Here is a 192,977-nt window from a genome sequence, read left to right as displayed (position 1 = left end):
GAACTGCACCCCAATTGTTAGACACACCTAACAATTGGAGGTGTAGTTTTTTTATGGGAAAGTATCTTTTAGAAACGAAGATTGCGGCTGTTCATGCATATCTAGACAATGTGGGATCCTATAAGGACATTGCTTTGGAGTACAATGTTGATCCTACAATGTTAGTCGTTTGGGTGGCCCTGTTCAGGGAACATGGATTGGCAGGCTTTCAGGAATCATATACAAATTATTCTATAGAGTTTAAAATGGACGTACTTACTTATATGAACGAAACGGGAGCGTCCACGAGAGAAGCCTCTGCCGAATTTAACATTCCGTCCCCAAGTACGGTTTGGAAATGGCAGAACATCTATGAAACACAAGGGATTGACGCTCTCTTACCAAAGAAGAAGGGGCGTCTATCCATGAAGAAAGAACCTAAAAAGAATCTACCCATTAAAGGATCAGACGAGGAATTAATAGCTGAGAACGAACGGTTACGGATGGAGAATGCTTATTTAAAAAAGCTGCACGCCTTAATTCAGGAAAAGGAAAAGTCACAGTACAAGAAAAAGCGCAAATAGTTTATGAATTAAGGCATGATTTTAAAGTGACAGAGCTGGTGAAAATGGCTGAGATAAAACGCAGTACGTATTATTATTGGGTAAAGCAAATGAAACAGCCTGATAAATATGAGAAAGTTAAAGAAGTCATCCAACATATCTTTGACAAACACAAGGGCCGCTACGGCTACCGACGAATCACATTAGAGTTGCGTAACAAGGGTTTTACCGTGAATCATAAAACGGTATTGCGTTTAATGAAAGGACTGGGATTGAAGAGTCTTGTCCGCATGAAGAAGTACCGTTCTTACCGTGGAAAAGTAGGCAAGATTGCCCCTAATCTTTTAGAGCGAGACTTCCAGGCAGAAGCACCTAATGAGAAATGGGTGACCGATGTAACGGAGTTCCATCTATTTGGTGAGAAGTTATATTTATCACCAGTTCTTGACTTGTATAATGGAGAAATTATTGCTTACCAGATTGAGAAACGTCCTGTTTATTCCCTCGTTTCCAAAATGCTCGATAAGGCCTTTGAAAGGCTGGGAGACAAAGAAACCCCTATCCTCCACTCGGATCAGGGATGGCAATACCAGATGAATCAATATCAGCACGCATTAAAACAAAAGAGAATTACACAGAGCATGTCCCGTAAGGGTAACTGTTTGGATAATGCCGTCATGGAGAACTTCTTTGGCTTATTAAAGAGTGAGCTACTTTATTTAGAAGAATTTGAGAGTATGGAGCACTTTATACAGGAATTGGAGAAGTATATCTATTATTACAACCACGATCGTATTAAGGCAAAATTAAAAGGCAAGAGTCCGGTACAATACCGAACTCTTGCCCCTCAGGCTGCCTAATATTTTGTGTCTAACTTTTTGGGTTCGGTTCAGAGTTAGTGTTCCCTTCAGTGCCTTTTTTTATAAGTTTAAATGATTCTTTAATTCAGTTTTAATATTTTCATGGGATTGGGGTGAAATTACCCAATAATAGATTCCGTTAATTTTCGTTCCGCTACCTTCGATTTTCATCTGCTCAATATTTCCAGCTGCGGATTTATAGTGACTTTGAATAGATTTCATTTCGTCAAATGTGATATTGGTTGAAACGTTTTTTCCTAGGGCTTCAAATATATTATCAAATTTCGTTAATGTGCCAACGCTGGCACCTTTATTTACAATTCCCTGGATAATTTGGCGTTGTCTGTTTTGTCGTCCGAAATCTCCTTCTGGATCACTTTTTCTCATTCTCACGTAAGCAAGAGCTTCTTGTCCGTTTAGATCAATTTGTCCTTGAGCAAAGTGGAACTTTCCTTCTGTGAATTCACGAGTATTGTTTACTGTGACTCCTCCAACTGCATCTACTATATCCTGAAAGCCTTCCATATTCATTTTTACATAATAATCAATCGGGATATCCAGGAACTTCTCTACAGTATCCATTGACATTTCAACTCCGCCAAAGGCATATGCATGGTTAATCTTATCCTGGGTTCCACGACCGACAATTTCAGTTCTTGTATCACGAGGAATGCTCAGCATTTTCACCGATTTTTTTTCTGGGTTGATTGTCAGGGCTATGACTGTATCGGATCTTCCTTTATCGCCAGCACGCTCATCGACACCCAGCATAAGTACAGTAAAAGGTTCTTTGTTATTGAATGCTATTTTTCTGCCTTCTCTATCAATGGGTTGATGCATTGTTTCAACAGCATCTGACAGAGAGTTATATAAAGAAAAAACATAAGCTCCTAAAGCAATGAATAGTATCAAAAAAATTGTCCCAGTGATTCTCAGCCATTTTCTTTTCTTTTTTGTGTTCCTCTCGGCTCTCACATTCTTACCCCCATAGTTTTACAATTTCAATACTATAAAATAATAGCAGATATATCATTATTTGAATATAGGCTTTATTTAAAACCTGGTAATATCTACTAAGTACGATGTTTTTTGTAAATAAACTTTGATATAAACCGATAAAAAGAATAATTAAAGCTTTTTCCATAACACATCATGAAGGAGCAGTAAATTTTGTTTTGATTTGTTATGGAAATGACTTTAAAAATCATAAAGGGTGGGTAATGAGTGAAAAAGTCATCATTGATCAAAGCAATCGTTTGCCTAATGGTTCTTCTATCTTTTTTAGTGCCACTAGAAAAAGATGTTGCCGAAGCTGCATATACCTATAAGGCCAAAGTCAATGTGGATATATTGAATGTCCGGTCAAAACCAGGAACTGGATATTCAAAGGTAGGCAAACTAAAGAAGAATGATATGATTGCGGTTGTGGGAAACTCTAAAAGTTGGTCAAAGGTCTCCTATGGAAAAAAAACAGGTTGGGTCTCCTCAAAGTACCTGACTACAATAACGAGCAACGGCTATGTAACTGCTTCTAGTTTAAATCTTAGGAAGTCATATTCAACAAAAAGTGCTGCTATTATTTCTTTGCCAAAAGGAACTGCTGTAACAATAATGGGTCAAAACAAGCTGTGGCTGAAAGTATATGTTCCTTCAAAAAAGAAAACAGGTTGGTTTGCTGCTAAGTATATCTCTGAAAAAAAGCCTGTCCTTGATTCTAAACCAATTGGCACGTACTATGTAACAGCGAAAACCACCCTTAATATTAGGCAAAAGCCTAACTCTACCGCAAATATTGTAGCAAAGACACAACACGGAGAAGCTGTTAAAGTATATAGCAAAAAAGGATTATGGTATGAAGTTCAGCTTTCATCTGGACAGAAAGGCTGGGCAGCTGCAAAGTTTTTGAGTCTAAAGAAGCCGGTGATTAAGGCTGCTGTAGATCCTTCGGCCAGTTCTCCTGAAGATCAGCCTCAAACTATTACTGGTAAATTAGTCTTAAAAGTGAACAGCAATGTAAGGACGGGGCCAGGCACAACCTACCCGATTATTTCCATTGAAAAAGCAGGTACCTTACTAGAAAAAATAGGGGAAGATGGAGAATGGTTTGAGGTAAAAAAGGCAAATGGAGAGGTAGGCTGGGTCGCAGGATGGCTTGTTCGGTCACCTGAATCTGTACTAAAGGGAAGAGTGATTGTTCTTGACCCGGGGCACGGAGGCCGTGATAGCGGAACCAGCGGGAAAATCTATCCTGAAAAACAGTTAGTATTAAGAACTGCTCAGGAGTTGGCGCCATTGCTGCAAAAGGCGGGAGCCAAGGTCATTTTTACGAGAGATAAGGATTTTTATTTAACCCTTGGTCAACGCGTGAATATAAGTCATTTGAATAAAGCAGATGCCTTCATCAGTCTGCATTATAACGCGTTCTCCTCTACTAGTTCAGGACTTATGACGTTTTATTATAATTCTTCCCAAGAAGGCCAACTGGCTAGAATGATTCAAGCGGAAATGATCAATTATACTGGCATGAGGGATATGGGAGCAAAATTTGGGAATTATCATGTTCTTAGAGAAAACAAGCAGCCTGCAGTCTTGCTTGAATTAGGTTTTCTTTCAAATCCAAGTGAAGAGCAGCTGGTAGCTACTTCTGCTTATCAAAAGAAGGTTACAAAAGGAATATATGAAGGAATCTTTAATTATTTCTTAAATAAATAAAAAATAATCCCTCCTGAATAATCAGGAGGGATTATTTTTGCTATGCAAGCTCTGCTATCGCTTTTTCCTTCGGAGCAGCTTTTGCCTTTTTACGTTTAGTCTTTCCAACAATAAACTCACCAAAAGGAAGCATCGAAACCAGCTTGATAATGATCATTGAAACCACAGTTGATCCAATTAGCAATACTATCACTTGGGGTATATAATAGGTTACATATTCGGCAACATAAGGAGCCATAAACCTTTGGACTTGCCAGTGCAGGAGATAGATCCCGAAAGAGTAATTGCTGATAATATTTATGATTTTAGATTGGGGAATTAATTGGCCCCAAGCAAGAAAAACCGCTGTTACTGATAATACTAAAGGATATAAGTCCAGGCGTCTTGAGCTAATTTCACTAATTCCGGCTCTATGTCCAAGATACACAATTCCTAAAGAAACAACTAACATGAATAAGGTAAACCAACGATATTTTAACAGTTTTTCAGATAGATATTTATAATGCTTACCTATCAAGAAAGCAGCAGTGAAGTAACCGAACCAAGCGAAAAATGGCAGTTTTAATGTGTACTCAAGACCATTCATCGGAGGGACTTCACCAGTAATGAAGCTTAAATAAAGAGCCATAACGATTAAACTCAATGGAAGCATCCAAACCATCGATAATTTAAAGCGGACTACAAGATAGTGAAGGATGTACAGCTGAAAGATAACTAAAATAAACCATCCTTCGAATTTCCCTGTAAGGATATTGTCGAGTATTTTTTGGTCAAGTTTTAAATTTGGATTAAAATGTAACCTAACAAAAGCGTCAAGTATTCCAAAGGAGACAAAAGGCAAGTAAATATATTTTATACGCCCAGCCCAAAAGTTATCAGGTAATCGATTTGGATAACGATTGGCTAATATTATAATGGACAAAACAATGAACGTAGGTGTCGCATAGTTAAGGATTATTCTAAAGAAGTAATAGATGTCATATTGTGGGTGCCCTACGATACGTGAGATCTGGGTTGTACTATGCAGGAGGACAACACTTAAGCTGGCAAAAACCCTTAATAGATTCCATTCTTTAACCATGTTGTTCGCCTCTCTTTTTTCTTAGTTGAAACGGATTTAATTATCCTATAAAACTATAAAGTATAACACAGGTTTAGTCAATTTCAAATTATTTACATATGGAGTGATCCAAACATTTCCGTATCAGATCGGTGTATCTTGTTATCGTTTCTTTAGCTTTTGGCTGTATGTTGATTTGGACCATTAAATAATTTAAAATTGTAAAGAAAGTCCAGTTGGACAAATGCACATTCTTTAAATATAACACATCAATTAAGAAATTACAGATTTAGTTGGAAAGAAGGTCTTTAAAATTAATACGAAAAGAATCTTCAATTTAATAAAAAAATCAGGAAAACGAATTATTAATAAAACCCGCAGACAAAAGGTTAAATTAAAGGAGTACTTTATAGACAATCTTATGTCCTACGGAGAACTTCTTAAAGTAGAAGAGGTTGAAGGGATAGTAAGTTTTTATATTGAATTGAATAAAAAATACGAGAGCTTTGAAAAAGAACTAAGCCTGGTTTTCCAAAATAAAGAGAAAGATCTTGTTCTTTCTTTGCCTGGTATTGTGGACAATTCAACAAATGAGAGCGTTGTGTATAAATTTTCTTTAAATAGAAATGAAATAAATCTTCCTGCAGAAAAGAAGAATTATTATCTATTTATTACTGCGCAAGGCAAGAAATTTAGAGTGCGCTTCATCAACAATTTTGATGAAAATCATTCGATAGATTATTTTGAAACCAATACTCATCTGTTTTTTGTGAGACGAGACAGGCATAGAAGAGTTTTTTTTCGAACTGGTTCCCTTTGCGACTTGGAGGCAATGTATGACCTTCCTAATTTCATAACATCCATTAGCTCGGATCGAGATACTGTATTAGCTTCAGGGGAAATTCTAAATGATACTTTTTTAACTCATTTTCCAGACGCTCAATTCTTTTTGACATTAAGAACTTCAAATGGAGTTAACATGAAAGCTCCACTCCTTATTAAAGGAAATGAATATGTTGCTAAGATTGAAATACCGCAAGACCGATATTTGCCAAAGGGTAAATGGAACTTCTTCATTTTAGTGAATGGTGAAGGATTTGAAAAATACTTTCCTTGTTATATAAAGAGAAGGCATGAGGAAAATTGTCATATCGAAATGCAAATCCCAGGATTTAAAGAATCGCTTGTTTTGAGAACCAAGATGAAAAATGGAAAGATTTCCGGGAAATTATCAGCTCAGCCAATAAAGCCTGATTCATTTAATATTAAGTTTCGTGAGGCTGACCAAACATATGCTATTCACTTTAAATTTCCGAAAGATTCCAAAATATTTACAAAAGGTTTCGACGAAATCTATTTGCGTCTTCATCAAAGGGATACAAACGAGTTTTTCGATTATAAGTGTGAGATTGATATCAAGGGGAATCACTTGGAGGTATTGAGCGCTATCCAAATACATCAGCTGACTAATGGGACTATTGATAGTGCCCGAAGGTGGGATGTATACCTAGGTATTAAAAGGTCAGAAGGATTTTTTAATCACCGTATAAAAAACCAGCAACTTTCCCTGATAAATAAGATAACAACCGCATATCTCAAGAGTGATGAAGACCAATATTATACGATGTTCTATCGAACTAAATATAATGGTTTATCATTTGTATATTCACGCATTCCTTTGGTCAAGTATGTTAATGACTATCATATTGACAATGGCCGGCTGATTCTTGAGGGAATTACTAAGTTTTCGTACAACAAATTTAATCATGAAGAAATTATTGTGTCACTGGTGCTTGTTAACAGAATGACTGAGGAGTCCTTGGTTTATAAAGGACGGCGATACGGTGGAAAACAAAAGAAAAAATTTAGTATTGAAATACCTTTAAAAGAGTTAGATGCATTAGTGAATAACTTTAAAGAGATCATCGACTTCTATTTAGTAATGGAAGGCCCTGGTCTTTATAGAAAGGTAAAAATAGGGTTAAAAGAGTTTGACTATTATAAGGACGATATTCAGGTTCATGACGCGGTGGATACTAATTCGGAAATCGTTACTGAATATTATCTTACCATCACACCTAAGGGCAACTTGAAGTTAGAAAGCTTTCGGTATAATAGGAAGTCGTATGAACTTATACAAAGGAGTGCAGATCTAGCACCTTCAAAGAATGTGTGGCTTGTGGGTGAGCGACCAGACACTGCTCAGGACAATGGTCTAAGGTTCTTTGAATATATTAGAGAGAATCATCCTGAAATTGAGATCTATTATGCTATAGAGGAGCATGCGCCAGATGCAGAGAAGCTAAAATCTATTGGCAATGTCCTCTTTATTGGCAGTGATGAACATATAGAAAAAAGTATAGAGGCTTCCAAATTCATCGGGACGCACGATTTGGATTATATCCTTCCTTTTAAGGGAGCCAAAATGAAAAATTATAGGGAAGCTCAAAAAATATTTCTGCAGCATGGTGTCCTTGGCAGAAAGAATGTTCCTTATCATAAGAAATATTATAAATATCCATTTGACATATTTATCGTTTCTTCTATCCCAGAAAAAACCATGGTGGTTAATAAGTTTGGCTATGAATGGCATGAAGTAGCTGCTACAGGATTGGCGAGGTTTGATAAACTGCAGGAGAATCATCATCCTAATCGGGAAATATTACTAATTCCTACATGGAGAGAATGGATTGTTAATGAAGAGAAGCTTATTAACTCAAGTTATTTCAATAAATATCTTAGTTTTATTACCTCGGCTAGATTAGCTGAGATCCTTGAGAGATATGATTTGAAGCTGAATTTTTATCCGCATTACAGGATGCAAGAGTATATAGCCGATAATATTGATATTGATAATAAAAGAATTAGGCTTATTAAGTTGGGAGAAGTAGATGTCCAGAATCTAATCAAGGATAATATCCTGATGATTACAGATTATTCATCCGTATCGTTTGATTTTACTTATCTGAGGAAGCCTGTAATTTATTACCATTTTGATCCTGATATGTTTTTCTCTACTGGAATTTTACGGCCTATCGAGGAAACCTTTCTGGGAGATATTGTTTCTACAGAGGAAGAACTGCTAAATAAAATAGAAAACGCTGCCCTCCGTGATTTCAGGCCACTGGAAATCGTTGACGAGAGATTCGATTGGATCTTTACTGTACAGGATCAAAATAACAATCAAAGAATTCTAGATGTCATTCTAAATGGTATCCAAGAAGAGGAGCCATTATCTGTTGAAAACAATTAGGACTGCAAAAAGAAACACCAACCTTCATTCTAGAAGTGTTGGTGTTTCTTTTCTAACTTATTATTAATATTGACCTTCTCCGTTGCAGTCTTAGACAGTGAATCTATAATTGATAAAACAGCGTTTTCGCTTGAAACTCCATAGGAGTATTTATTCCATTTTTCATTAAAATCATGAAGCTTATATAGGTGAAAATCTTTTTCTTTAATGGAACGTATGATTTCCTGGGTAGAAAAAGCAACAGGACCTGGTACAAGCTTATTATACTCTTCCCAAAAGCCTCTGGATTTTTCATAAGAAGTCAAGTCATAAGGGAAGAAGATCATTGGTTTATTTAATAATGAAAATTCAAAGGGCAGTGAAGAATAATCGGTAATTAAAATATCTGTTACAAACAATAGATCGTTTACATTAGGATAATCAGAAAAGTCATACACAAACCCTTTTAGGTTATCAGATAGCATTGCGCCATTTTTAATTGCCGGATGCAATTTCAACAACAAAATATACTCATCTTCAAATTCCTGTTTTAACTGGTCCAAATTTATACGCAGCTCAAAGGTATCCAGGTTTTCATCCCTAAAAGTAGGGGCGTATAGTAATACTTTCTTATTGCGAAGGAAAGGATATTTAGAGCAAAGCTTATGGGTGATATATTCCTTTTTGCTTTCATCAAAAAAGAGGTCTGTTCTTGGAATACCTGTTCGTCTGATATTGGCTTCAGGGACTCCGAATGCTTTTTGGAATATTTCAGCCATTGAATCCGATCCGACTAAGACCTGATCGAATTTCCCATAAACTTTTTTAAATCTTTCCTGTGCAATTTTACTTCTCATGGAAACGGATTGGTCTTCCAACCCGAACTTCTTTATAGCTCCGTTTGCATGCCATATTTGCATACATGTAACATCTGGCTGGAATTTCGCAACAGCCAAAAAAGGATAATAATTATCTGCAACAATTACTTTAGCAGTTGCTAAGTGGTATACAGACTGAATAAATTGAAGGAAATGTCTTGGGGTGAATACCAAAACTGTCGCCTCTTTGAATACATTGAAATGCCCCTTAATCTTTTCAGTCGATAAAAAAACAGTACGACAAGAGAGCTCTTGTCGCTTCATTTCTTTATAAATATAAGAGTTGTTTTCAGGAAAAGTGGCAACAAATACCACTTTTTTTTGAATGGGTACTAGACTTACTAGTTTGAAGATGATGGAAAAAAGCCTTAGATACAAGAAAATGGCTAGTTCTCTAGCCATTGTTAATCCTGAACAGGTCTGTTTTTATTTTTGATGTTGAGATTCCAACAGTTCTAGGCAGATAAATGACCTCGCAATAATCTTTTAAGAAGTCAAATTTACCTTTCCAATCATCACCCATTACAAATATATCAATGTCGTGCTCGATTACATCCTTAATTTTTTGTTCCCAGTCGTTCTCAGGAATCACCTTATCAACATATCTGATGGATTCCAGAATCATTTTTCTGTTATCGAAGCTATGATAAGACTTTTTATTCTTTATCTTATTGAATTCATCAGTTGAGATTGCAACTGTCAAATGATCGCCAAGGTCTTTGGCGCGCTTTAACAAATTAACATGGCCCCAATGAAGTAAGTCGAATGTGCCGTATGTTATCACTTTTTTCATTCTTTACCCTCCTTGCCATATTACTGAAAATATATATAAACTTTACACAGAAGTAATAAACGCTTAAACATTATAGGTTAAAGTGTAGTTAAGTGAACTAATAACTACATGTGTCATTGTTTGTCTATAAAACTATGATATTTGTCGAGAAATGTTTAGAAATCACATCCCCATAAATTTTAAACTATTTTACCCTTTTTATCAAGATGGTTAAACATGGAGAATTTATAGTGCTTTGTGGATCTATATCCTTGCTGGTTTATATGGAGGATAAATTTTAGTATTGTTTTTGTTTGTGATTTTTCTCTTGTTATTTATGTATAATGGAGAAAAACAACTATTGGAGAAATGTATGATGGTTAAGGGTCAAGAAATATCCGATATGCAAAAAGGTGATTATAACTATACGATTGATGCAATGAAGTTTATAAGTGTGGTCGCAGTAGTAATGATACATGTGACGGTATTTTTGCCGCATCGCAATTTAGCGACGATTTCCAATTATTACATATACAGGCATGCGTTAGATATTGCTGTCCCGTTTTTTTTTGCGGTATCAGGATACCTTATTTCCGGCAAGGGAAATATGGGATATATTAGCAAGTATGCGAAGAAAATATTTACAATGTATGTAGTATTCAGCATTCTATATATATTTATAAGATTTTTATTTATTGGTACGGATAGGATGTTTTTGGACAAGGCATTTTGGGTTTCTGCAAGGATATTGGTGGAGAGCCTAACTGTAACCAATCTTTTGAATGGTACAATAGGATCTTAGCATCTATGGTTTTTGGCAGCATTATTTATTTCCACATTGTTGTTAAGAATATCATTGCATTTCAAACTTCATCCTAAAACGATTCTGTTAGCTTCCTTATTGTTTTACTTAATGAATACAATAGACCTTTTCGGACTAAGTCCACTTATTAAATATGAAGGATTTCCACAAGGTTTTTTTTATCTGGTGTTAGGGTATTATTTAGGAAGTGTAAGACCGGTAATGCGCCGACCATTATTATGGTTTTTCTTTTCATTAATTCTTTATACTGCTTTTAGGTTAATATATCCTGGTGGTGTTAGTACCCTGTTTTTGGCAACAGCTACTTATTCCCTGGTTGCCTTATGTATTACTTATCCCGGAAAAGAAAATATACTTTCCCGGCTAGGTGGATATGCACTAAGTATTTATATATTGCATGTTATGATCCTTAAAGTCATCATAAAGATCTACGTTTACAGTGGTTTTGAGGACTATTATAATCAAGATTATTATGTGGCGATAGCCACATTCATTAGTGTGTTCTTGCCAATAATTATTTATAAACCAATAAACATCATTTTTGTTAAACCTTTTTCTAAAGCTCTGAGTGTATTTCTTAGGTAGGCTTCGTGAAAATACCGGATCATCGGCAAATTGTGTGATGCCAAGTCCGGTTTTTTCTATTTGCTTTAGAAAATTCATGGAATTAATATAATTGACTAGAATAGATATTGGCGTGTGTTTGTGGTAAAAATGATAGTATTGGCAGAAGTACTATCAGTCTTAAAAGGAAGAGGATTATCCTATGATTCGAAAACTTATATTCCGTTTGAAAAAATTAGATCTCACGAAAAAGATATATAAAACAATTTTTAAGGTAATTGGAAGTATGCCTCCGGATAAGAAGTTAGTTGTGTTTGAAAGTTACCTGGGAAAGCAATACAGCTGTAACCCAAGGGCGATTTATGAACATCTACAGACTCATTCCCCAGGATATAAGGTGTATTGGAGTGTGGACCCGAGATCCATGGAGACATTCGAATCTAAGGGGCTTAACACAGTGAAGAGGTTTTCCATAAAGTGGCTGTTCATTATGGCGAGGGCTCGTTATTGGGTTTCTAACAGTCGGCTCCCCTTATGGATACCGAAACCCAAACATACGCTATACCTTCAAACCTGGCATGGCACGCCACTCAAAAGGCTTGCGGCGGATATGGAAGAAGTCCATATGCCAGGTACTGATTCTGAACAGTATAAAACAAATTTTTTGTCTGAGTCAGCACGCTGGGATTTCTTGATTTCACCTAATAGATATTCTACGGATATTTTTAGAAGGGCCTTTGAATTTAATAAAGAAGTCATTGAGTCAGGATATCCTAGAAATGATATATTATATAAAGAGGACTCAAGCCAGCGCATCTCAGAACTGAAGCGAAAACTAGGCATACCTGAAGATAAAAACATTATATTATACGCACCTACCTGGAGAGACAATGAGTTTTACTCTGTTGGTAAGTATAAATTTAATTTAAAATTGGATTTGGAATTGATGCAGCAGGAGCTGGGCAATGAGTATGTTGTTCTTTTGAGAATGCATTATTTGATATCAGAAAACCTCGACCTGAGCTCGTATAATGGGTTTGCATATAACATGTCTTCATATGAGGATATCCGGGAACTTTACTTACTAGCTGACCTTCTTATTACAGACTATTCTTCTGTCTTTTTTGATTATGCTAACCTAAAAAAGCCGATGATTTTTTATGTGTATGATATAGAATCCTATCGAGATCAGTTGCGTGGTTTTTACTTTGATTTCGAGAAGGAAGCTCCCGGTCCTCTAGTGAAAAGCACCAAAGGAATTATTGAAGAAATAAAGAAAATTGAATCTGGAGAGTTTCTTTACAAAGAAAGGCTTGAAGCTTTCTACGGCCAATTTTGTTATTTAGAGGATGGAAATGCATCTAAAAGAGTGGTTGAAAGAATATTTAGAACTTAATTTAGAAGAAAGTAACAATAAGTTATGAGCGTTGCTAGTGTATAATCTTATTCAGTAAACGATCTTCTTAATTAGAAAGGAAAAAAAATGAAATCTGCCATTACGGTGCTCCAAGAACAAATAAAAAGTTTTTATCTTATTAGAAGACTTTCTCTATATGAAGTTAAGAGCCAGAATAAAAATAATTACCTTGGGATGCTATGGGAAATACTAAATCCTGGTATCCAGATTGCGATCTATTGGTTCGTCTTTGGTTATGTGATCAGGGGTGCTGATAGAGATGTTAATAATATCCCTTTTTTCCCCTGGCTATTAGCTGGTTTGCTTTTATGGTTCTTTGTTAATCCTGCCATTACACAGGGATCAAAATCCATATACTCAAGAATCAGGATTATCTCAAAAATGAGTTTCCCTGTAAGTGTTATTCCAACTTATGTTATTTTTTCAAGGTTATACCCGCATTTATTGCTATTAGGTATAGGAATAATATTACTGCAGTTCTTAGGGTTTCCTATTAGCATTTATTATTTACAATTGCCTTATTTTATTTTTGCCACAGTTGCACTCGTTGTTTCTATTTCCTTACTTACATCGACTCTAGCTACAATTGTGAGAGATGTTCAGATGGTCGTGCAATCACTAATGAGGATGCTTCTGTATTTAACGCCTATTCTATGGGCAAGGGAATTACCAGGTTTTCTAAGTGTAGTTTTTAAATTGAACCCGTTTTATTATGTAGTAGAAGGATACCGTGCATCTCTGCTGTATAATGAATGGTTTATCTTTTCAGATTGGCGGTTTACTCTATATTTTTGGTTTGTAGTACTTTTATTTTTTACAATTGGGTCATCCGTCCATGTTAAGTTTAGAAAGCATTTTGTAGACTATCTATAATTGGAAGTGTTGTTTCTTGAACAAATCAGTGATCGTTAAAAACGTTTCTAAAAAATATAAACTTTATAAATCGACTTCTGAACGGTTGTTGGATGTGCTTTTGCCTAAAAGCTATGGAGAAGATTTTTACGCTTTGCGGAATATTAGCTTTGAAGCTGATGAAGGAGATGTAGTTGGCTTCTTGGGTATCAACGGCTCAGGTAAATCAACATTGTCTAATATCATTGCAGGAATAGTGCCGCCAACAGATGGGGAAGTGGACGTAAAGGGTCAAACGGCTTTAATCGCTGTTGCTTCAGGTCTTAATAATGAATTAAGCGGACGTGATAATATTGAGCTGAAATTGTTAATGCTGGGATTTGGCAAGAGTGAGATCAAGCAGTTGGAGCCAGAAATTATTGAATTCTCCGAGCTGGGAAAATTCATTGATCAGCCGGTGAAATCTTATTCAAGCGGAATGAAGTCGAAGCTTGGTTTTGCGATCTCAGTCAATATTGACCCGGATGTACTAATTATTGATGAAGCATTGTCGGTGGGAGATAAAGCGTTTGCCGAAAAGTCCCTGAATAAAATGAAGGAGTTCAAAGAACGGGGCAAAACGATGTTCTTTGTTAGTCACTCCATTGGGCAAATGAAACAGTTCTGTGAAAAAATAGTCTGGCTTGAATTCGGTCAATTGAAAATGTATGGGACTGTAGACGAAGTAGTTCCTGAATACGAAAAATTCTTGAAAGAGTATAAAGCCATGTCAAAAAAAGAACAAAAACAGTATCGAGAACGTTCTTTGGAAAGACAAAGCCAACTGGATGTCACTTGAATTAACTTGAGCACTGGGAATTCCCCAGTGTTTTTTTTATGGAGAATTTCTTCGGTTTGGATAATCCTTTAGTTGTGATTTTATGGAAAAACTAAAAAAATATAGAGAAATATGTCGGTTTTTGATAGATTAGTAGAAGAAGCCAAAGGAGGGATTAGTTACATAAAAAAATTCAGATGACCAAAGTTGTTTTGTTGGACCTATAGATATTGGTTTGCAAGAGCAAGGGTTCTAAGAGGCGCAGGCTGAACCAAAATTTGTTCTTGGCTCATGGATCGATTAGTGAAGGCTTGATTCCTATTTAGACATACAAAATCAGGATGACGTAGCCGAGAACATGGGTTGGTTAAAGCCAATATATTTATGGGGGATTATTTAGTGGCTAAAATAAAGAAAATAAGTGTTTATTTTTTGATTCTCATGCTTTTGTTACAGGGATTACCTTATGGAGCTCTGGCAGCTGAAAATATGGAAACAGCTGAGATGCCTGCTGAGACTAAGGCAGTAGTTGCTGCGGGAAACGAAGATAAGGAAGTACCGCTCTATGAGGAACCTGATATAGAAAGTGAAATTCTGGCTCAGTTAGCAGATGGAACAGAAGTAACTGTAATTGCAGTAGAGAATGATTATACAAGTGTTTTATACGAGAATACAGAGGCCGGTGAACCGCTTACTGGATACATTGCTAGTGAAAACCTTGTAGACGCCTCTTTATCAGAGGAAGTTCTTGCTGATGATGAAGGAGAACTGTCAACTGTTCCTGTAGAATCTAAAGATGAAACAAGTGTTGAGGGGGAACCCGCCCATGACACTGAAGCTGGTAACGAGGAAGGCCCTGCAGAGCAAGAGGAGGCAGAAGTGGTTCCTGTAGAGGAGGAAGTAAAGATATCCGATTCTATTGAGGCAGGGAAAGATCAATCAAGTGAAGAAATAACGAAAATTGAAGAGCAAGAAACAGTTACTGAAGTTGATCAAACAGAGGAAAAACAAACAACAGAAGTTACAGCCCAAACCAGCTCAACTCCAATAGAAACTAAAGTCCAACGAACATCTCTAACAGTTTCTTCTATTGAGGAAGGTACTGTAGAAAACTATCAAGGAATTGCTTTATCTAGCCCTACTAATATTTATCAAGAGGCTTCAACAGGATCAAAGGTAATTAAGTCCTATGCCCAAGGTTCTATATTATACTATCAATCTTTTAATAATGATTGGTACCAGGCAACTGTTTTTGTAGGGGGACAAGCACAGAGTGGCTATATTAAGTCTTCTGATGTGGAGAATTTAAATGGGGATACGACCTCATATAAAGGATTATCTTTGAAGGCTCCCACTATCATATATTCTAAGGCTTCTAGATCGTCTAGTTCCTTAAAGAAATACAACCAGGGAACAATCTTGTACTACAAAGCTTTTTCATCTGAATGGTATCAGGCTACAGTATACATTAGCGGTCAGGCCCGAACAGGATATATTCATAAGAGTGATGTGGAAAACCTAGATGGCAGTGCAGTATCATACAAAGGAATTGCACTAAAAGCTCCAACAATTATATATTCACAACCCTCTGTTTCATCTGCCGCGCTCAAACAATATAGCCAAGGTACCCTTTTATATTACCGTTCATTTTCAAGTAGTTGGTACCAGGCAACTGTATATATAAGCGGGAAGGCCCGAACGGGATATATTCATAAAAGTGATGTTGAAAATGCGACTGCTAACCCTGTGGATTATAAAGGTGTAGCCCTTAAGTCACCTACTAAAGTTTACAAGATGGCAAGTACTTCATCATCAGCATTGAAATCATATTCCCAAGGTAAGATACTCTATTACAAGTCATTTACAGCTGGCTGGTATCAGGCGAGTGTAGTTGTGAATGGAGTAACCAGAACAGGTTACATCAGTGTCAATGATGTTGAAAGTGCAGTCGAGACTTCCTCTAGCTTTAAGGTAAGAGGGATTGTGAGTAAGGTAAATGTGTACTCATATACGTCATCCAGCGCATCAGTGCTTAAATCATATGGGAAAGACACGATTTTGATTGTTAAGAATTTTACATCATCATGGTATCAAGCGACTGTCTATATCAATGGGAAGGCAAGGACTGGATACATCAAGAAAAGTGATACCAGCACTGACTTGCAGGAACCATCCTATCTCAATGCGGATCTAAGGAAGTCTGCAAACCTAACTGCCCAGGATATAGTTGACTTTTTCAATAGGAGAAGTCCTAACAGTCCGCTTAAAAACTACGCCCAGAGTTTTATCAATGTTCAGAATAAATATGGGGTAAATGCAGCATATTTAGTAGCTCATACGATTTGGGAAACAGGTTGGGGCGGCTCAAACCTAATGACCTATAAGAATAACTTGTATGGCTATGGCGCGTATGATGTATGTCCGTTTACTTGCGGATATTATTATCCAACAATTGAGGACAGCATCAATTCAGTAGCCTACATGGTGAGGGTCAATTACTTAAATCCTACAGGGGCTTACTATTATGAAGAGTACGGTTCTACCCTAACCGGTATGAATGTTAGATATGCAACAGACCAGAATTGGAAAAATGGTATTGCGAACCTTATGCAGAGCATTAAGCCGTTTGATTCACGCTATTATTCAAGCGCCTCTATTCTTCCTTTAAATGCAGGTCAGCCAGGAAGCTTTGGAAGGGATATACCAAAGGGATTGCCATATCCTACAAGCATAATCAAGAACTTCCCACAGGGCACAACTGCAACGATTATGGAGGATGCTAAATTCCGTACATTGCCATATACTTCTGCTTCAACGATTATTGGTACCCTAAGCAGTTCAACAAAGGTAACTGTTTTGGGCTATAACACTGATGTGCGAACAACAGGTTCATATCCGTATGACCATACCTGGTATCGAATTTCCTTCAATGGAACGGAAGGCTGGGTGTATGGTAAGTTAATTGATATCGATAATTTGCTTAAAGTAGTGAATGTATCAACAACATTGAATATTCGTTCAGCTCCGGTAGACGGAACTGTGGTTGGTTCCGTGGCTGCTAATGGATACTTAAAGGCTGTATTGAATTCAGGGAAACCAGTAACAGATCAAGGTTGGTATAAAGTATACCTTCCAGGCTCTACATCTACAGGCTGGGTTTCTGGCGAATTTATAAATATCATTAAGAATTAACTTTAATGAGGAAAGCTTGATTTTTCAAGGCTTTCCTTTTTTTATTGTTGGCATAAACCTCAGGAAATAATCGGAATTTATTAATTGAGATAGACATGTTAAGATTAATGAGAAAATAATTGCCTATTGATTCAACTAAGATGAAAGAGGATCCAGTATGAAAAATTCCTTAGTAAACGTGTTAGGTATTCCTTTTATTAATAAAGATTTAACAGAAATGTCAGCCCTTTTGACAAAAAGGATAAATGTTGATAAAAAAACCTTTGTCGTTACGGCAAATCCTGAGATAGTAATGCATGCTATTAAGGATCCTATCTATAACGAAATAGTTAATTCAGCTGATTATGTTGTACCTGATGGGGCAGGAGTGATCCTGGCCTCCAGGATCCTAGGTACACCCCTTAAGGAAAGGGTAGCTGGGTACGATTTAACGATTAAGATGCTAGAAAATGCCAATCAAAACGGGTGGAAGATATATTTGCTTGGCGGTAAGGAAGATGTTAATAGTAAAGCCGTGATTAATATAAAGAAGCAATATCCTGATATTAAGATTGCTGGAAATCATCACGGTTTTTTTGACATGGAAGACGATTCTGTTGCAAGAGACATATTGCATGCTAAGCCGGATATTGTACTTGTAGCCTTGGGCTTTCCGAGACAAGAAATATGGGTTTCTAAGTACTTTGGCGAATTTAAAAACGGTCTTTTTATTGGTGTTGGCGGCACAATTGATGTTCTTTCTGGCAATGTCAAAAGAGCTCCTTCATTTTGGGTGAAACTCAATCTTGAATGGTTATATAGATTATTGATTCAGCCGTCACGGTGGAGAAGAATGCTTGTACTTCCATTATTTGTTTTGAAAGTTTTTAGCTCCAAATACAAAAACTAAATTTAACATTGAAACCTTTAAACAAAAATATCGTCTTATTCATGTAATAAAATTTACATTGTGCCCATTAATTTGGATAATCTTTTACAAAAAAGGGTAATAGGGAATATAAATGGTACTACCTATCAAACTCTCGGATTAAAATTCTATCTCTATTTTATGCCTAATGTGCTATAATAGTTACGTTTGAAGCTCTTTGTGATTTCCTAATGTTTTTATCAATTTAGGACATCATAATAATCGAGGAGGGTCAGCATGTTCATAATGACCTTAATATTATGTTTTATATCCTCCATTCTTATTACACCATTTGTAAAAAAATTGGCGTTTAAAGTTGGAGCTACTGATCAGCCAAATCAGCGAAAAGTACATGCGAAAGTTATGCCTCGTATGGGAGGCCTCGCTATCTATATAAGCTTTATTTCGGGTTTGTTGATCATGAATCCTGATAGTCCATATCATTTGGCAATTGTGGTTGGAAGCATCATTATTGTCTTGACTGGCATTTTGGACGATATCTTTGAACTTAAAGCAAGGGTTAAATTGATTAATCAGATTGCCGCCGCACTTGTAGTGGTTTTATGGGGCGGGATTGATGTTGATTTCATCAACCTTCCATTCGGCAGAGGTGAACTCGAATTTGGAGTTTGGAGCGTTCCCATCACGATTCTTTGGATTGTCGGAATTACAAACGCGATTAATTTAATTGATGGACTTGATGGACTGGCCGCTGGAGTGTCTTCCATTGCATTGATCTCCATTTCAGGAATGGCTATCGTGATGGGTGATGTCTATGTAATGACCATTGGTTTTCTCCTTTTGGCAAGTACGTTAGGGTTTTTGATTTTCAACTTCCATCCTGCGAAGATTTTCATGGGTGATACTGGAGCATTATTCCTCGGGTACATGATTGCTGTTTTATCCTTGTTAGGATTTAAGAACGTAACATTTATTTCATTTATTATTCCAGTTATCATGCTGGGTGTACCCATGACGGATACAGTATTTGCGATTGTTCGCCGCCTTGTAAAAAGAACACCTCTGGCAGCGCCAGATAAATCGCACCTCCATCATTGTCTTTTGAATCTTGGCTTTACACACCGCCAAACCGTATTATTGATTTATGCAATCAGCGCGATGTTCGGTTTGACTGGCTTTATCTTTTCGTTTACAACGGTGTGGGGCTCGCTTCTGATCCTTTTCATCATCATCATTGCCATTGAATTAATTGTTGAAAGTGTCGGCCTTGTCAGTAAGGATTATAAACCTCTCCTTAACATGATGAGGGGCATTAAATATGAAAAGAATCGATGAGACTTAACCCTTGCAAATTTCGCAAGGGTTTTTTTGTTTTTAAAAAAAATCCCCTTCTAATAAGAAGGGGAAGCTGTGTCCATTGGAGTTTTTGTACTTTCACTTGTTACATTTAAATGTGTTTTTAGAATCGCTTTTGTTTCAAGCAAGGCCATTTCGTCCAACTGGTAGTAATAAATGCCGTCAATCCTGGTATCAGATCCAGCCAAGTTCAAGGTCTCGGTGTTCAGGTTGCTGCCGGCTGTAGCATATTCAATGAACGATTTCATTTGATCGAATCTTAAATCTGTCGTCATGTTTTTCCCGACTGCTTCCATTACACTTGAATAATTGCCGATTGATTTCACAGATACTGACTTTTTAATGATTGCTTTGATGATTTCCTGCTGTCTTTTACCGCGTTCAATGTCATTATCAAGCTTTCTGGTTCTAGCTAATGCAAGAGCCTCTTCACCGTCCAGTGTCTGGAGACCTTGATATAATGTGATCGCATCCTTGCGATCCTTGGAATCTTGTTCAGAAAACGTATAAGGGACGTTTACTTCAATTCCGTTAAGTGCGTCAATCACGTCAATAAAGGCGTCGAAGTTCATTTTCACATAATAATCAACTGGAACATCAAGAAGTTCTTCGACCGTTTCTAATGTAAGTTCTACTCCGCCATATGCATGTGCGTGATTAATCTTCGTGTAGATATTCTTTTCAGGAATATGAACATAAGAATCACGGGGAATGCTGACGAGCTTAATGGATTTATCATCCTGGTTGAACGTTGCAAGCATGAGGGCATCCGTCCGGGAGCTACCTTCAAACTGACGTTTGTTACTGTCGTCTACCCCTATGAACAATACGGAAAAATTCTCATCGAACGGGTTCACTGCTCTTTTGCCTTCACGGTCAATCGGGTTATATGATTCCTCCATGACAGACTCAGCTTTATTAAATAAAAATGCCCCATATGCTATGAAACTTAAGGAAACTAGCATGAGTGGCAGTAGGACCCATCGAATGACTCTTTTTCTCTTTATGCGTTTCTTATGAAAATTATTATTGCTCCTGAGTGAAGCCATATATTAATCTCCTTTATACTAAATGTAAATGGTTTGTAAATATAAATTTTGCCTAAATTTCATTTTACATCCTTTTTGCCTGTTCGTAAATTGAATTTTTTGTCATACGGCTACTTCCAAGTATACTGCTTCACCCGAACGAATCTCACCCTGTCCGCTCGTCATTTCAACCATCCACTCTTCAAATGCGCCCGTTTGCGCTTCCTCTACATATGTTTCAATTTCCACCTTATCCAGATAGTGAATTTCTTTCACCTGGTATACTGAAGACCGCAGTTCATTTTCGATCTTGCCAAGCCAGGTGTAATCAATCGTCGTATGCATGATGCGCATCAGCTTCCGTTCAACGATGCCAGTCGCATTTAGTCCCTCTGAGGTTGCCTTGCCATATGAGCGGATTAGTCCCCCGGCACCCAGCTTGATTCCGCCGAAGTAGCGGGTAATGACAACTACCGTATCCTTTAACTTTTTCTTTTTAAGGACCTCCAGAATTGGAACTCCTGCCGTTCCGCTTGGTTCGCCATCATCATTTGCTTTTTGGATCTGGTCATTCTCCCCAATGATGTAAGCTGAGCAATTATGGGTAGCATTCCAGTTCTGCTTTTTAATTTTCTGTATGAATTCCTGAGCTTCTTCTTCTGTTTCAGCTCTCTGTATATAGGCAATGAATCGGGATTTTTGAATCTCGATTTCATGTTCTCCGTAACCTTTTACCGTATAGTAAGTTTGAAGCAATTTCCTCGCTCCCTCTAGCAAAAATTTTCCCAACTATATCTTCGACATGATTTTTATGTTCGACAATAGGACTTAGTGCTACAATTCATTATAAGTTGACGGCAAACGCGGGACAATGCTGTCTTATGATTGTAATATAACTTTAATACAGGTAATGGGTTGGAATGGTATAATAGGTAGTGGTCTGACAAGGTATTTGGAAAAATATTATTCTTTTAAATCTTGGGTTTAACTCCTAAAATAATAGGATATAAGACTTAGAATGAAAAATCAAATCTATGTCTTTGTATCGATTTTTAAGTAAATGGACATGTTTTTCTTATGGAAAATTAGTAAGTTTTTCTATTTAAAGTTAAAATATCTTTAGTGCCGCCCGTGGGGGAGTTTTTACATGGCGATTAAAAAATTCGACACGAAAGCCCTCGATCTGATTTTAGAAAAAATGATCGAAACCGTTGGAAACAGTAAAGACGAAATCTTCCGAATTGGGGAACAATGCAGGACAGATTATGAGTCGATTACCAACGAATTAAAAGAGATAAAGAGAAAAGTTGCCCAGATTATCAATGATGGCGATAAATTGGATGTTCAGGTAAGGGCAGCCAGGCTACGGCTATCTGAGGTAAGCAAGCACTTTAAGGACTATTCAGAATCTCAGGTCCGCGAGGCTTACGAAGTGGCTCATAAGCTGCAAATGGATTTGACCATGAACCGGCAAACAGAGAAGCAGCTGCGTGAGAAACGTGATGACCTCGAACGAAGATTGGTAGGCTTGAATGAAACGATTGAGCGAGCAGACCATCTCATTTCCCAGATTACCGTTGTCATGAATTATATGATGAGCGATATCAGACAGATGGGAGAAGCACTCGAAACGGCGAAGGAGAAACAGGATTTCGGTTTGAAGATCATTGAGGCACAGGAAGATGAGCGCAAAAGACTCTCTCGTGAAATACATGACGGACCAGCTCAAATGATGGCGAATGTCATGATGCGTTCCGATTTAATAGAGCGAGTTTATAAGGAACGAGGCGCGAATGAGGCAATCAATGAAATCAGAAATATGAAAAAGATGGTCCGTTCCGCGCTATATGAGGTCCGAAGAATCATTTACGATTTGAGGCCAATGGCGCTTGACGATCTCGGGTTGGTTCCTACCCTCAAAAAGTATTTACAAACAATCGAAGAGTATCATAAGAGCACCAGAATTCAATTTACCAATATTGGTGAAGACAGAAGGCTGCCTGGGAAGTATGAAGTTGCACTGTTCCGGATGATTCAGGAGTCCGTGCAAAATGCTTTGAAGCATGCAGAAGCGACTTCTATCCAGGTGAAGCTGGAAATCCGAAGAGACCAGATCATGGTCGTGATTAAGGATGATGGCAAAGGTTTTGATATAAATGACAAGAAGCCTGAGTCATTTGGATTGCTTGGAATCAAAGAAAGAGTTGAATTGCTCGAAGGCGAGCTGTCCATCCATTCAAAAATAGACACTGGAACTCTGGTTATCATCCAAGTTCCGTTGAATTTATAGGCGGCCTGGCTGCCAGGCAAGAGAAAATAGAGATAGAAGCCGTAGGGGAGGCGTATGTTATGACAACAAAGATTGTTATTATTGACGACCATCAACTTTTCAGAGAAGGGGTAAAACGGATCCTTGATTTTGAACCATCCTTCGAAGTAGTTGCAGAAGGAGACGACGGCAGCGAAGCGGTCGAGCTTGTGGAAAAATATCAGCCTGATGTAGTAATTATGGATATCAATATGCCTAATACGAATGGCGTAGAAGCGACAGCTGAGTTGATTGAGAATTATCCAGATTCAAAAGTCATCATCCTATCTATCCATGATGATGAAAATTATGTCACTCATGCCCTGAAAACAGGTGCCACTGGCTATCTGTTAAAAGAAATGGATGCTGATGCGCTTATCGAGGCTGTAAAAGTAGTGGCAGAAGGTGGATCATACTTGCATCCTAGAGTTACACATAATCTTGTGAAAGAATATCGCAGACTCTCATCGGAAGAGAGTGGCTCTGATAAGTACATATCACCTGTTGAAATTCGCCGCCCGCTTCATTTGCTGACACGCCGTGAATGCGAAGTCCTTCAGCTCCTTGCTGATGGTAAGAGCAATAGAGGGATTGGCGAGGCACTTTTCATCAGTGAAAAGACTGTTAAAAACCACGTCAGCAACATCCTGCAAAAAATGAATGTAAACGATCGTACCCAGGCAGTTGTTGTAGCGATCAAGAATGGTTGGGTAGAAGTAAGATAATTCAAAGAAACCACATTTGTCGAAATGACAAATGTGGTTTTTTGTCGATTATTGGGTTTTGTTGTTGGAAATTTACGACAGAAAGTTCCCAAAACATTTACAAAAACTTAATAAAATTCGATATAATTAGAGAAGCTAATAAAACGGAGGGGTGGTCACTATTTCATCACTATGGGAACTCACTGACGAAAAGTTGATAGAAGCATATCATAAGGCTACTCTATTGAATTTGGATGCCACATTTATCGCCATGCTTATAGAGGAGATTGATAACAGGGGCTTGGATCAATTAATAAACCAATATGTTTCTTAAAAGTGTAACGCTGCGCAACCGATTGCCAGCGTTTTTTTTTATGCACGTGAGAGGCTCAGTGTTTAATCAACACACACACTAAAACTCTTTTCTCAAATAGTTTTTCTGAAAACATGCATTTTAACGAGAGTTCATATAAAATGGGAATGTACATATCGCAGAGAAAAACATAAGGATGGTAATATACTAATGAAAACGGCAGTTGTTACGGATAGTACTGCGTACATCCCGAAGGAGTTGCGGGAGAAATGGAATATCCACATGATTCCGTTGAGCGTGATTTTCAGTACCGAAACATATAGAGAAGATATAGATATTAGTGCAGAAGAATTTTATGAGGAAGTAAAGCAGCGAGAGCTCCCGACGACTTCCATGCCGCCGCTAGGTGAGTTTGTGGCGCTTTTTGAAAGATTGTCGAAGGACTACGATGCAGTAATCAGCATTCACTTGTCCAGCGGGATAAGCGGCACGTACCAGGGGGCGGTCAGCGCTGCTGAAATGGTTGAGGGTATCAAAGTGTTCACTTTCGACTCTGAAGTCAGTGCAATGGTTCAGGGGTTTTATGCTTTGGAAGCTGCAGAAATGGCAGAGCAGGGAGTCGATCCTGAAATGATAATGGCCAGATTGCACGAAATTAAACAGACATCTCGTGCCTACTTCATGGTCGATGACTTAAGCCATTTGCAGCGAGGAGGCAGATTATCTAGCGCACAGGCACTGATCGGAAGCCTGCTTCAGGTAAAGCCATTGCTTCATTTTGAGAACAAAAAGATTGTTCCCTTTGAAAAAGTACGTACTCGTAAAAAAGCGTTAAACCGAGTCGTTGAACTGCTGGCTGAAGATGCAAACAGCGGCGAAGAGTATCGTGCGGTTGTGATCCATGCCAATCGTGAAGCCGAAGCACTCGAGTGGAAAAGCGAACTCGAAGCCCAGTTCCCGAATGTGGAATTCATGCTAAGCTATTTTGGCCCGGTCATTGGCACTCATCTTGGTGAAGGTTCAATGGGCATGGGCTGGTACAAAAAATAACTACGGATCTAGTTTCTACTTCTAAGCTAAAACGCCATTTCCGTCTTGGAGACTGGCGTTTTAATTTTTATCCACAGAACTTTGTAGTTATCAACATAAAATTTAACTTATCAACACTTATTTCTACTCCTAATCCTCTTTATCCACAATTGTAACCGCTTCTTCTCCCTTTTTTAAAAGTTACCAACAAAATAACCCACATTGTACACAGGTTTATATGGTTATCCACATAAAAATCCACAAAAGGTTGTGATTAACTATGAGATTCTTGATAAAAGAGGGGAAATTAATCCCCAAACTTGATTCTTCTGATGATGAAACGACATTTTCCATCTCCAACCTCCCCGAAATTCCTCAGCTATCCACAAACCCCTTCTTTGAGTACAATCCAGAACTTCAAAAGATGCTGGCAGGCAAACAGTTGTTGATTGATGAACTGCCGTTTACTATAGATGAGATTCAAGCGCATTATGAAAATGGCTACTTGGTTTATCGTAAAGGAATCCAAAAACAGGAGAACCGTCCCCATGGTTCAAGCGGTGTAACTGAAAAACACACGAACCTTCCTCGTATTTGCGTTAGATGCGGAACGAGTGATGAGTCCTGGTTTGGGGAATTCCCTTGTGCCCGTTGCGGTGAAAGGGACATTTATTGCCCGAAATGTTTGATGATGGGGAGGGTGAGTGAGTGTACTCCGCTTGTTTGCTGGGTTGGGCCTGAATCTGATTTCCCTGTTGTCGATCGTCCGCTTGAATGGGCTGGGAGTTTATCGGAAGGTCAGCAGGTCGCTTCTCAACGTGTTTTGGATGCGGTGAAGACAACGTCGGAGTTGCTGGTTTGGGCGGTTGCCGGGGCTGGTAAAACGGAGGTTCTGTTTGCTGGAATCAATGAAGCGTTAACCTCAGGTAAGAGAGTATGCCTAGCAACTCCGCGTACGGATGTAGTCCTTGAACTGACTCCCCGCTTGAAGAAAGCATTCCCACAAACCAAGATTGCTTCGTTATACGGAGGGAGTGAGGAACGCCATGAATTTACCCAACTTACGATTGCGACAACTCACCAGCTGCTCCGTTTTTACAAGGCGTTTGATGTCATGATTGTCGATGAAGTCGATGCTTTTCCGTACTCCATTGATGAGACATTACAATATGCGGTGCAGCAATCAAGAAAGCTGGATTCCTCTCTTATTTACCTTACTGCAACGCCAAGCAAACAATGGCAAAAGGAATGCCGGCTTGGAAAAAGAAAATATGTGACGATACCAGCTCGCTACCATCGCCATCCATTACCTGTTCCAAAGCTTGAGTGGTCGGGCAATTGGGAGAAGATGCTGACAAAGGGAAAGTTGCCAGCAAACATTATCAAATGGATCGAAACAAGACAGGCTAGTAGAAGACAAGCTTTGCTTTTTGCCCCAAAGATTGCCTCTATGGAAAAAATCCTCCCCATCCTTCGCAAAATGGATCCACTCATTGAATCTGTTCATGCTGAAGATCCCGATAGAAAAGAAAAAGTCATGAAGCTGCGGAATAAAGAAATCCCAATATTGCTCTCCACAACGATACTAGAAAGAGGGGTTACCTTCCCGAACATTGATGTGGCGGTCATCGGCTCAGAGGATCGGATTTTTACCGAGAGCGCATTGGTGCAAATCGCCGGGCGTGCTGGGCGGAGCGCTGATTTTCCGACAGGTGAAGTGGTATTTTTTCATTATGGAAAAACGGAAGCGATGCTTAGTGCGAGAAAACAGATCGAGATGATGAATAAGGAAGGGATTAAGAAGGGGCTGATTGATGTATGAATATGTGGAAGGGAGCTAATTGCATGTTATGTCATGAAGAAATCGAGCCGGAGATTTCGTGGCGCAGTTTCCTTGGAAAAGATCAAGCGCCGAAGATCTGCACGGAATGTAAGGATAGTTTCGCTCCAATCACAGGAGAAAAATGTGAAATCTGTGGAAGGCCCTTTGATTTTTTAGAGGAAGAATATCGTATCGGTAATATTTGCATGGATTGCAAGCGCTGGGAGGAAAATGAAGAGTGGAGCGGAAGCTTGGACAAGAATCGCTCGCTGTATCGTTACACTGATTTTACGAAGGAGGTTATTGCCCGATTCAAGTTTCGTGGTGATTATGTTTTTGCAGATATTTTTACCGAAGACATAAAGACGGTTTTACAAGCTTTCCAATATGACTATATTGTTCCAATCCCTCTCAGCGATGAACGCCTTTACGAACGAGGCTTCAATCAGTCCGAAGCATTAATCAAAGCTGCTGGCTACACCCCCACCCATCTTCTCACCAGAATCCACTCTGAAAAACAGTCAAAAAAATCGAGGGATGAGAGAATTCAGATAGAGCAAGTGTTCAAAATGGCAGAAGGAGTTGAAATCGAATGTAAAACTATTTTGCTTTTTGACGATATATATACTACAGGATCAACGCTTAGGCATGCAGCAAAAGTATTAAAGCAAAATGGTGCTTCAAAGGTCATGTCACTAACTTTGGCGCGTTGACGGTATATGATAAAATTAGGGGAGGAAGGACATTGGAACTTACAAATTGTCCTGATTGCGGAGAAATCTTCGTCAAAAATAAATTTAGAGATATCTGTGAAAAGTGCTGGAAAGCTGAGCAGGTTGCTTATGATACTGTTTCAAAATATATGAGAAAAAGAGAAAACCGCGCTGCGACTATGCTTCAGGTTGTAGAAGCAACAGGTGTAGAGGAAGAGTTAATTTTAAAGTTTATCAAGACGGGTAAACTGCAGATTACTCAATTCCCTAACCTGGGCTATCCTTGTGATAAATGCGGCACGATTATTCGAGAAGGCAGGATTTGCGGTACATGTGCAGGGAAAATAAAAAAGGAACTAAAAGTTCATGAACATGAAGAACAGCGCAAAAAAGAATTATCGAAAAGAACTGCGACTTTTTTCACCCATCGAGATTAGGTGAAAAGAATCATTAAAAATATTCTAGTTCTTGCCGATAATATGATTAGAATCGTTCTGAAAGCGAGGGTTAGACATGAAAATAAACAATATAGGCCCATCAGGGATCAATCCATATAAACGCCAGATGAACAAACTAGATGCAGCAGCTAACACGCAGAACAAGAAAGCGGATAAAGTTGAAATCTCTTCAACTGCAAAGGAAATGCAGCAGCTTTCCCAAGTATCCGATCTGCGTCAAAAAAAGGTTGAAGAACTGAAAATCCAGGTGGAAAACGGTACGTATAAGGTAAATACGAAAGAAACGGCGAAAAGCATCATTAATTTTTATAACAATAAATAGGAGGAATACTCGTCTTGCGGGCGAGTGTTTCTTTATGCCAAGAAGGAGGGCAGTCCATGTCTGCTGAATCACTTACTGTCATCATGACTAAAATGCTCAAATTGCATAAAAGCCTTTACGAATTGACCGTGAAGAAGACGGACATCGTGAAAAAAGGAGACACAGCTGCCCTCGACCAGCTTCTAAAGGATGAGCAGGCGCATATGGCAGCGATCAATAAGCTCGAGCAAGAGCGACTGGCACTGTCAAATCAAGTGATGCCTGGCGCGTCATTGCAGGAAATAGCCGAGGCACTACTTTCGGAAAAAGATGAGCTTTTGCAAATAAAAGAAGAATTGACCACTGTCATATCTGAAATTAAGGCTCGGAATGAACTTAATCAGCAACTGATTCATCAATCGCTGCAGTTTATCAATTTTTCCAAGAGTCTTGTGATTCCTCAGGAAAAAGAAATCAATTACGGACCGCCTGCTGGAAAGAAACAAAAGCCAGGGCAATCGCCAGGTATGTTCAACTCAAAAGCATAATATTTGGAGGAACGAAACATGCGTTCAACCTTTATGGGATTAGAAACAGCTCGCCGCGGCATGTTCACGCAGCAGAGCGCTCTACATACAACAGGACATAATATCGCCAATGCCAACACTCCAGGCTACTCACGCCAGCGGATCAACTTCGCACAGACTGAACCTTATCCAAATGCAGCGCTTAATCGTCCGCAGATCCCTGGACAGGTTGGTACTGGTGTGAAAGCTGGGTCGATTCAGCGTATTCGCGATAGCTTTCTGGATGTTCAATATCGTAATGAAAATAACAAACTAGGCTATTGGGAAACCAGGGCAGAGTCTTTTCTGAAGCTGGAAGAAGTACTTAATGAACCGTCAGATTCCGGATTGGCTAAGACGATGGATCAGTTCTGGCAGTCGCTACAGGATTTAGCGGTAAACCCTACGAATCCCGGTGCACGCTCAGTCGTTCGCCAGCGCGGGATTGCAGTGGCGGAAACTTTTAACTACTTGCATAATTCTTTATCTTCTGTCCAGAGTGATTTGAAGAATGAAATAACCGTTACTGAGAAGTCAATCAACTCTATCCTAGATCAAATTAGCAAAATCAATGGGCAGATTGCTGATGTAGAACCACATAAATACTTGCCTAACGACTTATACGATGAACGTGACCGTTTAATAGACCAATTGTCTTCACTGGTTAATATAAAAGTCGACTATATAAGTTCTGGAAATGGTTCACTGGACATTGCTGAGGGACAGGCAGTCATCAAAATGGTCAGTGACAGTGGGAAAGAGCTAGGAATCCTGGTTAGCGGCGACCGCTATAATAAAATGAATGTTAATTTCGATGGCTTAGGTGACTCGGTAAAAACAGTGACGATAGGGCAATCGAGTTTTAACTTCACAGAATTAAATTCAATGGGAAAACTGAAGGCTTTGGTAGATTCATATGGATATGAGAATAACGGCAAAGTTACAGGTGTCTATCCTGAAATGATGACCAAGCTTGATGATCTTGCATTTACATTTGCAACTCAGTTTAATGAGGTCCATAAAAGCGGAATGAGTCCTAACGATATTACGAATGGGACTAAAGCGGGTAATCCGTTTTTTGTGGATGCTGAGAATGAAGAAATTTCACGAGCTGGGTTCTCAGGAAGAATTCAATTGGCTGATGCAATAGCTTCAAGTCTTGACAACATTGCAACAGCAGACGGATCTGATATAGCTAATGCTACTATCGGAGACTCTTCCAATATTCTGAAATTAGCAAATATCATTAACGGTAAGTTCGATTACTCAGGTAAAAATGAACTTTCCAACTTCAGAAATTATTATGAAGGTGTAATTGGCGGAATGGCCGTTCTTTCCCAGGAAGCTGTTAGACTGACAAATAACAGTGGTTCTCTTAGAGAATCTGTGGAAAACCGCAGGAAATCTGTAAGTTCCGTTTCACTTGATGAAGAAATGACAAATATGATTCAGTTCCAGCACGCCTACAACGCATCAGCCCGGATGATCACACTCCAGGACGAAATGCTCGATAAAATTATCAACGGTATGGGAACTGCAGGAAGATAGGTGAATTAAAATGCGTATAACACAATCAATGCTTTCTTCCAATTCGTTAAGAAACCTGAGTGAAAGCTATCGGCGCATGGGTCAGTATCAGGACCAGCTGGCGACAGGAAAAAAAATCACGAAGCCGTCCGATGATCCGGTAGTAGCAATGAAAGGCATGTTCTATCGTTCTGGCTTGACCGAGGTTGAACAATACAAACGAAATCTTTCTGAGCTTTATTTGTGGATGGAGAATTCGGAGGCCGGAATTGAACAGGCGAATAATGGGCTGCAGCGTGTTCGGGAACTGACGGTTCAAGGTAAAAATGGTTCACTCAGCCCGAGTGACCGTGAAGCAGTTGCTCGCGAAATTGAGCAAATTAAACTTGATTTAGTACAGGTGGCAAATACTAAAGTGTCTGGCCGGTATATTTTTCATGGAACGGATACTGATCATCCTCCTGTCCCGGTTGAAAATCCGCCAACAGTGGCTAACAACCTAACTAACCCGGCTATCAATAATTATAAAGTAGAAGTTTCTCCGGGCGTTTCTTTAAGAGCTAACATCAATCCGGCTAATCTATTTAATCAGGAACTATTTGATGTTGTTCAGGGTATCCAGGCTGCTTTGGAAAATGATAATCCAGCAGATTTAGATGATTTGTTGAATCGTCTGGACAAAACGATGGATAATCTTTCATCAGAGAGAGCTGAATTAGGGGCGCGCTACAACAGGCTTGAAGTAATTGACACACGCCTTGGCTACCAGGAAGTTATGGCCACAAGGGTATTGTCAGATAATGAAGACGCTGATATTGAGCGTGTTATTATGGACTTGAAAACCCAGGAAAGTGTTCACCGTGCGGCGCTTGGAGTAGGTGCACGTATACTTCAGCCGACACTGTTAGACTTTTTAAGATAAGCTATTCTCATTGGGAATAGCTTTTTTTACTAGGAGGGATAGGAAATGCAAGTCCCACAGATTCGAATCCAATCAACCCCCGGGCGAATCGCAATAAACACCGTACCAGCGATTCAAGAAATCGAGCAGCCGAAAGCGGAGTTGACAATTGAACAGCCTGAGGCGGAAATGAGTATTAGCAAGTCACCTGCAAAGCTGACGATTGACCAATCCCAGGCACGGGCAGATATGGATTTAAAAAGCATTGCACGCCGAATAGAGGATGCAGCCCAACAGGGATATCAGGATTTGCTGGCAGGGATTGCCCGTATGTCTCAGGATGGCGATGAACTGATGCTGCTTGAAAATGGCGGAAATGCAATCGTTGAACAGGCGAAGCGGAACAGTGAGTCTCCTATGCTGGATTTTAATATCGGGTGGATCCCCTCTGCTGGCTCAGTAAAAACAAACTATGATCCAGGTAGGTTGGAAGTCAATTGGAAGGTAAATAAACCTATTATTGAAAGTAAAATGAATAAACCGATTATCAACTATACACCTGGCAAGGCAGAGATATCTATGATGCAATACCCATCTTTAAAAATTGACTTTGAAAATCTTAGGCATGTTGGCGTCAAATATGAACAAATTATTTAAAGGAATGATGTAAGAATGAAGATAAATACACGGTATCATGGTGAAGTAGAGATCAATCAAGAAGATATACTTTCGTTTGCAAAAGGAATTCCGGGGTTTCAGGAGGAGAGGGAATTCTGCTTACTTCCTCTTTCAGAGGAGGGTGTTTATTATGTAATGCAGTCCCTGAATACATCCGAACTGGCATTCATTGTTACAAATCCTTTTAACTTTTTCAAAGAATATGATTTTACCCTAGAAGAATCAGTTATTGAAGAACTTCATCTAGAGTCAGAAAAAGATGTAAGGGTCTATACTATTCTTACCGTTCAGGATCCTTTCATAAAAACAACTGCCAACCTCCAGGCACCGGTAATTACCAATTTGAATAATCGTAAAGCTAAACAAGTTGTTCTTCATAATGAGCAATATGGTACAAAGCAACCAATTTTTCAAAATGATGAAGTAAAGGGGTGATGAACGATGCTGGTACTAACAAGAAAAAACGGAGAAAGTATCACTATCGGCGATGACATCGAAATCACAGTTATCTCATCTAAAAATGATCAAGTCAAAATAGGGATCAAAGCACCTAAGAGTATTGAGGTGTTCAGGAAGGAAATCCTGGAACAGATCCAAAGCGAGAATGAGCAGGCATCTAAAGATATATCTTCAATGATGGATTTTATAAAAAACAAATAAAAAAATAAAAAAACTTTTAAGAAACTATTAAACATCTTTTTCTGACGACGATAAAACTATTGTAAGGGAGAATAAGGGCGGCCGACCTTATCGCTCGGACAAAATATAATCTTGTTCACATGGATGTGAACACCAAATTCAAGGAGGAAAACTCAAATGAGAATCAACCACAATATCGCGGCTCTTAACACACACCGCCAATTAAGCAGCGCAAACGGCGCACAAGCAAAATCAATGGAAAAACTAGCTTCTGGTCTTCGCATCAACCGTGCCGGTGACGATGCAGCTGGACTAGCAATCTCTGAAAAAATGCGTGGTCAGATCCGTGGTTTGGATCAAGCTGCTCGTAACGCTCAAGACGGTATCTCTTTAATCCAAACTGCTGAGGGTGCTTTGAACGAAACTCACAGCATTTTGCAACGTGTACGTGAATTAGCGGTTCAATCTTCCAATGATACTAACACGAATGATGATCGTGGAGAGTTACAAAAAGAGGTAGCAGAACTTCTTAAAGAAGTAGATAGAATCGCAACTACAACTGAATTTAACACACAAAAGTTACTTGATGGATCAGATGCTGATGGAAAGGTATTCCACATCGGTGCAAATGCTGATCAAAATATTACTGTTACTATTCGCGACATGAAGGCAACTGGTACAGTTCTAAATATTGGATCCGTTGACATCTCTAGCCAAACTGGTGCAAACACTGCGATTACATCTTTGGATGCTGCAATCAAGGAAGTTTCTTCTGAACGTGCTATGCTTGGTGCAAATCAAAACCGCCTGGAGCACACAATCAACAACCTAGGTACTTCTTCTGAAAACCTAACTGCTGCTGAGTCTCGTGTACGTGACGTTGACATGGCTAAAGAAATGATGGAACAAACTAAGAACTCTATCCTTTCTCAAGCAGCGCAAGCAATGTTGGCTCAATCTAATCAGATGCCTCAGGGTGTTTTACAACTTCTGAGATAATGATTAAAGGGCGTCTTATCTGGTAACGGATAAGATCATAACTGGGTGAATTGCTGGAACTTCCTAAAGCTCGGTCCACCACAACGTAACTGGAAACGGTAGGCGTGAGGGTTTCAAAAGGATTAAGATATATAATGGATAATCAGCAGCCAAGCTCCTGTGAGGAAACTCTGGAGAAGGTTCAACGACTAGGGAAAACAGTCTAAGGTAGGAATACTATGGCTATGAATCCCGTAGGACAGGCATTCTGTTCGAAGTGCCCAGCCCCTTATTAGAAGGGTGAAGATATAGTCTATTCTGTACTCGAAAGATACAGTCGCGAAGCAAGCGAACCAACAACCACAAGGAGTTCTTCAACTTCTTCGTTAATTAGATGTTCAAAAAGATGGCCCATCTTACAGATGGCCATCTTTTCTTATTTCCCTAAGTTTGTAAACTATTGACCAGTATGGCCGGTTTAGCGCTGTGGAAATTTCTTTATGTGTCAGTCCCGCCTTCTTAAGTGTAATGAGGCGTTTAATTTCAATCTGGGTATAATTTTTGAACCTCATAGAATCTGAGGAAATCACTGTATATCCTGACAATAGCTTGTTTTTACTTAACTCCATATTTTTTCTGTATTCCCAATCAAACTTATACCTCATTGAAGGGATTGTGGATATAGTACTTTTTGTCAGCGAAAGTAATTTTAATGTTTCTTCAACTGATGTAAGTTTTAAAATATATCCAAAACCGTCTCTGCGCTTATTTAATTTGAAGTTCAGATTAAAGGTTTCATTTAAATGGTTTTGTAAAAGAGTGAGATCAGATTTAGGGTAGTTTTGTAGGTAAAGAGAGGCATGAGGTGTAATATAAATTAACTTTTTTCTATGATTAATTGGTTTTGTTATCATTAGCGAACCATCATCTAAGAAGAGTACTGCAAGAAAATGAGGGAGAGTACAATAATGTAAAAGTTCTGAAGGAATCTTTTTATTTCCCTTTTCATTATAAAAATGATGATATAACTTTGTAAATAGTGGAAGAGACTTGGAAACCAAGTAGGTGTCGTCCGTACGTAAATAAAGAATATCTGGGAAGAATTTCATTTTCCATTTTCGATATTCTAGTTGTTCTTTGGAGAAATGTTCTCTGTAACTGTTATTTCTTCTTCGGCTATTTTTATACAGCTTTGTAATTTCACCATCTGCAATTATGCTAGCAGCTACAATATTTCTCTGCTCATCTGATAAATCCTCGAAAAACATTTACTCCACCCTTTTCTTCAAACTAATGCTTATTCATGTAAATTATAAATTAAAATACAATAATATAGTTATAAAGTACTATTAAAAGGATTGTATAAAAAGTATATAATAGACTAAAACTCACAGAAATCCAAAGTGAAAAAGGCAAACTATGGGAAACTGTAGGACGCAAAGCCAGGGGCCTGTTCTGTTTAAGTAGTTCTTTAAGCGGATGGTAGCCGGTTGCCACAAGGATTCATAGTCTATTTACCTATGAACCTTGTTAGAGGTTCTTTTTTATTTGGAGTCTGTCCAAAAGGTGGGACTATTATATGAAAAACTTTGTAAACAGAAAGTTGATTTTCCTTGCTTTAATTCTCATTACTTCGCAGATTTTCTTTCCTCTGGTCAATGCATTTGCTTCTTCTACTGCATTGCCTCCCAGTAATCTTGCAACGCAATACATAACTCCGGATGACGTAAAGCTTACATGGTCTTCTGTATATGGAGCGACAGGTTATAATGTATATGAAATAACTGAGGGGAAGCTTATTCTTCGTGACAGGACCACAGCCCCTAGCTATACGCTCAACAATTTAGATGAGGGGTCTTACCGCTTTGTTGTCTCTACATTAAGTTCAGAAGGTGAATCCGGGCCCAGCGCACCTATTTCTTTCGATGTAGTCTATCCTGAAATGTCTGCACCGGCGACCCTTACCCAAGCTGTCTCGAACGGTAATGATCTCACTCTTAGTTGGGGAGCAGCTCAATATGCTGAAAAATATCTTCTCTATCAGATCTCGGAAGCTGCGGAGCCTACCCTCATTGCTTCGACCGCAGCAAGAACATATAAACTGACAAATTTGGCTGAGGGCAACTATACATATGCGGTTTCAGCCTCCCATTCCCTATACGGGGAATCGGCGCTCTCTCCGAAAGTGAAATTAGATTTGACACATCCGGAAATGACAGCACCAAATAATTTCAACTATTCGATTTCAAATGGTACAGAAATAAATTTAAAGTGGAATGCAGTTTCTTTTGCGACGAACTACAAACTTTATGAAATAAAAGATAATGAAAAGGCGCTTACTAATACAGTTACTGGGACAAACCTTAAACTAACTGGTATGGCTGCAGGTGAATACTTTTATGAAATTCGGTCTAATAGTGATCGATTTGGAGAATCTGCAGAAGGCAGTCAATTGAAAGTTACAATTGGTGATGTCGTGATGGCTGCGCCAGGAAATGTTACCTATAGCTTTAAGAATATTAATGATATCGTTCTTGCTTGGGAAAGTGTCCCACAAGCGACAAGCTATAAGATTTACCAACAGGTTAATGAAGAGAAGATTCTTAGAGGAACAGTTACTGGTACCAGCTATACCGTTCCAAACGCTCCTGAAGATGAGTACCAATACGAGATTCACTCTTTTTCAAGTACTTATGGAGAATCGGAGATTGGAGGCAAGGTAAAAGTACCTGTTATCCATCCCGTTATGGTGCCACCCCTTAATGTAAAGGGAACAGTAAAGGATGACAAGGATCTTACAATAACATGGGATACAGCTGAGAACGCAACGAATTACCGAGTCTATCAAATTGTTAATGGGCAGAAGACTTTAAAGAGTACAGTTTCAGCGACAAGCGTAACTTATACAAATCTTACACCAGGCGAGTATATGTATGCTGTTCATTCCTATTCCTCGCGCTTTGGAGAGTCCGCTGAGGGAACTCCTTTAACAGAGACGGTGAAGGGGAAAACCATGCTTTCACCGGCAAATCTTACCCATACTGTTTTAAACGGAAATGATATTAAATTAAGCTGGACTGCAGCTGAAAATGCCACTAACTATAAAATCTATCAAGTGGTAGATGGACAGAAAACTTTAAAGAATACAATCACAGGAACTACTATCACCTATACAAATTTACCTGAGGGAGATTATTATTATTTAGTTCATTCGAACTCTTCACTTTTTGGTGAATCAGAAACGGGTTCAGAAATGAAGCTTACAATGATCCATCCAACAATGGAATCCCCTCAGGAGCTGACATACAAACTAAATAATGGAAATGACGTTGCCTTGAGTTGGTCAGCAGCACAGTATGCGACTGCCTATAAGGTATATCAGCTGATAGACGGAGTAAAAGTATTGAAATATAACGGCTCTGCGTTGAGTGCAACAATCTCAAAACTGCCTGTTGGGGAACATACATTTATTGTGCATTCGGTAAGCTCCCGATTTGGAGAGTCACGAGAAGGAAATAAGATATCCATTAACATAAATGAATACACAATGGAAGCACCCGAAAACTTAACGCATACTATTTCTAACGTTAATACTCTCTCCCTAAAGTGGGATGCAGTTTTATATGCGAATCGATATAAAGTATATGAAGTAGTAGATGGACAGCGATTCCTCAAAGCCACCGTCACAGGAACGACGGCTGCAATTAGCAACATACCAGAGGGGAAGCGCCATTACGTAATACATTCAGAAAGTGACCGGTTTGGCGAATCACCTAAAGGAGCTCCGGTGGCTATTGAAATCGTCTTTCCAGTTATTCAGGCACCAGAGAATCTAACTTACAGTATAAAAAACGGTAATGATGTCGTACTGGCTTGGAGTGCTGCTCCATATGCAACAAGTTACAAAGTGTATGAAAAAATAGATGGACAAAAAATCTTAAAAGCGACAGCTACAGGATTGTCGGCGACAATCACCAATATCACAGAAGGGGAACATTCATATATTGTTCACACTGTGAGCTCCCGTTTTGGTGAATCAGAAGAGGGCAGTGATGTCACAATTGATATTGTGTATCCTTCTATGCAGGAACCTGAGAATTTGACACACACCATAACAAATGGAAATGATATTACATTAAAGTGGAATGCATCTTTATATGCTACTAGCTACAAGGTATATCAGATTCTAGGAAGCGAAAAAGTTTTGAAAACAACAGTAACTGGGACATCAGCTGTTTTAACCAATATGCCGGAAGGAAAGTACTCATTTGAGATTCATTCCTTTAGCACTCGTTTTGGAGAGTCTGTTCAAGGTACGGGAAATTCATTCGAGCTGGTATTTCCAATCATGCAAGCCCCTTCTAACTTTTCACACAGCATAACAAATGGCAACGATATTGTTTTGAGATGGAATAGCACATCCTTCGCAACCTCTTATAAGGTTTATCGTATTATTGATGGCAAAAAGGAGCTTTTAAGAACGTTAACAGGTACTGCTGTGACATTTACGAATATGCCTGAAGGAAATTATGAGTACGAAGTCCATTCGGTTAGCAGCAGGTTTGGCGAATCTCCAGAAGCCAGCAAATTGAACTTTGAGCTTTCTTGGCCGGTTGTTCAGCCACCACAGGTCTCTGGAACAGTGTTCAATGTAAACAATATTACTTTGGCCTGGCCAGCTGTCACTTGGGCAAATGAGTATAGAGTATATAAATTAAATGATGGTGGAAAAGAGTTAATTTATAAAGGAACAGCGTTGAACTATAAAGTTTATAATTTGACAGAAAAAACTCATTCGTTTGAAGTCACAGCATACAGTACCCGCTTTGGTGAATCAAACCCATCGAATAAAATTACTGAAAAGATCATTTATCCAATTATGGAACCTCCTGCAGCGGAGTTAAAGTTACTAAGTGAATCGAGTGCCCGTATTTACTGGGATTTTGTTACCTATGCAAATGGATACAATATATATGAATTATTGGATGGGAAGCCCGTACTAGTTGCTGCAAATGTAAATAACCTATCTTATACCCTTACAGACCTGACCTATGCGAACCACGAATATTACGTAACATCTTACAGCAACTCCTTTGGGGAATCAGAGCCTTCAAATATTGTGCTGGCAAAGCTGATCGTCGATACTCAGGCACCTGTTACATCCTCGAATATTAAGAACGACTGGTCCAATGAGAGTGTCAGTGTGAAGCTGACCGCAAGTGATGATGAAACGGGTGTTGCCGCTACGTACTATTCTGTTAATGGAAGTGGTTTTGTTGAAGGAATCACGGCAATAGTATCAGGAGAAGGCCTCCATCAGATTGCATACTATAGCGTCGATAGAGCAGGAAATAAAGAAGAGGTAAAAACCGAGACAGTAAAAATAGATTTTCAAGCTCCAAACACGATATCAAATATGGATGCTAACTGGAAAAGGGATTCTTTTACTGTGGAGCTAAATGCAGAAGATGGATTGAGTGGAGTATCTAAAACTTACTACTCTGTAAATGGGGAAGATTTTACTGAAGGAAATACTCTTATTCTGACTGAAGATGGTGCTTACCAGGTATCTTACTTCAGTAAGGATCTTGCAGGGAATACTGAAGCGGTTAAGACGGAAATCGTGAAAATCGACAAATCAGCTCCAGTTACTGCAGCAAATGCACAAGAAGAATGGTACAAGTCAGATGCGAAAATCGAGTTAACTTCACAAGACAGCTTTAGTGGGGTTGATACAGCCTACTATTCTATAAACGGGTCAGAATTTGTTGAAGGTGATAACTTTATCCTTTCGGAAGAAGGAGTTCATAAAGTCTCATACTTCAGCACAGATCAAGCTGGAAATAAAGAAGAGGTCCAGGTTATCTATGTGAAAGTTGATAAAACGGCACCGGTAATAACGACTGAGTTTGATGATGAGTATGTATTAGGAACAAGCTTGGCTATTAAATATATAGCAGCTGATAAATATTCTGGTATCAAATCAGAAGAAATTACAGTTAATGATATTGAATATAATAATGGGGAAAGTCTCACTCTAGATATACCTGGAATATATACTGTTAAAATTAAGGTAACGGATCATGCAGGGTGGACGACTACTTATGAAAAAAATTTTGGAGTCTATGTTCCAATAGAACTCGAAGTTCTGCCTAAGGTTATTAAAGGGAACAAGGGGATTTTTACGGTAAAGGCAATCCTTCCTGAAGCCTATCAAGATTTATTTGATGTGTCCTCTGTTACCTTAAACGGAGTAGCACCTGTTATGGATAATACGGGTTTACTCAAGCAGGCCGAGAAAGGTCATTTTAAATTTGAACGCGAAAATTTTGATTGGGATCCTGGGCAAGTAAAACTGGAACTAAGGGGATACTTAAGTGACGGGAACCATGTATTTGGAACAAAATTAGTAGATGTAAAGTAAGCAAGCAGGATTCCTTTTTTGAGGAATCCTTTTTTTAGGTTTTAATCATCAAAGTACTAAATAAATCGGAAGATTCACCGATATTACATAAAAGATTGTTTATTCCAGGGGGATCCAGTGATGATTGAACGGTTATCATCAAACCATTTTTCCTCACAAACAAGAAATGCCGATTCAGGCGTGACAAACATCCAGATGCAGGAAAGATTAGTTGAGTATTTACCAGAGGCACAATTTGAAGAGAAGACAGAGAGTGTAACTTTCCCGAAAGAGAAGGTTGAAGAGATTGTTTCAAAAATGAATAAGTTTATGGAAAACTCACCAACTTCATTGAAATTTGAGTTCCATGAAAAGCTGAATGAATACTTTGTTAAAATCGTAGACGATAAAACGAAGGAAGTTGTAAGGGAAATCCCACCAAAAAAAATGCTTGATTTTTATGCAGCAATGACCGAGTTTCTGGGATTGATGGTGGATAAAAAAGTATAAAGGTGATGTAAATGGCGGGTATACGTGTAGGCGGTTTAGCCAGTGGAATGGACATTGACCAAATTATCACAGATTTAATGAAGGCAGAACGGATGCCTTTAGATAAACTAGCACAAAAAAAACAATATCTTGAGTGGCAGAGGGATGATTATCGGAGTATAAATAAATCCCTTTTAGAATTGGATCAACTAATATTTGATGGTGTCTTAAGGCAGAGTTCTTTTAGTAAAAAAACGGTGTCCGTTTCCAATCCAGGCGCTGTTTCGATTAAAAACATAAACTCTACAGCAGATTTTTCTGGGAGTATTCAAGTGAAACGCCTTGCTTCGGCGGCGAGTATGTATTCAAAGGCGAGTTCTACAATTGACTCCACAGCTAAATTGAGTGATTTAGGAATAACGGGCCCTATTACCATCGAGGCCATTGGCAAGGACGGAAGTCTAAATACTAAGCAAGTTACGATTGATCCTGAGAAAGATACCTTGGACACGCTCATCGTTAAAATTAATAGCCAAACTGATGTGTCTGCCTATTTTGATAAAGCCTCTGGCAAGTTTTCGATTAGCGCTAAAAATACAGGCGATGTAGCAGGGGGACCGGAAATTGTTCTAGGCGGTGACCTAAACTTCTGGTCTGCATTAAATATGGATTTAACCAGCGATGATGCGGTTGCAAACAATGTGGGAACCGCAGGAGTAAATGCAGAGATAGTATACAATGGTATGCCGATCGTAAGATCTTCCAATACCTTTGCTATTAATGGAGTGGAAATTTCATTAAAGGCAGTTACAGATGGGCCAGTTACCTTCTCCTCAGCAACTGATACTGATGCAATCCTTGATACAATTGTAAAATTCGTGGATCAATACAACTCGTTGATTGAGAAAATTAAAGGCGAGCTCGAAGAAAAGCGTTATCGTGACTTCCAGCCTTTAACCAGTGAACAAAAAGATTCTATGAATGAAAAAGATATAGAGCGCTGGGAAGAAAAAGCGCGCAGTGGAACATTGAGAGGAGACTCGATTCTCTCAGGAGCTTTAAACAAAATGCGCATGGATTTATATACAGCTGTTTCTGGTATTGCAGGTAAAAACCAGCTTGCTGAGATAGGGATTAAAACCTCAAGTAACTATATGGATGGCGGAAAATTGGTCATCGATACAGATAAACTTAGAGCAGCCCTTACAGAAAATCCAAATGGTGTTTATGAAATATTCGCTAAGAACGGCGGTACATCTGCTGAACAGGGACTAGGCCGACGTTTGCGTGATACGATAAAAAGCACCATGCTGAACATTGAAAAACGTGCAGGGAAGGCCAGCAGCACCAATAACGCCTTTACCCTCGGCAGGAACCTGTTGAACATTGACAGCCAAATCAATCGTTTCGAAGATCGGTTAATTAAAGTTGAAGACCGCTACTGGCGCCAATTCACAGCAATGGAAAAAGCGATTCAAAAGGCAAATAGTCAGTCAGCGTATTTAATGCAGCAGTTTAGCTATTAAAAAGCCTTTTTACAAAAAGGAGAGTAAAACATGGCACTAACGAATCCTTATCAATCTTACCAGCAGAACTCAGTCAATACCGCTTCTCCTGGCGAATTGACACTAATGTTATATAACGGATGCTTGAAGTTTATCAATCTGGCAAAGCATGCGATTGATACGAACGATATTCAAGCAAAAAATACGAATATCCAAAAAGCACAGAAAATCGTTCAAGAGTTAATGGTTACGCTTAATTTGGATCTTGAAGTTTCACAGAATATGATGGCCTTGTACGATTTTATGAATCGCCGATTGATCGATGCAAATATAAAAAACGACAAGGCGATTTTGGAGGAAGTGGAAGTGCTGGTTACGGACTTCCGCGACACCTGGAAGCAGGTCATTCAATTGAACCGCCAGAAGCAACATAGCCAGGGTGGCATGGCGTGAGTGCAGTCATTCAATTTCATCAGCTAACAACTGAGTTGATCAGGTTGCTTGAGAATACTGATGTTGATCGAGATGATAAAATCGCTAAGGTTGAAGAATTACTGAACCAACGTGAAACGCTAATTGAGGAGATCAAACCACCCTATACTCCTGAAGAATTGGAAAAAGGGAAGGAAGTCACACTGTTAAATACAAAGCTGGATCAGCTTTTAAAGCGCGAGAAGGGCGCCGTCCAAAGAGACATCAAGGATCTGCAAAACAAAAAAGAATCGAACACAAAATATGTCAACCCATATCAAAGCCTTTCGACTGACGGCATGTTTTACGACAGGAGAAAATAGGTGAACGCGTTAAGCGAAGAAAAATTTCTTTTGGTCAACCAGTATATTGGTTTGCTGGAAACCATCGAAGAAGCTTTTGGCCACATTTTCCTTTGTCTAGAGGATCTTATGTTTGAGGATGCTGAAAACTTGTGGGATGACATCCTTGCGGCTTTTTGGCAGATTTATCAGTCTAACCAGGTTCTTGCTGAGCATTTTTTCGATCGACCGGGCATACTGAGCCAGTTTGAAAATTTTGAGTCCGTTTTGGAAAAAGCTCAACCGATGCAAAACACAGACTACATTTTATGGGAAGGAATCATAGGGGAAGGCATCTATCCTGCTTTTTCCGAATGGTCCAGGGAAATAACTAAACAATTCCGCCCTTATTACATTAATTAACCGCCTAATTTCGGGCGGTTTTTCCATTTCTGGACAAGCCTCTACAAATTATCCACTATTCCGACAGTAAAAACAGACATAAAAATGTCAAATCTTCAGACTGTTTTTGCAGGAGTTCTTTGGGGTAAAATAGAATTAGTAATACATAGTCATATCCCAAAGGAGGAGTCCACTATGAACTACAACATTCGTGGAGAAAACATTGAGGTAACGCCAGCAATCAGAGAGTATGTAGAGAAGAAGGTTGCGAAGCTTGACCGGTATTTTACCGAGTCACCCAATGCCAATGTGAACGTGAACCTGAAAGTTTACCAGGATAAAAAATCAAAAGTTGAAATTACGATTCCGATGAAGGACCTTGTGCTTCGCGCAGAGGAAACTCATGAAGATATGTATGCGGCGATCGACTTAATCACTGATAAGCTTGAGCGTCAGATCCGCAAGCATAAAACGAAAGTAAACCGCAAATTCCGTGAAAAGGAAAGCCTGAAGGACTACGCTCCAATTTTCACAGAAGTCGAGCACGTTGACGAAGACGAAGACCTTGAAGTTGTCCGCACAAAGAGCTTCGACCTGAAGCCAATGGACAGCGAGGAAGCGATCCTGCAGATGAACATGCTGGGCCACAGCTTCTACGTCTTCACAAATGCTGAAACAAATCAAACAAACGTTGTTTACAAGCGTAACGACGGCCGCTATGGTTTGATCGAGGCACAATAACTTATAATCAATACCCACAGTCAGAATTTGGCTGTGGGTTTTAATTTGCGCTCTTGAAGGAAATTTTATACCGAGTGCCGAAATATTTTTTACAGGAGGCGATACATAATGACATTTTCAATTGTAGGTTATGATCCGCAAGAAAAAGAATGGGGGATTGCGGTGCAGTCGAAGTTCCTTGGTGTGGGCGCAGTCGTGCCGTTTGCCAAGGCGGGAGTTGGTGCTGTGGCGACGCAATCGTATGCGAATACGGCTTATGGTCCGCAGGCGCTTGAACTGATGGCGCAGGGGAAATCGGCTGAGGAAGTGATGGAGCTGATCACGAAGAATGATCCTGACAAAGAAATGCGCCAGGTTGGCTTGATTGACGCCGAAGGGAATCCGGCCACTTTTACAGGTACATATTGTTATGATTGGGCAGGCGGCGTGACTGGAAAGCATTTTGCGGCTCAGGGAAATATTTTAGTAGACGAGAATACTGTTAAGGCGATGGCAGAGACGTTTGGATCAACGGAAGGCTCGCTGGCACATCGATTGCTTCAGGCCCTGAACGCTGGTCAGCTAGCAGGTGGCGACAGCAGGGGCCAGCAGTCGGCGGCACTTCTTGTCGTGAAGGAGAAGGGTGGCTATGGCGGCTACAATGACCGTTATATCGATTTGCGTGTCGATGACCATCCGGAGCCAATCACAGAACTGATCCGCATCTACGGATTGCAGCAGCTTTATTTTGCAAAAGCAAAGCCTGAGAACGTGGCCACTATTGAAGGCGAGGTAAAAGCCGACGTGGTTCAGCACCTCAAGCGTCTGGATTATTTAAAGGGAGACCCTGCTGACGAGGAAGAGTTGCATAAAGCGCTCACTGCCTACATCCACACGGAAAACTTCGAGGAGCGCGAACAGGAGAAAGGCAAGATTGACCTGGAAGTTTTGGAGTTCATGAAAAACCAATAACTCACACTGTCCCTCTGTCAGCCGGCAGGGGGCTTTTCGCCATCCCCGATTGGTTGTCACCCCCTTTTGGAAGTGGTAAGATAGTAATAAGAAATAAATCGAATTTTCAAAAGGGATTCGGTGCACTCAGGGCGAATCTTTTTTCTTTGGGACATTTTTTCAAAATCGAAATCAACGAGATTCAATAGATAAAAGGAGCGTCTGTATGGGGATTTTAACGAAAATTTTCGACCAGAATAAACGCGATATTAAAAGATTGACGAAAATGGCGGATCAAATTGATTCGCTTGCAGGTGATATGGAAAAGCTTTCGGATGATGACTTGAGGGCAAAGACGGAGGAGTTCAAAAACCGTTATCAGAACGGCGAGTCCACAGATGACATGCTGGTTGAAGCGTTCGCGGTTGTCCGTGAAGGGGCAAAGCGTGTCCTTGGCCTGTATCCTTACAAGGTCCAGTTGATGGGTGGTATTGCCTTGCATGAAGGGAATATCTCCGAGATGAAAACTGGTGAAGGTAAAACCTTGACTGCAACGATGCCTGTTTACCTGAACGCGATTACAGGCCGCGGAGTGCACGTTATCACGGTCAACGAATACCTAGCGAGCCGTGACGCCGTTGAGATGGGCAAGCTGTATGAGTTCCTTGGCCTGACGGTCGGTCTGAACCTGAACAGCATGACGAAGGAAGAAAAACAGGAAGCGTACCGCGCAGACATTACTTATGGTACAAACAATGAGTTCGGCTTCGACTACCTCCGTGACAACATGGTGCTCTATATGGAGCAAAAGGTTCAGCGTCCGCTGCACTTCTGCGTCATCGATGAAGTTGACTCCATCCTGATTGATGAGGCACGTACTCCGTTGATCATTTCCGGTTCCGCGCAAAAATCCGCCGCGCTTTACATGCAGGCAAACGCATTCGTGCGTACGCTGAAGCGTGAAGAGGATTACACTTTTGATGAAAAAACGAAGGGTGTCCAGCTAACGGAGGATGGCATCACGAAGTCCGAGAAGGCTTTCGGCATCGAAAACCTTTTTGACATCAAGCATGTGACCCTGCTGCACCATATCAACCAGGCTATGAAGGCTCATGCGAGCATGCATCTTGATGTTGATTATGTCGTCCAGGACGGCGAGATTGTCATCGTTGACCAATTCACTGGACGTCTGATGAAGGGCCGCCGCTACAGCGAAGGTCTGCATCAGGCAATCGAGGCAAAAGAAGGCCTTGAGATCCAGAACGAGAGCATGACACTTGCGACAATCACATTCCAGAACTACTTCCGTATGTACGAAAAGCTGTCCGGTATGACAGGTACAGCAAAGACTGAGGAAGAGGAATTCCGTAATATCTACAATATGAACGTTGTCGTCATCCCGACAAACCGTCCGATCGCTCGTGACGACCGTCCGGATTTGATTTACGCAACAATGCAAGGGAAGTTCAAGGCAGTTGCCGAGGACATCGCCGAGCGCCATCAGGCTGGCCAGCCGGTTCTTGTTGGTACGGTTGCGATTGAAACGTCTGAAATCATTTCAGCTTATTTGACGAAAAAAGGCATCAAGCACAATGTCCTTAACGCGAAAAACCATGAGCGTGAAGCGGATATCATCGCAGAAGCAGGCCAAAAGGGAGCGGTAACGATCGCGACAAACATGGCGGGCCGTGGTACGGACATCAAGCTTGGCGAAGGTGTGAAAGAAATTGGCGGCCTTGCGGTGGTCGGTACAGAGCGTCATGAGAGCCGTCGTATCGATAACCAGCTTCGTGGACGTTCCGGACGTCAGGGTGACCCGGGTGTGACTCAGTTCTACCTATCCATGGAAGATGAACTGATGCGCCGTTTCGGTTCTGATAATATGAAAGCGATGATGGAGCGACTGGGCATGGATGATACCCAGCCGATCCAGAGCAAGATGGTTTCTAGAGCTGTTGAATCTGCGCAGAAGCGTGTTGAAGGCAATAACTTCGATGCTCGTAAACAATTGCTACAGTACGATGATGTTCTTCGCCAGCAGCGCGAAATCATCTACAAGCAGCGTGATGAGGTTCTTGAATCCGAGAACCTTCGCGGTATCGTTGAAACAATGATCAGGTCTGCATTGGAGCGCAATGTCTCTGCCCATACGCCAGCAGGCGAGGATGTGGAAAAATGGGATCTGAACAGCATCATCGATTATGTGAACGGGAACCTGCTTCACGAAGGCGACATCACTGTCGAAGACCTTCACGGGAAAGAGCAGGATGAGATCATTGACGCCATCATTGCAAAGGTAAAAGAGCGCTATGATGAAAAAGAAGAGATGCTGACAGACGAGCAAATGCGCGAGTTTGAAAAAGTCATCGTGCTTCGTTCGGTTGACTCGAAGTGGATGGACCACATCGACCAGATGGACCAGCTCCGCCAGGGAATCCATCTCCGTGCATACGGTCAGATCGATCCGCTGCGCGAATATCAGCATGAAGGCTTTGCGATGTTCGAGAACATGGTTCTTTCCATTGAAGACGATGTTGCGAAATACATCATGAAGGCGGAAATCCGCAGCAACCTGGAGCGCCAGGAAGTAGCGAAGGGCCATGCGGTGAATCCGAAGGAAGGCGAAGGCGGAAAAGTGAAGAAGAAGCCAGTCGTCAAGGCGATGGATGTCGGCCGTAATGACCCATGCATCTGCGGCAGTGGCAAGAAATACAAGAACTGCTGCGGCAAAGCTGAATAATTTTTAACAAGAGGGCCCGTTTTCGGCTCTCTTTTTCCTTGAGGCATAGAATGAGGTATAATGGAATTAACTTTTTTATGAGGTGAACGATATGGAATTGGCAGATATCAGGAATGAGCTTGAAAAAACAGCTAAGAAATTAGCGGACTTCAGGGGGTCTCTTTGACCTCGAAAACAAGGAAGCGCGGATCGCGGAGCTAGAGGATGGCATGCTTGCGCCGGACTTTTGGGATGACCAGCAGAAGGCACAGGTTGTTATCAACGAAGCAAATGCGCTTAAGGAACAGGTCAATGTTTTTAACGAGCTGAATGAGACGTATGAAAACCTTGATTTGACGTACGAGCTTGTCAAAGAGGAAAATGACGCGGATCTTCGTGAAGAACTGGAGAAGGAGCTCGTTGAATTCAAAGAGCGCATGAGCGAGTTCGAGCTTCAGCTGTTATTGAGCGAGGAATATGATAAAAATAACGCGATCCTTGAATTGCATCCGGGCGCTGGCGGAACGGAATCCCAGGACTGGGGCTCGATGCTGCTGCGGATGTACACGCGCTGGGCGGAAAAGCGCGGCTTCAAGGTTGAAACGCTGGACTACCTGCCAGGCGACGAAGCGGGAATTAAGAGTGTCACTCTGGCGATCAAAGGCCACAATGCCTACGGCTATTTGAAGGCGGAAAAAGGGGTACACCGTCTGGTTCGTATATCGCCATTTGACTCTTCAGGCCGCCGTCATACGTCGTTTGTATCCTGCGAAGTGATGCCGGAATTTAACAACGAGATCGAAATTGAAATTCGTACGGAAGACCTGAAAATTGATACGTACCGTGCGAGCGGTGCCGGCGGTCAGCATATCAACACCACTGACTCCGCTGTCCGTATTACGCACATACCAACTGGCGTTGTTGTCTCTTCTCAGGCAGAACGTTCACAGATTAAAAACCGTGAAACATCGATGAAAATGTTGAAAGCAAAGCTTTATCAGCGCGAAATCGAACAGCAGCAAGCCGAGCTGGACGAAATCCGCGGCGAGCAAAAAGAAATCGGGTGGGGCAGCCAGATCCGCTCCTACGTCTTCCATCCATACTCCATGGTCAAAGACCACCGCACCAGCGCCGAGTCCGGCAATGTGCAAGCCGTAATGGATGGGGATATTGATATGTTCATTGACGCTTATTTGAGATCGAAATTGAGTTTGGGTGAGTAAATATGAGTTTGGAGACCCCCCGCCGTGGTTGGCAGGGGGCTTTTTGCGTGGCTGGAAAAATTATTCTCTTACTAAAATACTATAATTGCGTAATCATCTTTGTTAATTGCGTACAAATTTGAGGTAATTGCACAATCACTCCGATTTATTGCACGAAAATACACCATAATTGCACAGTCTCCTATATATAGGAAAACCTCCTCGGCCAAAAAGGGAGAGGAGGCTTCTTCAAGTTTTAGAATACACTCTATTTTTCGTACTACCTGTATGTTTCAAGTCCATATTCCCCAGCAAGTATGTTGCAATCGTACGGGACGGCATGAGCAGGAACTTTCGTAATTGCATGTTCGTAATCGTCCGTCCTATTAACAAAAAATAATCCAGAATTGCTTGCTCATGGGCACTAGTTGAGCTTGTTCCACAATGAAGGCAATACCATTTCCGTGAGATTCTTTCCATGCTGAATCGGTCGCAGGCAGGACAAAGAATGCCGGGAATGATTTCAGAAGGGGAGATATTGTACTTACGGATACTCGCTGTTTCAGGTTCGTGGCTTTTAATCAGAAGTTTTGTTAACTTCTTTATATCCTTTAAAGTCAGAATTTCTTTTTGATGACTGTTTTGAAACTCCCCTATTTTAAAAATCAAATTACCACCTTTGCTTACTCTGTCAAAGACTTCTTGATTTTTGCTGGGATTTTGTAGGATGGATCCGTGATTGCTGTAGGTTACGAGGAATTCTAAAGGAAGAGGGTTGATGTTGTGTTTCTTCAGCCAGTTCCTGAATTGATAAACTTGCCTTTTTACCTGGTCGATTGGACAATCGTAAACTTCTGTAGTGTCATTGTACCTTCGAAAAACTTGTTTGAAGTCAGGGTCAAACTCAATGATTCCAGGCATATTCTTATTTTCAATCAATAGGATGAATTTGGTTGATAACAGAAGGAGATCAATTTGGAAGTGTTTTGAACCCTGTGGTATGCGGAGGTCTTGGAAAATGTGGAAGTCATTATCATCTAAAAGGCTGAGATAATAGTCTATATCCTGTTCTCCTTTAAAACCAGCTCTTATAATAAGCAAATCTTTAAGAATTTCTTGCCTTTTTGGATGATTTGGAGGGAGTCTGCGAAGTAGTGCTTCATTAACGAGGATTCTTAGTGGGATTGTTCTTCGTTTTACAATCAAAATGTTCACTCCTTTAGGTTAATGACTAGGATATTCGACATAATTCGGTTAAATCCTTCTTTAAAAAGAATAGAAGTGTGAACTGGAAAAATTATTCTCTTAAAACAAGATGATAATTTCGTAGACATATTAAATAATTGCACAAAACGTCTCCTTAATTAAGTAATCCATTTGATTAATTGCACGAAAATAGACGAGAATTGCGTCTTCTTCCTGAAAAAGGAAAAAGTTCCGCTGAAAAAAGCTAACTTCAAACTAAAAACATCGTTTTAACCCCAATTACCTTTTTTTCAGCAACCCCAGACCCAAAAACAGACGCACAACCGCTAAAAACAGGTAACAAAAAAGCAGCCTTCCAGCAGGAAGGCCGCTTCACTATAGTTAGAAGAACAAACAATAGTTAGATAAACAAATTCAATCCAGAATCCTCAGCGTCGCCAAGGTAGGCTGCTACGCCGCCGATTTCGACACCGTCGATGAGTTCTTCTTTTGCAATGCCCATGATGTCCATGCTCATGCCGCATGCTAAGAGTTTGACTCCCGCATCCATAGCATTTTTCATTAGGGTTTCAAGGCTGTCGACGTTTTTATTGGCCATGACGGTTTTGATCATCTTGGCACCCATGCCGCCCATGTTCATTTTAGAGAGTGGCAGGTCGTTTGAGCCTTTTGGCATCATCATGCTGAACATTTTTGCCATCATGTCTTTTTCGGTGGATGGTGCGTCGTTGCGTTTCAGGATGTTCAATCCCCAGAAGGTGAAGAATAATGTTACTTCTTTGCCCATTGCAGCCGCGCCGGATGCGATGATGAAGGTTGCAATCGCCTTGTCGAGGTCGCCGCTGAATACGACCATCGTCGCGCCGTTTTTAGCCGATGCGGCAGCTGGTATGCTAGTTGGAACCTCAACTGGTGCAGCCATCGTATTCACAGGCACCACCACATTGCCTTTCATAATGTGAGCTTTGAACTTCTTATCTTCGAATTTGTTGCTGACAAGCTTGTTGCCGGTTTTCTCGCACCAGGCCTTTATATCCTTCGCAAAGCCTGGATCTGTTGCGTGGACTTCTAGCACCTCGCCGTCCTGCATGTCACCGATTGTTTTATACACCTTCATGATCGGGCCGGGACATGATAGACCGCAGGCATCAAGTGTCGTTTTTACAGTCGGTGGAGCCACAGGTGCTGCAACTGGAGCAGCCTCAACAGCCAACCCCACGCTGGACTGGGCTGCACCCGCAGCAATCTCCTCCATCGCAGCATTACGTTGGGCAACGCCATTGTCGCTAATTGGTGTACCGCAGTTTTCGCTTGCATCTGGCTCATATACGCAAGAGTAGGTCTTATAGCCGCCGTCGAGGTTGCAGACCTTGAATCCTGCCTGAGTCAGGATGCGGGATGCAAGATAGCCACGCAGGCCGACCTGGCAATATACGTATACTTCTTTCTTTGGAATTTCGTCAAGACGGTCGCGAAGCTCTCCTAATGGAATGTTCACAGAACCCTCAATCATGCCCATGTCGCGCTCGATCGGTTCGCGGACGTCAATCAGATAACCTCCGTTTGCCAGGATGTCGTTGACTTCATGCCATTGGACGGTTTCGACAAGCCCTTCCGCAATGTTCTTAGCTGCATAGCCAGCCATGTTGACTGGATCTTTTGCAGAAGAGTATGGCGGCGCGTATGCAAGCTCAAGGTCTGGCAGATCGAAAATGGTCATGCCGCCTTTGATGGCAGTTGCCAGAACGTCGATGCGCTTGTCGGCTCCATCGTAAGATACTGCCTGGGCACCGAAGATTTTACCTGTCTCGCGGTCAAAGATCAATTTTAGCGCGATCGGAAAGGCGCCAGGATAGTAACCTGCGTGAGAGCTTGGGTGAACGTGCACGACATCGTAAGAGATGCCAAGACGCTTCAAAGTCTTCTCGTTATTACCTGTTGCGGCAACGGTCATGTCGAATACCTTCGCGATAGATGTGCCAAGCGTGCCCTGGTATTTGGAATCGATGCCGTTGATATGGTCAGCAACGATGCGGCCCTGGCGGTTAGCAGGCCATGCAAGCGGAATGTGAGTCGCCTGACCGTTGATGTAGTCTTTTACTTCAATTGCGTCACCGATTGCGTAGATGCTTTCGTCAGCTGTCTGCAGGCGTTCGTTAACACGGATGGCACCGCGCAGGCCAAGCTCAAGGCCAGCTTCCTTCGCCAGTTTGTTTTCAGGAGCGACACCAATTGCAAGGATGACCAAATCAGTCTCAATCTGCATGCCGCTGTTCAGGTTGATCAACTTGCCCTTGTGATTGAAAGATTTTACTCCGTCTTCAAGAACGAGATTCACGCCTTTTTCACGGAGGTGCTGATGTAAAATAGAAGCCATTTCAAAGTCGATTGGCGCCATGATCTGGTCTGCCATTTCAACGAGTGTTACTTCAACACCGCGCTCCCAGAGGTTCTCTGCCATTTCGACGCCGATAAACCCGCCTCCGATGACGGTTGCCTTCTGCGGTTTTTGCTCATCCACGTACGTTTTGATTTTATCCGTATCAGGAATGTTGCGAAGAGTGAATAGTGCTTCCGCATCATCAATACCGGGAATTGGCGGCTTGATTGGGCTTGCTCCTGGTGATAAAACGAGTACATCGTAGCTTTCCTCATACGTTTCACCAGTTTTTAAATTCTTGATTTCCACGATTTTGCGTTCACGATCGATGCGTGTCACTTCGCTCAGGTTGCGGATGTCCATGTTGAATTTCTTTGACATGCCTTCAACTGTCTGCACAAGCAAGGCGTCGCGCTCCTGGATCGCACCGCCTATATAATAAGGAAGTCCGCAGTTTGCGAAAGAAATATATTCACCACGTTCGATCATCACGATTTCTGTTTTTTCATCTAATCTTCTTAAACGGGCCGCTGTAGTAGCTCCTCCAGCAACTCCACCTACGATCACAACTTTTTTTGTCATAATGATTACCCTCTTTCTGTGATATATCTATCCGTAAACAAAATTTGTAATTATCTTTTCTACAGGAAAGACTAATTAAAATGTATTAGCCTCTCTATACGTGAAATATATCACAAAGTACGACTAGGGGTAAGGGTATTTGGTGAAACGTCAAAAATTGTTCATAATTTCACAAACTAAATGCGAGCTAGCTTGAAAAAACGGACAAATGCGTATCTTCTATTATAAAACGTGCTCATTCTTTCACCCTTTAATACGGCGCACTGCTGGCGTTTACAGAAAATTCGACACGTGCTATACTCACTGACGGCATTAATGTAAAAAGGGGATAGGACTTTGAAAAAAAGGCGTAATCATACATCGAATCCAACTGTAGAAAAGCTTTTTGAATATGTATATGTACTGATTGGTTCAGCGATTGTGGCAATCTCGTTCAATGTGTTCTTGCTGCCGAACCGAGTGGCATCCGGCGGGGTGAGCGGGATCAGTACGATTCTGGATGCGACGATTGGCTGGGAGCCGGCGTATGTCCAGTGGGCATTCAACATCCCGTTGTTTATCGCAGGGGTTGTTTTACTTGGGCGCCAATATGGGTATAAAACTCTTGCAGGGACCATCTTCCTGCCGTTCGTTGTTTTTTTAACGAATGATGTTAAGCCATGGACCCTCGATCCTTTGTTAGGCTCGCTGTTCGGCGGGATTGGTGTCGGTCTTGGCCTTGGAATTGTTTTCAGAGGAAATGCGTCAACTGGCGGTACCGACTTGGCAGCGCAAATCATCCATAAGTTTACCGGGCTTTCACTTGGGACTTGCGTGGCGTTAATTGACGGTTTGATTGTATTGTCCGCTGCGATTGTATTTGATATTGAGCGCGGCCTTTATGCATTGATCGGCCTTTATGTTACTAGTAAGACAATTGATCTTGTGCAGGTCGGCATCGGGCGCTCGAAGATGGCGATGGTCATCACCAACCGCCAGGAAGAAGTTCGTGAAGCGATCTTGAATAAAATTGACCGTGGAGTGACAAAACTATCAGCATACGGCGGCTATACCGACCAAGAACGACCAATTATCATGTGCGTCGTGGATCAGACGGAGTTCACAAAATTGAAACAATTGGTTCAATCCATTGATCCTGCTGCGTTTGTCATTGTTATGGATGCTTCAGAGGTATTGGGCGAGGGTTTTAAACGGGCATAGAATTGGTATAAAATAGTCGTGTATGCAAAATTTTCTTAGGGGGAGTTAAGTTGAAGAAGAAATTATTAGCTCTATTAATGGGAACCTCCTTAGCACTGGCAGCTTGCGGCGGCGGCGGCGACGAAGCAGGCGGCGGAGACACAGCTGGTGCGGATCCAGAAAAGCTTTATAACCAAAAATGCTCCAGCTGCCATGGCGGCAATCTTGAAGGCGGCGTAGGACCTAAGCTAAGTGACGCAGGTGCACGTTTATCTCAGGAAGACATTGAGAGCATCATTGCAAACGGCCAGGGCTCCATGCCTCCAAAACTGCTTGAAGGCGACGATGCTTCTGCAGTAGCTGAATGGCTGGCAAACAAGAAATAAGGTTGAAAAGGAAACGTCCTGATTTTTCAGGACGTTTTTTGTTTGCCTTGTGGGTTTGCGATGCTGTTGCTGTTACTCAAGAAACTGAACTTTGTATAACAAATTTCCAATACCAATATAGGTAAATTGCTGTCTTTATGCATTTTTGCAAAATCGCCAAATTATTTAGCAATTCAGCAAGCTTCACAAAGTAGCCATACATTTTTTGTCAAACGAACGTAACACCAGTGAAATAATACTGAAGATTTACTGAATTCAAAAATACCAATAAACCCAGACAGGAGGCGGTAACTAGCCTGCTTGCTAGTGCAAAAATTGGTAAAAAGACTTGTTGTTATTAGTATCTAAGGAAGTAAATGGATAAAAACTACTAATTTGAAAAGAAACTGTAATAAATAAAAGGGTTATTTTGATAGAGGGAGATGCTATAATAGGTTTGTTACAAATTGTCGAAGTTTAGCCGCGTGTTTTAAGACAAACCATCTAAGGTGATTTTTAAATGATAGATATGCAAGATGTTTACAAAACTTACCCGAATGGCATCGTTGCCGCGAGCGGGATTAATGTTCATATAGATGCAGGTGAATTTTTATACGTAGTAGGACCCAGCGGTGCTGGAAAATCTACTTTCATCAAAATGATGTACCGTGAAGTAAAGCCTTCGAAAGGTTCCATCATTATAAATGGTGTCGATCTTGCCAAGTTGAAGAACAGCAAAGTTCCATTGCTGCGCCGAAATATCGGCGTCGTGTTCCAGGACTTCAAATTGCTTAATACTCTATCAGTCTATGAAAATGTCGCATTTGCAATGGAAGTTATTGAAGAGTCTCCGCAATATATCAAGAAACGCGTCATGGAAACACTTGAGCTTGTTGGCCTGAAGCATAAAGCAAGAGCTCTTCCTACTGAGCTATCGGGCGGGGAGCAGCAGCGTGTTGCTATCGCACGTTCAATTGTGAACGCACCAAAAGTGGTGATTGCCGATGAGCCGACAGGAAACCTTGATCCAGATACCTCATGGGAAATCATGAATATCTTCGAAGAAATCAATATGCGTGGAACCACGATTGTCATGGCAACCCACAACAAAGAAATCGTCAACACAATCAAGCATCGCGTCATCGCGATTGAAAATGGCAGGATTGCCCGTGACGAAATGAAAGGTGAATACGGATATGAAAGCTAGAACATTCCGCCGCCACGTTCGTGAGAGCTTTAAAAGCTTGGGCCGAAACGGCTGGATGACCTTCGCGTCCGTGAGTGCCGTAACAGTTACCTTGCTTTTGGTCGGTGTCTTTTTCGTCATTATGATGAATTTAAATAAAGTCGCAACCACAATAGAGGAAGATGTAGAAATCCGAGTCCATGTGGATGTAGCAGCGAATGACAAAGATAAAGAGGTATTGCAGCAACAGATTAACCGGGTTTCCGGGATTAAAAGTGTAACTTACTCTCCAAAGGAAAAAGAGCTTGAGAATCTCATCGAGAGCCTTGGAGAAGAAGGAGAAGCTTTCCAGCTGTTCGAACAAGATAATCCTTTGAACGATGTCTACGTCGTAAAGACGAAAAATCCTACTGATACAATGAAAGTTGCCCAACAGATTGAGAAGCTAAATTATGTCGCAACTGTTAAGTACGGGCAGGGCAAGGTCGAACAACTATTCAATTTTATAAAAATCAGCCGTAACGTCGGGCTCGTCCTGATCATCGGGCTTCTTTTTACAGCGATGTTCCTGATTTCCAACACGATTAAAATTACAATCATGGCGCGTAAACGAGAGATTGAAATCATGAGGCTCGTGGGTGCCACAAATGGATTTATCAGATGGCCGTTCTTCCTTGAAGGACTATGGCTGGGAATCCTGGGTGCAGTAGTGCCAATCGCAGTTGTGTCAGCAGCGTACTTTTACGCGTATGACTTCCTGAATGCTAAATTAAAAGACCACTTTATAAAATTGCTTGAATTCAACCCGTTTGTTTACCAGCTGTCTGCGATCCTGATCATTATGGGAGCAGCAATTGGAATCTGGGGAAGTCTCATGTCCGTCCGTAAATTCTTAAAAGTGTAAGAGGGCATTTCCGGAATATTCCGGAAATTACCTCTAAACACTACATAGCCATTAGACGATAGATAGAAAGACAAAGTTACGAAACTATCATAAGTATGAGAGGGGTATAGTTCTAGTGAAAAAACAGATACTCTCACTAGCAGTAGTCAGTACTTTAAGCCTGGGTTCCTTATTAAGCCCATTATCAATGGAAACAGCAAATGCAACGAGCATTTCTGAAATGCAGAAGCAGCAGAATGAATTGAAGAATAAGCGTTCAGGCATCAATGCTGAAATTAACCAAAAAGACGATAAAATCGGTGAGCTTCAGGGTGAGCAGCAAAAAATAGGTGATCAAATTAAGAAGCTTGATTTCGCAGTTTCTGATACAGAAAAGAAAATCAGTGCTAAAAACGCTGAAATTGACCAGACCAATAAAGAGATTGAGCAATTAAAAGCGGAAATCGCTGTGTTGGAACAACGTATTGAAAAACGTAATGAACTGCTTAAGAACAAAGCTCGTTCCTTCCAGGAAAATGGGGGAACAGTAAACTATATGGACGTCCTGCTTGGAGCACAGAGCTTCAGCGACTTCGTTGACCGTGTAAACGCAGTAACGACCATTGTTCAGGCAGACAAAGATATCCTTGAGCAGCACAGAAAAGATAAAGAAGAGCTTGAACTGAAACGTAACCAGGTAGAAACTAAGCTTAATAACCTTCAACAAATGAAGAAAGAATTAGAGTCTTTGAAGGTAAGTCTGAATGCACAGATTCAAGAAAAGAATAAATTAATGAAGACTTTAAAGCATGAAGAAGAACAGATGCATGGTGAAAAGTTGGAATTGGAAGAGACTGCAGAACTCCTTGCTGCGCAAGAAGCTGCGATGGCCCAGGCGATTCAGCTAGAGAAGAAACGTCAAGCGGAAATCGCTGCGGAAAGAGCTCGTCAGGCAGAACTTGAGAGACAAAGACAAGCAGCCGCGGCAGCTGCAGCGGCTGCTGCAGCCAAAAAGAGTGGCAACGGAAGCTCATCTTCTGCACCAGCACCTGCACCAGCACCAGCTCCAAGTGCAGCGCCATCCGATGCAGGCGGCATGCTTCAAATGCCAGCAAATGGACGCTTAACCTCAGGAATTGGCCAGCGTTGGGGAACTTTCCACGCAGGAATTGATATTGCTAACAGTGGAGCGAATGTGCCAATCGTGGCTGCTGCTGATGGAGTCGTTATCCGATCTTACTACTCTTCAAGCTATGGAAATGCGATTTTCGTCGCTCACTCTATTAACGGCCAAACATATACGACAGTCTATGCGCATATGAGCGATCGTTCTGTAAGCAGTGGACAAGTTGTATCACGCGGCCAGCGTATCGGTACAATGGGTAACACCGGCCAATCATATGGCCAGCACTTGCACTTTGAATTGCATAAAGGCTCTTGGAATGCTTCAAAATCGAATGCCATCAATCCAATGCCGTACTTCTAATAAAATTTTTCGGGAAGAGACATAGGTCTCTTCCTTTTTTATTTTCCCCGATATGAGTCTTAGAAACTTGTAAAATAAAACCAACTAAAGAGAGTGCTAAAAATTAATCCTTCATACCCTGTCCCTCTTCGTCATATAATGGGAATCATAGAAATTTTTACGGCAGAGGAGCAGTTGATGCGGTAAACGAGGGGGAGTACGGCAATGGAACGGAAGTGGATTGCCTTTTTAATGGCGGGCTCGCTGCTGACAGGTGCAGGGAGTACATACGCCGGTATGCAATGGTATGAAAGCAAGGCTGGGGTTTTGGAACGGCAGATTGTGCCAGAGCAGATTTCGAATGCGGAGTCCGGCAATCCGTCCAGCCTTGATAAGGTCGAGCAGGCTTACAGCTTGATTTTTAACAGTTATGTGGAAAAGGTTGAGGAAGAGAAGCTGATTGAAGGTGCGATTCAGGGGATGCTGGCCACTCTGGAGGATCCTTATTCCGTCTATATGGACAAGGATACGGCAAAACAGTTCAATGAGACGCTCGAATCTTCCTTTGAAGGCATCGGGGCAGAAGTCAGCTCGGTCGATGGGAAGATCGTGATTGTGTCACCTTTTAAAAATTCTCCGGCCGAAAAAGCGGGTCTGAAGCCGAATGACCAGATTTTGAAGGTGGATGGCGAAAGCATCGAAGGCCTTGATTTATACGAGGCTACCTTGAAGATTCGCGGCAAAAAAGGTACCCCTGTAGTCCTGGAGATTGGGCGCAAAGGCTTGAAGGAGCCTTTGCAGGTAAAAGTGATTCGCGATGAAATCCCTCAGATTACTGTTCATGCAGACATGAAAAAGGTGAACGGGGAAAAGATCGGGTATCTGGAAATCACATCATTCTCGACAGATACGTCCAAGGAATTCAACAAGGAGCTTAAAGCCCTTGAAAAAGATGGCATGGATGCGCTCTTGATTGATGTCCGTGGAAATCCAGGCGGGCTACTCTCAAGCGTCGAAGAGATTTTGCGCGAATTGATCTCTAAAGAAAAGCCGCTCTATCAAATCGAGGAGCGCAACGGGGACAAGACGCGCTATTTTTCCAATCTCGAAAAAGTGAAGGACTATTCGATTGGCGTTTTGATTGATAAAGGAAGTGCTTCTGCTTCAGAGATCCTGGCAGGCGCATTGAAGGAAGCGGGCGGTTACCCGGTCATCGGCGAGAAAACCTTCGGCAAGGGAACGGTGCAGCAGCCGGTGCCGATGGGAGATGGCAGCAACATCAAGCTCACGCTGTACAAATGGCTGACACCAGACGGCAATTGGATTCACAACAAAGGAATTGAGCCAACCGTCGCGGTAAGCCAGCCAGCTCTTTATAATACCCATCCTATTCAAGCTGAACAGCCGCTCCAGCGGGATATGAACAGCGAGCAAGTGAAGAACGCGCAGGAAATCCTCACCGGACTCGGCTTCGAGCCAGGACGGACAGATGGCTACTTCAGCGATATGACCGAAATTGCAGTGAAAGCCTTCCAACGGAAAAGAGAGATGAATGCAACGGGCGTAATCGACGCGAAAACAGCCACCGCCCTTGAAGAAGCAGCAAGAGAAGCGATGAAACAGGAAGAGAACGACGTCCAGCTGCAGACTGCTTTGAGGCTGCTGGCGAAATAAATCAAAGGCTGCCCCTCAGTTTGGTATGAGGGGTAACTTTTTTTCTGGATTTGGATGACGGTGCAATTACAGGCATTGTTTGTGCAATTCTAACCGATTTTTACGCAAAAAACGGAAAAGACCGTGCAATTAACACAAATGATTACGCAATTACCGAGTCCTATTAAGAGAATAAATTTTCCAGTTGCCATTTCACAGTATTTAAGACAGATTGCAGATGTATTTGGCGCATAGATTATGCTAACCCCAACTCAATTTGACGCAATTCATTGCCTACCGCTCATCGATCCACACCAAAACAACTCAACAAGAAAAAAATCCCACCCATATTCCTCAACTATTGATAGGTTTTAACCTCCAGATTTGATAGAATAAGCTTAACTATCATAACTCGTAAAAAGGCTGGTGACATAGGGGTGGCACAGGATTGGTTCATTGAACTTCTAAAAGGGACGGGCAGGCTTCTGCTTCACCCTGTGTTCTATTATTCTATATTTTTGGCGGCGGTCCTGGGAGTTTCGCGCGTGAAGCGGGAGCGGAAGAATTTCACGGTGAGGGCGAAGGATGCTTATTTTGAGCTTCGTCAGCTGTTTCCGATCGGATTGCTGATCGGGCTGATTATTTCAATCATTACCGTTGCTGCTGGTCTCACGATTCCGTTCGCGGCAATTATTTTAATCGCGGCATTCACATTGCTGCTGAGTCTGACAACGCAAATTAGGCTGCTTGCACCTGCGTATACGATAGGTGCCGCATTTTTCGCACTGATTTTCCTTTCAGACCAAAACATCGATCTTCCGTTATTAGGAACTATCGATGATAAAATCTATCCTTCCATCGCAATTTTATTAGCTTTACTGACAATTGCGGAGGGCATCCTCATTTTACTAAACGGTAAAAAGGGGACGTCGCCTAAGCTCATTAAAAGTAAGCGTGGGCAGATGGTTGGTGTCCATGAGGTAAAGCGAGTCTGGCTGGTGCCGGCATTTATGCTGATCCCTGGCAATGTCCTGACGCTCCCGTTCGACTGGTGGCCGGTGTTCACACTTGGAGATAATACATATTCACTGATTCTGGTTCCGTTCGCGATCGGTATGCATCAGCAGGTGCAGGGCATGCTGCCGACGGAAGCAATCCAGCAGCAAGGCAGCCGCGTGATTGGGCTCGGTGTCCTGATATCCATGATTGCTGCTACTGGTTACTGGTACCCAATTGCCTCGATTGCGGCTGTCGCCGTCGCCATCATTGGCCGCGAAGCATTGACTTTCGCGCAAAGAATGAAAGAAGAGAGTGGCCCGTTCTATTTTTCGAAAAAGAACCATGGCGTCATGATCCTTGGCATTCTCCCGGGATCGCCGGCGGATAAAATGGCCCTGGCGGTGGGGGAGCTTGTCACAAAAGTGAACGGTGCCAATGTCCACGATGAAAAGGCATTCTATGAAGCGCTGTCACGAAACAGGGCACACTGCAAGCTCGAGGTGCTAGATACGAACGGACAAATCCGCTTCGTCCAAAGAGCGCTGTACGAAGGCGATCATCACGAATTGGGTATCCTATTTGTTCAGGATGAGAAGAAGTGGGACAGTGCCGTTGTCTAGTGTGATTATTCATCAACATCCTGAAAGGTGTCTTAATTTAGCGGAATAGTTTCAAATTTATTTAATCGAACAATTTTATTCACTGCAAATGCTGTGACAATTAAATATTCAGGTCAGCTTCTAGTAAAGACTAAAAAAGCGGGGGATTCCCCGCTTTTTGTTTTTTAAAAGAATGGGTAGATAGCCTTAAGAAATTTCATTTACAGGAAAGCTATTTCCAAAGTATGATAATCACAGTGAAAACTATATTTATAGATTGGGGAACATGAATGGGAGCATATCGCAGCATTTTTTTTCTTATTGTTGTATTTTCCTTGGTTTTAGGCAGTTTTTATCCTTATACCAGTAAAGTTGTGGAAGCGGTCAATTTCAGTAGGATTACAGAAATTGTGGATAAGCGAACTGAAAATACGTGGACATTCCGGAATACCAACTTTTCTGAGACAATTGATTTATTTCCTCTTGCTGTTTTCGAGACAAATTCTTCAGGAAAATTCGAACAGAAGGACATGAATGGCAAAAATGGTCCCTTGATTTTTATTTCTTCTGTAGAAGCAGATACTAATTTTTCGGATGAAAATCTATTGAAAGTGGGTTCTGATGAACAAGGAAGTTATCGTACATACCTTAATTTTGGGAGCAGTTTACCCGAACTCGAAAATAAACTGATAGTTGATGCTAAGCTGCAGCTGGTTGAGTATGGGAACACAAAACAGCCAGGTTACTATGATCCGGTCCATAAGGATGGAGCGTTTGCTGTACACAATATAACGGAAAGCTGGGATGCATCTACTGTTACATGGGATACTAAGCCTGAAATCAGTGAACAGCCTGTCGCTGTTGAAACGGATATGAAATATGTAGACAGCAGAAGGTTTGTATGGGATATCACGAAGTTAGTCCAAGAGTGGTACAAAAACCCTGCAGAATCTCATGGGATTGCATTAAAAGCGAATGATGAAAGAGTTCATGGAACTTTACGCTCCTTCGTTAAGATAGATCCAACGATTAGCTATATTCCCGTTCTTCAAATTACATATAATAATCCTGATTTAATAACCCCTACTGGGATGGGATACAATTTTGGCGAGAATAGTGGGAAGGGGCGCATCGATTTGCGTTGGTATTCAGTTTCAGGAGCCAAAGGATATAAAGTATTAATTTTTAATGGTAGAGATTATGAAGAGATTGATGTAGGGAATCAGAAAACCTGGACATCGCTTGGCAAGCAAATCTGGCCGACAGAAGAGCAGATCCGCCAAGGAGAACATAAACTGCGACTCGATGGAAGTGGTGGAGATTTTTCTGATAAGCCTGCTGCTGTTTATTCCAACGCGGGTGGAACAGATAGAAATCCCTTTATCTACTATTTTAAGATACAGGCCTATAATGACAATGGAACTATGATATCAAATGAGGTTGGAGTCGGAATTCCTGATGGGACACCTCCATCCGTTCCTGCTAACCTTCAGGTAAAGGAACTGGCAAGTGATTTTACGATTAGCTGGGATGCGGCTGTTGATGACCGCTCTGGCATCAGCAGCTATCAGGTAACTATAGATTCTCATAATGGGAATCGGTTCCTTACTCGTAGTACTTCACTTACTGAAATGAAAATCAAAGAGGAAGACCTGTTGTATGGCGGACCATTTAAAATTTCGGTAAGAGCTGTCGATGCTAATGGTAATAAATCAGAAGCTGCAAGTATTGAAGCTGAACCAAGACCACTAAGGGATTCACGGATTCATGGGTTTTCTATACCGTCTTATCCCCTTGAGGTGACTAGAAACCCAAATGTTAAACTAATTGTTGAAAATACAGGATTTGATGATTGGACCGCAGAAAAGGGGTATGAGGTCCGAGTCGAGGGAATTTCAGATTATGAGCTGCTAGGAGCTCCAAAAGATTTGAAGGCAGGAGAGAGTGGATGGTTTGAGGTGGAGCTAAAAGGACCACTAACGTTAGGGACAATCCCAATTAAGCTGGGAATCTTTCATCGCGAACATGGTTGGATTGGCTCGACTGTTAACAGATCAATAACCGTTGTGGATACTACGTCTCCTGAGGTGATTATTGAGTCTCCTGCCAATCATGACTCTCTTTACGGGGATGTTTCGGTATACGGAAGGATAAGCGATTATAAAGTAGAGAATTATACTATATCATATGGAATGGGTTCAGATCCTCTCGAGTGGAAAACTCTTGAAAATGTGACGAATCAGGGTGGCAACTTCCACTTTAATTGGAATACAAGAGGAATATCGGGTGGAGAGTACACATTGAAGGTGGATGCAGTTGATTCCTCAGGAAACAAAAAAAGTATTAAACATAATGTATATATCAATCTTCCGCCAATGACACCACTTGTCAGCCAGGTGACTGATAATGCGACAAGCGTATCGGGGACAGCTAAGGCCGGTACGGCCATCAAGGTGTTAAAAGGCGGTGCGTTGGTAGGAAGTGCTATAACGGGAACTGATGGGGTATTCTCGGTTAAAATGATTGCAGCACAGCCAGCAGGCACCATACTTCAGGTAACTTCAACGGATGATTACGGCAACCTCAGCTTGCCTCAATTGGTGACTGTCATAGACAAAACACCACCTCCGGCTCCTAAGGTGAATACAGTGGGAGACAATATGACCAGTGTCACCGGTTATGGAGAGAAGGGTGCAACCATAAAGGTGTGGAAAGGCTCTTCAGTGATTGGCACGTCAACAGTTAAATCAGATGGCACCTATATAGTGCTTATCTCCAAGCAGCCAGCAGGTAGCATTTTACTGGTGACGGCAACTGATAAAGCGTTAAATGTAAGTGCAGCAACGAAGGTGACTGTCGTCGATAAAACCCCACCAGCAGCACCAATGGTTAATTCTATTGGTAATAACTCTACAATCGTTACAGGTACTGCTGAAAAAAATGCTGTGATTAAAGTAAAGAAAGGCACGACGGTTATTGCAACAGTTACAGTCAAGGCAGATGGAAAATATTCAGCCGTAATTTCCAAGCAGAAGGCGGGGACCGTGCTTTCGATCACAGCTACTGATAAAGCGGGGAATGTTAGCAGCGTTAGAAAAACGACCGTACTGGACAAAATTGCTCCAGCGATTCCTACTGTGAATGCAGTTTATTCCTATCACACCAGTGTAAAAGGAAAAGCAGAAGCCTATTCCTACATCACCATGAAAAAGGGGTCTACTGTCATCGGAACAGTAAAAGCAAACTCTAAAGGAAACTTCACTGTGAAAATTAAAAAACAGAAACGTGGCACAAAACTCTATATCACAGCGAGGGATCAAGCTGGTAATACCAGCAAAGTGAGAACCGTTACTGTGAAATAAAATAGTTTCGGTGAGGAATGGATTTTCAGTAAATTGAGGCGCAGAAGGGTTAAATAAATACTATTTTACTAGGTAATCCAAAAGACCTTCAAGATTTTCATTCTCGAAGGTCTTTTTTGAATAACAAAGACAACTTCCATGATAAAAAGTATGTTATTTATGATCATAATATAAGAGAATACTAAACAAGGGGGAATCCAAAATGAAAGACTTATCACCAGAACAACGTGAAGAACTTCTAGCAACCTTGAAAGCCCGTTTCGAGAAAAACATGAACCGGCACGAAGGTCTGGAATGGCCCGAAATCCAGACTAAGCTTGAAGCTAATCTTGAAAAACTGTGGTCGCTTCATGAAATGGAAGAATCGGGCGGGGAACCGGATGTGGTCGGCTTTGACGAACAGACGGGCGAATACATATTTTTTGATTGCTCAGCGGAAAGTCCGAAGGGCCGCAGAAGTGTTTGCTATGACCGGGAAGCGCTGGAGGCCAGGAAAAAGCATAAGCCGGAAAATAGCGCGATGGATCTGGCAGCTGCAATGGGCATTGAAATTTTAACGGAAGAACAGTATCGGAAGCTGCAAAATCTGGGAAGTTTCGATCTGAAAACGTCCAGCTGGGTGCAGACTCCTGATAACATCAGAAAACTTGGCGGGGCGCTCTTTTGTGACCGCCGCTATGACACCGTCTTTGTGTACCATAATGGAGCCGATTCCTATTATGGTGCAAGAGGCTTCCGCGGCTCGCTAAGGGTCTGAGTTATGTACGAGGTACAATTGTTGAACAGCTAAAAACTGCAAAAAAGCGGGAGACCTGGCGTCTTCCGCTTTTTGTGAGGCTTTTACTCAACAACCCCGGTCCTCAAAATCTCGAACTCCACCTTCACATTGACTTTGCTCTCGGCGTACATTTTATGCCATTTATCGCTTGTCAAATCGGCATGCCTGACGCTTTTTCGGTAGATCTCACCGAGGCCGAATGGGTCGGATTCGACTGCCTGGGCTTTTGCGATCAGACCTTCAATATCCGATTTCATTTTTTCACCGAGCTTTTTTTCCAGCATCTTCACGTTTTTCGGGTTTTTCAGGTCGAGAGCTTGATTGATTTCAAGTAATCGCGTTTTGAGCTGGATTTTCATCTCGAAATCCAGGTTGTCTTTGCTGATCAGATTGATGTCGCTTCGGCTGCTGATGGTGTCGAGAACAACAGCCAAATCATCAGGGCCAGAGGAATTCGATGTGAATTTAAATCCCTCAGGACTAATCATCAATTCAATTGACCCGGCTTTGTAGCGGTCATTGATCAGCTTGAGATAAAATGCTTCCTGTGCATTGATTTTCCCCACCATTTTATCCCTTTTAATCAGCGCCACACCAATGATTTCAATTTCGCCATCTGCCCCTTTGATTATTGGCAAGACCGGGTCGACTCCATCAGAGTAATAGTCATGCATTGTTTCTTGGAGCGTTGAAGAGGGAATCGTTTCGCCTTTAATATTCTGATCAAGCTGCTTGTAAATCAGCTGGCTGATATTTGAGAACTTAGCGTTTTTTGCATGCAGAAGTTCCTTCGTGCTTCCTTCTACTACAGCGAGGTAGGTTAGGTCGCTGATAGACGGATCCCGTGCGAGTGTATCGGCAAGGTTAATCAGTCCGAGTTTGACGACTTCTTCACTGAAGAGAGCTACGCGCAGCTGACCGGATTGCAGTTTTTTCGGGCTCTTTAAATCGGTCTTGATTCGTGCTCCTTTACTCGTCGCTGCTTTCGTTGTCAGGACAACGAAATCCTGGGGAGCCTCCGGGTCAATTTGCAAAAGTATAATGGTCGTTGAAATTTTCCCATCCTCTGTGACATCATAGCCCACGGTGGTAATAAGCCCCATGCGCTCAAGTGTTTTAGGTTCAGCGCACCCCGTTATCAGGAAGACTGCAAGCGACAAGGCCATCAGCTTAGTCGCTGTTTTTCGCATTTGCCTCACCCTCTTTTTTAAAAAATTTCTTCTTAATCAAGACAGCGGCATAGAGGACAAAAGGGTAACCAAAAATGAGATAAAAAGCTCCTCTGGCAAAGTAATCATTCATCATGTTGATTTCGAGCCTGTTTAATGGAAAGATCAAAGTAAGGTAGATGAAACCTAAAAGAAGCCAGCTTACTTTTTTCTCTTTTTTATTTAAAATCCTTGCAATTCCGCGAGAAGCGGACCACATATAGAGCATCAGGTTCGGCAGAATCAAAATCACCCAAAAGGTGATCGCGACATACTCGAATCTTTCGATAAAAGGGAAGCGGACAATCTTGAAGAGTGACAGGGTTCCCCAGATGGTCCGTTCCAGCTGGCCGCCGCTGAAATAGGCAAGGGACACGACCATAAGCGCAAGGTAAAGGATGGTCGTGAATAACAATCCGAATTGCATATGCCGGTGTACACGGTCTTTTTCTCTCAAATAAGGGAATATTGTATAAATAATTTCAAAGCCAATGACAGTGAAGGTCATTTGTTTGGCACCCTTAAGCAATTCAGGGATATTTGCTTCGAACATCGGAAAGAGATAATCCCATTTGGCGAACTGGAAGGGGTAGGCGAGCAAAAGGGTCAGCCATAGGGATAAGACGACACTGAAAAAACTGACCCCGACTACTGTCCGCAGTCCGCCGTTTAAAGCGTAATAAACGAGATAGACGAGCGTCAGGGCGAGCAGCCAGTTTGGGACTTCCGGAAAAATCCATGCCTGGATGACCTCGATGTAATTTCGGACAATCACATGGAAGGCGCCGAGGCAATAGAGGACAAAGATGACGTTCAGCGCGTTCCCGAGCCATTTTCCAAGTAAATCATACTGAATTCCATATATGTCTGAGCTTTCATAGGCGAACAGAGTTTTCACCATCACAAACCCCACAACGGCGGTTGCAACGCCGCTGATTAGAACGGAAATCCAGGCATCATGCTTTGCTTCAAGGAAAATGATCCGCTGAAATCCTTGGATTCCTACACCGAGCTGCATGGAATGCACCACGAAGACGAGCAGGAACGTATTGACCATATGCTGGGGTTTTGGCTCGATGAGAACTTTCATTCATAACACCACATTTTTATTCTTTAGATTTGCGAGTCTGAAATTTAATTCTGTCCCTGGGCCTGGTTAAATGCGGTCTTTTATTGGTCCATGCTAACGGAAACCGGATGATGCTGTCAGGCCAATCGGAAAAACGCGGCGGATAAAATGGAGCCAGGAAAGGGGTTCCCAGGCTTTCTTGCTTGATCAGGTGGATCAGAAGGAAACAGAAGCCAATCATCAGTCCGTAAAATCCCCAGAAACCTGCTAAAAGGATCAGCGGAAAACGCAGGATCCGGATGACATTGCCCATCATATAATTAGGTGTCGTGAACGAGGCCAGCGCGCTGACCGCGATGATGATGATCAGGATATTGCTCGTAAACCCGGCATCAACCGCAGCAGTCCCGACGACAATACCGCCTACGATACCCATCGTCTGGCCCACCTTGGTTGGCAAGCGTGCGCCTGCTTCCCTCAGAAGTTCAATCATGATTTCCAGCAGCAATGCTTCAAAAATGGGAGGGAATGGTACCAGTGATCTTGATTCTCCCAGGGGAATCAGCAGTGTCTGCGGGATGATTTCATAATGGAAGGTGAGAGCCGCGACATAAATGGCTGTGAAAAAGATGGACACAATCATCGAGAAAATCCTCAGCAACCGTAGGAAGGTAGCAATCTGCCATCTGACACTTTCGTCCTCCATGCTTTGGAAAAATTCGAAAAAACTAAGCGGAGCTCCGATCACTTGAACGCTGCCATCAACAAGGACGGCCACCTTCCCGTTCAGCAGCCATGCACATGCCCGGTCCGGCCGCTCCGTCATTAGCAGTTGTGGAAAAATCGCCAAGGAATTATCCTCTACCAATTGGACGAGCGTGGAGCTGTCGAGAATGCTGTCTACATCAATTTTCTGGATCCGTTTCCGCATTCTTTCAACCATTTCTTCATCTGCTATATCTTTTAAATAAAGAAGGGAAATTCCTGAGTTTGTCTGTTTTCCTAATGTGAAACTTTCATTGCAAAGGTTAGGGTTTGTTAGATATCTTCTGATTAAAGAGATATTTGTCGCAAGACTTTCGTTGAATGCGAGCTGTGGCCCAAGCACCTGGGATTCATTTTCCGGCCTGGTGAGTGAGCGGTTTTCCTGGGTACCGACAGCTGCCTCGACAATAATCGGATATCCGTCTGAATGAATGATGACGGAGCCTTTTAAAATTTTGTCAATAATCTCTTCTACATATTTCAGTTTGCCAGAGCTGCCTACGTTGATTCTTTTAAGGGCGTCATCAGGTGTCGGCTGTGCATCTTCAAGGCGTGCAAGCACATCCTCATTGATCATTTTATTGTCTGTAATCGTATCGACATACACCAGTGTAAGGCCATTTTGCAGTTCTTTAATATGTAAGTCGGCACTGTGATGAAGGAGGTCCTTCATTCTTTGGATGAAATCTTCTTTCTTAACAGGGATTAATTCCATGTCGTCGAGATTTTTTTTATTCATGCTGTTCAGGATGTCGGCTTTCTTTTTCTTGAAGAACATAAAAAAATCCCTCCGATGCAATCTTCTAATTAAGAGGTTTTGCATCAAAGGGAAAAATTATACTGTTGGTAGTTTTAATGATTTAGAAAATCCCCAATGAATCAAGGAAGACGACAATGATGACGACCGGGACGACAAACCTCATCACATTGTACCAGAGGTTAAAGAGCCAGTGGCCGCCTTTTGAATCCCGCAGCAGTTCCTGGCGCAGTACTTCTTTCTTGATTTTCAGCGGGACGAAGATGGCGATCAGCAGTACGCCGAGCGGCATCAGGATGTTGCTGACAAGATAGTCAGCTCCGTCGAAGATGCTTTTTCCAAAGATCGCTGCATCCGCCATCGTGCCAAATGAAAGGGCAGAAGGGATTCCGAGCAGAAAAATCAGACCTCCGGCAATCCAGGCGAATTTCGCCCGCTTTTTCTGGTCGCCTTTCGCAAGGGTGGCAACGACGATTTCAAGCATCGAAAAAGCCGAAGTCAGGGTCGCGAACAAGAACAATGCCAGGAACAACAGCAAGAATAGCTCCCCAAGGACCAATTTTTCAAAAACGGCCGGAAGTACGATGAACAGAAGACCAGGACCTTCCGCAGGTTCGAATCCTAGTGAAAAGACCGCCGGGAAGATCGCCAGCCCGGCAAGCAGGGCGATGAATAGGTTCATCCCGACAACTGACAAGGCCGGCTGGACGATGCTTTCCTTTTTCGGCAAGTACGAACTGTAGGTCACCATGACCGAAACGCCGACGCTCAACGAGAAGAACGATTGTCCCATTGCGAACAGCACGCTTTCCGAAGTGATGCTTGAAAAATTAGGCTGAAGGAAGAATCTTACGCCATCAAGTGCATTTTCCAGTGTCAGCGAGCGAACAATCAGGATGACAAACAATAGGAATAGTGCCGGCATCAAGATCTTGCTTGCTTTTTCAATCCCTGATTGCACGCCGCGGGCGACAACAAGAATGGTGATGAGCAAAAATGCGGCCTGTGCAGCAAGGACAGTCCATGAATTGCTGATTGTCTGGCCAAACAGGTCGCTGTAATTGGCACCTTCCTCGACAATCCCGCCAGTGATTCCTTTTACAAAATAAAGGCTGATCCAGCCGCCGACCACGCTGTAAAAGCTGAGCAAAACAAAGCAGGTGAACACACCGAGAATGCCGATCCAGTACCAATTGCTTTTAGGTGCGATTTCTCGATACGCCCGGATTGCCTCCTTTCCTGTGCTCCGGCCGATGACGAATTCGGCAAGCAATAAAGGCAGGCCGATGAATAATGAAAACAGAATGAACATCAGGAAAAACGCTCCACCGCCGCTCACGCCTGTGACATACGGCAGCTTCCAAATCGCGCCGATCCCGATTGCCGAGCCGGCAGCCGCTAAAATGAATCCAATCTTCGATGACCACTGATCTTTCTCCATGTTGTTTCTCCCCTTTTTCTCTCTGGATTCAGCTTTTGTGATTGATGTCCGGACAAAATAAAAAGCCACGCCGCTATCCATCAATCTGGATAGGGACGTGGCTGAACACGCGGTACCACCCTATTTGGAAGCAAAAACCCGCTTCCCGCTCAAGTTAATTGGATAACGGCCAAAACCGTTCCTTTTTTCAAAGGAAAAGCTCCAAGAACGAAATTCACCAGGACTTTGTATCAGTTTCCACCAACCACTGATTCTCTGCAAACAGGGAGACCGGCTTAATAGACTCTTTTCAACGCTTTTTTTCTATAAGGCTCTTTTGTGAGCTCTTAAATGTATTTCTTGGAATTGTATTATGATAACAGGGCCTGTGTCAATGAATTTTTTTGCTCGTCCCTTTGTGAATCGTTAAGAAAACTAAAACTCGGGAGGCTCCAGCCATTCCAGGCCTTTTTCGGTGATCATCGTGCCGCTTCTTCCTCGGCGGCTGATGATAAACCCACTTTGCTGCAATTCTTTTAGGCGAAGGCGGATTTGCTGTTCAGTAAGGGGGTGGGGGGTCCCGGACATTTCTTTGCAAAGCTGAGGCCTGCCCGCACTTTTGCCACTGAAATTCAGATTTTTTATGCACTGAAGCAGGGTTCTGTGTTCTGCTGTCTTTATGCACCCTGTCGATTCAGTGGGCTTTTGATTTTCCTGCTTGTCAACCGGGAGATCGTCGCTGGATATGCTATCGCCCTCAGAAACGGCCAGCATGTACAGCAATGTGTTTTTCAGCTCGCGGATATTTCCCTTCCATGGCATGTTTGATAATCTGCCCATGGCTTCATGGTCAATCCTAGCATGAGGCTTATCGCTTTCAAAAATGAAATGCTGAACCAGCAAGGGAATGTCTTCCTTGCGGTGCCTGAGCGGAGGCAGACTCAGGGAAAGCACTTTCAAACGATGGTACAAATCCTCCCGGAAGTCGCCTTTTTCAATCATTTCTTTCAGGTTTTTATTAGTTGCAGCAATGATCCTGACATTGACAGGGATGTTCTTATTGCCGCCTATTCTCCGAATCTCCTGTTCTTGCAAAACACGCAAAAGCCTTGCCTGGAGCTTCATGCTGATATCGCCAATTTCGTCGAGGAACAGGGTTCCGCCATCGGCCTGCTCGAATACGCCTTTCTTGCCGCCTTTTCGCGCCCCTGTGAAGGATCCTTCTTCATATCCGAACAATTCGCTTTCGAGAAGGTCCTCCGGCAAAGCATTGCAGTTGATTGCAAGATAGGGGGCAACCTTGCGGCTTGAAGCCATATGGATCGCGCTCGCGAATAATTCTTTTCCCGTCCCGCTTTCACCTTGGATCAAAATGGGCAGATGGGTCTTTGCCAGTTTACGGGCAATTTTCTTTGTTTCTTTGATAGCCTTGCTTTTGCCGAGGATATTTTCGAAGCTATGCTTTGCTATATAGCCTTTCTTCTGCAGTTCAAGCCTGACCGCTTTTTCCATTTCAATTGTCTCGTCCATGTTTTTGAAGGTGGCGACCACCGTGTTATCCTGGACAATCGGCACCCGGTGGACCATGACATTCATTTGCCGTACAAGGAATGGGTGTGGAACTTCTTCTTCTGTTTCTTTTAACAAAAAATGAAGGAGCTCCGGATTATGGAGAATTTCACTGACCTTCCTGTTTAATGCCCTTTCTTTCGGTATACCGGTGATTTTCTCTAGAACATCATTGAACACCGTGATGCGTCCAGCAGGATCAATGGCCATGATGCCATCATTGACCCCGTCGACAACATGCTTTAAGTACTGATTGAGCTTTACTGCTTCTTCTTTTAAGTAGGAAAGTTTCTTGCTCAATTCAATAATCCTGCGCGTATACTTATCTGCGATCTGAATTCCTAGTGTTTCCGGAAGGGCGAGGCGGTTGACGATCTTCAAGATTGTATGGATATCGATCAGCCTGACTCCAATGTTGATTTTTGTGGCGATCGAATCGGGAATGAGTTCCATCTCTCCCGGAGTGACAGCAACTTCAATGGATTCAAGGTATTCTTTGCCAGGAAAATAGGGATGATAATGCAAGTGATCGATTCCAAGGGCTTTAAGGGTGTAGATGGAATCATTGACACTTTCGGGAAAATCGTTAACATACAGGACATGAGTGCCAGCTGGCAGACTGAATAGCCTGTCGATATATTGGTGGTTGATCGTCCTTGCTGCGACAACCACTTCGCAATTCTCACCAATGATATGCCGTACCTCTTCCTCAATCAAATAGGATGAATAAATAACGATCTCTCCTGAAAGCCTGTCGGGCAAAAATTCCTCTGAAGAGTAGCTAATGATGGATACATAGTTTCCAAGAATGTTTTCCAGCTGCTCCATTAATGCGAGCCTAGTTTCTTTAGTGCCGGCGAGCAGAATGAGTTGTTTTTTCATTTTATTGGGTCCTTTTGGGTTTATTTAAACAATATAATACCATTAAAATTAACCAATTAGAACCAATTAACCTTTTCGTTTACTCTCGAGACCTTTATTAATAAGGTGTTTTATATTGGCATGAAAATTGCAAAAACTTAGATATAACAGTTAGGGAGGTTTATCATGGAGAAAAAGGTATGGAAAGTTCCTCACACATTCGTCATTGTGTTCTTCGTTGTCATGCTTGCGGCAGTGGTCACATACTTCGTGCCGGTAGGTCAATTCGAAACGAAGGACGTCACCTACACGGAAGGTGGAGAGGAAAAAACAAAAACAGTGCTGGATCCGGAGAGTTTCCAGATCGTTAAAGATGAACAAGGAAACCCTGTCCATAAAGGGACGGAGTTATTTGAAGCAGGCGGAGAAGCTGGCTTTCTTAACTTTGTATTTGAAGGTCTGGTTTCCGGTGACAAATGGGGATCGGCAGTCGGAGTTGTCGCTTTCATCCTCATCATTGGCGGTGCATTTGGCATCATCATGAGGACGAGGGCCATCGAGGAAGGAATCTTGAATGTCATCGATAAGACGAAAGGTCGGGAAATCCTCATCATTCCGATCATGTTTTTCTTGTTCTCGCTCGGCGGCGCCGTTTTCGGGATGGGAGAGGAAGCGATTGCTTTCGCGATGATTCTGGTGCCTTTAATGGTAGCACTCGGGTATGATGCAATCACAGGTGTGATGATTACGTATGTCGCAACGCAGATAGGATTTGCAACATCCTGGATGAACCCTTTCGGCGTTGCTATAGCGCAAGGGATTTCTGGAGTGCCAGTCCTTTCCGAATCACCATTCCGAATGGCCATGTGGGCAGTGTTCACGCTGATTGGAATCGTCTACACGTGGCGATATGCTGCAAATATCAAAAAGGATCCGGTAAGGTCGCTGAGCTATGGAAGTGACGATTATTTCCGGAAGGACATGAAAAACCAGGATTTGAACGTGAAATTCACGCTAGGTCATGCGCTCGTTATTTTAACGGTTGTTGCCGGAATAGTTTGGATTGTTTGGGGAGTGGTGGAACATGCTTACTATATTCCAGAGATTGCTTCTCAATTTTTCACCATCGGACTCGTTGCCGGGATCATAGGGGTTATTTTTAAATTGAATAAAATGAAAGTCAATGACATCGCGGACGGGTTCATTGATGGTGCAAAAGATTTGCTGCCTGCAGCGCTTGTCGTCGGGATGGCAAAAGGAATTGTTATCATTCTTGGTGGTGACAGTCCGGATGCACCATCCGTGCTCAACACGATGCTTTATGGAGCTGGCCAGGCAATTGGCGACCTTCCAGCATCCGTTTCGGCCGTTTTTATGTACTTATTCCAATCCATTTTTAATTTCTTTGTTGTTTCCGGCTCTGGCCAGGCAGCGTTGACGATGCCTTTAATGGCACCACTTGCCGATATTGCAGGGGTATCACGCCAGGTGGCAGTCCTTGCCTTCCAGTTAGGGGATGGTTTGACGAATATCATCGTTCCGACCTCTGCTGCATTGATTGGAACCCTTGGAGCCGCAAGAATCGACTGGGGCGTTTGGGCAAAATTCATAGGGAAATTCATGCTCCTGATGGTCGCTGTATCAATTATCTTTATTATCATTGCTGTCACCATTGGTCTATAATGGAGAAAAATATGAAGGTGGGGGATCTTCTTGCTGACGTTAATCAAAAATGGCGACATTTACGCACCAGATCACCTTGGAAAAAAGGATGTCCTGATCGTTGATAATAAAATTGGATTCATTCAGGACAGGATTGATGTTCCTGAAAATTTTGTGGACGTGAAGGTCATTGATGCCAGCGGGAAAAAGGTTGTCCCGGGTTTCATTGATTCCCATGTTCATCTGATTGGTGGTGGCGGGGAAGGCGGGTTCAAGACTCGGACCCCTGAGATTCAATTGACTCAGGCCACCACCGCCGGGATTACTACGCTTGTTGGTGTCCTTGGGACAGACGGAACCACTCGTACGATGGCGAGTTTGATTGCCAAGGCACGCGGACTTGAAGAAGAGGGAGTCACCTGCTTCGTGCAGACAGGCTCGTACCAGGTGCCGGTCAAGACGCTTACCGGAAAAATAGAAGATGATATTATTTTGATTGATAAGGTCATCGGAGCGGGGGAAATCGCGATTGCAGATCACCGCTCATCCCAGCCGACTGCTGAAGAACTTGCGAAGATTGCTTCGGCTGCCCGGATTGGCGGCATGCTCGCCAGTAAAAGTGGCATCGTCAATGTGCATGTCGGGGACAGCTACGACCATCTAAAGCTGATTGAAGAGGTAGTAGAAAACACGGATATTCCCATCCGGCAATTTTACCCGACCCATATTAATCGAAATCCGCATCTTTTCGAGGCAGGGATTGAGTATGCGAAAAAGGGAGGCTGGGTCGATTTTACGACTAGTTCGATTCCGAAGTTTCTGGAGGAAGGCGAGGTAAAATGCAGTGTCGGGTTGAAGCGAATGCTCGAGGCCGGAGTGGATATAAGCCAGATTACCTTCACCTCAGATGGACAGGCGAGCCTGCCGGATTTTGATAAAAATGGTGAACTGATCGGGCTGCAGGTCGGACAGGTATCCTCTTTATACGAAGCTGTGAAGGATGCTGTTTTATCTGAGGGAATCCCGCTGGATTTGGCCATTCGGGTCATCACGGAAAACCCGGCGACGATTTTAAAGCTTTCTCAAAAGGGACGCATTGAAGCAGGCCGTGACGCTGACCTCGTGCTGATTGATGAGGATTTTGAGATTGATACCGTCATTGCGATGGGAAGAGTGATGGTGGAGAACGGCGTTCCTGTTGTAAAAGGAACGTTTGAATAAGAGGGAAAACCTTGGCCTGGAGATGGCCAAGGTTTTTTTGCGTCTTCTGTACTCGGGAAGCGGCCTGTTTTCTGCCATAATCACGCAACGGGGAATAAACGGGACTCAACGGGGAATATATCTCGGCCAACGGGGAATAAAACAAGTCCAACGGGGAATAAGTCGCTCTCAACGGGGAATAAATGCACCAGGCTGACAAGGAACCAGTCAACTTCGAATGAAAAATGCGTTAATCGTGTAGAAATTCCGCCAACAGGGAAGAAAAATGCATTCAACTGGGCAGAAATCCGCAAACCGTGAAAAAAATCCGGCTAACCGTTAATAAAAAGCTGCCAACCGTTAATAAAACACGATCAACCGTGAAAAAAATCCATCCAACCGTGAAAAAAATCCATCCAACCGTGAAAAAAGTCCACCCCAACCTGGGAAAAAGCCAACCCAACCACGAAAAAAGCAAAAGCCTCAAATAAATCTCGCAGTTTTTGCATTTTACAGGCGCCAAATAGCCCCGATCACGAAAAAACCGGGCAAAATTATCTGCCCGGTCCACAAAATACGTGCCTTTTTAAAAAATCATATACAAAACCAATCCGCCAACTGCGCCTGTCAGTACAACGACCCATGGCGGCAGCTTCCAGTATACGAGCATACTGAACAGAATAGCGGCAAAAACGAAATCGATCGGTGCCAGAATGGAGCTGGTCCAAATTGGGTGATAGAAGGCTGCAATCAGGATTCCGACCACTGCAGCATTGACGCCCATCAGCGCGCGGCTGATCTTGCTGTTTCGTCTTAATGCATCCCAGAATGGCAGTGTGCCAAGGATCAGCAGGAACGCAGGCAGGAAGATGGCTGCCGTTGCCAGCAATCCGCCCTGCCAGCCATTGATGATCGCACCGATATAGGCTGCGAAGGTGAACAGTGGGCCTGGCACGGCCTGGGTGGCTCCGTATCCTGCAAGGAAGGCTTCTTCACTCAGCCAGCCTGTCGGCACGAATTCACGCTCCAGCAAGGGCAAAACTACATGGCCGCCGCCAAAAACAAGGGAGCCTGAGCGATAAAAGCTATCAAACATTGCTATCCAATTCAGGGCCGTCGCTTCACGTAAAACCGGCAGAAGGATAAGCAAGCCGAAAAAAAGCCCGAGGCTGACATAGCCTACTCCTTTGGAAATCGGGAAATGCATTCTTTTTTCATCCTCAGCGGTGTGCGATTTAAAAATAACATATCCTAAAACAGCTGCAATCAAAATCACCCCAACCTGAGTAAAGGCCGTTTGCCACAGCAAGGTAACGGCCAGTGCGAACAAAGCGATTGTTTTTCGCGGCAGGTCAGGCGTCAGCTTCTGCGCCATCCCCAGAATCGCATGGGCGACAACAGCAACAGCGACGATTTTTAAACCGTGGATCCAGGCGGCGTCACCAATATCAAATCCCTGGAGGACCAAGGCAAAAATGATGAGTGCAAGAACCGATGGGAGGGTGAAGCCGAGGAATGCGATAAGTCCGCCAAGCAGGCCCCCGCGCATAAGGCCGACACCGATTCCGACCTGGCTGCTGGCGGGACCGGGAAGGAACTGGCAGAGTGCCACCAGATCGGCATAGCTTTTTTCATCCATCCACTTTCTTCGTCGGACGTATTCTTCATGGAAATAGCCGAGGTGGGCGACAGGTCCGCCGAATGACGTCAGGCCGAGCCGGGTCGATACCATCAAGATTTCCAGCAGCGACTGGAAGGTTACCGTTTTTTTCTCTGTCATTTCTTTCTCTCCTTTACTAACTGAAAACGCTCGTTAAAAAATGATTTATAAGCGAGCTGCAAATATAAAATGACCGTCAGCGACACGCTTCCAACGATACCAAGCATGATCGCAATCTGGTATTCAACGGCAACGATAGGGGAAGTGCCGGATAGGATTTGACCTGTCATCATACCTGGCAGAAAAATGATTCCCATCCCGACCATGGAATTGATTGTTGGCAGCATCGCGGAATCGAACGCCTCATTGACGATTTTTTTAGCGGCATCTTTTGGCGCAGCTCCCAGCATGAGTGCTCCTTCAATCTGGGCCCTGTGCGAGTCGAATCCGGAAATCAGATTGTTGACCCCCAGCGAGACGCCGGTCATTGAATTTCCGATGATCATCCCGGCAATCGGGATGAAGTATCGAGGCTCATACCAGGGGGTGACATCGAGGACGACGAGAATGAAAAAGAATAAACTCGTCAGGATACCGACTCCCATGGCAATGGCAATATGCTTTTTCATATCAATGCCAAGCGGATGCTTCGTTCTTTTATAAACATTGTAAACCGCGAAAACTTGCATGATGGCAATGATCCCAAGTGTGTAAAATGGGTTCGGATTATCGAAAAGGTAGACTAGCAGATAACCGACCAGGATCAGCTGGAGTGACATGCGCACGGTCGCCAGCAGGATTTCTTTTTCCCGTCGAATCCCGCGTACCCGTACAATCACAATTAAAATCAGGATGAAAATATATGCGGCCGCAAGCTGCAAAAAGGATAGATCCATCACATCATCCATCAGCTCACCCCGCTTCTTAACGAATATCGTGACATCTCAATCGTGTTTTCGGCGACGAGCTCTGCCAGTGTCTTCGAATGGGTAATCATGATGACCGTCTTTGAAGGCTGCTTCGTATATTCCGAGAACCTTGTTAAAACCGTTCTGGCGGTTTCTTCATCAAGCGCAGAGGTCGGTTCATCCAGCAGGAAAACCTCCGGATCAAGCAGCATCGCCCTTGCCCAGGATAGCCGCTGCTTCTCGCCGCCGGAAAGGTTTTCTGCTTCGTCGTTGAGCTTTTTATCAAGCATGAACAGCTTCAGCACTGATTCCATTTCTTCCACTCCAGCCGCTTCTTTTCTGGAAAAAGCAAGGCCGATTTGCAGATTATCTTCAATGCTGCCGTCAAAAATGACAGGGGCTTGCGGGACCATCAAAACTGTTCTTCGGAGCTGAAGCGGATCGATGTCGGCGACCCGTTCGTTTTTAAAAGAAATCTCGCCCTCATCCGGACTCGACAAATCATTCAGCAACCGCAGGAGGGTAGTTTTGCCGCTGCCGCTCGGGCCAAGGATGCAGGTGAATTGATTGGCGGGTATGGTCAAATCGTCGATGTGGATGATTCCGTTGACTCTCACATTCTTGAGCTCAAACATGTTAACCCTCCGATCAATCCTTGATTTCCTTGAACAGTTCGTATGCTTTTTTTGCGCTTCCTCGAGAACGCGGTTGCCATTCTCCGTGGTCCGGTAGTATTTTCGTATTTTTCCTTCGACGTTTCTTTCTTCTTTTACAAGAAGGCCGTCCGACTCCATCGTGTGGAGAATCGGATACAATGTGCCTGCGCTCAGGCTGTATCCATGCTCCTTAAGCTCCTCAAGCATCCACAAGCCAAAGATCGGCTGTTCCTTGGCATGGTGCAGGATATGTATCTGAATGAATCCGAGAAAAAGCTTTCGTAAAACTTTATCCTCCATCTAGAATCCTTCTTTCTCCTGTTATCGAAACTCAATAACGAAATTCGATATTATTGTATCTTAAATCCTGAATAATTCAAGTATTTCCCCTTTTATAAACATACATAGATAGTTTTAGGGCGAAAAAGACATTTTTTATCCATAGAAAAATCATAAAAACTGCACAGCTTCTATTTACATTAAAGCTAGTTACCAGAAAAAAATGGAGGTGTCAGCGGTGGGAAAGAGAAAGGTGCTCTTATTATTGATTTGTTTACTTTTTGCCCTCAATATATCGGCTTTTGCAGATGAAGGAGATTCTAAAAACAGCAAGCAGCAGCAAAATGTGTCTACGGTGGCTGAAGATGAACAGGAAGACATTCATCATCAGGATGAAAGCTCACATCATGAAAACAGCTCACATGAACAAGAGGACAGTGAGCATCATGATAGCGACATACACGGCTCAGACGCCAGCCATAATGATGCTGGCAGCGGCTCGCATAGTGAAGGGAATGACAGCCAATCCCATGGAGAAGGAAGTACGAGCCATGGTGATAGCAGTTCACATAAAGACAGCACAGGACATGATGGCAGCGGTATAAAAGAAGATGATAGCAATGGCCATGATGACGGCGGGGAACATGGAGGGAATGGGGGCCATGGTGAAGAAACCGTTGTTGAACCCGGCCCGGATTATTCAATACTCGGAGGTTTTGGAGCAGTGAACCTTACTTTTATCATCATAGGCATCTGGAATAAATGGTTCAGAAGGAGAGGTGAATAACATGGCAATGCCCGAAAAGAAGCTATCAGAGCAGAAAAAGCCATTCGATCTTTTATCAGTTCCGCTTTTGAAAAAATTTATTCAGAGTAAGTGGTACCCTGGGATTTTTCAGTGGATGGTCATCATTGTGTTTTCCATTATTGTCTTCGAACTGGTGGCAGGTACCATCAATCCGCATAGGAACTTCGGGACTACGATGACATGGGTGTTATGGTGGCCGCTGATTCCAGTCATCTTCATTGCCGCTGGCCGGTTCTGGTGTGCGATTTGCCCATTTGGAAAGCTTAGTGACATTGTTCGCAAGCTTGTCGGTGCTGAACGGCCGATGCCCAAGTTTCTGAGGAAATATGGAATCTGGCTAATTGATTTGTTTTTCATTGCGATCACATACAGCGACCATGTGTGGGGAATCGTTGAGTCGCCGCGAGGCTCAGGTTATTTATTGCTTTTGCTGGTAACCATGGTGGTCGTGACCTCTGTGTATTATGAAAGAAGGACATTCTGTAAAACGCTTTGCTTCCTCGGCGGCCTGGCGGGCAACTATTCTCGTGCCGGAGCTCTTGAATTAAGAGGCACCCCTGATATTTGTAAAACCTGTAAATCACAAGCCTGCTTTAAAGGGAGCGAGAAAGCGGAAGGCTGTCCGATGTTCCAATTTGTCCGGACGATGGATTCCAGTGCAGAATGCAATATTTGCGGAAACTGTGTGAAAAACTGTCCTAATGACTCGATCAGGCTTTCCCTGAGGGTGCCGACTAAAGAGATTTGGGGCATTAAGAATCCGAAACTTGAGCACGCCTCACTCGCCGCTGTCATCATGGGAATCGTGTTTGTCCAAAACATCACTATGCTTGAAATCTGGCAGGATATCCTTGCCATGATTGGTTCTGTAACTGGGACAGAAAATTATGTTGTTAACTTTACAGTTGCTTATATCATTTCCATGGCGCTGCCGATCCTTCTGCTGTTAGGAACGGCAAAAATGGCTTCTTATATGGGAATGGCTGAGTCTGTAAAAAAGAACTTTATCCGTTTTGGTTATGCCATCATTCCACTTGACCTTGCTGGGCATCTGGGACATAACCTTTTTCACATCATTACCGAAGGAAAAGCAATCTGGTACAATTCCATTGGCCTTTTTGGAGTAAAGGTAAATCCAGGAGATTTAAGCCTTGCATCGACCTCGACGGTTCAGCTTTTACAATATGCCATTATCATTCTCGGATTCTTCGGTTCGTCCTATACTGCTTATAAACTCGGCAGCAAGGCGAAATTTAAAGCGATGGTACCTTATTATGCATTGATGGTTTTGCTTGCGGTCATCAATATTTACCTGTTCTCACTTCCTATGAATCATCGAGTCCACTAAGCATGACTTCTAGGGAAAATTAATGGAAAAGCGGAGGATGCTCTGCTTAGAAAGATAGGAGGCATATGATGAAAATACTGGTCATGGATCAAGAAGAGCAAATGGCAGATTTACTTTCATTTTACTTTCGGCCTCATGGAATACAGTGTGTTTTAAAAACAACAGCATTGGAAGCAATAGATTATTTGGAAACAAATAAAGTAGACTTCATCGTATTGGAAACGGAACTATTGGAAATGGGTGATTCAACCTTTTTACATCATATCCATAAGAAATGGAATATCCCTTTCCTGATTGTTTCCAGGAAAAATTCCCGTGAGGAAATTCTGAAAGGGTTTAAGTCAGGTGCTGACGATTATATCAGCAAGCCCTTCGACTATGAGGAACTGACTGAAAGAGTTTCTGGGATTCTCAGGAGGCGTTGCCTGATTTCTCGCGTTCCACCTGGATTTTTAATGTAATGATAATGTGATCTCTTGCTTCTGAACGGCTATCCAAAAAGGATAGCCGTTTTTTCATACACCAGGAAAATATATATTTTTCACTTCGAGAAATGCCCGGCTCCAGCGCCTAGCCCCTCGAGTCGCTTCGGCCCGCCGAATGAAGCCAAAGCCCGCCCCATGAAGTTAAAGAACGACTTCCCAGTTCGGCCCTCCAGCGGTTGTCCGGGCTGACCAATGCCCTGGCGCTTTTCTTATCTGAAGCCTGGTATTTTACCTTATAATTTTGCAGATTTTATCAATTTCAAAAAACTGTAAGAAACAATTGTGGGAAATTTTCATTTGTGATCAACTTCACATTTTGCAGCGAAATCCCCGTTTATGATGGGGGTAGATAATGAAGAGGAGGAAATGAACATGAAAAAAATAGGCTTGATTCTGATTGGCATGCTTGCAGTTACTGGATTTTTCCTTGCTGGATGTGGAAAGGAGAATGCTGAAGAGGCTCAAGGAACATCATCTAAGGATTCCTCTACAACAGAAGCAGTAGTTGAAACTGCTGTAGAAAAGTTTTATTTTACGGCCAATGAGGGAGGTTCGATCAGCAAAATCAACGCAGAGAACAACCAGGTAATCGAAACAATTAATGCCGAGGGAGTTGTCCATAACATCCAGCTATCTCCTGATGGAAAAATCGTTGCCGCGACTCTCGTTCCAGTGGCAGAAGGAGGACATGGCGACCATGGCAGCCATGGAGAGGAAACAGGAAAAGTATTATTCTATGATGCATATACCAATGAACTTTTAAAAACAGTGGAGGTCGGAAATCACCCTGCTCATGTCGTCTATTCCGGGGATGGAAAGCTGGTACTAGTAACGAATAATGAAGATAATACCGTTTCGGTCATCGATGCTGCAACATATGATGTGATCAAAACCATTGGCACAGGAAAGGGCCCTCATGGCTTCAGAGTTTCAGCTGATAACAAATTTGCCTATATTGCCAATATGGGTGAGGAAAGTATAAGTGTGATTGATCTGGAAACATTCGAGGAAAACAGGATCAATGCTGGTAAAACTCCTGTAACCACAGGCATCACAAAAGACGGAAAGACGCTGGCAGTGACCCTTTTCGCTGAAAATGCCCTGGCCATCATCGATACAGAAACGAAAGAAGTCGTGAAGATAGAAGTAGGCAGAGGACCAGCACAGGTGTATATCGGACCCGATGATAAATTTGCGTATGTCGCAAATCAGGGCACAAAGGAATCTCCTTCGAATACAATTTCAATTGTGGACCTTGAGGCCAAAGCGGTTGTAGATGAGATTGAAACAGGCAGTGGAGCTCATGGTGTAGTCGTTAGTGCTGACGGGAAATTTGCTTATGTCACCAATATGTTCGACAACACCGTCAGCATCATCGACCTCGAGAGCAAGGAAGTAAAAACGATTAAAGTTGGGGAAATTCCGAATGGAATCACGATCATGGAATAAAATTCTGCACACATTCTCCATTTTTACAAGGTATGATTGAATGATCCGAAAAATGGAGGTAGACATGGGGATGGAAGTGACAGAAAAAACAGTGAAGCTGGCAGTCAATGGCGGGATTAACTTTGGTTCAAAGCTCAACGCCAGACAGCTGCTCGTTTTGGCAAAATACCTGCCGGATGATCAGGAACTCGAGCTGACCACATTCCAGCAGCTCTACATTGAGATTCCGGAGGGACGAAAGGAAGAAGCTGTTGCAGAATTTGAGGCTGCCGGGCTGAGCTGTTATCCTGTCGGCAGCTTTGTCAAAAGCCTCCGAACCTGCAATTTTTGCAAGGGTGCTGAGGAGGAAGGAATGCCGGTCGCAATCGAGCTGAACAGAAGAATTGCCGGCAAGCCTGTACCTTTCACGCTCAAGCCCGCCTATACCGGGTGCCCGGTTGGCTGCGGCGAGCCGCTGGTCAACGACATCGGCATCATGAAGGTCGGCGAAGGCTACAACCTATATGCCGGGGGAAAATCCAAGGGCCAGGACGCTGCTCCAGCCGGCTTGCTGTTTGAGCAGCTTACACCAGAAGAACTTTATCAAAAAGTGGATCGGCTTATTGAAATTTATGCCGAGCACGGGAAAAAGCGTGAGCAAATGCATAAATTCATGAACCGGTTTGGGAAGGAACAGCTGATGGAGGCTTTGAATCAGACTTTCAGATAGAAAATAGGGATTAAACTCCCACTCTCAGCATAAGGGCGTACTCGTCCTTATGCTTTTATTTTGCGAATAACCCTGTACATCACAGGGCATCTATAAGAAGTGAAACTTACATTGAAAAAGGGTGTCCTGATGGCTCTTTCGATTTATCTCACGATTACGATCCTGGTTCTTCAATTTGCGTACCATGTGCAAAAACCGCTGAGTTTCCTCCAAAACGCAGTGATTTTCATGGTGGTTGCGATCATTACGCGCCAGTGTTTGACGCTTTTAGTGATGGAATGGAAGTTTTATAAAATGACCGAGGACGATTGGCTTTTCGTTTGCTTGCTATTGTGCCGGGATGTGCTGACTCCGATGATGTCTGTGATTTTTATCAATTTTTATGTTCGTGCAAAATCAGCAGGGCAGAAGGCGGTCGTCTTCCTGGTATCTCTGGTCATCCTCCTTGCGCTTCACCAGCTGGCTATAACATTTAACCTCCTTACATATCTCAAATGGAATTTCTTTTATACCATCCTGCTGAATGCGGGATTCCTGCTGACCGCACTAGGAGTCTTCAAACTGATTTCACTTACACTGGAGAATCGCAAACATGAAAGTTTATGATAGAGCATTTAACGAAAATGAATGGTTCGTCATCATCAGCATAATTGTCATGAACGTGGCGATTTGGTTAGCACCGCGAATCTTCAGCAAGCTGGAGGCTGTCGGGTATTATATATTCGGCATCTACATCGGCCTTTTTTATGACCATACGATCAGCATCAAACCCTGGGATTTTTACGATGTGAATGATAATTCCTCCTATCAGTTCATCGATTTCCTGAGCTACATCATGTATGGTCCATACGGCTATTTCTTTCTCTATTTCTATGTAAAATGGAACATCCGCCGGCTGAAAATCATTCCTTATATCCTGATATGGTCAGCTTTCTCGTTGCTGATGGAGTTGATTAGCCTCAAGGTTGGCTTATTCCATTTTGACAAAGGCTATCGCATGTACTGGTCCTTCCCGATTTACCTGTTTTCGCAAAGCCTGATGATCATCTTTTACCATTTATCCGTAAAAAGAAAAAACTGGAAAAATTTATAAGTCTCAACTATAATTTAACCACTACATAGTTGAGGGGAATTTCTATGGTTAAACATGGTGCCATACGTTTGGTTTATATCGTTTTACAGTACATAATCGGAGTGCTTTTATTTATCGTGATCGGCAGCTTGCCAGTCCTTCTTCGGGATTTGACCTATGATTTTGAAGGGTATTTTACGAAGATCAGGGAACTGTCTGTGAAAATTTTCACCCTGAGCGATTTAACTTACAATGGAAAGCATGACATGATCTCCGCGGTGATGGGGCGTTTTTTCTATTCTATGAAGACGCTGGGCACGGCATTTTTCGCGGCTCTCATCCTGGCTTTCCTGCTCTCTTATTTAATTGTTCTCTTTTTTGGAAAAAAGAAAGACTATATTTTAAGTTTTATAGAAATCATCCGGGCGGTCCCTGATGTTCTGTGGATGTTTTTGCTCCAGGTTTTCGTTATCTGGATTTATAAAAGCTTTGGGATGAAGCTGGTGCAGACCGTCTCATTGGGGAGTGATAACCAGGCTGTCCTGCTGCCGCTTATCAGTCTAAGTCTCCCGATCTTCCTTTTTCTCACACAAATCATCGTTCTTAAGATTTTTGAAGAATTGGATAAGCAGTATATTATCTTCGCCAAGTCAAAGGGGTTAACCCCGATTTACATGCTGAATATGCATGTCATCCGCAACATCAGCCAGGATTTGCTTGGCCACTTTAAAACGATCATCTGGATGATGCTCTCGACATTGGTGATGGTCGAGTATGTGTTTAACATGGACGGGTTGATGCTGTTCAACATTAAGAATCTTTCCGTTGAGCTGTTCGTATTCACCTGTATTTTGTTTTTTACGCCTTTTTTTATACTTTATAGATTACTAGATGTCAGAAGGGATCCGCGATGAAGACATTGTTGAAGAGGAAAAAATTCATATTTGGTGCGTCGTTCCTGATCATCATGGTGACGCTCAGTCTTTTGAATACCGTCTTGAATGACGGGAAAATCAGGCAGGTGCTGCTTGTATATAATGAGGATGGGTCGCTGCAGAAGGCGCCGCCCTATCCGCCCTTCGATGTCTTCCTGTTTGGCTCGGACATGTATGGCTATGATATGCTCCACACGGTGATTGAGGGGGCGAAGTATTCGATTGGCATCGTCTTGATTGTCGCCTTCTTCAGGATGCTATTTTCCATCATGCTCAGCTATTTTTTGTTCAGGGTTCCTGAACGTGTTTTCAAAGTCATCAAAGCAATTTCCGAACCTTTATCCTTTTTCCCGCAGACACTGATTGCCTATTTTCTGCTGCGGACGGTGGTCATGTATACAATTGAGGGCTTTCATCACCCCCTCTGGGTACGGGTAGTATACGAGTTCATCATTTTGATCCTCGTAGCGCTGCCAGCCTTGACGGTCCAGCTGATCGAACAGAAACGCCGGATTTGGAAGGAAGAGTTTATCGAATCAGCCATCACGCTTGGCGGCAGCAAGCGCCATATCTATTTCAAACATGTTCTGCCTCAGCTGTACGAGGAATGGGTCCTGATGTTCGGCCAGCAGTTTTTGCAGGTGCTGACCCTGCTCGTCCACCTCGGAGTCATGCTGATCCTGTTTGGCGGCACCATCCTCGGAGACGGCGATCCGCCAACATCCGTCACCCATGAATGGTCCGGACTGATCGGACTCAACAAACGCTTCATGCTCACATACGAATGGATCGTCTATGTACCAATCCTGTTCTTCACCCTCACAGCCCTGAGCGTAGCCATGATCAATAAAGCCCTCAGCGACTGGTTCAAGCACAAAGACATGATCAGGAAGAGTAAGTAAAACAGAGGTAAAACAGAGGGACGGTTCTCCTGTTTTTGGAAAAACAGAAGAACCGTCCCTCTGTTTATAACACTTTCGTACTATACAAATACCCCGTTTGATGAATAGCTTCGGGGTCTTGTTTTTGGCATAATGGTCTTTAACGAAACTCATTATGAGTTTGGCCCATTCATTGGCTAGTGGCACCCTCCATTCGGCCAGTGAGTGGGTTTTATTTGTGTTTCGGGAACCCTCACGGTAAAATTAATTAACTGAAAATTCTAAACTAAAAGGAGGTGCGCTCTTGCATCAGGCACTTTCTCAAAGAAGGGAAAAATCCGCCAGGCTGTTCATGAGTTCCGTGTCACTGCTGGGCTGGCTGCTGATACTTTTTTCATTGGTAAAATTGGAGCCGCCCGCTGAGCCGATTGTTCTGGTCCTTTTATTTATTTTCCTGCTTATTAGCGAGTATTACCCGATGCCGGTGTGGCGGGGGCAGACGGCGATTACTTTCCCGGTTGTGTACGTTCTGTTCCTGCTCTATGGATTTCCCTACACGGCCATTGCTTACGGAGGTGCCGTGCTGATTGTCAACCTGATCCATCGGAGGCCGTTCAGGACGGTGTTTTTCAATCCAGCTCAACTGGTGCTCAGTTTTTACGGTGCAGTCTTGATGCTGCCGTATTTCAAAGGCTTACTGGATAAACTGGCACTCACTCCGACTGTTCAGGGTTTCCTTGAGTATTTCTTCCTGTTAGCTTTGTACGTCATCATCAATAATCTGATCGTCGACCTCGTACTCTTTATCAGGCCGCAGCATTATTCTTTTAAAATGTGGATGCAAAAAAATATGACAGAGCTGAACAGTGCTGCGATTTCGCTGATATACGGCATCATCCTGTATGTGGTCGGGAGCCAGAACCGCGGTGAAATCGATGTGTTTGCCTATTTCTTCTTTTTCTCGCCGCTTGTCGGGATTTCCTTGTTGAGTGCCACGATTGCCAGGCTGAAAAGAGAGAAAAATCGTCTGAAGCTGCTTTTTTCCATTACGTCGGAGCTGAACCAAATGCTTCCTTCTCAGGACTGGCTTTCGGCACTCAAGGGAAGGTTCAACGAGCTGATCGGAGCGGAGGCAAGCCTGTTATGGATCAAACGAGACGGGGAATGGGTTTTGAGCTTCAAGGATGGAAGGACGCTGCAAAACTGCGAATTGCCAGCTGCTGCATTTGAAGAGTTCGAGGAGATGAGGCGGCCGATCATCTATAATGACCGGAAAAAGGTCGGCGGGCCTGCAGCGGAATGTTTTGAAGACGATGTAAAGGCCTTCGTCTATTCACCTCTAGTGATCGAGAACGAGACAATCGGCATGTTCATCATCGCCAGGAGCCGGACAAAGAGTTTTCAGGATGATGATGTACAATCGATTGCGACGCTGGCGAACCAGCTTGCTGTCATCATCAAGACACGGATGCTTTTTACCGAAAAAGAAAAACGGATTGTTCTGGAAGAACGGAACCGAATTGCCCGTGATATCCACGATGGTGTCGCCCAGACACTTGCCGGAGCCGTCATGAAGCTTGAAACAGCAGGGAAAAAATTCACGAAGAATCCTGAAGAAACGAGAAAGCTCGTCGATGAAAGTGTCCTTGGCCTCAGGGAAAGCCTGAAGGAGGTGCGCGAATCCATCTATGCATTGCGGCCCTATCCGACGCAAAAGGCGACTCTTGCTGAGGCAATTTTACGAAAAATCGAAGCGGTCCAGAAGGAGTTCCAGCAGGATATTGAATTTGAGATCAGGGGACAGGAGCTCGAATTGAGCCCAATGGTCGAGAAGGTTCTGTTCGATACCTTCCAGGAAAGCCTGCAAAACGCCATCAAACACTCACAGGCTTCGGCCATCGAAGTTCTCTTAAGCTACCAATCTGAACATATTCTTTTACGAATCAAGGATGACGGGAAAGGGTTCTCGCTGTTCCAGGCGATGCTGAAGGCGAGGAACCAGCCGCACTTCGGCATTCTGCAAATGAACGACGCCGCGGAAAAAATCAATGCTTCCTTGCAGATCGACAGCAAGGAAGGCTCAGGAACGGAAGTTGTCATCACCGTTCCTAGAATGGGAATCGAGGGGGAGAACACCAATGATCAGGCTCATGCTAGTGGATGACCATGCCGTCCTGAGAGACGGGCTGCGCACCATCATTTCTGTCGAGGAAGATATCGAGGTTGTCGGTGAGGCCGTCACAGGCGACGACGCCCTTATACAGGCAGAAAAATGCAAGCCCGACATGATTTTGATGGACATCAACATGCCGATGAAAAACGGAGTGGAAGTAACGGGCATTTTAAAAAAGAAATACCCGCATATCAAAATCCTCGTGTTGACGATGCACAGCCACGAAGAATACTTCATGTCGGCAATTCGTGAGGGAGCGGACGGCTATTTACTGAAGGACGCACCATCCGACCAGGTTGTCGAAGCCATTCGTACCGTCGCCGGCGGCGAATCGGTCATCCATCCGTCCATGACGAGGAAGCTGCTCGCCTTCCATCAGCAAAAACAAACGCAGCAGGAAGACACCACGCTGACCGAGCGCGAAAAGGAAGTCCTGCTCTGTCTCGTCGAAGGCCTCAGCAATAAAGAAATCGCCGACCGCCTGTTCATCAGCGACAAAACGGTCAAAATCCACGTCAGCAAAATCTTCAAAAAGCTGAATGTCAAAAGCCGCTCCCAGGTCGTCATCCATGCGGTCCAGCACCAGCTCGTGCCGATTCCGCCGACTGCATAGTGTATATAGTAGAGTCCCTGAGGAGGGGCTCTTTTTCTATGGCTACTACTTTAGTAGTATCGAAGATTAGTACAGAGGTAATTATTTTTTACCCCGAATGCAGAATGGTTTTCTTGTAAATATTGTGGGAATATTAAGAAAAATAGCTAAGGGGTTGAATCATTAAATGAAGTTTAAAGCTGCATTTTTAGCAATTGTCCTTATGGCCGCGACATTTTTTGCTTGTGTTGTTCCTGGGTCGACCACGAAGGCAGTTGAGCCTGTAAAAGCGGTAGTGGATGCCGAGTTGACGAAAAAACTATTAACGGCAATCGGACCGGTCGAAGCGATCGTAACTTTTAAAAGCGATGAAGGAGTGCTGCCGGAGCAGGTGAAGCTGCTTGAGTCCGCAGGCATCACAAAAGGGCTTACGCTGAAAAGCCTGCCAATCGCCGGGGTTATAGCGACGAAAAAACAGATTGATCAGCTGGCACAGAGCGACCAGGTCGTATCGATTTATTTGAACAAAAAGCTGAAATATGAAAATGCAGATGCGACAGATCTCACAGGAGTCAATCAGGTTCGCACAGATGATAATATGAGAAAGCTCAATGGCGGACTGCCGGTATCCGGAAAGGGGATTGGCGTTGTTATCAATGACAGCGGGGTTGACGGAACGCATAAGGATCTGGAGTTTGGCAGTCACCTCGTGCAGAACGTTTTAGGATCCACCAATCTGAATGCCATCAGTTCACTGCTGCCAGTGAGCTATGTTGAGAACGTGCCAAACACGGATTCAAGTTCAGGGCACGGCACCCATGTTGCCGGCATCGTTGGCGGTACGGGCGCGATGTCAGGCGGGAAGTATGAAGGAGTCGCTCCAGGTGCAAACTTGATTGGCTATGGATCTGGTGCAGCCGTTGCGATGCTTGATACGATTGGTGGATTCGATTACGCCCTGACCCATCAGCAGCAATACAATATCCGCGTGATCACGAATTCATGGGGAGACACGAGTGATGCAGGAACAGATTTTGATCCTTACCACCCAATCAATATCGCGACAAAGAAATTGTACGACCGCGGGATCGTGACGGTTTTCTCAGCAGGGAATTCCGGCCCAGCTGCAAAGACAATTTCCGGCAATTATAAAAAAGCACCATGGGTTGTAACGGTTGCAGCAGGAGACAAATCTGGCAAACTGGCTAATTTCTCCTCACGCGGTGAGGAAGGTCGAGGCGGAACGGTCACTGTTGATGGCCAGACATTTAAATGGGCCGACCAGCCTACGGTGACATCACCTGGTGTGGACATCATCTCGACAAGAGTCATCAGCCCGCTTGTCGTACTGGGGGCACCATCGGATGTTGAATATATCGAGCCCGCACACCTGCCGTATTACACGACGATGAGCGGAACCTCGATGGCTGCACCGCATGTTGCAGGCATCATCGCCCTGATGCTCGAAGCGAACCCGGCGCTGTCGCCTACCCAGGTTAAATCAATCCTTGAAAAAACAGCCACGTCCATGCCGGATTACGCTGTTTGGGAGGTTGGCGCAGGTTATGTGAATGCCTATAAAGCTGTGGATGCATCTTTTAAGGCGAAAAAGTGATTGAAATGATCTCCCTTGCGAGTGCAGGGGAGATTTTTTGTCTTGTTCCTGGGCAAGGAGCTCCATTCAAAGCTCAAAAACTTTCAAGTTACCTCTTTTTCGGGTGAAAACACAGGTGAAATTCCAGCTGGAAAAATTATTCTCTTAATCAGACGCATTAATTGCGTGATAGTCCGGCGGAATTGCGTAATAATGAATGGTATTTTCGTAAAGCGAGGAGCTTATTGCACAAAAGCACCGCATAATTGCGCCGTCATCCAATATATGGAGAAAATCCTCTATCAAACTTCTATAGCACTACCCAACTACAACTTTTGTACGATACGAGAATAGTCATTCCGGAAATCGAATTTATTACCTTTGAAGAATAGTTTTCATTTGGGCCAATGCAGATAATTAAGTTAGGAATATTCAAAATTTTTATAAGGTGAGAGGAGAATACGATGAAACGTTTGATGTATCTGTTATGTGCCCTGTTGCTCGTTTTTCCGTCGTTCATGGCGCAGCAAGGAAAGGTTGGGGCAGCCACGGGCGGCACGGCTGTCATTGACCCGCTCGTGAGCAAAGCGCTCAACACAGCAAGCTCGCTGGAACTCATCGTCACTTTTAAAGGCGACGGTGCACCGACCAGCGCACAGCAATCCCTATTAAAAACGCTAGGGATCGAGACGGGAATCAGTATGAAGTCCCTGCCGATTGCAGGCGTCATCGCGACAAAATCACAAATTGAACAGCTTGCGGCAAGTCCTGAGGTTCAGTCCATTTACCTTAATAAAAAGCTTACCTATTTCAACGCTGATGCAACAGCCATCACGGGAGTGGATAAAGCCAGGACGGACGACAGCTTCCGCAAGGCAAACGGCGGCCTGCCTGTTTCGGGTAAAGGAATTGGCGTCGTCGTGAATGACAGCGGCGTGGATGGCACGCACAAGGATCATGAGTTAGGTAAAAACCTCGTCCAGAATGTCATGGGATCAACAAACCTTAATGCCTTGGCACCAGGCTTGCTGCCAATCACCTATGTCGAGAACGTGGCAAACACGGACACGAACTCCGGACATGGCACACATGTTGCCGGGACGGTCGGCGGAACAGGCGCGATGTCTGGCGGCAAGTATGAAGGAGCGGCACCGGGGGCAGACTTGATCGGCTACGGTTCAGGCGCTGCGTTATTCGTCCTTGACGGCATCGGTGGTTTCGACTACGCCATCACCCATCAATCGCAATACAATATCCGCGTCATCACCAATTCATGGGGTTCATCTGGCGACTTTGATCCGAATCACCCAATCAATATTGCCAGCAAAAAAGCATATGACCGAGGCATTACCGTTCTTTTTGCAGCGGGAAATGAAGGTCCTGGCGAAAATACGCACAATCCATACGCAAAAGCACCGTGGGTCATTTCCGTAGCGGCAGGCGTGAAGGATGGTACGCTTGCGGACTTCTCTTCAAGAGGCACGAAGGGTGCCGGGGGCACTTTTACAATAGACGGCAAGGAATGGACCTGGAAGGATGAACCGACCATTACAGCACCTGGAGTTGACATTGTTTCAACGAGAGTCATCGCGCCGGTCTCAACACTGGCTGCTGACCAGGATGCACAAACAATCGAACCTGCTTACTTGCCTTACTACACAACAATGAGCGGTACCTCGATGGCCACGCCGCACGTTGCTGGGGTCGTTGCCCTGATGCTTGAAGCAAATCCTTTGCTGTCACCTGCTGAAGTCAAAGAGATCCTTGAACAGACAGCTACAAATATGCCAGGCTACGAAACATGGGAAGCCGGGGCAGGATATGTCAATGCCTATGCAGCAATCGATAAGAGCTTTAACAATACCGCTTATGGTAAAACAGTGAACGCAACACAGACCTTTTACAGCAATGTTGAGTCTTCTACGGAGCGCAAGGAGTTTTCCGTTGAGTACAACCCGCTTACCTTTCTTTCGGTGAATCAATATGAATTCACCGTTGAAGAAGGCATGTCCAGTCTTGTCGCAAAAGCAGATGGTGCCGGTGTCATGGGCGAGACGGGCAACCCGATCAATCTCATCCTGATTTCACCGGATGGAACAGAGTACAGCTCGGGTGTCAGCCTGCTGTTCCCGTTGAATTACGATCGGACCGTATCTGTCACATCTCCTGCTCCTGGAACCTGGAAGGCGGAAATCCGCGGCCTGCGCGGAGCAGATGCGAATCCAATCGGTATCGCTTTGCCGGAAACGGTAAAAGGGGAACTGGCCTTCACGAAGGTCAGCGGTTTCTCAGGATTGAACGATATTACAGGACATCCAGCAGCCGACGCAATTAAAATGGGCGTGAGTGAACGCTTGTTTGATGGCTTCTCTAGTGGCGCTTTCAAGCCTGATGCGCTTTTAACAAGAGCGGAGCTGGCGAAATATCTGGTGATGGGCGCGGAAATCAAGCAAGCACTGCCTTCGACGGCTAGTTTCACGGATGTATCCGGCAGCGACCTCCCATTTGTCGAAGCAGCTGCAGCGAAAGGAGCTTCCTTCCGTGACCAGCAGCATGTCCAGAAAGGAGTCATCCTCCCGAAAGCAGCGGGAAAGTTCGCTCCTAAGGACGGCGTAACCCGTGCAGAGCTGGCATACTCACTGGTCCAGGCATTAGGATTGCAAAAAGAAGCAGAAGCATTCAGCGGTGAACTGACAGTCCAATATAAAGATGAAAGAATCGCGGTAGCTGACGCTGGCGAAGTACCCCAGCACCTGAAAGGCTACGTCCAGCTCGCATTGGACCTGAACATCCTTAACGCCAAGTTCGCCGTCACCCAAGGACGCTACGACCTGAAGCCAAAAGTAACAGCAACGTTCGAACCATCGGCTAAAAACACACGCGGAGACTTCGCCGTCGCTATGACACGCTACTATAATGCGTTTCTGAAATAAGGTAAAATGAGAACAGGCCTACTGGGTCTGTTCTTTTTTGAAGAAATGGGAGGATAAGGTGACCAATTTAGAAGCTATATTCTTCGATTTTGAAGGAACATTCCTGGATTGTGAGGCATCGCTTGAAAGATTAAGCGATCGAATTAGAAATAACTTAAGGCTTAGAAGTTATCATCTGTAATTGAAGGAACTGGTTAGGAATATACACAGAGGAGCGACTGGACATGAGCAATTTTAACAATTCATACCATCCCCCGGCACCTTCAGACTATATCAATCTGCGGCTAGAAGCAGGCATGAGCGGAAAATCGATCGAGGCAGTCAGAATTGGTTTGGAGAACTCTTTATTTTCCGTTACTGTTTATGAAGAATCACAATTAATTGCAATGGGAAGGATCATTGGCGATGGAGGGACAGCTTTTCAAATTGTAGACATTGTCGTTAAGCCAAGTCACCAGGGGATGGGGCTGGGAAAACGGGTAATGACCGAAATCATGGCATACCTCGACCAGCATACATACAAAGGCTCATATGTCAGCCTGATAGCAGATGACCCGGCAAACAAACTGTATGAACAATTCGGTTTTGCTTACACCTTGCCAAAATCGCATGGAATGTATCGTAAATACTAAGTTGCAGAGAGGGACGGTTCTCCTGTTTTTCCAAAAACAGGAGAACCGTCCCTCTGTTTTGCCTCTGTTTTATGCAAATTATGGAATGCGGGATTTTATACGGTGGGCAGTATTCTTGAGGGGGTGTAAATGTGGTTTAATAAGCCAAGGAAAATTAAATGACAGTATTTTAGATTGAAGGATGGTTGGATTTTAGATGAAGTACGCACCGGAAGATATTCAGCTGATTAAAGACCAGCTTGGCAGCCAGTCATTGTCTACTATTGCGAAAAGGCTGAACCGAAGCATCGTGGCCCTCGAAGTGAAGATTACGAGATTGGGTCTGTCCCATACCAAATCCTACACGGGAATGCTGACCGCCGGGGAACTGGCAAAAATCCTCAACGTTGACCGAAATACAGTCATGCAGTGGATCCTCAACCATGAGCTTGATTCATATCAACGGATTACCCGCAATAAAAAGAGATTTACCTTCATAAACATAGATGATTTTTGGTCATGGGCAGAACATAACCGCCATAAAATTAACTTCTCCAAACTCGAGCCTGACGCACTACCTCCAGAGCCTGCCTGGGTGGCAGAAGAGCGGAAAATCGCCAGGCAAGTCACGAATTACAAATCATGGACGAAGCAGGAAGAAAAGCAGGTACTTGAATTGTATTGCTGTGGAAAAACGCTGGCAGAAATTGCTGATCTGGTCGGACGGACAAGAGAGTCCATCCGCAAAAAGATCAAGCGGCTGACGGAAAATCATTTTTCTTAATTTAATATAAAATATGGTAAATACTCCAAGACTCTTGTAAAACTTGTAAAATAATAGTATATTTTTTCTACACAAACATTATTAATTATTTCATAGATTGGGTTTTGAATGTGTCTCCAGGAGGAATATTATGGATATTTATGTTGCCAGGCAGCCGATATTTGATATAAATGAAAAGACTATTGCTTACGAATTATTATATCGAAGCAGCACGGCCAATAATTATCAGCACACGAACGGAGACCAGGCCACAACAGATGTGATTGTAAATAGTTTTTTGAATATTGGCATTAAAGAGCTTTCAAATGGCAAGCCTTGTTTCATTAATTTTACCGAAAAGCTCTTGAAGCTTGGGGTTCCTTCCTACTTCAATCCATTATCCATTGTCGTGGAAATCCTTGAGACAGTTGAATTGAATGAGGATACTCTCCAGATTTGCAAGGAGCTGAAGGCTCATGGTTATACCATCGCCCTGGATGACTTCTTTGTCTCACAGTGGAATGACCTGACAGTCCAGCTATTGGATTATATCGATATTATCAAGATTGATTTCCGCAGCACCACTCGAGCTGACCGCCAGGAAATGATCCGGTTTATTAAAGACCGGGAGATCCGGATCCTCGCCGAAAAAGTCGAAACAATCGAAGAATACATAGAAGCAAAGGAAGATGGCTTCGTCTATTTCCAGGGATTTTATTTTAGCAAACCGGTCATTTTGAATAGCTATGATATTCCATCATACTATCATTCTTATTTTCAGATTTTAAAAGAAATCGAGAGTCCAGAACCTGATCTTGAAAAAATCAAGGACGTCATCGAACGTGACATCTCGCTCTCCTATAAATTGCTCAGGCTCATTAATAATCCGGTGTTCCGCCCGAGAAATGAGGTTTCCTCCATTAAGCAAGCCATTATTCTCCTGGGGCTGAACGAAATCAAGAAATGGATTTATGTCCTTGCAATCAGGGGAGCCGACCGGGGAACAGATGGGGCATCAAAGGAACGGGAAATCATTGAATTATCGCTTAAGCGGGGGAAGCTTGGCGAGTTGATTGGAAGGAAGGTAGGCAGGGAAGTGCTCGCCTCGAAATACTTCCTGCTTGGAATGTTTTCCTTGATAGATTCCTTGCTGCATCTTCCAATGGAAGACCTTCTGGAAGACCTCCCATTAAGCAACGAGCTCAAGGATGCATTGTCAGGAGAAAAGAATGACGAGTATATAGTACTTCAATTTTTAAAAGATGTGGAGCAAGCCTTCCATGAAAATCATGAAATATCGTTCAACCCAACAACGATGCCGCAAGAAGAGCTTTTCAGGCTATACGGCGAAGCAAGTGATTGGGCTGCGAAAATTTTGAGTGAAGTCAATCCATAATCATTAAAGCATGCGGTTGCATGCTTTTTTTCAATAATGAAAGTTTCTTGTAACCAGCCTCCAAAAGAGATATATTTTAAAAAAGACAATTTTAAACTATTTGGAATTTTAGCTGAATGAGGTGTTACGAATTGGTGCTGAAATATTTATCTGCACTGCTACTCCCTGGTTTCATGGTCGTGTTTTTCACCAGGGTTGCCTATAATCACATCCTTGCACTCGTGTTGACTGTCGCGTTGATCGCCGCTTCTGTTTATAAAGGGTACACCGATTCCTTCCTGCTGATCGTTGTCGATGCCTTTTCTTTGACCGTAGGATTCTATTTCGCCAATCAAATGATGAAAAAGAACCGCAACAAGCAATAAGGATAAAAGTAAACCTGCCGAACTCAATTCGGTGGGTTTTTCTTATGAATAAAGGGTTGTGGGTGTTTAATCAAACGTTTGATTAAGGTGGAATCGTGCCTATATAAGTGGTTTTCACCTGAATCATGCATGAAATAAGTGTGCAATTGCCTCAATGGGGAATAAACTCGGTCCAACGGGGAATAAACCTCGCCCAACGGGGAATAAAGTTCACGCAACGGGGAATAAAAGTCAGCTAACGGGGAATATCCGCCCCACCCACATCAATCTTGTCCCCAAAAAAGCCCTTTTACTGAATCCCTCCCCCATTTGCAGCTATTCGCCACTCTCAAAACACTAACCATCCCCACTTATCATAAAATAACCCACCGAATTCGAATGTTTGTTCGCTTTTTATTGGTTTGTTTTACATGCTTTGTGGTAGAATGAGGATATGACTTTTTGACATCAATGTAAGGCTTATATATAAGAAGGTTCTATTCTTAGAATCTGAACGAAATAAAATTACAGGAGGCTTTTCTGTGAAGGACCAATTTGAATTAGTCTCGAAGTATTCTCCGCAGGGGGACCAGCCTGCAGCCATTCAGGAGCTGGTAAAAGGGATTCGCAATAACAAGAAGCATCAGACGCTTCTTGGTGCGACAGGAACAGGGAAGACGTTCACAATTTCGAATGTGATCAAGGAAGTGAACAAGCCGACGCTTGTGATCGCCCACAATAAAACCCTTGCCGGCCAGCTTTACAGCGAGTTCAAGGAATTTTTCCCGAACAACGCGGTTGAATATTTCGTCAGCTACTATGATTATTATCAGCCAGAGGCCTATGTGCCGCAGACGGATACGTTCATTGAAAAGGACGCCAGCATCAATGATGAGATCGATAAGCTGCGCCACTCGGCCACCTCGTCTCTGTTCGAGCGCAAGGATGTCATCATCATCGCCAGTGTTTCCTGCATCTATGGCCTCGGTAATCCGGATGAATACCGGGACATGGTCGTGTCGCTGAGGACCGGCATGGAAATCGAGCGCAATAAGCTCCTCCACAGGCTGGTTGACGTCCAGTATGAACGGAATGATATTGACTTCAAGCGCGGGACGTTCCGTGTCCGTGGCGATGTCGTCGAGATTTTCCCGGTATCCCGTGATGAGCACTGCATGCGGGTCGAGTTTTTCGGCGATGAGATCGACCGGATCCGGGAAGTCGATGCCCTAACTGGCGAAATCATTGGCGAGCGTGACCATGTCGCCATCTTCCCGGCATCCCACTTCGTAACCCGCGAGGAAAAGCTCAAGATTGCCATAGAGAACATTGAAAAAGAGCTGGAAGAGCGACTTGAAGTGCTGCGTGCCGAGGAAAAGCTGCTTGAAGCACAAAGGCTTGAACAGCGTACCAGGTATGACCTCGAAATGATGCGTGAGATGGGCTTCTGTTCTGGCATCGAAAATTATTCGCGCCATCTGACCTTGAGGCCTGCGGGTGCGACACCGTATACATTGCTCGATTATTTCCCGGATGACTTTTTGATTGTCGTCGATGAGTCGCATGTTACATTGCCGCAAATAAGGGGAATGTTTAATGGTGACCAGGCGCGCAAGCAGGTGCTTGTTGACCACGGTTTCCGCCTGCCATCCGCGATGGACAACCGCCCGCTGACATTTGCGGAATTTGAGAACCATGTCAAACAGGCCGTGTTTGTATCGGCCACTCCTGGACCATATGAACTCGAGCATACACCTGAGATGGTCCAGCAGATCATCCGCCCTACAGGCCTTCTTGATCCAACGATTGATGTAAGACCGATCGAAGGACAAATAGACGACCTGATCGGGGAAATCCAGGAACGGACGAAGCGGAATGAACGCGTCTTGATCACGACACTGACGAAAAAGATGTCTGAAGACCTGACCGACTACCTCAAAGAAATCGGCATCAAAGTCCAGTATCTGCATTCCGAAATAAAGACGCTCGAACGGATCGAAATTATCCGCGAGCTTCGTATGGGTAAGTACGATGTCCTCGTCGGAATCAACCTGTTAAGGGAAGGTCTCGATATTCCGGAGGTTTCGCTGGTGGCGATACTCGACGCGGACAAGGAAGGCTTCCTTCGTTCAGAACGTTCGCTCATCCAGACGATTGGCCGTGCGGCGAGGAATGCCAGCGGACACGTCATCATGTATGCTGACAAGAGAACCGATTCGATGGAAAAAGCGATCAGCGAAACGGCGCGCCGCCGCGCGATCCAGGAAGAATATAATGAAAAGCATGGTATTACACCGCAAACGATCCAGAAGGAAATCCGCGATGTAATCCGTGCGACAATCGCTGCTGAGGAGCAAGAAGGATACAGCCCGGCAGAAGGCTTGAAGAAGCTGAACAAGAAGGATCGCGAACAAGTGATTTTAAATATGGAAAAAGAAATGAAGGAAGCGGCGAAGGCACTCAATTTCGAGCGGGCTGCCGAGCTGCGTGACCTCATTCTTGAGTTAAAAGCGGAAGGATGACGATGCCATGGCTATGGATAAACTGATCGTTAAAGGCGCCAGAGCCCATAATTTGAAGAATTTAGATGTCACCATTCCGAGAGATAAGCTTGTAGTGCTGACAGGGCTTTCCGGTTCAGGAAAGTCCTCGCTGGCTTTCGACACCATTTACGCAGAGGGACAGCGCCGTTATGTGGAATCATTGTCTGCATATGCGCGCCAGTTCCTTGGCCAGATGGACAAGCCGGATGTCGATTCTATTGAAGGGCTGTCGCCGGCCATCTCAATCGACCAGAAGACAACAAGCCGCAACCCCCGTTCAACAGTTGGAACGGTGACAGAAATCTATGATTATCTTCGTTTATTATTCGCAAGGGTCGGCCGTCCGGTCTGCCCGGTGCATAATGTAGAGATTCACTCGCAAACAATCGAGCAAATGGTTGACCGGGTGCTCGAATATCCGGAAAGGACAAAGCTGCAAATCCTTGCCCCGCTGGTTTCCGGCCGAAAAGGAACTCATGTCAAAGTCCTTGAGGATGTGAAAAAGCAGGGCTATGTCCGAGTCCGGATTGACGGAGAAATGCATGACCTTGGCGATGAGATCGAGCTGGAGAAAAACAAGAAGCATTCGATTGAAGTCGTCATTGACCGGATTGTTGTCAAGGAGGGGATTGCAGCCCGCCTGGCAGATTCGTTGGAGAGCGCTCTAAAGCTTGGTGAAGGCAATGTCCTCATTGACGTCATCGGCGAAGAAGAATTGATGTTCAGCGAGAACCATGCCTGCCCAATCTGCGGATTCTCAATCGGCGAGTTGGAGCCGCGCATGTTTTCTTTCAACAGTCCTTTCGGCGCTTGTCCGGAATGTGACGGTCTTGGTGCGAAGCTGGAGGTCGACGTGGACCTAGTCATCCCGAACAAGGAACTATCCTTGAAACAGCATGCCATCGCTCCTTGGGAACCGACGAGCTCACAATATTACCCGCAGCTGCTAGAGGCTGTCTGCAACCATTACGGAATCGATATGGATGTCCCGGTAAAAGACCTTCCAGAAAAGCAGCTGGAGAAAATTCTTTATGGTTCTCCGAAGGACCGGATTTACTTCCGCTATGAAAACGACTGGGGGCAGGTTCGCGAAAACTATATCGTTTTCGAGGGCGTCCTGAAAAATATCGAGCGACGCTATAAGGAAACAAGCTCGGATTATATCCGTGAACAAATGGAAAAGTATATGGGCGAGCACGCCTGCCCGACATGCAAAGGCTACAGGCTGAAGCGTGAATCCCTTGCCGTCCTTGTCGATGGCCGCCATATTGGCGAAGTGACTTCGTTATCGGTGGAAGAGGCACACCAATTTTTCGAGGGCCTTGAGCTTTCTGAGAAAGAGATGAAAATCGCCAACATGATTTTCCGTGAAATCACGGAGCGTCTGGGCTTTCTGATCAATGTAGGACTGGATTACCTGACGATGAGTCGTGCTGCCGGTACGCTTTCCGGTGGTGAAGCACAGCGGATCAGGCTGGCAACCCAGATCGGTTCCCGCCTGACAGGGGTTCTTTACATCCTCGATGAACCATCCATCGGACTTCATCAGCGCGATAATGACAGGCTGATCGATACACTGAAAAACATGCGTGATATCGGCAATACGTTGATAGTGGTCGAGCATGATGAAGATACGATGCTTGCCGCTGACCATTTGATCGATATCGGTCCTGGAGCAGGAGTTCACGGCGGCGAGATCATCTCCCAGGGGACGCCGGCTCAGGTAATGGATGACCCGAACTCGCTGACTGGCCAGTACCTGTCAGGCAAAAAGTTCATCCCGCTGCCAATTGAGCGCCGCAAGCCAGATGGCCGCTATATCGAGATCAAAGGGGCAAAGGAAAATAACCTGAAGAATGTCAGTGTGAAGTTCCCGCTCGGTACCTTCATGGCGGTTACAGGGGTGTCCGGATCGGGTAAAAGTACATTGATCAATGAAATCCTGCATAAATCACTCGCGATGAGGCTGCATCGAGCGAAAAGCAAGCCGGGCGAGTTCCGGGAAATCAAAGGGGTTGAACACCTCGACAAGGTCATCGATATTGACCAGTCGCCAATCGGCCGTACACCAAGGTCGAACCCGGCAACCTATACAGGGGTATTCGATGATATTCGCGATGTATTCGCCACAACGAATGAAGCGAAGGTCCGCGGCTATAAAAAAGGCCGTTTCAGCTTTAACGTGAAAGGCGGACGCTGTGAAGCCTGCCGCGGTGATGGAATCATCAAGATCGAGATGCACTTCCTGCCTGACGTTTATGTGCCTTGCGAAGTCTGCCATGGCAAGCGCTACAACCGCGAAACGCTGGAAGTGAAATATAAAGGGAAAAACATTTCTGAAATACTGGATATGACCGTGGAAGATGCGCTCGAGTTCTTCGCCAACATTCCGAAAATCGCCCGCAAACTGCAGACGATTTACGATGTAGGTCTCGGTTACATCACGCTTGGCCAGCCTGCTACGACTTTGTCCGGCGGGGAGGCCCAGCGCGTCAAGCTTGCTTCTGAGCTGCACCGACGCTCGACAGGCCGTTCGCTTTATATTCTTGACGAGCCGACAACAGGCTTGCATGTCGATGATATTTCCCGCCTGCTGATCGTCCTCCAGCGCCTGGTAGAAAACGGGGATACTGTGCTGGTGATTGAACATAACCTTGATGTCATCAAGGCAGCGGACTACATCGTCGACCTTGGGCCGGAAGGCGGGGACCGAGGTGGTACGATTATCGGCACTGGAACGCCAGAACAGATCGCCGAAATCCCTGAATCCTATACAGGAAGATACCTGAAACCAATCCTCGACCGTGACAGGCTGCGGATGAAGGAACAAATTCAGGAAAAAGAAAAAAGCACGAGTAATGCTTAATTCTATATGAAAAAAGCTCTTCCTTCGCGGGAAGAGCTTTTTGCGTCACAGGTTTATTTCAAATGAATCGGCGTCATCGCTGCATCGAGCGCTTTAAAGTCATAGTTCTCCTTTTTCAGGTACTCGAGCAGTTCTGGCAGCTGGGCGAGGGTTTCTTCTCTTTCGTGCAGGAGGATGACGAGTGGTTCATCCTTCTGGGCTTTATCTGCAACCTGGGCGATTGTGTAGTCAACCAGCCTTTTATCGCGGTAATACCAGTCTTTGCTGTCAACGTTCCAGTCCCACAATTGGTATCCTTTGTCGCTGACCGCTTTCTTGTGGGGTTCCTTCATATGCGGTGCGCTTCCATATGGTGTGCGGATCAGGGTCGAATCGAGCCCGGTGATTTCTTTTATGGTACTTAATGTTTGGTCCATTTCAGCTACTACGGTCTGCGGAGACTGATAGATTTTCTTTTTGTCATGCGTGACTCCATGCGCTCCGAGGGCGTGGCCGGCTTCTGCCATCTTTTTTACCGCTTCGGGGAAGTTTCTCATATTCCCGTCCAGCATAAAAAAGGTAGCTTTTGCGTCATACTCATCCAGAATCGATAAGATTTGGTCTGAAACCTTGTGTGGTCCGTCATCAAATGTTAAGTAGACTGTTTTTGAAGGTGCAGTGGCAGGTTCTTCAGCGGGAATGTCTGCTGGGTCTGGAGTCAGTTGATCTTGTTCTTCCGCGAATCTAGGCGGCTTTGTTTCTAGTTTTTTTAACACTTCATCGGTACGATTGTAAGCTATTTTGAGCTCCTGCTGCTGGCTATACCCCTGAATGCCGGGCTTCTTCACCTGGCTGGCAACGGCAGAAGAGGAGGTGATAAGCCCCCCAACTAAACACACAACGGTGCACCATCTGGCTGTTTTACTTTTCAAGCTGAACACTCTGCATCCCTCGCTGGTTTTAAAATTATTTGCATTAACTTAGACGTTTATATTTCATATTTGTTACAGAAATATTTCTGGTTAATTACAGAATAATAGTTTACCAGCTTAATTTGAATCTGAAAATAGTGGAAATTCCTGACGCACTGTTCACGGAAAATTCAATAAATACAGGTCATTCACCAAGGGTCGGCAGACAATTTGTCGAACTATTTTCATAAAGATATGAAACTTCTTAGACTCCGCTGCGTATTAATTGCTAAGGAGATGAAGAAGATGGATACAAAAAGGATTCTGTCTGCTTTGTGTTATTTCAGTATTATGTTCGCAGGGATTTTATTCCCTTTAGTCGCTTATTTTGCCTCAGAGGATCTGGATGTGAAGGGGCATGCCAAGAAGGCATTGGTGTCGCACCTTATTCCGCTATTCCCGCTGCCGCTTGTCTTGGTTGGTGTTTATTATGATGTTACAAGAGGTGCAGCAGAAGAGTTTCCTGTATTGGTGTTTTCCAGTGCAATGTTTATGGTGGTCCTCGGGTTGATCGTGCTCGTTTGGAATCTGGTAAAAGGGATTAAAGTACTTACAATAGAGAAATAAAGTGGGGAGGAAATGAACATGAAGGAAGAACGGAAACGGATTTTAAAGCTTGTGGAAGAAGGCAAAATGACGGTTGATGAAGCTTTGTTTTTAATTGAACAGCTGGAGCAGGGGAAGGGCAGCCAGGAAAGCAACTCAACATCCCTGTCCCCCTCTGTGAAATTTGAGGAAGCAAAAAAGGAAGACTTCAATACTTACAAGTTCAACTCTGTAAAAGATAAGGTGCTTGATTTTGTCGATACGGCTTTTAAGAAAATCAAGGATTTTGATTTGGATTTGAACTTTGGGCAATCAGTTGACATCACCCATATCTTTCAGCAGGGGGATGCCATCTTGAACCAGATCGATATTGACATGGCGAATGGTTCTGTAAAACTGGTGCCATGGGAGCAAAAGGATGTCCGTATCGAATGCAGCGCCAAGGTGTATCGCGTTGAAAACCAGGATGAGGCGAGGCGTAAATTCCTTGAGGATGCCATTTTCGCTATTGAAGGGCAAAAGCTCCGTTTTTCGGTGCAGCAAAAGTGGATGAAGGTCGATTCGGTCGTCCACGTTCCAAAAGAGGATTACGAAAATGTCCGAATCCGCTTGTTTAATGGATCGATTGAAGGAGAAAACTTAAAGGTGAAGGATTGCCGCGCGAAGACGGCGAATGGCAAAGTCCTCCTGGAGAACCTGGATTGCGGCAAGCTGGAAACAGAAACGGCAAACGGCCAAATCGGCATCCACAGAAGTTCGATCCGCGACCTCGAGGCTGAAACGATCAATGGCGCAATTAAGGCTGACGGCTACTTTAACCAGGTGGATCTCCAATCCTTCAATGGGAACCTGACTTGCACGGTGAACAACAATGATTGTGAGAATATCGAAGTCAAGGCAACGACAGGCAGTATCGACGTTTTCCTTCCTGAGAAGACGCCGGCCAGCGGTGAACTGAAATCAAATCTTGGAGGCTTCACGATTGAACTGGATGGAATCCAGGTTGTCGAGGAAAAAAGCGATATGGTCCAGAAAACGCTTCGTTTCAAGCCTGCCGAGGGCGGACTTCATGCGGTCAGATTGCATGCCGATACAAAAACGGGCTCGATTGTAGTGAAAAAACTGATAAGATAGGCTCTAAAAGTTGAGTGAAATAGGAAGGTGTTTGAGATGAAATTGACTCGTTCACGAACGAACCGGATGCTCGCTGGTGTTCTCGGGGGGATGGCAGAGTCATTCGGGATGAATGCATTATGGCTAAGATTATTGTTTGTGATCCTGGTGTTTGCCACGGCTTTCTTCCCAATGGCAATACTCTATCTTGTACTTGTTTTTGTCCTTCCAAACAAGGGGTATTAACATGAGATGGCTGTTGGGAATTGTGATTAATGCTGTGCTCTTCATGGCGCTTGCCGGCTATTTTGAGGATGTCATCTACCTGTCAGGATTCGGGGCAGCTCTTGGCGCAAGTTTTATCCTCTCGATCCTGAACATATTGGTAAAACCAATCCTGATTATCCTGACGCTCCCGGTTACGGTGCTTAGCCTTGGTTTGTTCCTGTTTGTCATCAATGCGATCACACTGATGCTGACAGACAGCCTTATGGGCAGTTCGTTTGACATCGGGGGATTTGGTATGGCCTTGCTTACAGCAATCATCATGTCGATTGCAAACCTGATTATCCAGAATACTGTTTTCAAGGAATCCAAGGAAAAATAGAAAAGGCCGGCATTTATTGCCGGCCTTCTTTCATTCAGTATTAATATAAGCTTCAAAGCCTGCTTTCTTTAGCCGCTCTGCAAGCTCTCTTGCATTTTGCTCATTTACGAACGCGCCAACCTGGACTTTGTAGATTCCGTCTCTGCTCGCTGGGGCAGGAGCGGACTTTGCTGCAGGAGGGGCAGATGAGGGCGCAGGGGTATTCGCCTTTCGCTGGAGCCTGAACTGCTCGGCCAGCGATTTGACGATTCCCTCGGCAATCGTTCTCCGGTATGTTTCCGAACGAAGCAGTTTGATTTCTTCCCGGTTTGTCATAAACCCGCATTCCACCAGCACCGCGTCCATTCTTGTCTCCCTCAGGACATGGAAGTCAGCGGTTTTGACACCGCGGTTCTGCAATCCTGTTGCCACGACGAGGTTGCGCTGGATTTTCTGGGCAAGCTGATATGCCACTGGAGGCCTTGATGGATAGACATACGTCTCAATTCCGCCGGCACTGTTCCAGCCGCCGCTGCCAAACGCATTGGCATGTATTGAAACAAATATATCCACGTTCAGGCTGTTCGCCTTGTCCGTCCTTGCCTTCAATGAAACATCTTGCTGATCCGAATGGGAAAAGTATACCGTGACATTGTTATAGTTCGCCAGCAAGTCCCTGGCATAATTCGCCACCGCTCTGTTAAACTCATACTCTCTCATTCCGTCAGGACTTCGCTTACCCGGGGTGTTATAACCATGCCCAGCATCAAGCATGATCTTCATCATCATCACACCTTCCGATAAAAGATTTCCTCACAAGTATATATATGAACAAAGCAAGGAAACGGACATAGTGACATCAGCTAAAAGTACCGGAAAGAACGTCCAACACCTTATTTATTGAGGTCAAAAATATCCTCAAGCCGTTCGGACATGAATCCATGCGCATCCTGGACGCCATTATTGTAAAAATGGGGAGCGAGCTTATCCACAAAAAATTCCAGAATCAGCAAAGCCGCCAGGTCACCCAGCTCCTCACCGCGTTCTTCAAGGAAAAAGCGTTTGATTTCATCTGTCATCTGGCGCTTCGCATGGTCATCAATCGAAAAATTTTTAAGCATATGATCTGCTCCTTCTGTTTTCATCTATTCCCCAATTCTAGCTCAATATGACAATCATTTCACCTTTCCCAAAAAGCTTCGACAATCCTGTTCGATTATTTCCGTGGAAATAAGCTATATTCCCATCCGTATTCGACATTCATCCTTTATTGCATATTGCCCCCAGAAAAGGACGTAAAAATAGGAGACCCATTCGGATCTCCAGAAATTATGCTCGCTGCATCGTATGCACAAATTTATAACGGTCGGCGCGGTAGGCTGATTTGACAAATTCAAAGGGAGTGCCGTCCTTTAGGGAGGATGTCCTTAAAATGAGCAGGACAGGGGAGCCTTTTTCAATATCAAGCAGGCGCAGCTCCGGCTCTTTGGCAATGGATGCTTCAATTTGCTGAGTCGCTTCATGGATGACAAGCGACAGCTTCTCTTCAATATACTGGTAAAGTGATTGATTGATAATTTCCTCTGTCAGCCCTTTGACCAGGTTGGCAGGGAGGTAGGTGGTCTCGAGAGCCATCGGCACATTGTCCGCAAGCCTGACACGCTTGATTTCGTATACTGGCGTATTTTCATTGAGATGAAGGCGGTCAGCGATTTCCCTGCCGGCAGGGATGATTTCAAACGAAACCAGTCTGCTCCCAGGAGTGAAGCCGCGTTCCTTCATGTCCTCGGTAAAACTTGTCAGACCCTGCAGGCGCTGTTCAACCTTCTTTTTGTTGACGAAGGTGCCTTTTCCTTTTTGGCGATACAGGTAGCCATCATTCACAAGATTCGTCAGCGCCTGCCTGATTGTCATCCTGCTGATCTGGAACATGTCAGCGTAGACACGTTCAGAGGGGATGGTTTCATCAGGCTGCAGTTCGCCGCTGTCGATTTGCGCTTTTATATATTCCTCGAGCTGGTGATAAATAGGAATGGGTGAACTTTTATTAATCATTTCTCATTCTCCTGACTGCTTGCAATTTTTCAGAAGGGATCTCTATAGTAATGCTGCCGCTTCATTATCGGCAAAAATCGTGACATTTGGGTGCTTTTTCAAGACAGAAGCCGGGAATTGCTCGCTGACTGCGCCGTTCATCAACCGGGCGAGTGCCTCCGCTTTGCTTGTGCCTGATACAAGCAGGAAGATCTCCATGCTTGCCATAATCGAAGCAATCCCCATTGTGATGGCCTGCTTTGGCACCTCTTCAAGTGAGTCGAAAAATCGTGAATTCGCCTTGCGCGTGCTTTCAGCAAGCATGATGATATGTGTCCTGCTGTCAAAAGGCGTGCCGGGCTCGTTAAAACCAATATGGCCGTTCTGGCCAATCCCGAGTATCTGCAGGTCGATGCCGCCGTGCTCCTGAATGAACTGTTCGTAACGTAGGCATTCTTCCTTAAGGTCCTTCGCTGTACCATCCGGAATATGCGTCTGATCCAGCGGGATATCAATATGGTGAAACAGATTCTCGCACATGAAATAGTGATAGCTGTGCGGGTCTTTTTTCGCAATCCCGATGTATTCATCCAGATTGAAGGTATTGATTTCTTTATAAGAGGTCTTATTTTTTTTATGGTCCTCGATCAGCTGCTTATAGACGCCGGTAGGAGTGCTGCCGGTGGCCAGTCCCAGATTCAGCCTGTGATTGCTTTGGATTCTGGAGATGATTTCAGCTGCAGCCTGCTGGCTTAGCTCCTCATAGCTGGTTGTCCTGATCAGTTTCAACTTCATCACCTCTTTCAAAGTTTAAAAGCTTCTAACCCCGCGGCAAAATGCCATCGATACTTCGAGATTATGGTCGAGAATGACCAAATCGGCATCCTTACCAGGAGCAATGCTGCCTTTGCGGTCAAAAACGTTCAGCTGCCTTGCCGGGTTCTCGCTGGCCAGCTTCATAGCCTCTTCAAGACTGATGCCTGTGAATTCCATCATATTTTTCAATGAATCTTTCATTTTCAAGATGCTTCCCGCAAGTGTGCCATCGGCCAACAGTGCCTTTCCGTCTGCTACATTCACTTCCTGGCCGCCGAGATCGTAGGTGCCATTCTTGAGGCATTTCGCCCTCATCGAGTCGGTGATTAAAATGACTCCGCCCGTTCCTTTGGCGCGTAAGGATAAATTCAGCATTTCCGGAACGACATGGATTCCGTCGGCGATCATCTCGATCTTCAGTTCATCGAATAGCAGGGCAGCACCTGCAACACCAGGATCGCGATGATGCATCCCGCGCATGCCATTGAACAAATGGGTGACATGCGTTGCGCCTGCTTTCACTGCCTCAGCCATTTGACCATAGGTAGCATCTGAATGACCCACAGAAGCAATGACGCCGTTTTCGGCCAGATAGGTAATGAACTCATAGCCATTTTCCATTTCCGGAGCGAGTGTCACCAGCCTGATATGGTTTCCCGAAGCATTCTGCATCCTCGCAAACAGCTCTATATCCGGGACACGGATATGCTGTTCCGGCTGGGCACCTTTCCTGGATTCATTGATGAAAGGACCCTCCAGATGGACTCCGAGCACCTCTGCTTTGCCTGGATGGTTGTGCTGGCTGATATAATCTCCTGCGTTTTCCAACGCTTTGATGATGGCGCTTTGATCTTGAGTGATCGTCGTGGCCAGGAAGCTGGTCGTTCCTTCCTCTGGCAGGATGGAGGCCATCGTATTCAGTGCCTCTTCAGTCGCGTCCATCGTATCCGCTCCGCCGGCTCCATGGATGTGCACGTCGATAAACCCCGGGACAATGGTATTGTCGTCAGTAAGCTCAATGACCTCTGCATGATGATGGGGAAGGGAGGATGCCGCTCCCGTCTCAACGATTTTTCCTTCTTTTATATGAATATAGCCTTTCTCGATCAGGCCTTTTTCTGTTAAAATCTTTGCATTTACGAGCACTAAATCCTTCATGATTCAATCACCTAAAGTTTTGTCATTCTATTTCTTTATACCCTCTATCCCTTTTATTATACTAATATCGGCAATGAGCTGTCTATACCAGCACTCAGGGGGAATAGGTATTTTTGCGTGGTATATACAAGTAACCTTACTTGTCTTCTCCTCTGTAAAACTCCTGAATGGCCTCGCGCAGGTAGCCATTATGTTTTTCCAATAGGTCTTTTACAGCAGTGCCCTTCAAGCCGGTCGTGATTTGGAGGATGGCAGCTTTCGTGTGGTAGTTTTGCTCCTTGATGGCGGCTCGTGCTTCTTCATCTGACGCGCCTGTCGCCATTTTAACGATGTTCACCGCGCGGTTATGGAGTTTTTCATTCGTCATCTGGACATCGACCATCAGGTTGCCATACACCTTGCCCATTTTGATCATCGAAGCAGTCGAGAGCATGTTCAAGACCAGTTTTTGTGCGGTTCCGGCCTTCATCCTCGTCGAACCGGTGATGACTTCAGGTCCGACGACTGCTGCAATTGTGTAATCAGAAATATTCTCCATCTCAGAGTCTTTACTGCAGACAACGGAAACAGTTTGTGCACCGATCTTTTTCGCATATTCCAACGCTCCGATTGTATAAGGAGTCCGTCCGCTTGCTGCAATGCCGACTACAATATCATCAGGAGTGAGGGAGATGTTTTCCAGATCAGCCTGTCCCTGCTGTTTATCATCCTCGACACCTTCAAGGGCTTCTGTCATTGCTTCTTTGCCACCGGCAATGATTCCGACGACCAGGGCAGGGGGGGTTCCGAAGGTCGGAGGGCATTCGGAAGCGTCGATGATTCCGAGACGCCCGGAAGTGCCGGCGCCGATATAGATCAGCCGTCCGCCTTTCTTGAAGGCCTCAACAATCCTGTCTACCACCTCCGAAATAGTCGGAACCTGCCTTGCGAGCACATTCGGAACGAGCGTGTCCTCCTGGTTGATGACGGTGATGATTTCCTCGGTCGACATCAAGTCGATATTCATTGTTTTCGGGTTCTGCTGTTCTGTATTAAGCTTTGCGATTTCCATGTTCATCCCTCACAATAAATTGAAATTTTTGCCCTGCGCCTATTTGCGAAAGCAATGGCAGATCTTCCTCAATTACTCTTCCGATGCAGTTCACTTTCTCATCACGGGGGAGGTCGTTCACCGTAATCTGCAATTCACCTGCATACCGCCCGTATAACTCATTGTCAATAGTGATCGTCCCTCCAGGACGTTCCGTTTGATTCAGAGGAGGGAGGTGCTTGTCTCCTTTTAAAGCATAAGACCGAGATTCAACAGCGCGGATGACATCACGGGCAGGGTCCATCCGGTTGGTCAGTGGCGCCGCCAATAATTCTGTCTGTGGCCAATTCAGGGCTTCAACACGCAGCGGAATGATCTTTTTGTCAAGGGAACATAGCAATGCAAGCTGATCATCGCTGGCAGCATGGTCTCCAATCAGGATCTTATCGGTAAAACAGGAATACAACAGCTCCGCAGCAGCGATGTGCGGCAAACTGCTCCGGTGTTTTTCAAGCGTGGGCAGGCCGGCAAATACAGGTCCGCGCTGATCCTGATCTCCTGGCACGAAAGCCATGGTGGTGATACCCATTGAGCGGAACATTTTGTTTCGTTCAATAAGGAAAGGTGTATCCAGCCCGGTTTCAGGACGCGGGTAAAAATTGTGCCATGCCTCCACGTTTGCTGTTTTCAACCCAGCACCAATCCATTCCTCGAGTTCATTTTTCGTAACCGTGCTGGCATTGATTCCTATCTTCATTTTATGCGATAACTCCACGACCTGCCTGGTTGTGAATCCATAATCCGCTCGAATCCCGGATAAGCCCCAATCAAGCAGTTTTTCATAATGCTCCCATTCAAGCCCAAGATAATCCAATGACCGGGGCGAAACATCAGCCATCAGCTCCATTCCGTGCTTTTTCGCCAGTGCCCCAAGCTCTTGCAGAAGTTCCTTGTAATCTGCTGGATTATCCTCAGGTATATGTAAAGAGGTGAAGATGGAAGTCAGTCCATGTCGGGCTGCTTTTTCAATCCAGACCGCATTTTTTTCCCTGCGGTCTTTGTTCAAATAAACGGAAATGCCTAGCATGTTCAAGCCTCCAAATCTAAAACTATGATAGAAGTTTGCGAGAAAAGAAGAAAGGAGGAAAGCGGCTCTCCTCCTTTCAGGTTATTCAATTAAATATCCTTTGCCATCTCGTCCTTGAAGCCAAACGTCCAGGTGAAGATGAACCCGAAAATGTAGGCAATCAGCAGGCCGAGCAGGTAAAGCAGGATTTGGTTCGTATGGACAAGGAATGCAAGCGGGATTCCCGAAACACCGATGGCAATCGTCGCGATTTTAAAGAACGCCTGGAAGGCTCCGCCGACAGCTGCGCCGAGACATGCTGTCAGGAATGGACGGCCAAGCGGAAGGGTAACCCCGAATATCAGCGGTTCACCGATTCCGAGCATACCGACAGGAAGACCGCCTTTGATGACCTTCTTCAGTCTCTCATTCTTTGTTTTAAAATAGATCGCGAATGCCGCACCAACCTGGCCGGCGCCACCCATTGCCAGGATCGGCAGAAGCGGGTCATCGCCAATCGTGTTGATCAATTCCATATGCACCGGTGTAAGGCCCTGGTGCAAGCCCGTCACAACAAGCGGCAGGAAGGTTCCGGCAAGGACCAGCCCGGCAACAATGCCGCCGAAATCAAGCAGGCCAAGCAAGCCTTTCGTGATCAGGTCGGAAATGAGGCCGCCGACAGGCTGCAGAACGAATAGAGTAGCAATGCCAGTAATCAATAATGATAGAGTAGGAGTGAAAATGATATCCAGTGAAGCAGGAACAAATTTACGGATGCGTTTTTCAAGCCATGCGATAAACACCGCAGCAAGCATAACGCCGATCAGGCCGCCGCGTCCCGGCACAAGTGCTTCGCCAAACAATGTGATATTCGCAAGGCCCGGGTTGATGATCAGGATGCCGGCAGCACCGCCCAGGGCAGGAGAACCACCGAACTCACGCGCAGTGTTGATGCCGACGAAGACGCCCAGATAACCGAAGATTCCCCAGCCGATCAGGTTCAGAATTTGGATGAACGCTGATTCTGGATCAATGATTTCGGAACGAACAATAACATTCGTAATTCCCGCAATCAAACCAGAAGCGACAATCGCAGGAATCAGCGGGATGAATATGCTGGCAATCTTGCGCAGGAACAATTTAAATGGAGTGGAGTTTTTCTTGTTCAGCTCATCCTTTGTCCGGCCAGCAAGTCCTTCAAACGGATTTGGATCGCTCTCGTCTACGAGTCTCGCACTTTTTCCGGTAATCTCGGAAACTTCGTTCGCCACTTTGGTGACAATTCCCGGTCCAAGAATGATCTGCAATGTTTCTTCTTCGACGACACCGAGCACGCCGTCAATTTTCTTGATGCCGGCAATATTGACTTTACCGTAATCCGCCGGCTTGACACGAAGTCGGGTCATGCACGAAGCAACATCAGCAATATTGCCCGCGCCGCCAAGCTGCTCAAGTATCTCTTTTGCCAGGCGTTCCTCATTACGCATGGTATTTCCCCCTCTTTTGTAAAATAATCAGAAAAATTAAAATGAACTCGCTTACAATCTGATGATAACAAGCGTACTGTATAGTTGTCTATACCTTTTTAAAAATATTTACCAGCTGGTCATAGTAATATGTCATTGGTCAATACCAGCAGAGGAATTCCGTTTTTTGGCTCCTTCTATTTGGTTCTTCATGAAAAAGTGCTAAAATAAAAAGTATTGTAATCATGTGGAATTCATCAACTCTTTTAAAGGAGGAACTTCTTTGCCGAAAGTCCGAACAATAGACATCATCAAGAAATTTGACCTGGAACTCGTATGTGGGGAAGAAGGCATCAACCGTCCAATCACAACGACAGACATTTCAAGGCCGGGTCTCGAAATTGCCGGCTATTTTGAATATTATCCTGCAGAGCGCATTCAGCTGCTCGGTAAAACGGAGCTGACATTCTTTGAGAAGCTCGACCCCCGTGACAGGGCATCAAGGATGGAGAAATTATGCACCGATATCACTCCGGGCATCATTGTCACCAGAGATATGGAGGTCCCACCCGAACTGGTTGAAGCAGCGGAACGCGAATCGGTTCCGGTCATGCGCTCCAAGCTGAAGACTACAAGGTTCTCCAGCCATTTGACGAACTACCTTGAAAGCAAGCTCGCACCGACAACTGCTGTCCACGGTGTCCTTGTTGACCTTTACGGTATCGGCGTCCTGATCACAGGCAAAAGCGGAGTCGGTAAAAGTGAGACCGCGCTTGAATTGGTGAAACGAGGCCACCGCCTTGTAGCCGATGATTGCGTCGAAATCCGCCAGGAAGACATCGGTAATCTTGTGGGGAACTCACCTGAATTAATTGAGCATCTCCTTGAAATCCGCGGAGTAGGCATCATTAATGTAATGACATTGTTTGGCGCAGGTGCAGTCCGTTCACATAAGCGGATTTCCTTAATCATCGACCTTGAAATCTGGGACCAGAAAAAATCGTATGACAGACTTGGACTCGATGAAGAAAAAATGAAAATCCTCGACACCGATGTGACCAAGCTGACCATCCCGGTTCGTCCAGGCCGGAACCTTGCTGTCATCATCGAGGTTGCAGCAATGAACTTCCGACTGAAGCGCATGGGAATGAACGCTGCCGAGCAATTCACCAACAGGCTGTCCGATGTCATCGAAGACGGCGACCATGATGAACATTAAAGCTTGATCATTCAGCGATGAAGAGAGTTTAATCAAACGTTTGATTAAGACTTTTTTGTAAAAGAAGAATAAGATTTTCGATAGAAAAAGGGGAAATGACATGGAAAAAAATATTCAGCCGATCGACCCGATTGCCTTTTCACTCGGTCCGATTCAGGTCCACTGGTATGGCGTCATTATCGGATTGGGGATCGCACTGGCACTATGGCTAGCGATGCGCGAAGGGGAACGCCGCGGTTTGCCGAAAGATATTTTTGCGGATTTGATGTTGTGGGCCATCCCGATTGCGATCATCTCTGCAAGACTTTACTATGTAATTTTTCAATGGGATTATTACAGCCAGTATCCTTCCGAGATCATTAAAATCTGGAATGGCGGAATTGCCATCCATGGTGCGCTGATCGGAGCGGTCGCAACCGCCTATTTCTTTGCAAAATCAAGGAATGTTTCCTTCTGGAAGCTTGCCGATATCGCCGCGCCAAGCCTGATCATCGGACAGGCAATCGGACGCTGGGGGAACTTCATGAACCAGGAGGCACACGGCGGTGAAGTAAGCAGGGCGTTCTTGGAAAGCCTGCACCTGCCAGAATTCATCATCAATCAGATGTATATTAATGGAACCTATTATCATCCGACATTTTTATACGAATCGATCTGGAACCTGCTCGGTTTCATCCTGCTGATGGGCTTGCGCAGAGTCAATCTTGGCCGCGGTGAAATCTTCCTCAGCTATGTCATCTGGTATTCAATCGGCCGTTTCTTTGTCGAAGGAATGCGTACCGACAGCCTGATGCTGACAGAATCATTGCGGATTGCACAGACAATTTCAATCGTGCTGATTGTGGTGGCGATTGCTTTATGGGTTTTCAGAAGAGTCAAAGGGTATTCGAAAATCCGTTACCTGGAGAAAGAGAATTAGAATTTCGGGTTACTAAAAGAAAGTGCTTTTAAATACACATAGTTTAAAGGCTGAAAAAATGGGAGAGATGTTTCGATGGTTTCTTCATTGAAAAAGGGACTAATGGTCGGCTTGAATACAACCTGGTCGCTTGGAAAAGTCATTTTTCCGGTTACCCTGATTGTATCAATCCTGCAATACACCCCGGTCCTGCCGTGGATCATCAAGCTGATCACGCCGCTGATGTCGCTGATCGGTCTGTCTGGCGATGCAGCAATCCCGCTCGTCGTCGGCAATTTCCTGAACCTGTATGCGGCCATCGGAGCGATATTGACGCTTGATTTGACGGTAAAAGAAGTCTTCATCATCGCGGTGATGCTGAGCTTCTCGCACAATATGCTCGTTGAGTCGAGTGTTGCCGTCAAGGTTGGCGTCAAACTTTGGATCATTGTCCTTGTCCGGCTGGGTCTTGCGCTTTTTTCTGCCATCGTTATCAACCTTGTTTGGAATGGCGGATCGGAACTCGCGAAATATGGAATGGTTCCGGCTAAAAGCGAAGAGGTATCAGGATGGGGCCTGATTTTGCTTGAAAGCATTACGAAGGCGGGAGTCGGCATATTCCAGCTGGCGATCATCGTCATTCCGCTGATGGTCATCGTGCAAATCATGAAGGACCGCCAATGGCTGGCTGTTTTTTCAAGATGGATGGCGCCGGCAACAAAGGCACTGGGGATGAAAGAAAATACCTCTACAACGATGGCAGCAGGCCTGCTGATTGGCCTTGCCTACGGCGCAGGCGTGATGATCCAGGCTGTCCAGGAAGATGGTGTCAGCAAAAAAGACGTCACACTGGCCTTCATTTTCCTAGTAGCCTGCCATGCAGTCATTGAGGATACACTGATTTTTGTTCCGCTGGGCATTCCGGTGCTGCCTCTGTTATTGATTCGCCTTGGAGTGGCCATCTTATTGACAGTAGCGGTCGCATTCATCTGGAACCGCGCGGACCTCGCAAAAAGAAAGGAAGCAGTATATGAGCAATAAAATAGATACAGTCCTGTTCGATCTCGACGGGACATTGATTGATACGAATGAACTGATCATTTCCTCGTTTCTTCATACAATGGAAACCTATTATCCAGGCCAGTATAAACGGGAGGATGTCCTGCCGTTTCTAGGGCCGTCGTTGAAGGAAACTTTCGAAGCAATGGATGCAGAAGGCTATGAGGAAATGATCAAAACCTACCGCACATACAACCTGGCAAACCATGATCTATTGGTTAAAAGTTTTGAAGGCGTGTATGAAACGGTCAGGACGCTGAAGGAAAACGGCTTCCATCTAGGAATCGTCACCACGAAGCTTTCCGACGTTGTCCAAATGGGTCTGAAGCTGACTGGCCTTGATGAATTTTTCGAGGTCATCGTTGCGCTTGATCATGTCGAAAAAGCAAAGCCAGATCCAGAACCGCTTTTAAAGGCGCTTGACCTGCTCGGTTCCTCGCCGGAACGCGCAATCATGGTCGGCGACAACCACCACGATATCCTTGGAGGCAAGAATGCCGGCACCAAAACAGCCGGAGTATCCTGGTCCATCAAGGGAAGAGAGCATCTAGAGGAATACAAGCCAGACTATATCCTGGAAAATATGGCTGATATCCTGCCAATCCTCGGGGTGTAAGAAGATGCGAAGGACGACGCGTTACCGAGTCGAAGGCGCAAATTCACTATGGCATGTATATAAAACCGTTCCGTTTTGGAAGGTCGTCAAAAATTTCGTCGTCATCCAGGTCGCGCGCTACACGCCATTTCTCGGCATGAAAAACTGGCTGTACCGCAATTTTCTCCGGATGAAGGTCGGCGACCAGACATCATTTGCGCTGATGGTCATGCTGGACGTGATGTTCCCGGAAAAAATCTCCGTCGGCCGCAACACGGTCATCGGCTACAACACGACCATCCTTGCGCACGAATATTTAATCAAAGAATACCGCCTCGGCGACGTCGAAATCGGCAGCGAAGTCATGATCGGCGCCAACTCAACGATCATGCCCGGCATCAAAATCGGCGATGGCGCCATCGTCTCCGCCGGCACCCTCGTCCATAAAGACGTACCCGAAGGAGCATTCGTCGGCGGCAACCCCATGCGGGTCATCTATACAAAAGAAGAACTGGCACAGCGCTGGGCAGACGATGAAATTTACGGACAAGCCCGGACAGAATAAAAGCGAAGCGGAATTGTTTCCGCTTCGCTTTTATTTCGGAGAGTTATTGATTTCGGATCGGCTTCCTGGTGCGGAAAATCAGTTAAGTTTTGCTGGGAACAATCACCGTACATTTATCACACGTCGCAGCAAATCACTCCCAAACGGTGTGAATCAATGTGAAAAAGATATAAATTAGAATTTTTTTCCTCTTATTAGCTAAATATTCGCTGGCTGAGATGGTTTGGCATGCAAAAAAGGATACAGATAGTAGTAAGGATTACCGGTGGTAACCTTTTACGACCACATTTTTAAATATATCAGCGGATTTTTAGATATATCGACCAGATTTTTCAATATATCGGCGAATTTTTCAATATATCGACCACATCCACAATTATATCGACCAACTTGAAAAATGAAACGGCTTTACTTTTTTTACTGTTTTTTAATATAAGAGATTAAACGAACATCCTATTTTAACTTAAAAAATGAGCTAGCCCCGAGCTTATTCTTAATCCCCGTCCACAAACCGTCCATGATCGGGCACTGCGATCTTCTCGAAATCGCGTACCAATAAATCCAGATTCCTTTCAAGTTCCTCGCCTTCCATGGGCCTGCCGTGTCCGGTTATAGCACGTGCAGGGCGGAGGGCATACAACTCTTCTACCGATTTGCGCGCGTGTTCCCAGTTCGTAGTCAAATAGCGGGGCGGCCCGCTGATTTCCTTCTTCTGCGTGACTACCTTATAAAGCGACTCTTGTTTGACCGTCACAAACGCATCCCCGGCAATCAATGTCCTGTCGGAATCACGGAACAATGAAATATGCCCCGGTGTGTGCCCTGGAGTATGAATCCAGCGCCAGCCATCCATTTCGGGAACCGTCCCATCGAGCGGCAACGCCTTTACGTGATTTCCGAGTTTGATTGCTTCATTTGGATAGAGCTTCGCCGCTTTGGCAAGCAGGCCGCCATCGACCGTTGGGTCTGGCTCAGGATAATTCTTGACCCCTGACAGATAAGGCATCTCGAGCTCATGTGCGTAGACATTGACGTTCCAGCGTTCCACCAGCTCCACGAGTGCTCCGACATGATCAAAATGGCCATGGGTGAGGATGATCGCTTTCGGCGGATTATTTGCGCCAAACAGCCTTTCCGCCTCCTCAAAAATAACATCAGACGACCGGGGCATCCCGGCATCGATTAGAACCCAATCTTTCTGGTCTCCAGGCATTCCGTAAAAACAAAGGTTCACAATCTGGATATTCATGTAATGCACGTCATGGGCAATCTGCTCAACATCTCCACTATCAATTGAAGTGACAGGAATGATTCGATTCTCAGCTCTATTCTCCATCTAAACGAAGCCTCCTTTTCTCTTCAATATTTACCCCTTGTCTGTAATTGGAAACTGAAAAAGCGAAACGGTTTTCCGTTTCGCTTGCAAAGGCTCTTTTTAAGGGGGTGAAATTTGCGGTAAAATCTGTCCCTCCAACTAAGGAGCGAGTTTACATGAAAAAGGTTGACCTTGTCCGTAAAAGGCCAATCCAAGTCACTACTTATAAGTAAACTCCGAATAACACTGAATAATCTGATCCGCATATTCGTTCTGTTCGCGGAACGAGCAGGTTTGCAGCCCAATCTTTTTAGCAGGAATCAGATCGGTGCTTTGGTCGCCGACAGCAAGATCCAGTCCGTAGCGGTCATGAAGGTATTTGTAAGCATGGATGTCTGGCTTCAAGGAATACCCATCATCAGCAGGGCAGATCACTTCCTCAAAATTGGCGCCGAGATTCCAGTGCTCTAATAATTCCTCTGTCGAGCGGCGATTCCGATGGGTCACAAGCACATTCACATCTGCATTCGAAAGAACGTCTTTTACATATGGAAAAAGGGGCTTGCGTTCATTAGACAGAGTCCGTTCGATTTCCCTGAACTTCGTTACGAGGCTTTTATCGACACCGTAAAATTCATAAGCTGTCCCATATTTTAAATGTGGCAGGACCTCTTCATAGGGCAGGTCTTTTTCCGCAAGGATCGTGAATGCCTCTACCAATGTTGGCCAGGTGTCAAGGATTGTCCCATCTAGGTCCCATAGAATCTTCACTGCAGCAGCCTCCTCCTTTGTTTGCCCCCATTTTAAACAGGAGGATTTTAAAAAGCAAACATGAAGAGGTTACGGTTGACGGATACTAAAAGGAACGGTAAACTACATATAACTTCACCTTGTTACCATATTAGCGAACTAAAGGATTTTGAAAATTACAGCCAAATTTTTCTGATATAAAAAAACACCCGCAACGAAGAAGGTGGAAGCGATGAGCAGATTATTCATGTTTGAAAAGCCCCTGGGCATGAGGGATACCCTTCCTGAATTGTATGAAGCGAAAGACAGGGTGCGCAGCGCAATTGAAAAAGAAATGAAGCAATGGGGTTTTCGATTCATCGAGACGCCGGCGCTCGAATATTACGAAACGGTCGGGAGCGCATCAGCCATCCTCGATCAGCAGCTGTTCAAGCTGTTGGACCAGCAGGGACATACGCTTGTGCTGCGTCCGGATATGACCGCGCCGATTGCGAGGCTGGCCGCATCGAAGCTTTTTAAAGACGAGGTACCTTTAAGGCTGGCATATTCCGCAAATGTATACCGAGCGCAACAGCGTGAGGGCGGCAGGCCGGCTGAATTCGAACAAATCGGAGTCGAGTGCATCGGCGATGATTCCGTCAGCGCGGATGGTGAAATGATTGCACTCGCCATATCCGCCCTGAAAAAAGCGGGCCTCCAGCAATTCCAGCTGTCTGTCGGACATGTTGGCTTCGTCAAAGAGTTGTTCGTCCAGATTCTCGGCACCGAAGATCGCGCCCGCGAACTGACGAAATTTCTATATGAAAAAAATTATGTTGGCTACCGTGAGCATGTCAAATCATTGCCGTTGTCTTCGATCGATTCACAAAGGCTGCTGGCATTTCTTGAACTGCGGGGCGGTCCGGAAGTGATTGGGAAAGCATCGGAGCTTGTCGAAAATGGAAAAGGCAAGGATGCCCTTGATGAACTTAAGCAGCTTTGGGATGTTATCGATGATTTCGGCGAGAGCGGAAAAATCAAATTTGACCTGACAATCGTCAGCCATATGAGCTACTATACAGGGATTCTATTCGAGGTATACGCGGGAATGGTTGGCTTCCCAATCGGCAATGGCGGGCGTTATGACCAACTGCTTGAGAAGTTCGGCAAGTCGACTGGAGCAACAGGATTCGCCATCAGGATCGACCGGCTGCTTGAGAGTCTCAGCAGCCTCGGACAACCCGCACCAGTCACCTGCATCCTCTTCAGCACAGAACGGCGTAAGGAAGCATTCCAGCTTGCCGCCGAGCGCAGGGAAGACGGCGAACAGGTGGTACTGCAGGACATCAGCGCTGTCCGCAATCTTGATGCATGTTCGAATGCTTACTCTGATGTCGTTTTCCTTGTAGGAAAGGAGGGGGCGCGATGAACGGACAACAACTGACGATCGCGATGCCTAAAGGCAGGATTTTTGATGAAGCGGTTGAGCTGCTGCGCAACGCTGGCTTCGATTTGCCTCCTGAATTTGATGATTCACGAAAATTAATCATCGATGTGGAAGAAGAAAATTTCCGCTTTATTTTAGCGAAACCGATGGATGTCGCTACCTATGTTGAGCATGGTGTCGCCGATCTCGGCATCGCTGGAAAGGATGTCCTCCTTGAAGAAGAACGTGACGTCTATGAGCTGCTCGATTTAAAAATCAGCGGCTGCTATCTCGCAGTGGCGGGACTTCCAGATACAAAAATGAATGATGTCGCACCGAAAATCGCCACAAAATACCCGAACATTGCGGCAGCATATTTCCGTGAACAGGGCGAGCAGGTCGAAATCATTAAGCTGAACGGGTCGATCGAGCTTGCGCCGCTGATCGGACTTGCCGACCGGATCGTCGACATTGTCTCGACCGGCAGGACTCTGAAGGAAAACGGACTTGTTGAATATGAAACAATCACGACTGTGACGTCGAGGTTGATCGTGAACCCGGTCAGCTACCGGATCAAGGATGAGCGGATCAGCGAACTGATCAAGCGGCTCAACGACGTCATTTGAATCTGAAAGGATTTGATTTCGATGGAAATTTTACAGATAGACGGCAGTGTTTCGTTGAAAAGGTCGGTAGATGGCGGGACGGAGGAACAGCGCAAGGCTGTACAGTCCATAATTGCTGAAGTCAGGGCTGGCGGTGACAAGGCTGTCCGGTCTTTCACGGAAAAATTTGATTCGGTCACGCTTGATGACTTTGCTGTGACGGAAGAGGAAATAGCAGAAGCTTATAAAACCGTGAGTGACAAGCTTGTCGGGATCATTAAAGAAGCGGCCGATAACATCAGGAAGTACCATGAAAAACAGCTGCGACCATCCTGGATGACGACGGAGGAGAATGGCACGATGCTTGGCCAGAAGGTGACACCGCTGGATTCAGTCGGCGTCTATGTTCCGGGTGGCACGGCTGCCTATCCTTCTTCTGTCCTGATGAACGTCATCCCCGCGAAGACGGCGGGCGTCGAAAGAATTGTGATGGTTTCCCCGCCAGATTCTGACGGAAGACTGCCTGCTGGAGTGTTGGTTGCCGCAGATATCGCCGGGGTAAAGGAAATTTATAAAATTGGCGGAGCACAGGCAATCGCAGCCCTCGCTTACGGCACGGAAACGATTAAACCTGTGGACAAAATCACCGGTCCGGGAAATATTTATGTCGCCCTCGCCAAACGTGAAGTTTTTGGTGATGTTGCAATCGATATGATTGCAGGGCCGAGTGAGATCGGCATCCTTGCCGACGACACGGCCCGCGCCAATGAGATTGCGGCCGACCTGCTTTCACAGGCAGAGCACGATCCGCGTGCGTGTGCGATTTTAGTGACAACCTCAAGAGTCCTTGCTGAAGATGTTCAGGACGAGGTGTATAAGCAGCTATCCCAATTGCCGCGAAAAGACATTGCTACAGAAGCAATCGAGAATTTCGGTGCGATATATGTTGCTGCTGATATGGACGAAGCGATTGCTGCGATTAACCAGCTGGCACCGGAGCATCTTGAAGTCGTAACAGAAAATGCATTTGAATTGCTCGGTAAAATAAAGCACGCAGGGGCGATTTTCCTCGGGAGATACAGCTCCGAACCAGTCGGTGATTACTTCGCAGGGCCAAACCATGTCCTGCCGACAAACGGAACCGCCCGTTTTTCTAGCCCGTTGAGTGTCGAGGATTTTCAGAAAAAATCGAGTGTCATCCTTTACAGCGAAAAAGCAATGAATGAAAACGGCGCGAAGATCGCCGAGTTTGCGCGGCTTGAAGGTCTTGAAGCCCATGCGCGGGCAGTGGAAGCAAGGCTTAAATAGTGTTTGTACTAAACAAGTGATCTAAATATATGGAGGTAACTGTCATGGAACGCACCTCAACGGTGAAAAGATATACGAACGAAACGAAAATTGATCTCACTTTTGGCATTGATGGCGAGGGAAAGTCCTCCCTGGAAACAGGAGTGCCATTTCTCTCGCATATGCTCGATTTGTTTGCGAAGCATGGCCAGTTTGATTTGACAGTGGTTGCAAAAGGCGATGTCGAGGTCGATGGTCACCATACGACGGAAGATATCGGCATCTGCATCGGACAGGCGCTCCGCGAAGCACTTGGTGACAAAAAGGGAATCAAGCGTTATGGCAATGCGTTTGTGCCGATGGATGAAGCGCTCGCGCAAGTGGTGATTGACTTGAGCAACCGCCCGCACCTCGAAATGCGCGCGGAATTCCCGTCCCAGCAGGTTGGAACCTTCGATGTCGAGCTTGTCCATGAATTTCTATGGAAGCTCGCACTTGAGGCACGAATGAACCTTCATGTCATCGTCCACTACGGTAAAAATACACACCATATGATTGAAGCGGTCTTCAAAGCACTGGGACGCGCGCTGGATGAAGCGACGACGATCGACCCGCGTGTCAAAGGCGTTCCATCTACAAAAGGGATGCTGTAAGATTTTTAAAATGGAAGGAAGTTAACCATGATTGGCATCGTTGATTACGGCATGGGCAATCTGTTCAGCGTCAGCAAGGCTCTTGAACGCCTGGATGCGCCCTATTTTACATCACCAGATAAAGAAAGTTTAATGGATGCAGATGCCCTGCTCGTCCCAGGTGTCGGTTCCTTCCGTGACGCGATGGAAGTGCTGAAACGCACGGGATTGACTGAGATGATCCGCGAGTTCGCCGCCACCGGCAAGCCTGTCCTTGGCATATGTCTAGGCATGCAGCTGCTGTTTGAGGAAAGCACGGAAAACGGCTTAACAGAAGGGTTGGGGCTGCTTCCGGGCAAGGTCGAACGCTTCAGCGGCCTGACAGCTGATGGGGAGGCGTACAAGGTTCCGCATATGGGCTGGAACAAGCTCCGCTTTACCGGGGAGTCGCCTTTACTGGCTTCGCTAGATGAAGACTACGTCTATTTCGTCCACTCTTATTATGTAAAAACAGATTCAAATGATGTGCTTGTCGCTGTCGGCGATTACTACGATGTTGAAGTGCCGGCGATTGTCGGCAGGGGAAATATATTCGGCATGCAATTCCATCCTGAAAAAAGCAGTGAAATGGGAATGGCGCTGCTGCGCAACTTTGCTGAGCTTGCAGCGGAAAGGAAGGCAGTATAATGAAATTCACAATCTACCCGGCGATCGACATGCGCGGCGGCAAATGTGTCCGCCTGCTGCAGGGCGACTATGATAAGGAAACAGTATACGGTGATTCTCCTTTTGAGATGGCCAGAAAGTTTGCGTCTGAAGGAGCGGAATGGATTCATATGGTCGACCTTGACGGCGCTCGAGCTGGAAAGCGGGTCAACGACCAATTTGTCATCCAGGCAGCGAAGGAGCTGGGAGTAAACGTCCAGATTGGCGGCGGCATCCGCAGCGAGGCGGATATCAATCATTATCTTGAAAATGGGGTCAGCCGAGTCATCATTGGCAGCATCGCCGTTTCCAACCCGGAATTCGCCGAGCAAATGGTCCGGAAATACGGCTCACAGATCGCCATTGGCCTTGATGCGAAAAATGGACTTGTCGCCACGCACGGCTGGCTAAACACCTCCGAAGTCACCGCTGTCGAGCTTGGCAAAAGATTCGCCGATGCCGGCGCAGAAACGTTTATATTTACTGATATCGCCACAGACGGAACTCTTGCCGGACCAAATGTGGAAGCAACCAGCCAGCTGGCATCGGAAACCGGTAAAAGTGTAATCGCATCAGGCGGAGTCAGCTCGCTTGATGATTTGTTGGCACTTCGCGAGTTGAGCAGTGATGGAGTGAGCGGCGCCATCGTCGGCAAGGCCATTTACGAGGGCCGTTTTACCGTAAAATCCGCCCTGGAAGCGGGGGATAGGTGATGTTGAGCAAACGAATCATTCCCTGTCTTGATGTAAAAGAAGGCAGAGTCGTCAAAGGCGTCCAGTTTGTCCAGCTCCGTGATGCTGGCGACCCGGTCGAGCTTGCTCGCTTTTATGATGAGCAAGGTGCCGACGAACTTGTCTTCCTTGATATCTCCGCATCAGTAGAAGGCCGGAAAACGATGGTCGAGGTGGTCAGGGAGGTTGCCTCCGAACTGGCGATTCCATTCACCGTCGGCGGCGGGATCAACACGCTTGAGGACATGAAAAGGATGCTCCGTTCAGGCGCGGACAAGGTGTCATTGAACACGGCAGCTGTCAATAATCCAGGATTGATTGCCGAAGGTTCCGCTTTCTTCGGTGCCCAGTGTATTGTCGTTGCCATTGACGCAAAATACGATTCAGAGCTCGGCTCTTGGCGAGTATTCACACATGGCGGGCGGACACCGACCGACTGGGAAGTGATTGAATGGGCCCGCGAAGCAGTCCGCCTGGGGGCAGGGGAAATCCTGCTGACCAGCATGGACAGCGACGGCGAGAAAAAAGGCTTCGACCTTGCCCTGACCCGCGCTGTGAGTGAAGCCGTGACAGTTCCGGTCATCGCATCAGGCGGAGCCGGAAATGCCGATCATTTTGTTGATGCTTTTATCGAAGGAAAAGCGGATGCCGCACTTGCTGCATCCATCTTCCATTATCGCGAAACCTCTGTAAAAGAAGTCAAATCCCACCTCCGCGAAAAAGGAGTGATTGTAAGATGAAAGAATTGAAGTTTGATGCTAATGGTTTGATTCCAGCCGTCGTACAGGATGCCTCAACCAGGGAAGTCCTGACGGTTGCCTATATGAACAAAGAATCCCTGGACAAATCGCTCGAAACACGCGAAACCTGGTTTTACAGCCGTTCCCGCCAGGAACTCTGGCATAAAGGAGCAACAAGCGGCAATACCCAGAAAATCGTCGAGATGAAATATGACTGCGACGGAGACGCGCTCGTCGTGCTCGTCGAACCGGCCGGACCGGCTTGCCATACCGGCGCGGTCAGCTGTTTTTCAGAGAGCCTTGTGGCTGGGGAGCCAAGCATATCTGCAAACCTTGGTGATTTTGCCGTCATGCTCGAGCTGGAGAAAACGATCCGCCAGCGCGAACAGGACATGCCAGAAGGCGCCTACACCACCTACCTGTTCGAAAAAGGCGTCGATAAAATCCTCAAAAAAGTCGGCGAAGAAGCCGCCGAAGTCATCATCGCAGCCAAAAACCGCGACCCTGAAGAACTCAAATGGGAAGCCGCCGATTTGCTGTATCATCTGATGGTATTGCTGCAGGAACAGAAACTTCCATTGAAAGACGTACTTGGAGTCTTGAATAAAAGGAAAAAACCCAGCGCTGGAGAGTAGATTGCGCTGGGTTTTTCTTATACCTTAATCAAAGAAGCGTTTTGCTGGAGAATACGTCCGCCCTTTATTTGTACCGGTACATACCAGATCAATAGAAGCTAAGATGCGTTTAGCAGTTGAAGGAGAATTGATTTTCATAAATTCTCGGAATTGCTTGTTGGTGATTTCGGGGCCGAAAATGAGAAAATAATCTTTTAAGGCCTGAATGTGTGCATCCGCTGAGTTGTGGCCGCAGCTTCGGCAATGCCATTTCCCCTGGTGGTAGTCCATGCCAAACACCTCACAAGCAATGCACTGAACACCTTGAAGTATTTGATCAAATGGAAGGCTCATGGAATGAATGTCAGGAAGAAAGGGTTCGTGCGACTTCACAAGCTGCCTGGAAATCTTCTTTAAGTCATTCTGTGTAAGATGACAGTTTGTATGCTTCTGGTAAAAAGGAGGGATTTTAAAAGCAACACTCGAAGACCTGAAAACACGACTACTTACTTCTCGATTATTGGTTGGATTTTTAATGATGGACTGCGAGTTGCTAATGGCAACAAGATGTTCAAGAGGAGGAGGTGTATAATGGTGTTTTTTTAAGTAAGTTCTTAATTGGGAGACTTGAGTTTTCGCTTGGAGGATGGGATCGGGAAAGCTTTCTTCGATATCGTTTTGAATTCGTAGCATCTGGTCAAATTCGGGAAGAAAAATGAGTGTCCCAGCGAGATATTTCGAATCAATGATGAGGATAAAGCAAGAGGTAAGAATGAGGGTATCGATTTGGAAGTGGGTAGCATTGATGGGGATTCTTAAATCGTGCAAAATTACCATTTCAGAATGGTCGATTTGTGCTAAATGGTAATCAAGAATCGTTTCTCCTTTGTATCCAGCCCGTTTGCGATAGAGTTTTTTTTCTAATTCGGCTCTTTTTTGAGGAAAACGCCTCGAAACTGCTTCAAGAATCAGTATATCTTGAGGATATTCTCTTTTTTTACCTATCAATTGTAATCACTCCTTATTATTTTACTAAAATAATTCGCTTTCCGGCTTTGAAACACCTTCTTTTTAGTCAAGAGAAAATTATATCGACCACATTTTTCAATATATCAGCGGATGTTTAAATATATCGACCACATTTCGCGATATATCGGCGGATTTTTTAATATATCGACCAAATCTCGCGATATATCGACCAACCGGGGTTTTCCACATAATTTAACACCCGCGCCATTTCAAAATAGTCATTCCCGCATCACCTTCCCAACCTCCTCCCGCAATAAAACAACAAATTTCCCAATAACCGACCCATTCCGCATAATCTTGGCCAACCGTGTTCCAAGCAGCACAAGCTACCTCCCCACACTAACCCTCCCCAAAACAATTTCTCTCCCACACCTTCTCGAACACTCTGTCCGTATGTTATACTACATTAGTTAAAGTCGCCCAGGTTCGTAGCGGGCACTTATTTATGAGACTTAAAATGGAGGATCACATGGGAAAAGACTCTAAAGCAATGAAGCGTAAAGGCCAATTGCTGTCATTCGTTCCTACTGGTGAGTATTATTTCACCAAAGGGGTCAAGGCTTTCCACAGGCGGGATCTGAAGAGGGCTGAGAAGTATTTCCAGCGCGCGATGCAGCTTGAGCCCGGTGAGCCGATGATCGTTTGCCAGCTGGCAATCGTGCAGTCGGAGCTGGGGGAATACCAGCAGTCTAACCGTCTTTTGCACTTGGTCCTCGAAGAACTTGATGAAAATATGGCGGAATGCCACTATTTCTTAGCAAATAATTATGCTCATATGGGCTTGTTTCGGGATGCGTTCAGGCATGCGAATTTATACTTAGAATTGAATGTGGACGGGGAATTTGCAGAGGATGCGAATGATCTCCTGGATCTTCTGACATTGGAAGCGGAAGAAATGGATGAAGATTACTATGAAGAGGATGACTTGATCGTCAAGCAGGAGGAAGCGCGGAACCATCTGGAGTCCGGCGAGTTTCCGAGGGCGATTGAAATCTTCGAGGAGGTCATCGAGGAGTATCCGGAATATTGGTCGGCTTACAACAATCTGGCGCTTGCGTACTTTTACCTTGGCGAGACAACCAAGGCACGCGACATCTTGAATGATGTGCTCGAACAGAACCCGGGCAATCTGCACGCGCTGTGCAATGGTCTCGTTTTCGCCCATTACCAGGGGCAGGAGAAGCTGGTCCAGGAGCTGAGGAGCTCTCTGGAAAAAATCCACCCGATCCATGTTGAACACCAGTTCAAGCTTGGCGCGACATTCGCGCTTGTCGGTGAATACGAGCTGGCGTACAGATGGCTGAAAAAGCTGCAGAAGTCTGGCTTTGAGGGCGATGGCGCATTCTATTACTGGCTGTCGCATGCGTCCTATTTTACCGGCCGGGAAAATACGGCTCGCTCAGCCTGGAAAAAGGTCCTCGAATTCAGTCCTGAGAAAGAAGGCATGGAGCCCTGGGCTGAAAAAAGTGGCGTGAAGTTCGAAACGCAAGTATTGGCGATCCTGAACCAGTTGAACAGCGATTATCCGGAAGAACGCCTTTTTGCGCTGTTCCTCACATCAGTTTCCGCGAAGAAGAAGGAAATTCTCGCTGCGGAAAAGTCGACAGACAAGATGACGGAAATGGAAAAATCGTATCTTGCGTATGTGGCGTCCGGAAAGCTCGGCAGCAGCAAAGAGGAAGTAAAGGGAGCGCACGAAACCGCAAAGCTCCTGTATGACCACCACCAGCCGATCGGCAAGAATGAAGCAGGCGTCTACATTATGTGGTTCTCAGTATTCGAACAGGCTGCAAAGGCTGGCTACGATTTTAAAAATCAAAAAGCCTGGGCCGCTGCCGTCGATTATCTATGGGATAAGCTAAGGAATATCAAGACAACGAAACAGGCAGTCGCCAATAAATATGGTTTGTCTGTCTCAACACTTTCCAAATATATCAATTTGGCAAATGAGTTTCTTCAGGAAGAAGACAGTATCTAAAAGGGTAAACTAAGTCTGTGATCAGCAGACGAGGTTTACCCTTTTTTTATATTTGTCATTTCGGTGAACACAAGCATATTTTTGGACTATATGCGTCCTGTTTTATAGGATAGGTTTAGGAAGGAAATACTATCCTGGATGAAAAAGATGGGGATTATATAAAGGAGTTGTACACCATGTCAGAAGAGAAAATTTATGACGTCATCATCATTGGTGCCGGTCCGGCGGGGATGACGGCGGCTGTTTATACGTCACGTGCGAACCTGTCAACGCTGATGCTTGAGCGCGGCGTTCCGGGCGGACAGATGGCAAATACAGAAGAAGTTGAGAACTACCCGGGCTTCGACCATATTCTTGGGCCTGAGCTCTCAACAAAAATGTTTGACCATGCGAAAAAGTTTGGCGCAGAATATGCTTACGGTGATGTAAAGGAAGTCATCGACGGCAAAGAATATAAGACAATCAAAGCTGGAAACAAGGAATACAAAGCGCGCTCCATCATCATCTCTGCTGGTGCGGAGTACAAAAAGCTTGGCGTACCAGGTGAGCAGGAACTGGGCGGCCGCGGTGTTTCCTATTGCGCAGTTTGTGACGGAGCATTTTTCAAAGGCAAAGAGCTTGTGGTCGTCGGCGGCGGAGACTCTGCGGTCGAAGAGGGCGTTTACCTGACTCGCTTCGCTTCAAAGGTGACGATCGTTCACCGCCGTGATGAGCTGCGTGCGCAAAAAATCCTTCAGGATCGCGCATTTGCCAATGACAAGATTGATTTCATCTGGAACCACACCGTCAAGCAAATCAATGATAAAGACGGCAAGGTGGGCAGCGTGACACTTGTGTCTACTCAGGATGGCGCAGAACAGGAATTCGCGGCTGATGGTGTCTTCATTTACATCGGAATGGTACCTCTGACAAAGCCGTTCGAGGGTCTTGGCATCACAAACAGCAATGGCTATATTGAAACCAATGAGCAAATGGAAACAAAGGTGCCGGGCATCTTCGCAGCGGGCGACATCCGCGAAAAGACGCTGCGTCAAATTGTAACGGCAACTGGGGACGGAAGTATCGCAGCCCAGAATGCGCAGCATTATGTTGAAGAATTAATCGAAGAATTAAAAGCGAACGCATAAAAATACAGGCTCTGCCTATTTAGTGGCAGGCCTTTCCTGATAATTGGAAAAAACAGTTCGTCTCGGCATAAATTAACAAAAAGTAATTAGATATTAATTCTACTGTAACAGTAGTGCAACAAACATGGGGTATTATAGGAGTAGAAATTGACCCCCTTTTAAAAATATAATCCTTTGACGGCACAGGTTATCCTGTGCTCTTTTTTTACATAAAAGTCAGTAATACAGGCATATGCTAAGGATTATAACACCTCACCTGCTATACTTCCCGTCCCTTCGCATCTTGTTTTCGCAGGTTTTCAGAAAGCTCCATTTACAAAAATATCATTTTTGTATTCATTGTGGCGATATTCTAAAAATAGTATAATGGAAAGAATAAAAGTTCGGTTGTTTTCCAATGAATGTTCAGTGTCCGGCATGACGCTTATACATATATGAAGAGGTGGAAATGGATGCAGCGCGTGACGAATTGTGTTCTGGTAAAAGATAATAAAATTTTGCTGCTGCAAAAGCCGCGCCGCAATTGGTGGGTGGCTCCAGGCGGAAAAATGGAACCAGGGGAAACCGTGAAGGATTCCTGTATCAGGGAATTCCGGGAAGAAACGGGGATTTACCTGAGGAACCCGCAAATCAAAGGAATCTTCACTTTTGTCATCAAGGAGGACGATCAGGTCGTTTCGGAATGGATGATGTTCACGTTCTATGCGACTGAGGCCGATGGCATCAACCTTGATGAATCAGAGGAAGGAACGATCTCGTGGCATGATCTCGATGACATAAAAGACCTTCCGATGGCCGCAGGGGATTATCATATTCTTGACTATATGGTCCATGGACAGGGCATTATCTATGGAGCCTTTACGTATACACCGGATTTTGAGCTGATCAACTACAGGCTCGATCCGAATTGATTGCTTAATTTAATCTGATGTTCAGGGGGAAAAAGAAATGAGCACCGGTTCAAGTACTGATACTCAGCTCGTTATTATTACAGGGATGTCTGGCGCGGGTAAAACGGTCGCCATCCAAAGCTTTGAAGATCTGGGATTCTTCTGTGTAGACAACCTGCCGCCGACATTACTCCCTAAGTTTTTAGAGCTAATGAAGGAGTCCGGCACGAAAATGAATAAAGTGGCGCTTGTCATGGACTTGCGCGGCCGGGAGTTTTTTGACTCGCTGTTCAAGGCCCTCGATGACCTGGCTGAAACATCCTGGGTGGCACCGCAGGTTTTATTCCTTGATGCCGACGATTCAACGCTTGTTCGCCGATACAAAGAGACGAGGCGTTCACATCCGCTTGCTCCGTCAGGTCTGCCGCTTGAAGGCATCCAGCTGGAACGCGAGCTGTTGGAGGAGCTAAAAGGCAGGGCACAGATCATCTATAAAACGACGGGGATGAAGCCGAAGGAGCTGCGGGAAAAAATCCTTGAAGAGTTCTCTGTCAATAAGAAGGCGATCTTCACCGTTAATGTGATGAGCTTCGGGTTCAAACACGGAATCCCGATTGATGCGGATCTGGTTTTCGACGTCCGCTTTTTGCCTAACCCGCACTATATCGAACACATGAGGCCGAAAACGGGTCTTGATGAAGATGTGTCGACATATGTTTTAAAATGGAACGAAACATCCAAGTTCCTTGAAAAAGTAACGGACCTGCTGAGCTTCATGCTTCCTCACTACAAGCGTGAAGGCAAGGCACAGCTGATCATTGCGATTGGCTGTACAGGCGGACAGCACCGCTCTGTGGCCCTGGCAGAACATATTGCCAAGTTTTTCGAAAAGGATTATCACACCCGAGTGACACACCGCGATATTGATAAAAGGCAGGGTCACGCAAAATGATCATGGATGGACAGCCAAGAATCGTCATCATCGGCGGCGGTACCGGATTGCCAGTCCTTCTGCGGGGGTTGAAAAAATACCCGGTCGATATCACCGCGATTGTGACGGTTGCTGATGATGGCGGGAGTTCCGGCCGGCTTAGGGAGGATATGCATATTCCTCCTCCAGGGGATATCCGGAACGTCCTTGCTGCATTATCAGATGTAGAGCCGCTGATTGAAGAAATGTTCCAGCATCGCTTCAATACATCCAATGAATTGTCCGGCCATTCGCTCGGAAACTTGATCCTTGCGGCAATGACTTCGATTACCGGGAACTTTGTGCATGCGATCCAGGAAATGAGCAAGGTCCTGAATGTGCGTGGGAAAGTCCTGCCGGCTGCCAACCGGAGTGTCATGCTGAACGCTGTGATGGAAGACAACAGTATTGTCAGAGGGGAGTCCAAGATTCCTTATTCGGGTAAAAGAATCAAACGTGTTTTCCTGAATCCGGAAAGCGCCAGGCCGCTGCCGGAAACGCTGCAGGCGATCCGTGAGGCAGACTTGATTGTCATAGGACCTGGGAGCCTGTATACAAGCATCCTGCCGAACCTGCTTGTCAAGAAACTCGGGAATGAAGTATGCAAGGCGAAGGCCCGTAAAGTGTATATCTGCAACCTGATGACCCAGGCCGGCGAGACTCATGATTTCGCTGCGAGTGACCATATCAAAGCAATTTATGACCATATGGATTGCGCCTTCATCGATACAATCCTGGTCAACAGCGAGACGATTCCGCCGGATGTCGAACTCCGCTACAAAGAGGAGCTTGCACAGCCTGTTCACTTTGATCTTGATCAACTCGTTGCTCTCGGAGTCGAGGTCGTCCAGGAAGAAATCGCTGAGCTCGAAGGCAATGTCATCAGGCATGATACTAAAAAAGTTTCAGAAATTTTATATTCTATGATAATAGATGAAACCAAAAAGAGATATAACGCGTAGATATAGGATGCAAGCGTTTGTCTTTATGAAGATTAGCTGATGCGCTTGCTATTGAACCAGCGCCAGCTCCAATTAATTTAGGGGGTGAGAAGGTGTCGTTCGCTTCGGAAACAAAAAAGGAACTCACAAATATCGACGTGAAGGGCTGCTGCGCCGACGCGGAACTGTCCGCTTTGATCCGGATGAATGGTTCCCTTTCCTTCTCCAATCGCAAACTCATCGTAGACATACAGACTGAAAATGCCGCGATTGCCAGGCGCATTTACACCTTGATCAAGAAAAGCTATCAGGTGCAGGTTGAACTGCTGGTGCGAAAGAAAATGCGGCTGAAAAAGAATAATGTTTATATTGTCCGCCTGAAGGAATCAGCCAGAGAAATACTGGAGGATTTAAAGATTTTGGGAGAAGGCTTTGAAATTATCCATGAAATATCGCCAGAGCTGGTGAAAAAGAAATGCTGTAAGCGTTCTTATCTGCGAGGTGCTTTCCTTGCGGGAGGCTCTGTGAACAACCCGGAAACGTCCTCCTATCATCTGGAGATCGCCTCCATGTACCAGGAGCATAATGACTCCTTATGTGAGTTGATGAATACCTTCGGACTGAACAGCAAAACGCTTGAACGGAAAAAAGGGTACATCACCTATTTAAAGGAAGCAGAGAAAATCACTGAATTCCTGAACATTGTAGGCGCACATAATGCGCTTTTGAGATTCGAAGATATCCGGATTGTCCGCGATATGAGAAATTCAGTCAACCGATTGGTAAATTGTGAAACAGCAAACTTGAACAAAACGATTGGAGCAGCTCTCCGCCAGGTCGAGAATATCCGTTACATCCAGGAAACAGTCGGCCTTCAGATTTTACCGGAAAAACTAAGGGAAATCGCCCAGCTGCGCGTCGATTATCAGGACGTCACACTGAAAGAACTGGGTGAAATGGTAAGCGGAGGCACGATCAGTAAATCAGGAATCAATCACCGGCTGCGTAAGATAGATGAGATAGCAGAAAAATTGCGTGCCGGCCAGATCATCAATAAATAGAGGGTAAGAGGAGGAAAAACGCAAATGGTAGAAAAACAGGTGCAAGTAAAGTTAAAAACTGGCCTGCAGGCTCGTCCGGCAGCATTGTTCGTACAGGAAGCAAACCGGTTCTCATCCGATATCTTTCTTGAAAAAGACGGCAAGAAGGTAAATGCAAAAAGCATCATGGGCTTGATGAGTCTTGCAGTAGGCGCAGGTGCATCCGTGAACCTGATCGCTGATGGAAGCGACGAAGTAGAAGCGCTGGAAAAACTGTCTGACTATATCCAGAAGGAAAACTAAAAAAACTCGCTCCAGATATCTGGGGCGAGTTTTTCATTCGTCTTATTTATCCTTCTTTTCTTCAAGAATGTTACGAGTAATGATTTGGTCAACAAGACCGTATTCCTTTGCACGCTCAGCTGTCATGAAGTTGTCGCGGTCTGTATCCTTCGCGATGACTTCAAGCGGCTGGCCAGTGCGTTCAGAAAGAATCGTATTCAGCTTTTCACGAAGGAAAAGAATGCGCTTAGCAGCGATTTCAATTTCTGTTGCCTGTCCCTGGGCACCGCCAAGTGGCTGGTGGATCATGACTTCTGCGTTAGGAAGAGCGTAACGCTTGCCCTTCGTACCAGCAGCGAGCAGGAAAGCACCCATTGATGCAGCCATACCGATACAGATTGTCTGGACATCTGGCTTGATGAACTGCATAGTATCGTAGATTGCCATACCGGCAGTAATACTGCCGCCAGGGCTGTTGATGTAGATGGAAATGTCTTTTTCCGGATTTTCAGCTTCCAGGAAAAGCAGCTGAGCGACGATTGAATTGGCAACATTGTCATCAATCCCGCTTCCCAGCATAATGATGCGATCCTTTAAAAGGCGGGAATAAATATCATATGCCCTTTCGCCCCGATTCGTTTGTTCAATAACTGTAGGAATCAAGTTCATGTTTGTTTTCCTCCTTTAACATAAGATCATTTCACTGTCTTAAAAGGCTTTTAAAAAACAGATAACAGCCTTGCGAAGACAGATTAGCAGGCTGGCATATACTGGTTCGTTTGCCAGAATACCTATGTAGTTTAATGATACACGCATGGTCAATAAAGGTCAAACGAATCGCTTGCAAAGCCACCCAAAACTCTTCGACAATAATCTATATTCCAATTTACTGTACCGTATCCATCTTACCCAACATTAACAATTTTAAACGAATCCATTGGTCCCCCTTCCAAAAAAACATTCTTGCAAACAAGGGAAACATACCCTATAATAGGTAAGCGTAACGCCAACTTACTATATGCCCTCGTGGTGCAACGGATAGCACGTAAGATTCCGGTTCTTGAGATGTGGGTTCGATTCCTGCCGAGGGCGTCACCAAGATACCCCTGCGCTTTAAATGAGCGCAGGGGGATTTTTTTGTTGATCCGCAAAAATAGCAGTTACATAGAACTAAGACTTTAAAATTAATAAAAACGACTAGGAGTATACACCTAAACAAGCATATGCTTACTTTCATAGTTTATAGAAGAGGTCGAAATACGCCTCGAAAAAAATATGAAAGGATGATGTAAATGCCAGAATTTAATTTGCAGCAAGTGCCAGAGAGTTGCTTTGAGCCAGTAACCATTGGTGGTTTCGTTGTGACTTTGGTAGATATCGAGCCTGTTGATGGTGGATTCAGGTGGATTTACCGCGTAGATAATGTAACCCCTAATTCCCCAGCTTTAAGCAACTGGGTATTAGCAATTGAAGAGCCTTGTTTGGATTTCATTAGCGACCCTCGTGCAAGTGAGGTTTTCCTAACTACTGACCCAGCCCCAACTGAACTGTTTCCTGTTGATTTTGAAAATCCAGGAAGAACACCGCAACCTGGATGTCCTGAAGGTTCACCATGTGGTGCTGGAATTCGTTTGGATGGATTTGCATTTATACCCGACCAAGGTGAGCTAGGTGAGTTGCAGCCAGGTTTCTCCCAATTATTTGCCTTCACTTTTAACCAACCTCAAATTGCAACCACTGCATGTGCTTCGATTAGTGCTGGGGGTGTAACGGCTTGCGGATTGATCTGCGTTCCAGACTGTATCGTATGCCCTGACGCTTGTGAATGTCCGGAAGATAACAATACATTCACATGTACAGCGACGGTTCCAACATCATGCTTTACAATTCCAGAAGAAGTAGCAACCGAAGACGTGTTATTTGGTTTCTGTATTGTCGATCAAGAAGTGGTGGCTCCAACAGAGGAAGATGTTTGTCAAGCTCCGGCGGAGGTGTTTGTATGTGGTCAAACGCTCATTTGCTGCTGTGATGTTTTTCCATGGACTCGAACAGTAACTCTGGATATCCAATTTAACGTTCCTAAAACAGCAGATTGTCAAACAGAAAATTTGTATGAATGTTGCTTTGAGACGATAACAGTTGAACAAACATGCTTCACATGCAACATTGATGATAACCCATTCCCGGAAGAGGATCTTACATGTGAAGATATTGAAGTTATAATCAACTCTGTAGTAGTTAATGAAGCAGGTACAAGTGCGGATATCAACTATACAGTTGAGCTGCCTGAGTGTGAAGTTCCTCTGGAAGAACCACCAGTAGGAACACCTCCAGGAAATACTTGCCCACCACCAGCACCGGCACCTCGTAATACTCAACCTGTAAACAAGACAGCTATTAACATGCCAACTGTTAACAGTGCCAAACGCCGCAAAAGGTAATTGACATTAACCACTCGCCCCTTTGTCTGAAATCAGGTAAGGGGTTTTTACATAGGGGCATGCCAAATTCTTTCCATACACCAAACCTTGTTTATCATGTAAAATGAATGCAGGGGTGATTTAGATGGATATGAAAGCTGGATTGTTGCAAAAACAGACTTTGAAATTGGCGATGACACAGGAGCTGACGCAGGCAATTGCGCTTTTGCAGTATTCTGCCCAGGAGCTTGCGGCTTTTCTTGAAGCTAAATCGATGGAAAATCCCCTTTTGCAAGTGGACTTCAAGAATATCACCCATTTCGATTCGAATATGGACCGCACGAGGAAAACGACAAGGCGGTCATTCGAACGGGACCAGAAGAACTTGATCGAACAGATTGGTTCTGGTGAGAGCGAAACACTGGAAGACTTCTTGCTGTCCCAGTTGAACTCATTGAAAATGACAGATGAGGAAAAATTGATTTTACATGTATTGATTGAAAACATAGATGAAAACGGTTACTTGAATACTGACAGAGAAAGTCTGGCAGCCAGATACAATGTGGATGAAGAAATAGTTGAATGTGCGATTTTTAAGCTTCAGTCATTGGATCCACCGGGCATCGCTGCAAAAGATTTGCAGGATTGCCTGATGCTGCAGCTGAGGCGGCTAAAACGGAATCCTGCAAATGAACTCGCAATTGCGATCATCGAAAATCACTTCCTTCTTTTTGCCGAGAAAAAGTGGAAAGCGCTCGCGAAAATGCTGGATATTGAACTAAAGGATATCCAAAAGGTGCACGATGAGATTCAGAGATTGGACCCCAAACCGGGAGCCACTTTCCAACGCGAAAAGCCAGCTTATATCGTGCCGGATGTTGTGGTGAAACGCGAGGGTGACGAGCTGAACGTCAGTGTGTTTGATGCGCTGATCCCCAAAGTGACATTTAATGAAGGATACTATAAGCAGTTATCGGGCCATCAGAATCAGGAAGTGAACAAATTCCTCCACGAGAAGCAGGGAGATTTCCAGTGGATCCAGCGCAGCCTTGAACAAAGGAAGGAAACGCTTTTGAAGGTATCAATGAAAATCATCGAAAAGCAGCGGGACTTCTTTTTAATGGGACCATCCCATCTCCACCCAATGACAATGAGGGAAGTCGCCGAGGAACTCGAAATTCACGAATCGACCGTAAGCCGGACTGTCCGGGAAAAATACATGCAAACACCTTCTGGAACATTTGAATTAAAATCCTTTTTCACGAGTGCAATTGCCACTACGGAAAATGATCAGGCATCTTCGCAAAAAGTAAAAGCTGCAATCGAACGCTATATAAAAGAAGAAGATAAAAAGAAACCTATATCCGATCAGAAATTAGTAGAAATGCTCGAAGACGTTGAAGGTATGGTCGTATCCAGAAGGACCGTCGCAAAATACCGCGATCAGCTCGGCATCCCATCGTCGTCGAAACGTAAACGATTTGATTAAAAAGGATGGTTTCTTGTTAGATAATTTAAGCATCCACTATTAAAAGGAGTCCAAAATGAAGAAAACAGTCAAACTCTATTCCCGTCCGCGCTGCCATTTATGCGAGACGGCGCGTGAAATCCTGGAAGAACTCCAGCATAACTGGAATTTTACAATAGAAGAAATCAATATCGATCTTGATGACGAGCTCGTCGAGAAGTATGGAATCATGATTCCGGTGATTGAATTGGACGGGGAAGAACTGCAATACGGGATTATTAACAAAAAGTTCATAAGTGAAGCGTTTTCACGAAAAAACCTTGAGTTTATTGGTTGATTAAGGTTTTCACTCCTGTTAGAATGAAATTTGTAGCAGGGGTGATTTTTTTTACCGCAGGTGGGACATAATATGTCTTAGCGGGACATTTTATGACCAACACTGAAAAAGGAGAATATCAAAATGGACAGTTCGCTCATTGATATTCAAAAAAGAATATTGCCCGATTTACTCCAGGTTATGCAAAAGCGATACCTCATCCTCCAATACATAAACGTGATGCAGCCAGTTGGCAGGAGAAACCTTTCAGTCAGCCTGAATTTGACTGAGCGGGTTTTGCGGTCTGAGGTGGAATTTTTGAAAGACCAGAATCTTATTTCGATGTCTGTTCAGGGAATGACGCTGACAGAAGAAGGAAAAGATATACTGGAAAGTCTTGAAAGAGTAATGCGCGACATTATGGGTATAAACACATTAGAGCGCCAGCTGAAGGAACGCATGGGTATCCGGAATGTGATCGTCGTCCCAGGGGACAGCGACCAATCGCCATGGGTGAAAAGCGAGCTGGGGCGTGCGACAGCGAATTGCATGAAAGATCTTCTCCTAAGCAAAAATATAATTGCTGTGACTGGAGGATCGACGATGGCGGCTGTGGCCGATATGTTGACACCAGACTTCGGCGAGAAGGATTTGCTGTTTGTGCCTGCACGAGGCGGAATCGGCGAGGACGTCAAGAATCAGGCAAACACGATTTGCGCAATCATGGCGGACAATACGAATTCGCGCCACCGGGTCTTTTATGTGCCCGACCAGGTCAGCAGTGAGATTTATCAATCCTTCATCAAAGAACCGCTGATTTACGAGGTCTGGAATTTAGTTAAATCAGCAAGCATGGTTTTACACGGTATTGGAGACGCTATTACAATGGCGGAACGTCGCAATACCAGCCCGGAGGATTTGCAGAAAATCCTGGATGGAAAAGCAGTAGGCGAGGCTTTTGGCTACTATTTTAACGAAGCCGGGGAAATCGTCCACAAAGTGCTGACGATCGGTCTTCAACTGAACGATCTCGCGGATATAGACAATGTCATCGCGGTTGCAGGAGGACAATCGAAGGCAAAAGCGATCAGAGCCTATATGAAGCAGGCCCCTTCATCAACGATCCTGATCACGGACGAGGGTGCCGCCAAAACATTGTTACAAGGGTAACACCTTTATATAAACAACATTTTTTTAGGAATCAAAGGAGGAAATACTCATGGCAGTAAAAGTTGGTATTAACGGATTTGGACGTATTGGACGCGTAGTTTTCCGCGCAGCATTGAACAATCCTAACGTAGAAGTAGTGGCAGTTAACGATTTAACTGATGCAAACATGCTTGCTCATCTTTTAAAATACGACACTGTACACGGTACTTTAGATAAAGAAATTACAGTTGATGGTGACTACCTTGTAGTTGACGGCCACAAAGTAAAAGTACTTGCTGAAAGAGATCCAGCTCAACTTGGCTGGGGAGACCTGGGCGTAGAAGTAGTTGTAGAATCAACTGGACGTTTCACTAAGCGTGCAGACGCTGCCAAACACTTAGAAGCAGGCGCTAAGAAAGTTATCATTTCTGCTCCAGCATCTGAAGAAGATATCACAATCGTTATGGGTGTTAACGACGACAAGTACGATGCAGCTAATCACCACGTAATCTCTAACGCATCTTGTACAACAAACTGCTTGGCTCCATTCGCTAAAGTATTGAACGACAACTTCGGAATCAAGCGCGGTATGATGACAACTGTTCACTCATACACAAATGATCAGCAAATTCTTGACCTTCCGCACAAAGACTACCGTCGTGCGCGTGCAGCTGCGGAAAACATCATTCCTACAACAACTGGTGCTGCAAAAGCAGTTTCCCTTGTATTGCCTGAACTAAAAGGCAAATTGAACGGCGGAGCAATGCGTGTTCCAACTCCAAACGTATCACTAGTTGACCTTGTTGCTGAGCTTGACAAAGACGTAACAGTTGAAGAAATCAACGCTGCATTCAAGAAAGCTTCTGAAGGCGAACTTAAAGGAATTCTTGGCTACAGCGAAGAGCCACTTGTATCAAGTGACTACAACGGCAATGCATACTCTTCTACAATTGATGCTCTTTCAACAATGGTTATGGAAGGCAGCATGGTAAAAGTCATCTCTTGGTATGACAATGAGTCTGGTTACTCTAACCGTGTAGTTGACCTTGTTGATTTCATCGCAAAAAAAGGTCTGTAAGCTAATATTGGATATACCATCCAATATTGACTATAATGTAGTGGGATGAAAAGGGGAGCGGGGTAATTCCCTCTCCTCTTTTTCTGCTTAAACGCGCATTGGCGCTATCTTAAAGGAGGTCTCTAGCCTTGAACAAAAAGACAGTAAAAGATGTGGATGTAAAAGGAAAACGAGTTTTTTGCCGCGTTGATTTCAACGTGCCGATGAAGGATGGACAGGTTACGGATGATACAAGGATCCGTGCAGCTCTTCCAACAATCCAGTACCTGGTTGAGCAGGGAGCGAAAGTCCTTCTTGCAAGCCACCTTGGCCGTCCAAAAGGGCAGGCTGTTGAAGAATTGCGTTTGACTCCAGTAGCAAAGCGTTTGTCTGAGCTGCTTGGCAAAGATGTAAAGAAAACAGACGAGGCTCATGGCGAATCTGTAAAATCTGAAATCGACAGCATGAACGAAGGCGATGTCCTGCTTCTTGAGAATGTCCGTTTCTATCCAGGCGAAGAGAAAAATGATCCTGAACTGGCAAAAGCATTTGCTGAACTTGCAGATGTCTATGTCAACGATGCGTTCGGAGCTGCTCACCGTGCCCACGCTTCAACAGAAGGCATTGCAAAGCATCTTCCTGCCGTTTCAGGCTTCCTGATGCAAAAAGAGCTAGATGTACTTGGAAAGGCTCTATCAAATCCAGAGCGTCCGTTCACTGCGATCATTGGCGGGGCAAAAGTTAAAGATAAGATTGGCGTCATCGACAATTTATTAGAAAAAGTAGATAACCTGATCATCGGCGGCGGACTGGCTTATACATTCGTAAAAGCACAGGGCCACGAAATCGGAAAGTCTCTTTTAGAAGAAGATAAAATTGAATTGGCTAAGAGCTTCATGGAAAAAGCAAAAGCAAAGGGCGTAAACTTCTACATGCCAGTTGATGCCATTGTTGCCGACGATTTTTCTGCGGATGCAAATACAAAGGTCGTGCCGATCGAGGAAATCCCAGCTGATTGGGAAGCACTTGATATTGGACCTAAAACAGCTGAAACTTACAGCGACGTGATCCAGAAGTCCAAGCTGGTCATCTGGAACGGACCAATGGGCGTATTCGAAATCGACCAATTCGCTCAAGGTACAAAAGCGGTAGCACAAGCATTAGCCGATGCAAACGATACATATTCGGTCATCGGCGGAGGAGACTCTGCAGCTGCAGTTGAGAAGTTCAACCTAGCAGACAAAATGAGCCACATCTCTACAGGCGGCGGCGCTTCCCTCGAATTCATGGAAGGCAAAGAGTTGCCAGGCGTAGTGGCATTAAACGACAAGTAAGATTTGAAGTTCATAAGGGGCTATGCAACAGCAATATAAGGGTGCGGATCCTGACCGTTGCCAATGAATAGTTCTATTGAACAGTAGGCTCTGTTAAAGCCCGATGGTATCTTTAGCATCCTGTTGATTGTAGTGGAAAGCGCGAAGACTCCTCCGAAAATGCTAACGCATTTCCATCGTGCGTGGGCATATTCGAGGAAGCTTATTCAGGGTCCAGCGGGATCATGGGTCAGGGGAGACCCCGCAGGAGTGAAACGACGAGGAGGCTCCCCGACCCACCCGCGGAAAGCGAAGCGCCTGGAACGCAAATCAACAGTCTATATTAACAGAGCCTGCAATCATAGTGATAAGCCCAACATCCAGCAGGTTATAAAGCATTACAACGCTGTAACAACAGCAATCTTGAAAGGAAGTGTCAGCATGCGAAAACCGATCATTGCAGGTAACTGGAAAATGCATAAAACGCTGCCTGAAGCCAAGGATTTTATTGAAAAAGTAAGCGGTCTTGTTCCTTCAAAAGACAAGGTTGAATCCATAGTCTGTGCTCCAGCACTGTACCTTGGACAGCTTGTTGAACTGACAAAGGAATCAGACGTCGAAATTGGTGCGCAAAATATGCACTTCGAAGAAACGGGTGCTTTTACAGGCGAAATCAGCCCTAAAGCATTGGAAGACATCGGTGCGAAGTATGTGATCATCGGTCACTCGGAACGCCGTGAAATGTTCAATGAAACAGACGATTCTGTAAACAAAAAGACATTGTCTGCATTCAAATATAATCTGACTCCAATCGTTTGCTGCGGAGAAACGCTTGAACAGCGCGAAAATGGCGAAACAAACGAGTTTGTCGGCGGCCAGATCAAAGCAGCTCTTAACGGCCTGACAGAAGAGCAGGTTAAGCAGACTGTAATCGCTTATGAGCCAATCTGGGCAATCGGAACAGGAAAATCATCAACAGCTGAAGATGCGAACGAAACTTGCGCGCACATTCGCAAGGTGATCGCAGAGCAATTTTCACCCGAAGTGGCTGAAGCAGTCCGCATCCAGTACGGCGGCAGCGTAAAGCCGGCAAACATCAAGGAATACATGTCCCAGCCTGACATCGACGGCGCATTGGTCGGCGGCGCAAGCCTTGAGACAGATTCCTTCTTGCAGCTATTGGAGGCAGGTACAAATGAGTAAAACGTCACCAACAGCTTTGATCATTCTGGACGGCTTTGCTTGCCGCCCTGAGGCAAAAGGAAATGCAGTTGCCCAGGCGAAAAAGCCGAATTTTGACCGCTATTGGAACAACTACCCGCATGCACAATTGATTGCGAGCGGCGAAGCGGTTGGCCTGCCAGAAGGCCAGATGGGTAACTCTGAGGTTGGACACCTGAACATCGGTGCCGGCCGAATTGTTTACCAGAGCCTTACACGCGTGAACATCTCGATCCGCGAAGGCGAGTTTGAAAGAAATGAAACCTTCCTTGCGGCAATCAAGCACGCAAAGGAAAAAGGCACTGCCCTTCATTTGATGGGCCTGCTGTCTGACGGGGGCGTTCACAGCCATATCGAGCATATGTTCGCGCTGTTGAAGCTTGCGGCTAGTGAAGGTCTTGAGAAGGTATACGTTCACGGCTTCCTTGATGGACGTGACGTTGGTCCGCAGACAGCTCCTGGATACATTAAACAAGCGCTAGAAAAAATGAGTGAAATCGGTGTCGGTGAATTTGCGACGATTTCTGGGCGATACTATTCTATGGACCGTGACAAACGCTGGGAGCGCGTCGAGAAATCCTACCGTTCAATGGTGTACGGTGACGGGCCAACGTATTCAAACCCAATGGAATTGATCGAAGATAACTATAACAACGGAATCTTTGACGAGTTCGTTGTCCCATCTGTGCTTGTGCGCCCGGATGGTTCACCAGTCGGGACAGTCAAAACGGATGATGCTGTGATTTTCTACAACTTCCGTCCTGACCGCGCCATCCAGATTTCAAACACTTTTACAAATAAAGATTTCCGTTCGTTCGAGCGCGGCGAAGGCCATCCAGAAAGTCTTCACTTTGTCTGCCTGACACACTTCAGTGAAACGGTTGACGGATTTGTGGCATTCGAGCCGACGAACCTTGATAACACAATCGGTGAAGTGATTTCCCAGGCGGGCATGACGCAGCTTCGAATCGCTGAGACGGAAAAATATCCGCACGTAACGTTCTTCATGAGCGGCGGACGTGAGCAGGAATTCCCTGGCGAGAAGCGGATCCTGATCAACTCGCCAAAGGTTGCAACTTACGACCTGCAGCCGGAAATGAGCGCCTATGAAGTAACAGATGCACTGATCAAGGAAATCGAAGCAGATAACTTCGATGCAATTTTATTAAACTTTGCAAACCCTGATATGGTTGGCCACTCAGGCATGCTTGAGCCGACAATCCAGGCTATTGAAACAGTTGACGAGTGCCTTGGCCGCATCGTTGACCTGATTGTTTCAAAAGGAGGAACAGCGATCATCACGGCTGACCACGGAAACGCGGATGAAGTTGTGACGATGGAAGGAAATCCAATGACAGCCCACACGACGAATCCGGTACCTGTCATTGTGACGAAGGACGGCGTTGAGCTTCGTGAAGACGGAATTCTCGGCGACCTTGCACCAACTATGCTAGAATTACTAGGACTCCATAAGCCAGCCGAAATGACTGGAACAACATTAATCAAAAAATAAGGAGAGATTACTTATGCCATTCATTACAGACGTATACGCACGCGAAGTATTAGATTCCCGCGGTAACCCAACAGTTGAGGTAGAAGTTTTCACAGAATCAGGCGCATTCGGACGCGCACTAGTTCCAAGTGGAGCTTCAACTGGTGAATACGAAGCAGTAGAACTTCGTGACGGCGACAAAAGCCGCTACCTTGGAAAAGGTGTTCTAAAAGCAGTTGAAAACGTGAACGAAATCATCGCTCCATTCTTGATCGGTGAAGAGTTCAACGTTCTTGACCAGATTGGCATCGACCATGCGCTCATCGAGTTAGATGGTACAGAAAACAAAGGTAAATTAGGCGCTAACGCAATCCTTGGTGTTTCCATGGCTGTTGCACACGCTGCTGCAGATTACCTTGACATTCCTTTATACCAATACCTTGGCGGATTCAACGCAAAGCAGCTTCCAGTTCCAATGATGAACATCGTTAACGGCGGCGAGCACGCTGACAACAACGTCGACATCCAGGAATTCATGGTTATGCCTGTTGGCGCTGAGAACTTCCGTGAAGCACTTCGCATGGGTGCGGAAATCTTCCACAGCCTGAAAGCTGTTTTAAAAGAAAAAGGCCTGAACACAGCTGTAGGTGACGAAGGCGGATTCGCTCCAAACCTTGGTTCAAACGAAGAAGCTCTTCAAACAATCGTTACAGCAATCGAAAAAGCTGGCTACAAGCCAGGCGAGCAAATTATGCTTGCAATGGACGCTGCATCTTCTGAGTTCTATAACAAAGAAGACGGCAAATACCATCTTTCTGGAGAAGGCGTCGTGAAGACATCTGCAGAAATGGTTGACTGGTACGAAGAAATGGCTTCTAAATACCCAATCATCTCAATCGAAGACGGCTTGGATGAAAACGACTGGGAAGGCCACAAGCTATTGACTGAGCGCCTAGGCGGCAAAGTCCAGCTAGTTGGTGACGACCTGTTCGTTACAAACACGAAGAAGCTTTCTCAAGGGATTGAGCAAGGCGTTGGCAACTCTATCCTCATCAAAGTAAACCAAATCGGTACTTTGACAGAAACATTCGACGCAATCGAAATGGCGAAGCGCGCAGGCTACACTGCAGTCATCTCTCACCGTTCAGGTGAAACAGAAGATGCAACAATCGCTGACATTGCAGTTGCAACAAACGCTGGCCAGATCAAAACTGGTGCACCATCCCGTACAGACCGCGTAGCGAAGTACAACCAGCTTCTTCGCATCGAAGACCAGCTTGGCGAAACAGCTCGCTTCAACGGAATCAAATCATTCTACAACCTTAAGAAGTAATCCTTCTTGAGATACCGAAACACCGGTGGCATGACGATGCCCCGGTGTTTTTTATATATAGAGCTTTAATGGACATATTGAGATGTATAGCTGTTCAAAATGTCTATAAGAGGATTCTGGAGGTAATGTCCTAAAAGTCAAACCATCATTCCCAAAAAAAGAGTATCTAAAAAATCACATAACTCCGCCTTATCTCCACTAGTAAAAATAGGCAACCCTCCAACCATGAAATAAACTGGCTTTCAATCCACAATACTATAGCTATACTCAACTTAGATGGGAGCCGGAGTTATGAAGAACTATCTTCTAGCCGCAGTCTTGATTACTTTTACCCTATCCTCATTCGCATCGGGGACTGCTCTTTCAGCAGCCAGTCAAACCCCATCCGAAGCGTCATCATCAGCAAAAAAGCCTAAGCAAGAAGCGCCTTCTTCTCTAAAACGAGCGAAATACGAAAAGACGGGGCATGTTTTTTGGGATATCCCGGTGAAGGAAAAGCTTGTCGCGTTCACCTTTGATGATGGTCCTGATCCGACCTTCACGCCGCAAATTCTCGACGCGCTAAAAAAGTATGACGCTAAGGCAACGTTTTTCGTCATTGGCGAGGAGGCGGAAAGATACCCTGAGATCGTTAAACGGCAGGCAGCGGAAGGGCATGAGATTGGCAACCACACCTACAGGCATCGTTTCCGGGACGGCTATTCCCCGGCAATGCTCAAAAAGGAACTGGATAAAAACGCGGAGGTCATCAAAGGTCTGACTGGCATCAAACCCTCCATATTCCGGCCAGTTGCAGGTTATTATGATAAGGAAATCGTCGACACCGCTATTGAAGGTGGATACAATGTGATTCTATGGTCCTGGCATCAGGAAACGCGCGATTGGAGCAGGCCTGGCGTCGCAAAAATCACCCGGAATGTGATATCTGATACTAGGCCTGGTGATGTCATAATATTCCATGATGCTGGCGGGGACCGGTCGCAGACGGTAAAAGCTGTCGAAAACATCCTGGAGATTTTATACAAGAATGGCTATCAATGTACGACCGTTTCAGATCTGCTGTACAGGTCCAACTCAATGCTTCCTGAACCATTACAATAGTGAACGGCCATCAATGGTATGAAATAGTAAAAGAGGGATCAGCCATCCGTTAAAATAGTACATGACAATCTCCAGTTCAAGAATACAGTTAGTGAGCAAACGGCAATTGGTAAAAAACAGCTGCTCAATAAAATTCAGAACAATTCGGACAAGTATTGTTTCATTCCCGAAAATGTGATAAATTAGAAATACTGTTAGCAGTTTTTCGGGAGGTACGTCATGCATACATTATTAGTTGTTCTACTCGTGATCGTCAGCATTGCGCTGATTGTGGTCGTTCTGCTTCAATCAGGCAAGAGTGCTGGTCTGTCCGGTGCGATTTCCGGAGGCGCGGAGCAATTGTTCGGAAAGCAAAAGGCGAGAGGCCTTGACCTTGTCCTTCACCGTGTCACGATCGTTCTATCTGTTTTGTTCTTCTTATTGACTATTGCCGTTACTTATTTTGAGCTATAATACACACAATGACCCGGCTTCGATTGAGGCCGGGTTTTGTTGTGTTCTGGGAAGTGCGTTCAGGCAATCACGCAACGAGCAGAAAGCCGCTTGCCGACTAATTTCGGTGGGCCGCAAGGTTAGATGCAGAAAATCCTCACATAATTCACGTAATTGTGGGTATTTACATATATAAAGGCTTTTAGTTGGAATGTTACCTGCATGTTTGTTAAAACTAAGGAAGATATTGATTTTGTTTATTAGAGGGAGTAGGAAAATGAGAAAGTTAGTACCAAGACCTTTTACATTTAAAGCTGGAAAAAGAGCAGTGCTATTGCTGCATGGTTTTACCGGTAATTCTGCGGATGTCAGGATGCTGGGCCGCTTTTTGGAAACGAAGGGGTACACCAGCCATGCGCCTGTATTCAAAGGGCATGGAGTGCCTCCTGAAGAATTGATACATACTGGCCCGGAGGATTGGTGGCAGGACGCGCTTGATGGGTATGAACTGCTGAAGAGCGAAGGCTACGATGAGATTGCTGTTGCCGGACTTTCACTGGGCGGAGTGCTTTCCTTGAAACTGGGTTACACTGTACCGCTGAAGGGAATCGTTCCTATGTGCGCGCCGATGCACCTTAAGACAGAGGAACTGATGTACCGCGGCGTGCTTGAGTATGCCCGTGAATATAAGAAAATGGAAGGCAAACCGGAGGAACAGATTGAGGCTGAGGTCAAGGAGCTTGAACAGAAAACGATGGTCACGCTAAAAGATCTTCAGGAGCTGATCAAAGAGGTCCGCGCCAGCATTGATTTAATCTATACTCCGACATTTGTCGTTCAGGCCCGCCATGATAATATCATTGATCCTGACAGCGCGAATATCATCCACGACAATATTGAGTCCGAGCATAAAAAGCTGAAGTGGTATGAGGAATCGGGCCATGTCATAACCCTGGACAAGGAGCGCGACCAGCTGCACGAAGATATTTATGAGTTTCTTGAGTCGTTAGATTGGAAAGAATAAAAGGATAGAACTCTTATTAAAGGAGGGATTCATATGGATGAGAACATTAAAGGCCATATAGACAGGCTTTTGCATTATATGAAGGACGAAGCGTACAAGCCGCTGACCGTCCAGGAGTTGGAGAGTGCCTTCGGAATCGAAGACTCCTCGACATTCAAGGACTTCGTGAAGGCGCTTGTGGTCATGGAGGAAAAGGGACTTGTCGTCAGGACACGCAGTGACCGTTACGGACTTCCGGAAAAAATGAATCTCGTGCGCGGACGTTTCAGCGCACACGCGAAGGGATTCGCATTTGTCATCACCGAGGAGCAGGGGATGGACGACATCTTCATTCCGCCGAACGAGACGAGCAATGCGATGAATGGGGATACGGTCCTCGTCCGAGTATCATCTGACAGCTCGGGGCAGCGCCGTGAAGGGACCGTTGTGCGGATCCTGGAAAGAGGAGTCTCACAAATCGTCGGTACCTATACCGAAAGCAAGCATTTCGGTTTCGTGATTCCAGATGATAAAAAGTTTACGAGTGATATCTTCATTCCGAAAGAGGCGGGAATGGGTGCAGTCGAAGGGCATAAGGTCGTGGTAAAACTGACGAGCTACCCTGAAGGCCGCAAGAGTGCCGAGGGTGAGGTCATCGCCATACTTGGCCATAAAAATGACCCGGGTGTCGATATCCTGTCAGTCATCCATAAGCATGGCTTGCCGCTCGAGTTCCCAGATGAGGTCATGGAGCAGGCGAATAATGCCCCGGACCAGATCAATGAGGACGAGATCGCGAACCGCCGCGACCTGCGTGATGAAGTCATCGTCACGATCGACGGCGCCGATGCCAAGGACCTTGATGATGCTGTCCAGGTGACAAGGCTGGAGAATGGCAACTATAAACTGGGCGTCCACATTGCCGATGTTACTTATTATGTAACGGAGGACTCGCCAATCGACCGCGAAGCAGAAGACCGCGGGACAAGTGTGTACTTGGTGGACCGGGTGATCCCGATGATTCCGCACCGACTATCGAACGGAATCTGTTCATTGAATCCGAAGGTCGACCGCCTGACCCTGTCATGTAACATGGAGATCTCTGCTGAGGGGCAAGTGGTGAACCATGAAATCTACCAGAGTGTCATCAAGACGACTGAGCGGATGACCTATTACGATGTGAACAGAATCCTCGTTGATAAGGACGAGGAAACGCGTTCGCGCTATGAGTCTCTTGTTCCAATGTTTGAGATGATGGAAGAGCTTGCCGCCATTCTTCGTAAAAAAAGGATGGGAAGAGGCGCGATCGATTTTGATTTTAAAGAATCCAAGGTACTGGTTGATGAAGAAGGGCAGCCAACGGACGTTGTTTTACGTGAGCGTTCAGTCGCGGAAAAGCTGATCGAGGAATTCATGCTTGCGGCGAACGAAACAGTCGCGGAGCATTTCCACTGGCTGGATGTACCGTTCATCTACCGTATCCACGAAGATCCGAAGGAAGACAAGCTGAGGAAGTTTTTCGAGTTCATCACGAACTTTGGCTATATCGTAAAAGGTTCAGCCAATGCTGTCCATCCTCGGGCGCTTCAGGAAATCATCGAGGAAGTCCAGGGCAAACCGGAGGAAATGGTCGTTTCGACCGTCATGCTCCGTTCGATGCAGCAGGCTAAATACTATCCTGAAAGCCTTGGCCACTTTGGGCTTTCAACGGAATTCTATACTCATTTCACTTCACCGATCCGACGCTATCCGGACTTGATTGTCCACCGTCTGATCAGGACATACTTGATCGAGGGCAAGCTTGACCAGGCGACAAAGGAAAAGTGGAATGCGATGCTGCCGGATATCGCCGAGCATTCCTCAAACATGGAACGCCGCGCGGTTGAAGCGGAACGTGAAACAGATGAGCTGAAAAAAGCGGAGTACATGGAAGACAAGGTTGGGGTGGAATACGATGGAATCATCAGCTCCGTCACGAACTTCGGGATGTTCGTCGAGCTTCCGAACACCATTGAAGGTCTTGTCCATGTCAGCTATATGACAGACGATTATTACCGCTATGAAGAGCGACAAATGGCGATGATCGGCGAGCGTACGGGCAATGTCTTCCGCATCGGGGACGAAATCACTGTCCGCGTCATTAACGTCAATAAGGATGAGCGCTCTATCGATTTCGAGATTGTTGGCATGAAGGGCACACCAAGACGTGAGCGACCTGCTGCGCCGAAGGTCTTCAAGACAGGCAGCAGCGAGAAGAAGCCGCGCCGCGGAAAAGAAGAGGAAGGCAAGCTTGGTGGCAGGGGATCTGGCGGAAGAGGATCAGCAGGCGGGGGCCGCAACGGTTCTGGCTCAGGATCCAAACCAAAGAGCAAAAAGAAAAAGTTCTTTGAAAACGCCCCGGCAGCAAAGCGCAAATCCAAAAAGAGAAAATAGGCAACTTGAAAAGGAGAGCTCCTGCTGAAGGGGCTCTCTGTTGTCACTTTAAAAGAGTCTAAAGTACTTCTCGTAGTGAGAAGCAGGGAGCTTGCGCTTTTCGTTTTGTCTAGCTCCAGCGCCTAGCCCCTCGAGTCGCTTGTTTAGTGTCGCCTCCTAGAAACTCCGAAACTTCAACTCCGCCGGCAGAAGCAAAAAGCGCTTCTTTGTCGGAGTCTCCAGTTTCTGCGTTTCTGGACAGTCGGCTATACATTTCGATTTCGGTCCGCCCAATTAAGTCAAAGAACGACTTCACTGGGCGGCCCTCCAGCGCTTGTCGGGGCTGACCAAGGCGCTTGCGCTTTTCGTTGTAGCAGAAGGCCATTTTTGTTAAAATGAGAGAACACAGAAGGGGGAAGTTTTATGCCAAAAGGTGAGGGAAAAGTCGTCGCTCAAAATAAAAAGGCGAACCACGATTATTTTATAGAAGAAACATATGAAGCGGGAGTCGTCCTCCAGGGAACGGAAATTAAATCAATCCGCAACGGCCGCGTCCAGCTGAAGGATTCCTATGCGAAGGTCCACAATGGGGAACTGTTCCTGTACAACCTGCATATCAGCCCATACGAGCAGGGGAACCGCTACAACCATGACCCTCTGCGTACAAGGAAGCTTTTGCTTCACAAGCGTCAGATCAACCAGCTGATCGGAGAGACAAAGGAAGCTGGATACGCACTAGTGCCACTGAAGATTTACCTGAAGAATGGATTCGCCAAGGTTTTAATCGGTCTCGGTAAGGGTAAAAAGAACTATGACAAGCGTGAGACGCTGAAGAAGAAAGAAGCAAGCCGAGATATCGAGCGTGCCTTCCGTGAGCGCCAGAAAATGTAAGCTTGTCAGCTGAGGAAGAGTGTACCAGTTGAAAAAAGTACTCAGTGTGTTATAATAATAACTGTCACCAGCGAGTGACGACATAACTTTTGCTCGGCTTTCCGAGTTCTCCTAACGTCTGTATCACAGATACAGCAACCTTTTATATGGGGACGTTACGGATTCGACAGGGGTAGTTTGAGCTTAAGTGGCGAGTCGAGGGGATCGGCCTCGTAAAAACGTCAACGCCTATAACTGGCAAAGAAAACAACAACTTCGCTTTCGCAGCTTAATACTGCATAGCGGTTCGCCCCTCCATCGCCCATGTGGTAGGGTAGCGGACTCACTCTAAGTGGGCTACGCCGGATTCCACCGCCTGAGGATGAAGGAAGAGAACAACCAGGCTAGCTGACCGGCCGCCTGTCGGTAGGCAAAAGGATCAGTGAAACGCCAATATGCCGACTACACTCGTAGAAGCTTAAGTGCCAATATCTTTGGACGTGGGTTCGATTCCCACCGTCTCCACCAATACATATGTTGGTGGATTTTTATTTTTATAAAAGATCTAAGAACTGTTATCAACTGATAGCAGTTCTTTTTTGTATGAAAAAAGGGCATCTGAATATAGGTGTCAATATCCATCTGGATACTTTACCTATATTAATAACCCACATTCAAAAAAATCCACTAATGCTTATTCTCTTTCTTCCAGTTTGTCCAGTTCCTTCTTTCAACTTTTGCATAATCTACACTAACTTGCAAAATCAGTCGAAAGGAGAGATTTAAATTGCCAACAGTTATGCATTTAAATTTACGCGTGGACCCTACTCAATATATTCCCCAGATTCGCCAAATCCCCGGATTTGACTATATCCATTTGGTGCGCCAGCCAAAATATATGACTGACCTGTCCCTATTCAATGAAAGGGTTTATTTTTTAAGTGAGATTTTCTCACCAAAAGACTTTCTTGCTAAGCATAATGTTTCCTTGCTGCATGCCCATCATGGGCAGCTGGGAATGTTATTGCTTCCTTTTAAGGAAGAGACAAAGCTGCCTTTAGTAACCAGTATACGCGGAAGGGATGCGACATTAGGAAACCAGCCAGTTGGATATTTGGAAAACATGAAGGTGCTTTTTGAGAAAGGAGATCGTTTTTATCCAGTATGTCAATATTTAGCTGACAGAATGATTTCCTGGGGCTGTCCTCCAGAAAAAGTCCAAGTCCTTTATGGTGGGGTTGATTTAACAAAATACCATTACAGAGCACCAGCATCAGAGGGATCTCAGGCTATTCTTTCTGTGGGGAGATTAGTGGAGAAAAAGGGCCATCATGTTTTAATGAAAGCTTTCCAAAAGATAAAGGATAAATTCCCTCAGGCCACTTTGACAATTATCGGCAAAGGAGAGCTGAAGGAATATCTTGAATCATTGGCGGTGCAACTCAATCTGGGAGATTCATTCCGTCTATTAGATCATCTTCATAAGGATGAAGTCCGGAAGCAAATGAGCGATGCCGACTTGTTTTGTGCGGCAAGCCTTGAAGCATCCAATGGTGATCTGGAAGGCATCCCGAATACTTTGAAAGAAGCAATGGCACTTGGTGTACCTGTAATCTCAACATATCATGCGGGTATTCCTGAATTGATTGCTCATAAACAAGAAGGAATACTGGTTAAAGAAAATAATGTGGATGAACTCGCAGAGGCTCTGGAGTTCATGTTAAGCCATAGAGAATTGTGGGAGGATTATACAATCGCGGCAAGGCAAAAAGTTGAGCAGATTTTTGATGAGAAAAAACAGCTGCAATTGCAAGCGTACTATTATCATGAGCTGTTAGGAGGGAGAGCATGAGAGACTTTAAATCAATTAAGATAACCAAACGTGAAGAAGGACTAGAGATTCACAATCCTGTTAACTTTCCTCTCGTTGGAATGGACTCCTCAAGTGCTGTTTTTAAATTACCCAATGAGCAATGTGTAAAAATCTACACAGACCCAGAACAGTTAAAAAACGAAGCTGATGCACTTAAAGCGGGACAACATTTATCTTTTATTCCAGAGATATATGAAATGGGTCCGAACTTTATTGTTACAGAGTATGTAAATGGGCCACCTTTAAAAGAATACGTGCGAAACTGTACCTATTTGCCGGAATCCTTAGCTAATAAACTTCTTGCGGTCATAAAGGGTATGGCTAGTGCCAACTTAGCGATTGGCAATGCGCCACTTGAACATATATTTGTCCTGGATCATGAAGAACTTAAATGTATCAATCCAGTTATCTCTGCTCATAAAACACCACCAGTTCCTATTCCATTATTAAGAGATTTAAAAGGTATTTTACTACAGGATTCGTTTTTAACACATGTGAAAAATTCAGAACCAAAAATTTATAAAAAATGGATGAAATTTTTCCGTAAAAATCGTTTTGATTATAAGAAAATAACTGTCGTTTCTGGCGGATCTGGCCATGGAGTTAAGACGGAAGATCCCCGAAACCTAATAGGTAAAGGACATCAGGGAGCAGTCTATCGGGTAGATGATGAAAAATGTGTAAAAATCTATGCAAAACTTAGTCAGTTCACCAAAGAACGAGAGGTTTTACTTGCTTCCCAAAACCTCAGCTTTATTCCTAAAGTGTTTGAAACGGGTCCGAATTTCATCCTCATGGAATATCTGCAGGGACCAGATTTAAATACATTCTTAAAGACTCAATCGAAGCTTCCGGAAGAGGTAACAACTCGCTTACTAAAAATCCTGAAGACAATGAGGAAATCAGGCTTTAAGAAAATCGATGCACCATTAAGGCATATTATTGTGACCAACCAAGGCTTTAAATTAGTTGACCACGTTTATTCCTTCTCCAAAAGACAAGACAGGCCGCTTGAATTATTCAGAAACCTTCATGAAAGAAATTTCCTGGACACTTTCCTCGACCAGGTTAAGGCATTAGACCCCAAAATATACGTAGAATGGACAAGTAGGCCAATCCCCCTTACAAGAGAAGAAGCAGTTGCAGAGGTTGATATTAAAAGTACTAAAAAGAAAAGAAAAAAAGAAAAGGATAAGGATAAGCGAAAATGAGGATTTTAGTCACAGGTGCTGCAGGGTTTATTGGCTTTCATGTTTGTAATCGTTTATTGATCGAGGGCTACGAGGTGATAGGTGCAGATAATATCAATGAATATTATGATGTTAAACTAAAGCTAGAGCGGTTGAGAATTTTAGAGGAGCAACGTAACTTCCGCTTTTATAAATTTGATTTGGAGGCTGCCATGCCCCTATATGCCATTTTTGAAAATCATGGTGTAGATATTGTCATCAATTTAGCTGCACAAGCAGGGGTCCGCTATAGTATTTTGAATCCACATGCATATGTCCAGTCCAACATCACCGGATTTTTAAATATTTTGGAGGCGTGCCGGGACTTTGGTGTTAAACACTTAATATACGCATCTTCAAGTTCTGTGTACGGCGCAAACGGCAAGATTCCTTTTTCAGCATCCGATCCCATCGATCATCCGATAAGTATGTATGCTGCCTCAAAAAAGGCGAATGAATTGATGGCTCATACGTATAGTCACTTGTTCAATATTCCAACTACAGGACTTCGTTTTTTCACAGTTTATGGTCCCTGGGGGCGGCCGGATATGGCTTATTACTCATTTACAAGAGACATTCTTAAAGGAAATAAAATCAAGGTGTTTAATCATGGTGATATGAGAAGAGACTTTACTTACATTGACGATGTAGTAGAAGGCATTATCAGGCTGATTGATAGAGCACCATCACCTAGCACGGACTGGGATCCAGAAAAGCCCGAACCAAACTCCAGTTATGCTCCCTACAGAATCTATAATATCGGTAACAATCAACCAGTCCAGTTAACCCACTTCATTGAAATATTGGAAAGGCTGATTGGCCAAAAAGCGAATATAGAATTCCTGCCCATGCAGCCAGGGGATGTGAAGGAGACTTATGCAGATATTTCCGATTTACAGCAGGCTGTTGGCTTTTCACCGGAGACACCATTGGAGACAGGGCTAGGCCATTTTGTTGAATGGTACAAAAAATATCATGCGAATGATAATTCTTGATTTTTTGGTTACCTATTATCATCGGTAGTCATAAAATCTTTGAAGGAGCAGGCAAGTCTGATTGTATTTAAGGTGAATCATGGAAAATAGTTGGGATGTAATATATCTATCTTTCTAAAAGGCATAAGTTTTCCATCGGAAGACTTATGCTTTTTTAGTGTATGTGGGTGAATATACGTCTAAACCCTCTTTTTTATGCGATGCTCCCTTACAGAAGATAAGCACCCAATGGCCGGCTTTTCTATATACATTAGTAATAACATTTTGAAGAGAGGTAAATTCAGTGGCGATAAGGAGAGCGAACAAGTCTGAGACCAATTATATCCTTTATGTCTTAGGCCGGGTGTTGAAGGAAAGCACAATGGGATACGCGGAGAATAATGTCCAGCATGCTTACAATCTGTTTTACCCAATGATCCAAAAGGGAGCCTATTTTTTGATTGACGAAGAAAATCGAAAGCTGAAGGGCTGGATTTTGCTTGGAGTGGAATGGAATAGCATAACCAACGAGTTAATGGGGTGCCTGATCAGTGTATACGTTTATCCAGAATACAGAAAGACGGGTTTAGGAGAAAAGCTGACTGTAGCGGCAATTAATGAACTAAGGGGAATGGGAATCAGGACCGTCCAGGTGAATGTCTTTAATGGGAACCCTTCAAGAATTTTGTGTGAAAAATTAGGGTTTAAACCAGTCTCGGCTGTAATGGAATTAAAAATGTAAAAATAAAATAGAATGCAGTACTGCATGAATAAAGGCTGTAAAAAGGAAAGCCGGGATTCTGTGAGCAGCTTAGCCCAGACTAAAACAAGGGAACATGCATATGAAATAGTGAAGACACAAACAGGAAGAGGAGGTTCCTCTAGATGTATAGATATCGAAACGATTACGCATATGGCCAGAGGTTTGGATTTGGTTTTGGCTTACCTTTTCTGGGGGCATTTGCAGGTGGATTATTGGGCGGCGCATTAGCTTCACCGCGGCCTTTACCCCCTCCGCCATTCTACGGGTATCCTCCAGGAGGCTTTTATCCAGGATTCGGTTCCCCAGGTTTAGGTGGATACCCTGGAGTTGGGTATCCTGGTACAGGAGGATATCCTGGAGCCGGAAACCTGGGTGCCGGTATATCGCCCTATCCAGGTGCAGGATATCCTGATGCCGGTCCAGGTGGATACTCTGATTTCGGGACTTCAGCCCCCGGTATAACAGGCTATCCGGGAGCATATGGACCTGGGATGGTAAATCCTAAATATAGGTAGAATACATGGCCTCGTTTGAGGTCATTTTATGCGACGGGAGCCGTTCGAAAAGCATGAATAGCACTTCACCATCTCCACCAATACATATGTTGGTGGATTTTTATTTTATTCAGCATTCTAAGAACTGCTATCAACCGACACAGTTCTTTTTTGCCGAATAAACACCTCCATCTAGAACAACCTAATAAGTAATACGACAAGGAGTTCGGTGCGATGGATAAGAGCAAAATACGTTTGACGAGTGCGGAGATTGCTGCTTTATGGTCGACCTACATACAGAATACGGCTACTCAGTGCTTTTATAGGCATTTTCTTTCATATCTTGAGGATGAGGAGATCAAGCCGATCATGCAGGAGGCTTTGTCCCTATCCGAGGAATTCTTAGCGAAGGTTAAGGCGATTTTTGAAGCTGAGAACTTCCCGATTCCAAAGGGTTTTTCGGATTCGGATATGAATCCCTCTGCCCCGGCTCTGTTTACAGATCTATTCGGGCTGAGCTTCGTTTATAGAGGGGGCCAAATGATTGTTGTCTATTATGCTGACGCCCTTTCCAAAGTAGGTAGGCAGGATGTGCTTGACTTTTACCAAGATTGTTTGTCGAAAACAGCGATTCTCTATAAAAAGTCACTGAAGCTGATGCTGGATAAAGGGATCTATGATCGTCCTCCGAAATTGGAGTATCCTGAAAAAGTTGAATTCATCAGAAAGGAGCTTTCGTTGGCTGGGAATTGGTTTCGTTCTGGCAGGCCGCTGAATGCCATTGAATTATCGGAGCTCTTCTTTGCAATCGAGAGGAATGGAATCGGCCTTGTCTTGTTGATGGGCCTCCTTCAGGCATCCAACGATATGGAAGTTAAGGCTTATTTGAAAAAGGGAATTAAACTGACTCAAAAACAAATTGAAGAATTCAATAAATTCCTGAAGAAAAATGACGGTTTCGAAATCCATCCTGTTACGCTTGAAGTTACGAACTCAACTGAATCTCCTTTCTCTGAAAAATTGATTCTTTTCTTTGTGACCATTACCAACCAGGTGGGGATTCAGTCGATGGCCACCGCATTATCTGTGTCCATGAGAGTCGACCTTGGTGTTCAATATGCTAAATTCATCGCAGAAATAATGGCCTTTGCTGATGAGGGGCGTGACCTCCTTATAAAACGAGGCTGGTTGGAGCAGCCTCCAATGTCCACAGATCGTGAAAAGCTTTTTGAATAGAACCAAAAACAAAAAGGCATTCCTTCTATTTCGAAGGCAATGCCTTTCTTTCTTTTAACCAAAACGGCACATATAAAATGGCGAAAGTTACGAGCGCAATGGCTTCGAGGGAAAGAATATACCACGGCCAGGGACCGAGATAATCGATGAGCGATGGATTGACCGGCTTCTCGGAGATGTACATATAGTTTCCTTCAATCAGGAAATTAACGATGAACACCACCACTGTATATGCATTCAGCCATAAAAATGCCCTCCAGATCGATTTCCGCGTCGGCCTGTAGCCTTCGACAAACACCATGAACAAATTTGCCACAACCGTTCCGCCATGGGAAACAAAAAAATGGACATAGCGATAGTGCGGAAAGGTATACAGGCTGATATCCGGTGTGATCATCGCCTGTAGCGCGCTGCCGACACCCACGAAATAGGTGAATTCAAATAAACGGTACTGTTTTGTTAACAGTAGAACGGCGGATAGGATCAGAGAGATGCTGCTGAGATGAAGGGGCAGTGAATATTGATAGGTCCAATAGCCGCTCCACCACAGCCAGACTTGCAGACTTACTTCCGAAAGAACTAAGACCAGGAAAAGGCTGATTCTAGCAGCTTGGTTTATCCCGGGCTCTCTCAACCGCTTGCGAAAAAAGAACAATAAGAATATAAATAGCAGAAAAACAAGTAGAGTTACAATATGAGCAGGTGAAAAAAGCTGAAAGACATTTTCCTTGCCTGGTTCAAAAAATCGGCTCATACTCCGTTCCCCATTCTTTAGTAAGATTACTTTTACCAATCACTTCCTCTTACTTTAACATATTCTTGAAAAACGTATGCATACCAAAGCAAAAACAGCATCGGTGCTCGATGCTGCCTTCAGAGAACTATATTTTTAACCTTCTCTCGATTGTGCCCAAACTCAAATCAGCGATGATCGCCAAAATGGAGGCTGGGATGGCTCCGACATAAATGCGGATGTCGTTCCTGGAGTTAATGCCAGAGAATATTTCGCGTCCCAGCCCATCTCCGCCTACGAACGGCGCAAGTGTGGCTACACCGACTGCTATGACTGCGGCGATACGAAGCCCAGCCATAATGAAAGGCATCGCCAGAGGTAGCTGAACTTTAGTCAGTAATTGAAAGTAAGTCATTCCTATTCCATGCCCGGCTTCAGTGATGGACCTGTCAACTTGCTGCAATCCTACATAGGTATTTCTGATAATGGGCAACAGCGAGTAGAGGAAAAGAGCGACAACTACAGTATAAAAACCGAGCCCGAAATAAAGCATCAGCAATGCCAGTAGAGCTAGACTAGGGATGATTTGAATGATATTTGCCACTGACAGAATAATGGGTGCGACTTTTGGATAGCGATTGCACAGGATTCCAAGCAAGGTTCCAACAATAAGTGCAGCTGCTACCCCGAAAAGCACCATCAGCAAATGCTGTCCAGTATAAATTAAGATCATATCAAGGTTATCCTTGATATAAGTCCATACTTCCTTTAAAAATGTCATATTTTTCACTCCATTTATTTTTTAAGGAGGCCCTTTTGCTGTAAAAATTCTCTTGCAACATCTCGTTCACTTCGATTATTGATATCTACTTCATAATTAAGCCTGGTGATGGTCTCTTCATCAATCTTGCCTGTAAGTTCATCTATAATTTCGTTCAGTTCCGGATGAGCTTCTAATATTTCATTCCTTGCTACCATTGAAGCATCATATGGCGGGAAGAAACGCTTGTCGTCCTTTAAGGTCTTTAATTTGTACTCAATTAACCGCGGATCGGTAGAGTAGGCAAGGACTACATCCACATTTTTGCTGGCTGCTGCTTCATAGACAAGGTTGACGTCCATTGAATAGGCCTTTTGAAAATTAAAATCATAATGCTTAATAAATGCCGGATAGCCGTCCTGCTTCCTCTCCATCCATGATGAATCCACTCCAAACTCCATTTCAGATTGATAGTTTTGTAAATCTGAAACATTGTTAAACCCCTTCTCCTTTGCTACATCTTCCCTGACTGTAAGAGCATACGTATTTTCCCAGCCAAGCGGATCAAACCATTTAAGATTATAGTGTCGGTCGAAACCTTCCTGAGCCTGCTGTAAAACGGATTCCCGGTCAGTGGTTTGTTTTACTGGGAAAAAATTATTAAAGATAACTCCGGAATACATGAGAGCGATATCAATGTCATCCCGTCCCATCGATTTTAAGATCATCGAATTCGATAGCAAGTCTGGTATGACATCTACCTTTAAATCTGTACGGTTTTCAATAAGTTCTTTATAGATGGCAGCCATAATTTTGGTCTCTGTATAGGTCGCGGCGCCAATTTTGATTGTATCCTTTGAACTGCAGCCTGATAGCGCTAAAAGCAAAGCCAAGAGGGCAGCAGATAAAATATTAATAGCTTTCGGCATATTCTTCTCCCCATTTTTATATGTTTTAGTTTGCCTGCTGGCTTTGTTCGCTATTTTTTCGCGTAATAAACCCCAGAATGAAATCTACAACAAGTGCGAGGATAATGGCGCTGATCGTACCTGTGAAAATAAGAAAGTTATCATTATTCGCCATTCCTGCAATAATTAAATCTCCCAGTCCCCCCGCACCGATCAAAGCGGCAAGGGTTGTCCAGCTTATAATATAAACGGTTGTAAGACGGATACCAGACAGGATGAACGGAAGTGCAAGAGGCATTTCGATTTTCCAAAGTCGCTGCATGGAACTGTACCCAATTCCTCTTGCTGATTCAATGACCCCTTGGTCCACTTCTTTAATCCCCGAATAAGTATTCCGCAATAAAGGGAGGAGAGAGTACAGGAATAGAGCAAACACAGCAGGTTTTAAACCAATTCCCAACAGCGGAAGCAGCATAGCCAGAAGGGCAATGGTTGGTATTGTTTGAAAAATATTGACGATGCCAAATACAAGGCCTGAAATTGGTCCTTCTTTCATGCGGGTAAGGATAATGCCTGTTGTGATGGCAACAAGGCATCCTAAAAAGACGGCAAGGCCGACAATCATTAAATGCTCCCCTGACCGGGCAGCAATATCGGGTAAACGAAGCTGTAAAAATTCAAAATAATCCTGGAGAATCTTCACTTAAACCACCTCACCATTAGGGAAGATTTCTTCAATTGGGAAAACCTCCGCCATCAGCCGCACCATGCTGCCGCGGGTGATGATTCCGACAAACCTTTGTTCACCAGTGACGACTGGAACGTAGGGAAGATTATGCTGACTCATGTATTCGAGCGCCACGGTAAAAGGTATATCTGGCTCCACCGTATAGGTGAAAGGGAGCATGACATCTCCTAATGTTTTCGTTTCATCCTGATAATGGCCAAGGACATTAAGGATTGGGGTGTATCCCAGCAGCTTTCTTCTTTGGTCGACAATAATCAGGGAGTCAACTCTTCTTTGCTCCATTAGCTTTAAAGCTGCTGCCAATCCCCGCTCAGGATAAGCAGTTGCCGGATTATCAGTCATTACTTCTTTTACAGTAGGGATTTCCTGCTGTTCCCGCAGTCTGTCTTTTCCGATAAAGTCTTTAACAAAGTCGTTCGCCGGATGTCGTAAAATAAAGTCTGGCGATCCTACCTGAATGACTTCTCCATCCTTCATGAGGACAATATTATCTGCAATCTTGATCGCTTCGTCCATATCATGCGTCACAAAAACAATCGTTTTTTTCAGTTCCTCTTGGACGTTGACTAATTCGTTTTGCAGTTGTTCTCTGCTTATGGGATCAAGCGCACTGAAGGGCTCATCCATCAAGATGATTTCAGGTTCTGCGGCAAGGGCTCGGATAACACCTACACGCTGTTGTTGACCCCCGCTAAGTTCGCGCGGTTTCCTGTCTCGATATATGCTTGGATCGAGATGAACCATGGAAAGCAGTTCATTGACTTTCGTCTGCGTTTTTTGTTCGTCCCATTTTAACAGCCTTGGAACTGCCGCAACATTATCCGCAATGGTCATGTGCGGAAAAAGCCCTATATTCTGAATCACATATCCGATTTTGCGCCGGAGCTGGACGGGATCTATTTTTGAAATGTCATCGTTATTGATAAAGACAGTGCCGCTTGTTGGCTTGATCAAGCGGTTAACCAATTTCATTGTGGTTGATTTACCGCAGCCGCTGGGTCCGATAATGGCATGTATCTTTCCGGATTCCAGTTCCAAATCTATATTTTTCAATGCTTGAAATCCATCATTGTATTTCTTAGATACATTTGCAAAGCGTATCATTTTATTTCCTCCAGTTCGGTCAGATGTGTAAAATTTTTGAAAGAAACTTAGCAAGCTAGTTAGCATTAAATACCCTTTTTTAGGGAGGCGAAACACTTTCATGACTTTTGCCGATAATTCCCTGGAGTGAGGATATATCTGATTTCAGAGAGGAACCGGGAATTGCAGACTGCCATATTGACCAGAAATCTTAAACCGGCCTTCGTATAGAAAAGCAGATATAATACAAAACTCCTAGTTTTAAAATATTCGCTTACAGAAAGAATTCTGCTATGATTATATTGATATAAAATAAGGAGGAATTTTCCTATGTATGATGTAGCCATTATCGGAGCAGGCCCAGCTGGCGGCAGTGCAGCTATTTTCACAGCAAAGGCTGGCAAGAAGACGGTCGTGCTTGACAGCAACAAGAGCGTAACGAAGCGTGCCTGGATGGAGAACCACTACGGAGCTCCTGAAATCGCAGGGCCGGACCTGGTTGAAACAGGAATCAAGCAGGCAAAGAAATTTGGGGCTGAATTCGTTGAAACGACTGTAACTTCCATCAGCAAAACGGAAAATGGACTGAAAGTCGTCACTGAAAATGGGGAATACGAAGCAAAGCATGTCATCGTTGCGTCAGGCATGATGACAGATGTGGCCGAAGCATCTGGCCTGAACACAAAGGACGGCACTGAGCCAAGAATCAAGACCATTTTTGATGTCGATGCGGCTGGAAAAACAAATGTTGAAGGCGTTTGGGCAGCAGGTACTTGCGCAGGGGTAAGCATGCATACCATCATCACAGCGGGAGACGGAGCAAAAGTAGCCATCAATGTCATCAGCGAACTGAATGGCGAGCGGTATGTAGACCATGATGTTTTAAAAGCTTAATAGTAAAAAGCCCTGCGGCCTGCAGGGCTTTTTAATCAGTTGCTATAATTATATTGGTCTTCGATTTTCCCGTCTTCATCATGGATATAAGCCATCGTGCCGGCTTCCTCTGCCAGTCTTTTCGCCTCGTTTACAGCTTCAGATCTTGAGTTGGTTGTGAGTTCAGGGTCATCTTGTCCTTCCTTTTTGACCGCCCAACCCTGTTCATCATGGGGCACAGCGTGGAACCTTGCTTCATCTGTTCCAGCCCGGTCCTTGAAATAATCTTCGCGTTCCATACCATTATCCTTGTTGTTTGCCATGTTCGTACCTCCTCAAATGATACTGGATTACCTTTGTAAGGTATTATGGATATACCCGTAATGTTGTGGCGGAAACAAGTATTTTTCTGCTTTTGAACCAGATTTATCCAAGTAATTTTTGCTATACCCGAGGGCATGGATGAGGGATCCTGCGGCCTGGATCCAGCTTCCCGCCACAATGATCGTTTCTCCATCCCCGCCGCGAAGATCGATAATCCCGCCGATGCCCTGCATCGAATTTCCAACGATTTGCAAAAGGTGGCCATAGAGACTGTAATATCCATCGACTGAGGGTCTTTCTTTTAGAGTATCACTTAAAGCAGTACTGCCTCCAAGCGCTTGTATGAAGTTCCCTTTGATATACAGTTCTTGCTCGGCAATATTGCTCACAGGCAAGAAAAAGCCCGCCACGACAGTGACATTCCCGGACGCCTGTATCTGGTTGCCGATTTTCTCCATGCTGAATCCAGCCTCACTATCCGCCATCAAGGCATTGCCCGTCGCCTGAAGCACATTTCCCCAGAGATTGAAGCTGATCAGCTGGCTTTCGGAAAAATTCCCTAAGGGTGTACTGCCGACCGCTGCAAGAGTTGTTCCCCCTGCCTGAACCCAAGCTCCAAACAGTTCCTTCTCCTGATTTTTCTGGTCCATAAAAATCGCCGCCTTATTCTCCTACCATCTTATACAAAACAGCGAGAAATCGTTATGGAAAATATCCGTATAGCCCGAGCTGTCGAAAAATAAGATGAGTAAAGAGGGATTTTTTTCTGAGTGAAAGTCACTAATATGGTGGAGGTTGGACCATGGCAGTTGTAAAGCATACAGATGCAGATATCGACTTATTGGCGCGCCTGTTAAGAGCAGAAGCAGAGGGGGAAGGTCAGCAGGGAATGCTGATGGTCGGGAATGTGGGGATCAACCGGATCAGGGCGAACTGTTCTGATTTTAAAGGGTTAAGGACCATCCCCCAGATGATTTACCAGGAACATGCTTTTGAAGCAACACAAAAGGGATATTTTTATCAACGAGCAAGAGAGGTGGAGAGGAGGCTGGCAAGGAGGGCGGTGAAGGGGGAAAGGTTATGGCCATCAAAATTTGCCTTATGGTATTTCCGGCCCCCAGGAGATTGTCCGCCAACCTGGTATAACCAGCCGCTCGTTGGCCGGTTCAAGCTCCATTGCTTTTTTGAACCGACTGGGGAAGAGTGTGAGAATATCTATAATACATTTTAAGTTCAAGGACTGCCTGTTAAAGGGCAGTTCTATTTTTTTTATAAATATTGACACAAGAAACAAGAAGGATTAAAGTTAAAAAGGTTAATAGTTAAACAGTTGAATAATTAAATAATAGAATAAATGTTTTGCGGGGTGAATAAGTAATTATGTGTGAAAAATCAATCAAGGATCTGGTTGACCTTTATATCCATGTTTCCTTTTCGGTCAACAAGATTGCCGAGGGTCTTATAAAGGAACAGATTGGCTCCGACCTGACGAATGACCAGCATTATACGCTCAGGTATATCAATAAGGTGGGCACCTGCACCTCAACAGAACTGGCAGAGGTATTCGATGTCAAGAAAAGCGCGATTACTGCCATTATCACCAGGATGTGGGAAAAGGGGCTTATCCAGAGGACGCGTGATGAAAATGACCGTCGTGTTGTGTACCTGAACTTGACTGAAAAGGGAGAAGAGCTGTTCCTGAAGACAGAGGAACGTATTCATGCGCTGGTGGAATCGTTCATTACACAATTCGATCAAACTGAAATCGTCCAGTTCCTGAAGACGTACGAAAAACTGAATGAAATTTTAACTGAAAGAAAGAGCAGGGTGGAATAACGTGAAATTCATCATTAAACAGAAATGGTTTGTCATGATCGCATGGATTCTGGTGGCAGCAGGGTTGTTCATAGCTGCACCCAATATGGCAGAGCTGGTTAGGGAAAAAGGGCAGATTACGGTGCCAGATGAGTACACATCAGCTTTGGCAGGCAAGATCATGGACGATGTCCGGAAGCAGGAGGGCGTCGGGGACGAAACCCAGGTGGCGCTGGTTTTCCATAATGAAAAGAAACTGACTGACGATGAAATCAGCGAAGCGGAAAAAGCAATCCGCGAACTCGAAAAAAACAGCGAGGAAATCGGCATTACTGATATCCTTACTCACTTCAATGAAGAAAGCCTCGAGGAACAGCTTGTATCCGAGGATGGCAAATCCATTCTGGCTTCCGTGAAAATCAGCTGGAACGACCGCGAACCGAAAGAAGTCAGCAAGCTTCTCTATGAAACAATCGAGGATGTTAAAGTTGATCACTATTATACAAGCCAGTGGCTCATCAATGAAGACTTGATGAACAGCTCTGAGGAAGGGTTAAAGAAAACGGAAGGAATTACAGTTGTCTTTATCCTGATAGTATTACTGCTAGTATTCAGATCTGTCGTAGCCCCGGTGATTCCGCTGCTCACAGTCGGGATGGCCTATCTTGTATCACAATCAATCGTAGCGATGCTCGTTGATCAAGTTGATTTCCCGCTGTCAAACTACACACAGATTTTCCTTGTGGCTGTATTGTTCGGGATCGGGACTGATTATTGCATCCTGCTGCTCAGCCGTTTTAAGGAAGAGCTGGGACAGCATGAAAGTGTCGCTTCGGCGATTGTCGCAACTTATAAGAACGCTGGGCGGACGGTCTTTTTCAGCGGTGTTGCCGTCATGATCGGTTTTGCCGCAATCGGCTTCTCGCAATTCATCCTTTACCAGTCGGCTGCAGCTGTAGCGATTGGGGTCGCGATGTTATTAGTTGGATTGTTCACGATTGTACCGTTCTTCATGGCGGTGCTGGGACCGAAAATTTTCTGGCCATCGAAGCGAAGTGCCGAACATGGCGAGAGCAAGCTATGGGGAACGGTCGGAAGCTTCTCGCTTGCCCGTCCTTTCTTAAGCCTGCTTATTGTCGCAGCTGTGTGTGTGCCATTCCTGGCCGTTTATGATGGTGAGCTCAGCTATAACTCACTGGATGAAATCAGCGGTGATGTGAACTCCATCAAGGCCTTCAATGCGATCGCCGACAGCTTCGGTCCGGGAGAATCAATGCCGGCCCAGGTGATCATCAAGAATGACGAGCGCATGGATTCTGCTGAATACATCGAGCTTGCCGAGCGAATCAGCCAGGAGCTGGAAAAGGTCGACCTGGTCGATACCGTCCGTTCGGTGACAAGGCCGACAGGTGAACCAATCGAGGACTTCTTCGTTTCCAAGCAAGCAGAAACATTGGAGTCGGGTCTAGGAGAAGGAAAAGAAGGACTGGAAAAAATCAGTGAAGGCCTTCAGGAAGCCGAAACCGAGCTTTCAAAATCAGCCCCTGAACTGGAAGGCGCCGCAGATGGCATCAACGCGCTGATCAGCGGGACAACCGAAATCAAAACCGGCCTTGGCACAATCCAGACCAACCTTGCGAAAATTGAGAATGGCATCCGCCAGGGTTCAGTGGGATCAGACCAGATCAAGGCAGGGTTAGAAGAAGCAAAGGCGGGCGCAGAAGCATTGCTTGCAGGGTATAAGGAACTGCAGGCGGGTTATGTGGAAATGCAAAAGAACCTGACGCAGCTTGAGGGTGGATATAAGCAGGCTGGGGATGGATTAGCCCAGCTTTCAGGCGGTATCTCTCAAACGAATGTCCAGCTTTTTGGTTATTTGGAAAATAGGGATGAAAGCTTGAAAGCTGATGAGAATTATCTAAAACTCAAGGGAACGATAGCCGTTCTGCAGGAGAATTTAGCTCAAACCTCCGCAGGCATCAATGAATTAAACAAAAATCTAAATCTCCTCAATGGTGCAATGGGCCAGGCAAATTCCGGTTTTGCAGGAGCACTGGCTGAGCAGGAGAAATTCGGTCCAGGGCTCCAGCAGCTGATCGATGGAATCGAACAGCAGCAGGCAGGCCTTGAACAGCTGGCTAATGGGCAGGGGCAGATTGTAGCCAACTTCCCTAAGCTGACGAATGGCCTGACAGGAATCAATGCCGGACAGCAGCAGTTGCTTGCTGGTTTCGGAGGCCTTGGAGGACAATTGAGTCAGCTGACTGATGGCCTGAGCCAGAGTGCGGATGGCTTGAATCAAGTATCAGAAGGTCTTGGTTCTGCACAGGAATACTTGGCAGGTCTCTCAGATTCCGGCTCGAACGGTTTCTATCTTCCGGAAGATGTACTGGAAGATGAAGAATTTGCGCAGGTGTTCGATGTCTACATGTCAAACGACCGAAAAGTCATGACCATGGATGTCATCTTTGAGGCGAATCCGTATTCAAATGAAGCGATGGCCCAAGTGGGTGAAATCAAGACTGCAGTCGAACGTGCGACAAAAGGAACGAAGCTTGAGAACGCGGCTGTCGCCATTGGCGGTGTCACAAGCACGAATGCGGACCTTGATACAATGTCCGGACAGGATTACTCACGGACCGTGTTATTGATGCTCCTGGGAATCGGAATCATCCTTGTGTTCCTTTTCCGTTCAATCATCATGCCGATCTACATCATCGGATCACTGATTTTAACATACTATACGGCAATGGCCGTCAACGAGGTCATCTATGTGGATATCCTCGGATACACCGGCATCAGCTGGGCCGTCCCATTCTTTGCGTTTGTCATTTTAGTGGCTCTCGGCGTCGACTACAGCATCTTCCTGATGGACCGATTCAACGAATATAAGGAAATGTCCATTTCGGATGCGATGCTTCTTTCGATGAAAAAGATGGGAACGGTCATCATCTCAGCAGCCATCATCCTCGGCGGAACATTCGCCGCGATGATGCCTTCTGGTATGATGTCTTTGCTCCAGATCGCATCGATCCTCCTCGTAGGATTGTTCCTGTACGCCTTCATCATGCTGCCGCTGTTCATCCCGGTACTCGTGAAGAACTTCGGCCAGGCCAACTGGTGGCCATTTAAAAGAGCGTAATTTGTATAAACGCCTGGAAAAAGCTCCAGGCGTTTTTTTACTTTCTATTCGTTTTTAACAACCGTCTGGGCCACAATACAGCCCACCATTTGAGATATTACCCCAGCTCGTCCAGGATGATTTGTTCCAGATCCTCTTTCGACCTCATTCCTGGAACGACTCTGTCACCAATGATGAAAGTCGGCACAGCCGTGATATCCACTTCGTTATAGGCGTGATTTAAGGCTTTCTTATGTGTTTCCTTATATTTTCTTGTTTCCAGCGCCTCACGAAATTCCCCTTCATTAAGACCGATTTCACCAGCGAGTTTGGTTAGCACCCCAGGATTTCCAATATCAAGCCCTCTTTGAAAAAAGGCTCTGAGCATATGGTCGTTATACTCATTTCCTTTTCCTTGTTCCTTCGCAAACTGGTATCCTTCAAATGCCAAATGGGTGTGAGGCTGGGGAGAAACATCCGGAAGGACGATATGGATGCCCATCCGTTCAGCCATTGGATAGACAGACTGCTTCCAGGTGCTCTGCAAATAGTGTTCTTCAGGTTTTAGTGTCTTGTTTGGATAAGGCCTTAATTCAAACGGCATCCATTCCAGTTCTACATCCTTCCCCTTAATTGCTTCTTTTAACGGAGCCTCCGCCAAAAAGCAGAATGGTCATACATAGTCCGAATAAATTTTGATTTGAAGTGTCATGGGCTCCTCCTTAACAATGATTAAATTTAGGTTTTGCTACGAATTTACCTTTATGCAGACAAGATAAACGCTGAACACAAAAAAAACCGGGCAATATGCCCGGCTTTTGTAAATTTATTCTGATGCTGGTTTGATTGTTTTGATCAAACCGAGTTTCCCAAACGCCCATCCAGCAAGGCCACCAATCAGTGACGGGACAACCCATCCAAGCCCATCTGCATAAAGCGGCAGGGATGTCAGCAGCGCAGTAAGAGCTTCTGATTCGATCCCGAAGGTTTTCAAGCCATCAATGACACTGATTAATCCTGCTGCGAAAACAGCACCAACATACACCCCTCGTTCTCCTTTGAAGAAACGGTCCAGCAAAGCGAGGACAACGAGTACGATCGTGACCGGATAGAGGACGACCAATACCGGAACTGAAATCGAGATGATCTGGTTCAAGCCAAGGTTTGCGATGGAGAAGCTCACTAAAGTGATGATCAGCGTATAAGTCTTATAAGAAACCTTAGGCATCACCTTCTCGAAAAACTGGCTGGTTGCCGCAACGAGACCTACAGCGGTTGTGAAGCAGGCAAGCGTGACGATGAAACCCAGAAGCAGCATTCCGCCTGTGCCAAACATTAGCTTTGCAGCCTCAGTTAAAATTGTTCCGCCATTTTCATATGTGCCATAAGAAGCCATTTTAGCGCCGAGAAGGCCAATAGTTATATAGACGAAAGCAAGCCCGACACCGGCAATGATGCCTGCCTTAAGCGTTTCCCTGACAACTTGCTTGCGCGTGATGTCTTTTTTCTGCTGGATTGCACCGACCACGATGATTCCAAATGCCAGCGCGGCAATAGTATCCAAAGTGAGATAGCCTTCAATAAAACCTGCGGCAAAAGGAGCTGCGGCATATTTATCGGCCACGGCACCCAATGAACCGTCCAGTTTGAAAAAGCTGCTGATGACCAGCAGGACAATCGCTGCCAGCAGGACTGGTGTCAACACGCTGCCGATCCGTTCAACCATTTTTGAAGGATTCAACGTCACCCAGTAAACAAGGGCAAAAAAGACGATTGTGAACAACAAAAGATTCATTGTATTAGAGCCGCCCCCTGCCAGGAATGGCTTGACGGACATTTCGAATGCGACATTGGCACTTCGCGGGATTCCGAAGAACGGACCGATGGACAGATACACAGCTGCGCTGAAAGCGATTGCAAAAACCGGATGTACCCTGGAGCCGATTTCGTTGATTCCCCCTTTAGCCATTGAGATGACGACTACCGATATAAGAGGGAGCCCGACTCCGGTTACAACGAAGCCCAGCATGGCCGGCCAAAAGTTCGCTCCGGCTTCCTGTCCCAAAAACGGCGGGAAAATAAGATTCCCAGCACCGAAAAATAATGCAAATAACATTAACCCAATTGTAATTGTTTCTTTACTCCTTAAGCTTCCCATCCTTTTTTCTCCTCCTGATAGATAGTTTGGCACTGAGAGTATAGGAATTATGGAACGGAAAAATTATACAATAAAAAAATAAAAAACTCATCCCCAATAATATAGGGACGAGTTATGCTCGCGTTACCACCCTGATTCCGCAAAAAACTGCGGCCCTCATCAACGTACCATCATACGTGTTCCTGTTAACGGCGGACAATCCGGCAAAAGCTTACTGCAGCCACGGTTCAGCTTTGCATCTCGGAGAGGATGTCCACTTATGGCCTGAACACCGGCTTGCAGCAAATCACCGGCTCTCTGTAGATCAGTTACATAAAGGACTTGTTCTCGTCATCGATTTTGTTATTCTGAAATATGTTTCACAAGAACTATAATAATATTCAGATAATAATATGTCAACACTAATTACACTGTAATATTTGTTGCTTTGACCATAATAAGTAAACATTGAGAATTTTAGGTCCAATTATAAATGGATGTGTTGCTTTCCAAGGTAGAAAAAAGGGCATACGGACAGCTTTTCGTCTGTATCATCGTAAGCTGTCCAATAGAGGATGTCAAACGGACAGCTTTTCAACATATTCCTAGTAAGTTGTCTGATAGAGGTGCTCAAAAGGACAGCTTTTCATCATTAGGCAAGTAAGTTGTCCGATAGAGGGATTCAAAAGGACAGCTTTTCAACATATTCCTAGTAAGTTGTCCGATAGGGGTGCTCAAAAGGACAGCTTGTCATCATTAGACAAGTAAGTTGTCCGATAGAGGTGCTCAAAAGGACAAGCTTGTCATCATTAGACTGGTAAGTTGTCCGATAGAGGTGCTCAAAAGGACAGCTTCTCATCATTAGGCAAGTAAGTTGTCCGATAGAGGTGCTCAAAAGGACAACTTTTCATCATTAGGCAAGTAAGTTGTCCGATAGAGGGGTTCAAAAGGACAGCTTCTCATCATTAGGCAAGTAAGTTGTCTGATAGAGGTGCTCAAAAGGACAACTTTTCATCATTAGGCAAGTAAGTTGTCTGATAGAGGTGCTCAAAAGGACAGCTTTTCATCATTAGACTGGTAAGTTGTCCGATAGAGGTGCTCAAAAGGACAGCTTTTCACCATTAGGCTGGTAAGTTGTCTGATAGAGGTGCTCAAAAGGACAGCTTTTCATCATTAGGCTGGTAAGTTGTCTGATAGAGAGCTGTTAATAGGTTTGTATTCTCCGTTCTGGCTGCTGTGGCAAAAGATCAAAGTTTACGAACAAAGAGCCTGGCAAAAATATTTGCCCATAACCATCCAATCCATATTAAAATGAAAGTATCTATTGAATGGAGAATTGTGATGAATCTTAAAAAGCTGGAAGCTTTCATAATGGTTGTTGAGAAGAATAGTTTTTCCGAGGCGGCGGCTGCGCTTAAAAGTTCACAGCCGTCAGTCAGCCTCAAAATCAAGAGCCTTGAGGATGAGCTCGGGTTTGAACTGCTTGATAGGGGAGCAGCAGGAATCAGGACAACGCCGGCAGGAATGCTTGTGTACACAGCGGCAAAGGAAGTTGCCAACCGGTGGAGGACTCTAGAGGATGAACTTGGAGAATTTGAGGGGACGCTGACAGGAACATTGACGATCGGAGCTAGTACCATACCGGGAACCTATCTGCTTCCTCAATGGGTTAAGCATTTCCGCAGTCTTTTTCCAAAAGTGGACGTCAAAATCGAAATCGGTGATTCGAAGAAAATACTCGATCGCCTGCAGAACCATCAGATAGATGCCGGGATTATCGGGATGAAGGTTGACTCGAAGCTGATCAGGAGCAAAACAATCGCCTCCGATACCCTAGTACTGGTTGCGCATGAAAATCATCCCTTGGTTCACGCAACCATGCCTGATTTTACAGAAATTCTGCAGTATGACTTTGTGCTGCGTGAAGAAGGCTCGGGAACACGGAAAATGATGGAGCGTTATTTAATTGAAAATGGCCTCTCACTGGATGAACTGAAAATAGCTGTTTCGATTGGAAGCACGGAATCCGTGATCGCGGCGGTTGAAGCAGGTCTGGGAGTCAGCTTCATTTCCAAATTGGCTGCCCTGCCTGCAGCCAAGGCAGGGCGTATTGCAATTATCGACACCTTCGAGCCTTTTGAACGCGAGTTCTATCTCGTAGCCCATGCGGATGCGGAGAGTCGCCCGATCATTAAGCAGTTCACTGAAATCGTTGAAGGCAGCGGAATGGGAAAGAGTTAATGACAACTTCTCCATTTCATTTTATTATGGAGATAAGAGAAAGGGGCTGTTGGGATGCTGGTTAAGGTGTTTGCGAATCTCAGGGAAATTTGCGGAGGCGTGACCGTCGAAGTGAAGCCTGATGGGGATATGGTCATCGACGTGCTCGATAAAATGTGCGAAATGTTCCCGGGATTGAGCGAGGAAATTTTTACAGAAGAAAAGAATCTCAAGCCATTTGTGCATGTCTATATCAATGGCCGCAATATCGTCCATGACAATGATCTGGAGACACACGTGAAGGACAGCGACCAATTCGCTCTATTCCCGCCGGTTGCCGGTGGCTGATATGATTGATAGAGTCCTGGAATTCCGCGGAATCAACAGGGAGCACCTCGGGATGTATTTTGAAGAGCTGGGGGGCAGGCTTGTGAGTGATTCCTTTCCATTTGTGTACGAAGCAGAAGGGTGGAAAGCGGAAATTTTAAGTGAAGACGAGCTTGCTTTTACGAAAACCTTTGTTGTGAACGCCGTTCATATCCGATTTGCGGCAGAAAGCACGGAAGCGCTCAACCAATTGATTAAAAATTACCGTTATAAAACAACCCGGGTGGGCGGGTAGGTTCTGGCAGAGGATGGCTGGGACCTTTTTTCTGTTTTGCTGCCACTTCCACCGGTTTTCCCTGATTTATTAAGCTGTTGTGCCATTGTTCTATCAATGGTCAGCAAAAATTTCCTGAAAAGCTTCACATCATGGCTTTAAAAGGGGCTTCGAAGCAGTTGCTTTAGCAGATATCGACCACATTTCGGATTATATCAGCGGATTTTCAGATTTATCGACCACATTTCGGAATATATAAGCGGATTTTTAAATATATCGACCATATTTCCAATTATATCGACCAAGTCGATTTTTCCGCATAAAAGACATCACAAATCTAAAAGAAAAAACAAAAACCAGGCAATCGCCTGGTTTTCTGCTTCCAAACTATTAAACTTCTTCTGTTGTCGGAGTTGTTTCTTCGCCGATAATGCCCAGTTCGCGAAGTTTATCTTCTGTAACAACGCCATCTTTCCAGCCGCGGACATTGTAATAGTCATCGAGCATGATGTCCATGCGGGAGACAAGTCCTTCACTGTTTCCAGATGCGCCTTCTTCAGTGAAGCGTTTTGGAAGGAAGTCGTCCTCACGCTTGTTGAAGCCTGCGAGGTTGTTATAGTAACGCTCAAGGTTGTAGATTCTTTCCCCTGCAAGCATGACGTCATCCGCTGTCATTGGGATGCCTGTCATCGTGCTGTATTGCTCAGCATAGTGCTCGGCATTTTCGGAGAAAGAAGAGAACTTACAGATATTCATAGAGTCAGAGAATGAAAGCAGGTTCTGGAATACGCTCAGAAGCTCGGCTTTGCCCTCTGCTACTGTACGGTCAGTTGGCTCAGGAATGCCGGCGATTTCAGATGCGATTGTGTAGCCGCGAAGGTGGCAGGCACCACGGTTACTTGTCGCATAGCCAAGACCGATACCCTGGATTCCGCGTGGATCGTAAGCAGGGATGGATTGGCCCTTAACGGACATGGACAATTCTGGAACACCCCATGCAGATGTCGCACGTGCTGGACCTTCTGCAAGAATACCGCCGATGCCTTCACGGTAAGCGACCTTGCGAGCCAGGTCGATCATGCCGTCAGCGTCTCCCCAATCAAGCTTTTCGTCAACGGCGCCTTTTTCAAAAGCTTCCATTGTGACAGAGAATACGTGTCCAAGCTCGATTGTATCCATGCCGTATTCGTTACATCGGTCGATTAAGTATGCGATTGCTTCAGAGTTGCTCAATCCGCTGTTTGCACCAAGTGCCCATGCAGATTCAAACTCAAAGCTCTCAACGCGAGTCTTATATTTGCCTTCCTTGACTTCAACCTCGATTTTACATCCAACCGGGCATGCATGGCATGTGTTGTTGGCAACAAGCAGATGCTCGTTGACCCACTCGCCGGAATGCTTTTCAGCCTCATCCCAGTGTGTCAATTGAGAGTTGCGTGTTGGAAGCGCTCCCACTTCATTGATCAAGTTGGTAAGGACGTTTGTTCCATATACGGATAAGCCGCCCTTGTTAGGAGCTGTCAAACCGCCTTCAAGAATCGCTTTAACCGCTTTCTTGTTGGCCTGGTTGTAATCATCCTTTTGTGCAGGCTCAGGCATATTGCCTTTTTGCGCAGCCTTGATGACGATCGCCTTCAGCTTCTTGTAGCCGGCAACCGCACCAGTACCGCCGCGGCCTGCTGCACGGTCATGCTCATTCATGAATCCAGCAAAACGTACGCCGTTTTCGCCAGCCTGACCGATTGTCATGACGCTGAGGTTTTCTTCTCCAAGAGAATCTTTCAAAGCCTGGACAGTCGCGCGTGTGCTTAATCCCCATAAAGCTGACGCATCGCGGATCTCTGCCTGGCCATTTTCGATGTAAAGGTAAACAGGCTTGTCGCTCTTGCCTTTGAAGATAACGTTATCGATGCCAGCCCACTTCAAGCGTGCAGCTGTCCATCCTCCCATGTGAGAGTCCGTAACCGTGCCTGTCAATGGAGACTTCGTCACCACCGCAAGACGTCCGCTCATGGAAGAACGTGATCCCGTTACAGGGCCTGTCATGATACATAGAATGTTTTCTTCTGATAGAGGCTCAACCTCAGGTCCATTGTCAAGAACATACTTAACCCCAAGACCGCGGCCGCCGATATACTTTTTCACATCTTCTTCATTGATGCCTCTGTAATCGACCGTGCCATTCGTCAAGTCAACAACTACTTCTTTGTTTTTAAATCCCCCGAAATTCATCTTAACTAATCCACCTCTTTCTTTTCGAATTGAAAAAATAATACAAGAGGCCTATTTTCCCTCTTACTCTTAAGTATAGTGAAAATTCAATCTAAAAAAAAGCTTTATTTAAAGATATAATAAAATAGAAATGAGGGGATATGCATGAAAGATTTGGAGCGTTATTCACGGCAGATTTTATTCAAACCAGTTGGCAGGGAAGGCCAGGAGAGACTATTGAAAAGCTCGGCTGTCATTGTCGGCATGGGTGCGCTGGGAACAGTAATCTCGAATCACCTGGTCCGGTCTGGTGTCGGACACGTCCGCATCATCGACCGTGACCTGGTGGAGCTTTCCAACCTGCAGCGTCAGACTCTCTATGATGAGGAAGATGCGCGCGAAAACCTGCCAAAGGTCATCGCCGCTGAAAAAAAACTGAAAAAAATCAACTCGGAAGTAAAAGTAGAGGCGATCATTGCTGATTTGACGCTCGACAACGCTGAAGACCTGCTCACAGGTTTTGATGTGATCGTTGACGGGACCGATAATTTCATGGCCCGTTACTTGATCAATGATGTCGCCGTCAAGCACGGCATTCCATGGGTTTATGGCGGTGCGGTCAGCTCGAGGGGGATGTTCGCCGTCATCAAGCCTGGGGAAACGCCTTGCTATCGCTGTTTATTCCCGTCTGTCCCTGCTGGGCTTGGGGAGACGTGCGACAGCATTGGGGTCCTTTCACCGATCACCGATATCATCGGATCCTTCGAGGCAGTCGAAGCACTGAAGCTGCTTGTCGGCGCCGAGTCGAACCCAAATCTCGAACAAATGGATATCTGGTATAACTCCTTTTTGCAATTGGATGTCAGCCAGGGGCGAAATCCGGAATGCCCAACCTGTGTGCACCACGAATATGAATTTTTGGACCGCTCATCGGACCAGCAGATCAACTTTGCTTCCTTGTGCGGTCGGAATACCATCCAGATCAACCCGCGGCAAAAAGCAAAGCAGGACCTTGAAAAACTGGCCAGCATCCTGAAAAACAATGGAGAGGTAAAAGGAAATCCATTTTTGCTTCGCTTCATGCCGGACGATGAAATCACGATGGTCATTTTTCAGGATGGGCGCGTTCTCGTCCATGGCACGAACGATACGGTAAAAGCAAAAACGTATTATGCTAGATACCTTGGTTCATAACTTTTTTTAAAAGGGGAGAGGGAATTGGCAGGCTATATTGATGAATTGAAGAGTGTCATAGGGGAAGAGTTAGTATCAGTGAATGAAACCGTATTGGAACTTCACGGCCGGGATGAGTCCTACCATGAACCACGCCTGCCGGATGCCGTTGTTTTTGCGAGGAATAAGGATGATGTCAGCAAGGTCCTGAAGTTCGCCAACGAGCGGAAAATCCCTGTTGTCCCATTCGGGCTGGGAACGAGCCTTGAAGGGCATGTCATTCCGGTGAATGGCGGGATTTCGCTCGACCTTTCGCAGATGAATGCGATTCTGGAAGTGAAGGAAAGCGACTTCCTTGTAAAAGTCCAGCCGGGCGTTACAAGGTCGGTGTTGAATAAGGAACTGAAGAAATACGGCTTGTTTTTCACCGTAGACCCTGGTGCCGATGCGACGCTTGGCGGAATGGCCGCCACGAATGCGAGCGGAACGACCTCGGTGCGCTACGGCATCATGCGCGACCAGGTCAGGGACCTTGAGGTGGTGCTTGCGAACGGCGACATCATCCATACCGGCAGTCTTGCCGCCAAGTCGTCATCCGGCATCCACTTGAACGGCATGTTTGTCGGCTCAGAGGGAACCCTAGGTGTCATCACGGAACTGACACTGAAGGTGTACGGCATCCCCGAGGCGATTACAGCAGCAAGGGCGGTTTTTCCGTCTGTGAAAAATGCAGTCGACGCTGTCGTCAGCATTTTGGCTGGCGGCATTCCCGTCGCCCGAATTGAGTTCGTCGATGCTGAGTCGGTAAAAAAAGTGAATGAATACATGGAAACACAGTATGAGGAAAGCACGACGCTGTTCATGGAGTTTCACGGAAACGAAGCCGGGCTGGCACAGGACCTTGAATTTGCCAGTGAAATCGTGCATGACCATGAATGCACAAGCTTTCAGTTCGAAGCCGATTCAAAGGCACGCAACCAGCTGTGGGAAGCGAGGCATAATCTCCTTTATGCCTACAAGCACACCGCCGGCAAGAAGAGCATCATGCTGACAGATGTCAGCGTCCCGGTTTCCGCGCTGACCGATGCGATTCTGCATACGCGCGAGCTGATTGACGCTTCATCGATAGAAGGCTCGATTGTCGGCCATGTCGGTGACGGGAACTATCATGTCCTGCTGCTGCTGGACAAGGAAAATCCTGAACAGGTAAAAGAAGGGGATCGCATTAACGAGGAAATCGTCCACTATGCCTTGAAGCGAGGCGGCACCTGCACCGGCGAACACGGCGTCGGGCTCGGAAAAGCAAAATACCAGAAGCTTGAGCACGGCGCAGCCTATGAAGTCATGAAATCAATCAAGAAAACCCTCGATCCGAACGGAATCCTGAACCCTGGGAAGATTTTTATAGATTAATAACAATAAAGCGGCCGATGCGCCGCTTTATTTTTTTGAGTTTGCTGGTAAAGCACTGTCGTTTGTGGTGATTCCGCAACAGCAATAGCAGGAAGAATACAGTTCGGACGAAATTCACAAGAAGATTACTATTTTTCCACCAAATTTTAGCAGTTTACTTACAGTCACTATCATTCGAGAGATGATTACGATTGTTCAAGCGCAAATCACTCCGTTCCAGGAGGCAAACACTATGATTTTAACGGGCAATTAGTACGATTTGAGACACAATCACTACGATTTTAACGGCAAACAATACGATTTGAGACACAATCACTACGATTTAATCGATATTCACTTCGATTTCAGGGAGATTCACTACGATTTACGTTCTTTTCACTACGTTTTACGCCTTTTTCACTACGATTTCGACGATTTACACTACTTTTTCCAAATCCATGGAAAAAATACCCCTTGGCTCCAACGATTCCTCCCTCATAAAAAAAAGACCATCAGCAATGATGGTCTATTCTAACTAAACAAAAAACCTGACTAAAATATATCCAAACACCGATAGCAGCACTGATCCCGCCAGTCCGGCTGACAGTGCTTTTCCGCCCATTTGCCTGAATGATTTGAAGTCTACATTCAGTCCCAGTCCGGCCATTGCCATGCCGATGAGCAGGTAGGCAAGGCTGACGATTGCAGATGCGGCGTTTTCGCTGACAATCCCTGTCGTATTGAACGCGCTCACTGCAAGGAATCCGAGGATGAACCAGGGGATCGGCAGAGAAGCAAGCGTCATTTTTTCACCGGACGCACCGCTTTCCTTCCTCTGAATCAGGAACCCTATCACAATCGCAACCGGAACGAGCAGCGCCACCCTGGTTAATTTTACGATAATGGCAAGGTCAAGGGCAGCTTGTCCGGCAGGGTCTGCGGCAGCGACGACATGGGCGATTTCATGCAGAGTTCCTCCTGCGAAGACACCGTATTCGAGCGCATTCAACCCCAGGTACGTAAAGATCAGCGTATATAAAATCGTGAAAATCGTGCCGAGTACAGCGACGTTCGCAGCGCCGACCGCGGTTTCTTTTTCGTTTGCCTTGATGACCGGTGCGATGGCGACGACGGCGGCTGCTCCGCAAATCGCTGTCCCGCAGGCAGTCAGGATGCCCAGCCTTTTCTCCACTTTGAAAAGGCGGCTCAGTCCATAGACGACGACAAGAGCAAATGCCAGGTTCGCGAATGCTATTAAAAATACAGTAGCTCCGGCATTGTAGATATCATAGAGATTCAATCTGAATCCGAGCAGGATGATGCCGAGGCGAAGCAATTTTTTGCTTGAATAAGAAGCTCCCTCCAGCAGTCCGCTGTTCACACCCACCGATGCCCTCCAGATCATCCCGAGCATGATTGCGATGACAAGCTGTCCCATGATCGAGAAGAAGGGGAATCCGGCTATAAACCGCGCAGCCAGGGCCAGGGCTAGTGTCAGCAATATCCCTTTAAAGACGGGCACAGTAAATCGTGGCAGTAGTTCTTTCATTTTCATCATGACACGTCCTTCGATAATTTCTATTACCACTCTACCTGAATAAAGGAAAATAGCAAAACCCTTATGTGTATCGGCATATATTTCACAAAACGGATATATGTGAGCCAATCTGCCGGCCCAGCTGGTGTTTATAATGAAAGTAACTATATCCTCCTTTAAGCGGGTGAGCAAAATGTCGGAGAGAAGGTTTCTTGTCTACACCGTTTCCGCGGTGATGCTGCTGGTGCTGATTCACCTCTATCATTCAGAACTATCATCCTACCTGAATCCGGAAAATTATATCGCCTTCCATACAATCCTTGAATTTTTCAGCATAGCTGTTTCTTTTTCGATTTTTTCTTATGTCTGGAAATCGTTCGTTTTTTCAAAATCGAGGAGACTTTTGCTTCTTGCATTCTTGTTTTTCATCCTCGGGGTACTGGATTTATTCCACACCCTAACCTTCAAAGGGATGCCGTTTTTCATCACAGAAAGTTCGATTGCCAAGGCGACGTGGTTCTGGATACTGGCGCGCATCATCGGCGCTGTGCTGATGGTCCTTGTTCTGATCCTGCCTGACCGGAAACTGACGATTGACCCAAGAAGAACGTGCCTGACATTATGTGCGGTCATTCTCAGTGTAATCATTTTCTTGGTATTCAAATACGAAAACAGCCTGCCGCTGCTTGTCATCGAAGGGGAAGGGACGACTGTTTTAAAAAATCTGATGGAGTACGGCGTCAGCTTCCTGTACTTCATTTCAATTGTGGTTTCACTGTATTTTTATAATGAGGGCAAAAATGGCCAGCATCTATTCATTGCACTGGCTTTCACATTCCTGTTTTTATCCGAACTTGTCTTTACCATCTATCAGAGTGTATATGACATTGATAATTTCACCGGACATCTGTACAAGGCGCTTGGCTACATTTTCATCATGAAGGGATTCTACTTCTCGACGATTGCCGATGACAGCTTCCTGAAGAATCCGCAGGAAAAGTTGTGGAGGCAGACAGAGGAAATGATCCAGACACATTACGGAATCATCTTCCGGCTGACCAAACAGGAGAACGATTTCATCCATCAAATCGTGGGCGGAGGTCTGCTTGAGGACCTCGGCTTCTCTCCAAATGAAATCAACGGCAAGACCCTGGTTGAGTTTTTGCCTGTAAAAGCGGCAAGAATTGAACGGTACTATGAGTGTGTCTGGAAAAATAATGAGAAGATCGTCTTTGATGTCGAAATCGGTGGCGATACGTATGCCATTTCACTGGTGCCAGTCATGAACAATGGCGAAGTCGTTGAAATTGCCGGTGCCGTCATGGGGATTGTTAAGTATTCGCGGCTGGATCGATGCTCACGGAGCACGAAGGCTGGCGCTATGTAACCTGCAGATGCAGGTTTTTCTTTATATACAAAGAACAGCTGCCCTTATGCATAGGAATTTTATGAAAAAAATCGAATAAGCTATAGGTATAAGCCCTGTCCTTTCACGAAGGGTGATGTACTCAAAGAAGGGGGCGCACGATCTTCTAAAGTCAAAATATTGAAAATAGTCTTTTTTATCGATGTTCTTTAGGAAATCGAAGTGTTAAACTGGGTATATGTTTACAAATTTCTACAATGTTCTTGAAAAATGTAAGCATTTACAATTTTAACGAAAGAGGTGTTGGATGTGCTAGGATTTTTACAAAGAATCGGGAAGGCGTTGATGCTTCCGATCGCGGTCTTGCCTGCAGCTGCACTATTGTTGCGTCTCGGACAGCCGGACTTATTGAATATTCCTTTTATTTCTGCTGCAGGTGACGCGATTTTTGCCAACCTTGCGCTCTTATTCGCAATCGGTGTCGCCGTCGGAATTTCGAAAGATGGAAATGGTGCGGCCGGTCTTGCCGGTGCGATTGGTTATTTCGTTCTGACAAAAGGTGCAGGCGCGGTCAATGAAGAGATCAATATGGCCGTTCTCGGCGGTATTTTATCCGGAGTCATTGCCGGCTTGCTTTACAACCGCTATCATGATATCAAGCTGCCGGACTGGCTAGGATTCTTCGGTGGAAAACGCTTTGTCCCTATTATTACGTCACTTGTGATGATTATTCTGGCAGGGGTTTTTGGGTATATTTGGCCGCCAATCCAGGCTGGCATCAACAATGTCGGCGAATGGATCGTCGGCGCTGGTGCACTTGGAGTCGGGGTGTTCGGTTTCCTGAATCGTCTATTGATTCCAATGGGCCTTCACCATGTATTGAATACGCTCGTCTGGTTTGAATTCGGTGAATTCACGAATGCGGCAGGCGATATTGTAAAAGGTGACCTGAATCGCTTCTTCGCAGGTGACCCTAAAGCAGGTATCTTCATGAACGGATTCTTCCCGGTCATGATGTTCGGCCTTCCGGCGGCTGCTTTTGCGATGATTGCCGCTGCTAAAAAAGAGCGCAAAAAGGCTGTTGCAGGCGCACTGATCGGTGTGGCCTTCACATCGTTCCTGACAGGGATCACAGAACCAATCGAATTCCTGTTCATGTTCCTTTCTCCAGTCCTTTACGGAATTCACGCTGTTTTGACTGGTTTGGCGATGTCGATTACGTACCTGCTTGGTATCCACCATGGATTCGGGTTCTCAGCTGGTGCGATTGACTACGTACTGAACTATGGTATTGCGCAGAAGCCATTGCTGCTGCTTGGCGTCGGTCTCGTATACGCCGCCCTTTACTTCGTGCTTTTCTACTTCCTAATCATCAAGCTTGATTTGAAGACACCAGGACGCGAAGACGAGGTGGAGGGAGAGTTCAGTGAAAGCGGAGCTTCAAAAGGAAACTACGCAGAGCTTTCGGACCAGTATCTTGCTGCTTTAGGCGGAAAAAGCAACCTGAAGGAGCTAGATAACTGCGTCACCCGCCTTCGTTTAAAAGTGGACGATATGGATAAAGTAAATGAAGCAGAGCTGAAGCGACTTGGCGCCAAAGGCGTGCTGAAACTGAATAAAACGGACCTTCAAGTGATCGTTGGCACAGATGTCGAGTTTCTGGCCAATGAAATGAAGCGGAAGTAAGCAGACAGACTTGGCGGTTGTAAGACCGCCAAGTTTTATGTGCTAGATAGGAAAGGGAATGGTTACTTCGAGAATAGTCCAGCTCCAGCGCCTAGCCCCTCGAGTCGCTTCAGTCCGCCCAATGAAGTCAAAAAACGACTTCACAGGTCGGCCCTCCAGCGCTTATCGGGGCTGACCAAGGCGCTTGCGCTTTTTATGGAGGGATTACATATGAAACGATTATTGGATTGCACAGCAGCTGACTTTGAACAAATGACAGGACGGGAATTGAAAAAAGCGATTATCGCTTCGGAGGGCCGGACGATTTTATCGGAGGTGCTCGCGGCGTTTTCACCGCTTTATCCAGCGGTCACCAACGCGGAGCTTGCCGCTGCATTTGGGGCGGATTTAATTCTGTTGAACTTTTTCGATGTCCTGAATCCTTCGATCGAGAGCATGCCAGAAACGAATCCGGAAGACGTGGTCCGCCAGTTGAAGAAGCTTGTCGGCCGCCCAATCGGCTTGAATCTGGAGCCAGTGGACCTGCAGGCGGATCAGCTTGAGGCATTGCAGCAGCTGCCAGAGGGAAGGATTACGACAGATGCTTCTTTAAAAAGAGCGAGGGAGCTCGGCTTTGACTTCGTCTGCCTGACTGGCAACCCGAAAACGGGCGTTACGAATACCGAAATCACAAAGGCAATTGAAAAAGCACGCTCAGCTTTTGGTTCCGAGGGATTGATCATCGCTGGAAAAATGCATGGAGCAGGAGTAGCGGGTGAAACAGGCAGCTCGATGATGACAGAAGAAACACTGCATGCCTTTATTGAGGCGGGAGCGGATATCATCCTGATTCCGTCGCCGGGAACTGTGCCTGGTTTTACGATAGAGAAAACATCGAAGCTAGTGGATCTTGTCCATCAAAATGGCGCTCTCGCAATCTTGACGACGGGCACAAGCCAGGAGGGAGCCGATGAAGAAACGGTGAAGCAGATTGCGCTGAACAGCAAGATGGCAGGCGCAGACTTGTACCACATCGGCGACGCAGGCGCAGCCGGCATCGCTTCACCGGAGAATATAATGGCCTATTCCATAGTCGTCCGCGGCAAACGCCATACGTACATCCGGATGGCCGCTTCCATCCTTCGGTAGTTCCTGATTTTGTAAGTTCTTATCAGCATTATTCCGGGTAAAAGAAAAGCCTAACGCTGATACTAACTTCAGGAGGGATCAACCATGGAAAAGGACAAGTATGTCAATATCGACCCAAAGGCAAAGCCGGTGAACCCTGGATCCGAAGAAGAACAAATGGAAACGATCGAAGCCAATATGAAGCTTCAGGAAGCCTTTTACGATGAAAACGAGAGCAACGGAATTGACCCTGCAAATCTGAATAACCAGACAGCAATTCTGACAGAAATGGACTAAAAGCCGGCATCGCTGCCGGCTTTTTGCTGTTCTGACTAAGGCTTATTGGTGGCGGTCCGTCTTATCGCTCTGGTCCTTGTTGCGTTTATTCCCTTTGCTGTTATCCCCGCTCGTCAACTCACCGGAAAACTCGGCCATCTGATTCCCAAGCTTAGGAGAATTCTGATTTCGGCTGCCCTTATTGTACTTTTTCGTCATTTCAAGCCCTCCTTAATCGTGTGTGCAACTTAGTTTTCCCGGAAAGAGGGGGGCAATATGTAAAAATCATTCATCATCTTGCGGGTAAGTCATTTCAAATCACCGCTTTTATTTAAAAAGAAGTGATTTATTCGCAGGTTTATTGCAAACCAACCACTTTTATTCGCAACTCACCCTGATTAATGAAAAAAATCATGTCAATTTTCAATTTTACAAGCCCCGCGGGTGTCCATTTCTAACGGATTAATTTTTTATTGGCGAAAACGCATTTTTATTGGTGAACTGGAAATTATCAAGGTTTTTTTCCAATTCAGCTGCTGATTCCACAAATAAAAAAGACAGCTGTACCCCAGCTGTCTCACTCTTTCACTTTCTGTTCAATTTCATCCTCGCTCACAATCTCCACATGAGCGAGCTCTTTCAGCTGCTGAATCAGTTCGTTGGCTTCTTCATAGAGTGTGTCATCGGTGAATTCCTCTGAATAGTAGAGAGAATCTCCCAGCAGGGCTTTGACACGAAGCCTTGTGCCGGATTCTGTATCCTCATCGCCCAATGTGACGGCGGAACGGGAGGTTTCATGCTGGCTGAGCAAAATTTTTCGGTCATTGCTTCCATTTTTAACCGCCTCAACAATTTCAACTAGTGATTGAACACGTCTCACAAACATCACCCCTCTATTTATGTATTCCTTGTTTCAAAATTTTAAAACCAATCTAAAGAATGATTTCAAATGTCGTCCCTTTGCCAAACTCGCTTTGAAGCGTGATATTTCCCCCATGCGCTTCGACCAGTTCCTTGACGATCGCGAGGCCCAGGCCGTAACCGCCCAAGGCTTTTGACCTTGATTTGTCGACCCGGTAAAAACGGTCGAAAATCCAAGACTGATCTTCTTTTGGAATGCCTTTTCCTTCATCCCTGACGGCGATATGGGTTCTTGCATCCCTTTTAAAAACTTCTACGGTGACCGTGGTTTCAGGATTGGAATACTTTCTTGAGTTATCCAGCAGGTTGATGATGATCTGCTCGAAACGGACAGGGTCCGCCTCGATATATACTTCCCCGGGACAGATGGATTTAAGCTTGATATTTTTTTCGGAAAATGAAGGCTCCATCTTGATGCAGATGTCATTTATGAAGCGGCATAGCTCCAGTCTATCCTTCTGGATCGTAAAAGTATTCTCGTCCATCTTGGCGAGATCGAATAATTCCTTGATCAGGCCCGATAGCTTCGTTGCTTCTTCATGGATAATCTTCAGGTATTTGCTCCGGTCTTCCTGGTTTGAAGCTTCCTTTCCGGCGATATCGGCATAGCCTTTTATATAGGTGAGCGGAGTGCGCAGCTCATGCGAAATGCTCGCAAGGAATTCATTTCGCTGCTTTTTCATATGGTTCAGGTCGTTCGCCAGCACCTCAATTGATTCTCCCAGTTCGCCTAATTCATCTTTTCCGAGCCGGGGCAATGTAACGGAATAGTCTCCCTGGCGGATTTTTAAGGTCGCCTCGTTCATTTTGATCACAGGCTTGGTGATGAATCGCGACAGGAACGCCGTGATCACAGCCATAGACGTCAAAAGCAGGATTCCGGCCAGCCAGAAGTGCTTATTCAGTCTCGCGATCAGCGTCTGGACCCTCTGCGTATTTTTGAACATAAAAACGGCCCCGTTGTCCTCGAGCGGACTGACTGAAGCGATATATTTCTTGTTCTGCCAATCATCCTCAAGTATTAATCCGGAATAAGGAATTTCCCCAGGTACGGATGATATAATCTTTTTCACTGAATCGTCAGCCGGAATGGAGGAGGAAACAATTCCGCCTTCCGCGTTTGTAACCAGGACATGCGTTTCTGTACGCGATTCCATTGTCGTGATGTGGTGAATCGTTTCTTGATTGTAGGAAATCTCAAGAATGTCGCGGTGGTTATTCCCGCGCGTTTGCAGGGACACTAGCTCCTCATCAATCCTGGAGTGGATGATGGAGGAATGAAGATAATAAAACAAGATTCCTTCAACCAGCAGGATGGTTATGAAAAAAACAGCCCCGATTTTTAGTGAGATGCGGTCCAATACAGCCACTCCTATGTTCGTTATTACCTTCATCATACTAAAAAAATATCCAAAAATAGAGGAGAAAAGACGGATTTAATTTGGAATAAATTGGTTTACAATGGCTTTTGTTGGGTAATTTATCCAAGTATACATAGTGAAGGAGGGAAACAATGGAGAGAGATTTTCATTTTTCCAAAGTTCGCATTGCGCTGCTGTTTACGGTGATGTTAGTGTTAACGCTGGGATCGACCTTAGGTTTTCTGGCCATGCTGGCAGAGCCGGAAGAGAATGGGACGGGTCTTGTACTGTTCGGAGTCCTGATCCTGATCTTTGTGTGGGTCTTGTTTTTCCTGGGGAAAACATTTTTTCAAAAAGAAGCCAATGTGACGGTCAGCGACAAAGGACTGACAGTTCGGGGAACCGCGGGTCCGGGTTTCATTCCGTGGGAGGACATCGAGGGCTTGCTATCATACGAAGTTCAAAACAACGCAACACTGGGCATTATCCTGAAGGATGAGGAAAAGTACATCAATGCGATGTCAAAGGGAGGTCAGCGCCTAGTCGGTATGAATGTCAAAATGGGATATCCTGCATTCAATATCGGAATGAGCAATATCAAGAAGAAAACGGAACTGATTGATTTGCTGCTTGAGATGAATGTGCCATTTTTCATCGAGGCGGATGAAAAGGAACAGATTGACCAGGCGAAGGATATGTAAAAAAAAGCGAAGAAGGAGTGCTTCTTCGCTTTTTTCTTTAAAGGTCGTTCACCTTATAGATTTTCCCGTTTTCAAGGCTGCTATCCATGATCAATTTTACCAGTGCCCCTGCCACGGTGTCCGGGCTGCGAAGGCTGCCGGTTTCTTTGTAGTTCCTGAAGGCGGCAACATCAGCGAAAGCCTCCTCGGACGAAGAACGAATCGTCGCCTGCATATCTGTGTCCATGATTCCCGGGCTGAAAGCGATGACCTTGCTGATGCTTCCCGCCTCCTCAAGCTCAAGGCCTGCTGTCATCGTGAACATATTGACTGCCGCTTTTGTGCTGCAGTAAATGCTCCAGCCCTGGATCGGGCGTTCTGCGGCACCTGACGTCACATTCGCGATAATTGCTGGGATGCCAGCCTTTTTTGCTTTTTGTAAGAATAAGTTGCTGATAAGGATGGGGGCGGTCAAATTGATCTGTACATTTTTTCCAATCAGTGATGGTTCCAGTTCCCCGGCCGTCTCGATTGGCTCGATCACTCCGGCATTATTGATCAAGTAAACCAGCTCTGCATTTTTAAAAACTACGGCCGCGATTTCGTTGAATACGGTCTGTACCTGTTCAGTTGAAGTGAGGTCGCAGCTGTAATGGGTATATTGTGCACCAGCGTTTACAGCTTCCTGCTTCAATGAGCTGCTCTCATTTCTGGCAATAGAAACGACGTTAATTCCTTTGGACATAAGCTGCTGTGCCGCAGAAGCTCCAAGACCCCTCGAGGCACCTGTAATGACTGCATATTTCATTCTGTCACTCCTTTATGTATTTAGCTGATTAAACCGGGATTGCGCCCGTTTTGGCAGCTCCGATATTTTTCAAGAGCCAGTTTTTATTTTCTTCCTGGCTGATTTCTCCCGCAGCTTTCAGCGCCAATTCCAGATAATGCTCCTGCTGCTCCGTATCTCCCGTCACTGCATAAGCCCTCGCCATCGCTTCATAAGCAAAACCAAGGTCAAATGCACCAAGATCATGCTCTAGACAAAGTTCAAGCGATTTTTTTGCATGATGGAGAGCGGGTTCTGCTCTTTCAAGAATCGCATAAACCCTCGAGATTTGCCACTCGCCACGCGCGAAGTTCAGCTCCGTACCGACGACACCCCAGTGATAGCGGGAGGCATTCGCTGCATAGATCAACGTGTCATTTTCACTCTCTGTCCGGTCTTGTTTCTCAATCAAGTCCCATGCAAAATTGAACAGGTCAATCGCCATTTGCTTATGTGTTGTAAAATCCTGATTGATCTCCATCTCCGAAGTCTCCTTTTTCATTCTAGTAATATAATAATTTGACAAAAACAGGGGATTTCCTTTTTAAAAGGGAGTAAAAAAACACGGCTGTATAAGCCGTGCTAGCTAAGAAGGCTTTTCCATTCATTGATGAAAGCTGCTGTGGATGCATTGGGTGAGGACAGCACTTCTTCGGTCGGCCCTGTTTGCTTCAGCTCACCATCCATCAGGATTGCCAGTGTATCAGACAGATACCTCAGTTCCATAAGATCATGACTGACAAAAACCGTGGTCGTGTCCGTCTGTTTGATGATGGACTTGATATCCTTCAATAATTGCGCCTTTGTCGGAAAGTCGAGTGCGGAAAATGGCTCATCAAGGAATAGGATATCCGGTTCAACCACCATGGCCCGGGCAAGGTTGACGCGCTGGGCCTCGCCTCCTGAAAGAGTTGAGGCCTGTTTTTTTGCGAGATGACTGATTTGGAATTTTTCAAGCCAGGCTGATACTTTGCTTTTGACTTCTTGGCGGGGAAGCTTCCTCAGCTTCAGGCCGACTGCCACATTATTGAAAACGGTTGTATCAAGTAGCAGAGGCTGCTGCATCGCGACCGCGAATTTTCGCCGCATCTCCAGTGTCAGGTCGTTTGTGATATCCTTTTCTTTTAAAAAAATGGCTCCATGGGCAGGTGTCTCCAGCAATGCCAAGGCTTTGATGAAAGTGCTTTTTCCAGCGCCATTCGGACCCATGATGCCGAGTACCTCACCATCCTGAATCTCAAAAAGGGGAACGGCGAGGAGCGTTTTTTTGCCGGCTTTTACTTCTAGATTTTTTACCATCAGCAGAGTAGTCATAGGCTTCGCTTCCTTTGTTGTAGATAAGTTAAGCTGAACGTGATGATGAAGGCCAGCGTCATAAGGATGAACGAAAGTGCCAGGGCGATGTCGAAATTGCCTTTTGAGACCTCCATGACAATAGAGGTCGTAAGGATTCGTGTTTCTCCGCTGATATTGCCGCCGACCATCATTGCCGCGCCAACCTCGGCGATCACTCGGCCGAATCCCGCAATGACTGCCGCTAGAATTGCGAGCTTAACCTCTTTCATCAAAATCCAGAATAGCTGCAGCTTTGTCGCTCCGAGCGCTTTCACCTGTAAAATCAGCTTCGGATTGATCTGCTGGAACGCTGTGCTGGTAAGCGCTGTCACAATGGGCAGCGAAACGAGGATCTGCGCCATGATGATAGCGGTCGGCGTATAAAGCCACGATAACTCGCCAAGCGGGCCTGATCGCCAGAGGAAGAGAGTGATCCAGAGACCGGCGACGACAGGAGGGAGGCCCATGCCGATATTGACGATGGCAAGGATCAACTTCCTACCCGGAAAGCGGGCAAGTCCCAAAAACATGCCAGCCGGGATGCCAATCAACGTGCTGACAAGGACAGCAGTAATCGACACCCTGAGCGTCAGCAGCGTGATCTCGAGGATCTCCGGGTCACCCGAGAGGATCATTTCTATTGCTTTTTTCAATCCTTCTAGTAGAAGTTCCATATGCAATCAGGCTTTCTTTTTATATTTCTTATTCAAACAGGAAGAACAGCGGCTCGCCATACTTGTCGCCACCAAACTCCTTGATGATCTTCTTTGTGTCATCTTCAATCATGAACTGTACAAATGCTTTCGCACCCGCTGCATTCACCTTATCATGTTTCTCGTCATTCACCTGCATGACGTGATAAATATTCAGCAGGCTTTCGTCACCTTTTACCATGATTTCCGTTTCAGGCATATTCTTTTTCTGCGCCAGGAACGTCGCGCGGTCGGTCAAAGTATAGCCGTTTTTTTCGGAAGCAATCTGGAGTGTCGCACCCATTCCTTGACCCGCTTCGATGTATGACTTGCCTAGGATTTTCGGGTCAATATCTGTTTTTTTCCACAACTCAAGCTCCTTTTTATGGGTGCCGGAATCGTCGCCGCGGGAAACAAAAGCAGCTTTAATTTCAGTGATTTTCTTTAAAGCCTCTGGTAGAGATAAATCCTTAACCTGCGCTGGATCACCTGCAGGTCCAATCAGGATGAAGTCATTGTACATGACCTTCTGGCGGTTGATGGCATCACCGCTTTTCACCAGTTCTTCTTCGGCAGCAGGTGCGTGGACGAGCAGGACATCCGCCTCGCCGCGTGTTCCCATTTCAAGCGCTTGTCCAGTTCCGACGGCTATAATTTTAAGATTAAAATTGTGCTTTTCCTCAAATGCAGGCCGCAGCACATCAAGCAGGCCGCTGTCCTGTGTGCTCGTTGTGGTGGCGAGGATGAGGTCCGTTTTCTTCGGTGTTATCTTTTCAGGTTCTTTTGCAGTTGAATCAGAACATCCAGCTATAAAAGCAATCAGAAATACCAGAAATAGTGAAAGTTTCATCCGCATCTTTTATGCCCCCAGTCTATCATTTCCATATATGATCTTTCCGAATTCTGCTGCGTCATAGCCATCCAGGCCAGAGATGCTATCCTTAAAATTCGTGAGTTGGATCAGGTCAATCAAATGCTCCATCGAAGCTTTGTTTTGAGGCGTCCAGCGGAAAACGAGATCGAATTGTTCCTTTGTCAGTGGAATAAAATCCAATCCGAGCTGGCTTGCAGCGCACCTGATTCCAAAGGCAGCGTCAGCGGTCCCCCTGCTGATATGTGCGGCCGCCCCCAGGTGTGTCCATTCCTCGTTTTCGTAACCTTTTAGAGCAGATGGTTCCAGATTTTCTTTTGCCAGGAAGGAATCAAGCAGGAAGCGGGTACCGGCTCCCTTTTGCCGGTTGACGATCGTCACATCATTCCTTGCCAGATCTTTCACTTCGCGGATGTTTTTTGGATTTCCTTTTGCGACAATCAGCCCCTGGTCCCTCGATGCAAGCCTCATCACCGTAATTGGCTCATGCACAAACAGCTGCCGGATGAACGGTAGGTTGTATTGCTGTGAAGCCGGATCAAGCAAATGGACAGCTGCTAAATCGGCGCTGCCCCGGTAAAGCATCATCAATCCCTCCAGGCTGCCGATATAGGAAGGAGTGATTGAGAGTCCGGTTCCCTCTGAAACTATGTATTTAACAAGCTGCTCCACCAGGAAGTCATGGCTGCCGGAAAGCTGTAGGGTGTGCTGGGGAG

170 protein-coding genes, 1 tRNA gene, 1 other RNA gene, 4 pseudogenes, 1 riboswitch and 2 other annotated features are annotated in these 192,977 nt (G+C 44.9%); of the genes and pseudogenes, 125 read left to right on the top strand and 51 right to left on the bottom strand.

Annotation, left to right across the window (positions count from 1 at the left end; translation table 11 throughout):
• Positions 1-53: 53 nt before the first annotated feature.
• A protein-coding gene (locus EJA10_RS18350; protein WP_125481483.1) for an IS3 family transposase occupies positions 54-1,402 on the top strand; the annotation gives its coding sequence in 2 pieces (ribosomal slippage) (positions 54-513 and positions 513-1,402; 1,350 coding nt in all).
• Positions 1,403-1,462: 60 nt separating this feature from the next.
• Here EJA10_RS18350 and EJA10_RS18345 read toward each other — a convergent pair.
• Complete coding sequence (locus EJA10_RS18345; protein WP_125481482.1) at positions 1,463-2,377, bottom strand: LCP family glycopolymer transferase; 915 nt, start codon at positions 2,375-2,377, stop codon at positions 1,463-1,465.
• A 249-nt stretch (positions 2,378-2,626) separates the two neighbouring features.
• Between EJA10_RS18345 and EJA10_RS18340 the strand changes: the two genes are divergently transcribed.
• Entirely contained in the window at positions 2,627-4,114 is a 1,488-nt protein-coding gene (locus EJA10_RS18340; protein WP_125481481.1) for an N-acetylmuramoyl-L-alanine amidase family protein, read from the top strand.
• A gap of 40 nt (positions 4,115-4,154) precedes the next feature.
• Here EJA10_RS18340 and EJA10_RS18335 read toward each other — a convergent pair whose 3' ends face one another.
• The gene (locus EJA10_RS18335) at positions 4,155-5,195 is read right to left on the bottom strand and encodes an acyltransferase family protein (RefSeq protein ID WP_125481480.1); all 1,041 of its coding nucleotides are present in this window, start codon (positions 5,193-5,195) and stop codon (positions 4,155-4,157) included.
• Between the two features lie 400 nt (positions 5,196-5,595).
• Between EJA10_RS18335 and EJA10_RS18330 the strand changes: the two genes are divergently transcribed.
• Positions 5,596-8,427: a CDP-glycerol glycerophosphotransferase family protein gene (locus tag EJA10_RS18330; protein ID WP_125481479.1), complete on the top strand. Its 2,832-nt coding sequence runs from the start codon at positions 5,596-5,598 to the stop codon at positions 8,425-8,427.
• 29 nt (positions 8,428-8,456) lie between these two features.
• On the opposite strand, the gene EJA10_RS18325 is transcribed toward EJA10_RS18330, so the two are convergent.
• Positions 8,457-9,686: a CDP-glycerol glycerophosphotransferase family protein gene (locus EJA10_RS18325; RefSeq protein ID WP_125481478.1), complete on the bottom strand. Its 1,230-nt coding sequence runs from the start codon at positions 9,684-9,686 to the stop codon at positions 8,457-8,459.
• On the bottom strand, positions 9,679-10,077 hold the full coding sequence (gene tagD / locus EJA10_RS18320) for a glycerol-3-phosphate cytidylyltransferase (RefSeq protein ID WP_125481477.1): 399 nt from the start codon (positions 10,075-10,077) through the stop codon (positions 9,679-9,681). The genes EJA10_RS18325 and tagD overlap by 8 nt, the downstream gene beginning before the upstream one ends.
• Before the next feature lie 316 nt (positions 10,078-10,393).
• Between tagD and EJA10_RS24025 the strand changes: the two are divergent.
• The 7 genes and pseudogenes from EJA10_RS24025 to EJA10_RS18285 all read left to right on the top strand — a co-directional run bounded on the left by EJA10_RS24025 (position 10,394) and on the right by EJA10_RS18285 (position 19,924).
• A pseudogene (locus EJA10_RS24025) lies at positions 10,394-11,464 on the top strand (acyltransferase).
• A gap of 187 nt (positions 11,465-11,651) precedes the next feature.
• A pseudogene (locus EJA10_RS18310) lies at positions 11,652-12,839 on the top strand (CDP-glycerol glycerophosphotransferase family protein); the annotation flags it as partial.
• Positions 12,840-12,926: 87 nt separating this feature from the next.
• Positions 12,927-13,733, top strand: coding sequence for an ABC transporter permease (locus EJA10_RS18305; protein WP_125481474.1), 807 nt, complete (start codon positions 12,927-12,929; stop codon positions 13,731-13,733).
• A 16-nt stretch (positions 13,734-13,749) separates the two neighbouring features.
• The gene (gene tagH / locus EJA10_RS18300) at positions 13,750-14,550 is read left to right on the top strand and encodes a teichoic acids export ABC transporter ATP-binding subunit TagH (protein WP_125481473.1); all 801 of its coding nucleotides are present in this window, start codon (positions 13,750-13,752) and stop codon (positions 14,548-14,550) included.
• Positions 14,551-14,928: 378 nt separating this feature from the next.
• Positions 14,929-17,721, top strand: a complete 2,793-nt coding sequence (locus tag EJA10_RS18295; protein WP_246017853.1) for an SH3 domain-containing protein — start codon at positions 14,929-14,931, stop codon at positions 17,719-17,721.
• 157 nt (positions 17,722-17,878) lie between these two features.
• On the top strand, positions 17,879-18,610 hold the full coding sequence (locus tag EJA10_RS18290; protein WP_125481472.1) for a WecB/TagA/CpsF family glycosyltransferase: 732 nt from the start codon (positions 17,879-17,881) through the stop codon (positions 18,608-18,610).
• A gap of 255 nt (positions 18,611-18,865) precedes the next feature.
• Positions 18,866-19,924 carry a glycosyltransferase family 4 protein gene (locus EJA10_RS18285; protein WP_125481471.1) on the top strand — a complete coding sequence of 353 codons (1,059 nt, stop codon included), beginning with the start codon at positions 18,866-18,868 and terminating at the stop codon, positions 19,922-19,924.
• Between the two features lie 56 nt (positions 19,925-19,980).
• On the opposite strand, the gene EJA10_RS18280 is transcribed toward EJA10_RS18285, so the two are convergent.
• Together EJA10_RS18280 and EJA10_RS18275 are read right to left on the bottom strand one after the other, a co-directional pair.
• Positions 19,981-20,994 (bottom strand): LCP family protein, encoded by a 1,014-nt coding sequence (locus tag EJA10_RS18280; protein WP_125481470.1) that lies wholly within the window; start codon positions 20,992-20,994, stop codon positions 19,981-19,983.
• Positions 20,995-21,096: 102 nt separating this feature from the next.
• Complete coding sequence (locus EJA10_RS18275) at positions 21,097-21,729, bottom strand: YigZ family protein (protein ID WP_125481469.1); 633 nt, start codon at positions 21,727-21,729, stop codon at positions 21,097-21,099.
• A 391-nt stretch (positions 21,730-22,120) separates the two neighbouring features.
• On the opposite strand from EJA10_RS18275, the gene EJA10_RS18270 reads away from it, so the two are divergent.
• The 15 genes from EJA10_RS18270 to hag all read left to right on the top strand — a co-directional run bounded on the left by EJA10_RS18270 (position 22,121) and on the right by hag (position 33,931).
• A complete protein-coding gene (locus tag EJA10_RS18270) occupies positions 22,121-23,263 on the top strand; it encodes a sensor histidine kinase (protein WP_125481468.1) in 1,143 nt (380 codons plus the stop codon).
• A 59-nt stretch (positions 23,264-23,322) separates the two neighbouring features.
• Positions 23,323-24,006, top strand: a complete 684-nt coding sequence (locus tag EJA10_RS18265) for a response regulator (RefSeq protein WP_125481467.1) — start codon at positions 23,323-23,325, stop codon at positions 24,004-24,006.
• A gap of 151 nt (positions 24,007-24,157) precedes the next feature.
• A complete protein-coding gene (sda, locus tag EJA10_RS18260; RefSeq protein ID WP_246017851.1) occupies positions 24,158-24,319 on the top strand; it encodes a sporulation histidine kinase inhibitor Sda in 162 nt (53 codons plus the stop codon).
• Positions 24,320-24,508: 189 nt separating this feature from the next.
• Complete coding sequence (locus EJA10_RS18255) at positions 24,509-25,348, top strand: DegV family protein (protein WP_125481466.1); 840 nt, start codon at positions 24,509-24,511, stop codon at positions 25,346-25,348.
• 259 nt (positions 25,349-25,607) lie between these two features.
• Positions 25,608-27,149 carry an ATP-dependent helicase ComFA gene (locus EJA10_RS18250; RefSeq protein WP_125481465.1) on the top strand — a complete coding sequence of 514 codons (1,542 nt, stop codon included), beginning with the start codon at positions 25,608-25,610 and terminating at the stop codon, positions 27,147-27,149.
• On the top strand, positions 27,146-27,862 hold the full coding sequence (locus EJA10_RS18245) for a ComFC family protein (RefSeq protein WP_125481464.1): 717 nt from the start codon (positions 27,146-27,148) through the stop codon (positions 27,860-27,862). The genes EJA10_RS18250 and EJA10_RS18245 overlap by 4 nt, the downstream gene beginning before the upstream one ends.
• A 32-nt stretch (positions 27,863-27,894) precedes the next feature.
• Positions 27,895-28,299 carry a TIGR03826 family flagellar region protein gene (locus tag EJA10_RS18240; RefSeq protein WP_125481463.1) on the top strand — a complete coding sequence of 135 codons (405 nt, stop codon included), beginning with the start codon at positions 27,895-27,897 and terminating at the stop codon, positions 28,297-28,299.
• Positions 28,300-28,375: 76 nt separating this feature from the next.
• A complete protein-coding gene (gene flgM, locus EJA10_RS18235) occupies positions 28,376-28,642 on the top strand; it encodes a flagellar biosynthesis anti-sigma factor FlgM (RefSeq protein ID WP_125481462.1) in 267 nt (88 codons plus the stop codon).
• A gap of 56 nt (positions 28,643-28,698) precedes the next feature.
• Positions 28,699-29,169, top strand: coding sequence for a flagellar protein FlgN (locus tag EJA10_RS18230; RefSeq protein ID WP_125481461.1), 471 nt, complete (start codon positions 28,699-28,701; stop codon positions 29,167-29,169).
• Between the two features lie 18 nt (positions 29,170-29,187).
• Complete coding sequence (flgK, locus tag EJA10_RS18225; protein WP_125481460.1) at positions 29,188-30,735, top strand: flagellar hook-associated protein FlgK; 1,548 nt, start codon at positions 29,188-29,190, stop codon at positions 30,733-30,735.
• Positions 30,736-30,745: 10 nt separating this feature from the next.
• Positions 30,746-31,636, top strand: a complete 891-nt coding sequence (flgL, locus tag EJA10_RS18220) for a flagellar hook-associated protein FlgL (protein WP_125481459.1) — start codon at positions 30,746-30,748, stop codon at positions 31,634-31,636.
• Positions 31,637-31,681: 45 nt separating this feature from the next.
• Positions 31,682-32,272, top strand: a complete 591-nt coding sequence (locus EJA10_RS18215; RefSeq protein WP_125481458.1) for a DUF6470 family protein — start codon at positions 31,682-31,684, stop codon at positions 32,270-32,272.
• 15 nt (positions 32,273-32,287) lie between these two features.
• A complete protein-coding gene (fliW, locus tag EJA10_RS18210; protein ID WP_125481457.1) occupies positions 32,288-32,728 on the top strand; it encodes a flagellar assembly protein FliW in 441 nt (146 codons plus the stop codon).
• Between the two features lie 6 nt (positions 32,729-32,734).
• Positions 32,735-32,953 (top strand): carbon storage regulator CsrA, encoded by a 219-nt coding sequence (gene csrA, locus EJA10_RS18205; RefSeq protein ID WP_125481456.1) that lies wholly within the window; start codon positions 32,735-32,737, stop codon positions 32,951-32,953.
• A gap of 156 nt (positions 32,954-33,109) precedes the next feature.
• Positions 33,110-33,931 carry a flagellin Hag gene (gene hag / locus EJA10_RS18200; RefSeq protein WP_125481455.1) on the top strand — a complete coding sequence of 274 codons (822 nt, stop codon included), beginning with the start codon at positions 33,110-33,112 and terminating at the stop codon, positions 33,929-33,931.
• A gap of 395 nt (positions 33,932-34,326) precedes the next feature.
• On the opposite strand, the gene EJA10_RS18195 is transcribed toward hag, so the two are convergent.
• Positions 34,327-35,178 carry a DNA endonuclease gene (locus EJA10_RS18195; protein ID WP_125481454.1) on the bottom strand — a complete coding sequence of 284 codons (852 nt, stop codon included), beginning with the start codon at positions 35,176-35,178 and terminating at the stop codon, positions 34,327-34,329.
• A 133-nt stretch (positions 35,179-35,311) separates the two neighbouring features.
• Positions 35,312-35,408, top strand: a riboswitch (cyclic di-GMP riboswitch).
• An 81-nt stretch (positions 35,409-35,489) separates the two neighbouring features.
• Between EJA10_RS18195 and EJA10_RS18190 the strand changes: the two genes are divergently transcribed.
• The 10 genes from EJA10_RS18190 (at position 35,490) to prfB (ending at position 49,074) form a co-directional block, all read left to right on the top strand.
• Positions 35,490-40,334, top strand: coding sequence for an OmpL47-type beta-barrel domain-containing protein (locus tag EJA10_RS18190; RefSeq protein WP_125481453.1), 4,845 nt, complete (start codon positions 35,490-35,492; stop codon positions 40,332-40,334).
• Positions 40,335-40,454: 120 nt separating this feature from the next.
• On the top strand, positions 40,455-40,823 hold the full coding sequence (gene flaG / locus EJA10_RS18185) for a flagellar protein FlaG (protein WP_125481452.1): 369 nt from the start codon (positions 40,455-40,457) through the stop codon (positions 40,821-40,823).
• Between the two features lie 11 nt (positions 40,824-40,834).
• Entirely contained in the window at positions 40,835-42,328 is a 1,494-nt protein-coding gene (locus EJA10_RS18180; RefSeq protein ID WP_125481451.1) for a flagellar hook-associated protein 2, read from the top strand.
• A 30-nt stretch (positions 42,329-42,358) separates the two neighbouring features.
• A complete protein-coding gene (fliS, locus tag EJA10_RS18175; protein WP_125481450.1) occupies positions 42,359-42,760 on the top strand; it encodes a flagellar export chaperone FliS in 402 nt (133 codons plus the stop codon).
• Positions 42,757-43,101 carry a flagellar protein FliT gene (gene fliT, locus EJA10_RS18170; RefSeq protein WP_125481449.1) on the top strand — a complete coding sequence of 115 codons (345 nt, stop codon included), beginning with the start codon at positions 42,757-42,759 and terminating at the stop codon, positions 43,099-43,101. The genes fliS and fliT overlap by 4 nt, the downstream gene beginning before the upstream one ends.
• Positions 43,102-43,482 carry a DUF8042 domain-containing protein gene (locus EJA10_RS18165; RefSeq protein WP_125481448.1) on the top strand — a complete coding sequence of 127 codons (381 nt, stop codon included), beginning with the start codon at positions 43,102-43,104 and terminating at the stop codon, positions 43,480-43,482.
• A 174-nt stretch (positions 43,483-43,656) separates the two neighbouring features.
• The gene (gene hpf / locus EJA10_RS18160) at positions 43,657-44,202 is read left to right on the top strand and encodes a ribosome hibernation-promoting factor, HPF/YfiA family (RefSeq protein WP_125481447.1); all 546 of its coding nucleotides are present in this window, start codon (positions 43,657-43,659) and stop codon (positions 44,200-44,202) included.
• Between the two features lie 108 nt (positions 44,203-44,310).
• On the top strand, positions 44,311-45,153 hold the full coding sequence (locus EJA10_RS18155; RefSeq protein ID WP_125481446.1) for a DUF1028 domain-containing protein: 843 nt from the start codon (positions 44,311-44,313) through the stop codon (positions 45,151-45,153).
• Positions 45,154-45,358: 205 nt separating this feature from the next.
• Entirely contained in the window at positions 45,359-47,872 is a 2,514-nt protein-coding gene (gene secA / locus EJA10_RS18150) for a preprotein translocase subunit SecA (protein ID WP_125481445.1), read from the top strand.
• A 91-nt stretch (positions 47,873-47,963) separates the two neighbouring features.
• Positions 47,964-49,074, top strand: a protein-coding gene (gene prfB / locus EJA10_RS18145) for a peptide chain release factor 2 (RefSeq protein ID WP_125481444.1) whose coding sequence is annotated in 2 segments (ribosomal slippage) — positions 47,964-48,035 and positions 48,037-49,074 — 1,110 coding nt in all. Because the reading frame shifts where the segments join, the coding sequence is not laid out codon by codon here.
• A 228-nt stretch (positions 49,075-49,302) separates the two neighbouring features.
• On the opposite strand, the gene EJA10_RS18140 is transcribed toward prfB, so the two are convergent.
• Together EJA10_RS18140 and EJA10_RS18135 are read right to left on the bottom strand one after the other, a co-directional pair.
• Entirely contained in the window at positions 49,303-50,259 is a 957-nt protein-coding gene (locus EJA10_RS18140; RefSeq protein WP_170169184.1) for a nuclease-related domain-containing protein, read from the bottom strand.
• A gap of 400 nt (positions 50,260-50,659) precedes the next feature.
• A complete protein-coding gene (locus EJA10_RS18135; RefSeq protein WP_125481442.1) occupies positions 50,660-53,221 on the bottom strand; it encodes a CoA-disulfide reductase in 2,562 nt (853 codons plus the stop codon).
• A gap of 336 nt (positions 53,222-53,557) precedes the next feature.
• Here EJA10_RS18135 and EJA10_RS18130 point away from each other — a divergent pair, with 336 nt between their 5' ends.
• The 9 genes from EJA10_RS18130 to EJA10_RS18090 all read left to right on the top strand — a co-directional run bounded on the left by EJA10_RS18130 (position 53,558) and on the right by EJA10_RS18090 (position 65,669).
• Positions 53,558-54,421, top strand: coding sequence for a YitT family protein (locus EJA10_RS18130; RefSeq protein ID WP_125481441.1), 864 nt, complete (start codon positions 53,558-53,560; stop codon positions 54,419-54,421).
• Between the two features lie 50 nt (positions 54,422-54,471).
• Positions 54,472-54,786 (top strand): cytochrome c551, encoded by a 315-nt coding sequence (gene cccB / locus EJA10_RS18125; RefSeq protein WP_125481440.1) that lies wholly within the window; start codon positions 54,472-54,474, stop codon positions 54,784-54,786.
• A gap of 499 nt (positions 54,787-55,285) precedes the next feature.
• A complete protein-coding gene (ftsE, locus tag EJA10_RS18120; RefSeq protein WP_125481439.1) occupies positions 55,286-55,972 on the top strand; it encodes a cell division ATP-binding protein FtsE in 687 nt (228 codons plus the stop codon).
• Complete coding sequence (gene ftsX / locus EJA10_RS18115) at positions 55,962-56,855, top strand: permease-like cell division protein FtsX (RefSeq protein WP_125481438.1); 894 nt, start codon at positions 55,962-55,964, stop codon at positions 56,853-56,855. Before ftsE ends, ftsX begins: the two co-directional genes overlap by 11 nt.
• A gap of 115 nt (positions 56,856-56,970) precedes the next feature.
• Entirely contained in the window at positions 56,971-58,320 is a 1,350-nt protein-coding gene (locus tag EJA10_RS18110; RefSeq protein WP_125481437.1) for a murein hydrolase activator EnvC family protein, read from the top strand.
• Between the two features lie 204 nt (positions 58,321-58,524).
• The gene (locus tag EJA10_RS18105; protein WP_125481436.1) at positions 58,525-59,973 is read left to right on the top strand and encodes a S41 family peptidase; all 1,449 of its coding nucleotides are present in this window, start codon (positions 58,525-58,527) and stop codon (positions 59,971-59,973) included.
• A 416-nt stretch (positions 59,974-60,389) separates the two neighbouring features.
• Positions 60,390-61,571: a PDZ domain-containing protein gene (locus tag EJA10_RS18100; RefSeq protein ID WP_125481435.1), complete on the top strand. Its 1,182-nt coding sequence runs from the start codon at positions 60,390-60,392 to the stop codon at positions 61,569-61,571.
• Positions 61,572-61,960: 389 nt separating this feature from the next.
• On the top strand, positions 61,961-64,912 hold the full coding sequence (locus tag EJA10_RS18095) for an Ig-like domain-containing protein (RefSeq protein WP_170169183.1): 2,952 nt from the start codon (positions 61,961-61,963) through the stop codon (positions 64,910-64,912).
• Between the two features lie 202 nt (positions 64,913-65,114).
• Positions 65,115-65,669 carry a DUF4256 domain-containing protein gene (locus tag EJA10_RS18090; protein WP_125481433.1) on the top strand — a complete coding sequence of 185 codons (555 nt, stop codon included), beginning with the start codon at positions 65,115-65,117 and terminating at the stop codon, positions 65,667-65,669.
• A gap of 83 nt (positions 65,670-65,752) precedes the next feature.
• Here the strand turns inward: EJA10_RS18090 and EJA10_RS18085 are convergent, their stop codons facing one another.
• The 5 genes from EJA10_RS18085 to EJA10_RS18065 all read right to left on the bottom strand — a co-directional run bounded on the left by EJA10_RS18085 (position 65,753) and on the right by EJA10_RS18065 (position 73,360).
• Complete coding sequence (locus EJA10_RS18085) at positions 65,753-66,880, bottom strand: Ger(x)C family spore germination protein (protein ID WP_125481432.1); 1,128 nt, start codon at positions 66,878-66,880, stop codon at positions 65,753-65,755.
• A complete protein-coding gene (locus EJA10_RS18080; RefSeq protein WP_125481431.1) occupies positions 66,861-67,988 on the bottom strand; it encodes a GerAB/ArcD/ProY family transporter in 1,128 nt (375 codons plus the stop codon). The genes EJA10_RS18085 and EJA10_RS18080 overlap by 20 nt, the downstream gene beginning before the upstream one ends.
• Positions 67,989-68,004: 16 nt before the next feature.
• On the bottom strand, positions 68,005-69,510 hold the full coding sequence (locus EJA10_RS18075) for a spore germination protein (RefSeq protein ID WP_125481430.1): 1,506 nt from the start codon (positions 69,508-69,510) through the stop codon (positions 68,005-68,007).
• A gap of 82 nt (positions 69,511-69,592) precedes the next feature.
• Complete coding sequence (locus EJA10_RS18070; protein WP_125481429.1) at positions 69,593-70,930, bottom strand: sodium-dependent transporter; 1,338 nt, start codon at positions 70,928-70,930, stop codon at positions 69,593-69,595.
• A gap of 88 nt (positions 70,931-71,018) precedes the next feature.
• Positions 71,019-71,232: a binding site (T-box leader), on the bottom strand.
• 112 nt (positions 71,233-71,344) lie between these two features.
• A complete protein-coding gene (locus tag EJA10_RS18065; protein ID WP_125481428.1) occupies positions 71,345-73,360 on the bottom strand; it encodes a sigma 54-interacting transcriptional regulator in 2,016 nt (671 codons plus the stop codon).
• A 165-nt stretch (positions 73,361-73,525) separates the two neighbouring features.
• Between EJA10_RS18065 and yfcC the strand changes: the two genes are divergently transcribed.
• Together yfcC and iadA are read left to right on the top strand one after the other, a co-directional pair.
• Positions 73,526-75,022, top strand: coding sequence for a putative basic amino acid antiporter YfcC (gene yfcC / locus EJA10_RS18060; RefSeq protein ID WP_125481427.1), 1,497 nt, complete (start codon positions 73,526-73,528; stop codon positions 75,020-75,022).
• A 30-nt stretch (positions 75,023-75,052) separates the two neighbouring features.
• Positions 75,053-76,222, top strand: a complete 1,170-nt coding sequence (iadA, locus tag EJA10_RS18055) for a beta-aspartyl-peptidase (RefSeq protein WP_125481426.1) — start codon at positions 75,053-75,055, stop codon at positions 76,220-76,222.
• Positions 76,223-76,787: 565 nt separating this feature from the next.
• On the opposite strand, the gene chrA is transcribed toward iadA, so the two are convergent.
• The 4 genes and pseudogenes from chrA to EJA10_RS18035 all read right to left on the bottom strand — a co-directional run bounded on the left by chrA (position 76,788) and on the right by EJA10_RS18035 (position 79,725).
• Positions 76,788-77,981, bottom strand: a complete 1,194-nt coding sequence (gene chrA / locus EJA10_RS18050) for a chromate efflux transporter (protein ID WP_125481425.1) — start codon at positions 77,979-77,981, stop codon at positions 76,788-76,790.
• Positions 77,978-78,769, bottom strand: a complete 792-nt coding sequence (locus EJA10_RS18045; RefSeq protein WP_125481424.1) for an ABC transporter permease — start codon at positions 78,767-78,769, stop codon at positions 77,978-77,980. The genes chrA and EJA10_RS18045 overlap by 4 nt, the downstream gene beginning before the upstream one ends.
• Positions 78,769-79,404 (bottom strand): ABC transporter ATP-binding protein, encoded by a 636-nt coding sequence (locus EJA10_RS18040; protein ID WP_125481423.1) that lies wholly within the window; start codon positions 79,402-79,404, stop codon positions 78,769-78,771. Before EJA10_RS18040 ends, EJA10_RS18045 begins: the two co-directional genes overlap by 1 nt.
• 13 nt (positions 79,405-79,417) lie before the next feature.
• Positions 79,418-79,725: pseudogene (locus EJA10_RS18035) on the bottom strand (PadR family transcriptional regulator).
• Between the two features lie 217 nt (positions 79,726-79,942).
• Between EJA10_RS18035 and EJA10_RS18030 the strand changes: the two are divergent.
• The 19 genes from EJA10_RS18030 to uvrA all read left to right on the top strand — a co-directional run bounded on the left by EJA10_RS18030 (position 79,943) and on the right by uvrA (position 103,206).
• Positions 79,943-80,491, top strand: coding sequence for a hypothetical protein (locus tag EJA10_RS18030; protein ID WP_125481422.1), 549 nt, complete (start codon positions 79,943-79,945; stop codon positions 80,489-80,491).
• 1 nt (position 80,492) lies between these two features.
• The gene (locus EJA10_RS18025) at positions 80,493-81,860 is read left to right on the top strand and encodes a 4Fe-4S binding protein (RefSeq protein WP_125481421.1); all 1,368 of its coding nucleotides are present in this window, start codon (positions 80,493-80,495) and stop codon (positions 81,858-81,860) included.
• Positions 81,861-81,925: 65 nt separating this feature from the next.
• Positions 81,926-82,321: a response regulator transcription factor gene (locus tag EJA10_RS18020; RefSeq protein ID WP_125481420.1), complete on the top strand. Its 396-nt coding sequence runs from the start codon at positions 81,926-81,928 to the stop codon at positions 82,319-82,321.
• Positions 82,322-82,717: 396 nt separating this feature from the next.
• Complete coding sequence (locus tag EJA10_RS18015) at positions 82,718-83,794, top strand: YncE family protein (RefSeq protein ID WP_125481419.1); 1,077 nt, start codon at positions 82,718-82,720, stop codon at positions 83,792-83,794.
• A 70-nt stretch (positions 83,795-83,864) separates the two neighbouring features.
• Entirely contained in the window at positions 83,865-84,503 is a 639-nt protein-coding gene (locus EJA10_RS18010) for an NAD(P)/FAD-dependent oxidoreductase (RefSeq protein ID WP_125481489.1), read from the top strand.
• 99 nt (positions 84,504-84,602) lie between these two features.
• On the top strand, positions 84,603-85,109 hold the full coding sequence (locus tag EJA10_RS18005) for a hypothetical protein (RefSeq protein ID WP_125481418.1): 507 nt from the start codon (positions 84,603-84,605) through the stop codon (positions 85,107-85,109).
• Positions 85,096-85,596 carry a hypothetical protein gene (locus EJA10_RS18000; RefSeq protein WP_125481417.1) on the top strand — a complete coding sequence of 167 codons (501 nt, stop codon included), beginning with the start codon at positions 85,096-85,098 and terminating at the stop codon, positions 85,594-85,596. The genes EJA10_RS18005 and EJA10_RS18000 overlap by 14 nt, the downstream gene beginning before the upstream one ends.
• Before the next feature lie 44 nt (positions 85,597-85,640).
• Positions 85,641-86,489 carry an ABC transporter permease subunit gene (locus tag EJA10_RS17995; RefSeq protein WP_125481416.1) on the top strand — a complete coding sequence of 283 codons (849 nt, stop codon included), beginning with the start codon at positions 85,641-85,643 and terminating at the stop codon, positions 86,487-86,489.
• A complete protein-coding gene (locus EJA10_RS17990) occupies positions 86,486-87,412 on the top strand; it encodes a peptide ABC transporter permease (RefSeq protein ID WP_125481415.1) in 927 nt (308 codons plus the stop codon). Before EJA10_RS17995 ends, EJA10_RS17990 begins: the two co-directional genes overlap by 4 nt.
• Positions 87,413-87,695: 283 nt before the next feature.
• Positions 87,696-89,555 (top strand): sensor histidine kinase, encoded by a 1,860-nt coding sequence (locus EJA10_RS17985; RefSeq protein WP_125481414.1) that lies wholly within the window; start codon positions 87,696-87,698, stop codon positions 89,553-89,555.
• A complete protein-coding gene (locus tag EJA10_RS17980; protein WP_125481413.1) occupies positions 89,530-90,177 on the top strand; it encodes a response regulator in 648 nt (215 codons plus the stop codon). Before EJA10_RS17985 ends, EJA10_RS17980 begins: the two co-directional genes overlap by 26 nt.
• Positions 90,178-90,343: 166 nt before the next feature.
• Entirely contained in the window at positions 90,344-91,771 is a 1,428-nt protein-coding gene (locus tag EJA10_RS17975; protein WP_125481412.1) for a S8 family serine peptidase, read from the top strand.
• A gap of 443 nt (positions 91,772-92,214) precedes the next feature.
• On the top strand, positions 92,215-94,683 hold the full coding sequence (locus EJA10_RS17970; protein ID WP_125481411.1) for a S8 family serine peptidase: 2,469 nt from the start codon (positions 92,215-92,217) through the stop codon (positions 94,681-94,683).
• A gap of 224 nt (positions 94,684-94,907) precedes the next feature.
• Positions 94,908-95,315 carry a GNAT family N-acetyltransferase gene (locus tag EJA10_RS17965; protein ID WP_125481410.1) on the top strand — a complete coding sequence of 136 codons (408 nt, stop codon included), beginning with the start codon at positions 94,908-94,910 and terminating at the stop codon, positions 95,313-95,315.
• Between the two features lie 196 nt (positions 95,316-95,511).
• Entirely contained in the window at positions 95,512-96,078 is a 567-nt protein-coding gene (locus EJA10_RS17960; protein ID WP_125481409.1) for a helix-turn-helix domain-containing protein, read from the top strand.
• A 130-nt stretch (positions 96,079-96,208) separates the two neighbouring features.
• Positions 96,209-97,453, top strand: coding sequence for an EAL and HDOD domain-containing protein (locus tag EJA10_RS17955; RefSeq protein WP_125481408.1), 1,245 nt, complete (start codon positions 96,209-96,211; stop codon positions 97,451-97,453).
• Between the two features lie 131 nt (positions 97,454-97,584).
• Positions 97,585-97,818 (top strand): CsbA family protein, encoded by a 234-nt coding sequence (locus EJA10_RS17950; RefSeq protein WP_125481407.1) that lies wholly within the window; start codon positions 97,585-97,587, stop codon positions 97,816-97,818.
• 521 nt (positions 97,819-98,339) lie between these two features.
• On the top strand, positions 98,340-100,319 hold the full coding sequence (uvrB, locus tag EJA10_RS17945) for an excinuclease ABC subunit UvrB (RefSeq protein ID WP_125481406.1): 1,980 nt from the start codon (positions 98,340-98,342) through the stop codon (positions 100,317-100,319).
• Between the two features lie 7 nt (positions 100,320-100,326).
• A complete protein-coding gene (gene uvrA, locus EJA10_RS17940; protein WP_125481405.1) occupies positions 100,327-103,206 on the top strand; it encodes an excinuclease ABC subunit UvrA in 2,880 nt (959 codons plus the stop codon).
• Between the two features lie 53 nt (positions 103,207-103,259).
• On the opposite strand, the gene EJA10_RS17935 is transcribed toward uvrA, so the two are convergent.
• On the bottom strand, positions 103,260-104,126 hold the full coding sequence (locus tag EJA10_RS17935) for a polysaccharide deacetylase family protein (protein WP_125481404.1): 867 nt from the start codon (positions 104,124-104,126) through the stop codon (positions 103,260-103,262).
• A gap of 276 nt (positions 104,127-104,402) precedes the next feature.
• Between EJA10_RS17935 and EJA10_RS17930 the strand changes: the two genes are divergently transcribed.
• From EJA10_RS17930 to EJA10_RS17915, 4 genes are read left to right on the top strand one after another with little or no spacing between them, the layout of a single operon-like run.
• Entirely contained in the window at positions 104,403-104,723 is a 321-nt protein-coding gene (locus tag EJA10_RS17930; protein WP_125481403.1) for a magnetosome magnetite crystal formation protein family, read from the top strand.
• Between the two features lie 18 nt (positions 104,724-104,741).
• Positions 104,742-105,836: a DUF4097 family beta strand repeat-containing protein gene (locus EJA10_RS17925; protein WP_125481402.1), complete on the top strand. Its 1,095-nt coding sequence runs from the start codon at positions 104,742-104,744 to the stop codon at positions 105,834-105,836.
• 36 nt (positions 105,837-105,872) lie between these two features.
• The gene (locus EJA10_RS17920) at positions 105,873-106,061 is read left to right on the top strand and encodes a PspC domain-containing protein (RefSeq protein WP_125481401.1); all 189 of its coding nucleotides are present in this window, start codon (positions 105,873-105,875) and stop codon (positions 106,059-106,061) included.
• Position 106,062: 1 nt separating this feature from the next.
• A complete protein-coding gene (locus EJA10_RS17915; RefSeq protein WP_125481400.1) occupies positions 106,063-106,422 on the top strand; it encodes a phage holin family protein in 360 nt (119 codons plus the stop codon).
• 30 nt (positions 106,423-106,452) lie between these two features.
• Here the strand turns inward: EJA10_RS17915 and EJA10_RS17910 are convergent, their stop codons facing one another.
• The 8 genes from EJA10_RS17910 to EJA10_RS17875 all read right to left on the bottom strand — a co-directional run bounded on the left by EJA10_RS17910 (position 106,453) and on the right by EJA10_RS17875 (position 113,992).
• Entirely contained in the window at positions 106,453-107,190 is a 738-nt protein-coding gene (locus tag EJA10_RS17910) for an N-acetylmuramoyl-L-alanine amidase (RefSeq protein ID WP_425462107.1), read from the bottom strand.
• A 104-nt stretch (positions 107,191-107,294) separates the two neighbouring features.
• Complete coding sequence (locus EJA10_RS17905) at positions 107,295-107,522, bottom strand: DUF2164 domain-containing protein (protein ID WP_125481399.1); 228 nt, start codon at positions 107,520-107,522, stop codon at positions 107,295-107,297.
• Positions 107,523-107,730: 208 nt separating this feature from the next.
• Positions 107,731-108,456, bottom strand: a complete 726-nt coding sequence (locus tag EJA10_RS17900; RefSeq protein WP_125481398.1) for a GntR family transcriptional regulator — start codon at positions 108,454-108,456, stop codon at positions 107,731-107,733.
• Between the two features lie 42 nt (positions 108,457-108,498).
• Entirely contained in the window at positions 108,499-109,224 is a 726-nt protein-coding gene (gene nagB / locus EJA10_RS17895) for a glucosamine-6-phosphate deaminase (protein WP_125481397.1), read from the bottom strand.
• A 21-nt stretch (positions 109,225-109,245) separates the two neighbouring features.
• Positions 109,246-110,409 (bottom strand): N-acetylglucosamine-6-phosphate deacetylase, encoded by a 1,164-nt coding sequence (gene nagA / locus EJA10_RS17890; RefSeq protein WP_125481396.1) that lies wholly within the window; start codon positions 110,407-110,409, stop codon positions 109,246-109,248.
• A 136-nt stretch (positions 110,410-110,545) separates the two neighbouring features.
• Positions 110,546-111,460 (bottom strand): N-acetylmuramic acid 6-phosphate etherase, encoded by a 915-nt coding sequence (murQ, locus tag EJA10_RS17885; protein ID WP_125481395.1) that lies wholly within the window; start codon positions 111,458-111,460, stop codon positions 110,546-110,548.
• Complete coding sequence (locus tag EJA10_RS17880) at positions 111,441-112,526, bottom strand: DUF871 domain-containing protein (protein ID WP_125481394.1); 1,086 nt, start codon at positions 112,524-112,526, stop codon at positions 111,441-111,443. The genes murQ and EJA10_RS17880 overlap by 20 nt, the downstream gene beginning before the upstream one ends.
• An 89-nt stretch (positions 112,527-112,615) precedes the next feature.
• Entirely contained in the window at positions 112,616-113,992 is a 1,377-nt protein-coding gene (locus tag EJA10_RS17875) for a PTS transporter subunit EIIC (protein WP_125481393.1), read from the bottom strand.
• A 262-nt stretch (positions 113,993-114,254) separates the two neighbouring features.
• Here EJA10_RS17875 and hprK point away from each other — a divergent pair, with 262 nt between their 5' ends.
• The 5 genes from hprK to EJA10_RS17850 all read left to right on the top strand — a co-directional run bounded on the left by hprK (position 114,255) and on the right by EJA10_RS17850 (position 118,307).
• Positions 114,255-115,190 carry an HPr(Ser) kinase/phosphatase gene (gene hprK / locus EJA10_RS17870; protein WP_125481392.1) on the top strand — a complete coding sequence of 312 codons (936 nt, stop codon included), beginning with the start codon at positions 114,255-114,257 and terminating at the stop codon, positions 115,188-115,190.
• Positions 115,191-115,290: 100 nt separating this feature from the next.
• Positions 115,291-116,109 (top strand): prolipoprotein diacylglyceryl transferase, encoded by an 819-nt coding sequence (gene lgt / locus EJA10_RS17865; protein ID WP_125481391.1) that lies wholly within the window; start codon positions 115,291-115,293, stop codon positions 116,107-116,109.
• Positions 116,110-116,184: 75 nt separating this feature from the next.
• Positions 116,185-117,129, top strand: a complete 945-nt coding sequence (locus EJA10_RS17860) for a nucleoside recognition domain-containing protein (RefSeq protein ID WP_125481390.1) — start codon at positions 116,185-116,187, stop codon at positions 117,127-117,129.
• Complete coding sequence (ppaX, locus tag EJA10_RS17855) at positions 117,119-117,763, top strand: pyrophosphatase PpaX (RefSeq protein ID WP_125481389.1); 645 nt, start codon at positions 117,119-117,121, stop codon at positions 117,761-117,763. Before EJA10_RS17860 ends, ppaX begins: the two co-directional genes overlap by 11 nt.
• 4 nt (positions 117,764-117,767) lie before the next feature.
• Positions 117,768-118,307, top strand: coding sequence for an acyltransferase (locus EJA10_RS17850; RefSeq protein WP_125481388.1), 540 nt, complete (start codon positions 117,768-117,770; stop codon positions 118,305-118,307).
• Between the two features lie 493 nt (positions 118,308-118,800).
• On the opposite strand, the gene EJA10_RS17845 is transcribed toward EJA10_RS17850, so the two are convergent.
• Positions 118,801-119,643: an MBL fold metallo-hydrolase gene (locus tag EJA10_RS17845; RefSeq protein ID WP_125481387.1), complete on the bottom strand. Its 843-nt coding sequence runs from the start codon at positions 119,641-119,643 to the stop codon at positions 118,801-118,803.
• A gap of 198 nt (positions 119,644-119,841) precedes the next feature.
• Positions 119,842-120,393, bottom strand: coding sequence for an HAD hydrolase-like protein (locus EJA10_RS17840; RefSeq protein WP_125481386.1), 552 nt, complete (start codon positions 120,391-120,393; stop codon positions 119,842-119,844).
• A 211-nt stretch (positions 120,394-120,604) separates the two neighbouring features.
• Between EJA10_RS17840 and EJA10_RS17835 the strand changes: the two genes are divergently transcribed.
• From EJA10_RS17835 to hisIE, 8 genes are read left to right on the top strand one after another with little or no spacing between them, the layout of a single operon-like run.
• Entirely contained in the window at positions 120,605-121,780 is a 1,176-nt protein-coding gene (locus EJA10_RS17835) for an ATP phosphoribosyltransferase regulatory subunit (RefSeq protein WP_125481385.1), read from the top strand.
• A complete protein-coding gene (hisG, locus tag EJA10_RS17830) occupies positions 121,777-122,403 on the top strand; it encodes an ATP phosphoribosyltransferase (RefSeq protein WP_125481384.1) in 627 nt (208 codons plus the stop codon). The genes EJA10_RS17835 and hisG overlap by 4 nt, the downstream gene beginning before the upstream one ends.
• A gap of 21 nt (positions 122,404-122,424) precedes the next feature.
• Positions 122,425-123,690: a histidinol dehydrogenase gene (hisD, locus tag EJA10_RS17825; protein WP_125481383.1), complete on the top strand. Its 1,266-nt coding sequence runs from the start codon at positions 122,425-122,427 to the stop codon at positions 123,688-123,690.
• Between the two features lie 44 nt (positions 123,691-123,734).
• The gene (gene hisB, locus EJA10_RS17820; RefSeq protein WP_125481382.1) at positions 123,735-124,322 is read left to right on the top strand and encodes an imidazoleglycerol-phosphate dehydratase HisB; all 588 of its coding nucleotides are present in this window, start codon (positions 123,735-123,737) and stop codon (positions 124,320-124,322) included.
• Positions 124,323-124,349: 27 nt separating this feature from the next.
• Positions 124,350-124,988: an imidazole glycerol phosphate synthase subunit HisH gene (hisH, locus tag EJA10_RS17815; protein WP_125481381.1), complete on the top strand. Its 639-nt coding sequence runs from the start codon at positions 124,350-124,352 to the stop codon at positions 124,986-124,988.
• Positions 124,988-125,719 carry a 1-(5-phosphoribosyl)-5-[(5-phosphoribosylamino)methylideneamino]imidazole-4-carboxamide isomerase gene (hisA, locus tag EJA10_RS17810; protein WP_125481380.1) on the top strand — a complete coding sequence of 244 codons (732 nt, stop codon included), beginning with the start codon at positions 124,988-124,990 and terminating at the stop codon, positions 125,717-125,719. The genes hisH and hisA overlap by 1 nt, the downstream gene beginning before the upstream one ends.
• Positions 125,719-126,477: an imidazole glycerol phosphate synthase subunit HisF gene (gene hisF, locus EJA10_RS17805; protein WP_125481379.1), complete on the top strand. Its 759-nt coding sequence runs from the start codon at positions 125,719-125,721 to the stop codon at positions 126,475-126,477. The genes hisA and hisF overlap by 1 nt, the downstream gene beginning before the upstream one ends.
• Entirely contained in the window at positions 126,474-127,112 is a 639-nt protein-coding gene (hisIE, locus tag EJA10_RS17800; RefSeq protein WP_125481378.1) for a bifunctional phosphoribosyl-AMP cyclohydrolase/phosphoribosyl-ATP diphosphatase HisIE, read from the top strand. The genes hisF and hisIE overlap by 4 nt, the downstream gene beginning before the upstream one ends.
• Before the next feature lie 24 nt (positions 127,113-127,136).
• On the opposite strand, the gene EJA10_RS17795 is transcribed toward hisIE, so the two are convergent.
• Positions 127,137-128,099, bottom strand: coding sequence for a nuclease-related domain-containing protein (locus EJA10_RS17795; protein WP_125481377.1), 963 nt, complete (start codon positions 128,097-128,099; stop codon positions 127,137-127,139).
• 490 nt (positions 128,100-128,589) lie between these two features.
• Here EJA10_RS17795 and EJA10_RS17790 point away from each other — a divergent pair, with 490 nt between their 5' ends.
• From EJA10_RS17790 to EJA10_RS17760, 7 genes are all read left to right on the top strand, one after another.
• Positions 128,590-130,098, top strand: a complete 1,509-nt coding sequence (locus EJA10_RS17790) for a tetratricopeptide repeat protein (RefSeq protein ID WP_125481376.1) — start codon at positions 128,590-128,592, stop codon at positions 130,096-130,098.
• Positions 130,099-130,274: 176 nt separating this feature from the next.
• On the top strand, positions 130,275-131,225 hold the full coding sequence (trxB, locus tag EJA10_RS17785; RefSeq protein ID WP_125481375.1) for a thioredoxin-disulfide reductase: 951 nt from the start codon (positions 130,275-130,277) through the stop codon (positions 131,223-131,225).
• A 452-nt stretch (positions 131,226-131,677) separates the two neighbouring features.
• The gene (locus tag EJA10_RS17780; protein ID WP_125481374.1) at positions 131,678-132,136 is read left to right on the top strand and encodes an NUDIX hydrolase; all 459 of its coding nucleotides are present in this window, start codon (positions 131,678-131,680) and stop codon (positions 132,134-132,136) included.
• 37 nt (positions 132,137-132,173) lie between these two features.
• Positions 132,174-133,067: an RNase adapter RapZ gene (gene rapZ, locus EJA10_RS17775; protein WP_125481373.1), complete on the top strand. Its 894-nt coding sequence runs from the start codon at positions 132,174-132,176 to the stop codon at positions 133,065-133,067.
• A complete protein-coding gene (locus EJA10_RS17770) occupies positions 133,064-134,047 on the top strand; it encodes a gluconeogenesis factor YvcK family protein (RefSeq protein WP_281274535.1) in 984 nt (327 codons plus the stop codon). The genes rapZ and EJA10_RS17770 overlap by 4 nt, the downstream gene beginning before the upstream one ends.
• A gap of 92 nt (positions 134,048-134,139) precedes the next feature.
• Complete coding sequence (whiA, locus tag EJA10_RS17765) at positions 134,140-135,087, top strand: DNA-binding protein WhiA (RefSeq protein ID WP_125481372.1); 948 nt, start codon at positions 134,140-134,142, stop codon at positions 135,085-135,087.
• 24 nt (positions 135,088-135,111) lie between these two features.
• A complete protein-coding gene (locus EJA10_RS17760) occupies positions 135,112-135,369 on the top strand; it encodes an HPr family phosphocarrier protein (protein ID WP_125481371.1) in 258 nt (85 codons plus the stop codon).
• A 42-nt stretch (positions 135,370-135,411) separates the two neighbouring features.
• On the opposite strand, the gene clpP is transcribed toward EJA10_RS17760, so the two are convergent.
• Complete coding sequence (clpP, locus tag EJA10_RS17755) at positions 135,412-136,017, bottom strand: ATP-dependent Clp endopeptidase proteolytic subunit ClpP (RefSeq protein WP_125481370.1); 606 nt, start codon at positions 136,015-136,017, stop codon at positions 135,412-135,414.
• A 351-nt stretch (positions 136,018-136,368) separates the two neighbouring features.
• Between clpP and EJA10_RS17750 the strand changes: the two genes are divergently transcribed.
• The 22 genes from EJA10_RS17750 (at position 136,369) to EJA10_RS17645 (ending at position 159,504) form a co-directional block, all read left to right on the top strand.
• A tRNA-Arg gene (locus EJA10_RS17750) sits at positions 136,369-136,440 on the top strand.
• 200 nt (positions 136,441-136,640) lie between these two features.
• Positions 136,641-137,789 (top strand): hypothetical protein, encoded by a 1,149-nt coding sequence (locus EJA10_RS17745; RefSeq protein WP_125481369.1) that lies wholly within the window; start codon positions 136,641-136,643, stop codon positions 137,787-137,789.
• A gap of 124 nt (positions 137,790-137,913) precedes the next feature.
• Entirely contained in the window at positions 137,914-139,257 is a 1,344-nt protein-coding gene (gene rpoN / locus EJA10_RS17740; RefSeq protein WP_125481368.1) for an RNA polymerase factor sigma-54, read from the top strand.
• 55 nt (positions 139,258-139,312) lie between these two features.
• Positions 139,313-139,573 carry a glutaredoxin family protein gene (locus EJA10_RS17735; protein WP_125481367.1) on the top strand — a complete coding sequence of 87 codons (261 nt, stop codon included), beginning with the start codon at positions 139,313-139,315 and terminating at the stop codon, positions 139,571-139,573.
• Between the two features lie 123 nt (positions 139,574-139,696).
• Positions 139,697-140,722: a sugar-binding transcriptional regulator gene (locus EJA10_RS17730; RefSeq protein ID WP_125481366.1), complete on the top strand. Its 1,026-nt coding sequence runs from the start codon at positions 139,697-139,699 to the stop codon at positions 140,720-140,722.
• A gap of 49 nt (positions 140,723-140,771) precedes the next feature.
• Positions 140,772-141,779 carry a type I glyceraldehyde-3-phosphate dehydrogenase gene (gene gap / locus EJA10_RS17725; RefSeq protein WP_125481365.1) on the top strand — a complete coding sequence of 336 codons (1,008 nt, stop codon included), beginning with the start codon at positions 140,772-140,774 and terminating at the stop codon, positions 141,777-141,779.
• Positions 141,780-141,907: 128 nt separating this feature from the next.
• Positions 141,908-143,092 carry a phosphoglycerate kinase gene (locus tag EJA10_RS17720; protein WP_125481364.1) on the top strand — a complete coding sequence of 395 codons (1,185 nt, stop codon included), beginning with the start codon at positions 141,908-141,910 and terminating at the stop codon, positions 143,090-143,092.
• A 420-nt stretch (positions 143,093-143,512) separates the two neighbouring features.
• Positions 143,513-144,274 (top strand): triose-phosphate isomerase, encoded by a 762-nt coding sequence (tpiA, locus tag EJA10_RS17715; RefSeq protein WP_125481486.1) that lies wholly within the window; start codon positions 143,513-143,515, stop codon positions 144,272-144,274.
• On the top strand, positions 144,267-145,805 hold the full coding sequence (gpmI, locus tag EJA10_RS17710) for a 2,3-bisphosphoglycerate-independent phosphoglycerate mutase (RefSeq protein WP_125481363.1): 1,539 nt from the start codon (positions 144,267-144,269) through the stop codon (positions 145,803-145,805). Before tpiA ends, gpmI begins: the two co-directional genes overlap by 8 nt.
• 13 nt (positions 145,806-145,818) lie before the next feature.
• Complete coding sequence (gene eno, locus EJA10_RS17705) at positions 145,819-147,117, top strand: phosphopyruvate hydratase (RefSeq protein ID WP_125481362.1); 1,299 nt, start codon at positions 145,819-145,821, stop codon at positions 147,115-147,117.
• Between the two features lie 291 nt (positions 147,118-147,408).
• On the top strand, positions 147,409-148,218 hold the full coding sequence (locus EJA10_RS17700) for a polysaccharide deacetylase family protein (protein ID WP_125481361.1): 810 nt from the start codon (positions 147,409-147,411) through the stop codon (positions 148,216-148,218).
• A 219-nt stretch (positions 148,219-148,437) separates the two neighbouring features.
• The gene (gene secG / locus EJA10_RS17695) at positions 148,438-148,671 is read left to right on the top strand and encodes a preprotein translocase subunit SecG (protein ID WP_125481360.1); all 234 of its coding nucleotides are present in this window, start codon (positions 148,438-148,440) and stop codon (positions 148,669-148,671) included.
• Positions 148,672-148,927: 256 nt separating this feature from the next.
• The gene (locus EJA10_RS17690; protein ID WP_125481359.1) at positions 148,928-149,674 is read left to right on the top strand and encodes an alpha/beta hydrolase; all 747 of its coding nucleotides are present in this window, start codon (positions 148,928-148,930) and stop codon (positions 149,672-149,674) included.
• Positions 149,675-149,707: 33 nt separating this feature from the next.
• A complete protein-coding gene (rnr, locus tag EJA10_RS17685) occupies positions 149,708-152,086 on the top strand; it encodes a ribonuclease R (RefSeq protein WP_125481358.1) in 2,379 nt (792 codons plus the stop codon).
• A 402-nt stretch (positions 152,087-152,488) separates the two neighbouring features.
• Positions 152,489-152,956, top strand: coding sequence for an SsrA-binding protein SmpB (gene smpB, locus EJA10_RS17680; RefSeq protein WP_125481357.1), 468 nt, complete (start codon positions 152,489-152,491; stop codon positions 152,954-152,956).
• Between the two features lie 148 nt (positions 152,957-153,104).
• Positions 153,105-153,463: a transfer-messenger RNA gene (ssrA, locus tag EJA10_RS17675) on the top strand.
• 259 nt (positions 153,464-153,722) lie between these two features.
• Complete coding sequence (locus EJA10_RS17670; RefSeq protein ID WP_125481356.1) at positions 153,723-154,787, top strand: glycosyltransferase; 1,065 nt, start codon at positions 153,723-153,725, stop codon at positions 154,785-154,787.
• Positions 154,784-156,019: a hypothetical protein gene (locus EJA10_RS17665; RefSeq protein ID WP_211340598.1), complete on the top strand. Its 1,236-nt coding sequence runs from the start codon at positions 154,784-154,786 to the stop codon at positions 156,017-156,019. The genes EJA10_RS17670 and EJA10_RS17665 overlap by 4 nt, the downstream gene beginning before the upstream one ends.
• On the top strand, positions 156,016-157,032 hold the full coding sequence (locus EJA10_RS17660) for an NAD-dependent epimerase (protein WP_125481355.1): 1,017 nt from the start codon (positions 156,016-156,018) through the stop codon (positions 157,030-157,032). The genes EJA10_RS17665 and EJA10_RS17660 overlap by 4 nt, the downstream gene beginning before the upstream one ends.
• Positions 157,033-157,315: 283 nt before the next feature.
• Entirely contained in the window at positions 157,316-157,753 is a 438-nt protein-coding gene (locus EJA10_RS17655; RefSeq protein WP_125481354.1) for a GNAT family N-acetyltransferase, read from the top strand.
• A gap of 143 nt (positions 157,754-157,896) precedes the next feature.
• Entirely contained in the window at positions 157,897-158,289 is a 393-nt protein-coding gene (locus tag EJA10_RS23675; protein ID WP_211340597.1) for a hypothetical protein, read from the top strand.
• 213 nt (positions 158,290-158,502) lie between these two features.
• On the top strand, positions 158,503-159,504 hold the full coding sequence (locus tag EJA10_RS17645) for a DUF3231 family protein (RefSeq protein ID WP_125481353.1): 1,002 nt from the start codon (positions 158,503-158,505) through the stop codon (positions 159,502-159,504).
• Positions 159,505-159,529: 25 nt separating this feature from the next.
• Here the strand turns inward: EJA10_RS17645 and EJA10_RS17640 are convergent, their stop codons facing one another.
• The 5 genes from EJA10_RS17640 to EJA10_RS17620 form a co-directional block, all read right to left on the bottom strand.
• Complete coding sequence (locus tag EJA10_RS17640) at positions 159,530-160,258, bottom strand: YwaF family protein (RefSeq protein ID WP_125481352.1); 729 nt, start codon at positions 160,256-160,258, stop codon at positions 159,530-159,532.
• A 127-nt stretch (positions 160,259-160,385) separates the two neighbouring features.
• Positions 160,386-161,018: an ABC transporter permease gene (locus tag EJA10_RS17635; protein ID WP_125481351.1), complete on the bottom strand. Its 633-nt coding sequence runs from the start codon at positions 161,016-161,018 to the stop codon at positions 160,386-160,388.
• 14 nt (positions 161,019-161,032) lie between these two features.
• Positions 161,033-161,926, bottom strand: a complete 894-nt coding sequence (locus EJA10_RS17630; protein ID WP_125481350.1) for a glycine betaine ABC transporter substrate-binding protein — start codon at positions 161,924-161,926, stop codon at positions 161,033-161,035.
• Positions 161,927-161,951: 25 nt separating this feature from the next.
• Positions 161,952-162,608, bottom strand: a complete 657-nt coding sequence (locus tag EJA10_RS17625) for an ABC transporter permease (protein ID WP_246017848.1) — start codon at positions 162,606-162,608, stop codon at positions 161,952-161,954.
• Positions 162,609-163,757, bottom strand: coding sequence for an ABC transporter ATP-binding protein (locus tag EJA10_RS17620; RefSeq protein ID WP_125481349.1), 1,149 nt, complete (start codon positions 163,755-163,757; stop codon positions 162,609-162,611). It lies immediately after the preceding gene.
• Between the two features lie 309 nt (positions 163,758-164,066).
• On the opposite strand from EJA10_RS17620, the gene EJA10_RS17615 reads away from it, so the two are divergent.
• On the top strand, positions 164,067-164,630 hold the full coding sequence (locus tag EJA10_RS17615) for an FAD-dependent oxidoreductase (protein WP_125481348.1): 564 nt from the start codon (positions 164,067-164,069) through the stop codon (positions 164,628-164,630).
• Between the two features lie 35 nt (positions 164,631-164,665).
• Here the strand turns inward: EJA10_RS17615 and EJA10_RS17610 are convergent, their stop codons facing one another.
• On the bottom strand, positions 164,666-164,932 hold the full coding sequence (locus EJA10_RS17610) for a DUF2188 domain-containing protein (RefSeq protein WP_125481347.1): 267 nt from the start codon (positions 164,930-164,932) through the stop codon (positions 164,666-164,668).
• Positions 164,933-164,959: 27 nt separating this feature from the next.
• Positions 164,960-165,583: a DUF6944 family repetitive protein gene (locus EJA10_RS17605; protein ID WP_125481346.1), complete on the bottom strand. Its 624-nt coding sequence runs from the start codon at positions 165,581-165,583 to the stop codon at positions 164,960-164,962.
• Positions 165,584-165,735: 152 nt separating this feature from the next.
• On the opposite strand from EJA10_RS17605, the gene EJA10_RS17600 reads away from it, so the two are divergent.
• From EJA10_RS17600 to EJA10_RS17590, 3 genes are all read left to right on the top strand, one after another.
• Positions 165,736-166,164, top strand: coding sequence for a cell wall hydrolase (locus EJA10_RS17600; protein WP_125481345.1), 429 nt, complete (start codon positions 165,736-165,738; stop codon positions 166,162-166,164).
• Positions 166,165-166,313: 149 nt separating this feature from the next.
• Complete coding sequence (locus EJA10_RS17595; RefSeq protein ID WP_125481344.1) at positions 166,314-166,769, top strand: MarR family winged helix-turn-helix transcriptional regulator; 456 nt, start codon at positions 166,314-166,316, stop codon at positions 166,767-166,769.
• A gap of 1 nt (position 166,770) precedes the next feature.
• Positions 166,771-169,890 carry an MMPL family transporter gene (locus EJA10_RS17590; RefSeq protein ID WP_125481343.1) on the top strand — a complete coding sequence of 1,040 codons (3,120 nt, stop codon included), beginning with the start codon at positions 166,771-166,773 and terminating at the stop codon, positions 169,888-169,890.
• Between the two features lie 54 nt (positions 169,891-169,944).
• Here EJA10_RS17590 and EJA10_RS17585 read toward each other — a convergent pair.
• Positions 169,945-170,581, bottom strand: a pseudogene (locus EJA10_RS17585) (DsbA family oxidoreductase).
• A gap of 114 nt (positions 170,582-170,695) precedes the next feature.
• Positions 170,696-172,027, bottom strand: a complete 1,332-nt coding sequence (gene brnQ / locus EJA10_RS17580) for a branched-chain amino acid transport system II carrier protein (protein ID WP_125481341.1) — start codon at positions 172,025-172,027, stop codon at positions 170,696-170,698.
• Positions 172,028-172,127: 100 nt separating this feature from the next.
• Positions 172,128-172,370, bottom strand: a binding site (T-box leader).
• A 977-nt stretch (positions 172,371-173,347) separates the two neighbouring features.
• On the opposite strand from brnQ, the gene EJA10_RS17575 reads away from it, so the two are divergent.
• Genes EJA10_RS17575 through EJA10_RS17565 form a run of 3 tightly spaced genes read left to right on the top strand, consistent with a single transcriptional unit; the run spans position 173,348 to position 174,848 of the window.
• Entirely contained in the window at positions 173,348-174,247 is a 900-nt protein-coding gene (locus EJA10_RS17575) for a selenium metabolism-associated LysR family transcriptional regulator (RefSeq protein WP_170169182.1), read from the top strand.
• A gap of 54 nt (positions 174,248-174,301) precedes the next feature.
• Positions 174,302-174,574: a ubiquitin-like small modifier protein 1 gene (locus EJA10_RS17570; RefSeq protein ID WP_125481339.1), complete on the top strand. Its 273-nt coding sequence runs from the start codon at positions 174,302-174,304 to the stop codon at positions 174,572-174,574.
• 1 nt (position 174,575) lies between these two features.
• On the top strand, positions 174,576-174,848 hold the full coding sequence (locus tag EJA10_RS17565; RefSeq protein WP_125481338.1) for a MoaD-like domain-containing protein: 273 nt from the start codon (positions 174,576-174,578) through the stop codon (positions 174,846-174,848).
• A gap of 369 nt (positions 174,849-175,217) precedes the next feature.
• Here the strand turns inward: EJA10_RS17565 and EJA10_RS17560 are convergent, their stop codons facing one another.
• Positions 175,218-177,059: an aldehyde ferredoxin oxidoreductase family protein gene (locus tag EJA10_RS17560; protein ID WP_125481337.1), complete on the bottom strand. Its 1,842-nt coding sequence runs from the start codon at positions 177,057-177,059 to the stop codon at positions 175,218-175,220.
• 144 nt (positions 177,060-177,203) lie between these two features.
• Here EJA10_RS17560 and EJA10_RS17555 point away from each other — a divergent pair, with 144 nt between their 5' ends.
• Positions 177,204-178,232 carry a ThiF family adenylyltransferase gene (locus EJA10_RS17555; protein ID WP_125481336.1) on the top strand — a complete coding sequence of 343 codons (1,029 nt, stop codon included), beginning with the start codon at positions 177,204-177,206 and terminating at the stop codon, positions 178,230-178,232.
• A gap of 24 nt (positions 178,233-178,256) precedes the next feature.
• Positions 178,257-179,624, top strand: a complete 1,368-nt coding sequence (locus EJA10_RS17550) for an FAD-binding oxidoreductase (RefSeq protein ID WP_125481335.1) — start codon at positions 178,257-178,259, stop codon at positions 179,622-179,624.
• Between the two features lie 514 nt (positions 179,625-180,138).
• Here EJA10_RS17550 and EJA10_RS17545 read toward each other — a convergent pair.
• The gene (locus EJA10_RS17545; RefSeq protein WP_125481334.1) at positions 180,139-181,161 is read right to left on the bottom strand and encodes a YeiH family protein; all 1,023 of its coding nucleotides are present in this window, start codon (positions 181,159-181,161) and stop codon (positions 180,139-180,141) included.
• Between the two features lie 172 nt (positions 181,162-181,333).
• Between EJA10_RS17545 and EJA10_RS17540 the strand changes: the two genes are divergently transcribed.
• The 4 genes from EJA10_RS17540 (at position 181,334) to EJA10_RS17525 (ending at position 185,596) form a co-directional block, all read left to right on the top strand.
• Complete coding sequence (locus tag EJA10_RS17540; protein ID WP_170169181.1) at positions 181,334-182,527, top strand: membrane-associated sensor domain-containing protein; 1,194 nt, start codon at positions 181,334-181,336, stop codon at positions 182,525-182,527.
• A gap of 288 nt (positions 182,528-182,815) precedes the next feature.
• Positions 182,816-184,192 carry an N-acetylglucosamine-specific PTS transporter subunit IIBC gene (nagE, locus tag EJA10_RS17535; RefSeq protein ID WP_125481332.1) on the top strand — a complete coding sequence of 459 codons (1,377 nt, stop codon included), beginning with the start codon at positions 182,816-182,818 and terminating at the stop codon, positions 184,190-184,192.
• Positions 184,193-184,402: 210 nt separating this feature from the next.
• Positions 184,403-185,320 (top strand): DUF7916 family protein, encoded by a 918-nt coding sequence (locus EJA10_RS17530; protein ID WP_125481331.1) that lies wholly within the window; start codon positions 184,403-184,405, stop codon positions 185,318-185,320.
• An 84-nt stretch (positions 185,321-185,404) separates the two neighbouring features.
• Positions 185,405-185,596, top strand: a complete 192-nt coding sequence (locus EJA10_RS17525; RefSeq protein WP_125481330.1) for a hypothetical protein — start codon at positions 185,405-185,407, stop codon at positions 185,594-185,596.
• A gap of 42 nt (positions 185,597-185,638) precedes the next feature.
• Here EJA10_RS17525 and EJA10_RS23510 read toward each other — a convergent pair whose 3' ends face one another.
• The 3 genes from EJA10_RS23510 to EJA10_RS17515 form a co-directional block, all read right to left on the bottom strand.
• Complete coding sequence (locus EJA10_RS23510; protein ID WP_170169180.1) at positions 185,639-185,794, bottom strand: hypothetical protein; 156 nt, start codon at positions 185,792-185,794, stop codon at positions 185,639-185,641.
• 358 nt (positions 185,795-186,152) lie between these two features.
• The gene (locus tag EJA10_RS17520) at positions 186,153-186,455 is read right to left on the bottom strand and encodes a hypothetical protein (RefSeq protein ID WP_125481329.1); all 303 of its coding nucleotides are present in this window, start codon (positions 186,453-186,455) and stop codon (positions 186,153-186,155) included.
• A gap of 52 nt (positions 186,456-186,507) precedes the next feature.
• On the bottom strand, positions 186,508-187,893 hold the full coding sequence (locus tag EJA10_RS17515; protein WP_246017847.1) for a HAMP domain-containing sensor histidine kinase: 1,386 nt from the start codon (positions 187,891-187,893) through the stop codon (positions 186,508-186,510).
• A gap of 116 nt (positions 187,894-188,009) precedes the next feature.
• Here EJA10_RS17515 and EJA10_RS17510 point away from each other — a divergent pair, with 116 nt between their 5' ends.
• The gene (locus tag EJA10_RS17510; protein ID WP_125481328.1) at positions 188,010-188,558 is read left to right on the top strand and encodes a PH domain-containing protein; all 549 of its coding nucleotides are present in this window, start codon (positions 188,010-188,012) and stop codon (positions 188,556-188,558) included.
• A gap of 37 nt (positions 188,559-188,595) precedes the next feature.
• Here EJA10_RS17510 and EJA10_RS17505 read toward each other — a convergent pair whose 3' ends face one another.
• The 6 genes from EJA10_RS17505 to EJA10_RS17480 all read right to left on the bottom strand — a co-directional run.
• Positions 188,596-189,345 (bottom strand): (S)-benzoin forming benzil reductase, encoded by a 750-nt coding sequence (locus EJA10_RS17505; RefSeq protein ID WP_125481327.1) that lies wholly within the window; start codon positions 189,343-189,345, stop codon positions 188,596-188,598.
• 28 nt (positions 189,346-189,373) lie between these two features.
• Positions 189,374-189,844, bottom strand: a complete 471-nt coding sequence (locus EJA10_RS17500) for a hypothetical protein (protein WP_125481326.1) — start codon at positions 189,842-189,844, stop codon at positions 189,374-189,376.
• 101 nt (positions 189,845-189,945) lie between these two features.
• Entirely contained in the window at positions 189,946-190,677 is a 732-nt protein-coding gene (locus EJA10_RS17495; RefSeq protein ID WP_125481325.1) for an ABC transporter ATP-binding protein, read from the bottom strand.
• A complete protein-coding gene (locus EJA10_RS17490; protein ID WP_125481324.1) occupies positions 190,674-191,372 on the bottom strand; it encodes an ABC transporter permease in 699 nt (232 codons plus the stop codon). Before EJA10_RS17490 ends, EJA10_RS17495 begins: the two co-directional genes overlap by 4 nt.
• A gap of 28 nt (positions 191,373-191,400) precedes the next feature.
• Entirely contained in the window at positions 191,401-192,246 is an 846-nt protein-coding gene (locus tag EJA10_RS17485; RefSeq protein ID WP_125481323.1) for an ABC transporter substrate-binding protein, read from the bottom strand.
• A 3-nt stretch (positions 192,247-192,249) separates the two neighbouring features.
• Positions 192,250-192,977: substrate-binding domain-containing protein (locus EJA10_RS17480; protein ID WP_125481322.1), on the bottom strand; the 728-nt coding region annotated here is incomplete at its 5' end.

The organism is Mesobacillus subterraneus (genome assembly GCF_003937825.1).
Lineage (GTDB): Bacteria > Bacillota > Bacilli > Bacillales > Cytobacillaceae > Mesobacillus > Mesobacillus subterraneus.
Note: the sequence above shows the minus strand (reverse complement) of the source record. Positions and strands in the feature narration are given on the sequence as shown.

Excerpts from the sequence above, each read along its gene's own strand:
- EJA10_RS18195 (WP_125481454.1), bottom strand. The coding sequence starts at position 35,178 with ATGTTTTTCGAGGATTTATCAGATGAGCAGAGAAATATTGTAGCTGCT.
- EJA10_RS17900 (WP_125481398.1), bottom strand. The coding sequence starts at position 108,456 with ATGATTAATAAAAGTTCACCCATTCCTATTTATCACCAGCTCGAGGAA.
- EJA10_RS18190 (WP_125481453.1), top strand. The coding sequence starts at position 35,490 with ATGAAAAACTTTGTAAACAGAAAGTTGATTTTCCTTGCTTTAATTCTC.
- EJA10_RS17610 (WP_125481347.1), bottom strand. The coding sequence starts at position 164,932 with ATGGCAAACAACAAGGATAATGGTATGGAACGCGAAGATTATTTCAAG.
- EJA10_RS18330 (WP_125481479.1), top strand. The coding sequence starts at position 5,596 with ATGTCCTACGGAGAACTTCTTAAAGTAGAAGAGGTTGAAGGGATAGTA.
- EJA10_RS17760 (WP_125481371.1), top strand. The coding sequence starts at position 135,112 with ATGGTAGAAAAACAGGTGCAAGTAAAGTTAAAAACTGGCCTGCAGGCT.
- EJA10_RS17925 (WP_125481402.1), top strand. The coding sequence starts at position 104,742 with ATGAAGGAAGAACGGAAACGGATTTTAAAGCTTGTGGAAGAAGGCAAA.
- EJA10_RS18305 (WP_125481474.1), top strand. The coding sequence starts at position 12,927 with ATGAAATCTGCCATTACGGTGCTCCAAGAACAAATAAAAAGTTTTTAT.
- EJA10_RS17690 (WP_125481359.1), top strand. The coding sequence starts at position 148,928 with ATGAGAAAGTTAGTACCAAGACCTTTTACATTTAAAGCTGGAAAAAGA.
- EJA10_RS18265 (WP_125481467.1), top strand. The coding sequence starts at position 23,323 with ATGACAACAAAGATTGTTATTATTGACGACCATCAACTTTTCAGAGAA.
- EJA10_RS17515 (WP_246017847.1), bottom strand. The coding sequence starts at position 187,893 with ATGATGAAGGTAATAACGAACATAGGAGTGGCTGTATTGGACCGCATC.
- EJA10_RS17600 (WP_125481345.1), top strand. The coding sequence starts at position 165,736 with ATGGCAGTTGTAAAGCATACAGATGCAGATATCGACTTATTGGCGCGC.
- EJA10_RS17970 (WP_125481411.1), top strand. The coding sequence starts at position 92,215 with ATGAAACGTTTGATGTATCTGTTATGTGCCCTGTTGCTCGTTTTTCCG.
- EJA10_RS17835 (WP_125481385.1), top strand. The coding sequence starts at position 120,605 with ATGAGCAGATTATTCATGTTTGAAAAGCCCCTGGGCATGAGGGATACC.
- csrA (WP_125481456.1), top strand. The coding sequence starts at position 32,735 with ATGCTGGTACTAACAAGAAAAAACGGAGAAAGTATCACTATCGGCGAT.
- nagA (WP_125481396.1), bottom strand. The coding sequence starts at position 110,409 with ATGAAGGATTTAGTGCTCGTAAATGCAAAGATTTTAACAGAAAAAGGC.
- ppaX (WP_125481389.1), top strand. The coding sequence starts at position 117,119 with ATGAGCAATAAAATAGATACAGTCCTGTTCGATCTCGACGGGACATTG.
- EJA10_RS18250 (WP_125481465.1), top strand. The coding sequence starts at position 25,608 with ATGAGATTCTTGATAAAAGAGGGGAAATTAATCCCCAAACTTGATTCT.
- smpB (WP_125481357.1), top strand. The coding sequence starts at position 152,489 with ATGCCAAAAGGTGAGGGAAAAGTCGTCGCTCAAAATAAAAAGGCGAAC.
- EJA10_RS17790 (WP_125481376.1), top strand. The coding sequence starts at position 128,590 with ATGGGAAAAGACTCTAAAGCAATGAAGCGTAAAGGCCAATTGCTGTCA.
- EJA10_RS17615 (WP_125481348.1), top strand. The coding sequence starts at position 164,067 with ATGTATGATGTAGCCATTATCGGAGCAGGCCCAGCTGGCGGCAGTGCA.
- hisD (WP_125481383.1), top strand. The coding sequence starts at position 122,425 with ATGGAAATTTTACAGATAGACGGCAGTGTTTCGTTGAAAAGGTCGGTA.
- rnr (WP_125481358.1), top strand. The coding sequence starts at position 149,708 with ATGGATGAGAACATTAAAGGCCATATAGACAGGCTTTTGCATTATATG.
- EJA10_RS17605 (WP_125481346.1), bottom strand. The coding sequence starts at position 165,583 with ATGGACCAGAAAAATCAGGAGAAGGAACTGTTTGGAGCTTGGGTTCAG.
- EJA10_RS17505 (WP_125481327.1), bottom strand. The coding sequence starts at position 189,345 with ATGAAATATGCAGTCATTACAGGTGCCTCGAGGGGTCTTGGAGCTTCT.
- fliS (WP_125481450.1), top strand. The coding sequence starts at position 42,359 with ATGGCACTAACGAATCCTTATCAATCTTACCAGCAGAACTCAGTCAAT.
- EJA10_RS17595 (WP_125481344.1), top strand. The coding sequence starts at position 166,314 with ATGTGTGAAAAATCAATCAAGGATCTGGTTGACCTTTATATCCATGTT.
- EJA10_RS17525 (WP_125481330.1), top strand. The coding sequence starts at position 185,405 with ATGGAAAAGGACAAGTATGTCAATATCGACCCAAAGGCAAAGCCGGTG.
- EJA10_RS18215 (WP_125481458.1), top strand. The coding sequence starts at position 31,682 with ATGCAAGTCCCACAGATTCGAATCCAATCAACCCCCGGGCGAATCGCA.
- EJA10_RS18280 (WP_125481470.1), bottom strand. The coding sequence starts at position 20,994 with ATGGCTTCACTCAGGAGCAATAATAATTTTCATAAGAAACGCATAAAG.
- hisB (WP_125481382.1), top strand. The coding sequence starts at position 123,735 with ATGGAACGCACCTCAACGGTGAAAAGATATACGAACGAAACGAAAATT.
- EJA10_RS18000 (WP_125481417.1), top strand. The coding sequence starts at position 85,096 with ATGAAAGTTTATGATAGAGCATTTAACGAAAATGAATGGTTCGTCATC.
- EJA10_RS17955 (WP_125481408.1), top strand. The coding sequence starts at position 96,209 with ATGGATATTTATGTTGCCAGGCAGCCGATATTTGATATAAATGAAAAG.
- EJA10_RS17975 (WP_125481412.1), top strand. The coding sequence starts at position 90,344 with ATGAAGTTTAAAGCTGCATTTTTAGCAATTGTCCTTATGGCCGCGACA.
- ftsX (WP_125481438.1), top strand. The coding sequence starts at position 55,962 with ATGAAAGCTAGAACATTCCGCCGCCACGTTCGTGAGAGCTTTAAAAGC.
- EJA10_RS18090 (WP_125481433.1), top strand. The coding sequence starts at position 65,115 with ATGAAAGACTTATCACCAGAACAACGTGAAGAACTTCTAGCAACCTTG.
- tpiA (WP_125481486.1), top strand. The coding sequence starts at position 143,513 with ATGCGAAAACCGATCATTGCAGGTAACTGGAAAATGCATAAAACGCTG.
- rapZ (WP_125481373.1), top strand. The coding sequence starts at position 132,174 with ATGAGCACCGGTTCAAGTACTGATACTCAGCTCGTTATTATTACAGGG.
- EJA10_RS18045 (WP_125481424.1), bottom strand. The coding sequence starts at position 78,769 with ATGGATGATGTGATGGATCTATCCTTTTTGCAGCTTGCGGCCGCATAT.
- secA (WP_125481445.1), top strand. The coding sequence starts at position 45,359 with ATGGGGATTTTAACGAAAATTTTCGACCAGAATAAACGCGATATTAAA.
- EJA10_RS18335 (WP_125481480.1), bottom strand. The coding sequence starts at position 5,195 with ATGGTTAAAGAATGGAATCTATTAAGGGTTTTTGCCAGCTTAAGTGTT.
- clpP (WP_125481370.1), bottom strand. The coding sequence starts at position 136,017 with ATGAACTTGATTCCTACAGTTATTGAACAAACGAATCGGGGCGAAAGG.
- flaG (WP_125481452.1), top strand. The coding sequence starts at position 40,455 with ATGATTGAACGGTTATCATCAAACCATTTTTCCTCACAAACAAGAAAT.
- EJA10_RS17490 (WP_125481324.1), bottom strand. The coding sequence starts at position 191,372 with ATGGAACTTCTACTAGAAGGATTGAAAAAAGCAATAGAAATGATCCTC.
- hag (WP_125481455.1), top strand. The coding sequence starts at position 33,110 with ATGAGAATCAACCACAATATCGCGGCTCTTAACACACACCGCCAATTA.
- eno (WP_125481362.1), top strand. The coding sequence starts at position 145,819 with ATGCCATTCATTACAGACGTATACGCACGCGAAGTATTAGATTCCCGC.
- lgt (WP_125481391.1), top strand. The coding sequence starts at position 115,291 with ATGGAAAAAAATATTCAGCCGATCGACCCGATTGCCTTTTCACTCGGT.
- EJA10_RS17635 (WP_125481351.1), bottom strand. The coding sequence starts at position 161,018 with ATGACATTTTTAAAGGAAGTATGGACTTATATCAAGGATAACCTTGAT.
- EJA10_RS23510 (WP_170169180.1), bottom strand. The coding sequence starts at position 185,794 with ATGACGAAAAAGTACAATAAGGGCAGCCGAAATCAGAATTCTCCTAAG.
- EJA10_RS18080 (WP_125481431.1), bottom strand. The coding sequence starts at position 67,988 with ATGAAAGTTCTCATCGAGCCAAAACCCCAGCATATGGTCAATACGTTC.
- EJA10_RS17745 (WP_125481369.1), top strand. The coding sequence starts at position 136,641 with ATGCCAGAATTTAATTTGCAGCAAGTGCCAGAGAGTTGCTTTGAGCCA.
- EJA10_RS17485 (WP_125481323.1), bottom strand. The coding sequence starts at position 192,246 with ATGCGGATGAAACTTTCACTATTTCTGGTATTTCTGATTGCTTTTATA.
- EJA10_RS17665 (WP_211340598.1), top strand. The coding sequence starts at position 154,784 with ATGAGAGACTTTAAATCAATTAAGATAACCAAACGTGAAGAAGGACTA.
- EJA10_RS17540 (WP_170169181.1), top strand. The coding sequence starts at position 181,334 with ATGTCGGAGAGAAGGTTTCTTGTCTACACCGTTTCCGCGGTGATGCTG.
- EJA10_RS18010 (WP_125481489.1), top strand. The coding sequence starts at position 83,865 with ATGGAAGTGACAGAAAAAACAGTGAAGCTGGCAGTCAATGGCGGGATT.
- EJA10_RS18290 (WP_125481472.1), top strand. The coding sequence starts at position 17,879 with ATGAAAAATTCCTTAGTAAACGTGTTAGGTATTCCTTTTATTAATAAA.
- EJA10_RS18075 (WP_125481430.1), bottom strand. The coding sequence starts at position 69,510 with ATGTTCTTCAAGAAAAAGAAAGCCGACATCCTGAACAGCATGAATAAA.
- EJA10_RS18105 (WP_125481436.1), top strand. The coding sequence starts at position 58,525 with ATGGAACGGAAGTGGATTGCCTTTTTAATGGCGGGCTCGCTGCTGACA.
- EJA10_RS17780 (WP_125481374.1), top strand. The coding sequence starts at position 131,678 with ATGCAGCGCGTGACGAATTGTGTTCTGGTAAAAGATAATAAAATTTTG.
- EJA10_RS17730 (WP_125481366.1), top strand. The coding sequence starts at position 139,697 with ATGGACAGTTCGCTCATTGATATTCAAAAAAGAATATTGCCCGATTTA.
- gap (WP_125481365.1), top strand. The coding sequence starts at position 140,772 with ATGGCAGTAAAAGTTGGTATTAACGGATTTGGACGTATTGGACGCGTA.
- EJA10_RS18135 (WP_125481442.1), bottom strand. The coding sequence starts at position 53,221 with ATGACAAAAAAAGTTGTGATCGTAGGTGGAGTTGCTGGAGGAGCTACT.
- EJA10_RS18025 (WP_125481421.1), top strand. The coding sequence starts at position 80,493 with ATGGCAATGCCCGAAAAGAAGCTATCAGAGCAGAAAAAGCCATTCGAT.
- EJA10_RS18285 (WP_125481471.1), top strand. The coding sequence starts at position 18,866 with ATGTTCATAATGACCTTAATATTATGTTTTATATCCTCCATTCTTATT.
- hpf (WP_125481447.1), top strand. The coding sequence starts at position 43,657 with ATGAACTACAACATTCGTGGAGAAAACATTGAGGTAACGCCAGCAATC.
- flgM (WP_125481462.1), top strand. The coding sequence starts at position 28,376 with ATGAAAATAAACAATATAGGCCCATCAGGGATCAATCCATATAAACGC.
- hisH (WP_125481381.1), top strand. The coding sequence starts at position 124,350 with ATGATTGGCATCGTTGATTACGGCATGGGCAATCTGTTCAGCGTCAGC.
- flgK (WP_125481460.1), top strand. The coding sequence starts at position 29,188 with ATGCGTTCAACCTTTATGGGATTAGAAACAGCTCGCCGCGGCATGTTC.
- hisIE (WP_125481378.1), top strand. The coding sequence starts at position 126,474 with ATGAAAGAATTGAAGTTTGATGCTAATGGTTTGATTCCAGCCGTCGTA.
- EJA10_RS17910 (WP_425462107.1), bottom strand. The coding sequence starts at position 107,190 with ATGATGATGAAGATCATGCTTGATGCTGGGCATGGTTATAACACCCCG.
- EJA10_RS18230 (WP_125481461.1), top strand. The coding sequence starts at position 28,699 with ATGTCTGCTGAATCACTTACTGTCATCATGACTAAAATGCTCAAATTG.
- EJA10_RS17880 (WP_125481394.1), bottom strand. The coding sequence starts at position 112,526 with ATGCTAGGCATTTCCGTTTATTTGAACAAAGACCGCAGGGAAAAAAAT.
- EJA10_RS23675 (WP_211340597.1), top strand. The coding sequence starts at position 157,897 with ATGTATAGATATCGAAACGATTACGCATATGGCCAGAGGTTTGGATTT.
- EJA10_RS17850 (WP_125481388.1), top strand. The coding sequence starts at position 117,768 with ATGCGAAGGACGACGCGTTACCGAGTCGAAGGCGCAAATTCACTATGG.
- EJA10_RS17960 (WP_125481409.1), top strand. The coding sequence starts at position 95,512 with ATGAAGTACGCACCGGAAGATATTCAGCTGATTAAAGACCAGCTTGGC.
- EJA10_RS17965 (WP_125481410.1), top strand. The coding sequence starts at position 94,908 with ATGAGCAATTTTAACAATTCATACCATCCCCCGGCACCTTCAGACTAT.
- EJA10_RS18325 (WP_125481478.1), bottom strand. The coding sequence starts at position 9,686 with ATGGCTAGAGAACTAGCCATTTTCTTGTATCTAAGGCTTTTTTCCATC.
- EJA10_RS17920 (WP_125481401.1), top strand. The coding sequence starts at position 105,873 with ATGAAATTGACTCGTTCACGAACGAACCGGATGCTCGCTGGTGTTCTC.
- EJA10_RS17640 (WP_125481352.1), bottom strand. The coding sequence starts at position 160,258 with ATGAGCCGATTTTTTGAACCAGGCAAGGAAAATGTCTTTCAGCTTTTT.
- chrA (WP_125481425.1), bottom strand. The coding sequence starts at position 77,981 with ATGACAGAGAAAAAAACGGTAACCTTCCAGTCGCTGCTGGAAATCTTG.
- EJA10_RS17660 (WP_125481355.1), top strand. The coding sequence starts at position 156,016 with ATGAGGATTTTAGTCACAGGTGCTGCAGGGTTTATTGGCTTTCATGTT.
- EJA10_RS18180 (WP_125481451.1), top strand. The coding sequence starts at position 40,835 with ATGGCGGGTATACGTGTAGGCGGTTTAGCCAGTGGAATGGACATTGAC.
- fliW (WP_125481457.1), top strand. The coding sequence starts at position 32,288 with ATGAAGATAAATACACGGTATCATGGTGAAGTAGAGATCAATCAAGAA.
- EJA10_RS17980 (WP_125481413.1), top strand. The coding sequence starts at position 89,530 with ATGATCAGGCTCATGCTAGTGGATGACCATGCCGTCCTGAGAGACGGG.
- EJA10_RS17555 (WP_125481336.1), top strand. The coding sequence starts at position 177,204 with ATGAAAGATTTGGAGCGTTATTCACGGCAGATTTTATTCAAACCAGTT.
- EJA10_RS18020 (WP_125481420.1), top strand. The coding sequence starts at position 81,926 with ATGATGAAAATACTGGTCATGGATCAAGAAGAGCAAATGGCAGATTTA.
- EJA10_RS17770 (WP_281274535.1), top strand. The coding sequence starts at position 133,064 with ATGATCATGGATGGACAGCCAAGAATCGTCATCATCGGCGGCGGTACC.
- gpmI (WP_125481363.1), top strand. The coding sequence starts at position 144,267 with ATGAGTAAAACGTCACCAACAGCTTTGATCATTCTGGACGGCTTTGCT.
- EJA10_RS18155 (WP_125481446.1), top strand. The coding sequence starts at position 44,311 with ATGACATTTTCAATTGTAGGTTATGATCCGCAAGAAAAAGAATGGGGG.
- trxB (WP_125481375.1), top strand. The coding sequence starts at position 130,275 with ATGTCAGAAGAGAAAATTTATGACGTCATCATCATTGGTGCCGGTCCG.
- EJA10_RS17620 (WP_125481349.1), bottom strand. The coding sequence starts at position 163,757 with ATGATACGCTTTGCAAATGTATCTAAGAAATACAATGATGGATTTCAA.
- uvrA (WP_125481405.1), top strand. The coding sequence starts at position 100,327 with ATGGCTATGGATAAACTGATCGTTAAAGGCGCCAGAGCCCATAATTTG.
- secG (WP_125481360.1), top strand. The coding sequence starts at position 148,438 with ATGCATACATTATTAGTTGTTCTACTCGTGATCGTCAGCATTGCGCTG.
- yfcC (WP_125481427.1), top strand. The coding sequence starts at position 73,526 with ATGGAGAAAAAGGTATGGAAAGTTCCTCACACATTCGTCATTGTGTTC.
- EJA10_RS17545 (WP_125481334.1), bottom strand. The coding sequence starts at position 181,161 with ATGATGAAAATGAAAGAACTACTGCCACGATTTACTGTGCCCGTCTTT.
- EJA10_RS17565 (WP_125481338.1), top strand. The coding sequence starts at position 174,576 with ATGATTGATAGAGTCCTGGAATTCCGCGGAATCAACAGGGAGCACCTC.
- brnQ (WP_125481341.1), bottom strand. The coding sequence starts at position 172,027 with ATGGGAAGCTTAAGGAGTAAAGAAACAATTACAATTGGGTTAATGTTA.
- EJA10_RS17930 (WP_125481403.1), top strand. The coding sequence starts at position 104,403 with ATGGATACAAAAAGGATTCTGTCTGCTTTGTGTTATTTCAGTATTATG.
- ftsE (WP_125481439.1), top strand. The coding sequence starts at position 55,286 with ATGATAGATATGCAAGATGTTTACAAAACTTACCCGAATGGCATCGTT.
- EJA10_RS18085 (WP_125481432.1), bottom strand. The coding sequence starts at position 66,880 with ATGCGAAAAACAGCGACTAAGCTGATGGCCTTGTCGCTTGCAGTCTTC.
- EJA10_RS18255 (WP_125481466.1), top strand. The coding sequence starts at position 24,509 with ATGAAAACGGCAGTTGTTACGGATAGTACTGCGTACATCCCGAAGGAG.
- EJA10_RS17995 (WP_125481416.1), top strand. The coding sequence starts at position 85,641 with ATGGTTAAACATGGTGCCATACGTTTGGTTTATATCGTTTTACAGTAC.
- EJA10_RS18040 (WP_125481423.1), bottom strand. The coding sequence starts at position 79,404 with ATGTTTGAGCTCAAGAATGTGAGAGTCAACGGAATCATCCACATCGAC.
- EJA10_RS17860 (WP_125481390.1), top strand. The coding sequence starts at position 116,185 with ATGGTTTCTTCATTGAAAAAGGGACTAATGGTCGGCTTGAATACAACC.
- EJA10_RS18245 (WP_125481464.1), top strand. The coding sequence starts at position 27,146 with ATGAATATGTGGAAGGGAGCTAATTGCATGTTATGTCATGAAGAAATC.
- EJA10_RS17570 (WP_125481339.1), top strand. The coding sequence starts at position 174,302 with ATGCTGGTTAAGGTGTTTGCGAATCTCAGGGAAATTTGCGGAGGCGTG.
- tagD (WP_125481477.1), bottom strand. The coding sequence starts at position 10,077 with ATGAAAAAAGTGATAACATACGGCACATTCGACTTACTTCATTGGGGC.
- EJA10_RS17915 (WP_125481400.1), top strand. The coding sequence starts at position 106,063 with ATGAGATGGCTGTTGGGAATTGTGATTAATGCTGTGCTCTTCATGGCG.
- EJA10_RS18070 (WP_125481429.1), bottom strand. The coding sequence starts at position 70,930 with ATGGAGAAAGATCAGTGGTCATCGAAGATTGGATTCATTTTAGCGGCT.
- EJA10_RS18065 (WP_125481428.1), bottom strand. The coding sequence starts at position 73,360 with ATGAAAAAACAACTCATTCTGCTCGCCGGCACTAAAGAAACTAGGCTC.
- murQ (WP_125481395.1), bottom strand. The coding sequence starts at position 111,460 with ATGGAAATCGCAAAGCTTAATACAGAACAGCAGAACCCGAAAACAATG.
- EJA10_RS17700 (WP_125481361.1), top strand. The coding sequence starts at position 147,409 with ATGAAGAACTATCTTCTAGCCGCAGTCTTGATTACTTTTACCCTATCC.
- EJA10_RS17630 (WP_125481350.1), bottom strand. The coding sequence starts at position 161,926 with ATGCCGAAAGCTATTAATATTTTATCTGCTGCCCTCTTGGCTTTGCTT.
- EJA10_RS17575 (WP_170169182.1), top strand. The coding sequence starts at position 173,348 with ATGAATCTTAAAAAGCTGGAAGCTTTCATAATGGTTGTTGAGAAGAAT.
- EJA10_RS17495 (WP_125481325.1), bottom strand. The coding sequence starts at position 190,677 with ATGACTACTCTGCTGATGGTAAAAAATCTAGAAGTAAAAGCCGGCAAA.
- flgL (WP_125481459.1), top strand. The coding sequence starts at position 30,746 with ATGCGTATAACACAATCAATGCTTTCTTCCAATTCGTTAAGAAACCTG.
- EJA10_RS17560 (WP_125481337.1), bottom strand. The coding sequence starts at position 177,059 with ATGAATTTCGGGGGATTTAAAAACAAAGAAGTAGTTGTTGACTTGACG.
- hisA (WP_125481380.1), top strand. The coding sequence starts at position 124,988 with ATGAAATTCACAATCTACCCGGCGATCGACATGCGCGGCGGCAAATGT.
- EJA10_RS17500 (WP_125481326.1), bottom strand. The coding sequence starts at position 189,844 with ATGGAGATCAATCAGGATTTTACAACACATAAGCAAATGGCGATTGAC.
- EJA10_RS17530 (WP_125481331.1), top strand. The coding sequence starts at position 184,403 with ATGAAACGATTATTGGATTGCACAGCAGCTGACTTTGAACAAATGACA.
- EJA10_RS17645 (WP_125481353.1), top strand. The coding sequence starts at position 158,503 with ATGGATAAGAGCAAAATACGTTTGACGAGTGCGGAGATTGCTGCTTTA.
- hisG (WP_125481384.1), top strand. The coding sequence starts at position 121,777 with ATGAACGGACAACAACTGACGATCGCGATGCCTAAAGGCAGGATTTTT.
- rpoN (WP_125481368.1), top strand. The coding sequence starts at position 137,914 with ATGGATATGAAAGCTGGATTGTTGCAAAAACAGACTTTGAAATTGGCG.
- EJA10_RS18270 (WP_125481468.1), top strand. The coding sequence starts at position 22,121 with ATGGCGATTAAAAAATTCGACACGAAAGCCCTCGATCTGATTTTAGAA.
- EJA10_RS17990 (WP_125481415.1), top strand. The coding sequence starts at position 86,486 with ATGAAGACATTGTTGAAGAGGAAAAAATTCATATTTGGTGCGTCGTTC.
- EJA10_RS18015 (WP_125481419.1), top strand. The coding sequence starts at position 82,718 with ATGAAAAAAATAGGCTTGATTCTGATTGGCATGCTTGCAGTTACTGGA.
- EJA10_RS17845 (WP_125481387.1), bottom strand. The coding sequence starts at position 119,643 with ATGGAGAATAGAGCTGAGAATCGAATCATTCCTGTCACTTCAATTGAT.
- EJA10_RS17735 (WP_125481367.1), top strand. The coding sequence starts at position 139,313 with ATGAAGAAAACAGTCAAACTCTATTCCCGTCCGCGCTGCCATTTATGC.
- EJA10_RS17510 (WP_125481328.1), top strand. The coding sequence starts at position 188,010 with ATGGAGAGAGATTTTCATTTTTCCAAAGTTCGCATTGCGCTGCTGTTT.
- EJA10_RS17905 (WP_125481399.1), bottom strand. The coding sequence starts at position 107,522 with ATGCTTAAAAATTTTTCGATTGATGACCATGCGAAGCGCCAGATGACA.
- EJA10_RS17875 (WP_125481393.1), bottom strand. The coding sequence starts at position 113,992 with ATGCGTAATGAGGAACGCCTGGCAAAAGAGATACTTGAGCAGCTTGGC.
- hisF (WP_125481379.1), top strand. The coding sequence starts at position 125,719 with ATGTTGAGCAAACGAATCATTCCCTGTCTTGATGTAAAAGAAGGCAGA.